This window comes from Spirosoma pollinicola (genome assembly GCF_002831565.1).
In the GTDB taxonomy this organism is placed as follows: Bacteria; Bacteroidota; Bacteroidia; order Cytophagales; family Spirosomataceae; genus Spirosoma; species Spirosoma pollinicola.
Map to the genome: position 1 here is coordinate 3,114,257 of NZ_CP025096.1, position 230,686 is coordinate 3,344,942.

180 protein-coding genes, 1 tRNA gene and 3 pseudogenes (2 of these 184 cut by a window edge) are annotated in these 230,686 nt (G+C 48.7%); 93 read left to right on the top strand and 91 right to left on the bottom strand.

Translation table 11 applies throughout. The annotated features are described in order from the left end of the window. The 6 genes from CWM47_RS13025 to CWM47_RS13050 form a co-directional block, all read right to left on the bottom strand. Positions 1 to 1,297, bottom strand: partial view of a T9SS type A sorting domain-containing protein gene (locus CWM47_RS13025; RefSeq protein ID WP_100988395.1) — the 5' portion only. It extends 680 nt beyond the left edge of the window; the window shows 1,297 of its 1,977 coding nt (coding positions 1-1,297); the start codon lies at positions 1,295 to 1,297; the stop codon falls past the left edge of the window. 24 nt (positions 1,298 to 1,321) lie between these two features. Then, positions 1,322 to 2,098, bottom strand: a complete 777-nt coding sequence (locus CWM47_RS13030; RefSeq protein WP_100988396.1) for a PASTA domain-containing protein — start codon at positions 2,096 to 2,098, stop codon at positions 1,322 to 1,324. An 87-nt stretch (positions 2,099 to 2,185) separates the two neighbouring features. Beyond that, positions 2,186 to 2,788 (bottom strand): riboflavin synthase, encoded by a 603-nt coding sequence (locus CWM47_RS13035; protein ID WP_100988397.1) that lies wholly within the window; start codon positions 2,786 to 2,788, stop codon positions 2,186 to 2,188. An 82-nt stretch (positions 2,789 to 2,870) separates the two neighbouring features. Continuing rightward, complete coding sequence (locus CWM47_RS13040) at positions 2,871 to 3,632, bottom strand: class I SAM-dependent DNA methyltransferase (protein WP_100993856.1); 762 nt, start codon at positions 3,630 to 3,632, stop codon at positions 2,871 to 2,873. A 449-nt stretch (positions 3,633 to 4,081) separates the two neighbouring features. Continuing rightward, positions 4,082 to 4,618 carry a T9SS type A sorting domain-containing protein gene (locus CWM47_RS13045; RefSeq protein WP_157815959.1) on the bottom strand — a complete coding sequence of 179 codons (537 nt, stop codon included), beginning with the start codon at positions 4,616 to 4,618 and terminating at the stop codon, positions 4,082 to 4,084. 10 nt (positions 4,619 to 4,628) lie between these two features. Then, positions 4,629 to 5,840: a hypothetical protein gene (locus tag CWM47_RS13050; RefSeq protein WP_100988399.1), complete on the bottom strand. Its 1,212-nt coding sequence runs from the start codon at positions 5,838 to 5,840 to the stop codon at positions 4,629 to 4,631. Positions 5,841 to 5,999: 159 nt separating this feature from the next. On the opposite strand from CWM47_RS13050, the gene CWM47_RS13055 reads away from it, so the two are divergent. The 7 genes and pseudogenes from CWM47_RS13055 to CWM47_RS13085 all read left to right on the top strand — a co-directional run bounded on the left by CWM47_RS13055 (position 6,000) and on the right by CWM47_RS13085 (position 14,582). Next, positions 6,000 to 6,479, top strand: a complete 480-nt coding sequence (locus CWM47_RS13055; RefSeq protein ID WP_100988400.1) for a hypothetical protein — start codon at positions 6,000 to 6,002, stop codon at positions 6,477 to 6,479. Positions 6,480 to 6,509: 30 nt separating this feature from the next. Continuing rightward, entirely contained in the window at positions 6,510 to 9,497 is a 2,988-nt protein-coding gene (locus CWM47_RS13060; RefSeq protein ID WP_100988401.1) for an RHS repeat domain-containing protein, read from the top strand. Further along, positions 9,497 to 9,987: pseudogene (locus tag CWM47_RS13065) on the top strand (DUF6443 domain-containing protein); the annotation flags it as partial. The gene CWM47_RS13060 and the pseudogene CWM47_RS13065, both read left to right, overlap by 1 nt. Further along, positions 9,988 to 10,560, top strand: a complete 573-nt coding sequence (locus CWM47_RS13070) for a hypothetical protein (protein ID WP_100988403.1) — start codon at positions 9,988 to 9,990, stop codon at positions 10,558 to 10,560. It begins immediately after the preceding pseudogene. A 57-nt stretch (positions 10,561 to 10,617) separates the two neighbouring features. Beyond that, positions 10,618 to 13,194, top strand: coding sequence for an RHS repeat domain-containing protein (locus CWM47_RS13075; protein ID WP_100988404.1), 2,577 nt, complete (start codon positions 10,618 to 10,620; stop codon positions 13,192 to 13,194). Positions 13,195 to 13,200: 6 nt separating this feature from the next. Then, positions 13,201 to 13,566, top strand: coding sequence for a hypothetical protein (locus CWM47_RS13080; protein ID WP_100988405.1), 366 nt, complete (start codon positions 13,201 to 13,203; stop codon positions 13,564 to 13,566). 128 nt (positions 13,567 to 13,694) lie between these two features. Then, positions 13,695 to 14,582, top strand: a complete 888-nt coding sequence (locus CWM47_RS13085; RefSeq protein WP_157815960.1) for an RHS repeat domain-containing protein — start codon at positions 13,695 to 13,697, stop codon at positions 14,580 to 14,582. Here the strand turns inward: CWM47_RS13085 and CWM47_RS13090 are convergent. The 3 genes from CWM47_RS13090 to CWM47_RS13100 form a co-directional block, all read right to left on the bottom strand. Then, on the bottom strand, positions 14,557 to 15,489 hold the full coding sequence (locus CWM47_RS13090; protein WP_100988407.1) for a glycosyltransferase family 2 protein: 933 nt from the start codon (positions 15,487 to 15,489) through the stop codon (positions 14,557 to 14,559). The genes CWM47_RS13085 and CWM47_RS13090 overlap by 26 nt on opposite strands. Before the next feature lie 61 nt (positions 15,490 to 15,550). Continuing rightward, a complete protein-coding gene (locus tag CWM47_RS13095; protein WP_100988408.1) occupies positions 15,551 to 16,669 on the bottom strand; it encodes a DegT/DnrJ/EryC1/StrS family aminotransferase in 1,119 nt (372 codons plus the stop codon). Next, positions 16,666 to 17,073, bottom strand: a complete 408-nt coding sequence (locus tag CWM47_RS13100; protein WP_100988409.1) for a sugar 3,4-ketoisomerase — start codon at positions 17,071 to 17,073, stop codon at positions 16,666 to 16,668. The genes CWM47_RS13095 and CWM47_RS13100 overlap by 4 nt, the downstream gene beginning before the upstream one ends. Positions 17,074 to 17,255: 182 nt before the next feature. Here CWM47_RS13100 and CWM47_RS13105 point away from each other — a divergent pair, with 182 nt between their 5' ends. The 8 genes from CWM47_RS13105 to CWM47_RS13140 all read left to right on the top strand — a co-directional run bounded on the left by CWM47_RS13105 (position 17,256) and on the right by CWM47_RS13140 (position 27,144). After that, complete coding sequence (locus CWM47_RS13105) at positions 17,256 to 17,900, top strand: DUF1684 domain-containing protein (RefSeq protein ID WP_100988410.1); 645 nt, start codon at positions 17,256 to 17,258, stop codon at positions 17,898 to 17,900. A 106-nt stretch (positions 17,901 to 18,006) separates the two neighbouring features. Then, positions 18,007 to 20,436, top strand: a complete 2,430-nt coding sequence (pheT, locus tag CWM47_RS13110) for a phenylalanine--tRNA ligase subunit beta (protein WP_100988411.1) — start codon at positions 18,007 to 18,009, stop codon at positions 20,434 to 20,436. 87 nt (positions 20,437 to 20,523) lie between these two features. Further along, the gene (locus CWM47_RS13115) at positions 20,524 to 20,862 is read left to right on the top strand and encodes a hypothetical protein (RefSeq protein ID WP_100988412.1); all 339 of its coding nucleotides are present in this window, start codon (positions 20,524 to 20,526) and stop codon (positions 20,860 to 20,862) included. Between the two features lie 47 nt (positions 20,863 to 20,909). Further along, a complete protein-coding gene (locus CWM47_RS13120) occupies positions 20,910 to 21,197 on the top strand; it encodes a cell division protein ZapA (RefSeq protein ID WP_100988413.1) in 288 nt (95 codons plus the stop codon). Between the two features lie 103 nt (positions 21,198 to 21,300). Continuing rightward, positions 21,301 to 22,911, top strand: coding sequence for a ribonuclease Y (gene rny / locus CWM47_RS13125; RefSeq protein WP_100988414.1), 1,611 nt, complete (start codon positions 21,301 to 21,303; stop codon positions 22,909 to 22,911). 124 nt (positions 22,912 to 23,035) lie between these two features. After that, entirely contained in the window at positions 23,036 to 23,689 is a 654-nt protein-coding gene (locus CWM47_RS13130; protein ID WP_100988415.1) for a DUF4230 domain-containing protein, read from the top strand. Positions 23,690 to 23,738: 49 nt separating this feature from the next. Next, entirely contained in the window at positions 23,739 to 25,745 is a 2,007-nt protein-coding gene (locus CWM47_RS13135; protein ID WP_100988416.1) for a M1 family aminopeptidase, read from the top strand. 175 nt (positions 25,746 to 25,920) lie between these two features. Next, positions 25,921 to 27,144, top strand: coding sequence for a glycosyltransferase family 1 protein (locus CWM47_RS13140; protein WP_100988417.1), 1,224 nt, complete (start codon positions 25,921 to 25,923; stop codon positions 27,142 to 27,144). Positions 27,145 to 27,231: 87 nt separating this feature from the next. Here the strand turns inward: CWM47_RS13140 and CWM47_RS13145 are convergent, their stop codons facing one another. Continuing rightward, entirely contained in the window at positions 27,232 to 28,791 is a 1,560-nt protein-coding gene (locus tag CWM47_RS13145; RefSeq protein WP_317046731.1) for an NFACT RNA binding domain-containing protein, read from the bottom strand. 407 nt (positions 28,792 to 29,198) lie between these two features. On the opposite strand from CWM47_RS13145, the gene CWM47_RS13150 reads away from it, so the two are divergent. From CWM47_RS13150 to CWM47_RS13190, 8 genes and pseudogenes are all read left to right on the top strand, one after another. Continuing rightward, positions 29,199 to 32,489 (top strand): SusC/RagA family TonB-linked outer membrane protein, encoded by a 3,291-nt coding sequence (locus CWM47_RS13150; protein ID WP_100988419.1) that lies wholly within the window; start codon positions 29,199 to 29,201, stop codon positions 32,487 to 32,489. 95 nt (positions 32,490 to 32,584) lie between these two features. Then, complete coding sequence (locus CWM47_RS13155) at positions 32,585 to 34,321, top strand: RagB/SusD family nutrient uptake outer membrane protein (protein ID WP_100988420.1); 1,737 nt, start codon at positions 32,585 to 32,587, stop codon at positions 34,319 to 34,321. Between the two features lie 345 nt (positions 34,322 to 34,666). Then, positions 34,667 to 35,872 (top strand): AGE family epimerase/isomerase, encoded by a 1,206-nt coding sequence (locus CWM47_RS13160; RefSeq protein WP_100988421.1) that lies wholly within the window; start codon positions 34,667 to 34,669, stop codon positions 35,870 to 35,872. Between the two features lie 67 nt (positions 35,873 to 35,939). Further along, a complete protein-coding gene (locus CWM47_RS13165; protein ID WP_100988422.1) occupies positions 35,940 to 36,146 on the top strand; it encodes a hypothetical protein in 207 nt (68 codons plus the stop codon). Next, positions 36,143 to 36,580: pseudogene (locus CWM47_RS39180) on the top strand (PIN domain-containing protein). The gene CWM47_RS13165 and the pseudogene CWM47_RS39180 overlap by 4 nt, the downstream one beginning before the upstream one ends. Positions 36,581 to 36,701: 121 nt before the next feature. Next, a complete protein-coding gene (locus CWM47_RS13180; protein WP_100988424.1) occupies positions 36,702 to 39,119 on the top strand; it encodes an endonuclease MutS2 in 2,418 nt (805 codons plus the stop codon). Positions 39,120 to 39,231: 112 nt separating this feature from the next. Continuing rightward, positions 39,232 to 39,894 (top strand): HAD family hydrolase, encoded by a 663-nt coding sequence (locus CWM47_RS13185; protein WP_100988425.1) that lies wholly within the window; start codon positions 39,232 to 39,234, stop codon positions 39,892 to 39,894. Between the two features lie 71 nt (positions 39,895 to 39,965). Then, positions 39,966 to 40,745 carry a peptidase associated/transthyretin-like domain-containing protein gene (locus CWM47_RS13190; RefSeq protein WP_100988426.1) on the top strand — a complete coding sequence of 260 codons (780 nt, stop codon included), beginning with the start codon at positions 39,966 to 39,968 and terminating at the stop codon, positions 40,743 to 40,745. Positions 40,746 to 40,774: 29 nt separating this feature from the next. Here the strand turns inward: CWM47_RS13190 and CWM47_RS13195 are convergent, their stop codons facing one another. The 4 genes from CWM47_RS13195 to CWM47_RS13210 all read right to left on the bottom strand — a co-directional run bounded on the left by CWM47_RS13195 (position 40,775) and on the right by CWM47_RS13210 (position 47,003). Further along, positions 40,775 to 41,518: a response regulator gene (locus tag CWM47_RS13195; RefSeq protein WP_100988427.1), complete on the bottom strand. Its 744-nt coding sequence runs from the start codon at positions 41,516 to 41,518 to the stop codon at positions 40,775 to 40,777. A gap of 8 nt (positions 41,519 to 41,526) precedes the next feature. Continuing rightward, positions 41,527 to 43,293, bottom strand: a complete 1,767-nt coding sequence (locus tag CWM47_RS13200) for a histidine kinase dimerization/phosphoacceptor domain -containing protein (RefSeq protein ID WP_100988428.1) — start codon at positions 43,291 to 43,293, stop codon at positions 41,527 to 41,529. A 310-nt stretch (positions 43,294 to 43,603) separates the two neighbouring features. After that, complete coding sequence (locus tag CWM47_RS13205) at positions 43,604 to 44,092, bottom strand: MOSC domain-containing protein (RefSeq protein WP_100988429.1); 489 nt, start codon at positions 44,090 to 44,092, stop codon at positions 43,604 to 43,606. Between the two features lie 220 nt (positions 44,093 to 44,312). Continuing rightward, positions 44,313 to 47,003 carry a DUF5686 and carboxypeptidase regulatory-like domain-containing protein gene (locus CWM47_RS13210; RefSeq protein WP_100993858.1) on the bottom strand — a complete coding sequence of 897 codons (2,691 nt, stop codon included), beginning with the start codon at positions 47,001 to 47,003 and terminating at the stop codon, positions 44,313 to 44,315. Positions 47,004 to 47,216: 213 nt separating this feature from the next. Here CWM47_RS13210 and CWM47_RS13215 point away from each other — a divergent pair, with 213 nt between their 5' ends. Further along, positions 47,217 to 48,584: a M24 family metallopeptidase gene (locus CWM47_RS13215; protein ID WP_240625889.1), complete on the top strand. Its 1,368-nt coding sequence runs from the start codon at positions 47,217 to 47,219 to the stop codon at positions 48,582 to 48,584. 159 nt (positions 48,585 to 48,743) lie between these two features. Further along, the gene (locus CWM47_RS13220; RefSeq protein ID WP_100988430.1) at positions 48,744 to 49,328 is read left to right on the top strand and encodes a hypothetical protein; all 585 of its coding nucleotides are present in this window, start codon (positions 48,744 to 48,746) and stop codon (positions 49,326 to 49,328) included. A 239-nt stretch (positions 49,329 to 49,567) separates the two neighbouring features. Here CWM47_RS13220 and CWM47_RS13225 read toward each other — a convergent pair whose 3' ends face one another. The 4 genes from CWM47_RS13225 to fbaA all read right to left on the bottom strand — a co-directional run bounded on the left by CWM47_RS13225 (position 49,568) and on the right by fbaA (position 56,302). Then, positions 49,568 to 49,930: a hypothetical protein gene (locus CWM47_RS13225; RefSeq protein WP_100988431.1), complete on the bottom strand. Its 363-nt coding sequence runs from the start codon at positions 49,928 to 49,930 to the stop codon at positions 49,568 to 49,570. A 370-nt stretch (positions 49,931 to 50,300) separates the two neighbouring features. Beyond that, positions 50,301 to 51,431, bottom strand: coding sequence for an efflux RND transporter periplasmic adaptor subunit (locus CWM47_RS13230; protein WP_100988432.1), 1,131 nt, complete (start codon positions 51,429 to 51,431; stop codon positions 50,301 to 50,303). Then, positions 51,415 to 54,723 (bottom strand): efflux RND transporter permease subunit, encoded by a 3,309-nt coding sequence (locus CWM47_RS13235; RefSeq protein ID WP_100988433.1) that lies wholly within the window; start codon positions 54,721 to 54,723, stop codon positions 51,415 to 51,417. Before CWM47_RS13235 ends, CWM47_RS13230 begins: the two co-directional genes overlap by 17 nt. 499 nt (positions 54,724 to 55,222) lie before the next feature. Continuing rightward, positions 55,223 to 56,302 carry a class II fructose-bisphosphate aldolase gene (gene fbaA, locus CWM47_RS13240; RefSeq protein ID WP_100988434.1) on the bottom strand — a complete coding sequence of 360 codons (1,080 nt, stop codon included), beginning with the start codon at positions 56,300 to 56,302 and terminating at the stop codon, positions 55,223 to 55,225. Between the two features lie 206 nt (positions 56,303 to 56,508). Between fbaA and CWM47_RS13245 the strand changes: the two genes are divergently transcribed. Both CWM47_RS13245 and CWM47_RS13250 read left to right on the top strand, forming a co-directional pair. Beyond that, positions 56,509 to 57,315 (top strand): sugar phosphate isomerase/epimerase, encoded by an 807-nt coding sequence (locus tag CWM47_RS13245; RefSeq protein ID WP_240625890.1) that lies wholly within the window; start codon positions 56,509 to 56,511, stop codon positions 57,313 to 57,315. A gap of 120 nt (positions 57,316 to 57,435) precedes the next feature. Continuing rightward, positions 57,436 to 58,998 carry a hypothetical protein gene (locus CWM47_RS13250; RefSeq protein WP_100988435.1) on the top strand — a complete coding sequence of 521 codons (1,563 nt, stop codon included), beginning with the start codon at positions 57,436 to 57,438 and terminating at the stop codon, positions 58,996 to 58,998. Here CWM47_RS13250 and CWM47_RS13255 read toward each other — a convergent pair. Then, on the bottom strand, positions 58,964 to 59,197 hold the full coding sequence (locus CWM47_RS13255) for a DUF2905 domain-containing protein (RefSeq protein WP_100988436.1): 234 nt from the start codon (positions 59,195 to 59,197) through the stop codon (positions 58,964 to 58,966). The two genes, CWM47_RS13250 and CWM47_RS13255, sit on opposite strands and share 35 nt — an antisense overlap. A gap of 473 nt (positions 59,198 to 59,670) precedes the next feature. Here CWM47_RS13255 and CWM47_RS13260 point away from each other — a divergent pair, with 473 nt between their 5' ends. Next, positions 59,671 to 61,902: a DEAD/DEAH box helicase gene (locus tag CWM47_RS13260; protein ID WP_100988437.1), complete on the top strand. Its 2,232-nt coding sequence runs from the start codon at positions 59,671 to 59,673 to the stop codon at positions 61,900 to 61,902. Positions 61,903 to 61,961: 59 nt separating this feature from the next. Here CWM47_RS13260 and CWM47_RS13265 read toward each other — a convergent pair whose 3' ends face one another. From CWM47_RS13265 to apaG, 3 genes are read right to left on the bottom strand one after another with little or no spacing between them, the layout of a single operon-like run. Then, positions 61,962 to 63,326, bottom strand: a complete 1,365-nt coding sequence (locus CWM47_RS13265) for a monooxygenase (protein WP_100988438.1) — start codon at positions 63,324 to 63,326, stop codon at positions 61,962 to 61,964. Positions 63,327 to 63,383: 57 nt separating this feature from the next. Then, positions 63,384 to 64,163 (bottom strand): O-methyltransferase, encoded by a 780-nt coding sequence (locus tag CWM47_RS13270; RefSeq protein ID WP_100988439.1) that lies wholly within the window; start codon positions 64,161 to 64,163, stop codon positions 63,384 to 63,386. 3 nt (positions 64,164 to 64,166) lie between these two features. Continuing rightward, positions 64,167 to 64,553, bottom strand: coding sequence for a Co2+/Mg2+ efflux protein ApaG (gene apaG / locus CWM47_RS13275; RefSeq protein ID WP_012924864.1), 387 nt, complete (start codon positions 64,551 to 64,553; stop codon positions 64,167 to 64,169). A 143-nt stretch (positions 64,554 to 64,696) separates the two neighbouring features. On the opposite strand from apaG, the gene ung reads away from it, so the two are divergent. Beyond that, positions 64,697 to 65,362: a uracil-DNA glycosylase gene (gene ung / locus CWM47_RS13280; RefSeq protein ID WP_100988440.1), complete on the top strand. Its 666-nt coding sequence runs from the start codon at positions 64,697 to 64,699 to the stop codon at positions 65,360 to 65,362. A gap of 99 nt (positions 65,363 to 65,461) precedes the next feature. Here ung and lepB read toward each other — a convergent pair whose 3' ends face one another. The 9 genes from lepB to CWM47_RS13325 all read right to left on the bottom strand — a co-directional run bounded on the left by lepB (position 65,462) and on the right by CWM47_RS13325 (position 74,829). Further along, on the bottom strand, positions 65,462 to 66,634 hold the full coding sequence (gene lepB / locus CWM47_RS13285; RefSeq protein ID WP_100988441.1) for a signal peptidase I: 1,173 nt from the start codon (positions 66,632 to 66,634) through the stop codon (positions 65,462 to 65,464). A 145-nt stretch (positions 66,635 to 66,779) separates the two neighbouring features. After that, positions 66,780 to 67,535, bottom strand: a complete 756-nt coding sequence (dapB, locus tag CWM47_RS13290) for a 4-hydroxy-tetrahydrodipicolinate reductase (protein WP_100988442.1) — start codon at positions 67,533 to 67,535, stop codon at positions 66,780 to 66,782. A gap of 101 nt (positions 67,536 to 67,636) precedes the next feature. After that, the gene (locus CWM47_RS13295) at positions 67,637 to 68,530 is read right to left on the bottom strand and encodes a DUF5683 domain-containing protein (protein WP_240625891.1); all 894 of its coding nucleotides are present in this window, start codon (positions 68,528 to 68,530) and stop codon (positions 67,637 to 67,639) included. Between the two features lie 23 nt (positions 68,531 to 68,553). Continuing rightward, positions 68,554 to 69,468 (bottom strand): ParB/RepB/Spo0J family partition protein, encoded by a 915-nt coding sequence (locus CWM47_RS13300; protein ID WP_100988444.1) that lies wholly within the window; start codon positions 69,466 to 69,468, stop codon positions 68,554 to 68,556. Positions 69,469 to 69,571: 103 nt separating this feature from the next. After that, entirely contained in the window at positions 69,572 to 70,354 is a 783-nt protein-coding gene (locus tag CWM47_RS13305; RefSeq protein WP_100988445.1) for a ParA family protein, read from the bottom strand. A gap of 142 nt (positions 70,355 to 70,496) precedes the next feature. Continuing rightward, entirely contained in the window at positions 70,497 to 71,519 is a 1,023-nt protein-coding gene (locus tag CWM47_RS13310; RefSeq protein ID WP_100988446.1) for an SPASM domain-containing protein, read from the bottom strand. A gap of 24 nt (positions 71,520 to 71,543) precedes the next feature. After that, the gene (locus CWM47_RS13315) at positions 71,544 to 72,023 is read right to left on the bottom strand and encodes a Uma2 family endonuclease (RefSeq protein WP_100988447.1); all 480 of its coding nucleotides are present in this window, start codon (positions 72,021 to 72,023) and stop codon (positions 71,544 to 71,546) included. A 55-nt stretch (positions 72,024 to 72,078) separates the two neighbouring features. Continuing rightward, the gene (locus tag CWM47_RS13320; RefSeq protein WP_100988448.1) at positions 72,079 to 74,073 is read right to left on the bottom strand and encodes an alpha-amylase family protein; all 1,995 of its coding nucleotides are present in this window, start codon (positions 74,071 to 74,073) and stop codon (positions 72,079 to 72,081) included. A gap of 174 nt (positions 74,074 to 74,247) precedes the next feature. Then, positions 74,248 to 74,829, bottom strand: a complete 582-nt coding sequence (locus CWM47_RS13325) for a hypothetical protein (RefSeq protein WP_100988449.1) — start codon at positions 74,827 to 74,829, stop codon at positions 74,248 to 74,250. A 106-nt stretch (positions 74,830 to 74,935) separates the two neighbouring features. Between CWM47_RS13325 and CWM47_RS13330 the strand changes: the two genes are divergently transcribed. Both CWM47_RS13330 and CWM47_RS13335 read left to right on the top strand, forming a co-directional pair. Further along, complete coding sequence (locus tag CWM47_RS13330) at positions 74,936 to 76,003, top strand: Ldh family oxidoreductase (RefSeq protein WP_100988450.1); 1,068 nt, start codon at positions 74,936 to 74,938, stop codon at positions 76,001 to 76,003. Between the two features lie 121 nt (positions 76,004 to 76,124). Then, positions 76,125 to 77,111 (top strand): aldo/keto reductase, encoded by a 987-nt coding sequence (locus CWM47_RS13335; RefSeq protein ID WP_100988451.1) that lies wholly within the window; start codon positions 76,125 to 76,127, stop codon positions 77,109 to 77,111. A 69-nt stretch (positions 77,112 to 77,180) separates the two neighbouring features. Here CWM47_RS13335 and CWM47_RS13340 read toward each other — a convergent pair whose 3' ends face one another. Further along, positions 77,181 to 77,705 carry a hypothetical protein gene (locus CWM47_RS13340; protein WP_206170636.1) on the bottom strand — a complete coding sequence of 175 codons (525 nt, stop codon included), beginning with the start codon at positions 77,703 to 77,705 and terminating at the stop codon, positions 77,181 to 77,183. 271 nt (positions 77,706 to 77,976) lie between these two features. On the opposite strand from CWM47_RS13340, the gene CWM47_RS13345 reads away from it, so the two are divergent. From CWM47_RS13345 to CWM47_RS13355, 3 genes are all read left to right on the top strand, one after another. Then, entirely contained in the window at positions 77,977 to 79,482 is a 1,506-nt protein-coding gene (locus CWM47_RS13345) for a circularly permuted type 2 ATP-grasp protein (protein ID WP_100988452.1), read from the top strand. Positions 79,483 to 79,644: 162 nt separating this feature from the next. Further along, entirely contained in the window at positions 79,645 to 80,631 is a 987-nt protein-coding gene (locus tag CWM47_RS13350; RefSeq protein ID WP_100988453.1) for a glycosyltransferase family 2 protein, read from the top strand. Between the two features lie 76 nt (positions 80,632 to 80,707). Then, on the top strand, positions 80,708 to 81,823 hold the full coding sequence (locus tag CWM47_RS13355; protein WP_240625892.1) for a hypothetical protein: 1,116 nt from the start codon (positions 80,708 to 80,710) through the stop codon (positions 81,821 to 81,823). An 87-nt stretch (positions 81,824 to 81,910) separates the two neighbouring features. Here the strand turns inward: CWM47_RS13355 and CWM47_RS40655 are convergent, their stop codons facing one another. Both CWM47_RS40655 and CWM47_RS13370 read right to left on the bottom strand, forming a co-directional pair. Then, positions 81,911 to 82,084: a hypothetical protein gene (locus tag CWM47_RS40655; RefSeq protein ID WP_240625477.1), complete on the bottom strand. Its 174-nt coding sequence runs from the start codon at positions 82,082 to 82,084 to the stop codon at positions 81,911 to 81,913. 207 nt (positions 82,085 to 82,291) lie between these two features. Next, positions 82,292 to 82,376: transfer RNA gene (locus tag CWM47_RS13370), tRNA-Ser, on the bottom strand. 177 nt (positions 82,377 to 82,553) lie between these two features. On the opposite strand from CWM47_RS13370, the gene purL reads away from it, so the two are divergent. The 5 genes from purL to CWM47_RS13395 all read left to right on the top strand — a co-directional run bounded on the left by purL (position 82,554) and on the right by CWM47_RS13395 (position 88,195). Next, entirely contained in the window at positions 82,554 to 84,818 is a 2,265-nt protein-coding gene (purL, locus tag CWM47_RS13375; protein ID WP_100988454.1) for a phosphoribosylformylglycinamidine synthase subunit PurL, read from the top strand. A gap of 162 nt (positions 84,819 to 84,980) precedes the next feature. Further along, positions 84,981 to 85,781, top strand: coding sequence for an inositol monophosphatase family protein (locus CWM47_RS13380; protein WP_206170637.1), 801 nt, complete (start codon positions 84,981 to 84,983; stop codon positions 85,779 to 85,781). Positions 85,782 to 85,973: 192 nt separating this feature from the next. Continuing rightward, positions 85,974 to 86,510 (top strand): YfiT family bacillithiol transferase, encoded by a 537-nt coding sequence (locus CWM47_RS13385; protein WP_100988455.1) that lies wholly within the window; start codon positions 85,974 to 85,976, stop codon positions 86,508 to 86,510. Positions 86,511 to 86,593: 83 nt separating this feature from the next. Then, positions 86,594 to 86,749 carry a FeoB-associated Cys-rich membrane protein gene (locus tag CWM47_RS13390; RefSeq protein ID WP_100988456.1) on the top strand — a complete coding sequence of 52 codons (156 nt, stop codon included), beginning with the start codon at positions 86,594 to 86,596 and terminating at the stop codon, positions 86,747 to 86,749. Between the two features lie 51 nt (positions 86,750 to 86,800). After that, the gene (locus CWM47_RS13395) at positions 86,801 to 88,195 is read left to right on the top strand and encodes a DUF4403 family protein (RefSeq protein WP_100988457.1); all 1,395 of its coding nucleotides are present in this window, start codon (positions 86,801 to 86,803) and stop codon (positions 88,193 to 88,195) included. On the opposite strand, the gene CWM47_RS13400 is transcribed toward CWM47_RS13395, so the two are convergent. From CWM47_RS13400 to CWM47_RS39195, 3 genes and pseudogenes are all read right to left on the bottom strand, one after another. Further along, a complete protein-coding gene (locus tag CWM47_RS13400) occupies positions 88,190 to 88,819 on the bottom strand; it encodes a DNA-3-methyladenine glycosylase family protein (RefSeq protein WP_100988458.1) in 630 nt (209 codons plus the stop codon). The two genes, CWM47_RS13395 and CWM47_RS13400, sit on opposite strands and share 6 nt — an antisense overlap. A gap of 239 nt (positions 88,820 to 89,058) precedes the next feature. Further along, the gene (locus CWM47_RS39190; RefSeq protein ID WP_240626014.1) at positions 89,059 to 89,253 is read right to left on the bottom strand and encodes a hypothetical protein; all 195 of its coding nucleotides are present in this window, start codon (positions 89,251 to 89,253) and stop codon (positions 89,059 to 89,061) included. Between the two features lie 25 nt (positions 89,254 to 89,278). Further along, positions 89,279 to 89,374, bottom strand: a pseudogene (locus CWM47_RS39195) (hypothetical protein); the annotation flags it as partial. A gap of 524 nt (positions 89,375 to 89,898) precedes the next feature. Between CWM47_RS39195 and corA the strand changes: the two are divergent. After that, positions 89,899 to 90,981, top strand: a complete 1,083-nt coding sequence (corA, locus tag CWM47_RS13410; protein ID WP_100988459.1) for a magnesium/cobalt transporter CorA — start codon at positions 89,899 to 89,901, stop codon at positions 90,979 to 90,981. A gap of 32 nt (positions 90,982 to 91,013) precedes the next feature. Then, complete coding sequence (locus CWM47_RS13415) at positions 91,014 to 93,524, top strand: bifunctional UDP-N-acetylmuramoyl-tripeptide:D-alanyl-D-alanine ligase/alanine racemase (protein WP_100988460.1); 2,511 nt, start codon at positions 91,014 to 91,016, stop codon at positions 93,522 to 93,524. A gap of 9 nt (positions 93,525 to 93,533) precedes the next feature. Here CWM47_RS13415 and CWM47_RS13420 read toward each other — a convergent pair whose 3' ends face one another. The 4 genes from CWM47_RS13420 to CWM47_RS13435 form a co-directional block, all read right to left on the bottom strand. After that, on the bottom strand, positions 93,534 to 93,821 hold the full coding sequence (locus CWM47_RS13420) for a hypothetical protein (protein WP_100988461.1): 288 nt from the start codon (positions 93,819 to 93,821) through the stop codon (positions 93,534 to 93,536). 18 nt (positions 93,822 to 93,839) lie between these two features. Then, entirely contained in the window at positions 93,840 to 94,238 is a 399-nt protein-coding gene (locus tag CWM47_RS13425; protein ID WP_100988462.1) for a hypothetical protein, read from the bottom strand. Positions 94,239 to 94,645: 407 nt separating this feature from the next. Beyond that, positions 94,646 to 95,329, bottom strand: a complete 684-nt coding sequence (locus CWM47_RS13430) for a coiled-coil domain-containing protein (protein WP_100988463.1) — start codon at positions 95,327 to 95,329, stop codon at positions 94,646 to 94,648. 44 nt (positions 95,330 to 95,373) lie between these two features. After that, positions 95,374 to 96,588, bottom strand: a complete 1,215-nt coding sequence (locus CWM47_RS13435; protein WP_100988464.1) for a THUMP-like domain-containing protein — start codon at positions 96,586 to 96,588, stop codon at positions 95,374 to 95,376. A gap of 102 nt (positions 96,589 to 96,690) precedes the next feature. Between CWM47_RS13435 and CWM47_RS13440 the strand changes: the two genes are divergently transcribed. The 3 genes from CWM47_RS13440 (at position 96,691) to CWM47_RS13450 (ending at position 101,017) form a co-directional block, all read left to right on the top strand. Beyond that, the gene (locus CWM47_RS13440; RefSeq protein WP_100988465.1) at positions 96,691 to 98,292 is read left to right on the top strand and encodes a SulP family inorganic anion transporter; all 1,602 of its coding nucleotides are present in this window, start codon (positions 96,691 to 96,693) and stop codon (positions 98,290 to 98,292) included. Between the two features lie 45 nt (positions 98,293 to 98,337). Then, complete coding sequence (locus CWM47_RS13445; protein WP_100988466.1) at positions 98,338 to 99,774, top strand: glycoside hydrolase family 30 protein; 1,437 nt, start codon at positions 98,338 to 98,340, stop codon at positions 99,772 to 99,774. Positions 99,775 to 100,057: 283 nt separating this feature from the next. Further along, positions 100,058 to 101,017 (top strand): glycoside hydrolase family protein, encoded by a 960-nt coding sequence (locus CWM47_RS13450; protein WP_240625893.1) that lies wholly within the window; start codon positions 100,058 to 100,060, stop codon positions 101,015 to 101,017. Between the two features lie 21 nt (positions 101,018 to 101,038). Here CWM47_RS13450 and CWM47_RS13455 read toward each other — a convergent pair whose 3' ends face one another. Together CWM47_RS13455 and CWM47_RS13460 are read right to left on the bottom strand one after the other, a co-directional pair. After that, positions 101,039 to 101,890: an oxygenase MpaB family protein gene (locus tag CWM47_RS13455; protein WP_240625894.1), complete on the bottom strand. Its 852-nt coding sequence runs from the start codon at positions 101,888 to 101,890 to the stop codon at positions 101,039 to 101,041. A 59-nt stretch (positions 101,891 to 101,949) separates the two neighbouring features. Beyond that, positions 101,950 to 104,646, bottom strand: coding sequence for a GH116 family glycosyl-hydrolase (locus CWM47_RS13460; protein WP_240625895.1), 2,697 nt, complete (start codon positions 104,644 to 104,646; stop codon positions 101,950 to 101,952). A gap of 230 nt (positions 104,647 to 104,876) precedes the next feature. Here CWM47_RS13460 and CWM47_RS13465 point away from each other — a divergent pair, with 230 nt between their 5' ends. Further along, a complete protein-coding gene (locus CWM47_RS13465; RefSeq protein WP_100988467.1) occupies positions 104,877 to 106,679 on the top strand; it encodes a thiamine pyrophosphate-dependent enzyme in 1,803 nt (600 codons plus the stop codon). 353 nt (positions 106,680 to 107,032) lie between these two features. Beyond that, positions 107,033 to 107,965, top strand: coding sequence for a sterol desaturase family protein (locus tag CWM47_RS13470; protein WP_100988468.1), 933 nt, complete (start codon positions 107,033 to 107,035; stop codon positions 107,963 to 107,965). Positions 107,966 to 108,027: 62 nt separating this feature from the next. Here CWM47_RS13470 and CWM47_RS13475 read toward each other — a convergent pair whose 3' ends face one another. The 3 genes from CWM47_RS13475 to CWM47_RS13485 are packed head-to-tail and all read right to left on the bottom strand — an operon-like array spanning position 108,028 to position 113,548. Beyond that, positions 108,028 to 109,380, bottom strand: a complete 1,353-nt coding sequence (locus CWM47_RS13475; protein WP_100988469.1) for a TolC family protein — start codon at positions 109,378 to 109,380, stop codon at positions 108,028 to 108,030. Positions 109,381 to 109,391: 11 nt separating this feature from the next. Further along, a complete protein-coding gene (locus CWM47_RS13480) occupies positions 109,392 to 112,481 on the bottom strand; it encodes an efflux RND transporter permease subunit (RefSeq protein WP_100988470.1) in 3,090 nt (1,029 codons plus the stop codon). After that, entirely contained in the window at positions 112,478 to 113,548 is a 1,071-nt protein-coding gene (locus tag CWM47_RS13485) for an efflux RND transporter periplasmic adaptor subunit (RefSeq protein WP_100988471.1), read from the bottom strand. Before CWM47_RS13485 ends, CWM47_RS13480 begins: the two co-directional genes overlap by 4 nt. A gap of 341 nt (positions 113,549 to 113,889) precedes the next feature. Here CWM47_RS13485 and CWM47_RS38115 point away from each other — a divergent pair, with 341 nt between their 5' ends. Further along, on the top strand, positions 113,890 to 115,263 hold the full coding sequence (locus tag CWM47_RS38115) for a DUF3300 domain-containing protein (protein ID WP_157815961.1): 1,374 nt from the start codon (positions 113,890 to 113,892) through the stop codon (positions 115,261 to 115,263). A 390-nt stretch (positions 115,264 to 115,653) separates the two neighbouring features. Here CWM47_RS38115 and CWM47_RS13495 read toward each other — a convergent pair whose 3' ends face one another. After that, on the bottom strand, positions 115,654 to 117,156 hold the full coding sequence (locus CWM47_RS13495) for a M28 family peptidase (RefSeq protein ID WP_100988472.1): 1,503 nt from the start codon (positions 117,154 to 117,156) through the stop codon (positions 115,654 to 115,656). A gap of 167 nt (positions 117,157 to 117,323) precedes the next feature. Here CWM47_RS13495 and CWM47_RS13500 point away from each other — a divergent pair, with 167 nt between their 5' ends. Both CWM47_RS13500 and CWM47_RS13505 read left to right on the top strand, forming a co-directional pair. Beyond that, entirely contained in the window at positions 117,324 to 117,539 is a 216-nt protein-coding gene (locus CWM47_RS13500; protein WP_100993863.1) for a YgaP family membrane protein, read from the top strand. A gap of 157 nt (positions 117,540 to 117,696) precedes the next feature. After that, a complete protein-coding gene (locus CWM47_RS13505) occupies positions 117,697 to 118,140 on the top strand; it encodes an OsmC family protein (RefSeq protein WP_100988473.1) in 444 nt (147 codons plus the stop codon). Positions 118,141 to 118,242: 102 nt separating this feature from the next. Here the strand turns inward: CWM47_RS13505 and CWM47_RS13510 are convergent, their stop codons facing one another. Next, positions 118,243 to 120,063, bottom strand: a complete 1,821-nt coding sequence (locus CWM47_RS13510; RefSeq protein ID WP_100988474.1) for a hypothetical protein — start codon at positions 120,061 to 120,063, stop codon at positions 118,243 to 118,245. 328 nt (positions 120,064 to 120,391) lie between these two features. On the opposite strand from CWM47_RS13510, the gene CWM47_RS13515 reads away from it, so the two are divergent. Continuing rightward, positions 120,392 to 121,597, top strand: coding sequence for an alpha/beta hydrolase family protein (locus tag CWM47_RS13515; protein WP_100988475.1), 1,206 nt, complete (start codon positions 120,392 to 120,394; stop codon positions 121,595 to 121,597). Positions 121,598 to 121,750: 153 nt separating this feature from the next. On the opposite strand, the gene CWM47_RS13520 is transcribed toward CWM47_RS13515, so the two are convergent. The 8 genes from CWM47_RS13520 to CWM47_RS13555 form a co-directional block, all read right to left on the bottom strand. Next, complete coding sequence (locus CWM47_RS13520; protein ID WP_100988476.1) at positions 121,751 to 122,527, bottom strand: glucosamine-6-phosphate deaminase; 777 nt, start codon at positions 122,525 to 122,527, stop codon at positions 121,751 to 121,753. Positions 122,528 to 122,593: 66 nt separating this feature from the next. Next, a complete protein-coding gene (gene nagA, locus CWM47_RS13525) occupies positions 122,594 to 123,787 on the bottom strand; it encodes an N-acetylglucosamine-6-phosphate deacetylase (protein WP_100988477.1) in 1,194 nt (397 codons plus the stop codon). Positions 123,788 to 123,899: 112 nt separating this feature from the next. Continuing rightward, complete coding sequence (locus tag CWM47_RS13530) at positions 123,900 to 125,213, bottom strand: sugar MFS transporter (RefSeq protein ID WP_100988478.1); 1,314 nt, start codon at positions 125,211 to 125,213, stop codon at positions 123,900 to 123,902. Beyond that, on the bottom strand, positions 125,210 to 126,493 hold the full coding sequence (locus CWM47_RS13535; protein WP_394341998.1) for a Gfo/Idh/MocA family protein: 1,284 nt from the start codon (positions 126,491 to 126,493) through the stop codon (positions 125,210 to 125,212). Before CWM47_RS13535 ends, CWM47_RS13530 begins: the two co-directional genes overlap by 4 nt. 181 nt (positions 126,494 to 126,674) lie before the next feature. Beyond that, on the bottom strand, positions 126,675 to 127,688 hold the full coding sequence (locus CWM47_RS13540) for a Gfo/Idh/MocA family protein (protein WP_100988480.1): 1,014 nt from the start codon (positions 127,686 to 127,688) through the stop codon (positions 126,675 to 126,677). 12 nt (positions 127,689 to 127,700) lie between these two features. Continuing rightward, a complete protein-coding gene (locus CWM47_RS13545; RefSeq protein ID WP_100988481.1) occupies positions 127,701 to 128,444 on the bottom strand; it encodes an SDR family NAD(P)-dependent oxidoreductase in 744 nt (247 codons plus the stop codon). A gap of 124 nt (positions 128,445 to 128,568) precedes the next feature. After that, entirely contained in the window at positions 128,569 to 130,881 is a 2,313-nt protein-coding gene (locus CWM47_RS13550) for a response regulator (protein WP_100988482.1), read from the bottom strand. 5 nt (positions 130,882 to 130,886) lie between these two features. Continuing rightward, positions 130,887 to 132,026, bottom strand: a complete 1,140-nt coding sequence (locus tag CWM47_RS13555) for an FIST signal transduction protein (RefSeq protein WP_100988483.1) — start codon at positions 132,024 to 132,026, stop codon at positions 130,887 to 130,889. A gap of 259 nt (positions 132,027 to 132,285) precedes the next feature. Between CWM47_RS13555 and CWM47_RS13560 the strand changes: the two genes are divergently transcribed. From CWM47_RS13560 to CWM47_RS13585, 6 genes are all read left to right on the top strand, one after another. Beyond that, complete coding sequence (locus tag CWM47_RS13560) at positions 132,286 to 136,194, top strand: PAS domain S-box protein (protein ID WP_100988484.1); 3,909 nt, start codon at positions 132,286 to 132,288, stop codon at positions 136,192 to 136,194. 179 nt (positions 136,195 to 136,373) lie between these two features. Further along, positions 136,374 to 136,754 (top strand): hypothetical protein, encoded by a 381-nt coding sequence (locus CWM47_RS13565; protein ID WP_100988485.1) that lies wholly within the window; start codon positions 136,374 to 136,376, stop codon positions 136,752 to 136,754. Positions 136,755 to 136,965: 211 nt separating this feature from the next. Further along, complete coding sequence (locus CWM47_RS13570) at positions 136,966 to 138,528, top strand: serine hydrolase (protein WP_100988486.1); 1,563 nt, start codon at positions 136,966 to 136,968, stop codon at positions 138,526 to 138,528. 54 nt (positions 138,529 to 138,582) lie between these two features. After that, a complete protein-coding gene (locus CWM47_RS13575) occupies positions 138,583 to 140,109 on the top strand; it encodes a M20/M25/M40 family metallo-hydrolase (RefSeq protein ID WP_100988487.1) in 1,527 nt (508 codons plus the stop codon). 140 nt (positions 140,110 to 140,249) lie between these two features. Then, a complete protein-coding gene (locus tag CWM47_RS13580) occupies positions 140,250 to 140,798 on the top strand; it encodes a YceI family protein (RefSeq protein ID WP_100988488.1) in 549 nt (182 codons plus the stop codon). A gap of 172 nt (positions 140,799 to 140,970) precedes the next feature. Beyond that, positions 140,971 to 142,692, top strand: a complete 1,722-nt coding sequence (locus CWM47_RS13585) for an N-acyl-D-amino-acid deacylase family protein (protein WP_100988489.1) — start codon at positions 140,971 to 140,973, stop codon at positions 142,690 to 142,692. Here the strand turns inward: CWM47_RS13585 and CWM47_RS13590 are convergent. The 8 genes from CWM47_RS13590 to CWM47_RS13625 all read right to left on the bottom strand — a co-directional run bounded on the left by CWM47_RS13590 (position 142,681) and on the right by CWM47_RS13625 (position 149,671). Further along, entirely contained in the window at positions 142,681 to 145,047 is a 2,367-nt protein-coding gene (locus tag CWM47_RS13590) for a gliding motility-associated C-terminal domain-containing protein (RefSeq protein WP_100988490.1), read from the bottom strand. The two genes, CWM47_RS13585 and CWM47_RS13590, sit on opposite strands and share 12 nt — an antisense overlap. A gap of 187 nt (positions 145,048 to 145,234) precedes the next feature. Further along, positions 145,235 to 146,440, bottom strand: a complete 1,206-nt coding sequence (locus CWM47_RS13595) for a DUF3570 domain-containing protein (protein WP_100988491.1) — start codon at positions 146,438 to 146,440, stop codon at positions 145,235 to 145,237. Positions 146,441 to 146,452: 12 nt separating this feature from the next. Beyond that, positions 146,453 to 146,671 (bottom strand): DUF4266 domain-containing protein, encoded by a 219-nt coding sequence (locus tag CWM47_RS13600; RefSeq protein ID WP_100988492.1) that lies wholly within the window; start codon positions 146,669 to 146,671, stop codon positions 146,453 to 146,455. Between the two features lie 28 nt (positions 146,672 to 146,699). Further along, positions 146,700 to 147,656 (bottom strand): FAD:protein FMN transferase, encoded by a 957-nt coding sequence (locus tag CWM47_RS13605; protein WP_100988493.1) that lies wholly within the window; start codon positions 147,654 to 147,656, stop codon positions 146,700 to 146,702. Next, a complete protein-coding gene (locus CWM47_RS13610) occupies positions 147,653 to 148,096 on the bottom strand; it encodes a thioredoxin family protein (protein WP_100988494.1) in 444 nt (147 codons plus the stop codon). The genes CWM47_RS13605 and CWM47_RS13610 overlap by 4 nt, the downstream gene beginning before the upstream one ends. Positions 148,097 to 148,133: 37 nt before the next feature. Beyond that, positions 148,134 to 148,667 (bottom strand): Rieske 2Fe-2S domain-containing protein, encoded by a 534-nt coding sequence (locus CWM47_RS13615; RefSeq protein ID WP_100988495.1) that lies wholly within the window; start codon positions 148,665 to 148,667, stop codon positions 148,134 to 148,136. A gap of 308 nt (positions 148,668 to 148,975) precedes the next feature. Beyond that, positions 148,976 to 149,386 carry a hypothetical protein gene (locus CWM47_RS13620; RefSeq protein ID WP_100988496.1) on the bottom strand — a complete coding sequence of 137 codons (411 nt, stop codon included), beginning with the start codon at positions 149,384 to 149,386 and terminating at the stop codon, positions 148,976 to 148,978. Positions 149,387 to 149,407: 21 nt separating this feature from the next. Then, positions 149,408 to 149,671, bottom strand: coding sequence for a hypothetical protein (locus CWM47_RS13625; protein ID WP_100988497.1), 264 nt, complete (start codon positions 149,669 to 149,671; stop codon positions 149,408 to 149,410). A gap of 611 nt (positions 149,672 to 150,282) precedes the next feature. Here CWM47_RS13625 and CWM47_RS13630 point away from each other — a divergent pair. The 12 genes from CWM47_RS13630 (at position 150,283) to CWM47_RS13685 (ending at position 165,846) form a co-directional block, all read left to right on the top strand. Then, positions 150,283 to 151,047: a DeoR/GlpR family DNA-binding transcription regulator gene (locus tag CWM47_RS13630; RefSeq protein ID WP_100988498.1), complete on the top strand. Its 765-nt coding sequence runs from the start codon at positions 150,283 to 150,285 to the stop codon at positions 151,045 to 151,047. A 6-nt stretch (positions 151,048 to 151,053) separates the two neighbouring features. After that, entirely contained in the window at positions 151,054 to 152,478 is a 1,425-nt protein-coding gene (locus tag CWM47_RS13635; protein ID WP_100988499.1) for an L-fucose/L-arabinose isomerase family protein, read from the top strand. 86 nt (positions 152,479 to 152,564) lie between these two features. Next, the gene (locus tag CWM47_RS13640; protein ID WP_100988500.1) at positions 152,565 to 153,386 is read left to right on the top strand and encodes a transketolase; all 822 of its coding nucleotides are present in this window, start codon (positions 152,565 to 152,567) and stop codon (positions 153,384 to 153,386) included. Positions 153,387 to 153,465: 79 nt separating this feature from the next. Beyond that, on the top strand, positions 153,466 to 154,461 hold the full coding sequence (locus CWM47_RS13645) for a nucleoside hydrolase (RefSeq protein WP_240625896.1): 996 nt from the start codon (positions 153,466 to 153,468) through the stop codon (positions 154,459 to 154,461). A gap of 24 nt (positions 154,462 to 154,485) precedes the next feature. After that, the gene (locus CWM47_RS13650) at positions 154,486 to 155,466 is read left to right on the top strand and encodes a transketolase family protein (protein ID WP_100988501.1); all 981 of its coding nucleotides are present in this window, start codon (positions 154,486 to 154,488) and stop codon (positions 155,464 to 155,466) included. A 25-nt stretch (positions 155,467 to 155,491) separates the two neighbouring features. Next, positions 155,492 to 156,430: a D-ribose ABC transporter substrate-binding protein gene (locus CWM47_RS13655; RefSeq protein ID WP_100988502.1), complete on the top strand. Its 939-nt coding sequence runs from the start codon at positions 155,492 to 155,494 to the stop codon at positions 156,428 to 156,430. Positions 156,431 to 156,433: 3 nt separating this feature from the next. After that, positions 156,434 to 157,066, top strand: a complete 633-nt coding sequence (locus CWM47_RS13660; protein ID WP_100988503.1) for a DUF2291 domain-containing protein — start codon at positions 156,434 to 156,436, stop codon at positions 157,064 to 157,066. A 136-nt stretch (positions 157,067 to 157,202) separates the two neighbouring features. Then, the gene (locus CWM47_RS13665; RefSeq protein ID WP_100988504.1) at positions 157,203 to 158,726 is read left to right on the top strand and encodes a sugar ABC transporter ATP-binding protein; all 1,524 of its coding nucleotides are present in this window, start codon (positions 157,203 to 157,205) and stop codon (positions 158,724 to 158,726) included. A 74-nt stretch (positions 158,727 to 158,800) separates the two neighbouring features. After that, the gene (locus tag CWM47_RS13670) at positions 158,801 to 159,781 is read left to right on the top strand and encodes an ABC transporter permease (RefSeq protein ID WP_100988505.1); all 981 of its coding nucleotides are present in this window, start codon (positions 158,801 to 158,803) and stop codon (positions 159,779 to 159,781) included. An 84-nt stretch (positions 159,782 to 159,865) separates the two neighbouring features. After that, positions 159,866 to 161,371 carry an FGGY family carbohydrate kinase gene (locus tag CWM47_RS13675; RefSeq protein WP_100988506.1) on the top strand — a complete coding sequence of 502 codons (1,506 nt, stop codon included), beginning with the start codon at positions 159,866 to 159,868 and terminating at the stop codon, positions 161,369 to 161,371. Between the two features lie 156 nt (positions 161,372 to 161,527). Continuing rightward, entirely contained in the window at positions 161,528 to 162,985 is a 1,458-nt protein-coding gene (locus tag CWM47_RS13680; RefSeq protein ID WP_100988507.1) for a DUF1593 domain-containing protein, read from the top strand. Positions 162,986 to 163,368: 383 nt separating this feature from the next. Beyond that, positions 163,369 to 165,846 (top strand): glycoside hydrolase family 95 protein, encoded by a 2,478-nt coding sequence (locus CWM47_RS13685; protein ID WP_100988508.1) that lies wholly within the window; start codon positions 163,369 to 163,371, stop codon positions 165,844 to 165,846. A gap of 250 nt (positions 165,847 to 166,096) precedes the next feature. On the opposite strand, the gene CWM47_RS13690 is transcribed toward CWM47_RS13685, so the two are convergent. The 4 genes from CWM47_RS13690 to CWM47_RS13705 form a co-directional block, all read right to left on the bottom strand. Then, entirely contained in the window at positions 166,097 to 167,413 is a 1,317-nt protein-coding gene (locus CWM47_RS13690; protein WP_100988509.1) for a DUF4270 family protein, read from the bottom strand. A gap of 11 nt (positions 167,414 to 167,424) precedes the next feature. Further along, a complete protein-coding gene (locus CWM47_RS13695; RefSeq protein WP_100988510.1) occupies positions 167,425 to 167,784 on the bottom strand; it encodes a DUF4907 domain-containing protein in 360 nt (119 codons plus the stop codon). 1 nt (position 167,785) lies between these two features. After that, entirely contained in the window at positions 167,786 to 168,748 is a 963-nt protein-coding gene (locus CWM47_RS13700; RefSeq protein ID WP_240625897.1) for a Kelch repeat-containing protein, read from the bottom strand. Between the two features lie 444 nt (positions 168,749 to 169,192). Next, the gene (locus CWM47_RS13705; RefSeq protein ID WP_240625898.1) at positions 169,193 to 170,620 is read right to left on the bottom strand and encodes a S41 family peptidase; all 1,428 of its coding nucleotides are present in this window, start codon (positions 170,618 to 170,620) and stop codon (positions 169,193 to 169,195) included. Positions 170,621 to 171,010: 390 nt separating this feature from the next. Here CWM47_RS13705 and CWM47_RS13710 point away from each other — a divergent pair, with 390 nt between their 5' ends. The 4 genes from CWM47_RS13710 (at position 171,011) to CWM47_RS13725 (ending at position 175,975) form a co-directional block, all read left to right on the top strand. Next, positions 171,011 to 171,526, top strand: coding sequence for a gluconate 2-dehydrogenase subunit 3 family protein (locus CWM47_RS13710; protein WP_100988512.1), 516 nt, complete (start codon positions 171,011 to 171,013; stop codon positions 171,524 to 171,526). Between the two features lie 102 nt (positions 171,527 to 171,628). Continuing rightward, on the top strand, positions 171,629 to 173,341 hold the full coding sequence (locus tag CWM47_RS13715; RefSeq protein ID WP_100988513.1) for a GMC oxidoreductase: 1,713 nt from the start codon (positions 171,629 to 171,631) through the stop codon (positions 173,339 to 173,341). 158 nt (positions 173,342 to 173,499) lie between these two features. Then, positions 173,500 to 174,390, top strand: coding sequence for a sugar phosphate isomerase/epimerase family protein (locus CWM47_RS13720; RefSeq protein WP_100988514.1), 891 nt, complete (start codon positions 173,500 to 173,502; stop codon positions 174,388 to 174,390). A gap of 490 nt (positions 174,391 to 174,880) precedes the next feature. After that, positions 174,881 to 175,975, top strand: coding sequence for an acyltransferase family protein (locus tag CWM47_RS13725; RefSeq protein WP_100988515.1), 1,095 nt, complete (start codon positions 174,881 to 174,883; stop codon positions 175,973 to 175,975). Between the two features lie 46 nt (positions 175,976 to 176,021). Here CWM47_RS13725 and CWM47_RS13730 read toward each other — a convergent pair whose 3' ends face one another. Next, a complete protein-coding gene (locus tag CWM47_RS13730) occupies positions 176,022 to 177,305 on the bottom strand; it encodes an acetyl-CoA hydrolase/transferase family protein (RefSeq protein WP_100988516.1) in 1,284 nt (427 codons plus the stop codon). 59 nt (positions 177,306 to 177,364) lie between these two features. Continuing rightward, positions 177,365 to 178,726: a GH1 family beta-glucosidase gene (locus CWM47_RS13735; RefSeq protein ID WP_100988517.1), complete on the bottom strand. Its 1,362-nt coding sequence runs from the start codon at positions 178,724 to 178,726 to the stop codon at positions 177,365 to 177,367. A gap of 132 nt (positions 178,727 to 178,858) precedes the next feature. On the opposite strand from CWM47_RS13735, the gene CWM47_RS13740 reads away from it, so the two are divergent. After that, on the top strand, positions 178,859 to 179,881 hold the full coding sequence (locus CWM47_RS13740) for a hypothetical protein (RefSeq protein WP_100993866.1): 1,023 nt from the start codon (positions 178,859 to 178,861) through the stop codon (positions 179,879 to 179,881). A 103-nt stretch (positions 179,882 to 179,984) separates the two neighbouring features. Here CWM47_RS13740 and CWM47_RS13745 read toward each other — a convergent pair whose 3' ends face one another. Together CWM47_RS13745 and CWM47_RS13750 are read right to left on the bottom strand one after the other, a co-directional pair. Then, the gene (locus CWM47_RS13745; protein WP_100988518.1) at positions 179,985 to 180,386 is read right to left on the bottom strand and encodes a hypothetical protein; all 402 of its coding nucleotides are present in this window, start codon (positions 180,384 to 180,386) and stop codon (positions 179,985 to 179,987) included. A gap of 121 nt (positions 180,387 to 180,507) precedes the next feature. After that, positions 180,508 to 181,524, bottom strand: coding sequence for a bile acid:sodium symporter family protein (locus CWM47_RS13750; RefSeq protein WP_100988519.1), 1,017 nt, complete (start codon positions 181,522 to 181,524; stop codon positions 180,508 to 180,510). Between the two features lie 428 nt (positions 181,525 to 181,952). Here CWM47_RS13750 and CWM47_RS13755 point away from each other — a divergent pair, with 428 nt between their 5' ends. Further along, positions 181,953 to 184,325: a DUF11 domain-containing protein gene (locus tag CWM47_RS13755; protein ID WP_100988520.1), complete on the top strand. Its 2,373-nt coding sequence runs from the start codon at positions 181,953 to 181,955 to the stop codon at positions 184,323 to 184,325. A 49-nt stretch (positions 184,326 to 184,374) separates the two neighbouring features. After that, positions 184,375 to 184,827, top strand: coding sequence for a RidA family protein (locus CWM47_RS13760; protein ID WP_240625899.1), 453 nt, complete (start codon positions 184,375 to 184,377; stop codon positions 184,825 to 184,827). A gap of 14 nt (positions 184,828 to 184,841) precedes the next feature. Here CWM47_RS13760 and CWM47_RS13765 read toward each other — a convergent pair whose 3' ends face one another. Next, positions 184,842 to 188,174, bottom strand: a complete 3,333-nt coding sequence (locus tag CWM47_RS13765) for a methylmalonyl-CoA mutase family protein (RefSeq protein ID WP_100988521.1) — start codon at positions 188,172 to 188,174, stop codon at positions 184,842 to 184,844. 399 nt (positions 188,175 to 188,573) lie between these two features. Here CWM47_RS13765 and CWM47_RS13770 point away from each other — a divergent pair, with 399 nt between their 5' ends. Further along, on the top strand, positions 188,574 to 190,130 hold the full coding sequence (locus CWM47_RS13770; protein ID WP_240625900.1) for a 7TM diverse intracellular signaling domain-containing protein: 1,557 nt from the start codon (positions 188,574 to 188,576) through the stop codon (positions 190,128 to 190,130). 36 nt (positions 190,131 to 190,166) lie between these two features. Here CWM47_RS13770 and CWM47_RS39770 read toward each other — a convergent pair whose 3' ends face one another. The 4 genes from CWM47_RS39770 to CWM47_RS13785 all read right to left on the bottom strand — a co-directional run bounded on the left by CWM47_RS39770 (position 190,167) and on the right by CWM47_RS13785 (position 192,688). Further along, a complete protein-coding gene (locus CWM47_RS39770; RefSeq protein WP_262512011.1) occupies positions 190,167 to 190,298 on the bottom strand; it encodes a hypothetical protein in 132 nt (43 codons plus the stop codon). 87 nt (positions 190,299 to 190,385) lie between these two features. Continuing rightward, positions 190,386 to 191,099 (bottom strand): alpha/beta hydrolase, encoded by a 714-nt coding sequence (locus CWM47_RS13775; protein WP_240625901.1) that lies wholly within the window; start codon positions 191,097 to 191,099, stop codon positions 190,386 to 190,388. Position 191,100: 1 nt separating this feature from the next. After that, a complete protein-coding gene (locus CWM47_RS13780; RefSeq protein WP_100988523.1) occupies positions 191,101 to 191,685 on the bottom strand; it encodes a hypothetical protein in 585 nt (194 codons plus the stop codon). A gap of 85 nt (positions 191,686 to 191,770) precedes the next feature. After that, the gene (locus CWM47_RS13785; protein WP_157815962.1) at positions 191,771 to 192,688 is read right to left on the bottom strand and encodes a hypothetical protein; all 918 of its coding nucleotides are present in this window, start codon (positions 192,686 to 192,688) and stop codon (positions 191,771 to 191,773) included. Positions 192,689 to 193,097: 409 nt separating this feature from the next. Here CWM47_RS13785 and CWM47_RS13790 point away from each other — a divergent pair, with 409 nt between their 5' ends. The 7 genes from CWM47_RS13790 to CWM47_RS13825 all read left to right on the top strand — a co-directional run bounded on the left by CWM47_RS13790 (position 193,098) and on the right by CWM47_RS13825 (position 200,322). Beyond that, positions 193,098 to 193,970 carry a TraB/GumN family protein gene (locus tag CWM47_RS13790; RefSeq protein WP_100988525.1) on the top strand — a complete coding sequence of 291 codons (873 nt, stop codon included), beginning with the start codon at positions 193,098 to 193,100 and terminating at the stop codon, positions 193,968 to 193,970. Positions 193,971 to 194,185: 215 nt separating this feature from the next. Next, entirely contained in the window at positions 194,186 to 195,427 is a 1,242-nt protein-coding gene (gene legP, locus CWM47_RS13795) for a Dot/Icm T4SS effector Zinc-dependent metalloprotease LegP (protein ID WP_100988526.1), read from the top strand. Between the two features lie 56 nt (positions 195,428 to 195,483). Further along, positions 195,484 to 196,467 (top strand): MvdC/MvdD family ATP grasp protein, encoded by a 984-nt coding sequence (locus CWM47_RS13800; RefSeq protein WP_100988527.1) that lies wholly within the window; start codon positions 195,484 to 195,486, stop codon positions 196,465 to 196,467. After that, a complete protein-coding gene (locus tag CWM47_RS13805) occupies positions 196,448 to 196,789 on the top strand; it encodes a YbaY family lipoprotein (protein WP_100988528.1) in 342 nt (113 codons plus the stop codon). The genes CWM47_RS13800 and CWM47_RS13805 overlap by 20 nt, the downstream gene beginning before the upstream one ends. Before the next feature lie 174 nt (positions 196,790 to 196,963). Further along, on the top strand, positions 196,964 to 197,965 hold the full coding sequence (locus tag CWM47_RS13810; protein WP_100988529.1) for a type I glyceraldehyde-3-phosphate dehydrogenase: 1,002 nt from the start codon (positions 196,964 to 196,966) through the stop codon (positions 197,963 to 197,965). 662 nt (positions 197,966 to 198,627) lie between these two features. Further along, positions 198,628 to 199,518, top strand: coding sequence for an AraC family transcriptional regulator (locus CWM47_RS13820; protein WP_100988531.1), 891 nt, complete (start codon positions 198,628 to 198,630; stop codon positions 199,516 to 199,518). A gap of 66 nt (positions 199,519 to 199,584) precedes the next feature. Further along, complete coding sequence (locus CWM47_RS13825; protein ID WP_100988532.1) at positions 199,585 to 200,322, top strand: SDR family oxidoreductase; 738 nt, start codon at positions 199,585 to 199,587, stop codon at positions 200,320 to 200,322. Between the two features lie 128 nt (positions 200,323 to 200,450). Here CWM47_RS13825 and CWM47_RS13830 read toward each other — a convergent pair whose 3' ends face one another. The 3 genes from CWM47_RS13830 to CWM47_RS13840 all read right to left on the bottom strand — a co-directional run bounded on the left by CWM47_RS13830 (position 200,451) and on the right by CWM47_RS13840 (position 204,365). Beyond that, positions 200,451 to 200,654 carry a hypothetical protein gene (locus CWM47_RS13830; RefSeq protein ID WP_100988533.1) on the bottom strand — a complete coding sequence of 68 codons (204 nt, stop codon included), beginning with the start codon at positions 200,652 to 200,654 and terminating at the stop codon, positions 200,451 to 200,453. After that, positions 200,638 to 201,867 (bottom strand): PepSY-associated TM helix domain-containing protein, encoded by a 1,230-nt coding sequence (locus tag CWM47_RS13835; protein WP_100988534.1) that lies wholly within the window; start codon positions 201,865 to 201,867, stop codon positions 200,638 to 200,640. Before CWM47_RS13835 ends, CWM47_RS13830 begins: the two co-directional genes overlap by 17 nt. A 68-nt stretch (positions 201,868 to 201,935) precedes the next feature. Then, positions 201,936 to 204,365 carry a TonB-dependent receptor gene (locus CWM47_RS13840; RefSeq protein ID WP_100988535.1) on the bottom strand — a complete coding sequence of 810 codons (2,430 nt, stop codon included), beginning with the start codon at positions 204,363 to 204,365 and terminating at the stop codon, positions 201,936 to 201,938. 409 nt (positions 204,366 to 204,774) lie between these two features. Here CWM47_RS13840 and CWM47_RS13845 point away from each other — a divergent pair, with 409 nt between their 5' ends. From CWM47_RS13845 to CWM47_RS13855, 3 genes are all read left to right on the top strand, one after another. Then, the gene (locus tag CWM47_RS13845) at positions 204,775 to 207,189 is read left to right on the top strand and encodes a T9SS type B sorting domain-containing protein (protein WP_100988536.1); all 2,415 of its coding nucleotides are present in this window, start codon (positions 204,775 to 204,777) and stop codon (positions 207,187 to 207,189) included. 114 nt (positions 207,190 to 207,303) lie between these two features. Further along, positions 207,304 to 210,060 carry a PQQ-dependent sugar dehydrogenase gene (locus CWM47_RS13850; RefSeq protein ID WP_100988537.1) on the top strand — a complete coding sequence of 919 codons (2,757 nt, stop codon included), beginning with the start codon at positions 207,304 to 207,306 and terminating at the stop codon, positions 210,058 to 210,060. A gap of 36 nt (positions 210,061 to 210,096) precedes the next feature. Next, positions 210,097 to 211,401, top strand: coding sequence for a PQQ-dependent sugar dehydrogenase (locus tag CWM47_RS13855; RefSeq protein WP_100988538.1), 1,305 nt, complete (start codon positions 210,097 to 210,099; stop codon positions 211,399 to 211,401). A 150-nt stretch (positions 211,402 to 211,551) separates the two neighbouring features. Here the strand turns inward: CWM47_RS13855 and CWM47_RS13860 are convergent, their stop codons facing one another. Next, positions 211,552 to 213,744, bottom strand: a complete 2,193-nt coding sequence (locus CWM47_RS13860) for an alpha-galactosidase (RefSeq protein WP_100988539.1) — start codon at positions 213,742 to 213,744, stop codon at positions 211,552 to 211,554. Between the two features lie 123 nt (positions 213,745 to 213,867). Continuing rightward, positions 213,868 to 214,662, bottom strand: a complete 795-nt coding sequence (locus tag CWM47_RS13865; protein ID WP_394342015.1) for a hypothetical protein — start codon at positions 214,660 to 214,662, stop codon at positions 213,868 to 213,870. Between the two features lie 391 nt (positions 214,663 to 215,053). On the opposite strand from CWM47_RS13865, the gene CWM47_RS13870 reads away from it, so the two are divergent. From CWM47_RS13870 to CWM47_RS13880, 3 genes are all read left to right on the top strand, one after another. Further along, a complete protein-coding gene (locus tag CWM47_RS13870) occupies positions 215,054 to 216,592 on the top strand; it encodes a TolB family protein (protein ID WP_100988541.1) in 1,539 nt (512 codons plus the stop codon). Positions 216,593 to 216,758: 166 nt separating this feature from the next. Further along, complete coding sequence (locus tag CWM47_RS13875) at positions 216,759 to 217,970, top strand: pyridoxal phosphate-dependent aminotransferase (RefSeq protein WP_100993868.1); 1,212 nt, start codon at positions 216,759 to 216,761, stop codon at positions 217,968 to 217,970. Positions 217,971 to 218,265: 295 nt separating this feature from the next. After that, positions 218,266 to 219,066, top strand: coding sequence for an LOG family protein (locus CWM47_RS13880; RefSeq protein WP_100988542.1), 801 nt, complete (start codon positions 218,266 to 218,268; stop codon positions 219,064 to 219,066). A gap of 83 nt (positions 219,067 to 219,149) precedes the next feature. Here CWM47_RS13880 and dnaB read toward each other — a convergent pair whose 3' ends face one another. Beyond that, the gene (gene dnaB, locus CWM47_RS13885; protein WP_100988543.1) at positions 219,150 to 220,736 is read right to left on the bottom strand and encodes a replicative DNA helicase; all 1,587 of its coding nucleotides are present in this window, start codon (positions 220,734 to 220,736) and stop codon (positions 219,150 to 219,152) included. Between the two features lie 360 nt (positions 220,737 to 221,096). On the opposite strand from dnaB, the gene CWM47_RS13890 reads away from it, so the two are divergent. Genes CWM47_RS13890 through CWM47_RS13905 form a run of 4 tightly spaced genes read left to right on the top strand, consistent with a single transcriptional unit; the run spans position 221,097 to position 226,043 of the window. Continuing rightward, positions 221,097 to 222,062, top strand: a complete 966-nt coding sequence (locus CWM47_RS13890) for a PhoH family protein (RefSeq protein WP_100988544.1) — start codon at positions 221,097 to 221,099, stop codon at positions 222,060 to 222,062. Further along, on the top strand, positions 222,043 to 223,407 hold the full coding sequence (locus tag CWM47_RS13895) for a M43 family zinc metalloprotease (RefSeq protein WP_100988545.1): 1,365 nt from the start codon (positions 222,043 to 222,045) through the stop codon (positions 223,405 to 223,407). Before CWM47_RS13890 ends, CWM47_RS13895 begins: the two co-directional genes overlap by 20 nt. Positions 223,408 to 223,467: 60 nt before the next feature. Next, complete coding sequence (locus tag CWM47_RS13900) at positions 223,468 to 223,920, top strand: GNAT family N-acetyltransferase (RefSeq protein ID WP_100993869.1); 453 nt, start codon at positions 223,468 to 223,470, stop codon at positions 223,918 to 223,920. Next, positions 223,917 to 226,043, top strand: a complete 2,127-nt coding sequence (locus CWM47_RS13905; RefSeq protein ID WP_100988546.1) for a ComEC/Rec2 family competence protein — start codon at positions 223,917 to 223,919, stop codon at positions 226,041 to 226,043. The genes CWM47_RS13900 and CWM47_RS13905 overlap by 4 nt, the downstream gene beginning before the upstream one ends. A gap of 157 nt (positions 226,044 to 226,200) precedes the next feature. On the opposite strand, the gene CWM47_RS13910 is transcribed toward CWM47_RS13905, so the two are convergent. From CWM47_RS13910 to CWM47_RS13930, 8 genes are all read right to left on the bottom strand, one after another. Next, the gene (locus CWM47_RS13910; RefSeq protein ID WP_100988547.1) at positions 226,201 to 227,451 is read right to left on the bottom strand and encodes a sulfate adenylyltransferase subunit 1; all 1,251 of its coding nucleotides are present in this window, start codon (positions 227,449 to 227,451) and stop codon (positions 226,201 to 226,203) included. Next, the gene (locus CWM47_RS39775; RefSeq protein ID WP_262512012.1) at positions 227,452 to 227,580 is read right to left on the bottom strand and encodes a hypothetical protein; all 129 of its coding nucleotides are present in this window, start codon (positions 227,578 to 227,580) and stop codon (positions 227,452 to 227,454) included. It lies immediately after the preceding gene. A 9-nt stretch (positions 227,581 to 227,589) separates the two neighbouring features. Then, on the bottom strand, positions 227,590 to 227,736 hold the full coding sequence (locus CWM47_RS40220; RefSeq protein ID WP_100993870.1) for a HepT-like ribonuclease domain-containing protein: 147 nt from the start codon (positions 227,734 to 227,736) through the stop codon (positions 227,590 to 227,592). 9 nt (positions 227,737 to 227,745) lie between these two features. Continuing rightward, the gene (locus tag CWM47_RS38120; protein ID WP_157815963.1) at positions 227,746 to 227,895 is read right to left on the bottom strand and encodes a hypothetical protein; all 150 of its coding nucleotides are present in this window, start codon (positions 227,893 to 227,895) and stop codon (positions 227,746 to 227,748) included. A gap of 142 nt (positions 227,896 to 228,037) precedes the next feature. Further along, a complete protein-coding gene (locus CWM47_RS39780) occupies positions 228,038 to 228,169 on the bottom strand; it encodes a hypothetical protein (RefSeq protein WP_262512013.1) in 132 nt (43 codons plus the stop codon). A 32-nt stretch (positions 228,170 to 228,201) separates the two neighbouring features. Beyond that, positions 228,202 to 229,104, bottom strand: coding sequence for a sulfate adenylyltransferase subunit CysD (gene cysD, locus CWM47_RS13920; RefSeq protein ID WP_100988548.1), 903 nt, complete (start codon positions 229,102 to 229,104; stop codon positions 228,202 to 228,204). A gap of 99 nt (positions 229,105 to 229,203) precedes the next feature. Next, entirely contained in the window at positions 229,204 to 229,935 is a 732-nt protein-coding gene (locus CWM47_RS13925) for a phosphoadenylyl-sulfate reductase (protein ID WP_100988549.1), read from the bottom strand. 106 nt (positions 229,936 to 230,041) lie between these two features. Beyond that, positions 230,042 to 230,686, bottom strand: partial view of a Gfo/Idh/MocA family protein gene (locus CWM47_RS13930; protein ID WP_100988550.1) — the 3' portion only. It continues 456 nt past the right edge of the window; 645 of the gene's 1,101 nt are visible here — the last part of the coding sequence; the start codon falls outside the window, past its right edge — the gene reads right to left on this strand; its stop codon occupies positions 230,042 to 230,044.

Genomic DNA, 230,686 nt, shown 5'->3' on the forward strand with positions numbered 1-230,686 from the left:
GTACCGCCACTTGTTCGCGCTGCCTGATCTGTTGCGCATATTCCCAACTGCCATCGTCGTAGGCATAGTAATTATCCAGAGCCGCCACAGCAGAAATGGTATCGTTCTGGCGAAAATCAATTCCCGGAATTGGCGAAATCGTGTTATTGTCAGCCGTACGCACGTCGATTTTATAGCGCAATAACGCTTTAGTGGCCGAGCCAAAACTTTTGATGGGTGTGGGCTTCGCCGTTTTCTGCTGTGGCCTTAAAGGCAGTGTAGCCACGGTTGCCGTTTGCGGGTCATTCTGTAATAGCTGGCCCGACACGTCATCACGCACAGTAAAGTTAAAGGTGGTAAAAATCAACCCGCCCAAATTATTCACATCGGTTGTCACCGAATCTGCCGTTGCCAGCGTGGGGTTGACCAGATACTGCGACAGCGGCATGGCTGTATACTGTTTAAAAAAGGGCGTAAGTTGTTTCCTCGCACCAACATCCTGTATTGTTTTGTCTGTTGCCGAACGGCCTCGATTCAGGTAAATATAATCAATGTGCCAGGTATCGAAAGGCCCCGACTCACGGCCAAACGAGCGAAACCGAAACGCGAATTTAGCGTGAAAGTAACTCGGTTTTACCTGAACGAGAACCTGACGAAACAGGCTATCCGATTGGCCACCCATTTGATACCATACATTCGTCCAGGTACCATCGACGCCTATAAACTGAAGCGTTAACGAATCGCCCGGTTGAATAACCAGGGTGTCGATATGAACTATCTTCGTAACGCCGTTTACAACCAGCGTTTTATCATAAGGTCTAGTCACCGCTCCCGGCAGCAGGTTTGTTGTATCGGGCTGCGAGATTTGTATGACACTAGGGTCTGGCAACTCCCCTAGTCCTTTAGCCTGCCAGTAAAAGCTCATGTAAACAGAATTGATATCTGCCGATGCTATTCCCGACAAGTCGATGGAATTTGATGTCAACGTATCGGTGTAGCCCTGTGCCAAGGGTGTATTCTGCACATAAGGACGTCCATTTGCCCCCAGGCCATCGAATGTAGCCACGTTAACAGTGGGCTGATTGATGGCCATTGTGTTGTTGATGTACACACCCCCGCCGGGTTTCCAACGGATGGGATTAGGCTGATCGAATCCGGGGCGTCCGCTGGCCGTTGAAAAGTCTTCGAAAAAAGGTAGTTTCAGGGGTGCCTGTGCCCTACTCAGGGAGTAAGACAGAACAAAAAATACCAGTAAAAAGCTTCGCACACAACGTCTGGAAAACGGACTATACGGCTGAAAAAATAAAGCAATTCTCATCTGGTATCAGGGCCGGAAGTGGTTTTATTGGTCCGGTTCAATTGGTCCCACGATCCACAAATCCATTGATTCACCAACGCGGATGCGCTCGCCAGACCGGGCTTCGGGCCGTTGCCGAACAACCGTGCCAACTTCCTTCTCTGGGTCCTCAACGGAAATTTTCGTGCCAACTTTTAAGTTCGAGCCGCGAATGGCGGCTTCAGCTTCATCGAGGGGCAACCCTACAACGTTCGGAATCTCAAACATCGTACTTCCCAACCCGTCACCAACTTCAAGGTCGATCTGGGCACCCTTTGATATTGGCGTTCCCGGCACAATTTCCTTACCATTATAAAGCTGGCGAAGTACCGCGTTCTTGGCAACATCGGGCACATAAGTAGGCGGCCCGCTAACCAGGTCGAGCGACTTCAGGTTCAGTTGCGCACTCCGGAGTGTCAGACTAACCAGGTTGGGCATCTGCACCATAGGCGCTACACGCTTGGTAATAGTCAGGTATATTTTACGGCCCTCTTTCACCTTTGAATTAGGCCGTGGATATTGTTGAATGACCGTTAAGGGTTGAGCGCCCGCCACAAATGTACAGTCACTTACTTCATAACGCAGGTCGCGATCATCGAGCAGGTTCTCCATTTCATCCAGACTCAGGCGGGTTACATCGGGCACGGTGATTGTTTGTCCATGATTCGTTGTAAACGGCAGATAGATAAAGAAAAACGCCAGAAATAATACAGCCACCAGGGCTACTATAATGCCAATATGAATCAACAGATCAAAAAAGGAGCGGGTGCTGATTTTAGCCATCCGGGATTGGTAATTCGTGGAGTTTATGGACTACACTACGTTCATTTGGTTTACTAATGTCACAAAAGTAGCAGAATACGCCACCGCCTACCGATAGCCCGCCAACATTTTTTTAAGGTATTTGCCCACAATGTCGAACTCTAGATTGACGACATCACCCACTTTCAGGTTCCGGAAACTGGTGTGTTCGTAGGTATACGGGATAATCGTCACCCGGAAACGGTCAATTTCTGAATTAAAAACGGTTAAACTGACTCCATTGATACAAATAGACCCTTTTTCGACGGTTACATTCTGGTTAGCCGGGTCAGTGCCCGCATCATACTGAAAATCGAACAACCAGCTACCGTTCATATCCTGCACATTAGTACAGATGGCTGTTTGATCGACATGCCCCTGCACAATATGGCCATCAAAGCGACCATTGGCAGGCATACAACGTTCAAGATTGACCCAATCGCCGGGGGCTAGTTTACCCAGATTCGTTTTTTTGAGAGTTTCATCAACAGCCGTTACCGTATAACTCCCGTCGGCAATACTCGTAACGGTAAGGCAAACCCCATTGTGACTGACACTCTGGTCAATTTTCAATTCCGGCGCCAACGCCGACTCAATTCGAAATGTCAGATTCGTACCCTCTGCGTCAATACCCGATACGGTACCGGTGCTTTCAACAATGCCTGTGAACATGATATAGTTAGTAAGTCGATAAGTAAGTCGGTACGTTGGTAACAGAGCCGTCAGCCACTTACTGACTTACCAACTTTTTTACTTACCGACTCATGACCATAAACAGTGAACTGCCAAAGGGCGTTCGGCGAATTAGCGTTTGCTCTGCCCGAACCAGCCGGTAGAGGGTTTCATTGACCAAAGGGTGGGGCAAATACACATCCGATTGTGCTTCTTCGGGCTTGTGCCACCCAAGGGCTAACTGTAACCGCTGCCATTGGCGAACCAGCAAAATTAGCGGAGATAAAACAAAACTCCAGTAGGTAGCGAGGTGAATGTGTAAGCCATTATCAGCGCATACTGGCTTAAAATCGGCCAGAACAAACCGCCGGATTATACCCACCGCCACATCGTGCTCACCCCGAAAAAGCTTGAACGCGTTGTTGTTAGTCACTAAGATCCCATTGGTTCTCAGTCGCCTGGCCAGGGCCGATACTAGTGGGGGCAGCTCGTTGGCCGTGAAGTAGCAAAATACGTCATTACAAATAATAGCGTCGTATTGCCCGTCTGGTTCAAAACTGGTGAGTTCGTTTAGGTTGACAAACGTAACGGAAAGGTTGCGCTCCCGACAAAAAGTAACGGCATCCGTCGATCCATCGAGGCCCCTTAGATTTGTATATCCCTGCCGACGCAGGAAATCCAGCAGACCACCCGTGCCACAACCAGCATCCAGAATCGTTATATCCCGGCGTTGGCCAAAACGATTCTGCAAGGCTTTTTCTACACGTTCGTGCAAACTGCGGTACCACCACAGTTGCCCTTCCAACCGGAACATTTTCTCGTATTCTTCCGAACGTCCAATCATTTTCAGATAGGCACTCACAGCCTTTGAGCCCTTTACTTGAAGCGGGCCTTGATTTTATGACGCGAAGATGAGATTTATGACACAATTTCAGGCAACTGATATCATACAAATCCACCGTTTTTTCTCACGATAGCACGCTGATTTAATTGGATGAATCCAGAGGAGCATCAATATGTTTACTGTGAAGCTGTTTGGACTTTCATACATGAGTTGGTAATAAGCGGTTTTTGTCATCCCGAGGAACGAGGAATCTTCGGTAGGAACAGAAAAATACTACCGAAGATCCCTCGTTCCTCGGGATGATAAAACCACCTAATTCTACTTGAGAAATAAAAGTTTAAACAGGTTCTGAATCAAATCTCAAGAAATCATAAAAACAAGTCGGAATCACCGCCGGGTCACCGAAGCGGTACAGTTCTATTGACCCCTGACAAATGTAAGTGATGAGATTATTGTTTGACCAGGCGCAAGATTCGGGTTGTTGAACCTATTTTGAGGTTGAGTAGATATACGCCTGTGGGTAAATTGCCTCCATCGAGCGTCCACTGGTGAAGTCCCGGTTCCTGCACCTGGAGCCGACGTTCACGCTGTACCAGATGACCGTCTACACTAAATAGCGTCCAGTTGACAGTGCCCGCAACGGTCATTTGACAGGCAACAGTTGCCTGTTCAATAAATGGATTGGGGAATACCCTTATAGTTAGATTAATGTCGGTAAACACAGGGTGAATAAGTGCCTCAAAGCTCGCCGTACCACGAGTTTCGAAGCCGGGTAGCAACTCGACCGACTGCCCGGCCTGATACCGAACACGAGCCTGCTCTCCAATGCGATTGGTAGCCCGCAAATAGTTACCTGTCTCATGGTTTTCTACAACCCCGGCCGCTACAGGCTCAGTCAGCCATTGCTGATCGGCTATGGGTTGAGCCAGCGTGCGAAATGAAATCAGGCAAAGTAAGAGGCAGCAAAAACAGAAATAACTTCGCATTGAGAAGGAGTTAGGGGTGTACAGCATGAGGTGTTTCGAGTCGGCGAATCCGGGCCGTTTTCAGGCGATCCTGCCGACGCAATTGGGACACTTCTTTCTTGAGGTCGATTAGATACAGGGTCAACTCTTCAATTTTTTGCAGCAGGAGCGCGTCCGTACGACCCAGGTCATTGCCCTGCTGCACGATTTCCCTGGCACTGGGTACATTGGGCAAATGCCCCCGTTGCTGTATAAACCCGGCAACCCGTTCCAAAGACGGAAGTTGGTAGCCAGGCTCAAAAACCTTATCACTCCAGTCGGCGGTGCTGGCAACGGCGACTTTAACCCGTTCGGTCAGCAGTCCCTTCGCTACATACAGGCCATAGCCTGTAGGGGTTCGTGTGACGTTACCAATAACAACCCCGCCTACATTGGCATTGCGTAATAACTCACCCTCTGCCGTCCACTTGTCGGCCTGGTGGTTCATAGCGTCAGACGCGCCTAAACTCCCTAGCACGACATTGCCAGACGCGTCGACTGTTAGGAATTTAACGGCATTCAGCGCAACGGCGGGCTGATTGCTGGTCAGGTTTTCTAACCGCAGCCCCGACTGGCCGGTCGTGCCGCTGCTGAGGTATAATCGGGTAGTCGGGGCCGATGTGCCTATACCAACGTTGGCCAGGGGGCTGCCCAATACGATGGCGTTGGAAACAGCGACTTTGGCGTCGGTGCCAATGGCCACGCTGTTGGTTAGGTTGCGGGCACTGGCATCAGCATTACTGCCAAGGAAGATGTTACCGGTGCCGCCTGCGTTAGACAGTCCGGCTGCGCGGCCAAGCGCGACGTTATAATCTCCGTTTACGCCAGCACCAGCACCAGCGTCGGCACCGAGGTAGAGGTTGTGGCTACCGCTGAGCGTATACATACCCGCGTTCGTGCCCAGCATCAGGTTATGGCTACCTGTCGTAATACGTTGCCCAGCCTGTACACCAACCAGCGTGTTGAAGTTGCCGCTGGTTGCTTCGCCACCCGCTAAGTAGCCCAGGAAGGTATTGGCCGAGGTGGTCACATGAGAGCCAGCCTGATAACCGATGAGTGTATTCTGGCTAACCGACAGACTGTTGATAGATGTTTGACCTGCCTGAAAGCCCAGAATTAGGTTGGTGTTCGGTTGGGCACAGAGCCGGGTTTGGCTGAGGCTAATCAGTACTACGAAGAACAGTAATACAGTTTGTATACGCATGGCAGGGAACTGGGCTAAGGATATAACGGGAAGCCGTCATTATCATATTTGATAAGCAAAAGAAGTAAAAAAATAGGCTTATATATCTTTTTAATTATTTATAGATATTTATTTATCTAATTTTTATACTTTTTAGGTGATATAATCCACTAGATCTTCATGATTAACCGGTATTACCCCCGTCTATTGATAGCGCTGGTTACCCTAACTGGCTTATCGGCTCGTGCTCAAAGTGTAACCCATTTTCCGCAAGTGGTCGTTATTGGACCCAATGCGAACACAATTACCGTCCCGACGGCCGGCTCCAACTATAATTTGCTGGTTGAGGGCGGGATTTTAACCGAACACCTTCGGGTAGCCAACCGGACCGGCCAGTATTGGGCCGATTATGTGTTTGCGCCGGGCTATCGGCTTCTGTCGCTTTCGGAGGTGAAACGCTATATCACGCTGCATGGTCATTTACCCGATATGCCTTCGGCAGCAACAGTTAATACTGAAGGTATTGATGTGGTTCAGACCCAGCGGCTCCTGCTGCAGAAAATCGAAGAATTGACTCTGCACGCCATTCGCCAGGAGGCCGCCATTACCCGGCTACAGCGGCAACTACGGCACCGCGTCCGCTCGGCTCACCGTCAATAGCCCCTTTATCGCTCCTCCATTCCATTTATTATGAAACAGGTTTTTTACCTACTGGGTCTGCTATGGACAAGCACCACTTATAGTCTGTCACTGGCAGTACCCGCTACCCATGCGGTTTCGTTACCAGACACCCTGCCCAAGCCAGTTGTGCTGGCTACGGCTACCAATACCGTCAACGTTGATGGCCTGCTGCCAACGGTGACACCCAAATCGCCAACTGTAGCCGCTTTGGGGCGATATGGCGAACACCCCGTAAGTTTTTATACCAGACTGCCAACGATTGAGATTCCGCTCTGCGAGTTTACGGTAGGCGATCAAACGATTCCGATCAAGTTAACCTATCATGCTGCCGGGCTTCGGGTGGGTGAGCTACCCTCGTGGGTGGGTTTGGGCTGGAGCCTGCAAACAGGGGGGATGATTACCCGCAATGTGCTAAGCCGCCCCGACGAGCAGAATGGCTTATTGGGAAAGGCGGTTGATGACCCTAACAGCTTTTACAATTCAACTTGTGTAACAGTCGATACCGAGTTTCGAATTGCCCAACTGGCGGATAATAATGTGGACGGCCAGCGGGATGTATTTTCCTACCGTACGCCCTCGGGCAGTAATAGCTTTATGCTGCTGCCGGGTCAGCCGGGTTATGCCTTTTTACGGGCTGAGCGGACACAGATTCTGCCCGCTACGGGGCTGAGCTCCTTTACGATGGTGGCTACCGATGGCATCCGCTACCGGTTCAGTGACCGGGAAACCACAAACCCTAATGCAACGGGCAGCAACCCTGTTGCGGCCTACACCTCAGCCTGGCACCTCAGCGAGATCATAAGTGCTACCAACAACGACCGGGCCGTTTACACCTATTCCAGCCAGCAGAACCAGAGTTCGGCCTCCGACCCGCAGTTTACCTGGGTTATACAGGGGAATTTGTATGAAGCAGTAGCGGGTGGCTCTGGGGTTACAACTGGCATCACGTCCCGGACAACCCGAAATTCTCAATCAACGGTACAGGCCATTTTTCCAACTCAGATTGACTTTCCGGGGGGGCGTATACAGTTCGTAAGAATGCCCGGCGCGCGGGCAGACGGAACACTGGCCCTGGACTACGTGGATCTACTGGGCTACGATGTCACTTCGAGTACTTACAAGCTGGTCAAGCGATTCGATCTGGTATATGCCAATCAGAACGGGAGTGCGAACACCCTGGGTGGATTTCTTTCTAAAGTAAATTTACTGGCTAACGATGGTAATACGATCATTGGAAGTTACGGTTTGACCTATAACCAGACGGTTATCCCCGCGTCGGGAAGCCTGGCAAAAGACTTTTGGGGCTACTTCAATGGCCAGATCACGAATAACACACTTATCGCCAGTAAACCATTTACTTATTACCCATCCGCAAGCGTTCCCATTGCCGCAACGATACTCATTGGCGATGCGACCAGAACGGCGAACGAAACCCTGATGCAGGCCGGGATACTGACCGGTATTAGCTACCCAACGGGTGGGCTGACTCAGTTCGACTATCAGGCGCATCGATATTTGGACAACACAGTAACCCCAGCGATACAGGTGCTAGCGGGTGGTTTACGAGTCTGGCAGGTTCGATCCTATACTGGGCCCGGCAATTTGGCCACAACACGGCGGTATACCTATGGTGCTGGTGAAACAGGAAATGGCTCCTATCGGTCGTTAGCGAGAACTACTTATCAGAACAATATAGCCCTTGAATCTCGCCAGATAGGCTCTTTTCTTGACTTTAGTTATGTTTCGTATGTTTTTAGTTCAGCTTCTGTTTTTCCGTTAACTCCCGAAGAAGGTGCCCCCGTTACATATCCACAAGTGACAGAATACCGGGAGGATGGCGCGGGGGGTAACCTGGGCAAAACGATCTATACGTTTCGGGATGCGGCTTCGGATGCCGGGCTTCAACTTGGCAATGGGCGTAGCTTTTACACCAGCAAAAGCTGGGACCGGGGGCAACCCCTAACGACTACGGTACAGGACGTGGCCGGTAACCTTAGAAGTCGAATAACCAATGGGTACGCTGGTCTGGCCAGCGGCACCAGTACTCAAATGGCTGGATTACTGGTGGTGCGTACCCTTCAGCAACTAAATGTGACGGGGGGCATAGGTAACTGCCTGGCGCCCAGCAACCAGTATCGTTACATGACCTATCCGTATCAGTATGGCCTGACGGTGCCCACCAGCGCCATCAACGTGCAGTACGATGACGACAATTCGGGTAGGTTTACCCAAAGCACCGAGCAGACCGATTATGACCCTACGCTGTATCAACCCCGCGAACGCCGGACGCTGGCCGAGGGGGGTATTGTACTGGGAACCGAATACTACTACCCTCAGGATTATAAAACCATTGCCACCTCGGTCACTACAACAGAACTGCTGGGAATGCGGACTCTGCAGGATCGAAATAGCTACAAACCTATTGAAACGGTCCATTTTCGGCGCGAAACCCTAACGGCAGCCAAAGATTATAAAACGGGGCAACTGATGACCTACGCCCCCTTTACCCTCAATAGTCAGCCAACGGCTCTGCTCAAACAAATCTATGTAATGGAATCGGTGCCGGGAACATTCACCAATGCCCCTTATGTCTCCTCCCCCTCCCGTTATACGGCTGCGGGCGGAGGAAACTCGTTTCCCTACACCCAAAAGTCCACTATTCGACTCCTGATGGACACTTACTCCGCCACGGGCTACCTGACCCGCTATACCCTGGTTGGTGGTGCCAGCACCTCCTTTCTCTATAATACCTATACCCCCACCGGTGGGGTGCCCTTTTCGGTGGTGAGCAGCCAGACCACCAACGATGCCCTGCCCACGACCCAGACAACCACCTACACCTACCGGCAACCTCTGCTGGGACCCGCCAGCCTGACCGACCCCAGGGGCGTTACTACCAGCTACCAGTATGATACATTCGGCAGGTTGCTGACAATCAAAGACAAGGATGGCTACATCCTTAAAAACTATTCCTACCACTACCCCACCGGCCAATAATGTCGCAACCGCTATCCGTATTCCATAGGCCACAGGCCAACAGGCTCCGCTACTATTACGCTGCACTGGCCCTGCTCCTGGGCGGGCTGCTAGCCCCCAATGCCCAGGCGCAACTAACACCCACAGCGACCTACCCCTATGTGCTGGAGCAAACGCCCCGCACGCCACAAACGGCCGTAAGCCGCACATCCCCCTATACCGATGTGCCAGCTACCATTCAGTACACCGATGGCCTGGGTCGTCCCCGTCAAACCATTCAGGTGCTGGGCGCGGGCAATGCCGGGCTTGATGTGGCCACGTCCTTTATCGAGTATGACTCCTTTGGCCGACCTATGCAGGCCTATAAACCTATGCCCGGCCTCAACCAGGGCGGCAGTGTCTGGGGGCCTACCAGTATGACCCTTACGGGTCAGCAACGGGTTTTTACAAAGACACCCATCCGTTTGATCAGACCTATTACGACAACTCGCCACTGGATCGACCCAGTAAAGTGATTGGGGCAGGGGTAGCCTGGCGATTGGGCGACAATGCAGTAAAAACCAGCTACGGGGTGGCCGTGGCCAATTCGGTGATCCGCTTCAAGGCCGACCTGGTAGCCAATAAACTCTACGCTCACCCGGCTTCGGGCAGCGGCTCGGTGGAGTACTACCGGGCCAACGACATTGCCCGGCGGGTACTGACCGATGAACAGTATAATGTCAGCGTCGAGTACACCGACCTGCAGGGGCGGCTTATCCGGCGCGATGTGCTGACGGGTGCCCCTCTAAACCAGACCCTCACCACCGCCTACGTCTATGACAGCTATGAGCGACTGGCCGCCGTGATTCCGCCCAAGCTCTATGACTATTTACTGAGCAATAACCTGACAACGGATTTTCTGCTCTTTACCGATGCGGGCTTTACCCTGCCCAACCCGGTGTTTAAAGAGAACGGCTACGCCTACCAGTACGACGCCAGGGGGCGGCTTATCCGCAAGCATGTGGCTTCGGCAGGCTGGACCTACCTGGTCTACGACAAACAGGACCGGCTGGTGATGAGCCAGGACGAGCAGGACCGACCCTAGGGTAACCCCCAGAACAGCACCTTCTGGCGCTATACCAACTACGACAGCCAGCACCGCGTGCTCAGCACGGGACGCACCCTACTGGCCACCGATGCGGCTACCCTGCAAACGGCCTTCGACGCCCTGACGGCCAATACCTATCCGGCACTGGTGCCCAACAATGCCGCCGATGTGCTCACCCAGAACGTCTACGACACTTATACGGGCAATCCCCTGCCTTACCTCACCACCAATCCCGTGCCCCTGGCTACGCCCTTTCCCTCGGCCACGGCCCCCAATGCCAAAGGCCTGCTGACCTACAGCTATCGGCGCGATTTGTTACCCACCGCCAGCACCTATGCTTCGGCCTACTGGTATGACGACAAAGGCCGTATTGTGCAGAGCCGCAGCCAGAACCACCTGGGCGGCACCGACCGGACCGATAACCAGTTCCGCTTCAACGGCGAGCTGCTCAAAACGGTGCTCACCCACAGCCTGGGCAGCGGGGTGCCCCTCTCGCCCATTACCAAAAGCTTTACCTACGACCACTGGGGGCGGCCCCGCTCCATTACCCACACGCTGGGCACCAACAGTCCGGTGGTGCTGGCCTCCTATGCCTACGACGGCATTGGGCGACTGATTCAGAAACAGTTGCAGCCCCCCTCCACCGGGGGCGGTGCCCGGCTGGGGGCTACCAGCCTGAGCATTAGCCGGGTGGGGAGTCTGACCCCCGCCTTATCGGCCCTGCCGGTGCAGGATGTGGCCCCGGCCTTTATTGACCTGAAACCGGGGGCGGCCTACCTCGACCTAAGCTCACCCAGCCAAACCGTGAGTGGCTACGAAGCCCGGCTGGCGGCCACCGCCGGGGCTTTGCAGGTGCTGGATTACAGCTACACAGTGCGGGGCTGGCTTCGGGGCATCAATGCCGCCGACACCATCAACCCGTATGCCAATGGTCGGGGCGATGTGTTTTACCTGGCCCTGGACTACAACCAGATCAACGGCACCTTCAATCGCTATGATGGCAGCATTGGCCGCATGCGCTGGGGAGCCAACCGGGACTACTTCTTCGGGCGGGTTTATGCCTACGGCTACGACGGAGCCGGGCGGCTGAGTGGCACCGAGTACACGGGCAACACCGGCGAGGACTACAAAGTGAGTAACCTCACCTATGACCGGAACGGCAACCTGCTCACCCTCAAACGGGGCGCCAGCGGGGGCATCGACCAGTTGAGTTACAGCTACAACTCAGGCAACAGCCTGTTGAGCGTAACCGATGCGAGTGCCAACACAGCGGGTTTCTCGGATGGCAACAAAACCGGCAACGACTACGCCTACTGGCCCGATGGCAGCCTGAAGAGTGACCTCAACCGGGGCATCAGCCAGATTCAGTACAACCTCCTGAAGCTGCCCAGCCAGATCAGCTTCAGCAGTGGCAAGGTGGTCAGTATTCGGTATGATGCGCTGGGCACCAAGCTCAGCCTGAGCAGCACCGTGGGCGGAGCCACCACCCTGCGGGACTACGTAGCGGGTGTGTACCAGTACCTGACCCCAGCGGGGGGCAGCCGGGCGTTGGCTGAGGTGGCCCACGAGGAGGGGCGCTACACCCCGGCCAGTGGCTACGAGTATTTTCTCAAGGATCACCTGGGCAACACGCGGGTGGTGCTGGGCCAGAGTGGGGTCACCCAATGGTCGGATTATGATCCCTGGGGTTGGGAGTTACCGGCCCTGAGCAGTGGCACCAGCACCAACCGGCTCAAGTTCAATGGGCAGGAGAGTCTGCCTGAGATTGGGGTGGGCATACAGGACTTTGGGGCCCGTTTGTATGATGCCACCATTGGCCGTTGGGGCGTAGTAGACCCGCTAGCGGAGATCAGCCGACGGTGGAGTCCGTTCGTATTTAGCTATGACAACCCCATGCGGTTCGTGGACCCCGATGGCATGGAGGCCACGGACACTAAGACAAGCATGGAGTATACCTATTCGGATGGCTATTCGACCCAGAGTTCTCGGAATTCATCGGCATCCATTGGTTATAGCGGACTAGGGGCGTTTATCGAGCGTGGAGGTGGTAGCAACAATAACGGACAAACTCAGAGCGATGATGGGCCAGGCAAGAATATACAGACAGACGCGCCCAATCAAGCTGCGGCTTCGGTTGCGGGAGGAGCCGTCAGCCTAGGCCGAGCGGCAGGTACATCTATACTGGGTCGAATATTAACAGGTGTTGGCCGTTTTTTCGCTTCAGGAGCAGGTTTGGTAGCTACTTTGCCGATTACTTTAGTAGGAGATGTCACAAGCCCTAATGACGAGGAGAAGCCAGTAATTTTATATCGAGGAGTGCATGTGGGGCATCCAGACTATGCTAATGCGTTAAAGGGCAAAGCAGTTCCTTATGGAATTAATGGAGGCCACCAGAGTCCAGAGCAACACTCTGGTGGTAATAACAAGAGTATATTTACATCATGGAGTTTAACAAAGTTTGAAGCCCTAAAAAATGCTACCAGTGCTGGTTCTGGAGGTGTAGTTTTAGAAAGGAAATTTTATATTACCAAAGAAGGGGTAATACCTCAATCGGGAGCATGGTTTGATGATGAACTGGAATATCTTGTACTCGGTATTGTTACAGGTGCCAAAGTACAAGTTTTACACTAATTATGTATGGAATTACTGGAACCAGAAAGTGGATCGTTAACAAACGAAGAGAAAGATTTATTAGTCGATTTATTAAAAACAAATGGAATCGTGTCTCCATCGTTATATCAGACTGAGGTAGAATACTATTCAGCCTCATTACGCCACGTTTTTGGAATTTATAAACGAAGACTAACGAACATTTCTCGTGAAGGACGGACAAAGATTGAGCTTGAAACAGTTGTAAAAAATCTTTCAAAGTTTAGTGAAGAGAATATTAAAGTCATATTCTTGCCTTCAGGTATAGGGAATAAACCTGATTTAGTATTTTGTGATATCAACATCAGCTATTTTTTCGGAATAATCCACTCAAAAAAAAATCTCTCAAACTAGCCGGGCGGCTGAGCGGCACCGAGTACACAGGCAACACCGGCGAGGACTACAAAGTCAGCAACCTCACCTACGACAAAAACGGCAACCTGCTCACCCTCAAACGGGGCGCCAGCGGGGGCATCGACCAGTTGAGTTACAGCTACAACTCAGGCAACAGCCTGTTGAGCGTAACCGATGCGAGTGCCAACACAGCGGGTTTCTCGGATGGCAACAAAACCGGCAACGACTACGCCTACTGGCCCGATGGCAGTTTGAGGAGCGACCTCAACCGGGGCATCAGCCAGATTCAGTACAACCTCTTGAAGCTGCCCAGCCAGATCAGCTTCAGCAGTGGCAAGGTGGTCAGTATCCGCTACGATGCGCTGGGCACCAAGCTCAGCCTGAGCAGCACCGTGGGCGGAGCCACCACCCAGCGGGACTATGTGGCGGGTGTGTACCAGTACCTGACCCCAGCGGGGGGCAGCCGGGCGTTGGCTGAGGTGGCCCACGAGGAGGGGCGCTACACCCCGGCGGGTGGCTACGAGTATTTTCTCAAGGATCACCTGGGCAACACGCGGGTGGTGCTGGGCCAGAGTGGGGTCACCCAATGGAATGATTATGATCCCTGGGGCTGGGAGCTACCCGCCCTCAGCAGTGGTACCAGCACCAACCGGCTCAAGTTCAATGGGCAGGAGAGCCTGCCCGAGATTGGGGTGGGCATGCAGGACTTTGGGGCTCGTTTGTACGATGCGACCATTGGCCGTTGGGGCGTAGTAGACCCGTTGGCGGAGGGCAGTCGGCGGTGGAGTCCGTATGTGTTTGGCTATGACAACCCGCTTCGGTTTGTGGACCCTGATGGCATGGAAGCTCAGGACGTGTCGATTTGTCCCACTTGCCCCAAAGGGGCCGAATACGATAAGTATAGGGAAACCCGGCAAGGCCAATCCCATAACGTAAAAATAACAAGCTTACTGAATATCAGCAATTTATTCATTACAGTACTTGCCGTTGTTACTTTTCAGTTATTGAACTGCTAACCTTCTTTTTAATAACATAAGCGGGTAAACCACTGTGAGCCATGAACAACTTACCGAGATATTCGCCCAACACACCTAAAAAAAGTAGTTGGAGGCCAAGCCCTGTCAGGATAGCCCAGACAACAATTCCCCAGCCTTTTATAACAACAATATGGCTTAACCAGCCCACCAACAAGAGTACACCGCTCAGGATACCGACACTCAGCAAAGCGGCCCCCAAAAGGGTAAACACGCGAATTGGCCAAAGTGAGTACCCAATAAATACGTTTAGAAATAAAGAAACGAGCTTTCGTAAGGTATAACTGGAGCGACCTTCAGCACGGGCATTATGTGGTACCTCAACACTACCCACGTTGCGGGTCACCCGAAAAATAAGCCCGTCTATATACGGATAAGGCCCATGATTCCGAACAATTTCATCCACTACCTCGCGCCGAATCAGTTTGAAACTTGACAGATATAGATCTCTTGGTTTATCAATTGAGTAAGTTGTGAGTGTATTAACGATCCAACTGCCCAGATTCCGGAACCAGTGGTGCTGCTTTTGCGCATATCGGCTGTAGACAACATCATAGTTTCCCATTTCAGCTGTTTCTACAAGTGTTAAAATGGCTTCGGGCGGGTTTTGAAAGTCGTCGTCGATCATGACAGCATAGTCCCCATGAGCATGATTCAGCCCGCATAATACAGCATTGAACTCCCCAAAATTTCGGCGCAATGAAATAAACTGCACATTGTCGTAACGTTCCTCAAGCTGCTGGCAAACCATCTCCGACCGATCATTACTCCCGTCGTTGACCAGTATGATCTCGAACAACAGCCCGGCCAAACACGCTTGTAATCGTTCGGTTAAAGGTAAAATCGTCCGTTCGCTATTATAAACGGGAATGACTATGGATAGCTGCATTTTTCAAAGAGTGAACTAGTGAAAGAACAAAAGAGTGAATGAGTGGCCCGGAACCGCTCTTTCACTCTTTCGCTCTTTCACGCTTTAAATTGATCGTCTCAATAATATACGTCACCTCTGCATCCGTCAGCGTCGGATTTAGCGGCAGGCTGATAACAGTCTGCTGCAATTGCTCAGCAATCGGCAGCGATAAATGAGCAAACTCCGCGTAAGCGTGTTGGTGATGGGGCGGAATGGGGTAATGTATGTCGGTGCCAATACCCCGTTCACGTAAATAATTTCGAAAATCGTCGCGCTGTGGATGCTGAATAACGAACAAATGCCAGGCATCATGGTCAGGCTGATCGGCCAATGGAAGCGTTATATCCGGATGTTGAATACCTGTCAAATATCGCTTTGCCAGCTCACGCCGTCGGGCATTTTCTTTGTCGAGCAACGGCAATTTAGCCGATAGCACAGCAGCCTGCAGTTCGTCCAGTCGGCTATTCTGCCCTATGTACTCATTAACATATTTGTGAGTAGAACCGTAATTTCTGAGTGCCCGTAGTTTCTCAGCCAGCGCATCGTCGTTTGTTGTGATTGCACCGGCATCGCCCAATGCACCAAGATTTTTACTGGGATAAAAACTCCAGCCTGCTGCATCGGCAAGATTACCCGCCCGCCGATGTCCATATTCTTTACTCGAATAAATAGCGCCGTGGGCCTGAGCCGCATCTTCAAGCACTTTCAAATGATATCGTTTTGCCAGTGTGTTGATTGGCTCCATAGCGCAACAGCGCCCGTATAAATGAACAGGCAGGATTGCTTTTGTGCGGGACGTAATGACTGCTTCGATACGGGCAGGATCGAGTAAATAGGTCTGTGGGTCAGGCTCAACAAAAATAGGTATCAAACCAGCATGCGTGATACTTAACACCGATGCGATATAGGCGTTCGATGCAACAATTGCTTCACTGTTGGCTGGAAAATCCCAGGCTTTCAGCACGAGCGTTAACGCATCAAGCCCGTTGGCAACTCCAATACAATGGCGCGTTTGGCAATAAGCAGCAAACTGACGTTCAAATGTTTCAACCTCTCGGCCTAGAATGTACCAGCCTGACGCCAGAACCCGCTCAATTGACTGCTTAATGGCCGGTTGATGTGGCTCATTGAGCTGTTTCAGGTCCAAAAACGGAATCATTCCGAATCAGCCAAAACAGTATAAACTACGCCCTCACTAACCGGATACGGTTCGTAGATATAATCATCTTTGTCGTACAGTTCATTCGAAACAACCAGCAGGATGGCATCATCGGAAAACTCGTCCATCGTATGCCAGTCTTCAGGATGAAGTACCAGACACTGACGTGGATTTGTCAATAAAAATCTCTCTTCTTTCAGTCCGTTATGATTATACACCCGGCAGCTGCCACTCAAACAAATAAGCGCATTCCAGGCACGATGATGACGATGACCTGCACGAACAGTATGACCAGCCTGGTAAATATAAAAGACGCGTTGAATGACGCCGGGAATAATGCCTTCAAAAACAGTTAAGTTTCCTTTTTCAGATTCAAATGTTTTTAATTCGTAGAGTTTAGCCATTCGGAAGTGTACTTTTGGAAAGTAAAAAGGAGGTGGTTCTTAGAACCCTAAAGTTATTAAAGCCTGGTAAACAAAAATAGTATGCAGCAAATTGACTTAAGTAAAATTGCTTAACAATTAGCTACAAAATAAGCTACCAATTTAAGATTAATTCCTCTATAGCCAGTTCAGGACATAAAAATATGCTGAAAAACAAGTTTTTTCTAACAGGGTTATTTTTACTTATCGCAATCGTGCTCTATTATACCGCCTTCGACGGAGGGAGTTCATCTGCAGTAGATGGGCTGGAAGTATCAGTCAACCCCGAAACCTATCGCCAGCAGATAGACGAAAAACGCACGGAGAAAGACCAGTTTTTACGAACAAATACCGAATCGCCCATTCCAGACAAAGCCGGGTTTAAGGGACTTACTTACTTTTTGCCCGATCCTGCCTACCGCGTTGTAGCCCGACTGGAGCCCTTCGCGGATAAGACCCAAAAACTGGTCGTCAGCATGAGCGACGGCAGCGAAGACGTGTATGAAAAATTTGCCCATGCCGTATTTAGTCTGAACGGCGAAGCCTGTCGGCTGCTGGTTGTGAAACTTGGGAGCACATACTCTATTCTATTCCGGGACGGCACATCAGGAAAAGACACGTATGGTGGTGGTCGGTACATTGAACTCGATCCAGCGCAATTATCAGACAACCATGCTATTATCGACTTCAACACAGCCTACAATCCCTATTGTGCCTACAACCCTACCTATGCCTGCCCATTGCCTCCTGCCGAAAACAAGTTATCAATTGCAGTAAAAGCCGGTGAAAAATACATAACTCACGAGTGAAAAAACGTACGCTTTGTGTCGCTTTTTTGAGATCAATTCACTCATCGAGTCGTTAGCCAATCAACCAATTGGCTAACTTTGTTCTAATTATCTGCTTTGCCTCTGTATGGAAGTTTCCTATAAATGGTTACAAGAGTTCATTGAATTGCCTGAGTCACCCGAAGAAGTTGGTAAATTACTGACGGCAACGGGGCTTGAAGTTGAAGGAATTGAAAAAATTGACGCCGTGCCCGGTGGGCTGGAAGGTGTAGTTATTGGTCAGGTATTGACCTGTACTAAACACCCCGATGCAGACAAATTAAGTCTGACCACCGTGGATGTTGGCACCGACCAACCGCTGCCCATCGTTTGTGGCGCCCCGAATGTAGCGGCTGGACAAAAAGTAGTAGTAGCGCTTGTTGGCACGACACTGCATCCGACGTCGGGAGAACCATTCCAGATCAAAAAAGCCAAAATTCGCGGAATGGCTTCCGAAGGAATGATTTGTGCTGAGGACGAAATTGGCCTTGGTACATCGCATGCTGGTATTATGGTCCTTGATACCCAGCTACCGAATGGTACACCAGCGGCCCGCTATTTCAAGCTCGAATCCGATTATCAGATTGCCATTGGTTTGACGCCCAACCGTATTGATGCCGCATCGCACTACGGCACAGCCCGCGATTTGAAAGCCGTATTGAACCGGCCACTTACGTTACCATCTGTCGAAGCGTTTGAGGTAGCCAATACAGATTTAACCCTCGACGTTCAGGTCGACGACCTGGATGCCTGCCCCCGTTATGCGGGTATTACGTTAAGTGGCCTCACCGTTGGCGAATCACCAGACTGGCTGAAACGACGCTTGGTGAGTATTGGGCTGAAACCGATCAATAACATTGTAGACGTAACGAACTTTGTTTGCTACGATCTGGGACAGCCACTTCACGCGTTCGATGCGGCAAAGATTGCCCAAAATCAGGTCATCGTGAAAACTCTGCCCGAAGGCACACCCTTTGTGACACTCGATGGCGTAGAGCGTAAACTCACCGCTACCGACCTGATGATTTGCGATGCCGAAAAACCAATGTGTATAGCAGGTGTATTCGGCGGACAGTATTCGGGTGTATCGGCGCAAACGACCAGCATCTTTCTGGAATCAGCTTACTTCTCCCCTACCTCGATTCGTAAAACGGCGCAGCATCACGGCCTGAAAACCGATGCATCATTCCGCTTCGAGCGGGGTATCGACCCGAACATAACAATCTTTGCCCTGAAACGGGCCGCGCTGCTGATTCAGGAAGTGGCGGGAGGAACAGTCAGTTCTACTATCACCGACATCTACCCAAACCCAATCGAACCCTTCCGGGTGCTGGTTCGCTATCGGAATATCGATCGGTTGATTGGGATTCGAATTGATCATGTAGAAATCCATCGAATTCTGGAAGCGCTGGACATTCAGGCGGAGTTGATGCAGGAAGGTAGTTTCATCGCCATTGTTCCTCCTTACCGGGTCGATGTAACCCGCGAGGCCGATGTGATTGAGGAGATTCTCCGCATCTACGGCCTGGATAACATTCCTCTTTCGGCTAACCTGCAGGCCGACTCGTTGTCGGAATTCCCTAAAACAGACCCCGATCAATGGCAGGGTCGGGTAGGTCAGTTGATGGCGGCTAATGGTTTCTACGAAATCCTGGCCCTCTCGTTAACACGTCCGGTTTATAACGATGCCATCCGTTCATCGTTGGTTGGTGATGATGTTACCTTACTTAACCCACTCAGCGATGATCTGTCTGTGATGCGGCAAACGATGTTGTTTTCGGCTCTTGAAACGCTGGTGTATAATATAAACCGGCGGCAAAAAGACCTGAAACTATTCGAATTCGGCAAGATTTATCATAAAGTAAAACTTGAAGATGGAGCCAGCAAATACGTTGAGCGGATGCGGTTGAGTCTCGCCATTATTGGCAATCAGACTCCCGAGGGCTGGCTTCAAAAGGGGCATCCTCTGGCTTACCATGATCTGGCAACGGCCGTACAGCGGGTATTTAACTTGTTCCGTATCAAATCGTTCGATACACAACCCGCCGATCCTACGCTTTTTCAGTATGGTCTGACGTATATTGTCAATAAAAAACCATTGGTGAGCTTAGGTCTGGTTCAACCGAAACTGACGAAATTAGTTGATCTGAAACAGCCGGTATTCTACGCGGACTTCGATTGGCAGGCCCTACTTAAACTGGCGACCAGCAAAATCCGTTATGAAGAGGTGGCTAAGTTTCCGGAAGTTCGACGCGATCTGTCACTCGTACTTGATAAGGCGGTTACCTTTGAACAAATCAGTAAACTGGCTCGTCAGACGGAGCGGAAATTATTACGCTCAATAAATGTGTTTGATGTGTATGAAGGTGAAAACCTGGGTAGTGGTAAGAAAGCCTATTCGGTCAGCTTTATGTTGCAAGACACGGCTCAGACCCTCACCGAGGTAACAATTGATAAAACGATGCAACGACTTATGACAGCTTTCGAGCAGGAATTAAGTGCCGTGATTAGAAAATAAAGAGTGAAAGAATAAAAGAGTGAAAGGCTATCTCAGCCTATCGTCCTTTTATCGCATTGTCGTTTCACTCTTTCACTCATTAATACTGTGATTAGCGAACATCAGATTATTGCGCTTGTGGAGCGATTTGAGCATAAGCTTAAATTGCTGACGAGGGTATATGCAGATGCGCAAAAACAGGTTGAACAGCTGGAACTAGAAAATTCAGCGTTACAGGAAAGTCTGAGAAAAGAGCAGGAAACTGTTCGACAACTTCGGAAAAAACCTGTTATTCCAGAAAAAATTACACCAAAGTCGAAAGATGTTGGTATAATTGTAAAAGACAATCTGTCTGAGACAGATACGAATGCTGAATTAAAACAACAACTCGACGAGTATATCCGGGAATTGGAACGGTGCATAGCTCATTTGAGTAGTTTGTCATAAACCCAAATTGGCTCCAGGGGGTATCCCCATATGAGTCGACTGCAGCGATGGAAGAATTGCCAATTCGCGTAAAAATAGCCGACCGATTCTACAAATTAGCTGTAGAACCGGAATCAGAGGCTATTGTACGCGAAGCCGCCAAATTGATTCAGGATGAACTGAAGAAATATAGGGATAAAGGGCTTACTGATACGCAGGAAGCCCTGGCAATGATAGCCTTCGACTGCCTGGTCACCAAGCTCAGAGGAGAACGACAGATGCAACGATTACAACAAATGGTGTTTGACAAAATAACTCAGTTAGACCAGGTCGTCACGCCGGTCATTACAACATAAACAACGGCGGACTACCACCCAACTATACTCCGGGTTGGCGTTCAGAGCACTCGTATTGCAGCAGGTTGATGGTTTATTTTTTCAACCCTAACGATATAGTCCGATGGACATTCCAGTTTGGTTAACGATTCTTGCCGCCCTTGCAGGGGCTGGTATTGGCATATTAATAGGCCGCCAAAGTATGGCGGGCGTTCGCGCAAAGCACGAGAAAGAAGCAGAAGAAAAGGCAGCATCCATTTTGAAAAATGCTGAGTTACAAGCCGAAACGATCAAGAAAGATCGAATACTGGAAGCGAAAGAGAAGTATTTAAAACTGAAAACCGAATTTGAAGAAAACACGAATCAGAAACGAAATATACTTCTCCAGAACGAAACAAAACTTAAGCAACGCGAACAACAACTAGCCCAACAGGCCGACCAGCAGCGCAATCGTGAAAGTGAGCTGAATCAGCAACGCAACGAACTTGGTCATCAGAAAAACACGCTGGCGCAACAAACTGAAGCCCTTAACAAGCGTCGCGAAGATGTTGATAAACGGCAGCAGGAAGCCGACCGGATGCTGGCCGACCAGGTAGCTCAACTCGAAAAAATTGCAGGTCTCTCTGCTGAGCAGGCTCGTGATCAACTGATCGAAAACCTGAAAGCCGAAGCCGAATCAAGGGCATCTTCTTACATCAAAAACATTGTTGAAGAAGCTAAACTGACCGCTACGAAAGAGGCTAAAAAGGTTGTTATTGAAACCATTCAACGGACGGCTACCGAACATGCCATCGAGAACTGTGTATCGGTTTTCAACATTGAATCGGATGATGTAAAGGGCAAAGTCATTGGTCGTGAAGGCCGCAACATCCGCGCCCTCGAAGCAGCTACTGGCGTCGAAATCATTGTAGACGATACCCCCGAAGCTATCATCATTTCAGGCTTTGATCCCGTTCGGCGCGAAATTGCCCGTCTGTCGCTGCACCGGCTCGTACAGGATGGCCGTATCCACCCCGCACGCATTGAAGAGATTGTTGCCAAGACCCGCAAAAATATTGAAGACGAAATTGTGGAGATTGGCGAACGGACGGTGATTGACCTGGGTATTCATGGCCTCCACCCTGAGCTTATCAAAATGGTAGGACGGATGCGTTTCCGCTCCAGCTACGGTCAGAATCTGCTTCAACACTCTCGCGAGGTCGCGAAACTTTGCGCTACCATGGCAGCTGAGTTAGGCCTGAACGCCAAGTTAGCGAAACGGGCTGGCCTGCTTCATGATATTGGCAAGGTTTGGCCTGAAGAAGCCGAGCTACCCCACGCCATTCTGGGCATGGAGTTGGCGAAAAAGTATAAAGAGAATCCCGAAGTCATCAACGCTATTGGCGCTCACCACGACGAAATAGAGATGACAAGTATGATTTCACCTATCGTTCAGGTGTGCGATGCTGTGTCTGGTTCGCGCCCGGGTGCTCGTCGTGAAATGATGGAGTCATATATCAAACGACTCAAAGAACTGGAAGAACTGGCAGGTAACTTCCCTGGTGTGCTGAAGTGTTATGCCATTCAGGCCGGGCGCGAACTCCGCATCATGGTCGATGCCGATCATGTTTCCGACGAGCGGGCAGGTACTCTATCGTATGAAATCTCCCAGAAGATTGAGAAAGAAATGCAGTATCCCGGACAGATCAAAGTGACGGTCATTCGGGAAATGCGGGCAGTAGCCTACGCGAAGTAAGAAGTAGACAGGAACGCGGATCGAACGGATTTAACAGATCAACACGGATTTTTACTGGTTATTTATCCGTTTTAATCTGTTAAATCCGTTCGATCCGCGTTTCCATTATTTTAACCTAAACCAAATGGATTTCCTGACCACACTTTTACTATTACTCGTTGGCGCGGGCGGGGGCGTTGTGCTGGCAAACACATTACGCAAACGGACAGGGCTGACCAACGTTCGGCACGATTCCGTTATCCTGTTAGAGCGCATCGAGAAAGTGTTTAAGGTAGTTATGGCCGAGGGGTATTTTTCGGAGATTTATAATTACCAGGACCAGAAGAAAATTCTATACGTGTTAAACGACCCCAAGAAAGCAATGGTCATTGCCAAATCGAAGGTACTGGTTGGCTTCGACTTCGCCAAAGTTCGTTTTCGGGCGTCGGATAATGGAGAGAAAAAGCTAATTATCGAGTCATTTCCAGAACCCGAAGTCTTGTCTATTGACACCGATTATCAATTTTACGATATCCAGGCAGGCTTCTTGAATCATTTTAGTGGCGACGACTATACGCACATTCTGGACGAAGCTAAACAGGCCATGAATGAACGGGCTATGCAAAGCGATCTCCCTAAAATTGCCAACAATCAGATTCAGTACATGATGTATCAACTGGCCAGTTCGATGGGCTGGCATCTTCAATTGCCCGAGGCAGATCAGAAACGTTTGGACGCGTTGAAAGCACAGGCAGAAGAAAAAGCGCAGTCAGCCAAACTGCTGAATTCAGGCAATTAAAAATAACTTCCTGCCGGGTAAATCGTTAGTCAAAAAACATCAGTCTGCCATGCGAATCGGTTACCTGCTTCTGCTTTTGTTGCCGCTTTTTGCCACTGCCCAGGAAATGACAACCGGCGGTCAATTTTGCCAGATGGGTAAGGTTCGTTATGTAGAGAGCCTGTCGGCAAATTCCAAAGCAAGGCTGGCTTATCCCGGCGACGCATCTATCGATGTTACCTACTACGGTCTTGACCTTCGCCTGACCACAACACCCGCCAACCTGCGCGGTGCTGCTACGATTACGCTTAAGAGCACCGTGGCCACACTCAGCAGCTTCTTTCTGGATCTGAACTCAACAACCACAACGTCGGGTCTGGGTTTACGAGTCGATTCAGTAAAGGCCGGGAGCCAAAAGCTAACCTTTCAACATGCGCAAAATCAACTGATCATCACACCCGCTCAACCGCTAACGAATGGGCAGGCTTTGACTTTAACCGTGTTTTACCAGGGCGTACCCAATGGCAGCGCAAACGGCAGCTTTGCGTTTGGTAAGCACGAAACCACAGCCGACCCGGTCATCTGGAGTTTAAGTGAGCCTTATGGTGCATCGGACTGGTTCCCGTGTCGGGACACCCCCGCCGACAAAGCGGACTCTTCGTCGGTTCGCATTACCGCTCCGGCACAGCTGGTATCGGTTTCTAACGGGAAGCTCATCAGCACAACAACCAACGCCGATGGCACCAAAACGTATCTCTGGCGCAACAGCTACCCTATTGCCCAGTATTTGATCTCCATTGCCGTATCGAACTACTCGCAATACGATACGCCGTTCACTTACGGGAATCAGACGATGCCGGTTACGCACTACATTTATCCTGAAAATCTAGCCCAGGTTCAGGCCAATCTGGCACTTACGCCCGCCATGATTCAGCTGTTCACCAATCGGTTCGGCCCCTATCCATTCCTGCGGGAGAAATACGGACATGCGCAATTCGCGAGGAATAACGGAGGTATGGAGCATCAGACCATAAGCTCTATGGGCATCTCGTCCTTAACTCCGAACGTTATTGCTCATGAACTGGCTCACCAGTGGTTCGGCGATAAAATTACCTGTCGCGACTGGCAGAACATCTGGTTAAATGAAGGCTTTGCTTCCTACGGTGAAGCTGTCTATGCAGAATCGGTTGGTGGCGTTACGGGCTACCAGGCTACTATGAATAGTTTTATGAGTAGTGCCCGCAGTGCCAGAGGTTCCATTTACGTACAAGACATCAGCAACATAAATAACATCTTCAACAGTGCCCGTACCTATGCCAAAGGGGCAAGTGTATTGCACATGTTGCGGGGTGTTGTAGGTGATAGCACGTTTTTTCGCACCTTGCGTACGTATGTTGCTACGCCAACGCTGGCCTATAACACAGCCGTTACAGAAGATTTTCAGGCAGTAGCCCAGCAGGTTTCCAACAGGCCTCTGGACTATTTCTTCAAGCAGTGGATTTATGGCGAAGGTTATCCAACCTACAAGGCAACCGTATCGGCGGGGAGTGCCGCTAATACAGTAACCGTCCGACTGGAACAACGGAATAGTATTTCCACCAACCCAGGCTCGTTTACGATGCCTATCCAGATGCGGGTGCAATCGGCGTTGGGCGATACAACAGTAACCGTCCTCAATAACCAGACCGATCAAACCTTTACACTACCCACTCGAGGCACCGTTACCGGGCTACTTATTGATCCCAACAACTGGATTTTAAAAACCGTGGAATCCGTTACCTTATCTACGCCGGGCCTGGTAACCACTATTAACGAACCCGCTCCGACCGGCTTTCGTATATACCCCAACCCAACAACAGAATCGGTACTGATCGACTTTACGCTGTCGGTAAGCGGGTCGGCAAGAATTTCGCTAACAGATCTATTAGGCAGGCGACTACAGACCCTTCAGGAGTCAACCCTTCCGGCGGGCAATTACACCCGGACAATGACGCTGCGGGGGTTGGCTACCGGGCGCTATACGGTAACGATCGAAACCCCTGATGGGCAGCAGAGCCGGGTAATACTGGTGCGCTAATGGCCTTACAGTATGTATATTAAACTTACATATATGTGTGTACGTAACGACCCCACTTCCTCAAATAAAGTCGTTACCAATTAACATTTCCTAATTAGTTTGAGTTGTCAAATTAGAATAAATAGTCTGGTCAACTGATGAGCAGACTATTTACATATAATTCCCAGCTATATTTATGAAAGTACCAAATTCAACGCATGGTTCAGGCAATGACGACACTTTATCTATCTCATCAACTGCCTCTTCCTATTCCAATAAGTCTGTTTTCGACTCCCCAGCCAACGATGTTTCTGATTTAATCTGCTTCTCGCATTTACGCTGGAATTTCGTTTATCAACGTCCACAACATCTGCTTACTCGGGCCGCCAAAAACTATAAAGTTTGGTTTATCGAAGAGCCTATCTGGAGCGATAGGCTCTATATGAGCAGTTGTCAGCAAGGCGAGCGGCTAACCGTTCTTGTGCCCCATCTGCCGCATGGAACCCAACCCGACGAAGTCATTCGCCTTCAACGGCAGCTTCTCGATGAGTTCATCGCTAAAGAACGCATTAATTCATTTGTTGCCTGGTATTATACACCAATGGCGCTGTTGTTTAGCGACCATCTGCAGCCTAAATTGACGGTTTATGACTGCATGGACGAACTGTCGGCGTTTTGGGGAGCTCCACCACAATTGCTGAATCAGGAAAAACGATTGATTCAAAAAGCCGGGGTTCTCTTTACGGGTGGTTACAGCTTATATGAAGCGAAGCAAAACCGACATCCAAATGTGTTTGCGTTTCCAAGCAGTATTGACTTTTCCCATTTTGCACTGGCGCGAAAACCTCAACCTGATCCCGTTGATCAACGCATGTTGTCGAATCCAAGAATTGGCTTCAGCGGTGTTATCGACGAGCGGTTCGATTATAAACTGTTGGGTGAACTTGCCCAACGTCGCCCGGAATGGCAATTCATTTTGCTTGGCCCTATCGTAAAAATCGACCGGGCTCTACTTCCGAATAGTCCGAATGTGCATTACCTGGGCATGAAAAACTATAAGGATTTACCTGTTTACTTCAGTAACTGGGACGTAGCTATCCTGCCTTTTGCACTAAACGAGTCGACTCGCTTCATTAGTCCAACAAAAACACCTGAGTATCTGGCGGCTGGTTTGCCCGTGGTCTCGACACCCATTCGGGATGTAATACGTATGTATGGTGCAAAAGACTATGTTCAGATTGCCGATTCAGCCCAAACATTTGAGGTAGCAATCGATCAGGCGCTTGCGGCTCGGAATTCAGGCAACTCGGGTGGATGGTCGGCTATCGATGCTTTCCTTAATGAAAGTTCATGGGATCACACATGGAACGAAATGAACCGACTGATGAAGGCGCAGATGAGCGTTGTTGTAGATCAATAAGTTAATAACTGAAATAAGTCAGCAAGTGGCTGCCGCACGAGTGTTGCTTTCGTGACAGCCACTTACTGACTTATTTTACGTACCAACTTACTCCCCCTTTGGGACGACCAGCACGACGTCTTCTTTCTCGACCAGTACCTGGCCTTCAGCCAACCCTTTTGGCTTGCGAACGTACTTTTTAGGTGTTACAATGACAGGGCAAAGACTATCTGTCCGTCGTTTGGAATGCCAAGCCGCCAACTCAGCCGCCCGCTCAATCACACTTTTAGGAAACGTTTTGCCTGCTTTATATTTCACGACTACATGGGAGCCCGTAACATCACGGGCATGGAGCCAGAGGTCGTCTTTATAGGTATACCGTTGAGTGAGCAAATCATTGTTCTTCGCATTTCGGCCAATTAGAATACGAAAGCCTCCATACATCACCTCTTTAAACAAAGGAGCCACTTCACCAGTACTGGGCAGTACGGTTTCACTCAGCAAATTGTGCTGTTTTATATAACGACGCAGTTCCTTTAACGTTTGTATTGCCTCTATATCGGATTTCTGTTGAGCAATGCGCGCTAACTCTGCCTCGCGACCCACCACTTGTGTACTTAAGTGCTGTTCCTCTATCTTTTCGTTTTTAGCCTTTCTATAGAAATTCTCAGCATTTTTTTGTGGCGTCAAGTCCGGCTTGAGTTTAATCTCAATCGGCCGATCGCGGTAAAAATCAAACAAGGTCAGCCGTTCCGGAGACTTGACGTTGGGTGTGGACGGTATGTCGTGCAGATTCGCCATGAGGATATGCCCGATTTCTTCGTGGCTTGCTCCTTCCTCTCTCTGCATGAGCCGCTGCATCGATATCTCGATTTGGGCTTCAGCCCGTTTTCTGCGCTTCTCAATTAATCGCAGCAGGTTAGCCTTTTCAAGCTCAAAGGTCGATAGGCCATTAAAAGCAATAAAGAACCGATTAGCCGCTTCAATCGGGTCAGTAAACGTTCGTGGTGGTGGATCGCCCGCCTGTTCAGCAAAAGGCAGTAAACTAAGCGTTGGTTTATGGTCTAGCCGAATCAGATGGTATTGACGTTGATCCATCTGCCGTAATGCCTCCTGAATAACTGCCCATTGTTCTTTCCCTCCGCTCTCAATGCCCTGTTTTTCGGATTGTTCGTCAATCCATCTATTTACTACCTTACCAAAAGTTGGGAATAATTTTCGTCGGTCGAAATGAGCTTGTTCAAAGGCTTCATACGATTGATCGATGGGCCGATCAAATGCATTGAATATGAGTTGTTCGTCGGTTGCCAACTGACGGTTAAATAAATCAACAACCTGATTGCCATGAAAGGCTAATAGATTAGGCCGGTTACCAAAAAACTTGAACACCAGGGCAAAATTATCTTCTAATAATATAGCCAGACAACGCTCATTCAGGAAGGAGCGAACACCTAAAACCGACCGCTCCTTACCGGGTTCTCCAACAACTGAGCTAAATAGATCGACACTGTTCGTTCGCGCCCGTTGTACAGCATCAGGAAACATCAACCCGGAGAAATCAGGTCGAAGCATCGCTTTGATGTGAAAAGGTTTATAATAATTGAGCTTTCCCCTCGCCTGTGCAAATACCAGCACTACTTCGTCACGATCCTGACTAAAACACTCCATAAAACGCAAGCCAGACGTATATCTAGTGGTATCATTTAAGGTTCCCGTAGAACTACTCAATAAGTGCAATTCAAGAACTGAAGCAAGCTGCCGAAGGAAGTAATAATTTGTATGCATAATAATCCAAAAGTACACCTAGGAAGGTTGAGGAGACTTTTTAATATTTTTTAAGTTGAAAATAAATATTACTCATAAACATTATGAGTAATTTAATATCAAGGGTATATACGTCATCATAAATAACTGAAAGTCAGTCAATTAATCATATTAAACATATAACTATTCATACAATTAGTACGCTTTTAATAATGTTAGTTTAACGTATTTATTACGATTTGCCTTTGAAATATAATTTAATCGACATAATATTGTTCTGTTTAATTCATTATAAAACCAACCTAATCTTCATGAAAGCATCGCTCTACAGGTTTCTGCAGACCGCTTTTCTGGGTACAGTCCTATTACTGTGGAGCCTTACGGCTTCTGCCCAGGACCGTCGTTTGACGGGTAAAATTACCGGCGCTGATGGCCCTGTTCCAGGCGCCAACGTTGTGCTAAAAGGCACCCAGACGGGTACTGCAACTGACGCTGAAGGTAACTATACCTTAAACATCCGGGGTGCGAATCCGGTGTTAGTTATTTCTGCAATTGGCTTCAAAACCCAGGAAATTACGGTCGGTAATCGTACCACCGCAAACGTAACGCTCGAAGACGACGCCACTGCCCTAAGTGAAGTTGTTGTAACGGGGTACTCCACTGAAAATCGCCGGGACGTAACTGGCGCTGTTTCGACAGTAAAACCAGCTCAATTGAAAGTTGTTCCTTCGGCCAACGTTGAACAGCAGTTACAGGGCCGTGTGGCCGGGGTAACGGTAATCACCAACGGACAGCCTGGTACGTCAAGCCAAGTTCGTGTACGTGGTTTTGGTTCATTCAATGGTAACCAGCCGCTATATGTAGTGGATGGTGTGCCAACTCAGAACATCGCGTTTTTATCGCCGGATGACATCGAGAGTACGACCGTTCTGAAAGATGCCGCTTCAGCTTCGATTTATGGTGCGCGTGCTGCTTCGGGTGTGATCGTATTGACTACCAAGAAAGGTCAGCGCCGGGCACAAAAGTTGAGCGTTAGCTATGATGGCTTGTTCGGTGCTACTGATCCAGGCAAAAGCCTTCCTATCCTGAATCCACAGGAGCAGGCTGACTGGTCCTGGCAGGCGCGTAAGAACGACCTGTTTCAGGCTGGTAAAACACCAGACGCCAGCAGCTTTGCAGGTATTGCCGGTGGTCAGTATGGATCGGGCTTAACACCTGTTTTACCAGACTATCTTCTGGTAGGGAGCCGTTCAGGTTTAGCTGCATCGGCCGTTGATTTAACCGCTGAAGCCGCTAAGTACAATATTAACTCAGCTAACGGTGCCATTTATAACGTTATCCCGTCGAACAAAGCGGGTACTGACTGGTACGGTGCTATCACTCGTGTGGCTCCAATGATGCGCCATTCTATTGGCTTCTCAGGCGGCACTGAATCCAGCCGATTCTATGTGAGTCTCGCCATGCAGAAACAAGCGGGTATCATTACAAACAATGATTTTTCTCGCTATACGCTCCGCACGAACACCGAATTCGACATTACCAAGAAATTGCGTTTTGGCGAAAACTTCCAGCTTGCCTATATCTCTAACAAAGGTGTTTTGGGTGGAGTAGGTAACCAACTTGGTAACAGTACAAATAATAACTCCAGCTCATCGTCAGATGAAAACGAAGTATTGTCTGCCTTCCGGATGCCCCCAATCATCCCGATCTATAACTCCTTCGGTGGTTATGCGGGTACGGCTGCTCCGGGCTTCAACAACCCACGTAACCCGGTTGCTGACCGTCAGGCAAACGCCAACAATGGCAACTTCAACATCTTTGGGTTCGGTAATGCCTACCTGGAGTATGATGTGATCCCATCGTTAACCCTGCGCAGCAGCATTGGTGGTACGTATTTCAGTAACTACTTCAACAGCTACGGTCGGGTACAGTACGAAAACTCGGAGAACAATACGACTTATACATACAGCGAAGGTTCGGGCTATGGTTTAGCCTGGACGTTTACCAACACGGCTGCTTTCAAACAGAAGTTTGGTCGTCATGACGTATTTGCTTTAGGTGGTATCGAAGCCCTGAATACAGGAGCAGGTCGTAACATCAATGGTTCAGGTCAGAATCCGTTCTCGACCGACCCTAACTATGTAACCATTGGCACAACAACACCAGGCGCAACTCGTCAGGTAAACAGCGGCTATGGCTTAGGCAACAAGTTTTATTCGTTGTTTGCACAGGCTCGTTATACCTACAATGACAAGTACATCCTGACCGGTGTTATCCGTCGCGACGGTTCGTCTCAGTTTGCTGCTGCTAACCGCTATGGGGTATTCCCGGCTGTATCGGCTGCCTGGCGTCTATCGTCTGAAGAATTCATGAAGAACCTTCCCTGGGTATCGGATTTGAAAGTTCGGGGTGGTTATGGTATCATGGGTAACTCAAACGGGCTAAGTGCTACTAACCAGTATAACCTCTACGGTGGTGGTGCCGGACAAGGCTATGACATTGCGGGTACCAACGGTTCGATCAACTCTGGTTTCAACCGGAGTCAGATTGGCAACCCGGCGGCTAAATGGGAATCCAGTATTACTTCAAACATTGGTATTGATGGCGCATTCTTTAACAACAAGTTAGAAGTAGTACTTGATTTCTGGCAGAAAGATACCAAAGACTTGCTTTATCAATTATCGCTACCGGGTGTGGTTGGTGTGCGTTCTGCTGCTCCTTTCAAAAACGTGGCGAGTATGTCGAACAAAGGTATCGACCTCTTAATAACAAACCGTGGTACTCTCTCGGGTGATCTGACGTATGAAGTAACGGGCATTGCCAGTTTCCTGAATAACAAAATCACCGCTATTGACCCATCGGTTCCTTATTTCACAGGAGGTGGTACTCGCCTGAGCACTGCTGCTGTTCGTAACCAGCCTGGTTATTCAATGTCGTCTTTCTATGGCTACAACGTAATTGGTCTGTTTAACAGCAAAGAGGAAGTAGCTGCTGCGCCAACGCAGGATGGAGCTGGTCCAGGTCGTTTCCGGTACCAGGACCTCAACGGCGATGGCAAAATCGATGCGGATGACCGTACGTTCCTGGGCAATCCAATCCCGAAATTCACGGGTAGCATCACGCTGACGCTGAAGTATAAAGGCTTCGATTTGAACACAAACCTCTATGCATCGCTGGGTAACAAAATCTTTAACAACCAACGTTGGTTCACGGATTTCTACCCATCATTTACGGGTGCTGCAATGGGTGGTCGTGTAAAAGATTCGTGGTTGCCTACGCATACCAACACAACCGTCCCTATTTTCGAAAGTGCGTCGAACTTCAGCACCAACACCCAGGCTAACTCTTACTACGTAGAAAACGGTTCGTATGGTCGGATGCAGTATCTGAACTTAGGGTACACCTTCCCAGCAGCTATGTTGAGCAAAGTGAACCTGAGCCGTCTGCGTATCTCGGCATCGGCTACCAACCTGTTCACCATCACCAAATACTCGGGCTTAGATCCAGGTGTAGGTGGATCGGCTGATACCAACTTTGGTATCGACGTGGGTAACTACCCTGTTCAACGCGGCTATAACGTTGGTTTAAGCTTCGGTTTCTAAAATATTTAGTCACGAGAGGGTGTCGAGTCTAACACAAGCCCAACACCCTCTCGTCCAAAACTCAAACTCATCTCATTTCTTAGGCAAATTGCACTATGAAAAATCCGATTACAAAGGGGACCGTAGCTACCGCCATGCTGATGCTGGCTACGTTTGCCTGTAAAGATAAATTCCTCGACGTGCCTGCCACCGGCCAATTGTCCGGTGCTCAGTTAACGTCAAAAGCTGGTCTCGACGGGCTGCTGATTGGCGCTTATGCCCAGCTTAACGCCCGTGGCTTTTCGCAATCGGCCAGTTCCTTCAACTGGGTGCGGGGTAGCGTTTCGGGTGGCGATGCCAACAAAGGCTCTAACTCGGGTGACTTTAACGCCCTGACCCCTTTCCAGACATTTGGCATTCAGCCAACCAGTGGTGAGGTGAACGCAAAGTGGAATGCCATGTATGAAGGCATTTCTCGTTGTAATTCGACGCTTCGCTCATTGGCTTCGGCTGGTTCAGATGTAACCGCAGCCGACAAAGCACGGATTTCGGGCGAAGCTCGTTTCCTGCGTGCTCACTACTACTTCGAGTTGAAACGAGCTTTCAACATGGTTCCTTATGTTGATGAAACCAAAGACTATGGAACAGGGATCGAAGCTGTACCAAACAGTGCTGACATCTGGTCGAACATCGAAGCCGATTTGACTTATGCCCAAACCAACCTGCCAGTAAGCCAGGGAGCTGTAGGTCGGGCCAACAAATGGGCCGCTACGGCTTATATGGCCAAAGTATTGCTGTATCAGAAGAAATACGCGGCTGCCAAAGCCCTCTTCGATCAGGTTATTGCCAGTGGCGTAACCTCGGATGGCAAGAAATATGCACTGGTAGCTAACTTCCAGGATAATTTCAATGCGGCTAAGGATAACAGTTCGGAGTCGGTTTTCGCCATTCAGGCAGCTGCTAACACGGGTAATTCAGACAACGCCAACCCTGACCTGGTTTTGAACTTCCCTTACAACACGGGATCGAACGGTCCGGCTGGTTGCTGCGGATTCTTTGCACCTAGCTTCGAACTGGCTAACTCGTTCCGGGTAGATGCCAATGGTCTTCCATTATTGGACGGTTCATACAACTCGGCTGCCAATCAGTTAAAAACCGACCAGGGTATTGCCTCCAGTGCTCCTTTCACACCAGACGCAGGTCCGGTTGATCCTCGTTTGGATTGGTCTTTAGGTCGCCGTGGCATTCCTTATCTGGATTGGCAGGCTCACCCAGGTCTTGACTGGATTCGTGACCAAACCTTCGCAGGTCCTTATTCACCGATCAAGTTTGTCTTCTATAAATCACAAGACAAATCCCTGACTGATGGTAGCTCATGGACAGATGGTTACTCGGCTATCAACTACAACATCATTCGGTACGCTGATGTGTTGCTAATGGCGGCTGAATGTGAAGTAGAAGTGGGTAGCCTGACTACCGCTTTATCGTATGTAAACCAGATTCGCACACGTGCCAAAACTGGTGCTTATGTAAAAACGGCTGCCGGTGCTCCTGCTGCCAACTACCAGATCGGTACGTATACCTCTTTTGCTAGCAAAGAAGCGGCCCGGACTGCAGTTCAATTCGAGCGCAAGTTGGAACTGTCTGGCGAAGGTCACCGGTTCTATGACCTGGTTCGTTGGGGCACGGCTGCTACCGTGTTGAATAACTTTATTGCTTATGAAAGCAAGCTGCTGCCCGTTGGTTACACGGGGGCCAAATTCACCACAGGTAAAGATGAATACCTGCCGATTCCACAGACGCAAATTGACTCGCAGGGCAAAAGCGTGTTAACGCAGAACCCTGGATACTAAGCGATTTGCTTTACGTATCAAAATTATAAAACGCCCGTACTGCTTTGCAGTATGGGCGTTTTTGTTGAAAATCATTTGCTTCTGTGGCCATATTTATACCCTACTCAAAAATCAGATAAAGTCATGGCAGATCACAAAACCACAGATCAACCAGATTCTGATGATTTTAAAAGCAAATAGGAACTCGCCGATGAACGTGGTGGACACGGTCATTCCAGGCACAGCGACAGCCGTAAGTAATTTTTAATGGATAATGCAGAATGGATAATGAGTAATGTTTTAGAACTGTGAACTTCATTACTCATTATCCATTCTGCATTATCCATTAAAAATTATCCATAACTCATGGATCTGAACCAACTTCGCGCTGAACTCCGGCAGGAACACAAAGATATTCTGGCCTACTGGCAACGCTACGCCCCCGATCCTGAGCATGGCGGTTTCTATGGCCGGGTTAATTACCAGAACCAACCTGACCCAAGTGCCGAAAAAGGTATCGTCCTGAACGCCCGGATACTTTGGTCGTTCTCGGCGGCCCTTCGGCATACACAGCACGAAGATTACCGCCCCATTGCCGATCAGGCGTTTCAATACATAAGCCAGCATTTTATTGACCCGCAACACGGGGGCGTTTACTGGTCTGTCAATGCCAGCGGCCAGCCGAAAAATACCCTCAAGCATTTGTATGGGCAAGCATTTACGCTCTATGGGCTGAGTGAGTATGTCCATGCCACCCACTCCGCTCCTGCCCTTGCATTAGCCAAAGACGTGTTTCAACAAATGGTGAAGCATGCCTACGACGAAAAAAAAGGCGGCTTTGTCGAAGCACTCGCCCGCGACTGGTCACCGGCAAAGGATTACATCATCAGCAAATACGATAATCAGGAAATAAAGACGATGAACACGCACCTCCACATTCTGGAGGCTTTTACCTGTTTGTATCGAGTGTGGTCCGACAAGTCCGTTGCCGAACAAATGCGGGGCATGTTGCACATGTTTCAAATTCATATCATTGACCCGAAAACCTACCGCATGAATCTGTTCATGGATACAAACTGGAAAATCAGACGAACAGCAATTTCCTATGGGCACGACATTGAGGCATCCTGGCTGTTGCCCGAAGCCGCCGATCTATTGGCAGCAAAAAATTCATCAGATAAGCCGCTACAGAAAGCAATTCGGCATATTGGGGTAAATATGGCACGCGCTGCATCTACCGGCTTTGACCCGGTCGATAACGGCATGAACTATGAGTTGGAACCCGATGGCCACCTCAACAAAGAACGGTCGTGGTGGGTTATGGCAGAGGCTATGGTTGGTTTTATGAACGCCTATCAACTCACGCACGAAAAAGCATTTTTAGATAAGTCTGTCAAAAGCTGGGAGTTCATCAAAAAGTATTTGCTCGACCTCAAAAACGGCGAATGGTATCTGGGCGTCACCGCCGAGCATACCATTTTAGGTACTGACAAAATCAGTATGTGGAAGTGCCCTTATCACAATAGCCGCTCCTGTCTCGAAATGCTGGAACGACTGGAGCATCTGCACTAAGACGTCGAAGTATTGTCAACGCCTGGTTCTTCATTGCAATTAATCGAACAATTATGTATTTTTCCATATGGAAATACTTCAGCAAGACGATCAATACATTATAAAAATCCCGGTAGCTGATGTTGATGCCAGGGTTCTCGAAAAGCTCCTTAAGCAGATTCGTTTACAGAATCTGCTGGCTAGCCGGAAGGGAACAGATGAACAGGCAGCAGCACTAGCTCAGGATGTCAATTCTGATTGGTGGTCTAAAAATAAACAACGGTTTCTACAATGACTTCAGTAGTTGTAGATGCCAACATCGTATTTAGTGCGCTTATCTCAGCAGGAAACAAGGCGGCATCTGTTCTGATAAATCCACCAGTAAACGTGCGATTTGTCAGTTGCCACTTTATTCAAATCGAATTATTTAAACACAAAGAACGTATCAAGCAGCTGAGCGGTCTTGATGACGACGTGTTAATTGACTTACTATACGAATTTTCGAGCCACATTGAATTTATCAATGAAGCCTATATTCCCTTCGCGTGCTGACAACAAGCCAACAAGTTACTGGAAAAAATAGACCCAAATGACATACCGTATCTAGCATTAGCAATCCATCTCGATGCCCCTCTCTGGACAGGTGATCGCCAAATGATGGATGGCCTCAAGAAGGTAGGATATGATCATTTCATCTCAACGAGCCAATTGCTTGAATACGGCGTGTAAAAAGAACCCACTCCCCTCCCTTGCTGTTATTCATACAGCGCCCTCCCGGTTGGGTTGGCAGGTATCATAACTTTAGCCTATTCTTTTCCATCGGCCTACTTGACGACGATGGCTCTACATAATGCTTTATCCCAATACCTTAGAAAATAAATTAGGATTCAATACCATCCGTGAACGACTAAAAGAGGCCTGCGTCAGTCCACTGGGTCAGGATTATGTCGAAAAAATTCGCTTCACAGATAATGTTCAGTTAATTGACAAACTGCTTCGCCAAACAACGGAATTCAAGCAGATTGTTCAATACGAACCCGACTTCCCAACCAGTAATTACATTGATATCAGACCCCATCTGGGCCGCGCCCGCGTGGAGGGACTTGCGCTGACTGAAACTGAGTTTTTCGACGTAAAGCTGGCCTTGCGAACCATTCAGGACTGTTTGCGCTTCCTGTCGAAACGGGAAGAAGAGAATAACTTTCCTTTTCTGCGTGAACTGGCCGGCCCCGTAGCGGTTGACAAAAAACTGACCGATTCCCTCGAACGGGTCATCGACGACCGCGGACATATCCGCGATTCAGCCTCCCCAGAGTTAGGCAGCATTCGTCGGCGAATTATTGGCGAACAGGCCAACCTTCGCAAACGGCTCGACAGCATTATCCGAAATGCCCGACAAAACGGATGGATGCCGGATGATCTTTCCCTCACCGTGCGCGGTGGACGGCTCGTAATTCCTGTTGCGGCTGAACACAAACGGAAGATCAAGGGGTTTGTTCACGATGAATCACAAACGGGTCAGACGGTGTATCTTGAACCAGCCGAAGTGTTCGATGCCAACAACGAGATACGGGAGTTGGAGTATGAAGAACGGCGCGAGATTTACCGTATTCTTCTTGCCCTCACCGACCAGATTCGGCCCCATCTGGAAGAGTTGAAACGCGCCGTTAATTTTCTGGCACAGATCGACTTTATCCGTGCCAAGGCAAAGCTGGCGATTCAGCTGGATGCCATCATGCCCAAGCTGCATGAGCGCCCGTTCATTAACTGGACCAACGCCCGCCATCCGTTACTGTATTTGTCGTTTTCAAAACTGGGAAAAACAGTCGTTCCGTTAAGTGTCCGGCTGGACGAGAAAGCCCGCATCCTGATTATTTCCGGCCCAAATGCCGGGGGTAAATCGGTGGCGTTGAAAACCATTGGCCTCATTCAGTACATGCTGCAATGTGGTTTGCTGGTGCCTATGGCCGACTTTGCCGAAATGGGCGTTTTTCAGAATCTGTTTATCGACATTGGCGATGAGCAATCGCTGGAAAATGACCTGAGTACGTATTCCTCGCACTTAACGGCCATGAAGCAATTCCTGATCGGTGCCAACAAGCGAACCTTATTCCTGATTGATGAATTTGGTACGGGAACGGAGCCGGGACTTGGCGGGGCTATTGCCGAGTCGATTCTGGAAGACCTCAATAAATCGGGGGCCTATGGCGTGGTCAATACACACTATACCAACCTGAAAGTAGTAGCTGACAAAACGCCGGGGCTGATCAATGGGGCTATGCGTTTCGACGGCGAACACCTTGAACCGCTCTACCAACTGGAAATTGGTCGACCTGGTTCTTCATTTGCGTTTGAGATAGCGCAGAAAATTGGCTTGCCCAAAGGCGTAATTGACAAAGCAAAAGAGAAGCTTGGCAACCAGCAGGTGAATTTTGAGAAGTTACTGAAAGAGCTTGATATCGAGAAGCGCGTTTTTTCGGAAAAGAACATTGAGATCGGGATCAACCAGCGCAAACTCGCCCAACAACTTGCTGAGTATACGGCGCTTAAAACCCGTCTGGATAATGAGCAGAAGCAGATCGTAAACGACGCCAAGCAGAAGGCCAAAGCATTGGTGCAGGAAGCCAATCAACGGATCGAGAGTACGATTCGGGAGATTAAGGAGAGTAAGGCCGAGCGCGAACCGACAAAGCAAATTCGGCAGGAGCTGGAACGATTTGAGCAAAAAGAGCTGAAACCCGAACCCGTAATCATCGAAAAACCAAAACCAGTCGAAGACGAGTTTGAAAAGGATAACGGCATAATTTCGGCGGGTAGCTATGTTCGGGTTATCGGTCAGAATACAATTGGTGAGGTACTATCCCTGCGCGGGAAAGATGCCGAGATTCGTATTGGCGACCTTAAATCGAACGTAAAGCTGAGTCGGCTTGAAAAAGTCAGCAAGAAAACGTTCAAAGATGCGACCGACGTACGAGACGACCGCCCTCGTAGTCAGGGAGTCGATATGAACGAGAAGATGCAGAACTTCAGTTTCAACCTCGACATTCGGGGTAAACGGGGCGAGGAGGCTATTGGAGAGGTAGATCGGTTCTTCGACGATGCCCTGATGCTCGGCTACCCTGAACTCCGCATCGTTCACGGAAAAGGCGACGGCATTTTGCGAACCCTCGTGCGTAACCACCTGCGGGGCTACAAACAAGTAGGCAAAATGGAAGACGAACACGCCGACCGGGGTGGTGCGGGCGTAACGATTATAAAAATGAAATAAGGTAGTTGGTATTCGGTTTATGGTTTACGGTGAGCTGACAGGCATATGTCCTTTCATCTGTAGGGTCACGTGCTACAGCCTACCATAAACCGAATACTGTAAACGATAAACTATGAAAGCTGTAATTTTTGATATGGACGGGGTTATTGTCGACACAAACCCACATCATCGCATTGCCTGGCGGGAATATTACGAACGCTACGGCAAAACGCTGAGCGACGCTGACTTTGTCCAGTATGTTTCGGGTAAGCACAACAATGATATTCTGGGCCACCTTTTTTCTGGAAAAGCCCTGACCGCCGATGAGTCCGCACGGCTGGCTCACGAAAAAGAAGCGTTGTTTCGGGACTTATACCGCTCTGCTATCACACCTATAGCGGGGTTGATCCCTTTTTTGCAAGCCCTAAAAGCCGCTAATATTTTAACGGCAGTGGCGACCTCGGCACCCGTCGAAAACCTTGATTTTGTGATGGATGCCCTTAACATTCGCCAGTATTTCGATGCGCTGCTCAACGAAAGCATGGTGAGCCATCCGAAGCCCGACCCCGAAATTTATCAGCAAGCGATGACCATGCTTGGTGTTGAACCAGCCGATAGTATCATCTTTGAGGATTCTATGACGGGTATTCAGGCCGCCAAGGCATCGGGTGCTCTGGTTGTTGGTATGGCCACGACACAATCGGCTGACGAACTTTATCCTTTTGTTGACGACGTTGCCGTTGACTTCACCAACATGACGCTCGACCGCCTGGAAAAACTGGTTAAGGTTTTTTAACAGGATTAAATGCGTTCAAACCGTACTTTTGTATATTCAGCCAATAAGCCAAGCTACTCGCCCAAACAGCTATGCCCTATGCACGCTTTGTATTTGTTTGCCTTGCCAGCCTTCTGGGTTGGTCGGGAAGTGCATGGGCGCAGGGTAAGTACGTGATCGGAACGGTTGTTGACCAGACAACGAAACAGGGTGTTGATCGCGCTACGGTCGTTAACAAACGGAGCCGACAACGCGCGCGGACAAATACAACGGGACGTTTTTTTATGACGCTGATGCCGGGTGATTCCCTGATTCTGACTAGTCAGGTGTATAATCGAACGGGCATATTGTATGATGGCCAGGATAATCCAACGATCATTGCCCAGGCCCTCCCACCTATGCCCTATCGCGTTGTTGACCTCGCCGAAGTGACAGTAACGGCCAAACGATACGAAGAAGTAAAGCGCGAAATTCAGCAAATACTTGATGAGCCAACAGCGTCAAAAAAAGTGACGGGCGAGCAGGCTTTTGATCGACTGGCCGATGGCGCAGGCGTAACTCTGCTCTATGAAATGTTCGCAAAGCGACCCAAAACAGATCGAAAAGCCTATTACATTATGCAGCAGGATCGGCGGCATGCACTGGCTCTGGAGCGATTCCGGCTGTTGGTAGAACAGTCAACAACGCTGAAGCCTGACGAGGTAGACCGTTTCTTTGATTTCTGCGATCTGGATGATGAGTACTTACTTAAAGCAGAGGATTACGACCTGATCAATACGATTCAGCAGTTGCGCAACCGCTATCGAAATGGGTTTAACCGACCCAGCAAGATTTCTGCCGACCCTACGAGTCAGGCACCTAAACAGCCGTAACTCTTGGCTCTATTAAGTTCTGAAATCAGCTATTTCGTCCGGACAACCGTGAGTTTTTTCATTAACTCTTTACGGCTGGCAGCGGGGATTTGAATAGGCGTCTTATGATTAATCAGGAATAGGTGATTACGTTCCAACCGCTCCAGATGCTCCAGATTAATAAGTAAAGACCGCGACAGGCGATAAAAATTGGGCGATATGAAATACTGGGCCAGATGGCTCAGGTTCGTGCTGATATGATGAGGTATTTCCCGTTTGAGCATAAAAATCTTCACATACGAGCCATCGGCCTGTAAATAGAGCACATCTTTCAGTTCTATTTTTTCGTGGCCTTTATCAATCGGTAAATACAAGGCTCCAGATACGGGATAGCCGCTCGTTTGCGCCTGGTTATACTTGAAATAATGGTAAGCCAGATCGATCTGTAATTTTAATTCGTCGTGCCGGAAAGGTTTCAATAAATAGGCCGCTGGCAGGGTTTCTTTGGCCAGTTGGAATGTCTGAAAGTCTGAATTTGCCGTCAGGTAAATGATCGGCATCCTGTGCTGAGCCACAAGCTCTCTGGCTGTTGTAATACCATTCTCCGTAGAGCCTGCTTCCAGATGAATATCGACAAGGGCTAAATCTGGCGGGTTATTTTTAGCGGCTTTTAAGGCTTGCTCATAATTACGGGCAATAGCCGTAACACTGTGCCCCGCTTCCTGTAGTGTTTCGCGCAGATCCATTGCCGTAATGGTTTCGTCTTCAACAATAAGAATTTTCAATGAGTCCATCCGTTGAGTCAGCCTTTAAATTCTAATGAAAACACAATTCCCCTGCCCACCCCATCGGTGTCGTTGCTGAATGTACAGGTTCCGGCTAATTGCGCTACCTGTGCCTGAATCAACTGCATGCCAAACGATACAGGCACGATGGCAACATCAGATTCATACCAGCCTGTATTGGTCTGGTCAGCCCCGAAACCCGGCCCATTATCAGCTACTTTCAACTGTATCTTACCGTTTTTTCGGTAGCAATTAATACTAAAAGTAGGGTTGACGGTATCAGGGAAAGCATATTTACAGGCGTTGGTTGTCAGTTCGTTCAAAATCAACCCAAGCGGCACAGCTTTGTCGGCAGTAAGGGTTATATCATCAATAGAAAACTGTGTTTTCAACGTTGGGTACCCATACGCTTTCAACACACTGGTAACTACCTCCCGAATGAATTCATCGAGGTTGGCTTCGGCCAGTTTATCGCCATCATACAATCGCTGATGCAGAATAGCCATCGACTGCACGCGTAGCCTACTTTCTTCGATCGCTCTCTTAGCCGATTCGTCCGTTAGCCGTTTAGATTGTAAACTTAGCAAGCTCGATACGACCTGCAAATTGTTTTTCACCCGGTGGTTCTGTTCTTTAACCAAATCCTCATTTCGTCGGCTGATGCGCTGATTTTTACGGTAAAGCCGAAAGAAAACCAGGCTCATGCCAGCAGCAATTATAAACAAGGCAGAAGTAGCAATGGCAACCTGCCGATGTAAATGAAGATTTTGTGTATTCAGGTCAATCGCCTTTTTCTGTGCGTTTAATAGAGCTTCTCTTTTTTCGGTTTCATACTCGACATTCAGGCGGGTAATTGCTCCATTTTGGTCGGCCAGGAGTTTGATCTTTTCCAGTTCATTCAACTTTCTCAATCGGGCAAACGCCTGTTGCCACTTGCCCGAAGCCTCATAGTACCGAACAAACTGCGTTTCTAATCCAAGCCGGATTTCATATTCATTGAGCTTCTTATCGGCATAAATTTGTTCTGCTTTATTAAGTATTGGGAAGGCCTGTTGAGGTTTGCCGAAGCTTAGATAAGCCAATGCCAGGTGCATCATTGTATTTACCTGAATACCATATTTGTGGTTGTGGGTAAATAGATTCAGAGCTTCTTCGAGATAGGCAATAGCGCCTGGGTCTTTAACTTTGGCGAAAAGGGTTCCCAGTTCAAGATTCACTTCGGCTACCCCAAGTGTATCCTTTAGTTTATAGCAAAGCAATTCTCGCTTCCTGTAATAGGAAAGAATCCGATCAAAATCCGACTGCCTGGGCTGCGCTTGTGTGCTCCACATTGTTTCGTAGATATGCGCTAAAGCACCGTAAGACCGTACTAATGCTTTGTCCTTATCAACCCGAAGACGCTGTGCAACTGCCAGCGAAAGCCTAGCGTACTGAAGGGCTTTAGAAAAATGACCCATTCGCTCTTCACTTTCGCATAGCCGCACATACAGTCGGCTTAGCTCGAAGGAGTCGCCCCTGGGCTCTTGTATGCGTAACGATTTTAGATAGTATGCCTGGGCCGTTCGGTAATCACCAGTGAACACATACGTTTTTCCGTATAGATAAAAGGCTTCTGCCAACAAGAGTGGATCGTTCTTCTTCTTGGCTTCCTGCTCAGCTTCTTTAGCTGTATGCAGCCTGTCGGGCTGTACTTTCAGATAGGGTATTTCCTGCGCTTTGGACACGCCTGACGTGAGTACCCACATAACCAGTAAGTAGTTGACGTACAGAGACGAACAGCGCATCAAGTGGCAGTACAAGTTGTTTATATGAAAATTTATACCGCGTCAAATTTACTAAAAGGAACTGGGTTACTACAAGGAATTTACTCACAAGAAAAAACAGTTATTTGGCAAGAAAAAACCGTCTATTGGTACAACCGTCGTTGCAAAGAGTGACAAAAACAGGGTTATTTGTAAACATGAACCCAATTACATTTAATAGTTAATTAAAGGTTCACATAAGGCTTTCCGCCTACGTCCACCCCTCTTCAATCAATGTCCCAAATGACTAGTTATTTCCTTCGACCGCTGGCCGACTATAGACCTGACGAGTTTATAAATTCTGGCGGACTGGCATCACCTCATCCCCTACCCTCAGACTCCCCCCCTGAATTACTTTCGCGGTCATCCCCCCATGTCCGCGCATAGCGTTATAGCCGCCCGGCCCAAGTGCAGTTTCCATTTTAGAACAGGGGTGACACTGCCCTGTGATTTGCAGCACGACATCACCAATCTGGATTTTGTGATCTTTAAGGGCCAGCAGGTTCAGCCCTGACACAACAATATTCCGGCGTACTACCGCCGGATCGAGCACATCGCGTCCTGTTAAAGCCGCCACTACGGGCAGGTGTTCTGCCTGAATGAGCGTGACATGGCGATTACCACTTTGCCCGCTATAGTGATCACCGAGAATGCCTTTTTTTTCTGATACGTCAATCGAATCAACAGCCTCTACAGCCACGCGCCGTTCGGGCCGAATACCAATCCACTCCACCCGGCCAGACCGGGGAAATACGTCGAATAAGTCTTTGATATTGTCCAAAACCGGGATTTTAATGAGATTTAAAAGATTAAACAAGATTATCGCAGCCAAACTACGTAACGATTAGATAGAGTAACACATACAATCTTTAGGTAGTTTAAATCTTTCAGTAAACAATCAATCGAACAAGTATCAGACGGTTTTCATCTTTTTGAGAATTCGGGCGAATGGGCTGCTACAATCTTAAAAATCCTTTAAATCCCAAGAATCCCGGTTCAGATTACCGCCCAAACTTCAACGTCGTGCCAATTCTGAAACCTAATCCCTGATATTTCGCATCCTGCCACTGCGAAATAACCTCTACCCGGAAGAAAGGAAGGACCTGCGGGATAAGCCCATCCAGCCCATAACCGACTTCGGTATAATTCTTCGAGGCCGGTGTGTAGAGGTAATGTACAAACAGATTCTCTTTCAGACCAAGCAGCCGGACTAAGGTTAACTGCGTAACAAAAAACTTACGAAACTCAGCAAGCACATGGGCTTCGGCAAAACGCTTTGCAGTGCTGTACTGGTAATAAGGAAGTAATCGGTAAGTCGATACAACATCGCCCTGCTGAAAGAAAAACTGATTGCCCTCAAAATGCTTAAAGTCGGGGAAATATACCTGACGGTCGTTTAGAAATGCCCCGGCGCTGAGTTTGTAATTCAGCTTACTCCGGATACCCGTCTCAAACGAATGGCTGATACTTGCCTGTAGAAAATCATAGTCGACATCAGCCATTCCTTTCCGGTAATTGAGTGTCAATAAAGGGGCATCGTTATCGCGCCGGGCAATCCGCCGACCGTTGCGAATGGTGTATTGCGTACTACCGAGTCGCGCCGAAGCGGTCAGGTTCAACACCAGAGCATTGTGTATCGGGAAAGCCGTTGTGGCAACTTCGTCGTTTACCGGACGATTAGGTGTAAACGTTCGATCACGCCAGTTAATCCAGGGCTTAAGGTCTTCTCTGTAGTTCGCTAATTCGGTACGCCGGGCATATTCCAGGCTACCCGTCAACGATACCCGTTCCTTAAATGGGGATGCCGTAATGGTTAAATTCAGGAAATCCTTCTGATACAATTTCGCGAAATTTTGCTCGAACAGAAGCGTTGTTAACGTATTCAAAAACGGGCTGATTGGATTGTCGGGATTGTATTGGTAAAGGTACCTGCCACCCGTCGCACTAATTTTTGTGGTTTTGTACTGATAGCTGGCCTGGCCATATCCCACAAAACCCTTTCGGCCAAATTGATACCGTCCGGTACCACCCAGATTCCACTCGCCAAGTGGAATTTGCCGGAACCGGTTGACCGAATCTACCTTCGCCCTGAAGCGATAGTTCAGTGCTCCCTCCACCGTGTAACCTTCAACCGTATTGTATTCTATTCGTGTTAACGGGCTTGTATAAATCAGTGAACCCCGCTTCGACAACCGCCACGTGTGCCCGGACAGAAGTTGACCAGCCGAGAATTTTTTCGATGCGTTTTTCTTGTTTGTGCTGTCACGCTTCGTACTATCCGCTTTGACAGGCGCTTTTATTTCTTTTACCAGGCCCAGGCTATCCGCCTTTTGATAGCTCTTGACTTCGGCGGTTGTAAGCGGCACAGATCGGAGCGAATCCCAGTAAACATTCGAACGTTTGCGCGCCAGTGAGTCAACAACCAGCGAATCGTCGCGCACAACGGTTACGTCTTCCTTCCGACTTTTACGCGCCTGTTTCTCCTGCTTTTCGTACTCCTTAACCATCTGACGAAGGTTTTTTGTCGAGAACTCCTTTTGCTTCTTAACTAACTCGTCGAAGTTCTTACCCTTTATATCGCTTTTGGCCAGCGTCTGCGTTGGGGGCGCTTTCTTTTCATCGGCGACTTCAATGTCTTCAACAAAGGCAGGATTCACCACGAACTCGGTGAAGGTCAAATTCCGGATATAATAGCCAGTGGCTTTCACGCCCAGATACGACCCCTTCCCTTCGTACCGCTGGTTTGTTGGCATCCAGACCCCTTGCACGGGGCTGCAAATGTGACGCACTGAAATAGAAACGCCAATATTATTGACTGTCTCTAACTGTAAACTGTGAATGGCCCAGGTATTTTCCAGTATGTAAATTGTTCCCCGGAAAACGCCTTCGCCATACTGCCGGGGAGTAACCAGAATTTTACTCACCTCTACCCCACCCGGCTCTCTAAAAGTGCCCTTGTACTCGAATTTGTAATAGGCGAAGGCTTTCGGTGATAAAGGCGATACCGCTCCAGCAATGGTTGGGTTGTAAAAACTGGCGTTGTAAAACTGGTTTGGGCTCAAAAAATCCCCCTGTGAATTCCGATTGGCGATGATTCGCTGCCGATAGGTATTCGGTTGGCTGAATGACACTTCGGCAACCGTTTCGTTGAGCAAGGGAACGCCCACTTTAAAATTAGCTTCTTTTTCGGCTTCTTTCAGTTGCTTCCGAAAGGCCATTTCGGCCAAATTGGGTAGGTCAATCACGGTAAACGAAGACTTGGTATACACCCTGGCTTTAAATCGCTGCACCTGCAACTGATGAAAGCGACTCTTGGCGATGGCCCGGCGCATAATCGTATAGGCAGGGTCTTCGTTACCAGCTTTCGTTTGCACTTCGGCCAGACGCAGCGCCTGCTCTTCCAACGTGGCATCCAGCGTGGCAAAGTCCGAGTTTATGTCAACAGGTTTCTGTATTGTCTGAAAGCCCAGGTATTGGAAAACAATGTCATATTTACCCGGTGCCAGCGGAATTTCATACCGCCCCTCGGCATTCGTAATGGTACCTTTAGCGGTTCCTTTTACAATTACAGCGGCAAACGGTAAGGCTTCCCCCTGTGCGTTTTTGACCGTTCCACGCAAACCCGTATTGCCCGTTTGTGCGGTGGTGGTAAATGAATACAGGGAGATAAATAGTAGTAGAATGGACTTCATGCAAACAGCTAGGTTGTGAATCATGCGAATGTACTCGTTAAACGAAGGGTAGCCTACATATTTTCGCCAAAGAATGTATTTTCATCGGCAGACGGAACAGGCTCTCCACTAAAGGTAAGATGCACCTCTGAATGAAAACGTTGTCTGCTTTATTGTTAAAAATCTATAATGTCTTTGTGTATCTTGCTGCAAACTGCTCACAACCTGAATCCTATGCACAAACCCGTACACTTCTTCATTAAATTATTTACATTTCTAGCCTTCCTGTCAACCGCCGGCGCACAGGTATCGTCTCCATCAGCCGTTTTATTCGAACGTGATCGGTCGCGGGTAGTCGATGAAATTCTGGATGATCGTTTCACAAATTTCCTTCCTCAGCTTATGCGTCGGGAGGGAATTGATATGTGGGTCATTATCTCGCGTGAATACAACGAAGACCCCGTTTTGCGGACGATGCTGCCCAGCACGTGGCTCTCGGCCCGCCGTCGAACGATTATCGTATTCTTTGATCAGGGTGGCGATAAAGGTGTTGAAAAACTAGCCATTGCCCGTTACGACGTAGGCAACCTGCTCAAAGGTGCCTGGGACATCGACGTTCGGCCAAACCAGTGGGAAGCGCTGGCGAAGATTATTGAAGACCGAAAGCCGAAGAAAATTGGCTTGAACATGTCCACCAACTACGGCCACGCCGATGGACTTTCTTTCTCAGAACACGAAGAGTTCCTGAAAAAACTCCCCGCCGATTACCAGAAACGGATTGTCTCAGCCGAGAAACTAGCCGTTGGCTGGCTAGAAACCCGCACAGAAAAAGAGATGGCGATTTACCCGCTCATTTGTCGACTGTCGCACCAGATCATTCAGGAAGGTTTCTCGGAGCAGGTTATTCAGCCGGGCGTAACCACAACCGACGATGTAGTCTGGTGGTTTCGTCAGCGCATTACTGACTTAGGCTTAAGTACCTGGTTTCATCCAACGGTTGATGTTCAACGATCAGACAAGGAGGATTTCAATCACCTCCGCACCTTTTCCAAGCGTCCTGACAAACAGGTAATCATGCCCGGCGATTTACTGCATGTTGATTTTGGCATCACCTACCTGCGCCTGAACACCGACCAGCAGCAACACGCTTACGTTTTGCGCCCCGGCGAATCGGACGTTCCCGAAGCCATCAAAACCGCTTTTAAGCAAGGTAATCGACTACAGGAAATCCTGACCGAACAGTTTAGTGCCGGTAAAACAGGCAATCAAATGCTGCTGGCGGCTTTGGAGCAGTCTAAAAAAGAAGGAATCAACGGTACAATTTACTCGCACCCGATTGGTGTTCATGGCCATGCCGCCGGGCCAACAATTGGCCTTTGGGACCAACAGAAAGGCGTTCCCGGTCCCGGCGATTATCCGTTACTGGCCAACACCGCCTATTCCATTGAGCTCAACGCAGCTGTCGAAATTCCCGAATGGAAAAAAATAGTGCGCATCATGCTTGAAGAAGATGGTTTTTTCGATGGTAAAACGTTCCGCTACATTGATGGCCGGCAAACGGAGATTTATACCATTCCAAGAAAACTGGGGTATGTGAAGTAGAGCCGATTGCCTAGCAAACTTCAACTTACTGATCTCGCCTTCTGCCTTACAGGTGTAAGACAACGCTTGTTTTTGTCTTACATTCTGTAGTACCTAACATATTGGCACTTATACAACTTTTCAAATACGTTTGAGTTTCAGTATCAAACCTTCTCAGTTATGAAAGTCAATCTCGCTCTTTTGGTATCAATCACCTTCCTTTTTAGTCGATGTTCACCCAATGAAAGTCTTTCTCCTAAGATAAATTACGATCAGGCCAGTATTGAATTGATGCAGGAGATACAGCCCAAGATTGTAGGGCAATGGACACTCCGTCAAGTGAATGTAAAATATCAAGACTTCAACTATTCTCAAAAACAACTCAAGATTACGAAGGATACTTCTTTTGTTGACTTTGCTACATTGTCCATCATTCCGACCAATGAACCACGTAGTTCTCCCGTAGATTTGCGTAGGGGTGAATACGATGGTACGATTCAATTTGGTACCAAGACGTATCCTATTCAGTTTGATCTACGGTCTAATGCCGAGTGGATTTATAGCGAAAAGGGTCCTCAAGCGTTCTTTTCCTTCAGTTACAAATTCCCAGTAGGCACTCGTATTCCGGAAGCCGAAGAGAGATTTTTAGAAGATATAGGCTTGATGAATGATACGTTTTCTTTAGAGCTCTCCACTAATCCGAAGAAGATGATCTGGCGCGGTTTGAACCGAGGGGTGAACAAAATAGAAATGACTAGAAAATAGTAATTACTTGATAATTGGGTATCGTTTACCGTTTCGGCATTTCTCTGAATAGTCGAATAACATAATTGTAGTTATAGAACGGGTCTGGGAATAGTACCAACCTACTGTGGGGCAGTGAGTTGTACTTTTTCCAGACTCTTTCTATAACTAAGAATATGTTAAGGGAATAAACAAAGAAAAAGGGTATTTCCTTTGAAAGACATACCCTAAAATGTTAAAAGACACAGTTGCTTTTGGTATCAATTCTGAACACTCTTTTGAGTGTTTACATAGATAAAGTTGCCTGTCTGACCTACTGATGTTTTGAAATCTACTTTAGCCACAGCAGTCTTTCCTTTTATCGCTTCATCCTCAAAAGAAGCCACTCCGTCGTAAGATATTTTTGTTACAGTGTAATTCACACTAGGGCCATACATGCGTTCGACTGTTGGTCTAGTCTTGAGCATCAGTTCACTCATCGAATTGGCTAACCGAACTCCGTTTGGAGAAACTAATGATAGATTAGGCTTAATACCCTCACTCTTTTCTTGGAGCATTGTAGGGCTACAAGAGAATAATCCGCTGATAGAAGCAACAACTATTATTAAGTTTAGCTTTTTCATTACTATTGGCTTGATTTATAGTTAAATACAAAGGGGATGCTGCTCAATAACGCGTGAATATAAAAAGTTGTTGTATAAGTGCCATTATGTTAACTATCCCCTAAAAATACAATTAAAAACAAGTAATATTACTTTTTGCTGCACTAAGATTCCGGGTCTTTTCAAGGCCGCTCAATGTTCGTATCTCACACTTACTCAACGGCAATAGCCATATACGGGTATCTAATTTAACAAAATGCTCCTTCCCTAAAATCGGGAAATTGATCCTCATCCTCAAATGACGAATTTTGCACATTCTAGCCGAAACACCCCTTTGGGAAATACATATTGGCTCTGAAGCCCTACATTTTTGGTAATCTACCGCCCTGCTCTATTTTACATTTACCGACGAACCGTCTCGAATTTCTTCGTTAGCCGCCTTAATTAACTGATCGCCTTCGGTGAGCGGACCGAATATTTCTACTTTTTCGTCGGCTTCAAGGCCTCGCTTTATAGGAACCCATTCAGCTTTTCGATCAACAACCTTGATCACAAAAACGCCGGTTGTCGCGCTGACAATGGCCGATTTAGGGACAATAAGTGTATTATTTTTCGTCGGCAGTGGCACGGTCACTTCGGCAATCATGCCGGGCAAAAGCTTTTTATCATTGTTGATCACATCGACTTCGACCCGCTCCGACCGAAGCCGCTTATCCAAAGCCCCCGCCTGACGTTTTACCTGTCCGGTAAATTTTGTATCAGGAAACGCTTTGACGTTGAAACTCACCTGATCGTTCAGATCGACATAACCCGTGTAGGCTTCGGGTATCGAAATAACCAGACGCAGTCTCTTCTGCTCCGTCAAAACGAACAAAGGAAACTCCGAGCCTTTGCCCGATGGCCCAATGTAAGCACCTGTGCTGGCGTTCCGGACACTGATAATTCCGTTGAATGGCGCACGAATTTCGAGGTACTTTTTCAGATCAGACACCTCGCGATAAGCCGATTTAGCCGCTTCCAGTTGGGCCAGATCGGCGTTGCGTCTGGCAAGGGCCTGGTCAACATCGTTTTTCGACACGGCACCGGAGAACTTGCTGGCTTCCAGAATCCGCTCGTAATTGGCTTTGCTACCAATGGAAACGGCCTCCTGCCCTTTCAGTTTCGAGTCGGCAGACGACAGTTGAGCGCTTAACTCAGGTGCTTCGGCCAGCGCCAGAAGTTGGCCCTGTTTTACTTCAGAACCCACATCGACATTCAGGGATTTGATGAACCCACTCACTTTTGCATAAATATCGACATCCCGAAACGCAACCAGTTCGCCGGGTACTTTTAATGAAGAAGATAATTTGCCGCGCTGTAACGAAAACACCTCGACAGTTGCCGGTGCCTCAACGGCCTTGGCGTCTTCTTTTTTTTCCTCTTTGCCTTCAGACGAATGACAACCGCTCAACGAACTGAGCAGCAGAAAACTACCAAATACAGTTGCTACAGCCGGGAATGACTTATTAATTAACCGTTTCATACGGGGTTGGACTATAAAATTTACTGTCTTTATCTTCAGGATCAAGCGATACCGATTGGGTCGATGTGTTGCCCTGTACCCAGGCAAACACCAGCGGCAAAATAAACAGGGCGGCAAAGGTCGAGGCAATCAGGCCACCAATAACGGCACGCCCCAGCGGAGCCGCCTGCGAACCACCTTCGCCAAGACCCGATGCCATTGGAATCATACCCACAACCATGGCTACGCTGGTCATCAGGATAGGGCGCATACGTACCGACGCGGCTTCCCGTGCCGCCAGCAACGCATTACCACCGTTACGCATGCGCAACTCTTCGGCATTGGTTACCATTAACACCGCATTGGAAATGGATACACCAACCGACATAATCATACCCATGTATGATTGCAGGTTAAGTGTGGAACCCATCAGCATGAGCAACGCCAGTGAACCAACCAGCACGGCAGGCACGGTACACAAAACCACCAGTGATACCTTAAACGACTGGAAGTTAGCAGCCAGCATCAGGAAAATAACCACGATAGCCGTTATCAGACCCGTTTGCAGGCTATCGAGCGTGTCGATCAGTACCTGGGTCAAACCCTGCATTTTTATCGTCAATCCACGCGGCAGTTCGCCCAGCGAGTCGATGGCTTTCTGGACATCGGTGGCGGCTGTGCCCAGGTCCATGTCGTTCAGGTTAGCCGTTACCGATAGCACCGGAATTGCCCCAACGTTGTCGTTTTCGCCATAGGTCGTTCCTTTTTGCAGCGTGGCCACATCGCTCAGAACCGGGCGGTTCGCATTTGACGAAATGGGTATTTCACCCAAATCGTTTATGCTACTCATGGTGTTCTCAGGAATCTGCACCTGAACGCTGTAGCTCTGGCTCGATTTAGGGTCGATCCAGACACTTTTCTCGGTATAGCGCGACGACGAGGTAGCGGCCACAAGAGAGCGCGAAATAGACGATATATCTGTACCTAATTGAGCCGCCCGCGCCCGGTCAATCGTGACATTGATGGCTGGGTATTTCGTGGCCTGCCCAATCTGAACATCACGCAGATAGGCAATGTGATTCAGCTTTTCGATGACCTTGTTGGCGTACTCTTCATTCTGTTTTTTGTTTTTGCCAATCAGCTTCACCTCAATGGGCGTTGGCGACCCCTGGCTCAGAATCTTATCCGTTAATTCGATGGGCTCAAAGGAGAGCTTTACGCCGGGCAGCGTTTTGTTCATACTAGCCCTGAAATCATCTTTCAGCTTATCCAGATCAACGTCGTAGTCTTCTTTCAGACTCACTTGCAAAACGCCCTCCTGTGGTCCGGCCATGAAGAGATAAATTGGGCTTGTTGAAAACTGCGAACCGTGCATTCCCACCATCGCCGACGTGATTTCGACGTTCTCTTTGCCAACCAACCCGTTCAGCACGTCGATGGTTTTCAGCATAGTGGCTTCGGTCTTTTCGAGCCGGGTGCCGTCGGGATTCCGCAAACGAACCTGAAACTGGCCAGCGTTGCCTCGGGGCAAGACATCCCGGCCAATTAGTGTAATCAATAGGGCCGCCAACCCCAATGATCCAATTATATAAGCCAGTACAATGGGCCGACGGAAGGGCAGCGTTCGGCCGATAAATCGAACAAAACGCCCCCGGACACGCTCAAAAAAGCTGATCTTTCCATCATTGTTGAGATCCAGCCGATGAGCCAGTTTTTGTTTTTCCTGTAGAATATCCTCGTGATCGCTTTTACCATTGCCGTTTAATTTCCCATTGGGCTTAAGTAGATGCCCGTTTACGGCTGTGTGAGCAGTCACTTTGCCATTATTAACGTGTGGATGGTCTTTCATCATCCAGTTGGCCAGCACCGGCACCAGCGTCTGCGCCATCAGGTAGGATGTGATCATGGAAAAGCCGATGGCCAGCGCAAGCGGCAAAAACAAGGCGCCCGGTATACCCGTCATCGTGAATGCAGGGGCAAATACGGCCAGGATACAGAACAGGATCAGGAGTTTGGAGAAAGCGATTTCCTTACAGGCATCCCAAATAGCTACCGCCTTTAGTTTGCCCATATCCATATGCTGGTGAATGTTTTCTATCGTTACCGTACTCTCATCAACCAGAATCCCGATGGCCAGCGATAGCCCGCTCAACGTCATGATATTGATCGTTTGTCCGAATAACGACAGGAACAGAACACCCGAAATGATACAGGTAGGAATGGTGATGATCACGATCAACGCACCACGGGCATCGCCCAGAAACAGCAGCACCATAAGGCCCGTCAGAATGGCCCCAATGCCGCCTTCTGTCATCAGGCTTTCTACGGCGTTAATCACATAAACCGATTGGTCGAAGGTATAAGTCAGCTTTACGTCTTCCGGCAACAGGGCCTGAAAGCGCGGCAAGGCGGCTTTCAGGTTTTGAACCACCTCCCAGGTCGATGCATCCGATGATTTGGTAATGGGCAGATAGACCGAGCGTTTCCCGTTCACCAACACATAGCCCTGCGTAATATCGGCCCCATCTTCAATGGTTGCAACGTCCTTCAACATCAGGTTTTGAACAGTTCCGGTAAAAAGCGGAATACTACCAAAGTCCTTGATATTCAGAATAGTCGTATTGGCCGGGGTAAAATAATTGAAATCGCCAATACGCACGTTTCCGGCGGGGGTTGCCTGGTTATTGATCCGCAACGCAGCCACCAGCTGGTCGGGCGTGAGGTTGTGCGAACGCATCAGATCGGGGTCAGCGCGAATAACGATAGAGCGGGAATTGCCCCCAAACGGAGCCGGAGACACTAGCCCCGGAATGGACGTAAAGCCAGAACGAATATAAACGTTGGCCAAATCCTGCAACTCATTGTTACTGCGGATTGGACTACTTAACACTAATTGCCCAACCGGCAACGTAGAGGCATCAAAACGCAGAATAAACGGAGGCTGCGAACCAGGCGGGAAGCTCGCCTGTGCCCGGTTTGAGTAGGCAGATACCTCGGCAGCCGCCTGCGCCATGTTCGTCCCTTCGTAGAACGACAGCTTCAGTAACGTGATACCCTGAATATTTTTGGTCTCGATACTTTTTACCCCTGCTACATATAAAAGCAGGTTTACGTACTGCTTTCCAAAAAATGCCTCCATCTGGTTGGGCGTATACCCGCCAAACGGCTGAGAAATATAAATAACCGGCAGATTCAGGTTGGGGAATATGTCAATCTTGATCGTTCGAACGGCGTTAATACCGAAGAAGAATAAGCTGGCTACGACAACTAGAATCGTAATGGGCTTACGTAACGCGGATCGGATTAAATTCATGTTGAATTAAAGTGCTGTTAAATTGTCCACTCAACGTTGCAGTGTAATGGGCTGGTAGGTGCCGTTTTTCTTCGCGGAAAAGATGAGACAAGCAAAACCCAATTTTTTCCACAATACATCATATCTGCTGACATATCTACTTGAAAGTTAACGAATTTGTATGTCAATCGTACGGTGTGAAACACACGACCGGCAAAGCTTCTGTGCTTATTATTCACACCTTTATTTTCGCCTATGCTTACAGGAGATTTTACCTTTGAGTATAAACACCTATTAATAATCTGGCAGCAATTAATACACTAAAAGCCTGACAATCAGAGATATTTATATTCATGTCGACCCGACTTTTAGTATTAATATTTTTTTTGTTTCTCAATGGTAACTACCCAAATCGAACGGACTAGAAATCTCCTGATGCCTGTTACAAAAAAAGTGGGGTAATTGATTAGCCAGTAAAGCCAATCAATTACCCCAATTACTTGAGCTACTTCTTTAAAAATTACGCCAGCCGATTGATACAATTCAAATCTTCGAAGGCGATTTTCAGGCGTTGTACCATGCTTTCTTCGCCTTTACGGAGCCAAACACGTGGGTCGTAATATTTTTTGTTTGGCGAATCGGCACCTTCCGGACTGCCCAACTGCGATTGCAGATAGCCTTCTTTTGATTTGTAATATTTCAGGATACCTTCCCACATTGCCCATTGCATGTCGGTGTCGAGGTTCATTTTCACGGCACCGTAGCGGATAGCTTCGCGGATTTCTTCGCGGCTTGAGCCCGATCCACCGTGGAATACGAAGTTCACAGGCAGCGAGCCTGTAGCGTATTTTTCCTGAATGTATTTCTGCGAATTATCCAGAATGACTGGCGACAGTTTCACGTTGCCCGGCTTATACACGCCGTGAACGTTTCCGAAAGCCGCTGCGATGGTGAAGTTTGGCGAGATTTTTCTCAACTCTTCATACGCATACGCTACTTCGGATGGCTGGGTATATAGTTTCGAATCGTCAACGTCTGTATTGTCGACGCCGTCTTCTTCACCACCCGTTACGCCAAGTTCAATTTCGAGCGTCATGCCGATTTTGGCCATCCGCTCGAAGTATTTCGAGCAGATTTCAATATTCTCTTCGATTGGCTCTTCAGACAAATCGAGCATGTGCGACGAATACAGAGGCTTGCCTGTTTGATCAAAATGCTTTTCACCAGCAGCCAGCAGGCCATCAATCCAGGGCAGCAGTTTTTTGGCGCAGTGGTCGGTATGCAGAATGACCGGAACACCATATAGTTCGGCAACGTGATGCACGTGCAGAGCGCCCGAGATTGATCCGGCAATGGCCGCCTGTTGTTTGTCGTTTGGCAGTGCCTTACCAGCATAAAAAATACCGCCACCGTTCGAGAACTGAACGATTACCGGCGAGTTGACAGCCTTCGCTGTTTCCAGTACGGCATTCACGGAGTCCGTACCAACGACGTTGACGGCAGGAAGGGCGTAATCATTTTCGTTGGCGTGACGGAAAAGTTGGGTAACGCCTTCGCCGGTCACAACGCCGGGGGCAAAACGGGTGGCTACTTCACTCATAATTAGGATTATTTTGGATTCGTTCAAGAAATAGTTTACCGAAAAGGAGGACGGTTAACCTATTTGAGTTTAATTGGTAAAGTTGGGGATATTGTAAAAAAAATACTAATCTTACGGAAAAGCTTCCTTGACAAATAGTTAATTTAATTTCAGTAATCTATTCATTTTTACCCAACTTTGAACTAGTAAACTAAGCCCTTAAACTTGTGAAAACCCAATTCTTCTGCCCATACTGGGGCTTGGAAAACCTCTCCTATACAGATGCCGCCAAACGTGTGAAAGCCGCAGGTTACGATGGTATGGAAATCGCGGCCGGGCCCGACAAGCGAAACGAAGCGGTACAGGTCACCCACGATAATGGCCTCGACTTAATTCTTATGGCCTTTGGTGCGGGCAGCAACTTTACCGAGCACAAGAAGAAATATCAAGACGACCTCCTGAACATTGCGTCGTATAAGCCCCTGTTTATCAACGCCCATACCGGTCATGATTACTTTACGTTCGAGCAAAATGTAGAACTCATTCAGGTAGCCATTGCTGTGGAGAAACAAACGGGCGTCCGGATCCTGCATGAAACGCACCGGGGCCGGTTTTCCTATAGTGCACCCGCCATTCAGTATTACCTCCTGAAAGTCCCTGAAATGCGGCTCACCGCCGACTATTCGCACTGGGTAAACGTAGCCGAGTCGTATCTAACCGACCAAATGGAGAACGTTAACCGGGCAATAAAAGTCAGCGATCACATCCATTGCCGGGTAGGTCATACCCAAGGTCCACAGGTCAACGACCCCCGCGCACCAGAGTGGAAAGACGCCCTTGAAAGTCATGCCAAGTGGTGGGACAGCATTCGTGACCGGCTGCAAAAAGCCAATGCCCCTACCCTAACTATTACCTGCGAATTTGGTCCGGCGGGTTATTTGCCTACGTTACCATTTACGCAGCAACCCGTGGCTAGCCAATGGGATGTAAATGTGTTCATGAAAGATTACTTAAAAAAACGCTGGCAGGTATAAGTTTTAAATTCAGCCCGACATAAATTCTGAACAGGTACAGGGTATGATTTTTGTTATTCATTATCAGTAATTTCGTAAAGCGTACTTTATAATAGGCCAATCAGTCGTAAATCTATTTTCATGCTTCGTATTTTTCACATAGTCTGCTCGTTGTTTTTGGCTATCGGATTTCGACCGGCATGTGCTCAGCTGGCGCAGTCATTGCGCCTTGAAATTCCGTCCGATCCCAACGAAGCCGAAGCATTTGACGTTACTCCACTGGCCGAACAAGGCGTGCTCATGACGATTCGTACCGGTAGTTTTGTCGATAATACACCCGTTAAGCTCAGTTTCAAAAAGTACGACGTTAATCTTAAATTGCTTTGGCAAACAGAATTTAAACAGGACATTAAGTACAAACAGGTGTCAACCTACGATACAGATCAATATGTGTATCACCTCTTTCGTGAATACGATACAGATAAGTATCAGTTTCTGCGGGTACACCTCGACGATGGCGTTGTTGACACATTTGAGGGCAACCTGATTGATCAGCTGGACGTAAAGCAGTTTAAGGTCATGGGAAGCCAGGCATACATTAGTGGGTATCATCATGGCCGACCGGTTGTCATGGCCTTTTCCCTTTTTGATCGTACCGTAAAAGTGCTGCCCGGCATGTATGTTAACCGTATGGAGATCAGCAGTCTGGAAGTGGATGAAGCGCGGCAGGAAGTTAATGTGCTGGTCCATTCGCTCAGACGCCATTGTAAGTTTTCAATGCGTACCTACAATTATGATAGTAAACTTGTTCGAACACTGGATTTCGACGGCGCACAAAACAGCTTAATCTCGGGGAAATTATTGCCTATCAACCAACAAGAATCGTTACTGGTTGGCAATTACTCAACCGATTGTACGCCCTATTCTCAGGGCATATATGTTACACGTATCCACCACGGCGATGCCGGCAGTGAACCCATCAGCGATATTCAGTACATTGAATTTTCACAACTTCAGAACTTCTTTAACTACCTTAAACCACATCGTCAGCAAAAGCTGCTGGCGCGGGCTCAGAAGAAAAAAGAAGAAGGTAAAGATTACAAATTTCGCTACAGGCTATTGGTACACGACCTGAAGCCAACGCCAAATGGACTTACGCTCGTTGCAGAGGTCTATTATCCGCAATATCGGGGCAGCGCCCTTGGCTATGGTGGTTACCTGCGCGGAACCGACCGCTACGAGGGATTCCGGTACACACACGCCTTTATTTGCGGGTTCGATAAACAGGGGAAACTCCTGTGGGACAACTGCTTTCCAATTAAAGAGCTGTTGAGCACTGACCTGACCGAGATGGTTCAGGTTTCACAACAGGGCGATCGGGCTGTACTTGCCTATCCGAGCGATGGCGAAATTATGACAGAAGTTATTCAGGGAAGCAAAATTTTAAAGGAAACCGAGAAGTTTAAACTCCAAACCAACGCCGAAAATGAGAAAGTGACGTTTTCGGCGCAGGACAACCTCATGGCCTGGTATGGTCAACATTTTCTCGCCTATGGCTTTCAGAAAATAGCGCCCTCCAGAAACACAGCGGTTGCTTCTCAACGGGAAGTATTCTACCTGAACAAACTGACCTATAGTGAAACCAGCCCCGCTACTGAATCCGGCAAGACTACGAGCCGAAAAAACGACGGATCAAGACGATAAGCAGGTTCAGAAATACGCTGACGACAATGCAGGTTACGATTGGGAAGTAAAACCCGCCCCCGTCTTTACCCTTTATCCGAATATCGCCGGGTAAACGACCCAGCCAGCTGAATTTATCGCCAAAGAAATAAATAACAAGGCCAACCAACACAAGTAGTATCCCAATAAAAATGATGGATTTGCCGAATGTGGGTGTCATAAGGATACGTCAACTTGGAATAAAGCCATATATACTATCGAAACAAGCCCTTTAATAGGGCCGTCTCCCAAATAAATACAATAAATATCGGCATTTACTTGCATTTTTAATAACATATACTTACTTTTGCACCAGATTTTACAAGCGACATCCGTTCGCGTCTCTGTTTCTCTCCTTTTTTACGTGTTGAGTTAGGTCTGACAGAGCTTATGTACGGATGTACAAGATGGGTTTCTGTGTGGATGTCCTGCCGTGAGCAGGAAACTAGCGCGTGGGCTAATCGTCAATCAGTCGTATCGGAAGAATCCGGTCGTTGTCTTTAATTCCCCCTTGAAGAGGTTTGGGGTGGTGGTCCTGTTGGGTCGTTGGGCAGCTTGGTTCGTTGGGCAATTAATTCTCGCATTATCGCGCCATTCACTGGCACACACTCGTCTTCGCTTGGATGATTCTTTTATTTAATCATTCCCAAGTTAATGAAAACGAAAACAAACAAATCAGCAGATCAGGATGCCCTTATGGACATCGAAAAAATAGCCCTGGAAATGGCCGCTAGCGCGGGCGCTCCAGCTGATGTTGCAACGAGTGAACCTAAGACGGCCAAGGTTCCCAAAAAGAAAGTTGCAAAACCAGCAACTGAATCAACTCCAGAAGCATCATTCGACGATACCGCATCGGAAATCATTGCCGAAGGTATTGCCGAGAAAGTCGTGATCATCGCCGATGAGCCTATGGCAACCGCCGAAGAAACTACGGCCGTAAATACGCCTGCTGTTGTCGAAGCAGCAGCCCCTAAAGTTGATCCAAACCAGATTTTATTTTCCAGCTTAGCCATTTCAGCTGAGTTACTGCATGCGGTAACGGATATGGGCTTTGTTAGCCCGTCGCCAATCCAGGCCGAAGCGATTCCGCCAATTCTGGCAGGTCGTGATGTAATCGGGCAGGCACAAACCGGTACCGGTAAAACGGCTGCTTTTGGTATTCCTGCTCTTGACCTGATCGACATTCAGGATCGTTCGGTACAAACGCTTATTCTTTGCCCAACGCGTGAATTAGCGCTACAGGTAGCCGAAGAGATCAAGAAACTGGCAAAATACAAGCGCGGTGTTCGTATAGAAGCCATTTATGGTGGCGACTCCATTGAGCGGCAGATTCGGTCGCTCAAAAGCGGTGTGCATATCGTAATTGGTACGCCTGGCCGCGTTATGGACCATATGGAACGTAACACACTCAAACTCAACAACGTTAAGATGATGATTCTTGACGAAGCTGATGAGATGCTGGACATGGGCTTCCGCGAAGATATCGAAAGTATTCTGGAAGAAATGCCCGAAGAGCGGCAGACGATCCTGTTCTCGGCTACGATGTCGAAGCCGATCATGCAGATCACCCAGAAATTCCAGAAAGATCCGGTCTTGGTGAAAGTCGTTAAAAAAGAACTGACAAACGTCAACATCGAACAGGTCTATTTTGAAGTAAAACCAAAAGCGAAAGTGGAAGTGATGTGTCGGTTAATCGACATGTACGATCTGAAACTGCTGCTGGTATTCTGTAACACGAAGCGTAAAGTCGACGAAATCGTTGAAGACCTGCAAATCCGGGGCTATCAGGCCGAAGGCTTGCACGGCGATCTGCGCCAGGCGCAGCGGAATAACGTAATGAGCAAGTTCCGTGCGGGAACAACCAGCATTCTGGTTGCTACCGACGTAGCTGCCCGCGGTATCGACGTTGACGATGTGGATGCGGTTATCAACTTCGATATTCCCCTCGACGAAGAATATTACGTACACCGTATTGGCCGGACAGGCCGTGCCGGTAAATCAGGCCGGGCGTTCTCGTTTGTTGGTCGTGATGAAAAATATCGTTTCCGCGAAATCCAGACCTATACGAAAGTTAAGGTCGACAAAGGTGTCATTCCATCCTTTGAAGATATCGTTGGTGTTCGCAAGGCTCGTTTCATCGAGCAATTGCAAGTGACGATCAAAGAAAGTAAAGACCTGAACCTGTATGACGATTTACTGGTACAACTCAATCATGCCGGTTTCTCGACCGAGCAGATTGTTGCTGCCCTCGTGAAACGCAGCATGGGTCTGGAAAAGAACGAATTTGCCGATCAGAATCTTAACCTGGAAGATGATCGCCGGAATGGCCGCGACAAGTATGCGGACCGTGGCCGGGGTGATGGCGCCGGACGCTTTGAGGATCGTCGTGGTGGCCGTAGCGACAGTTCGTCCCGCTTTGGTGATCGTGATGGTGGCTCACGCTTTGGTAGTGATCGCCGGAGTGATGACCGTGGCGGCCGTAATGAAGGATCGTCCCGCTTTGGCAGTGACCGTCGTAATGAAGGCCCTGCCTTCGGTCGTGACCGCGCTGCTTCATCAGACCGTCCTCGTTTCAACGACCGTGCAGAAGGCGCTGAGCGGAAGCCTTATTTCGACCGTGACGACCAACGCGCTCCCCGTGAACGTGATGCGAACATGACTCGCCTGATGGTGAGCATCGGCCGGAAAGATTTCGTTCGCCCTGGTGACATCGTTGGTGCCATTGCTGGTGAAGCCGACATTCCAGGCAACAGCATCGGTAGCATTGATATCTTCGACAAGTTCACCTATGTTGACGTACCGAAAGATGTAGCCAACCGCGTTGTAGACGCTATGGAAGGTAACACCATCAAAGGTCGCCGGGTTAATATTGAGGTAGCACGGTAAGACATAGTCAGTAAGTAAAAAAAGGGGCCGCATATGCGGCCCCTTTTTTTACTTACTGACTATTCCTCATAATAATACCCGAAAATTATCCCCATTTCGTCTTCGCTGGTCAGGCCAAAGCTGACCGCTTTACCAGTCGTATTATTATAGGTAATTTCAGAGGTAAGCCCCTCCCCTTTTTGTAGGTCGATGGGGGTTTTGAAGGTAACAATATCAGGGTGCGCCCAGTCGGTAGATGTGTACACAACTTCACCATTGCGGGCTCCACCCGATATTTTGATCACGAATTTCTCCCCCAACTTGTGCATGTGCGATGTAAGCGTCAGTATTTTACGCGGTTTCGTAAACGTGAACGACTTCGTTAATGTCACACGTGTATTAGCAGAAAGATTCAGATTCGTATTGCTCAAATCCAGGGTTTGAACCACATACTGTACCGTCGCTTTATCGACCGTAAACAGATTGATCTGGGCCTCCCCTTTCATTACTGTGGTCGTTTTATTGACAAAGTGTGAATTCAAATCCAGCGAAGCACCTGCCGGAATAAGCAAAGCTGCCCCTGCCGGAAAAACATAGTCCTGATACTGCGCCTGAGACCCGGCCAGATACACGTGATTCGACATCGTGAGGGCAGTTAGAATATTCAGTGAATTGTCGGGATTGCGTAGATCACGAATGTCATTCAAATTTGGTAATAACGATTTATTACGAAAATCGTAGGCGACAAAATGGTGGCTTCCGCTCCGCATTTTGGTTTCGTACCGATTCACGTAAATGTCCTGCGTATTGCCAACCAGCCGGCGGGTAAATAATTCCCGTTCAAAATTTGGCTGAATATCAAAAGCGGGCACGGCCATCTGAAACCCGATTCCCGTTGCAGGAACAGGCAACGGCACATAAGCATCTAGTGCAACGGTCTTGTCATCTAATAGCGTAGCATCGGCTATTGTACCCGTTTTGGGCGCACCGGCATCAATCCACCGTCTAACATACTCAACTTGTCCATCAGATAGCGGCAATCCGCCTAAAGGCATTGGGTTCCCGTATTGCTTCCCGCTATGATGACTGGCCGTTGTTGTGAGTTTATGATAAAGTAAACTTTCCAGCGAGGCAAAGGCTTTTACACGCTTAAGGCCGTCGGCTTTGGCATCACTGTTTTTAGGATCGACCCCCACCAGATTTTGATACGCTACACCGTCGGCCAAAACGAGACCATGTTGAGAAAACGTGCCATCGTTTGCCGACAAATGGCAACCCGATGTCGCACAGGTTGGTGTAAGGATTTTTTGCTGGATCAGATCGAAAGAAGACTGTGCTACGGGTGTAGTCGAATCTGTACTGTCTTTTTTGCAGGACACCATATTCAGCAATAGGGCCGACACGCCAAGCGTCAGGCTTAACCGGGTATATGTCAGGAAGTTCATAGGTGATCGACAAGCTAGGAAGCCTTTGAAAGGTAACGTAATTTACCTTTTATTCTGTCAAAAACGTAAGACAAAATCCTGTTTCGGCTGTTCTTTTCGAAAGAAAACAAGCCCTACCCAGAACAGGTCTACGGTTAATGTAACGGCCGTGTGCTGTTTAATATAGGCCCAGGCCTGCTCCATCTCCTCCGACCAGTGAATGTCGTCAAAGACGAATACCGTATCATTATGAATATTGGCTAAACAAGTCTCGAAGTAGCGGACTGTTGGTTCATAGCGGTGATTAGCGTCGAAAAAGGCAAGGTCAACTGGCGGCAAGGCTGTAATTGCCGGAACCAGCGTTTCATCTAAATTACCCACGACTACCGTTATGTTGTGTAGATTCAGCCGACTGAAATTCTGACGGGCTACGGCAGCCGTTTCAGGGCAACCTTCAAACGTAAGCACTTGACCTTTATAAGTTTTGGTAGCTTCACCCAGATAAGCCGTTGTCATGCCCAGTGAGGTGCCCATATCGACTATATTTTTTGCCTCAAACCGCCGAATGAGTCGAAACAAGAGCCGCCCGAAGCGAGCCGTTTTTTGAGAGTTGCGGGCAATATCGCTAATGGTGCGTTGCCGGGATGCGTTCACTTTAGAACCCGCGCCATAATCGGCAATGGTAATAAGTTGGTGACTTCTTCGAAGTTCTTTACGTACCGCCCGTATAGGTGCAAGCAGTTCTTTAGAGCCAGTTTTGGCCCGAATAACCTGCGTGTATAACGAAAAAAGAAATGGAGAATGAAGCGCGTGTTCGTCGCGGGCGCGACTTAGATAACGAAGGTAAGCAAGTAACAAAAATCAGTTCAGTTTATACGGCACAACCATCGTAAATTCGGGAATGCTCACCCGAAGTTGCTTGCCATCGATAATGCGTTCAACAAGGTACGTACCGGCCATTTTGCCAATGCTTGAGCGCAGATTGCAGCCCGATACATATTCGTGGACTTCGCCGGGCTCCAAAACGGGTTGTAAACCAACCACACCTTCCCCTTCAACTTCGCGAACAGTGCCGTTAGAATCAAAAATCAACCAATGACGCCGGAGCAACTGAATAGTATAGTCGCTGGCGTTTTCGATGGTAATCCGGTAAGTAAACACGTAATGCGCCTGGAGCGGACTGGAGTAATCAGCCTGATACTCTGTCTTTACGCTAACTTTTACGCCTTCTGTGACTGACGAAACCATAAATTAGTGTCGTTTTGCAACCTTAGAACGAAAATTAAGTTGATTAGTTTTGTTACGCAAGAACCGCTCCCAAAATATTTTCGAAGGGCGGCTTCTGGCGTTTGTAGGCCTATAATGCCGAATCACCCTTATCAGTTCCTTTCATGAACGTATCCATTGACGAATCCTGGCGAAATCATCTACAACCCGAATTCGATAAACCTTATTTTGGAGAGCTTGCTGAGTTTCTTAGACAGGAATACAGCACCCAACGTGTGTTTCCACCGGGAAAGCTGATATTCAATGCCTTCAACAACTGTAGTTTCGATGACGCCCGCGTTGTTATTCTGGGTCAGGACCCGTATCACGGCGAAGGGCAGGCAAATGGCCTGGCATTTTCTGTTGCCGACGGAATCACAAAGCCGCCATCTCTGGTCAACATTTTCAAAGAAATTCAGGATGACTTAGGCAAACCTATTCCCAAATCGGGTAACCTGGAGCGTTGGGCCAGTCAGGGCGTTATGCTCCTCAACGCTACACTTACGGTTCGTGCCGGACAGGCGGGTTCGCACCAGGGCAAAGGCTGGGAAACGTTTACAGATGCTGTTATCAAGTTGATTTCAACGGAAAAGCAGCACGTCGTTTTTATGCTTTGGGGTGCCTACGCTCAAAAGAAAGGAGCTGTCATTGATGGCAAAAAGCATTTAATCCTGAAAGCAAAACACCCCTCGCCCATGGCCGCTAACTACGGCGGCTGGTTTGGCAACAAGCATTTTAGCCAGGCAAATGAGTATCTGGAAAGCAAGGGATTGCTACCAGTGGAGTGGTAAATAAAAAGGGAGTAAGGAGGAAAGGGACGAGAGGGAGGAAAGGAGCGCAATTGAAACCCTTTCCTCCCTCTCGTCCCTTTCCTCCTTACTCCCTTTTTATTAATCGATCGTTCTAAACAACCGATTCCAGCGGATTTTATTCCAGATATTGGCAGGGTTCGGGTCGAGTGACATCCAGACAAATACCGCTTTACCTACAATGTGATCTTCGGGAACAAAGCCCCAGAAACGGGAGTCGAGGGAATTGTCGCGGTTGTCGCCCATCATGAAGTAGTAATCCTGTTTGAAGGTGTACGACTTAATGGGTTGACCACCTATTTTAATAGCTTCGGGCGCAACTTCCACTTTTTCATTCCCTTCATATAACTCGATAACCGGGCCATAAAGAGCGATGGTTTGAGCGTTTATCTGAATAGTTGCTCCTTTCTTTGGAATCGTGATGGGACCAAAGTTATCGTGATTCCACTTGAAGGTTGGCGTTCCGTAGATCATCGGTGCCATCTCACCCGGTTTCTCCGACATCGGTTCGATACCCTTTACAAAGTCAAACCCTTTAAATTTAGCAATAACATCCTCCGTCGTATTGATGCTGTAGCCAACCATTGTCGACGTTTTCGTCGAATCATTGTATTGCTCCAGTGGTTTCCAGTTTTCGGTTGGCTGGCTAGGGTCGCGATAGTCATTGACGATATCGTACTTGCGGAAGAACGTCGCGTCCAGGACTTCTGTAGTCTTTATAAAATACTTCTGTTCTGCACGAACAGGTGTTGGAAACAGCTTTCCGTTTATGATTACCTCCCGTTGGCGAACTTCCAGTATGTCGCCCGGAATACCGATACACCGTTTGATGTAATTCGTTTTCAGGTCAACCGGGTAGTCAATGTTGTCATTCAGGTACTTGGGCGGCACGTTGAACACAACTACATCGCCGTTTTTAACGTGCGTGAAACCTGGCAGTCGATAGGATGGCAACTGAATGGCGGTGCTGTAGGATGGGATATCTGTTCCCCAGATTTTCTGATGAGTGAGGGGTACCTGCAACGGAGTTCGGGGAGTCCGGGTGCCGTAATGCAGCTTACTCACAAACAGAAAGTCACCAACCATCAGGCTGTTTTCCATCGAAGGCGTTGGAATCGTAAACGCTTCCATGAACAACCAGCGAATGAGCGTGGCCGCCACAACGGCGAACAGAACAGAATCGAACCATTCCCGAATGGGCGACTTCCTGGCTTTAGCCGGTCTTGTTTCGGCCTTCGTTTGAGTTATTGACATGTATCCTACTAATAAATTATGATGGAGTGGCATCAGCCATCCAACGCTAGTGCGGTGATGACTTAAAAACCTGTGTATCGGTATTCGATAATTTAATTACGAAATTACGAAGATGAACTGGTTTTATTTAACCGTTCATCATTCATCATTTATAATTCCCTAACAGATCGTCCATCCCGAATAGTCCTTCACGGCCAATGAGCCATTCGGCGGCTACAACAGCGCCAACGGCAAACCCCTGGCGGCTGTGGGCGGTATGTGTGATTTCAATTTGATCAACGTCAGAATCATACCGGACTGTATGAGTACCCGGTACCGTTCCTTCCCGCAATGACTCGATTTCGATGGCATCTTCACCCACAGGTAATGGCGCCTGACCCGCTTCATTGCTTACCCAACGACGTTTGGCAGGCAGGTGCTCCATAACACCTTCGGCCAGCGTGATGGCTGTTCCACTGGGGGCGTCTTTCTTTTCGGTATGGTGAATTTCGGTCATTGAAACGTGGTATGACGGATAGTTGTGCATGAACTGCGCCAACACCTTATTCAACCGAAAAAACAGATTAACACCGATACTGTAATTGGAAGCATAGAAAAACGCACCTTTCCTACGCTCGCATATAGCCTCAATATCAGCCCGACGATTTAGCCAGCCCGTTGTACCGCAAACAACCGGCCAGCCTCGCTCCAGGCAATAGGTTATATTGTCGGCTGCTGCTTCGGGTGAACTGAATTCAATAACAACATCAACCGCGTCGGATTCGAGATTGGCTAATTCGGTGTGGTTATGGCCGGGGCCGTCTCCACGGTCGATACGGCCCGCAATCTGGTGACCCCGTTCGAGCGCAATCTGCTCGATCGTCTTACCCATTTTGCCGTAGCCTAGAAGGAGAATATTCACGTATTGATTTGGGATGTACAATGTACGAAGTACGATTTCATGACTAGCGCTTCATCCCGGCGGTCTATTTATATCGTAACTCGTAAATCGTAATTCGTAAATTATTTAAAGGTAAATGCCACCCGCACGGCCGGAATAAACCCCATGCCGGGCGCGGGCAGCACATTAGGTTCGACGCGCATCGAAATGTCGTCGGTCAAATCAAAGGTTTTTAAATGGGCTGCTACATTGGCTTCGACAATATTGACTGCCCACAAAACGCCCGACAAAAGTAAGTTCAAATCCCGATACCGCCGGAAGGTGTCATAGGCGTTTTTAGCATTGGCCGTCGTGCGAAAGACGACCTGTTTACCCGTAAACGGATCTACGGTAATCTTCACCTCTTCTACTTTTACATATTGGTCAGGAATTTTGACTTGGCCACCCGTAATATTTGGATAAGCCGTTGGGTCAAGACCTACATCATAAGACTTTTCTACCAAGTCTCCATACAGCAGTCGACCATACCCTGTTTCGGCTTCTTTAGCCATCCGTCTGTATTTGACAAACAGGTAGCCCATTACGCCAAAACCCACGTATATGAATGGTATTTTATAGTATTGACGGTTGTAGGCCTGTCCTAATCCGGGTAGCATCAATGACCGAATCGTGGCTTTTTTGGGGATGATCTTATGGATTTGGGCCTCCTGCCGGGCAGTTACCTGTACCGTATCCGGTCTGTCCAGCGATGTAGAGTCATCGTCGGTCAGTATGGATTGCCCAACCCGAATCGGGATACCATTTCGTCGTATCGTTTTAGGAATGGAATCATTGGCCGATCGCCTATTTCGAGTCGAATCAATGGCAACTGGCGTTGGAGCGGGTTTACTAGCCGGACGTTGCGCAAACGAGGTATTGAAAGGCAGGCTCAGCAATAGAACCACCAGAAGTAATAAAAACGAATGCTTCATGCCCACACAACGGCTCAAGGCCCTTTTTCCGGACCACTCGTTCACCCTTTTAAGGTAATTTAACACAGTTACGTTTGCGAGTTCAGCACTTCCAGGATTTTAGTCAGCTCTTCCTGAGAAGTAAACGGAATCTTGATTTCACCCTTATGCTTCTCATCGGCCTTGATTGATACACGTGTACCAAACAGTGATGATAATTTGAATTGCAGGCTACGCATCTCTTGTTTTGGCAATGTAACACTGCGGGAAGGCATAAGGTCCTGAGCGTCGTCGGCCAGATTCCGAACGGCCTCCTCCACTTTTCGAACTGACCATTCTTCGTCCACAGCCTTCGTAAAGAGCCGGATTTGTGTATCCGGATTTTCGATATTAATGATGGCGCGGGCATGGCCCATCGAAATCTTGTTATCGCGCAGTGACGCCTGAATGACGGGCGGCAGTTTCAGCAATCGAATGTAGTTATTGACCGTTGTGCGGTTCTTCCCAACGCGTTCGCCCAATTCTTCCTGTTTCAGACTACACTCGGTAATGAGCCGCTGGTAGCTTAGGGCAATTTCTATCGCATTCAGGTTTTCGCGCTGAATGTTCTCGATCAGCGCCATTTCCAGCATTTGCTGGTCATTGGCTGTGCGAATATAAGCCGGAATATGCGTCAGACCAACGATCTTGGATGCCTGCAAACGACGTTCGCCGGCAATGAGCTGATACCGCTCTTTCCCTAATTGTCGAACCGTAATAGGCTGAATGATTCCCTGTGTCCGAATCGAGTCGGCAAGGTCCTGCAGCGCTTCTTCGTCGAAACGTGTACGGGGCTGAAATGGATTTGTTTCAATCAGCATCACGCTGATTTCAGTCATCGTACCGATGATTTCAAACGGTGATGGTTTCGACTGACGACTAACCGATTCGCTATCGTGCAGCAATGCACCCAAGCCACGGCCCAATCCTATCATCTTTTTACTCGGTGCTTTGGTGTTGTCCATAAGACAAGTATGTATAATGTATGATGTATGATGTATGATATAGAACGAAAGTGTCTTAACCAGAACATCCTATATCATACATCATACATCATACATACTTGATTTAAGCTTCCTGCGGCATCATGCCATTCTTAATCAGAATTTCGCGGGCCAGATTCAGGTAACTGACGGCCCCTTTACTGTCGGCATCCTGCGCGAGGGCAGGTACGCCAAAGCTGGGCGATTCGCTCAGCCGGATATTGCGCGGAATAATCGTACTGAAAACCATTTGCTGAAAATGGCTCGTTACCTCACCCACTACCTGATTCGACAGCCGAACACGCAAGTCGTACATCGTTAGCAAAATGCCTTCGATGGCCAGATTTGTGTTTAGCCTCGACTGAATAATCTTGATCGTATTCAGCAATTTACCTAATCCTTCGAGCGCAAAATATTCGCACTGGACCGGAATAATAACCGAATCAGCAGCGGTCAGGCTGTTGATCGTTATCAGGCCAAGTGAGGGCGAACAGTCGATGATAATGAAATCGTAGTCGTCGCGAATGCTATCGAGCGTCGTTTTCATTTTATCCTCCCGATTCTGGAGGTTAATCATCTCAATTTCGGCCCCAACGAGGTCAATATGCGATGGTAGCAAATCCAGGTTCGGAAAATCCGTCTGAATAATAGCGTCCTGAGGGCGAACGCCCTCCACCATACACTCGTAAATGCTGTTCTCGATTTCTTTCGGATTGTAGCCGAGCCCTGACGTGGAATTCGCCTGAGGATCAGCATCAACAATGAGCGTCTGAAATTCGAGGGCGGCCAAACTGGCGGCCAGGTTGATTGTTGTTGTGGTTTTACCGACGCCACCTTTTTGGTTGGCGATAGCAATGACTTTACCCATGGATCTATGCGATGCAGGTCCAAAGATGCCGGATTGTTTCCACGAATGCAAGAACTGTTTCACGGAATGTTTCACAAAGAGTGAAAGAGTGAAAGAGCGAAAGAGTGACTTACATGGCCTTTTCACTCTTTTGCTCTTTCACTCACGCCCAGACTTTCGTACCCTCTGTGCAGTTGCGGCACATCTCGATTTCGGAACGGGAACGGAGGAGTGTTTGCCGGAAGTCTGTATAAGCGTGACCTTGCCATAGATCGGCGAAGGATTGCGTTTGAAGGTCGCCGAGCCGATGATGCGCATCTTTATCAAAGCAACAGGGCACTACGAGCCCGTCCCAGGTGATGACGCAGGAGTGCCACATTTTCCAGCAGTGGTCCCCAAAGCCGTTTTTGATGCGGTAGGTACCGTCTGTTTGGGGGGCATAGCGACTATATTGATCCAGCGTTGGCATTAGGTCCGAGCCGTGTTCATAGTCATAAATCTGGGCTGTTTTCAAGCCAACTTCGTCAACGCCCAGTTCACGTGCCAGTTTGTTCACCTCGGCAATCTGGTGTTCGTTGGGTTTCACAACCAGAAACTGAAACACCACATGTGGCGTCCTTGATTTCAGTTCTTTCTTCCAGCGAATAATGTTCTTCGTTCCTTCCAGTACCTTTTCAAGCTTTCCCCCTACCCGATACTGTTCATAGACTTCCTGCGTGGTTCCGTCAATGGAAATAATGAGCCGATCCAGACCCGATTCAACTGTTTTGCGGGCGTTGGCATCCGTCAGGTAGTGGGCGTTGGTACTGGTGGCCGTATATATATTTCGGTCGGTGGCGTAGCGGACCAGCTCCAGAAACTGCGGGTGCAGGTAGGGCTCTCCCTGAAAATAGAAGATTAGATAAAGGAGCGTTTCGTGCAGTTCGTCGATAGTCCGTTTATATAGGTCTTCGCCCAGCATTCCGGTTGGACGGGTAAACGACCGGAGTCCGCTGGGGCATTCGGGGCAACGTAAATTGCAGGAAGTAGTGGGTTCAAACGATACCGACATAGGCAGGCCACGTGCCAGGGCCTTTCCCGTTCGTCGTGACTCATAATAACTATACACCACTTTCAGCGCATTGGCAATGCGTTTAGGCGTTAGTTTGGAAGCGAAGTTAAGGCCGTCGAGTAGGTTGCGATTCATACGATAAAGGTACGATTCAACCGTTTACCGGAATACTTTTTTCAGATCAATGGAAATTCCCGTGGTTGGGTCGGTCAGCACTTCGTTGTGAAAAACCAGTTCTTCGTCGCCGGGCAACAGCACGAAGATGACCCGAAGCATCGGCTGTACAAGCCAGTATGATTTTACGCCAGCCGAAAAATAAGTTAATGATTTATCAATTAATTCTGTAACCGATTGTGAAGGAGATAGAATTTCAACCACTGTAAAAGGCACACGAGCAACTTTAATTTCGTCTTTCGTCCAGTTAGAAGGTTGTGAAGGAAAAATACTTAAATCAGGTACAGTTGACGGATTCGGGCTTTGTAATGTTACCTCGCTAACGATATCAAATGTATCGCGATAATGATCCATTACCTCAAATATTATTCTGGCTTCTAGTAATCCGTGATTAAAACTGAGCATGGGTTTACCTCTCTCGATTTCGTAATCCGTCAGGGCGGGCTGATCAACAATTGCTTCCATTTCGTTGACTGATTTAATTTCTTGAAGTATACCAAAAAGTAACCATGAAGACAATCTACAACAGCTTATAAACTCGGCAACCCTCTTCCTCAAAAACTACTTCGCCATTATCAATACCAGCAATTTTTACGGGCAAATCACCCCCCATGCTGGCGGCAAACGCGTAGCCAGGCCGGTCAACATGCGTCCAGCTAATGTACCGCTCACCATCGGCCGGACCTATCAGCCACTTCGTTTCTTTACCAACAATCTCAGGCCATATGCTTTCAGCAAAAGCCCGCATCCGGCCAATGGCGACAAACTGTTCGCCGTTTTGTCCCCAAACAAACGGCCCATGGGTTACTTTATCCGGCTGGCGGTCGTCTTCGATCTGGAAAACGTATAGTTTAGTGTACTCTTCGTTGGCACCTCGTTGCTCGTGCAGGTTCCGTACCTCAAATCCTAGACCTACATAGCTGGGCATATCGGTCAGAAAGAGAGCGGTGAAGTAGCGAAACAAATTCCCTGTGCGGTAAAATTCATCGAATCGGGGGTCGTCCTTATCAGCGGTCATCACCGTAAAATTCGGCGCAAACCGACGCGTTTTCAGGTAGCTGTCGTAAGCCGCAAACTGCCGCCGGAACTCCGTCGACCCAACAACGATAGACTGTAAATCGCCAAGCGTCGAATCGGCTTCGATAGCTTCCAGATGGTCAGGTTCATTGCCGTAACCCATTGTATCGGGCGGAGCCAGGAAGGTTTCGGCGAAGAATGCATAATAAGGAACCCCACTGGCCTGCACGTATTTTTTTATGGCCTGCAAAGGATCGTAAAACACATCAGGTGAGGCCGGAACCCCTTCAGGACGTAGCTGCACATGTGCCATATCGCCCCGCATGAAATCGAAATTATATTTCTGCTGACAGTCTTTTACTTTCCGACAGATGTAATTCCAGGCAGGCAGGTTGGGCCGGTCGAAATCAAGCTCCCAGTTCTGGTTATTATCTTTCGATTCATAGAATCGGTAGCGTGCCAGCGGCCCAAATACCCGCGACATAGCCTGTGGTTTATCGAATGCATATTGATACCAGATTTGACCGTAATCGTCTGTTACGAAATCATTGGCGTCAATGTGCAGACCCCGATAGGGCGGAGCCATCGTCATGGGTAGTGTTTCCAGTCCCTGCCCAATCAGGTGCCTGATGAGGCCCAGTCGCCGGTTTAAACGGCCGTTATAGTCATGCGGCAAGCCAAACAGGATACGCTGCCGTTGCTCGTCAGACAAAGCAGACGCGCCACCACCTACCGTTGGATTCTGGGCAAAGAATACCTCTTTTGCAAAGGTTAACGGCGTTCCATCGGCAGCTCCCCGAAATTTAAGAAATTGCCAGATGGCTTCTTCTACGTAGCGGTACACCAGATCGGAGTGATCAAATAGCGTAGCTGGATTCCCCCCTTTTTCGTCACGCTGCACCCATTCAAACAACGAAGGGTAAGTCAGCACCATCTCCGAAAAACGGTCTGTATGCGGAATAACATCCATACCCACCGTACGTCCCAGCGCATGAAGTAGATTCGTGACAACTTTAAGCTGTTTTTCGACCGAGTCGAGTGCGGGTACAAAGCGGGCCAGCTCTACATCAAAAAACTCAGGATTGATTTGCCAGCTTACCATACCGTATAAACTACCCACCACGCCCGGCTCCCAGATGGGTAACAAATGAATACTATCGTGACTGGCTGGCAGCGTCATCACATAACTGATAATTTTCCAGAAGGAGCCAATAGTACGCACATTTATACCAACCATGTTGCTGGTTTTCAACCACGAGCCATCAGTGTAGATTCGAGCGGGGCTGTTGACCGTTTCGGCGGGATCCAAGGCCTGGCGAAGCAGCTCATTACCAAGTCGTTTGTGAAGAATTTCCAGCGTTTGATACACTGAAAACTGCACAGCCGTTTGAGGTAGTAAGTTAGGAATATACGACAAACGGCCCGACTGGTAGGCTTCTATATGGGTGGTGTACTGCTGATACCAATCGGCTTGCAGCGTGTCGAAGGTGGTTGGCATAGGACAAATGTAAACCGGTTTTTATAAAACCAAACACGCCACCTTTGTGTCATTCAGACACAGGAAGTATAATTTGAGGGAAGGCTTCTCCCCAAATGACAACCCCACTTTCGTAAGGGTTTCCTATTTTTAGTCAACCTAAGAACAGGCAAAGTTTTCTCCTGCTCCACCACATTAATAGGTCCGTAATACCTTCAATCGGTGATTTTTATTGATACGGATGTGGGGATTGCTGATAACATGAAACAACGCGCCACTCAGCACCAACGTACCCACAACGGGTAGCGTATTGCTGTAAAAGCCTCTGTTATTGACTATATCAGCCAGCAAATAAACACCCCCGGCAATAGGGAAAAGGGTTCCAGCCGCCGTGATAAACGGAATTCTACGGTGAAGATAGACTTTCTGAATGTCATCAAACCGGAACGTTACGGGCTCATCGCGGTTCATTACTTGATTCGCCATCAGGACACTGAACGTACTATCAGTTACTTCATATAATTCCTCGCGGTACTTCTCGCCACCCGCTTTAAAATGCAATTCGTCGCCTACGAAAAAACGATACCTATGAAATCCGCCTATTAAATGGTTTACGTCAAGGGCAAGGTAACGGGATGGGCGAAGTAAAGCCGCATAGGCCGTGCCTTTGCGCTGCAGGAGTTGCTCGGTCGTGAGTGTGTCCTGTGGCTGAGCAATGGCATACTGGCCAATAGCAATAAAGAATAGAACAAATAAACTTCTGAATAATGACTTCATGGACTGCGTAAGTGAATCTATTGTCAATAACATGAAATTTTAGGTAGATGGCCCCATTTTTCATAAAAATTTAACCCATTCGCCACCTGTTAGCTAATTTGCGGCCATGATTACCGCAAACCAACTTCGAACATTTACCGAACAAATTTTTTTAGCCATTGGCTGTTCCGAAACGGATGCGCAGCTAGCCGCCGATGTCCTCGTTAGTGCCGACCTTCGGGGCGTCGATTCGCATGGAGTAGCCCGCCTGCCAGGTTATGTACGGCTCTACGACAATGGGCGTATTAATCCACAGCCGCACATTCGCGTCGTTCATGAAACACCCTCTACGGCTGTAGTCGACGGCGACCGGGGGCTGGGTCTTGTTGTTGGGCCCTGGGCCATGAAAGTGGCTATTGAGAAAGCGCGTATTGCCGGAACTGGGTGGGTGGCGGTGCGTAACTCCAACCACTTTGGTATTGCCGGATACCATGCTTTGCTGGCGGCCGAACACGATATGATTGGTCAGGCCATGACCCACGCGGCCCCGCTCGTAGCCCCCACCTTTTCGCTGGATAAACTCCTGGGAACCAACCCGATTGCCGTAGCTATTCCGGCCGCAACAGAACCCACTTTTCTGGCCGATTTTGCCTCAACGGCAGTAGCTTACGGTAAACTCGAAATCCTGCAACGCAAGGGCCAGGATATTCCGGAGGGATGGGCACAAAATGCCGAAGGCCAACCTACAACCGATGCCAACGCCATTAGAAACGGGGGGGCCTTACTTCCCCTCGGCACCGACCGCGAACACGGTTCTCACAAAGGGTACGGACTGGGAGCCATTGTCGATATTTTTTCGGGCGTATTGTCGGGTGCGAACTATGGCCCCTGGGTTCCGCCCTTCGCTACGGCAGGATTCATGCAGGCAAACGAAGGCGTTGGCAGTGGAACAGGTCACTTTTTTGGTGCCATGCGCATTGATGCTTTCCGCCCCGCCGACGAGTTTAAAACCCACATGGATACCTGGATTCAACGGTTTCGGCAAGCCAAAGCAATTGATGGTAAACGCGTACTGATTCCCGGTGATCCCGAGCGGGAAATGGAAGCCGATCGACTCCAAAACGGTATTCCCGTAGTGGAGCCAGTTATAAAAAGTCTGGAGGAACTCAGCGAGCGCTTCGGCGTGAAATTGTAGGAGTAGCGCGGACATCCTGTCCGCGTTTATATTACCTAAACTAATTAATCCAACTTGGCCGTCGGCTTGCGAACCAGATGCTGGAACGCCAGCCCGACCGCGCTACATAAATTTAACCCGTATGAATTACAGAACACTCGGTAAAACAGGTTTTTCTATATCCGAAATCAGCTTAGGCACCTGGCAGGTGGGCGGCAAATGGGGCGACCCTTTCAGCCACGAAAATGCCGACCAAATTTTGAATGCGGCCGTCGATGCGGGGATTAATTTTATCGACACCGCCGATGTATATGGTGATGGCGAAAGTGAAAAAGCCGTAGGCCGACTCGTGAGGTCGCGGTCTGAACGGATTTATGTGGCAACCAAGTGCGGTCGTCGGCTCCAACCGCACACGAATGAAGCTTATCAGCCTAGCGTACTCCGCCAGTTTGTCGACGACAGCCTGCGGAATATGGGCCTGGAAACCCTCGACCTTGTTCAACTCCACTGCCCGCCAACCGACGTTTTTTATCGACCCGAAATCTTCGAACTATTCGACAGACTGAAAGATGAAGGGAAGGTGCAAAACCTCGGTGTAAGCGTTGAAAAAGTGGAAGAAGGCTTGAAAGCTATTGAATTTCCGAACGTAACGACGGTGCAGATCATCTTCAATATGTTCCGGCAACGCCCCGCCGAACTGTTCTTTACTGAGGCACTTCGGCGCAACGTGGGCGTTATTGTTCGTGTGCCGCTGGCGAGCGGTTTACTCACGGGAAAATTCAGTGCTGATTCAACGTTTTCGAAAGACGATCACCGGAATTTCAACCGGCAGGGCGCGGCTTTCGATAAGGGCGAAACATTCTCCGGGGTAGATTACGAAACCGGGCTGGCTGCCGTTGAGGAACTTCGAAACGTTTTCCCCGATGATACAAACCTGGCCCCTGACGCCCTGCGCTGGATTTTAACCTTCGATGCGGTAAGCTGCATCATTCCCGGCGCGTCGAAACCGGAACACCTAACCTCAAATTTACAAGCCATTGATCGCCCGGCACCAGCGGTTGAACAGATGGCCGCCGTGAAGAAAATTTACGACGAGCACATCAAAAATCCCGTTCATTATTTGTGGTAATTGCCGTACTCTGTCAAGCAAAAGACCCGGCCTAAGTCGGGTCTTTTGCTTGACAGATACTAAACTAAATCAGTGATGACCTCTGCGACGACGGAGCGTGTCGCCGGGGGCGTGGTGTGTTGAGTCACCAGGGAAATGCTGATGCAACGTATCACCAGGGGCGTGGTGAGTAGAGTCACCAGGGAAATGTTGGCGCAGGCTATCGCCCGGAGCATGCTTGGTCGAGTCGCCGGGGAAATGGCCGGGACCACGCTTCCCGTCAAGTACTTTCACAAAGGTGCCATCTGCCTTAAATGCAAGTACTTTTACAACACTGCTCACCGTGATAGCAATTACATAATTCCCCTGCGCATCTTTCAGGGCTTCTTTGATGGTTGCACCAGCATAATTTGTACTGATGTACGTAGTAATGGCGGTCGGTAACGTTGCGGCATCAACCGCTGTCAGGTTACGCGGTCCGGTAGCTGATGTGCTCGTTACGCCAGCCGAACGGGCAGAAGCATCGGCAGCAGAAGGATCGACCGGGTTATTGTTACAGGCATTCAGGCTTACCACTAAGGCAGCCACGCAACTGAACACAAGCAGTGCTTTCATAAGGTTACTAAGTTGGTTTTGTTAAAAAAATATAAGGGGAAACTAAACGGTAATCAGACTCGTTTCCCGTTTCTGTTCACTGTACGTCCTAAGTACAAATACCGTTGCAACCGCAAAAAAATAGATCAGATTGCCTGAACACGTGGTCATAAAATCAGCAATAAAAAAATAGACTACTACCATTCTTTACATTTGCCGTGCTTTCTTTGTAAATTCTATTGTCAAACCTGTTTCTATTTGGCAATCCATCTATGTTGCAATATATTATTCCATGAAAAAACAGAGCGCCCGCCAATCACAATCGCAGACATCGAATGGAAAGACCCAGTCACAAGGTCAGACCAATGGTAATTTTTCGTTTAGCGATTACCAGACTGAAGATTTTTTTGACGAGATGTTCGTCAGTGAAACACAGGTAAGAGCGGGCTACGCTCCTTTCCAGAACCGGGTTGAGCAGCTTTCCCGCGAAGATATTATTGGTCGACAGCACGCAGCCGAACGGGCGCTGATGAGTATGGGCATTACGTTCAATGTCTATTCGGAAGGTGAAGGCACCGAACGGATTATGCCCATTGATATCATTCCGCGCATCATTGAATCGGCGGAATGGGATCGCCTGGAAGAGGGCCTGATTCAGCGCATAAAAGCCATCAATATGTTTCTGGACGATGTGTATAACGAACAGCGTATCCTGAACGATGGCGTGGTGCCGCGCGACCTGATCGAATCCAGCAAATCATTTCTACCCGCCTGTTTGGGGGTAAAACCGCCCAAGGGCATCTGGTGCCACATTACCGGAACGGATCTCATCCGGGGGGCCGACGGCACTATGATGGTGCTTGAAGATAACCTTCGCTGTCCGTCGGGCGTGTCGTATATGCTGGAGAACCGGGAGCTTAATAAACAGACGTTCCCCGAAGTGCTGGCCCAAACGGGTGTGCGGCCCGTGTCCGATTATCCGACCCGCCTGCTTCAGATGCTCCAGTTTATTGCCGACCGCCCAAACCCAACGGTCGTCGTTCTAACACCGGGCATCTACAATTCGGCTTATTTTGAGCACTCCTATCTGGCTCAGCAAATGGGCGTGGAACTGGTCGAAGCACGTGATCTGGTTGTATCCGGCGGTTACGTAAAAATGCGCACTACCAAAGGCTTCCAGATTGTCGACGTGATTTACCGTCGTATAGACGATACATTCCTTGACCCTCAGGCGTTTAATCCCGATTCGATGATTGGCGTACCGGGCATCTTTGAGGTGTACAAAAAAGGACGTGTAGCCCTGGCAAACGCTCCCGGCACGGGCGTTGCCGACGACAAAGTGATTTATGCGTATGTGCCTCGCATCATCAAGTATTATCTGGGCGAAGAAGCGATCATTCCAAATGTGCAGACCTACATATGCCGGGAAGAGGAAGATTGCGAGTATGTGATGGCGAACATCGAAAAGCTGGTTGTTAAGGAAGCCAACGAAGCGGGGGGTTACGGCATGCTTATTGGTCCGAAAGCTACCCAGAAAGAACATGATTTGTTCCGAAAAAAAATCAAGGAAAACCCGCGCAACTACATCGCACAGCCCACTATTTCGCTTTCGCGGGTGCCTTGTATCGTGGGCGACCATGCCGAAGGTCGCCATGTAGACCTGCGCCCTTACATTTTGTATGGCGATGGCGTAAACGTTATTCCCGGCGGCCTCACGCGGGTGGCCCTACGCAAAGGCTCTCTGGTTGTCAACTCCTCACAGGGCGGTGGCGGCAAAGATACCTGGGTATTGTATTAAGGAAATAAAGGAAGAAGGGGAGTAAAGGGAGGAAGGGGACGAAAGGGCTAAAGGAAAGGATTTCAATCCAAAAACCTTTATTTCCCTTTCGTCCCCTTCCTCCCTTTACTCCCTTTACTCCCCCTCTTCCCCTTCCTCCCTTTTTACGCCTATCTTTGCCCCATGCCTGTTCCAGATCTTTCCATTATCATTGTTAATTATAAAACTCCTCAACTTATTCTTAACTGTCTGGCGTCGGTACACACCTTTACGCAGGGCATTACGTTCGAGGTAATTATCGTCGACAATCAATCGGCAGATGATAGCCAGCGCATCATCCAGACAGCTTATTCTGATGTACGCTGGTTTCAAATGGGCTACAATTCCGGCTTCGCCCGAGCAAATAATTACGGCATCCGTAAGGCTGAAGCCCCGCTATTCCTTTTACTCAATTCAGATACGTTACTGATCGACAATGCATTGGCCAACAGTGTTCGGGTGCTTCATGACCAGCCCGATGTCGCTGCGGTAAGTGCGATGCAGTTAAAAGCCGATCGGCAACCACGCCCAAATCTATACACCACATTTGGGCAGATGCGTCGGGCTTTTTACATTTTACCCAGCGGTGAGGCATCCGAACGCTTCCTGCTTCGACTCCTGCCCGACCCTCACTACACCGACCCAAATCAGGTCGAATGGCTTTCCGGCGCTTTCCTGATGACGCGAAAAACCGTTGTTGCCAGAGCGGGGCTGATGGACGAAAGCTTTTTTATGTACGGCGAAGATGTAGAATGGGGCTATCGGCTGGGAAAACAAGGGCGACTATTGTTGTTGAGGGATACCCATTTCATTCATCTGGAATATGGCAGTAGCGAAGACAATCAACAACACCTTGTTACACACATCAACCGCTTTAAACCCCAGATACAGGTATCGCAACTGCTGTGGGTACGGAAACAATATGGAATTGGCGCTTATCTGGTGCTTATCCTACACTATATACTGATGGTTCCGATTGTCTATGCCGGAAAAATCGCGATTAATCTTCGTAACGGTCATCCACTCTTTGGGGAGCTGAAAAATCAGCGGGCGTTCACAAAACAAGTAACTATATTCCTCCAATTTTTCTGGAAAACCTTGTTTAACAGACCGGGTTTCTACAAAGTTTAACCGCATAATTAACACGAGCCAAATACGGATACATTTTTCCCATCTGAAATCGTTTTAGATGAAAATGGGAAATAATATGCGATTCCTCTATATACTCAGCGTTACTGGTATTTTTTTAAGTGCTGTTTTTTTGCCCAATATTAGCAGGGCCACACACGTGCGGGCGGGTGAGATTACCACCAAGCTTATTTCCAAAACGTCACTTACTTACGAGATTACCTTTACCGCCTATTATGATTATACATCCGGACCGACAGGCGGGAAACAGGCGGCTGATTTGGCCGAAGAATACACGATGTGCTTTGGCGATGGAACAACGGAAGTTGTAAAACGAAGCAAAATAAGCTACATAAACGGCAATACATCGTCAATAAATATTTATAAGACCATTCATACCTATTCCGGCCCCGGTACTTATACCATTGGCATCACGGTCGTGAACCGGAATCGAGGCACCGTTAATCTACCTCCACCGGGAGAGTCGCAAAATATTCCCTTCTTCGTTTCAACGACGATTTATGTCAATGCAGCCTTACTGACCAACTCCACCCCGGTGATGCTCAACCCGCCCCTGGACTCGGGCCGCGTGGGCCAGAAGTTCTGCCATAACCCGGCCGCTTTCGATGCCGATGGCGACAGTCTGGCGTACCGATTGAGCGTACCCAAAACCTCACCAACCGATAATGGGTGTCAGGGGCGCAATATAACGGTCTATCAGGACCCAACTCGTTTCGGGAGTGCCAGCGAGACGGGGGGCGCATCGACCTTCTCGATCAACCCCATTACCGGCGATCTCTGCTGGGATGCCCCCGGACAAGCGGGTCAGTTCAACTTTGCCTTCATCATCGAGGAGTGGCGTAATGGCGTGCTTATCGGCGAGATTACCCGAGACATGCAGATTGTCGTCGTCGACAGTCCTAATAAACGGCCACTCATTCAGCCCATCCCCGATTTGTGCGTGGAAGCCGGCACCCTGATCAACCAGCCCGTCACGGCCACCGACCCCGATGGCAACCGGGTCATCATCTCCGGCTTCGGGGGCGTTTTCAATGTAGGTCAGGATGGTGTGGCACTGCCAGCGGGCGAGTTGATTCAGCCCGCTTATGCACGACTGGTGAATGGGGGTATTACCCAGAATCAAAAAAACAGAAAGCCATTTTCCTCCCTGATGAACTACTGGCAAACTACCTGACTATAGACGAAATAGCCGCTTATCGGCAGTCAGGTACGGGTATCGTCAGCCTCACGGCCTATGCCGAGAAGCCAACGACCTAGCTAGCTAGAAGAAACCTTTGGAGAGTAGGTTTTTACGTTCCGGATCCCGCTGATCGGCATTTTTCTCTTCGATATGAACGTGAAAGACGCCCTGGAGCCGGTCAATGGATGTCAATTCGAAATTTTCCAGAATAAACTCAGGCAACAGGAACTGGATGATGGGTAAGAAACTCTCCAAAGCAAGTAGGTTTGATTAAGAACACAAACCTAGAAAAATACAACGCTCTCCACAACTTTTGGAATTGATCCATTAAGAACACAAACCTAGAAAAATACAACGCTCTCCACAACTTTTGGAATTGATCCATCATTTAAATAAACAGAATGGCATAAAAAAAGATAAAGCACTCAAATTATTGATTTTGAGTGCTTTATCTTTTTTTTGCAGAGAGAGAGGGATTCGAACCCCCGGACCTGTTACAGTCAGTGGTTTTCAAGACCACCGCAATCGACCACTCTGCCATCTCTCTTTCTTGGGTGCAAATATACGAACGTTTCGAGATTTGTCAACCTTTCACGCCCGCTTTCGGCCAAAAACCGTAATTTTGAGGAATGATTTAAAGAGCGATAGAGCCAAAAAGTGAACGGGCGAACGTAAATGCCTTCACTGTCAGCTCTTTCACTCTTTCACTCTTTCGCTCTCTATAATGGATACCCTCGAATCGCTACCCTCGCTTGAAACCGCCCGAAAACTGGGCCTGCTACCCGAAGAATTTGATCGCATCGCCGAAATTTTAGGGCGTCGGCCAAATTTTACTGAACTGAGTATCTTCTCGGTGATGTGGTCGGAACACTGTTCCTATAAGAATTCCATTGTCTGGCTTAAAACGCTGCCCCGCGATTCGGACCGGATGCTGGCTAAAGCCGGAGAGGAAAACGCTGGTCTGGTAGACATTGGTGATGGCCTGGCCTGTTCGTTCAAGATCGAATCGCACAACCACCCCTCGGCGCTGGAACCCTATCAGGGAGCTGCTACGGGTGTTGGCGGTATCAACCGCGATATTTTTACGATGGGAGCCCGGCCCATTGCCCAGTTGAACTCCCTTCGGTTTGGCGATCTGAGTCTGCCCAAAACCAAACGCCTGCTGCGCGGTGTCGTGAAAGGTATCGGCGATTATGGCAACGCCTTCGGGATTCCAACCGTGGGCGGTGAGCTGTTCTTCGACGATTGTTACAATACCAACCCGCTCGTTAATGCGTTCTCGGCGGGTATTGTTGAGGTGGGTAAATCGGCAAAAGCGACAAGCTACGGTGTGGGCAACCCGGTGTTCATCGTTGGCTCGGCAACGGGTAAAGACGGTATTCACGGAGCCACGTTCGCTTCTGAAGATATTTCAGCGGCATCGACCGATAAACTCCCGGCGGTTCAGGTGGGTGATCCCTTCATGGAGAAACTCCTGCTCGAAGCATCCCTCGAAATCATTGCCACAGGTTACGTGATTGGTATTCAGGATATGGGTGCCGCCGGTATCATCTGCTCGACCTCCGAAATGAGTGCGAAGGGCGAACACGGCATGATCATCGACCTCGACAAAGTGCCAACGCGTCAGCCCAACATGGCACCCTTCGAAATTCTGCTGTCAGAATCGCAGGAGCGGATGCTGGTCGTGATCGAAAAAGGTAAAGAACACATCATTCAGGGTATTTTTGATAAGTGGGATTTGAATTGTGCGCAAATTGGTGAAGTGACACCAAAGGGCGAACATGATCTCGGTCGCCTGCATTTCTATCGTAACGGCGAACTCGTTGCCGATGTACCTGCCTATGATCTGGTGTTGGGTGGCGGTGCGCCCGTTTACCATCGGGAGTATAAAGAACCGGCTTATATAAAGGAGTACGCCAAGTTCAACATTGACGACGTGGACGATATCGAACACGAAGACATTAAAGAAATTGCCGAACACCTGTTGTCGCACCCAAACATCTGCTCGCGCAAGTGGGTATATGAGCAATACGATTCGATGGTGGGTACGGGCAACCGCAGTACCAATGCACCGTCAGACGCAGCAGTCGTACGGGTAAAAGGCCCCGGCATTCCGGAAACCGAAAAATCCATCGTAATTACGGTCGATTGCAACAGCCGTTACGTGAACGCCAATCCCCGTATCGGTGCAAAAATCGCGGTTGCTGAAGCCTGCCGCAACATCGTTTGCAGCGGGGGTGAACCGCTGGCCGTAACCAACAACCTGAACTTCGGAAATCCCTATGTGCCGGAAGTGTACTGGCATTTCGTGGAAGCCGTACAGGGTATGGGCGAGGCTTGTCTGCGGTTCAGCACACCCGTAACGGGCGGCAACGTGAGTTTCTACAACCAAAGCTCCGATGACGGCCCGGTATTCCCGACGCCAACCATCGGTATGCTGGGGCTGATGGAAAACCCGGCTCACCAGATGACCCTCGACTTCAAAAACGAAGGCGATCTGATTTACCTGATCGGCCAGTCTACAAACGACATTGCGTCGTCGGAGTATTTATATTCGTTCCTGGACATCAAAGCCTCACCCGCACCGTATTTCGAATTCGACGACGAGTGGCATGTACAGGAAGGCATTAAAACCATGATTCGCAACGGCTGGCTACTGTCGGCACACGACGTGTCGGACGGTGGTTTGTTCGTCACGCTGGCCGAGTCGGCAATGGCGGGGAACAAAGGCTTCCAAATCGTTTCGGACGACCGGCACCGCCTGGATTCGTTCCTGTTTGGCGAGAGCCAGAGCCGCGTTGTGGTCACGGTACCAGCGGAGCATAAGCAAACGATTGAAGGCTATCTGCACGATACCATCATGCCGTTTATGTTTCTGGGAACCGTTATGGATTCGTCGCCCGCCTTCGTTGTCGACAACACGCAGGTGATGACCCTCGCCGAAGCGAAGATCCTCTACGACAATTCGTTGGGTAATATAATGGCGTAAGTTATAGGTTGATTCTCATACTGGCGCGGGTATTTACCCGTGCTGTTATATATAGCAAGCCGGTCCGGCGCCCCGGTTCGCTTGCGTCAGTGAATACTGACTCAATTAACGGCACGGGTAAATACCCGCGCCAGTATACATTACTTAGATCATAATCTTTATATGGCCATTGACCTAGCCGCGATTACCCGCGAAATCTGTACCATCGCCACGGATGCCGGTGCGTTTTTACTTCAGGAACGTAGCCGCTTCGACCGCGACGCTATCGAATACAAAGGATTAAATAACCTGGTTTCTTACGTCGATAAAGAGACCGAAAAACAGATTGTCGCCAAGCTGAGCGAACTGCTTCCCGAAGCCGGATTCATTACCGAAGAGGGCACCACAGGGCAGGAAGCCGATCAGTCGGCTCTAAACTGGATCATCGACCCCCTCGACGGTACAGCTAATTTCATTCATGACCTACACGTCTTTTCGGTAAGTATAGGCTTGGCGCAGGGCAACACGCCTATTGCCGGTGTTATCTATGATCCAAACCGGAACGAATGCTTCTCGGCCTGGCAGGGTGGAGGGGCTTATTGCAACGGGAAATCGATTTCAGTATCGCCCGCAACTCAGTTGGGCGAGAGCCTGATTGCTACAGGTTTTCCATATTATAGCTTCGATAAAATGCAGTCGTATCTCCACATTCTGGAGTCGCTCATGCAGCAAACACATGGCCTTCGCCGGATGGGGTCGGCGGCTATTGACCTGGCTTATGTGGCTTGCGGTCGGTTCGATGCGTTCTATGAATACAACCTTAATTCCTGGGACATGGCCGCAGGCGTATTACTGGTTCGCGAAGCGGGTGGCACTGTGACCGACTTCGACGGTGGCGATGCGTTTCTGTTCCGGGGTGACGTAGTGGCCGGTAGTGGCGTACATCCTGAGTTGATGAAGGTGGTGAAGGAGTATTGGAAATAAACCACCCCCAACCCCCTCCTAAAACAGGAGGGGGCTTTGCAAAAGGGTAACCCGTTACAAAGCCCCCTCCTGTTTTAGGAGGGGGTTGGGGGTGGTAAAACCGGACTATCTCAATTGTGAAAACCGGACGATTTCAATAGTCCATTAGTAGCTGATATTTGTAGCGCTGAACAAACCACCAGCCACTAGACCATGAGCGATCTACACGACCTTAAATACCCCATTGGTGATTTTGTCTATGGCCAGACCTACACGGCAGAGGATACAAAAAAGCATATTATACTAATCGATGAATTGCCTGTTAAACTAACCGAACTGGTTGAAAAGTGGGCTGATGATCGACTTGATACGCCTTATCGGCCGGAAGGGTGGACGGTGCGGCAATTGGTGCATCACGTAGCCGATAGCCACATTAATGCCTATGTCCGGACAAAACTCGCGCTTACTGAAACGAATCCGACCATCTCGCCCTATGAAGAAGGGGAGTGGGCGAAGTTACCCGATTCTACGCTTGATATAGCGCCATCGCTGGTGATTCTCAAAAATATGCACCTGCGTTGGGTTACGGTTCTCGCCACGCTGACCGAGGCCGAATTGTCACGAACATATTTCCATCCCGGTAGCCAGCGTATTTTCGAACTGCGGGAAGTTATTGCTATGTATGCTTGGCACAGCGAACACCACTTTCAACACGCCTATAGACTGGCCAAACGGAACGGATGGGCGTGAAAAAATGTATGCTATATGAAATAGGAGGTATGATATAAGCTTACCGTAGGCAAGTCAATACCATACATACAACATCTACTCCCATGCAGGAACTCATCATCTTTCTGATTTTTGCCGTTGCGCTGGGCTATTTGGGCAACCGCGCTTACCAAAGTTTTACGGCAAAAAAGGCCGGCTGTGGTAAAGGATGCGGCTGTGCTACTGACGCAAAACTCTCGGTTCGACCTACCGAAAAATGAATATAAACATCTGTCACTAACATTTTTTGAATCCGGTTGTTTGTTGATGCAATGAGTGCTCAACAAATCACCGGATTTTTACTATTACTCGTTTTTATTTTTACTCTGGACGGGTGCAAACGCGTGCGCCCCGACACGCCCGTTCAGGAAGAGTTTGAAGCCCCAATCCCAGACCCGGTGTCGTTCATGGCCGGCAATCTCACCTTTAATATCCGCGACTTAGAAGCGAAAATAAATAAGTCCCTCTCCATCACACTCGTTCCCGAAGAAACCTTCGAAGGACGTAAGGGAGAAGCCTGGCGATTACGGGTCGAACGCACAGGTCCGGTGCGAATTCGGTATGCCGATCGTAAGGTATATTTCTCGGCCCCTCTCCAAGTCTGGTATTCAAATCCCATTGGTCTGCGTAAAGCCGATAAGCGCAAAAGCCGTCCACTCTGTGCCCTCTCTGTAACGTTCAATAGTCCCGTTGGCGTAGGCTCCAGCTGGCGGCTGGCAACCAAGTCCCGTTTTGAAAATTACGAGTGGACGCAGGAACCCAAGGTGCAGATGCTGGGGATTAAGATCAATGTGAAGGGACTTGCCGAAAAAATTCTGGACAAGCGTAAGGCTGATATTGAAGCAGCCATTGATAAAGCCGTACATGATGGTCTGCACCTCAACCGCGAAGTCAGCAAGGTCTGGCGGGATATGCAGAATCCGATTCGTATTGCCAAAGTACCTGAAAATATCTGGCTAATGCCTAAACCGTTCAGTATTGCCGCTGCCCCTGTTTACGGAAACGCCCGCCAGATTACAGTGCCGCTTCAAATCGCATTTCGGGTGAAAACACGCATTGGCCCGAAGCCAATGGTCGATAGCCTGGAGTATTTGCCCAAATTATTACGGCGGAACGAATTGCCGGATTCTACCCGCCTGGAGGTGCTGGCGTTTATTCCCTATGCTGAAGTAAATCAGGTATTGGCACGAACACTGGCGAAACAGAAACTGGATCTGGTTGGCGGTAATTTGACGATTAAAAGTGCGTCAATATATGGAAGCGGGCGGAAACTCATACTTAAGGCCGATGTGGGCGGTCGTGTGAAAGGAACGTTGTTCTTTCATGGTAGCCCAGTTTATGATACCCTCACGAATACGCTGGGTATGAAGGATGTAGACTTTGATGTAGACACCAAAGAACGCCTGCTGGCCACCGCCGACTGGCTCCTGCACGACCACCTCCGCGACACGATTCAGGCAGCGATGGTTATCCCATTGCGTCAGCAGATAACGTCAATTCCCACAAAAATCGAAACGGCTTTTGCAAACGCCAAAGTGGGTCAGAAAACAGCGCTTAATATTGACACCTTTCGGTTAATTCCTCAGCGAATTGTTGTTCGGCCGGATGGTATTCAGGTATTGATAAAAGTGCAATCGAAAGTAGCGGTGAAAGTGAAACGGTTATAGACCTGTTACGTTTGCCTGCCATCGCCATAAATACCGACTGGCCGTGGTGCGGTAGGGGCGCCAGGGCTCCGCAATGTTGAGCAACTCGGTATACAGCGCTTTGCCCGTTAACCCCTCGGTCTGTTCGGGATAGGCTCTTATCATCCGCTGCCGGATCACCAAATCATCAATTGGAAGTATATCGGGTCGGTCGAGTACGAACATCAGCAGCATCTCCACCGTCCAGCGGCCAACGCCTTTGATGGGAATCATATACTGCACAATTTCTTCATCGGTCATGGTATCGACATCGGCTCGTCTGAGCGACTTTTCGAGCGAGAATACGGCTACACTTTGCAGGTACTTAATTTTTTGAAACGACAGGCCCGCGCTGCGAAGTTCGTCGGTTGTTTTGAGCAGCAGGGCTTTGGCTTCGGGGTACTTATCGGGGAAAAGTGCCCGAAAACGACCGAAGATCGCATCGGCGGCTTTCACCGAAATCTGCTGAGAGACAATACTTTCCAGTAAGGCGAGGTAAAGATCATCGGCATAGTCGTTGAATAGTTTAGGCGCTGGCGTTTCCGCAATGATGCGGGCCATTGTCGGATCCTGAGAAAGATGGTAGAGGGCGGTGGTTTGCAGCATAATGCGATTTGACTTGGCTAATAAACTAAATCGGCGCCTGTATGTATAGCTTCATTTTATAAAGATTTATTTAACCACAGAGACGGTCCGCCGTTGCGGCACAAAGAGCACAGAGGTCCAACGGGTTACGTTTTCCCTATTAAGACCTCTGTGCCTCTGTGGTTAAATAAATCTTTATAAAATGAAGCTGTTAAACTTACTTTTAAATAGAACACTCAATCCAGTTCTAAAATCAGCAATTACTTTTTCAACTCGGTAACCAGCGTATTCAACAGCACACTCTTCTGTTTCAAATCATAGATGTACTCCCAGAACATAACACCCGCCAGTTTCTTCGACTTTACATAGGCTACATTGTGTATAAAAGACTCCGGGCCGGAATATATTGCCATCGCCAATCTGATCCGGGTATTCCCAGTCGATGTCGATGCCATCGAGCCAGTGTTTTTTTAGCAGCTCAATTGCGCTGGTGGTGAATTTACGTCGAGCGGTTTGTGTAAGGGCAGCATCAGAAAAGTATTCACAACCACCCCAGCCACCAATAGACAACAGCACTTTAAGAGCCTAGTTGGTCGATTTAAGGGAAGCAAGAGCCGACAGATTTTCGGCATCTTTGGCCGTCAGGGGGCTATATTTCCCCCCTTATCAGGAACACCGATAGCGTAATTAATGTGGGTTAATTTCTGGGCTTCAATCTGTTCTTTCGTCCAGCCATTACCGGTTATATAGCCGATTATGACGCAGGGATGAGGTTTTGTCGACGGTTGAGCCAGTACGTTTTGTCCAAAAAGGCAACTACAAAAAAATAAGGAGCAAAAGATTGGGTTTTATAGGGGTGAGTACTATCAGGAGAGCGGGTTGCAAAGCAAAGATACACGGAAGGGCTTCTCAGCGTATCAAATTTATAGGCGTATTTCGCCCTTTTTAACCGTTTTGCCGGGTAATATCGATTTTATTTACGGCAGACAAAGACAGTCGCAGGACACGATTTTTTGAACATTCGATACCATAAACGGTAGTTAGGTTATCTTTGACCCCAAACGTGTAAGCCGCCTGCCGGCGCATCCATTTCGTTCATTATGTCGAAACGACGACACCATCGATCGGCCGAGAAACTGCTTGGCACCTCGCCCGGTACACTCACCTATGTGGGGGAGGAAATCGAGCATGCCATAAAAATTAAACGCATTTCCTATAATCCGACCGATTACCATATTGACGATACCAGCAAACTAAGCGCCTGCACGCTTCCCGCAACCGAATCGTCGGATGTCAATTGGGTTGATGTTGATGGCATCCATGAGCCAAAAGTGGTAGCAGCCCTGGGGCAGCAATATCATTTACACCCGCTTTTGCTCGAAGATGTGCTGAATACGGAGCAAAAACCGAAAATCGACCTGTATGATGACACGGTTGTGTTTGTAACCCTCAAAATGTTGCACCACAGCCGCCAGCGGCAGGAAATTGATATTGAACATATCAGCCTGGTGTTGGGTAAAAACTACCTGATCTCGTTTCAGGAAGAGCGAACCAAAGATATTTTCGAACCCGTTATTGACCGTATAAAAGCCTCATCGGGTAAAACCCGGCGTAATGGGTCCGACTATCTGCTGTATGCCTTAATGGATGTTGTTGTGGATCATTATTTCCTGATAACGGAGCGTATCGGTGAAAAAATGGACGAACTGGAAGAGTCCATTGTGCAGGAACAGGCCACTCAACAGACCCTGGCAACTCTCTATACCCTGAAACGCGAACTGTCAGTTATTCGCCGGACGGTTTACCCATTACGGGACATTCTGAGCGAATTGCTTCGCGGGGAATCAGACCTGATCCAGCACAGCACAGTACCTTATCTGCACGATCTTGCCGACCATGTCAATCAGGTAATTGAAACCCTCGATTCCTATCGGGAACTCATTTCCGGCCTGATGGAAGTCTATTATTCGATTGTTAATAATCGAATGAACTCGGTAATGAAAACGCTGACGATTGTGTCGGCTATTTTTATTCCGCTCACGTTCATTGCCGGTATTTACGGCATGAACTTTAGTAATATGCCTGAATTACGTTCGCCAACCGGCTATTTTTGGACGCTGTTTGTCATGGCGGCTATTGCTACAGGTGAAATTATTTATTTTAAACGAAGCGGTTGGATGTAATCGCTTCCTGCGTTTGCTTGACTAGCAAGACTATGTTAACGAAGGATTTTCAATTGACAGGTCGTCAGTGGTTTACCGATTCAAGACAGGTTATGACCACTGTTTCGGATGCCCGCTCGGCCGATGCCGTTTTTTTTGCCATACAGGGTGAACACCACGATGGACATGCATTCATCGGTGACTTGTACCACAAAGGCATACGTCAGTTTGTTGTCGAGCGGTCGGCTTTAACGCTGGAACGACGCGACGAACTGGCAACCTATACCGATGCCCGGTTTATCGAAGTAAACAGCAGCCTGAAAACGCTCCAAACGCTGGCCGCCGAACACCGTCGGCAGTTCCGTATTCCAGTCATTGGCATTACCGGCAGCAATGGAAAAACGATTGTGAAAGAATGGCTGGCGCAACTGCTTGATGGCGGTTCGGCCAGCGATGGCTTTGTGGTGGCCAAGAGCCCCAAAAGCTATAATTCGCAACTGGGTGTGCCGCTTTCGGTGCATGAATTGGCAGAAAGCCATACGCTGGGTATTTTTGAGGCTGGCATTTCAAAGGCGCAGGAAATGCAGTCGCTGGAGGCCATCATCCGGCCAACCATCGGCATTTTCACTAATATTGGCACCGCACACGACGAAGGATTCAGGACACGTAAGCAGAAAGTAGCCGAAAAGCTCAGGCTGTTTATCCATGCCAGTGTACTCATATACTGCTCCGATTATACTGATATTGACGAAGAAGTCAACATGCTGCTCAAGGCTGTAAACCCCGATATGCGGTTTATTACCTGGTCGTTGACGGGTCATAAAGCGATTTATCAAGGTACATTACAGAAAAATCAGTTGAGCCTCACGGGTAAAAACGGGGCGGTTAACCTGACATTGATACTTCCCTTCACTGATCCGGCATCGGTCGAGAATCTGATGCATTGCCTGGTCACGATGCTGACGTTACGCGCCTGGGATGAAGCCGAACTGCAAAATCGGCTGAATCGACTGCGGCCGGTTTCGATGCGGCTGGAACAAAAAGAGGGAATCAACAACTGTGTTCTGATCGACGATTCATACAATAACGATGTTGTCGGGCTCCAACTGGCGTTACGTTACCTCAACCAGCAGGGAACTCGCAGCCGCCGGGTCGTAATTCTCTCCGATGTATTGCAATCGGGCCAACCCGAAGCTGATTTATATAAGCAGGTTGGCGAATTAATGCGGTCGAATGAGGTAGAGCAGTTTGTTGGCATTGGCCCGGTCGTGAGCCGAAACGCTCATTTCTTCACTACAAATAGCCTGTTCTTCGCGACTACCGATGAGTTTCTGGCCCGCTTTTCGTTCGGTGACCTTCGCGACAGCGTAGTTTTGGTAAAAGGGGCAAGGCCGTTTTCATTCGAGCGGATTGTGCATCGGCTGGAGCGAAAAGTTCATGGTACTGTACTTGACATTAACCTCGATGCCCTGACCCACAACCTGAACTACTACCGGGAACGTATTGCCCGCAGTGAGCCTTCCGATACCCGGTTGATGGTGATGGTGAAAGCATTTGCCTATGGCAGCGGAAGCGCCGAAGTGGCACAACTGCTTCAGTTTCACCGGGTCGATTACCTCGCGGTAGCCTATGCCGATGAGGGCGTGTCGTTGCGGCAGAATGGCGTCGACTTGCCCATCATGGTCATGAATCCCGCCCCCGAAACCTTTGCGACCTTACTGGAATATAAACTCGAACCCGAAATCTACAGCATGCGTCTGCTACTCGAATGGGGCCGTTTTTTAGGGAGCGAAGAGCGGGGAGGGGGCAGTTCGGAGAACGCCTTCCATCTGAAAATTGATACGGGTATGCATCGGCTGGGGTTTCTGGAAAGCGAATTACCCGCCCTTACCGATTATTTGCAACAGCACCCGACGTTAAAAGTAGTGACGGTGTTCAGTCATTTGGTCGGTGCCGATGATGCACAGTTCAATTCGTTTACTGAAGAGCAGTATGCATCTTTTATACGAAGTACGACTAGTCTTGAAAAGGCGCTGGGCTACCGGCCGCTTCGGCATTTGCTCAACTCGGCGGGTATTGTGCGGTTTCCGGATTACAAACTCGATATGGTTCGTCTGGGTATTGGACTGTATGGCGTTGAAGCCAGCCAGATTGATCAGGCAGCATTGCAAACGGTAGGCACTTTACGAACGGTTATCAGCCAGATAAAAACTGTACAGGCGGGCGAATCGGTGGGCTACAGCCGCCGGGGTGTACTCGACCACGATGCCCGAATCGCTACCCTGGCTATAGGTTATGCCGATGGCTACGATCGCCGGTTAGGGAACGGTGTTGGCGAGGTATGGGTAAACGGGACGCGCTGCCCAACGGTGGGGAACGTGTGTATGGATATGACTATGGTCGACGTAACTAACGCATCGGCAAACGAGGGCGACGAGGTAATTATCTTCGGCCCGGAGCTTCCAATTACCGAACTGGCTCAGCGAATCGGAACCATTCCCTACGAAATACTAACGGGTGTTAGTGAGCGCGTGAAGCGGGTGTTTTTCAAAGAGGGGAATTAGGTAAATCGATCACCGTATGCCCGTTTTCAAAATGCGCCCTTTCCAGATAAAACCCCTGTATGTCTGGCCGGGTATACTGTAGTAAAGACGGCCAACAGGGCTTTTCGAGTGCCCGGCGGATTTCTCATTTTCGACGTCATCATAGGTGTATTTATCGCTTTTAGCGTTGATGAAATTGACCGTATACGTAAATTTCTTCTCAGAAAAGCCCGGCGATTTCGTCAACTTTTTGCGGCTGTCAATGATATACCAGACTAGTGTCGATAAAGATGCGATGAGTAAGGCGATGGTGTTCATAGAGTCGGTGCATTAACGCTAGACTTTACTTTCTGGATAAATCTTTTTGTGATTGGCAACCAGAACCGCGTATTGTTCGGGAGTTAAGATGGCCTTATAAGCGAGTACTTTATCGGTTTCGACCACCGCAGCCAGAGCTCTTAGTTTTTGATTCGTGAAGCCCGCTTTCTTCAGTTTTTTGACACCCTCATTAAAGCTTACGGTGGCATTGACGATGATTTCTTTGGCTTTCGGTAGTTGCTGGTCAGTTAGTTTGAGACGTTGCTTGTCCGCTTTTATAACCGACTTAACGATCATGCCAACGGTGGCACCATTATTCAGGAAAACGAATTTTTCATTTTCCACCGATTTGGTCTGCGAAAAAACCAGGGTCGATAAGCCGAGTAAAAGAGATAGAGTTACGCTAATTAGTTTCATTGGTATTGATAGACAAATGGGGCCAGCTAGTACTGTTTCTACTAAACGAATATACATGATTTTTCGTAGCTGAAACTGTCAAAACAAAAAAGCCCGGCCACAATGTAGCCAGGCTTTCCGCTTTCTATCCACACCTAGGAGTTACTCGAATATATAAGGAGCAACCCCTACGAGCGCAGTAAACTGCCCTCTAAAGTAGCCAAACGCGCTAATTGAGCATATTGTTATGCTAGCCCCGAAAAAGAAAGACACCGGTTCTGCCCAGAGAAATTCTTTTCTAACTGATTAGTAGAAACTAAGCTTAATTTTTAATGAGTATTAAATTTTCAGTATTTCTTTTAATATTAAGTTTCCTAGTCATGCGTTGAGTGTATTTTTTACACTCCAAAAGATTCATATGTTCGCTTTCAGTTACTTTTCTTAAGCTTCACTGCTTCTACATTGCTTTTGCGACTATCCAGTTCAATCAGGGCTTTTTCCTGGTCGGTCTTATTGGTGGCAATATCTTTATTCAATTGCTCCAGTTCTTTCGCGTTCTCATCGATACGCTTGAGAAGTCTCTCTTTTTCCTTCGCGTTCTGCTCTATTTCCCGTTGGAGTCGTTCGCCATTTCGAACCATTTTCTGGTGGTTCTTTTGAGCGTCGTCAAAACCACTTTCGGCCGTTTTGACTTCCTGCCCGTACAAGGTTTTGTTGGCAAAACTTTTAAAAAGGTCCTCGGCCGCTGCATAGCCCGTGCCACCGGGCGTAACAAAGGTGCCATTACCCAGATCGAAGGAGGTAAAAATTGTGGCCGACGTACGCGACGATTTTACGGTACTGACCAAATTGATTGGTTCCGACGAAATGGCCGGAATGTTTGCATTCGTCACGCGGTAAGTACCTCGAGACGAAGTTGACCGGCCATACGTTTGAAGTTGAGTTTCCCAGTCTTTTTCAATCTGCTTCCCATCTCCCTGAATCGTTAAGTAAAGTCCGGATAATTTCGCTTTATCGATCGTGCTTTCTCCAGCATAAACTGTTTGAGCAAAAGTTGACGTAGTGAGTGATAATAAGCAATAAACCAGACATATACGTAAAATAGTTATCATGTTTTTATACAAGTTTGCTTAGTTGCCAACATCTGGCAGCTTGGTTATGAATGGATCCGATTAACTTTCTTTGTGATTAACAGGCGTTTGTCGCCGTTTTGTAAGGTAGTTGCCAGGATATAAATATCGCCACCTTCACGTAAAGATAATTTTTTCCGCAACTCCGCTACTGTTTGGGGGAAGTTGCGAACAGTGAGATTCGCTTTTAGGTCTGGGATTATTGTTTTAAGTATTTTGGCATCGGGCTTAATCACCTGCAAAACCGAAAAAATACGGCCTGGAAAATCCCACTGAATATCGTCATTTGTATACAGGTGGCTGTGAGGTGCTAACTTTTTCAACCCGAACCGGGCACCTGCCAACCGAAAGGCCCCTGCTTTCAGGACGGCTGCATTGGGTTCGTAAATATAGGTCTGTGGATCACCCACATTAACGTTTGCTGCCGCTTCTTCATCCCAACAAAAATTTAAACTTGTAGCCATGTTATTCACTAGGTTAACAGTGTTAAATTGTACGTCATCTTTGTTAATGACCTGGTTTCCAAGAACAAATAGAACTTCCTTTACCTCGCCCTGAACGGCAACAACATGCACTGAAGCAACAAAGCCCATCAACTGCCTGATAGCCAACTGAATGTCCAGTAGCGGAGATGCCTTTAACAAAACTCTATTTGCTTTGCTAAACAGCGCTTTTAGTGTACCGTGTTGCGACACGTCGGGTTCGCAGTCTTCCAATCGAACCACTTTCCCCCCTGTGGAATCGCGCCGGTGAGGGTCTAGGTAAATCCAGTCGGCCAGATCGGCCGTTGGTTCCTGCGCCATAAGCAGAGCCAACCCATCACCGGTTTTAACCGATACATTGTTTGTTCCCAACAGCGGGAGATTGTGTGCGGCTAGTTGAGCAAGTTCTTCATTTCGCTCAACGTACACCACCTGCTCCACCCGTTTGGCAAATGCCCACGTATCGACACCCATGCCACCCGTAAGGTCAAACAGGCGTCTGCCGCTTACCAGCGAGGCTTTGTAGTGTGCTGTTTGTTCAGACGATGCCTGTTCTACAGATAGGGCAGGTGGAAAAATAAGCTCGTCATTGGCAAACCAGGTCAGCAGTTTTTCCTGCGCTTTTTGCCGGGCAACAATCTGTGCCGCCACTTTCCTGATATCCAGATCGTGTGGCTGAGCCCGCAGCAACAGCGACCGAACATCATCGCTGATGTGGGTACGGATGAACTCCCGTTCGACTAAAGAAATTGTTATCAAGGGATGGGTATTATTATGTTTTTAATCTCTTTTTAATTTTATGCAACGCTAACCCGTAAGCAGGCGTTAGAGCAGGGTACTGTTGGCAATAAACCATTCCTTATGAAACAAGTTAGTCCATTCCAAACACTTACGCAGTATAAATCGAGCTACTTCAAGCAGGATTTCCCGGCAAGTTTATCCGTTTTTTTAGTGGCCATGCCACTCTGCCTGGGTATCGCTCTGGCTTCCGGTGCTCCGTTGTTCTCGGGACTGGTAGCCGGTATGATTGGGGGCATTGTGGTTGGGCTATTGTCGGGATCTGAAATCAGTGTAAGCGGGCCAGCCGCTGGACTGGCCGTAATTGTTGCCGACGCCATTACAAAAATAGGCTCTTACGAGGCATTTCTGGTTGCGGTGGTATTGGCGGGCCTTATTCAGCTTATTCTTGGATTGATAAAAGCGGGGCGTTTCAGTAGTTTCTTTCCCGACAGCGTCATCAAAGGCATGCTGGTTGCCATTGGTATTGTTATCATTCTCAAGCAGATTCCACACGCGTTGGGCCGCGATAATGACTACGAGGGCGAATTTGAGTTTCAGCAACTGGCTGATGGTGAAAATACGATTTCGGAAATTTATCGGGCCATTGAAACGGCCAGTACTGGTGCGGTGATCATCAGTTTCGTCTCCATTGTCTTTTTGATAGCCTGGGAGCGCACTGCCGGACGAAGTACACGGGCTTTCTTTAAAAATTTTCCGGCTGCGCTGGTTGTCGTGATTATAGGTGTTGGTCTCAATGAGTTTTTCCGGGTGGCAGTTCCATCCTGGTATCTGGGCGACACTGCCCACCAGCACATGGTTCAAATTCCGACTATCGCTGTAGGAAAGAGTTTGTTTTCGATTTTCGATTTTCCTGATTTCAGTGTTTTGGGTAATCTTAAAGTATATGGAATAGCCGCCACAATTGCCATTGTGGCCAGTCTTGAAACCCTGCTGAATCTGGAAGCTTCTGACCGGCTCGACTCGGGCAAACGGATATCATCAACAAGCCAGGAGTTGGTGGCGCAGGGTGTTGGTAACATGCTGTCGGGCCTGATTGGTGGATTACCCGTTACGTCGGTCGTTGTGCGCACCTCGGCAAACGTATATGGGGGAGCGCGTACCCGGATTTCGACTGTATTGCACGGCTTTTTTCTGATGGTAGCGGTCTTTCTGGGTGGACCACTGTTAAATTATATTCCGCTTTCGTGTTTGGCAGCTGTGTTAATTATGGTTGGGTATAAGTTAGCGAAACCTGCCATCTTCAAAAAGACCTATCGAGATGGATGGAGCCAGTTTGTACCATTCATCGTGACAGTAGCCGGTATTGTCTTCACCGATTTGCTGATTGGCATTGCTCTGGGTTCTGTTGTTGGTATCGTTTATGTGCTGATAACCAACTTTCAATCCACGTTCAAAATGACCCGCGATGGGCATAAGGTGACGATTGAATTTGAAAAAGACCTGTATTTTTTGAGTAAACCCCAGCTGAAGGAAGCCCTTGGTTCGCTGCAGCCGGGCGATACCGTCTTAATTGATGGTACAAAAGCGCCTTTTATCGACCATGATATTTTTAATATACTGCATGATTATAGCGATATAGCGAAAGTGCAGGGGATTGATTATGAGTTAAAAAATGTAGTATTGAATCGGCGAAAAGGGAATATGAGGCTAGCGCAGGGGTAAGAATGGGTAAATGCTGCCTTGTACGCTTAACATTCAAATTCCCTCATGAAACGATTTTGGCAGACCAGTTTTTTGATAAGCGCAGTAGTCACTTCGGTTTCGATAGGCAGCTACAGCCAGCGGCTTTCAGAAAAAAAACCAACTCGCCCAAATGAAGTCGAGTTTTGGCTAACAGATCCGAGCGCGTCCATTTTATTTACGAAGCAATCCCCTCTTCAGTTTACCGAGGCACCAGCTTCGGGTTCTACCCAAACCATTCATGTCGACCCGTCGCAAACGTACCAGACGATTGATGGCTTTGGCTATACGCTGACGGGCGGTAGTGCCACGCTTATCAATAAAATGGATGCACCCGCCCGGTCTGCGCTTATCAGGGAATTATTTTCGACTGAAGGAAAAGGGATAGGCGTTAGCTATTTGCGGCTGAGCATTGGGGCATCGGACCTCGACGAACGGGTATTTTCGTACGACGATCTGCCAGCGGGAGAAGCAGACCCAAAGCTCGCCAAATTTAGCCTGGCACCCGATCAGGAACAGTTGATTCCGCTGCTCAAACAGATTCTGGCCATTAATCCGGTCATCAAAATTTTGGGGTCGCCCTGGTCGCCCCCGGTTTGGATGAAGTCTAACGGTAACTCGAAAGGGGGGAGTCTGAAACTCGAATTTTACGACACCTATGCCCGTTATTTTGTCAAGTACATTCAGGGAATGCAGAAATTGGGCATTCGAATCGATGCCGTTACCATTCAGAATGAGCCGCTTCATCCGGGCAATAATCCCAGCTTGTTGATGTTACCTGCCGAACAAGCGCTCTTTATTAAACAGAATCTTGGGCCGGCGTTTAAATCGGCCGGGATTAAAACAAAGATTATTCTCTACGACCACAACGCCGATCGCCCCGATTATCCGATATCGGTCCTGAATGACCCCGAAGCCCGAGCCTATGTTGATGGATCGGCTTTTCATCTGTACGGTGGTTCGATCAGTGCGCTCTCGGACGTACACAAAGCCTATCCAGATAAGAACCTGTATTTTACCGAACAGTGGATTGGTGCCCCCGGTAATTTGAAAGGCGATTTACCCTGGCACGTTCGAGAGCTTATTATTGGGGCTACCCGAAACTGGAGCCGCACCGTTTTGCAATGGAACCTTGCCGCTGATCCGCAGCAGAAGCCCCATACGCCCGGTGGCTGCGATCAGTGTTTAGGCGCATTGACTATTAACGGCAGCAGCGTAAAGCGTAATCCGGGTTACTATAATGTAGCAGTTGCATCGAAGTTTGTAAGGCCGGGTTCTGTTCGTATCGAATCAGATATGCCAAAATCCCTACCGAATGTCGCGTTTAAAACACCCCAGGGCAGTATTGTCTTGATCGTTCTGAACGACAGTCCATCCCGATTACGGTTCACAATTGACAGCCAGGACAAGCATACCAGCGCCATTTTATCGGGCGGTGCCGTAGGGACATATGTGTTTAAATAAGGAGTCATAAGTAGGTCTGAAAAACACATTAGGTTATTTTTTTTGTCATGCTAACGAAGGAAGCATCTAAATGATTGAGCTTTAAGATGCTTCCTTCGTCAGCATGACAAAAAACGCTTGCTTAAGTAATCACGCAAAATCGAAAAACATTTTTAAACACAGAGGCCCCGCAACGGCAAACCGCAAAGAACACAGAGTTTTAATTAATTCATTAGCAGTTTATTATATCTCTGTGCCTCTGTGTTTAAAATTTTTGCTTAGCTATTTACAATTATTTAGTCGGATGTTGAACACGACGCTTACGGCTGGTCTCTTAAGCCTATTGATTTTTGGGTTACTGTCTGGCGGTGTGATTGAAACATCCGACCCGAATGGCTCAACTATACCGTTGGGTCCTAAATTCCCGGCGGAGGTTACGGCTTTTCAATCCTATTCGGCAAACCCGGTTTTCACGGGCACGGGCTCGGATACCTGGGATCAGAACATTCGGGAAAGGGGCTACATTCTTCGTGAAAATGGCATTTATCACCTTTGGTACACTGGCTATCGGGAAGGAAAGAACCAAACTCGCTCACTTGGCTATGCCACATCAAAAGATGGCCTAAAATGGACCCGCAACAAAGGCAACCCAATTCATGCCTCTACCTGGGTTGAAGATATGAGTGTGGTTAAATCGGGAAACACCTATTATATGTTTGCCGAGGGAGCAAACGATGTGGCGCATCTGCTTACCTCAACGGATCGGATCAACTGGAAGGAGCGTGGCCCGCTCGACATTCGTTATACCAATCACCAGCCGCTCAATAAAGGGTCATACGGAACGCCCACCATCTGGAAAGAAAAGGATACCTGGTATCTGTTTTATGAGCGGAACGATGAGGCTGTGTGGCTGGCAACATCCAAAGACCTAAACGTGTGGACTAATGTGCAGGACAAGCCGGTCTTAGAAAAGGGACCGTCGGCTTACGACCGCTATGCAGTAGCCATGAACCAGATAATCCGCTACAAAGGCGCCTATTATGCCTATTATCATGCATCAGCCTTTGCCGATTGGCACGAATGGTCAACTAATGTGGCGGTATCGACAGATCTGATTCACTGGACGAAATATGCAGGGAATCCAATCCTCGGCGACGATAAATCAAGTAGTATTTTGGTGAACGACGGTACGCAATACCGGCTATATTCCATGCATCCGGCTGTTACTGTGTTTTTTCCGGTGGGGTCGGTTGGGAAACCGTGAGCCCAGCTGGTCCAACGGCTTCTATCTCGGGGCGCCATCGGGATAATATCTGAATGTTGTTTTGGCAATCAACGTGGGGTAGGGCTTGAACGTAATCCAGCGGAGGGGCCATTTTCGGAGCCACAACGCGCCAGTTGTCAGGGCTATGAACCAGGCTGGTGGTTTTTCATAACCAAAGGCCATCCGTAATTTATCGTTGATCAGTGCGGCAAAGGCTGGCTGTACGAGGGGGTGCAAAAAACGGGGGAACCAGCCCTGCACAATCTTCACGGTAGCATTGGCAATAGTGCGATTACTGTCTGTAAACCGAAAATAACGATCTTCGTAAGCATCCGTCATTGTGCGTAAATCGGCCATTGTATCCGGTAAATCCTGTAAGTTCATGCGTCGACCTACTTCCCGAAAAAAGTAGAAGAGTGCCAATTCTTCCGACGCCATCAGTTGACGCCACCCGTATTGACGTATCCAGTCAATGGGGTAAAAAACGAAGGTGGCCAGTACAAACAGGTAGTCGGAGTTGTCGATTTTGTAATGGCTGTGAATGTGGTTCATGTGGCTTATTGCCCGCTGACCTTTCTCGCTGTCGTAACCCGATTCCATAAATTCCGAAATCAGGCGGCTCGTATCGTCGTAGCGTTTCTGACCGTGCCGTTCAAACTCGCCGGTCCGCGCCAGCAGGCCCGACACCCTCGGACTGGCGTAGGTATGAAACAACGCCAGCTCCAGTGCACGGGTAATATCGAACGGAAATTCGTAGGCAGTAAGCAAATGAACCATACGCTGGTGATCGCGGATAGGATCAAGTGTTTGCAGCTCCTGCCGAACCGCCGAATTTCGGAACAATCCGACGTATTTATGGTATGTTACGGGCATTGGGATTGCGAGTTTTTTGGGAGGTCTTTGACGGATAGACGTAAAGGTACTATGGATCGTTAAATGTTCCCCGCAAAGCTTTCTCCTTCGGTAAGGCTTCGGGCGTTTAGTCGCTTCCCGTCAATTTCCAGATTTTTTAGGGGTAACTGTCCGTGTAGAACCGTGAGCATGATCTGTAGTTTATTGGCTTGTTTTTTCTTGGTACACGTTCCCCAGGCATAACCGTTTGACCAGAAGAATGTGCCTTCCTGATTGTTGAACTGCATTGTCTGTGTCACGCCCGAATACTGGAATCCGCTCAGGGCGAGCGTTGTCGCCCAGCTCACCATTGCACGGGCGTAATGATGACCGCACTCGGCTTCATCGAAAGGATTTCGCTTACTGCCGTCGAAACGATTGCGTATGTTGCGAATACACAATAGTCCCGGCTCAGTCTGGTTTTCGTACAGCATGCCAATGGCAGCGGTATATTCAAAGCCGGTCATCACTTCCGAAAAGTATGGGAAGGGTACTTTGGGGCGTCCTTTGGGCCAGCTTGCCATGAGGAGAGACGCTTCATCGCCCAACGCGTACGACCGCATGTTGTTAAAGTGGTCGGCCATCGAAGCCCGGTAATTATATTTCAGGATGGACTGTAACGTCGTTTTGACATGCTGCGGATTAACCAGATAACCCAGCCCGCAAACGTGCGCCATAAACTGACCCACAAGCTGATCGACCAGACAACCTTTGGCTAACTGGTAGGCCGGGTCATTCTGCTCCACCTTATTAAAACCCGAAAACGTCCCTTTGGCAATCAAATGGCCTGCCGGAGAAATGACCTGTTGTTCGTAATACTCCCCATTGAACAGATTGGCATCCGTCCAGGCGCTGCCCTTCTGAAAAACCTGATCGCAGGTTTGGGCAAAAGACCGATCATTCATCGCCGTTGCCATCGCCGAAGCCGCTTTTAATGCGCCCAGATACCAGAGTTGCATTTGTGGATTTGGCCCGAAATATTCTACATCCATAGTATTATGCTGGGCACCTTCCATTACCCCATCGCGGTCGGCATCCCAGCCACCCGGTATCCAGGCGAACGCCAGTGCCTGTTTTACATGGAGCCAGTTTTTGCGTAAAAAATCGGTATCGCCAGATAACTGCCAGTCACGGTAGAACTTCATAATCGTACCCATTTGTCCATCGGCGGCTGCAACACCACCACCGAACCCTTTTTTCAGGGGTAGCCCCACCCGAAAGCTCATCAGCCCCGTTGTATCCATGGCGTAGTTGAACTCAACATCCCGCATGGTTTTCGCCAGTTTACCGAACAGGAACGGAGTGGCCTGCTCATAATTCCACACGTGGGTACACGACCCCTGACAGGAGCCTACATCGTCCATTACGCCTTCCCAGCCAAATAACCGCCCGTCATCTGTTCTGAAAACGGTTTGTGAGCGCAGGGTGCTAGTGTTAAACAAAGCTGCTTCTTTTACTTCGGCGGGGTAGCTGCTTTGCATGATGGCGTTGACGAATTGCAGGGTTTTCTGTTCCAGTTTCGGCAACTGCGGAACGGTTTTGACGGCAACGGCCCAGGCATCGGTATACTGTGTCGTGTAATAATTACCTACACGCTCATTCGACCAGGCGAAGCGGTTCGGGAAGTGCCAGGTCAGGAAAAAAGTGAACGCCTGCGTTTGATTGGGTTCGATTATCTTTTGTACCGATAAAGACGCCATCGGGTCTTCATCAGCCGATTGGGCCTTCTCGGTTAGTTGTCCATCGTCGCTAAAGTCATCCCAGAAATCGAGCAGCGCATTTTCCCAGGCGTTCGTGACAGACGACGTGCGGTAACTAACGCCCTGTGGCTCGGCGGTGATAAGGGCAACCGTGCCCCAGGCCGGATCGGCTTTGTTAACCCCATCGGAGTACATATAGATACCGCTCAGGCCGTTTTCCTGCCGAAACTGATTACGATTCTGTTTAGCCCCCTGCGGTTCGAGTTCACCTTTCCAGGATTTGTTGTTCTTGCTTCCATCCCGACCGATGAAGTTGTGCATCGACCCGCAAACGGAAATAGTCAGTGGCTTATTGCTGGTGTTGGTCACTTCGTAAGTCAGCGCGGCAATGGGTAAGCCACTGGACTCGGCATCGGCTGGAATGAGAGGGTTGAACCCTTTTATCCGCACCGAAACGGGCATTGTTGCATCGCTCAAACTAACTTGTCCGAAGGGATAAGCTGTCTCGAACGTGGCGTTGGCAAAGCGGGGTAAGCCATGATGGTCAACGGGTCGTCCTTCCATATGCTGGTATTCATGGGCTTCGAGCGGACCCAACAGGGCTTTCGTTTTCTTCACTTCCAGCACGTTAATGGCGAAGAACGGAGCCGTGTTGCCCGTTAGCACCGTGCTGTAGCCTTTGGCCGGGCGGTTCATAATTTCCCAATCCTGCAATTGCCCGCGTCCGCCCAGCGAAACTGTACCCGTACCAATGCCACCAAGCGGGAGGGCAATGCGCGTAAGGTGCTGCTGATCGTAGCGCTTCAGCACAGGCCAGGGTTGAGGACGCCATAAAGCAGGTTGTGCCTGGGCCGCGAGTGCCGTTAGCAGAAAAAGCAGAAGTGAGAAATTTTTCATTGTTCGACGTAATTGATGAGAATTGATGGTGCGAACGTCTTCGTTCGTACCCACTATTTTCCGGCCTCTGGCCGATGTAACTGAATAGAACGCGGCCAGAGGCCGCCGAATACCTGGCACGAACGAAGACGTTCGCGCCATCCATCAACCCTTAAAGCGTTGACGACTCCCTTTCTTACCATTTGGCTTTCTACTAGATAGAAGACAGCGTCAAAAAGGCCGTTTGCGTATATAATCTGTGTTTTTACGATGTATTCGCGCTTATTTTTTAGTTGACCTATATACGTTATCTAACAATATGAACGGGCAGACGATTATAGATAACAGCAGGTAATCAAATACGCTACTAACCCGATTTGCCTGTTTGACTTATGGCAAAAACAGGAGGAGATCTTTTAATTGAACGCTTAATTGAGTGGGGAGTCGATACTATTTTTGGACTACCCGGTGATGGTATAAATGGTCTCTTTGAGTCACTGCGTACCCATCAGGATCAGATTCGTTTTATACAGGTTCGTCACGAGGAGGCAGCCGCATTCATGGCGGCCGGATACGCCAAGTTTACTGGTAAGCTGGGCGTTTGCATGGCGACCTCGGGTTGTGGCGGCTTTCATCTGCTCAACGGTCTCTATGATGCCAAATATGATGGCCAGCCGGTGCTGGCCATAACGGGGCATACCTATCATGATATAAGTGGTTCACTCTATCAGCAGGATGCTGATCTGGTGAAAGTATTCATGGATCTGGCACCTTACAATGAGCGGATCATGGGGCCGGACCATGTAGTGAATGCGGTCGATCAGGCCATTCGTACGGCACTCGGCCAGCGCACGGTGTCGCACATCTCTTTTCCCAAGGATTTTCAGGAATGGACAGTGGGCGATGATACGCGCTCAATGCCCAATATTCCGAAACACACGGGTATATTGAAAGTAAGTACGGAGACAACGCCCGTTCTCGCCCAGCTTCAGCGTGCCGCCGACCTCATTAACGCGGGCGAAAAAGTAGCTATTTTTGTTGGTCGGGGGGCGCTTCATGCTCGTGAGGAAGTCATTCAACTTGCTGAAGCTGTAGGCGGGCCGGTCATTAAAGCGTTGCTGGGGAAAGGCGTTCTGCCCGACGATAGCCCATATACAACGGGTGGCCTGGGGCTGTTGGGTACAGCCCCGTCGCAGGATGCTATGGAAGAGTGCGACACGCTGGTGATGATCGGTACCCACTTCCCGTACCTTGAGTATTACCCAAAACCCGAACAGGTTATAACCATACAAATTGACCTTGACGCTGCGCGTATCGGCCTGCGAACGCCGGTCGATGTTGGGTTGGTGGGCGACAGTAAAACCATCCTTCAGGCGTTACTACCGCTGATTACCCGGAAAGCAGATCGGGGATTTCTGGAAAAAGCACAGGAGCGGATGGAATTCTGGCGCGAGCTGATGACCGAGCGAGGAACCCAGACCGACATACCCATGAAACCACAGGTGATTCCGTACATTGTGAGCCCGCTGCTGAACGACGACGCCATCGTTACCTGCGACTGTGGCAACAACACGACCTGGGCGGCCCGACATATTCAGATGCGGGGTACAATGCAGTTCTCAACCTCGGGTTTGTTGGCCACTATGGGGTCGGGTTTACCGTATGCCATTGCAGCTTCGGTGGCCTATCCTGGTCGGCAGGTGGTTGCGCTGGTGGGCGATGGCGGCTTTACAATGCTGATGGGCGAGATGGCTACGGCGGTCAAGTACAAGTTACCCATTAAAGTCTTCATCTTCCATAATAATTCGTATGGGCAGATCAAGTGGGAGCAGATCGTGCTGGAAGGTAATCCTGAATTTGGGGTTGATATTCAGTCAATTGACTTTGCCGCCTATGCTAAAGCCTGTGGCGCAACCGGCTTCACCATCGACGATCCCAAAAATGCCGACGAGATCATCCGACAGGCATTGGCGCACGACGGGCCGGTTATTGTCGATGCCATCGTGGACCAGAACGAGCCGCCCATGCCCGGAAAAATCACTACCGATCAGGCTATCGAGCTGACAAAAGCATTGGTTCGGGGTGAGCGGGATAGCGGAGATATTATCAAAAATATTGTTGGCAATCAGTTCCGCGAAGCCGTAGCGACCAAGGGACGCAGCCTGCTTTCGGTATTGCCGGGCATTGGAAAATGAGTAGCCTAACCACGATTGTTTAAAAAAATATTCATAACGGAATCGGATCGGATGCTGGCCCCGACTACTTAGGGGCCAGCATCCACCATTGCCAACGGCGTGTATCACGCCACTAGTAAACGTATCCATGACCTGTTATGTTAGGTGTGGTTGATAAACTCTCGGCATTCGGTGGATAACTGAGCTTGTCCTCAATACTGGTCTACCGGAAGAGCGGGTAGATTTCTAAGTAATCTTTAAGATTTTTTTAAGTTCATTTTAAGGTGAATGCATGTTTTTTGACTTGCCATAGTAAGCAATTACAATCCTTCTGAATTATCCAGTTACTCAACAACCTGAAAACGATCTTTCCTATGTTTGACCCCTTATTTGGTGCACCGGAAATTCCAATCGACAAACTTTGGACCGTAGAGCAGGGGGCTCCAAATCTAATTCTTTGGGCCGTTCCGATCATGATCCTGCTGACTGCCATCGAAATGGTTGTTACCTACATTCAGGAAAAACCGTATTATGACAAGTGGGAAACCCTCGGGTCGGTATTGGTTGGCCTTGGCTCACTGGTGGTAGGAGCGGGGGTTAAACTGGGGTTGCTGTATGGCGTTGTGTGGCTATATAACCTGCTGCCGTGGCGAATGGCACTTCAGTGGTGGACGCTGGTTCCCTGTTACCTGATCTTCGATTTCTTCAGTTATTGGGCACATCGGGTGTCACATGAGCAGCGTTTCTGGTGGGCAACCCACATTGTTCACCATTCGGGCGAGTATTACAACCTGAGTGTTTCGTTCCGGCTAAGTTGGATTCAGAACTTGAAAATCATCTTTTTTGTACCCGTCGCGTTAATGGGATTTCACCCCATTGTTTTCTTTACGGTTAGTCAACTGGCTGTTCTTTTTCAGTTCTGGGTGCATACAGAATACATCAAAAAACTCCCTCGATGGATCGAGTTTATCTTCGCTACGCCTTCTAACCATCGCGTTCACCATGGTTCGCAGGAAAAGTATATCGACAAGAATTTTGGGGCTACGTTTATTTTCTGGGACCGAATTTTCGATACATACGAGCCTGAGGATGAACGGCCCATTTATGGTATAACGACTAATATCGAGCAGAAGGCTAACCCCATCCACATCAATTTTCATGAGCTGACCGATATTATCCGTGATGTCAGGAAGGCAAAAGGGCTTCGCGAAAAATGGTTTTATGTCTTTGGTAGCCCCATAAAAGTGGCTGAGAAAAAGCAGCAGATGGCCAGGCAGTTTTCTGTCGAACCGGAGCAGGTTGTCTGAAACCATTGGTTACGCCATAAAACTTTTCCCGCTCGATGTGGCCCTTTACGGAGCTTTTTTCCCTAGTGTTGGGCTGATAAATGGGAAATCCCACTTTTTTGTTCCAGCTCCGTTAAGGCGAGCCGATACGCCATTTGGGCAGCATATAAATCAACTTCAGCTTTAGTCAGGGTGGCCTGCGTTTCCAGTACGTCCCGCTTCAACACCAGACCAGCCACCAGCCGGTCATTTTTGATTTTCAACTCGTCCCGTCGATACTGAGCGGCCTGCCCGGCAATGGGTAATAACGACTGGGCCTGTCGTGCTTTCCGGTAAGCTTTCTCCACGTCGGCCCGAACGTGTTCGCTGGTGTACTGGCGGTTTTCATCGGCCTGCTTCTGCTGCGAAAGGCGTTGGTTTAACGTCGACCGGCGACGACCGAAATCGACAATGTTGTAGCTCATCTGTAGCCCCAGAAAGTAATTACTTTGGGGTAGGTCGGAGATGACATTCTGGAACAGATAGCCCCCCAGTGCCCCCACCGTTGGAATGTAGTCCTTGCGGGCGGCCTGTACGCCCAGGGTCGCTTTCTGACTGGTTTGATCGGCCTGACGCAGTTCCAGATTCCCCGTTTTCGCCCCTTCAAGATAAGTGGTCAGCGGGTTTAACGTGGGGAGTGAATCGCTGACCGGGTTGATCATCAGCGGAGTGCCTGATGATTGCCCCAGCAACTCGTTCAGGTCGGCGGTGTAGTCTTCGATTTGGTTGCTTAGCTGCAACAGTTGCTGCTGTTGGTTGGCCAGATCGGCCTGCAGGCCCACTTTGTTGACGGGGTCGGTTTTGCCAGCCAGAAGGGCACTCTCTACATCATATAATTTAGCTTGCGTAAGGTCGATGGTAGTTTGTGTCTGCTGTTGTTGCTTTTGGGCAATCAGCAGCCCATAATACAGTTTTTCAACCCCTTGCCGAATCGCCAGTTCAGCCTCACTTACCTGCGTGCGGGCCAGTTCAACATCGGCTTCGGCCACCTTGACCCCATCCTTTATTTTACCCAGCTGACTAATTGGCTGATAGGCCAGTACATTACCCAAAAACAGGTTGTGCTTAGCTTTAAACAAGGTCAAATCCTGTTGCGGAAGCGGGATGGGTGTTGTGCCGGGCAGCACACCAATTGACCCACGGGGCAGGGTCAGGTCGCGGGTAACGCCGTTGTAGGCATACATGCCATTGGCCACGATCAATGGATAAAGCCGACTGCGTGCTTCGGTGATTTTGTAGCCGGATTCATCCACTTTATAGCGGGCTATTTTGAGCCGCCGGTTCTGTTCTATAGCTTGTTGTTGTGCCTGAGCAAGGGAAATCGACTGGCTTGTTTGGGCACATACTGCCTGACCGGATAACGCCAGCAACAGGTTGATTTTTATGAAATTGGTCATGGTTGAGTTCGTTAAGAGGCCTGGTAGGCAATGGCTTCTTCTTTGGTTTTGACGGTCATTACAAACAGGACGGGAATGACAAGCAGGGCCGTTACCATCGAAAAAATGACGCCCACCGCCAGTACACTCGCCAGCGGGCTCCACATGGGCGAGCCCGACAGAATCATGGGCACCACGCCAATAGCTGCGGCCATTGTGGTGAGGAAGATGGGCCGTAGCCGACGCTTGCCGGCTTCCATAGCGGCAGTGCGAATGTCCATTCCTTTGCGAATTAGTTCATTGGCGTAATCGACAAGGATGATGGCGTTGCGAACAACAATTCCTGACAGGCTGATGAGGCCCATAAACGCGGTGAATCCAAACGGATTGCCAGTAATCAGCAGCCCCAGCAGAGCCCCAAACAGACTCAACGGTATGGATGCCATCACCACCAGCGACTCCTTGAGGTTACGGAACTGAAACAGCAGAATCAGGAAAATAAGGACCAGACTGATGCCCAATGCGCCAACCATCTGGCTAAACGTCGCTTTGCGGTTTTCATCTTCTCCACCGTACTGTATGCTGTAGCCAACGGGTAGCCGGATGTTAGCGATCTGCGGCTGAATAGCTTTCAAAACTTCAGATGGTAAGGTGTTTTGGTGGGTTTCGGCCTGCACAGTCAGCGTTCGAACCCCGTTTCGATGCATGATGCGGCCGGTTTGCCATTCGGGGCGGAGAGTAGCAATCTGCCGGAGAGGCACACTGTTGCCCGTTACCGGCGAGTTGATGTAGGTGTTTTCCAGATCCGTGAAATTCCGGCGGCTTTCTTCATCAAGTCGCAACACCAGATTGACGGGTTGGTCGCCTTCATAAAGTACCGAGATGGGTGCTCCCGAAAAGCCAGTGTAAATGCTGGTCGCTACACCCGATGTCGTAAAGCCCAGCCGGTTGGCTTCATCTTTCAAGGCAATCCCGACACCGTAATAATCTTCCTTAAAATCAGTGCGAACGAGTGCGCTGCCGGGCGCTTTTCGAACGATGGCCTGAATCTGGGTGCCAAGGCGTTTCAACTCCCGGAGGTCATTGCCAACAATGCGTACTTCGACCGGTGCGATGGTCAGTGCACCCTGTTGCATCAGGCGAACACGCGGGCTTCCATCGGGAACGGCAGCCGCTACTTTTTCGGTCAACTCCTCCGCCAGGGCTTCAGTTTCTGCATCCGTATGGGTGTTGATCAATAATTGACCGTAGTTAGTAACGGGTGGTTCGGGCGAGAAGTTGTAGTAAAAACGGGGGGCACTGGTGCCCACAAACGAGGCATAGTTTTCAACCTTTTTGTCTTTTTTAATCAGGTTTTCCAACCTGGCAACCGCCTGATTTGTCTTCTCTACTTTGGTGCCGGTTGGCATCCAGACCTCCACCACAAACTGGTTACGCTCGGCCGCCGGAAAGAATTTCTGGCGTATTCCTTTAAACAAAAGGCCTGATGCGGCAATGGAAACTACGGCCACAATGAGCGTAGCCGTGCGGTGGTCAATACACCAGCCAATAGCCTTGTCATAGCCATCCTGCATATAGTCCAGCAGCGACTTTTTCTTCGGTTTGGTAGGCTTGTCTACTGCGTCGATGGCCTGATGAAGCCCTTTTTTAATGAACGTGTAGCACAAAAAGGGAGTGAGCAACATGGCCACTATGAATGACGAGGCCAGTGCAATGGATACGGTAACGGGCAACGAGAAAATGAACTCCCCGACTGACCCCGTCAGGATCACCATCGGCAGAAACGACGCGATAATCGTGGCCGTGGCCGTTAACACCGGAACGACCAGATCGGTGGCACTTCGCCAGGCGGCTGTCCAGCGTTCGACTCCCTCGTCCAGCAACTCAACGTAATTATCGGCAATGACAATGGCATCGTCGACCACCATGCCCAACACCACAATAAGAGCCGCGAGTGACACCTGATGTAATTCAATTCCGAAGGTGTGGAGGAGGGCAAAGGTAACCGCCACCGTTACCGGAATAGCCATAGCCGCCACGGCCGCAATGCGGAAAGGCAGCAGGATGATGGTCACGATGACAACTGATACGATAGCCAGGAAAAACTCCCGGATAAAGTCGCTGACACTTCGCTGTACGACCTGAGGCTGATTGACGACCGTTGTTAGCTTGATCGAACTGGGCAGATTCTGCTGAATCTCGGCGAGTTTAGCCGCCACCTGATCGCCAAACTGAACAATGTTATTGCCTTCCTGCATCTCTACAGACAGCATCAGGGCCGGGTGTCCGTCTACCGAGATGGTGGACGTGGGGTCGGTATATTCGCGTTTGATGGTAGCCACCTCGCCAAGCCGAATGACTGCCCCGGTTGGGGTTGTGCCAATCACCTGATTGGCCACTTCATGTTCGGTATTGTAAAATCCCTGCGCATAGAGCGGCACCTGCGACTCGTCGGTTTTGACGTTGCCAGTGGCTTTTATTGCATTTTGTGCCTGTAACACCTGCACAACCTGCGTCCATTTAATGCCATATTGAGCAAGTTGTTGCGAACTGGCCGTAATGGTGATCTGTTCTTTCTGCTCGCCGTATCGCCGGATTTTCGACACGGCTTTATTGGTGCGCAGGCCATCTTCAATGCGTTTGAGGTAATCGCTTAGTTCGGTATATGACAACTGGTCGGACTCGACTCCAATCAACAGGGCGACCGTATCACCAAAATCGGTGTTGAGAATGGGTCCCTGAACGCCCTGCGGTAAGTCAAGCACTTTAGCCTGATTCAGATCGTGACGCAGTTTCGACCAGAAAACGTCCGGGTTCTTAACGTTTTCTTCCAGTTCGACATTGATCACAACGGCCCCATCGCGGGTGGTCGAGTACGTCTTTTCCTTTCGTACTTCGGCGTAGCCAAAAAGGTATTGTTCAATTTTACGCGTTACCTGATCTTCGACCTGCGCCGAGTTGGCACCGGGAAAGAAGGCAACGACCAGACCCGTCCGAATGGTGATCTTCGGGTCTTCCCGCCGGGGCATGGTCAACAGCGAGTAGATGCCCAGCGCCACAGCCAGAAACACAACACTCAGTGTTACTTGTGGGTATTTTAAAGAGGCTTTGATGGGATTCATTTTGCAGGCTGGTTAAATTGAATCGACACCCCATCCTGCAATTTCTGCTGACCACCAGTAACGATCAGATCGGTTGCGTTGAGACCGGAGGTGATCTCAATGTCGCTGGCAAACACTTGGCCTACCGTTACTTTTCGTTTAAAGGCCTGCTTTTTCTGTACATCGGCCACAAACACATAGGTCGAGCCGTCATCATCACGCAGCACGACATTGCCGGGTAACACCAGTGCCTTTTTTGTATTCGTAGCAACCAATCGCGCATCGGCGATCATGCCGGGCCGAATCTGTAGCGTTGGATTTGGTAAGTCAATCTTAACCGAATAGGCGCGGGATGCAGGATCGGCAACGGCCCCTATCAGGGATATTTGGCCCGTATAGGACTTGTTCATTGCCGGAATCGTGATCTGAGCAGACTGACCGAGTCGCAACTGACCCACTTCCGACTCGGGTACCGACACTCTCACTTTGATGGGTTGAATATCCGCAATTTGGAACAGAGGTTGCCCCTGCGGAATAATCTCGCCCGCATTGGCTCCCTTGCGGGCCACGATACCGGAAATGGGTGAGTACAACTTCGTTTCCCGCAGGTTTTTAGCGGCTAGTTGCTGGCGGGCCTTCACTTCTTCCAGACCGGTTACGGCTTTTTCGTAGTCGCTGGGGGTGAGGCTGCCCCGTTCTTTCAGAATCGTAAGCCGGTTATATTCATCCTGAACACGAGCAACATTGGCGTTGGCAATCGTCACGCCCAATTGGTAATCAGTTGGTTCGATGGAGGCAATCAATTGCCCTGCCCGAATCGTCTGGCCTTCCTGAATAACGACCCGATTCAGCTTGCCGCCAACCATAAATCCCAGGTTAACGGTGGTTTCAGCTTCGGTAGAACCGCTTAGTACAAGTTGACCACCTTCCTGTGCATTCTGAATCCGGCTCACGACAACGGGGATAGCCGGGGGCGTTTCTGTCGGGCCGGACTCCGGATTCTGTTTCTTGTTGGATGTGGTCTGGCAGGCTAGCACGTTGGTAACCAGTGTACAGGTAATGAGTAAGCGACTGTAATTGACCTTCATAACACTAACTTTATGGTAAGTAAATGATATTACCAAGAAGTAACGTTCGTGCCTACTTTGTTTTAAATGAGTCGAATTACCTAGCGAATGGCCACACGGAGACCAGCTATTAAAGCGCCAGAACCCACTGTTTTCTATGTGGTTGGCTATTTAAATGTAACCGATGATTATTTAACCAAACATTAACCTGCACTTTATACCTAGTTCAGGGTGATTTTTGTTCTTTGTATAGTCAGGAATAGGGCTTAAATTTTAGACAATAGCGTGTCTATTATCGATCTGGCGGGCCTGTTTTTGATGGGTAATACAACTACATTTTTCTCGAATAAAGGGAGTAGATTATGAAAACGTTCATCCAGAGTATCACGGCTAAAGCTTTGCTGCTTTCATTAGGTCTGTTGGCCGCAGGATGGCAACCCACCCTTGCCCAAAATGCACAATTCGGTCAGCAGCAACCGGTTAACAATACCGACCAAAGTTTATTTTCGACTATTGCCCCTTACCGGGATGATGTTCGTCAGTCTGTTCTACTGGCTAGCCAGCAGCCGCAGGTATTAAGCGGGCTGGCTCAGCAACGCGCTGCCAGTGAACAGGGATTTAGTACTATCATTCAGGGTTACGGACAAACGAAGCAAGGCTGGTTTTACGACATTGCCCGCTACCCCGACCTGCTGCACACGCTGGCTACTATGCCGACAAATGCCAGTGAGTCGGAGATAAAAACGCTGGCCAAAAGCTTGCCAACCGATTCGCAGGAGTCGACCTGGAAATTGTATCGTCACCATCACGACGACCTGGTGCAGGTCGATAACCTGAATCAACAGGCGCAGCAGGGATTCGAGCGGTTAATCGCACCCCTGGATAATCAGACGCAACAGGCGTTCCGTCAGTTGATCGAGATGCCCGACGTTATGACGACGCTCACCGATCAGCCCGACAAGACGGCTCAGTTGGCTGACGCTTACCGGAACAATCCCGACCAGGTGACGCAGGATTTAGCGTCCTTACATGATCGTCTGGACGCTCAGAATAAGCAGGAATTGGCTGATTATCAGAATCAGTTGAACAACGACCCGCAGGCAAAACAGGAGTTGCAGCAGGCTGGTCAGGCCTACGCACGGGCCAATGGGTATAATACGAATGGCATCAATCCAAACCCTGCCTGGACAAACACGTCCAACTATTATCAGAACCCGTATCCATTCTGGTTTGGCTATCCATACTGGTACACCTCAGCCATGTGGTATCCATCGGCCTGGTGGTATGGCACTGGTTTCTATTATGGATTAGGCGGTAATATGATGGTGTTTGGTTTGCCTTCTTATGGTTTTTCCAACTGGTTCTTTAGTGGTGGGCATTATGCCTATCCGCACCTGTATGGCCAATACAATCGGTACTATTCCCACTACTCGGGTATAAATCGCGGATACAATCCAGCCAATGCGGGCTTTATGTCTGCCGCCAACCGTGCGTTTGGCTTGTCGAGGGGAATTTCGTCTTCTCGTGGCAACTGGGTAACGAGTGGTCGGCAGTTTAATCCGTCGAACGGTGGTTTTAGCGGTGGCCGGGTAGCGGCACCATCCACAAATTTTGGCGGTTCCCGTTCACAGAGTTGGGGCGGGGGCGGTACGCGCTCCTTCGGTGGCGGTGGTGGTTTCGGTGGCGGCTTTCACGGTGGTGGCGGTGGTTTCCACGGCGGTGGCGGACGTCGATAAAGGAAAATGATTTAATTAATCAAACAGGGTTTATTCACCACAGAGACGGTCCGCCGTTGCGGCACAAAGGTCACGGAGGAAAAAGTTCTCTGTGACAATTGTGCCGCAACGGCGGACCGTCTCTGTGGTGAATAAACCCTGTTTAAACTTTTCAAACGGGTATGGACTAATTTTTTTTCTATCATTCCAACTTGAAACGTAAACATTTACTTTTAGTGAAATTTAGGATGTTTTTTGTCATCCCGACGATAGGAGGGATCTTCGGTAAACCGGAGAACTTCTTTCTACCGAAGATCCCTCCTATCGTCGGGATGACAAAAAACACCCTAAATCTCATCAAAAGTAGACGTTTGAACAGGTTCAGGTTTTGACAATGCTTTATAGCAAAATCTACCGTTCCAGCTTAAACCCGGGATCGACCCGAACCCGGTCAGGGCGGTTAGCCACGTTCCAGCCAGTCAGGTAAATCCACTTTGCAATACGGGTCACTTTGTCGGTGTTGATGCGGTCGGGTTCATCTTTTGGCGTGTGGTAATCGGCGTGGAGCAGGGTCGTAAACGCGATAGCGGGCACATTGGCGCGGGCGTAGGGGAGGTGGTCTGAGCGGAAATACCAGCCTTCCGGGTGTTCGGGCTTATCCCACAGGGTATCGAGTTTAAAATGTGCCTCGGTTTTGTTCACTGCCAAAGCCGCATCGACAAGGTCGGTTGAGTTACGGTGCGGAGATTGCTGGCCTAGAATAGCAGCACTGTCGGGCGCATTCCGGCCTATCATTTCGGCGTTTAGTACCGCCACAATTGACCCTTTTGGTACGGTGGGATGCTCCACATAATAGCGGGAACCCAATAATCCACGTTCTTCGGCACCGTGAAAAACGATCAGAGCCGACCGCTTGCCGGGTTTCTGGGCAAAAGCACGCCCTATGGCCATCGTTGCCACACAGCCGCTCGCGTTATCGTCGGCCCCATTCCAGATCGAGTCCCCCGCTACCGCCCGTCGAACGCCATCATGGTCCTGGTGGGTGCTGAACAGGACATATTCATTTTTGAGCTTTGGGTCTGTGCCCGGCACTTTGGCAACAATGTTAACGGACGGATAACTGAAACTTTCGACGTTTACAACATTGGTAAACTGCTGTCCCGGTTGCTTAACCCAGTCCAGCGCACTGGCCGGTAGCCAGACCGTAGGCGCCTGCGAAAAAACACGGGTGTTGGCCCCGCCGGGCAAGTCATATCGGCCGCGCTCCAGACCCGTTGTCCAGCGTTCAAAATACGACTGGGCGGGTGTGTCAGAAACCCAGACAACGGCCAGCGCACCGGCCTTTACCAGTTCTGCAGCCCGACGGGTCATGGTCCCGAATAAATGCCGACGGTAGCTGATTTCGGCAGGACCTGTCCCTGAAAACTCCAGGGCTACGGCTTTGCCTTTGATGTCGACTTTAGCCATATCCTCGGGTGTTCCTTTGCCCACAAATACGAGCGGTGCGTCAACAGAAGCAATGGCAGGAGCCAGAATAAACGCATCTTGACCATGAACAAGCTGGTGGGAGCCGATAGCCAGTCGGCTGGTTTCGGTGATGCGGGTGCGCTGAATATGGAAAAACTGAAAAAACGTGCCATCATCACCGGCGGGTTGCAAGCCCATTGCCCGTAGCTGGTCGGCAATCCAGACCGACGCTTTTAGTTCATCGAGGGAACCGCCTTCCCGACCCCGAAAATGATCGCCCGCCAGGGCAAACAAGTCGCGTTTGATGTCACTTTCTTTAATTGCCGAAACGGCGTTGCCGCTACTGGCTTTCGACTGACCGAAGCCCGTAAATGAGGAGAGTAGAAGCGGCAAAACGAAAGCCGCCGTCAATAGCTGTCGAATTTTACGTTTGTTGAAGTTATTCATGGTTGTATGTAAGGGGCTATTAAATGAAGCAAAGCAAATATAAGCAGAGACCCGCTATGTTGCTGATTTGGTGAGCGGGCATTGTTGGCTGATTTCTGATCTGTGTAACAAATGTCACGGAAGTCGTGATGGATAGCGCCGTACTTCGTTCCAAAAACTACACTATCATGATAAAGAACATGGGGTCTGTTGACCGGCTTTTTCGGGTTGTCATTGCGATTGTTCTGGCTATCCTGTTTTACAAGGATATTATTGCGGGCGTGTGGGGTATTGTGGCCCTCGTTGTAGCTGGCGTGTTTGTGCTAACCAGCCTGATGAGTTCATGCCCTCTTTATTTACCCTTTGGCATTCGTACTAGTCGCCTTAAAAAAACTACGAAATGAGTTTCAATCTGTTAGAAGCGTAGAAAAGGCAGTCCTTATTTACTGATGGAGAAGGGCTGTAAAGCTGACAACAATCAGGTCGCCATCTGTAACATTTATCACGGAACAGTACTCGACTAACGGCCAACTTTGGGGTATTAAATTCAAAAACTAGTGTATGGAACCTATCTATTACGAAGTCAATCTTGGCTGGCAACACGACCGCATGGGTCAACTGAGTTCGCCTGCTTTAACGACAACAATCGAGGTAGCCACCCCGCCCGATTTCCCTAAAGGCATGGCTGGAATCTGGTCGCCTGAGCATTTGATGGTAGCTGCCGTTTCGAGTTGTTTTATGACATCTTTTCTGGCAATTTCCGAAAACTCCCAACTGGCATTTGAAACGTTTACCTGTCGGGCGGTAGGCAAGCTTGAGAAGATCGATAATGTGCTGATGGTTGCCGAGATCACGCTTTTCCCGGAAGTGGTTATCGTTCAGGAAAGTGATATGGACAAAGCAAATCGGGTATTGCTGAAGTCAGAAAAAGTCTGCCTGATTTCCAACTCAATTCGTTCCAAAGTGAGTATGCAGCCAACCATACAGGTTGAGGTTCAGGCATAGGGTTGGTTGACACTCTTTACTTTACGTCAAACAAAAAGAGCAGGCTGTTTGCGGCCTGCTCTTTTTGTTTTCTTGTATGTAATTTCCTGTGGTAATGGGAGCTTACACGGCCTCGGCAACCAGCATCGGAAGAAACTCCTGCATGAGCATACGTAGCCGGTTTTCAGCCTCGGCTAATCCTCTGGAAAACGCTTCCTGTGCGGCTGGGGACTCGTCAACGTTCGGTGTCAACTGCTGGTAATAAGTAATGCCATCAGCTAGATTCCGGCAGAAATTCTTGACGTACGTAACTCGTTTTTTATCCAAAAGATCAAGGTCAACTAGCTGCTCCTTCAGGTAATTCAGGTATTGGGTTAGCTCGTTCACGAACATGTGAGGCCGTTCGGGGCCGGTGAGTAAGTTTGTCCGTCCGTATATGTGGTCGGTCATTTCGGCCAGGGATGCAACCTTGGAAAAATAAGCGATGTTTGGGCCGGGACAAATCGTTACGGCGTGTAATTTTTTAAGAAACGGAACGCCATATACGTGCGAAACCGCATTGCTTAGCCCAACACACAAGCATTCTTTTTCAACTACCTCGGCTGTCAGCCGGTGGTGCTCATGGGCAGGGAGGTTGAGTGATTTAAGTTGGGCCAGCTTCAGTTTCTGATACTGCAGCGAAGCCGTACAGATAGGCTCTGTGGTAAATTCGGTATTCGTAACGAGGTGCTTCTCGGTACAGGGGCTTCCCGCTCTTCCGTGATGAATGCGATTCAGTTTTTCCACTTCGGCAGTGGTGCCTTTCAGGTAATAAAACCGCACGCCTAGTGGAGAGGCCTTACTCAAGACCACGTCGGCCTGACGAGCGTTCTGGAGTTTCCCCAACGTATCGTTATCGACGGTGGTTGCTTCAGGGACCAGCAGGAAGGGCGTTCCCCACCCGGTACTGGCAGCGCCATAATATTGACGTAAAAACTGGTCTTCTTCATGGGTACCAATGCCCCCCTGAACCGTCAGGATAATGGGGTGAGGCTCATCAAAAACGGGCTTGCCTTTTAGTTGCAGGGCGTTGGTATAGAGCGGGAAAAGTGCATTGACCAACTCGTCTTTTTTGTTCTTGAATTCGTCAAGAATCGGCCCCATCAGAAACCCATCGGTAGCAAAAGCATGACCGCCACAGTTCAGGCCCGATTCGACCCGGAATTCGCTGACCCAAACGCCTTTCTTGGCCAGGTATTTCCCCTGAATCAGCGCCGACCGATAGTCACTTACCTTGATAACGACTTTCTTGTCGAACTCGCCAGGGCCTTTGGCATCGAACCCAGGGCAGTTTTCCAGGTAATTGAATAGGCGTGGATTCAGTCCCGCCGAGAAAATAATCGATGAGTTGGTCAGGGTACTTTTTGCGTAACCTTCTAAAGCCCTGATCGCATCGGAGCCATTATCAACCACAACGCCATCTTTATCGAGGTTATTTTTGTCAACTTTCGTCATGATGTTGACATCAATACTTCCCGGCTGAATCTGGCTTCTCAACACGTGTTCTAAACGGGCTTTTTCGGTTTGGTCATCCGACTGCGCCATTTTGTTGTATAAACTCTTCAGCTTACTGCTATCGGGCAGCATCTCGAAGTATTTAACAAGCTCTGAACCAGTTTCGAAGGCGGCATTTTTTAGTGTGTCAATCTGACCCTGAACGGTTCTGTTCATCAGGTCGAGGTAGTCCGTTATCCGACGGACCCGGTAGTCATCTTCCTGAGATGTAATTGGTATATAGGGCTCATTTGCCTGTTGGTAATAATAATTACGCATAGACTCTACCAGCCGGTCTTCGACAATCGACAGAACCGAATTGATACCGAAACGCGCCACTTTAAATGGCGAGTCTATAGTATAGGCCAGACCCATGACCGGGATGTGAAAGCTGTGAACGGGGTTGTTCATAGAGAATTAGTGGGGTACTTTTTTGCATGACACAGATGACTCATCGGCTATCTGTGTCATGTTTATACTGGTAAAGAATAGTGGGAATATATGCCCTTAATTTATGCACTAAAGATAATCGGTGCTTTTTGGGAGGAGGTTGATTAGCATAAGGTAACCATATGATTGTTGTCAGTAGCGTACGTTCTGGCCGTCGTAAACCGGAGAGGGGTAGCGGCTTGAAGGCATCCCCTCGACAACTCAAAAGTGACAGGAATGGTAACCGAAGTGATAGCTTACACCAATGACTATTGCCATATTTGCATACCTCTTTACTTAAAATCAGACAATGAAACTGTTGACAGTACTCAAGACCTGGCGATCGGTTAGCGTCGCGCTTTTTGTTGTTGTTTATATAACGGGTTGTTCATCCGCAACGACCGATCCCCAGCCCACTGCCGATCAATATCTGGTGAGTAGCACTGACGTTGCCACGCTGACAAAAGAGCAACTTGTCACGCAGGCATCGGCTGTTAGTCCACTCTATGCTCTTCTGTTGCGTCAGGGAGTGTCGGCGGTTAAACTCGTCTACAAAACAACGAACTGGGATGGCAGCAGCATTCAGGCATCGGGGCTGTTGATCATTCCAGCGACTACTGAGGCTGTTCCTATGATCAGCGAACAGCATGGTACTATTTTCGATGATGTCGATGCACCGTCTAACTTCGGTCCCGGCAGTGAGGCTTATCAGTACGCCACCATCTTTTCGTCTATAGGCTACATCATTGCCTGCCCGGACTATATTGGTTTTGGGGCTTCTAAAAACTTACCTCATACGTATGAACACCGGGCCAGTCAGGCGCAGGCCAGTCTGGATATGCTGCGAGCTGCTAGAGAGTACATAAAGGCCCATTCTGCTATTAAATGGGACTCGCGGCTCTATTTGGCGGGCTACTCAGAAGGTGGTTTTGCGACTATGGCACTCTACAAAAAGATGCAGGAAGAAGTACCCACTGAGTTTAATCTGCGGGCGGTTTCGTGCGGGGCCGGGGCCTATGACAAGACTAATTTTATGAAAGCGTTACTGACGCAGCCATCGGCTGGGGTGGCGCAGTGGAACCGGGCGTTTTTGTGGGTATTGCTTACCTACGACCAGATTTACAAGCTCAACCGGCCGCTCTCGTTTTATTTCAAAGAGCCATATCTGACAGATATTCAGAAGAACCGGCAATTGGCTACCGTGGCCGTAAGTTTCGATCAGATATTGACCGATTCGTTCAAGGCCGGTATTTTGTCGGGAACAGACACTGCCTTCTTAAACGCCGTAGCTGATAATAATATCTACGACTGGAAGCCGCTAACGACGTTGCATATGTACCACGGCGACGCCGATCCACAGGTGTATTACCTGAATTCGAAGAATGCCTATGACGCTATGCAAGCCAGGGGAGCAGGTAAAACAGTGCAGCTATTTACGAGTGTTGGCAAGACCCACGTTCAGACTATTCCTGATTGGCTGGCCGGTACCTATACCTTGTTTTCGTCTGTTCAGTAACTAGAGCAGGGTTATAAAAATAAGGGGAACGCGGATGACACAGATTGAACGGATTTACACAGATTAAACCGGGAAGTGTCAGTTTTTACAGCGAAAATCCGTTCAATCTGTGTCATCCGCGTTCCCCTTATTTTTATAAGAAAACTCTGGTAATTAAAGTAAGCGGGCGCTGTCCTGATCAATAAAGAGGGTGGCATTCGGGTGCTGCCGTAAACAGGTCGACGGATAGTTTTCTGAAACAGGATCGGTCAATGTATGGTGGATGGCTTCGGCTTTGTGCGCAGCCGGCACCATACAAAAGATCGTTGGGGCGTTGACCAGTGCCGGAATCGTGAGCGTGAGGGCATATTCGGGCACTTGATCCAGACTGGCAAAACAACCGTCGTGAACTTGCTGCCAGCGACTTGTTAAGTCCAGACCGACTTTTTTGACGAGAGTAGGGTCATCAAAACGAGCTACATGCGGGTCGTTAAAGGCAATATGGCAGTTCTCGCCGATACCCATGCACACAATGTCGGCGGGGTAGTCTGTTAATAAAGCTGCGTAGCGTTTGCACTCCTCGTCGGGGGCGTTGTTGCCATCAATGTAATAAATTGCCAGCAGGGGTACTTTACTAAATAGGGCCTCTTTCAGGAAATTGCCGAACCGTTGGGGAGCATCGTCGGGCAAGCCAATGTATTCATCCATATGGAAGGCGTTGATTCGCGTCCAGTCTATATCGGACTGTCTGGCCAGGGCATCCAGAAACTCATTTTGCGAGGGAGCCGCAGCAAAGACGATATTGATGACCGGCTGTTTGGTAAGTAAATTCCGAATGGCTTCGGCGGCTTGAAAGGCCGCGTTTTCGCCCAGACTTTGTCGGTTTTGGAACAGATTAACCGTAAGGTGATCGATGTTGAATTCGCGCAATGGAGAAAAGTCAGGGTTCATAGAGTGAGGTTATTGATACGTTTAATAAGTAAGGCCGGTTTGTTGGAACCAACGCCCTGTCGAACATTAATCCTGCGTCTGGCTGTCCTTTTGGTAAATAACGGTACCCTGAACCATCGTCATGGACACGGTAATAGTCTGATCGAAAATTACAATATCAGCGTCTTTGCCTTTGGCGAGGGAGCCTTTTTGCTGATCGACGCCCATGATGCGGGCGGGTGTTGTGCTGGCCATTCGGACGGCTTCCAATAAAGAAACGTCTGCGAGTTTTACCATGTTTCTGACGAGTTGGCTGGTCGTGGCAACGCTTCCCGCAAAGGCCGTTCGGTCGGGGAGTTTGGCGACGCCATCTTCAACGATCACTTTCAGCCCGTTTGACAGGGAACCCAATATGCTTTCGCCTTCGGGCATACCGGCGTCCCGCATGGCATCCGTAATAAGCGCAATACGGTCGGCCCCCTTAATTTTATAGACCAGTTTGAGCAATGGGGGCGGCAGATGAATACCATCGCCAATGATCTCAACATCCAGATCCAGCAGAAACGCACTCTCAATCACACCCGCATACCGAAACGCATTTCGACGGGTAACCCCCGACATGGCTGAGTACAGATGCGTAACCAGCGAATAGCCATTTTCGTAGGCTGTCAGCACATCATCATACAACGCGTCGGTATGGGCAATGGCGGCCAGTATACCTTTTTGCCGGAGCCGCTGCCCGAAGGCAATAGCGCCTTCCAGCTCTGGTGCGGCACTCCACCGGACAATTGACGGTGAGTGACTCAGAATTTCTTCGTATTCCTGCGGGTCAGGATTGCGAATATAGCGAGGGTCCTGAGCACCCCGCTGGCTTAGCGCAAAGTAGGGCCCTTCCAGATGCATGCCCAGAAAAGCCGCTCCCTGATTATTGTTTCGTTTGGCGCGCTCATAGACGTCCAGCGTTTTCAAGAGGTCTTCTTTTTCGGCTGTTAGCGTCGTTGGAACAAGCGCCGTTGTGCCATAACGTGCATGAAGTTCGGCGATTCGCAGGAAGGCTTCTTCGGTGCCATCCATAAAGTCGAATCCACCCCCGCCATGTACATGGATGTCGATGAAGCCGGGAGCCACAAACTGGCCCTTCGCGTCGATGTTAACAGCATCTGGAACATCGACCGGACCTTCCTGTATGTCCAGAATCTGGTTTCCATCAATCACCACCGTTCCGTTTTTGATAGTACGAAAAGGGGTTAGAATGGTGCCATTGCTAATTTTTAGTTTCATCCTGCTCGTTCGGTAGAGACGTAAAAAAAGGATTTATGACCACAGAGGCACAAAGAACACAGAGGAATTCGTATTTAAGTCTCTGTGCTCTTTGTGCCTCTGTGGTCATAAACTAAAACCAGCGTTTGACTTTGTGGCCGTATGCAGCATAATAGACCAGGTATAAGTAGCAGGGAAAAAGTACCCAATAGGCTTTGTGGACTGTAAACAAATCGGCGAAGTAGCCATAAAAAAGCGGCATTATGGCATTACCGCACAATCCCATGATGAGGATAGACGCGCCAATCTTCGTGAAACGGCCCAGCCCGTCAAGCGCCAATGGCCAGAGCCCAGCCCAAACCAGCGAGTTTGCCAGACCGAGTAATACCACAAACCAGATCGAAATATCGGCTGTATGGCCCAGAAATGTTACCGATCCATGCGTGAAAATGATGAGTAAAGTAAAGGCCGTTCCCAGCAGGGTGCAGATGCGTAACGCATTTACCTGGCTGATGAACCGTGGAATGCAGATGATACCAATGACGTAGCCGCAAATGGTGCAAATCAAGGTATAAGATGGAAAAGTCTTTGCTTTGAGCAGATCGATACCCATCGAATTGGCATAGCCAATAATTGTGTCGATGGCGATGACCTGCGTGCCCACGTGCATAAAAATGGCAAAAGCACCCAAAATCAGGTGTGGGAATTGAAAGATACTTGTCTTGCCCGCATTGGCGGTTGCCACATCGGCGGTTTCGTGCTCGGTGTCTATTTCGGGTAGGGGGGAGCGGTAGACCAGATACCCCAATACAAACAGAAACGTGCCCAACACGGCATAAGGCGGAATAACCCGCCGAACCAGTTCGTCAAGCGCCACTCCCCGTTGCTCAGTGGTCATCGTGCCAAGCTGGGCAAACAAATCGGTGTCGGTAGGGCGCAGAATGACGGCGGCAAATACCAGCGGAGAGAGAATACCCGCAGCTTTGTTGCAAATGCCCATGATGCTAATGCGTTGGGCGGCTCGCTCTTTAGGACCCAAAATGGTTATGTACGGATTCGTTGCCGTTTGCAGAATTGCCAGACCGATCCCGATCATGAACAAGCCCATCAGGAAAACCGCGTAGGTTCGGGTCATGGCGGCCGGAATGAAAACAAACGCGCCCAGAGCCATAACCCAAAAGCCAACCATCATACCTTTCTTGAACCCAACGGCCTTTAATAAATAAGACGCCGGCACCGACATGATGAAGTAGGCAATATAAAAAGCAAAGGCAACCAGATACGCCTGAAAGATGGTCAGTTCGCAGGCTATCTTGAAATAAGGAATCAGGATGGAGTTTACCCACGAGATAAAGCCGAAGATGAAAAACATCAGCCCGATCAAAAAAATAGAAATCGTGGTTTCCCGTTTACTGAGGCTGTTAACGTCGATGGCGAGCGTGCTCATAAGGTAGGTTCCCAGCCTTTTTCGTACTCACGCTGCCAAAATCTGGCAGCCGCTTTATTATTAAGAATGTGCCCGTTGGTTGGGTCAATATCCAGCGCGTCGCCCGAACGCAGGGCGATGTTGCCCAACTGGCAAAGCAGCGTACTCTGATGCCCGCCCACAATGCCCGAAGCCAGGGGAGTATCTTTCTTGATGGCTTCGACAAAATTTTGAAGGTGTGTGGCATCCAGCACCTGAGAGGGATTCATTTTGTTTCGCGGGTCAATCGGCAAGTCGTTTTTAACCTCTTTCACCAGCTTATTGTCGAGGTCGAAAATTTTGTAGGCATTGCCGCCACCGTATTGCAGGGAACCCGTTTCACCGTAAAATGTGACCCCTACATCGCTGCCTTCTACGGTTCGTCCATTGCAGCTGCGGCCTTCCCAGGTCATGGCCGTATTGTTGTTGAATGTCAGGTTGATCACCTGTGTGTCGGGCGCTTCCCAATCGTCTTTATATCGGTAGCGCCCCCCCAGTGAGGTTACTTTGTTTGGGTAGGTAACATCCAGTCCCCAGCGCATCAGGTCGAGCATATGGGTGCCGTTATTGAGCGCTTCGCCTGTTCCCCAATGCCAGAACCAGTGCCAGTTGTAGTGAATGACGTTGTCTTTATAGGCGCGTCGGGGTGCGGGCCCCTGCCATAAGTCATAGTTTAGCCAGGCCGGAACGGCCACTGTTTTGCCGACGCCAATGGTTGCGCGGTTGTTGGTATACCAGCCTTTGGCAAAATAAGGTCGACCGATGGCGCCGTTTTTAATGTCCTGAATAGCCAGTTTTACATTGGGCCACGACCGGCGCTGGTTACCCATCTGGATAACATTTTTGTGTTTTGCTGCCACCGCAACCAGTAACTCGCCTTCGTGCGGATTGTGGCTGCATGGCTTTTCAAGATAGACATGCTTGCCCGCTTTTGAGGCCAGAATAGCGGCCGGTGCGTGCCAATGATCGGGAGCCGCAATGACGAGGGCGTCCATGTCTTTGTCTTCCAGTGCCTTTCTGAAATCGGGCTGATTAGCAGGCTTCGACTGCTGGATGCCGGTTACGGTGGTAATGCATTTTTCGGCTGCTCTGGAGTCCACATCGCAGATCGTAACTACTTCGCAATTTGGTTGTAAGGCGAAATTGCTCGACAGGGCCAGGCCACGGCTATTGACGCCCATGACCCCCACCTTCACTTTCTCATTGGCACCCAGAATACGACCGTAGCTTTTGGCACTAAATCCCGGCAGAATGCCACCCACAGACAGGGCTGCGGTACCAATAATTGATTTTTTGACAAAATCACGACGGGAGTTTTCTCCCTGATAGGTTTCATTGGTGTTTATACCAAAAGCAGTAAGGGTAAGAGATCAATACTTGAGTCCAAGAAAGCAGATAAGCGCAATAAGTCTGTTTTTTAACCGGCAGGTGACTGTGTCCGCGTTATTTTTTCTTCGCACTGGCCATCACACTGTCGAGGGTAACGGCGGCACCTCCATGCCGTTTACTTTCGTCAGCGGCTTCCATGAACGCAAAAATTTCAATGGTTTCGTCGGGTGTTACCGGCACGTTACCGGTTTCGTAATAGTTGATAATGTCCAGCAGGAGTGGTTCGTAACCGCCATAGGGCCCCAACACGATATTTCCCGACTGGGTAAAAACGGTGCCGCCGTAATCGTGTTTTCCCGTGCGGGTTCCGCGAACGGTGCCAACGCGCCCGTCGGCCCATTTGCCTATGATGATATCGGTGCCATCGGTATGCACGCGTACCACCTGTTTGCAGCCCGTTCCCATAACTGTGTAGAGTGTTTCAACGCCATGAATACCGTACCAATAAAAGTCGGGATGTGTCTTTTCGAGTACGGCGGGGCTGAAGGTGTCCGCACCCAGCACCTGGTTTTTAGCCACTTTTTCGATTCCCTTTATGTGCCGAAGCGAAGAGGCCGAAAACAGCGGGATGTTGTATTTTTTGGAAGCCTCGAAAATGGCGATCGTGTCGGACAGCGAAGCCGCAATGGGTTTGTCGATAAACACACGCTTGCCCGCCTTGAGTACCTGCAAGGCCTGTTCGAGATGGAGCCGCCCGTCGTTGGTTTCCAGCAATACTACGTCGACTTTTTTAAGTAGTTCGCTGATGGAATCGACAATTTCGACATTCAGTTTTTTTACTTCTTCCGTGTAAGCCGGGACGCGACTGGTGCTGCTCTCAATATCTCGACTCCCTTGCGGATAGACCGCCACGACTTTATAACCCAGAAAGGCAGCGTTGGCATCGGGGGCGTTGAGCGCTTTGGTAAAGGCGGTGCTATGCGAGGTGTCCAAACCAATTATACCAACACGCTTCGCCGGTTGACGTAGCTGTTTTGCCGTGAGCATATGGGGTGTTAGCAGAAGGGCCGTGCAGCCTTGCGCAGTAGTTTTTAAAAATGCTCTTCGGTTAGGTAGGGTAAGCTTCATGGACAGCCGAAGTTAATATGTGGCTCGTCCACCCGATAAATCGAAGGTGAAGCCGGTTGTAAAACTATTTTTTGGCGAGACAATATAGGTAGCCAGGTTCGCAGCTTCTTCCAGCGTGCCGCAGCGTTTCATCGGAATTTTATCGGTCATGTACTTCACCTGTACCTCGGGCATGGCATCGACCAGGGGCGTTTGAATAACGGCAGGTGCCAGCGCATTCACCGTTATGCCTCGTTCGGCATATTCTTTCCCCTGCACTTTCGCCATGCAGATAACGGCTGCTTTAGAGGTCGAGTAAGCCAGCATACCCGCATTCCCTTCTTTACCGGCGATGGACGCAATATGCAGGATACGGCCATAGTTCCGGGCAAGCATGAACGGCAACACGGCCTTCGAAGTATAGAAGCTACTCATGAAGTTCACCTCAAAAACCTTGTGCAGATTTTCGCTGCTGACTTCATGGCTCTGAACGTTCGTGATGCCGGTAATGCCAACACAGTTGATCAGGCAGTCGATCTGCCCGAATTGATCATGCACCCTGGTAACAGCCTCTAAAACCAGCTCTTCGTCGGTGACGTCGATACCAATCAACAGGGCGCTTGAGCCGTAAGATGCGAACGCGTTTTGTAAGGCTGCCTCGTTAAAATCGAGTAAACCAACCCGGGCTCCTTCGGCCAGTAATTTGTGTGCGATGGACAAGCCAATTCCCGAAGCGGCTCCGGTAATCAGCGCAACCTGTCCACTAAATTCTCCCATAATGTATTTCGTTTTTCTTCGAGTAGCATAAGCTTACCAGAGGCTGTTCTCTACCGGTCGATTGCCTTTTTTTTCGCCACCAACTGGAAGAGATCTAAACAAAATACAGGCACAGATCTGTCGATTATGCGTTAAGCAAGTCGCTTAGACAGTCAATTTCGGCTTCCAGACTGATACACAAGTCTGAAATAACTTTAGGGTTTGTTTCAGAAACATGCTCCAGTTGGTTAGCAAGGTCGGCCAGTTGCGTGAAATTGACCGTTAAAGCCGTCCCCTTGAGCTGATGCGCCAACTCTTTGATCGCGTGTACATTATCATTTTTCCGGGCCTGGTGGAGTCGCTCTGGAAAAGCGGCCAGATAGCCTTTGGCGGCACTGATTAACAGGTCAACCAATTGTTGATCGTTGTTCATGTTGGCCAGTAGCCCGTCTGCATCAAAATGGTCTTTAGCGGCAATAACTGCCTTTTCTGCCGCAGAGCCTGGGTCGGGATCGAGCCACTTGTCAATTATTTGCTCCAGTAAGTTTGGCAGGATGGGTTTGCTCAGGTAATCATCCATGCCAATTTGAAGGCATTTTTCCCGTTCGCCCTGTACCGTGCCCGCCGTGAGGGCAATGATGGGAATCCGTCTCCCATTTTCCAGTTTACGAATGGCTTTCGTGGCTTCGTACCCATTCATTTGGGGCATCTGGATGTCCATGAAAACAAGGTCGGGCTGGCTGGTCTGAAACGTGTCGAGGGCCTGTAGACCATCTACAGCTTTCAGCAATTTGGCATTTGGTAACCGTTGACTAATCAGCGTTGTCGCCAGCAGCATATTCACCATGTTATCTTCGGCGATCAGGATTGTAACTTGCTTAAGTGAAAGACTTGGTTGTGTCTGGTTCATTGGTGGTTTTTTAATCTCGTCGCGGTCTTCTTTGTGAATTTTGACATGGGCGAGTGCTTCATAGAGTTGCTCGGCTTTAACCGGCTTTATCAACCGCTGAGACACATTTAATTCCCTGCACGCGGACAGTACAATATCGTCTTCAGACGAGCTGTGCAGGAGCAAAACCGGTAACTGATCGGCAGCTATCTTAAGCTCCTGTCGAATAAATCGAATCGTCGCCAATCCATCCACATAAGGCATGTGGTAATCCATCAGAACGGCGTCGTATTGTTCTTTGGCCCTCAGCCGGTCCAGGGCTTCAAGTCCACTGGCTGCCAGTTCAGTTTTTATGCCTTTTAACAGCAACATCGCCTGTAGAATCTGCCGATTGGTAGCGTTGTCATCGACAATCAATACATGCCTGATCAAATCCATATTCGGTAAGGGCAGCGCTTCACCTGACATGGCTTTAAATTGAATGTCGAAGTAGAACGTGCTGCCTTCACCCACATTGCTGTTCAGCTGGAGTTTACTGCCCATTAAACTCAGTAGTTTATTGGAAATGGCCAACCCCAGGCCTGTACCGCCAAATCGACGGGTGGTCGAGGTATCTTCCTGAGCAAAGGCATCGAATATTTTAGACTGATTTGGCTGAGCAATGCCTATACCGGTGTCTCTCACCGAAAAACGAAAGTCCGTAGAAGAGCTGTCCGATGGACCAATCCGTTCTACTTTTAATTCGATTTCGCCTTGTTGGGTAAACTTAACGGCATTGCTGAGCAGGTTGATTAAAATTTGCCGAAGCCGGATTGGGTCGACCCAGATAAAGCGAGGAACATCGGGGGCAATATTGAGCAGCATCTCCAGTTTCTTTTGGTGGGCATGCAGCTTAATCATGTCGGCAACCTGACTGCCAACGGTGAGCAGGTCGGTTTTTTCGATGGCCAGTTCCAGTTTCCCCGCTTCAATTTTAGAGAAGTCGAGAATATCATTGATGATGTCCAGCAGCGAATTGGCCGATTGATTCACCAGCGATAAATAATGTTGCTGAGTGGCATCGGTATTGGTTTTCAGGAGTAAGTCCGTAAATCCGATCACACCGTTGAGGGGCGTGCGGATCTCATGACTCATCATCGACAGAAAATCAGATTTGGCCAGGGTTGCCTGCTCGGCCAGTTCTTTGGCCTGCCTCAATTCCGATTCTATCTTTTTCCGGCGTTCAATCTGTCTTTGTAGGAAATCGACCAGCCCAATCAGGTTGTCTGTATTTACATCCGGTACACCATCCTCGTCCGGCATCTCAAGCGTTCGAATGGCTTCGATCAATTTCTCGACCGACTGCCCCCGCTGATCAATCTCTCCTTTGAGTTTCCGATTAATCACGGCGTACTCCAGTTCGTTCATGGCCGACGAGTGTTCAAACAACTCTTTGTCGCGCTCGAAATTGTGATACGACTCATTCACCGCTTTAACAAACGACTGAAAGCGCGGGTATTGAAATTCCTCGTTTGGCAGGTACTTTTTAAGCTGTCGGGCAAGTACTTTATGTATCGGTGTAGACTCCATTGCGTTTATTTCTCAGAGAAGACCGTAATCGTCATGGTTTGATTGTGTAGTTCGCAGCGAGCGTCAGGTGCAATGGGCGATATCTCGCCATAGGAATAAAATCCCGTTAGTACTGAAGGGGAACCGAACACCTCACGCACGGCCTCTACTTCTTCGTCTACCCGCTGCCCCAGCACCAGTTTCCGCCCAACACAACTCACCAGAATAGCCAACTCGGGTTCTACTGCCAGATGTTTCCTGGCAGTATGGGCTGCCACGGCTGCCGCTTCGATCAGCCGATCCAGATTTGCTGTCATAAAGCGCACGAGACTCTTTTCGGGCATATCGCCCGCAAATGTCATACTTCGGGTTGCCTCGTCAATAGTCAAAATAGTACGCACCAGCGGGTGTGAATCGGGCGTTGCGCGCATCGATAATGGGAAAAATAAAGCTGCTGAGGGTAAGCCGCTGGCATATTTTCCAAGATACTCCTTATAGAGATCAAGGGCCTGTTTATCCCCAATCTGATAGAGCACATTGTATTCTGAGCGGGTCACTTCGCGTTCGGGCCCAAATACGTCCCAGCCACCCATCGAACTGGTGCCCACTGTAAGCTCCGAACCGTAAAAACCAATGCCAACGATTTTGCCAACAGCCGGTGGTTGGTTTAGACCGACCAGGGTGCGCTCAAAACGGGCTGCATCACCGGCCAGCCCACCCGTGATCGGGACGATGCGGTCGAGGCCATGGTTCAGGGCGTCGATTAGCTGAGTACCATTGACCAGACCCCCGTCGGAGATGACAAATACAGCTGCCAGCGTTTCATCATCCAGTGTCTGCGCCAGCTGCCTGCCGGCAGCATAACTCTCACTGCGATCCGAAATATCGATCTGTACCGACCGGATGGTTGTTTTCTCGAACTCTATAGCCGTAACAACAATACTGTCGTCGCACACTTTGTCGTCAAAAATTTCTCCCGCAGTTGAATTTATAACGATTGCAGCAGCTGGGTATAACTCCCGGAGCTGTTGGTACAAACCAGGCTTATCAAGTAGAGCGCGTTCACCAAAAGCAAGTATTAACTGTGCTTTGTGACCAGAAAAACCGGTGGTTTCAGTTATAATAGTCCAGTTGTCAGCGTCAAAGACGGACTGTCTGAGTTTCATGCGTAGCTGTTCGTAAATAGATGGAAGATAAGGGTGAAAGAAATAATAACGACGAGAGTTGAGTTACCAAAAATAAGTTAAATAATATAAAATCAATTATATATGCATCTATACGAAGACTGTAGGTTACGGTGTTTGTATAAATAAAACCTATTTTATTTGTCATTACAAATTTAATTTTATTATTTTATATATAAATATCTTTAAAGTTTATTTATTTTTTATTTAGTATATATATTAAGTGTGTGAACCCCAGTCTATGTTATTTCCCGAAAATGAGCAGTCAAGAGTAAAAGCTTTACACGCTTACCATGTTCTGGATACGCTGCCCGAGAAGGAATTTGACAGGCTGACTGAATTGGCATCTCTCATTTGTGAGATGCCAATTTCGCTGGTAACGCTTGTGGATGATAAACGGCAATGGGTCAAAGCCAGAACGGGTTTAGATCTCAAAGCGACAGAGCGGGATACTTCTTTTTGCCAGTATACAATACTGAACGATAGCCTGCTGGAGGTAGAAGATGCGACCCAGGATCCTCGATTCAAAGACAATCCGCTGGTAACCTCCGACCCCCACATACGGTATTATGCGGGTTATCCGCTAACAGATCCGGAGGGTCATTCGATAGGCGCATTTTGCGTGCTGGATTTTAGCCCCCGAAAGCTCACGAAAGCCCAGCAAAAAGCGCTGAAACTATTGAGTGAATCCGCCATAGAATTAATTATCGAACACCGGGAAAAACAGGAACTTACCTACATAAAAAGTCTATTCTCGCTCTCAAACGACTTAATCTGCGTAGTTGGTCACGATGGCTATCTGAAAAAAATCAATCCTGCTTTTCAGCAAGTATTAGGGTGGGACGAATCGTATTTGTTGACTACCCCGATTCAAAAACTGGTTCATCCTGAAGACCAGGCGGCTACAAAACAAATTATAGCCAAACTGACATCGGCGGACCAGCGAGCCGTGAATTTTGTTCAACGATTTCAATGCAAAGACGGAATGTTTCGGGATCTGCAATGGGTGACCACGCCGGAACCGGCCACAGGTAATTTCTTTGCAATTGGCCGGGATATAACCGAGGAAAAACAGAAAGAACTCCGGCTATTCCATTCAGAAAATAAATTCCGCTCGTTTTTTGAGAATTCTCAGGGTTTAATGTGCATCCATGACCTGGAAGGCAGGTTTCTGACCGTGAATACCGCCGGTGCGCACGCCTTGGGCTACCATCCTGACGAGCTAATAGGTCAACGGCTAGCTGACATTGTTCCGGTGAATCAACAGGAGGGACTAGATGCCTATTTAGAGACTATACGGAAAACTGGTAAGGCTACCGGGCTCATGCAGACGCTGCATAAAAATGGCTCCTTACTTATGTGGTTATTCAACAATATTCTGGAAACAGAATCGGATGGGCATAGCTATGTAATCGGAAATGCGATTGATATCAGCCGCCGACACCAGTTAGAAGTTGAGCTGAAGCAAACGACTCAAATGCTGAAACAGACCAATGAGGTGGCCCGTATAGGTACCTGGGAGGTCGATGTTATCCATAACATCATTATTTGGTCGGCTGTTACCCGAGCCATCCATGAAGTAGGGGAGGACTTTATACCCACTTTCGAGTCGGCGCTATCGTTTTTAGCCGGGAAAGACCTGGAACTTATTACAGACGCAATGAATCGGTCTATTGCCGAAGGCGTATCCTATGACCTCGAACTTCAGATCATAACTGCTACCGGACGAAACGTTTGGGTGCGTGCGCTGGGAACGCCTGAATTTGAGAACGGTAAGTGCAAGCGGCTATTCGGTACCTTTCAGGATATTGATGAGAAGAAAAAAGCCGAACAGGCACTTCTGAACGAGAAATTACGACTCTCGGCCTTTGTTGAGCATGCTCCGGCTGCGGTGGCCATGTTCGACCGCGATATCAATTACATAGCGGTCAGTAATCGCTGGATGGAAGACTATCATTTAACTGAAAGCGTCATTGGTTTATCGCACTATGCCGTATTTCCAAATCAATCCGCTGAATGGAAAGCTATTCATGCCAGGGGCGTTGCCGGAATCGTGTCTAAAAAGGAGGGCGATGTATGGCGACCGGAAGGCTGGGATCACGATCAGCATGCAAAGTGGGAGGTAAGGCCCTGGTATCAATTTGACGGCACGGTAGGGGGAATTATGCTGTTTACGCAGGATATAACCGAAGCCTATTTACAGCGGGAGGAGCTGACGAAAGCTAAATTACTGGCCGAACAGGCCAGTCAGGCTAAATCGGAATTTCTGGCCAACATGAGCCACGAAATCAGGACACCGTTAAACGGGGTCATCGGTTTCACAGATCTGGTATTGAAAACATCGCTCAACGCCACACAGCACCAATACCTGTCCATTGTCAATCAATCGGCAAATGCCTTATTGAGCATTATTAATGATATCCTGGATTTTTCAAAAATTGAAGCGGGTAAACTGGAACTGGCCATTGAAAAAGCAGACCTCTATGAAATTGGTAGTCAGGCTGCCGATATCACCACGTATCAGGTACAGGGCAATGAGATTGAGATGCTGCTTAACATATCATCTGATTTACCCCGATTTGTGTATGTCGATTCTGTACGCTTAAAACAGATTTTGGTCAATCTGCTGGGGAATGCGCTCAAATTCACTAAGAAGGGAGAAATTGAATTAAAAATTTCTGCACTGAGTAATCCTGAGCAAGAGCAGGTTACTATTCGGTTTGAGGTGAGGGATACCGGCATTGGTATAAAAGAAGACATGCAGGCGAAGATATTTGATGCCTTCTCGCAGGAAGACCCCTCTACCACCAAAAAATACGGCGGAACCGGTCTGGGGCTCACCATCTCCAATAAATTACTGGGGTTAATGGGAAGCCACCTTCAACTAACCAGTAAACTGGGAGAAGGAAGTTGTTTTTTCTTCGAACTAACGCTGAAAGCCGAACCGGGCGAACCAATTGAATGGCGGGACCTTGACCAGATCAGAAGGGTGTTAATTGTGGATGATAATGAACACAATCGCCTTATTTTACGTCAACTGTTTTTGTTAAAGCAGATTGTTGTCGATGAGGCAAGTAATGGCTTTGAGGCACTTCAGTTCATTGCGCAGGGCAATCTGTATGATGTCATTTTGATGGATTACCATATGCCTTACATGGATGGGCTGGAAACCATCCAGAAGATACGTACTAATTTTTCGCACCCGTTTGATAAACAGGCTATCATTCTCCTGCATAGCTCGTCGGATGATGAACGGATTGTAAAGGCTAGTCAGGTTCTGGATATCAATCACCGGCTGATGAAGCCAGTTAAGCTGGACGCTTTGTATCACGCTTTATCGCGTCTGGACCAGCAGGATGATAGTGCTTCGCAAAGGTTTATCGAGCCGGAGGTCTCTGTTGAAAACAGGATCTTGAAGGTGTTAATTGTTGAGGATAATCAGGTCAACCAGTTATTAGCAGAAACCATCGTTTCCAGAATAGCCCAAAATGCGCAAATAATTTTAGCCAATAATGGGCTGGAAGCCGTTCAGGCCTATGAACGGGAGCAACCTGATTTAATACTGATGGATATCCAGATGCCGGAAATGAATGGCTACGAAAGCACACAACGGATTCGGGAAATGGAGCAGAATGGCCCAAAACACGCAACTATTCTTGCCCTAACGGCCGGGAATGTAAAAGGGGAGCGTGAGCGTTGTCTGGCGGCCGGAATGGATGATTATATCACCAAGCCAATTACTGAAGAGACGATTATTCCATTTTTTACTAAATGGCAGAAAATAGATCCGCCTGCAACCGAGACGAACCATAACGTTAACGAACTTGATATCCACCTCGATTTAAAACAACTTCAGGAAATAGCTGGTCATAATCAGGCTTTTGTTATAGAATTGATGAAAGTTGCCGAACATGAGCTTGAAAATTCGCTTGCCACACTAAAACTACAGGCCCGGCAGGGAAGCTTAACGGGGTTGAATGCCGCCGGGCATAAGCTGTATGGTACGGCGATAAGTGCGGGTATGCCCATATTGGCTAGACTGGCTCATGAGTTTGAATATCTAACAGACCTTAGTTCAGATGAAGTAAACCAAATGATTGAAAATATAGATTCAGAAGTGAAACTTATTACTTCTTTATTAACTTATTGATAAAATTAAGAATTTGTCTCTACTATTAATTTTCCTGTTTCTTGTTACCGTTTACTCATTGTACTGTCTAAATGGTAATTGACATAGTTTCGGCTCAACATGTCGCAATTACAATTGAGTAAGTCAGTTAAGGGTATACTTAACCAATAACCTTAACTACTCGTACCTTACGTTTACCTATGGAATCTTTATTAGGTTACATTTTGCTTGAAAATAGTGCCATACAGCTTTTGGATGCCAAAGGCGGACCCGATGAGTTGACAGCCGCACACGAACGTGTTACAAAACTGGTCTGGAAACTTAAACAGATTGATCCCAGGAATCCTACGTTTATCAAGGCCTGGAATATGCTTGTCGACTATGGCGAGAAAGACCTGAGAGCTATGCTTCTTTATCAGGCAACGGCCGCGATTCGTGAATATTCGCATGCATTTTCCCGCCTAAAAGTAAAGATTAATTCTGCCGTCAGTCTGCTATCAATCAAGGAACAGGTGGAGCCTGCTTTGTCAGAATTGACCAGCGTTGCAACGTCACTGTGGCAAGAACGAAGAGTAAAATAATCACGTCTTCTCACTGGTAAAACACCTTTATATATCCCTACAATCTAGCCAGGTCGCCTGTCTGTAGGGTACTCGTGACCATCAATTTAGCAGTATAATGTGTGCTTGGCAACTGAATGGCTGTGTCATCACACTAAATCGTATTGGCGATAGGTAAGTTATTTCGTCTATAGTCCTTAAAATCCTATATTCGGGCTATAAATGACCTGCCATGAAAAATAATCTTTTAGCTATTGTACTATTTGCCATCTTTTATTGCTCAAATTCTCTTTTAGCCCAACCGAAGAAACCAGCCAGCGATCCCATCGCCCGTTATGATGCCTATATACAGCAGGCCGTTCGTGAATGGAAGGTGCCCGGCCTGACCGTTACTGTCATAAAAGATGGAAAGGTTCTCCTGAAAAAAGGCTACGGCGTTCGGGAGTTGACGGGGCCGCAAGCCGCTAAAACAGAACCTGTTACTACTCAAACGCTCTTTGCGATGGCATCGACGACAAAAGCCATGACAGCAGCTTGTCTCGGTATGATGGTCGATGAAGGAAAGCTTCGCTGGGATGACCCCGTTACCAATTACCTGCCCGACTTTCAACTATACGACCCGGCTGTAACTCGGGAGGTCCGGGTACGCGATTTGTTGATCCACAATACGGGCGTAGGAAATGCCGATGTGCTTTGGGCCGCCATGCAGATTCCGTCCGATGAGATTATACACCGGATGCGGCTCGTTAAACCGTCCTATTCCTTTCGGGCGGGCTTTATCTATCAGAATATTATGTATCTGGCGGCAGGTAAAGTACTCGAAAAGGTTAGCGGCATGACTTGGGAAACATTTATACGCACCCGAATTTTCGAGCCGCTGGGTATGAGCCGGACGAAGGCCCTGTTCGGGCAAATCACTGATCCGAATCGGGCAAAGCCGCATGTTGCCGTAAACGACTCCGTTCGGCCGATAAATAGTTTGAAAGAAGAAGGGCTGGTTGATGCCGTTGGGCCGGCCGGATCAGTCTGGACGTGTCCTGATGATGTAACTGCCTGGATGCAGTGTATGCTCGATTCTGGTCGATACCAGGGCAAAGTTTTACTGAAACCCGCAACCTGGGCTGAACTATTCAAACCCCAGACGTTAGTAACTGACAGCGAATTTTATCCGACTCAACTTCTTACCAAACCTGTCTGGAAAACATACGGACTTGGCTGGTTTCAGCAGGATTATCGGGGGCATCGCATGAATTTTCATACGGGTAGCCTGACCGGGATGGTTGCCATTCATGGTCAACTGCCTGATCAGAAAGTAGCTGTCTATGTGCAGGGTAATCTCGATCATGCTGAATTACGCCATGCGCTGATGTTCAGGGCGTTCGATGAGTTCGCGCTTGGCGTTGACCACGACTGGAGTGCAGAGTTTCAGAAGTTATACGGTGGGTTGAAGCAAAAAGCCAGACTAAGCGAGCGGAAAGCCGATAGCACGCGGGTGTTAAACACCAAACCCTCCTTGCCGCTAACGGCTTATGTAGGTTCCTATACCGACCCGCTTTCCGGTAAAGCCGATGTGACGCTGAAAGACGGCAGGCTCTATTTTTCGCTAAACAATGTCATGACAGGCTATCTTGAGCATTGGCATTACGACACCTTTCGACTAGTTTACGACCAATTCTGGAATGGCAGAGACCCATTGAGCTTTGTGCTTGATGCCAGCGGTAAGGTTGCCAAACTAAGCAGCTCGGGGCTTGACCTGATTAAAGTGCCCGGAAGTAAGCAAATGGATAATGAGTAATTGGTAAAGTATAATGTACAATGCTAAGCAGTTGATCATCAGTGTTATAAAAATATGCCTCAAAAATTCGTCCTCTTAGTTACCTTTCTCATTACGTTTTCTGCCAATGCGCAAACAGCACAGCAACGCGTTCGGCAATACCGGCAGGCAAATGAAACAGCCTTACTAGATGAGTACCGGGAGTTTCTGTCCATTCCCAATGTCTCAGCCGATTCGGTAAACATTCGTAAAAACGCGTCCTTCATTCTGCAAATGATGAAGAAACGCGGTATTTCGGGTATGTTGCTCGATGGGCCTACCCCAGGCACAACACCTGCCGTATTCGGCGAAGTACGGGTGCCGGGTGCCAAAAAGACAATCGTTTTTTATGCGCATTATGATGGGCAGCCAGTGAATCCAAAGCAATGGGCCGGAGGGTTACAGCCTTTCGTTCCTGTTTTTATCACAGCCCCCATTGAACAGGGCGGAACGATTGTGACAACCTATAAATCGGGCGACCCAATCGACCCAACATGGCGGCTTGCCGGTCGGGGAAGTGCCGATGATAAGGCGGGTGTCATGACCATCCTGAACGCCTATGATGCGCTGGTGAAGAGTAAAATTCCACTTACCGCCAACCTGAAATTTCTCTTTGAAGGCGAAGAGGAAGTTGGTTCAACACACCTGGGTGCCATTTTTGATAAACACCGCGACAAACTGGCCAGCGATCTCTGGATCATTGCCGACGGACCGCGCCATGTATCGGGTAAACCCATCGTGCAGTTTGGCGTTCGGGGCGATGTGAATATGTATCTGACCGTATATGGAGCCAAGCGACCGCTTCATAGTGGCAATTACGGCAACTGGGCACCCAACCCGGCCATGCGGCTGGTGAAACTCCTCGCCAGCATGAAAGATGATAACGACCAGGTTATCATCAAGGGTTTTTATGATGACGTTGTGCCCTTAACCGTCAGCGAGAAACAGGCAATGGCTAATGTACCAAATATGGAAGCGGCCCTCAAAAAAGAACTGGGCATTGCTAAACCCGATGGTAACGGCGCACCATTTGTTGACCTGCTCATGCGCCCAACGCTGAACATTAACGGCATACAAAGTGCTAATGTCGGCGCTATGGCGGGTAACATTATTCCAACTAAAGCGGAGGCTGTACTTGATTTACGGCTCGTGCGCGGAAACGATGTAACGCGCCAGATGGGGCGGGTAGTCGATCATATTCGTGCGCAGGGATATCAGGTTCTTGACCACGAGCCAACCGATGCCGAACGCCAGCAGTATCCTAAACTCATCAAGATACAGACGGGCGTTGGCTACAACGCACAGCGGACACCAATGGACTTGCCCATTGCCCAGGAGGTTATTGCCGCCGTGCAGTCAGCCAGCACAGAACAAATTGTGTTGTCGCCGTCATCGGGTGGTAGCTTACCGCTCTATCTATTCGAGAAAGTGTTAAAGGCCAATGTCGTATCGGTGCCGGTGGTCAATTATGATAATAATCAACATGCTGAGAATGAGAATGTAAAAGTGCAGTATCTGTGGGAAGGAATAGAGATACTATCGGCTATTATGCTCATAAAATAACCTGACTGAAACGGCCATTTCAAGCGGGATGGCTAACTTTTCAAAGAAATTTTAATTATATGTACAGTAGTTGAAACAATTTGTTTAAATTAAATGTATATACATCAAATACTACAACACGTAATCAAAAACTCAAAATCATGGAAGCACAACCCGCAACCGTTACTAAATGGGCCATTGACCCAACACACTCTGAAATTCAGTTCAAAGTGAAACACCTCGTTATTTCAACTGTAACGGGCTCGTTTTCGCAATACGAAGGAGAAGTCGAATCGGTAGGCAATGATTTTGCCGATGCAAAAGTTTCGTTCTCAGCCGACATCAGCAGCATCAGTACCGGGCAGGAGCAACGCGATGGTCACCTGAAATCGGCTGACTTCTTTGATGCCGAGCAGTTCCCGAAACTGTCGTTCGTATCGACCTCGATGACAAAAACAGGCGATGATGTGTATTCACTTGTTGGTGATTTAACTATGCACGGCGTAACAAAATCTGTTACCCTGAAAGTTGAACATGGCGGTCAAATGGTTGATTTTTACGGTCAAACCAAAGCTGGGTTTGAAGCAGCCGGAACCATCAAACGCAAAGAATTTGGCCTGACCTGGGATGGTGTAACCGAAGCGGGTGGCGTTGTAGTAAGTGACGACGTTAAACTGGTATTGAATATTCAATTGACAAAGCAGGCGTAACCGCAGTTACGCTAATCTCATAGGTAACGCAAAACCCGCCCCGTCCGAATTTTTCGGCCAGGGGCGGGTTTTTGCATGAATTAGTGATTCTTCATAATAAAGAGAATGAATAAGTAGCAGATAGTCAGTAGTTTTTAGCCAATTACTATATTGGGCAACTAAACGACCTACCATGCGCCTAACACTACTCGTCATTGTCATTGCGGCCAGTCTGAGCCGCCTTGCTGCCCAATCTGTAAAACCTACAAACAATAGTTATGATGTTCTCATTCGTAATGGCCTGATCTACGATGGATCGGGGAAACCACCGCAGCCGGGTGATGTAGGCATTCGGGGCGACCGTGTGGTTGCCATCGGAAAACTTACAAATGCCAAAGCCACCACGGTTATTGATGCGCAGGGTAAAGCCGTAGCGCCGGGGTTCATCAACGTGCTCTCGCATACGGGGCTTGAACTGATGCACGATGGCCATGCCATGAGCGACACGAAACAGGGTATTACAACTGAAGTGTTCGGTGAAATCTCCTGGGGACCCGTTAACACCGATGCCATGCGGCAACAAATCAATATGAATCTGAAACCGTATAACCTAACCTGCAACTGGACAACACTGGCCGATTTTATGGTCAAGTTACAGCAACGGGGCATTACCCCCAACATCGCATCGTACCTCGGTGCCGGTCAGGTTCGGGAGAGTGTGCTGGGCGAGGCCAACGTAAAACCCACTGCCGCCCAGTTGACCCAAATGCGAAGCATTGTCAGGAAGGCGATGGAAGAAGGGGCCTTGGGTATTACAACGGCCCTCATTTATCCGCCGAATACCTTTGCCAGCACCGACGAACTGGTTGCGCTTTGCCAGGAAGCCAGCCGCTACGGTGGTCGTTACATTGCCCATATTCGCAGTGAAGGTGACCGGCTCGAAGAGGGCGTGAACGAACTGATCAAGATTGGACGCGAAGCCAACGTGCCGGTTGAACTGTACCATTTTAAGGCATCGGGGCAGCGTAACTGGCCCAGAATGCAGGCGGCCATTGAACTCATCAACACCGCTCGCCAGCAGGGGCAGGACGTAACGGCAAATATGTACACCTATACCGCCGGAGCAACCGGCCTGACATCCTGTTTGCCGCCCTACCTATTCAACGGCGGTTTTATGGCGGGCTGGAAGCGATTGCAGGACCCGGCTACCCGCCAGAAACTGGCCGCTGAAGTTCGGCAAAGCAGCAACGATTGGGAGAACATGTTTCAACTGGCAGGTTCGACCGATAATATTTTGCTGACTGCTTTTGAGGTCGATTCCCTGAAAAAATATAACGGCAAAACGCTCGGACAAATAGCGGCCATCTGGCATAAAGACCCTGTAGAAACGGTCATGGATCTGATCGTTGCCGATAAAAGCCGGGTCGAGACAACGTATTTTCTTATGTCGGAGGAGAACGTGAAAAAGGGCATCAGCCAGCCGTGGGTATCGTTTGGTTCCGATGCGGCCTCTATTTCCGACAACCGGAAAGATATTGGCGTTGTACACCCCCGTACATTTGGGAATTTTGCCCGCTTGCTGGGTAAATATGTTCGGGATGAGCAGGTTATGTCACTGGAGGAGGGCATTCGACGGTTAACGAGTTTACCGGCGGCAAATCATAAACTAGCCAAACGGGGCTTGCTTATGCCTGGTTATTTTGCTGATGTTGTCATCTTCGACCCGGCAACTATTGCCGATAGAGCGACCTTTGCCGACCCTTTTCAATATTCCGTAGGAGTCCAGCATGTGCTGATAAATGGCAAACTGGTGTTGAAAGATGGCGAACATACGGGTGTATTGCCCGGGCGGGCCATCTGGGGACCGGGCCGAACGAGCCGCATGCCCCAGCGGAAGATGGTCTTAGCGAATTAACACTAACCTGCCGCGGATGATCGGTTTTTCCGGCACAGTATACAGCGTATAGGCGTAAACCCCCGTTGGCAGGGAGGTTCCGTTCAGCGTTCCATCAAACGGGTTCGTGTAGCCCACCCCCGACGAGTAAATGATTTCGCCCCATCGGTTGAAAATCCGTACAATGGCGTTGGGAAAGGCTTCGATACCCATCAAGTCCCACACATCATTTTGCCCATCACCATTTGGGGTGAAGGCATCAGGTATCAACACCTGGGCAAAAACCGTGATATGAATAGTGTCTTTAACCTCGCAACCTGTGCTGTTTTTAACATCGACAGTATAAGTAATGTCGTTTTGAATATCGGTGATTGTCGGGTTAGCGGTACTCGGATTGTCCAGGTAAGTTGATCCAGCCCATTGAAACTGGTTTGGATTTCCCGTATAAACCGGATTCAGTGTAAATGTATTGCCTTTGTAGGTTGTCAGAGAATCCAATAACTGAATAGTTGGGGTGGGCGCTACAACGGCGATACGGGTTGCAACGGTTCCGGCACATTCAGGAGCCGCTTTCACCGTATATGTCAACGGGTGATTACCAATACCTGCCAGCTGTGGACTGAACAACGAATCGGTAACACCGGTGCCACTAAATTCGCCCCCTGCCGGGCTGCCGGTTAAGGTGTGTAGTGGCTGATCCGGTCCGCAAACTCCCGGAATCGAGTCAAACGTAACCGTCAATGCTGCGAGTTGAGTAATCACTGCGGGTGAAGATTTGCCTTCGCAACCGAAACTGTCCGTAGCCGTCAGTACAAATGAACCCGGCGTGTTGGTCGAGTACCGAGAACTGGTACTGTCTACCGTTACCCCATCTTTTTGCCAGTTATAGCTAATGCCCCCGCTGCCCTCAAGGGCCAGCGAAGCACCCGGACAGATGCGATTCTGTCCAGATTCCGACTGGATAACCGCCTGAACCGCAGCTGACCGATCCACTACAGCTGTATCGCTGTTGATCTTACAGCCATAGGCCGTATTTCTTGTCATGACCCAATAGTTGCCTGGTTGTGTGGTTGATACCGAATCGGTCGTTTGTCCGGCCAGCGCCTGATTATCCCGATACCATTGGTACGTAACCTTGGTTGGGGCTGTTGCCAATAAGTGTACCGTACCCGTTGTAGCGCACAAATGACCCCTTTCATACAGTTTCGCTTTGCTGTTAATGACCGTTACGGTTACGTTCTCAGAATTTCCCACTTTACTACAAACTGCTTTTTGCGATACAACGACCATATAAATGCCCGGTTCACTTACTGTTATGGATGAGTTGGTAGCGCCTGCTATATTAACGCCGTTCTGACGCCACTGATAATTCCAGTTTGCGTTGACAGCTGCCTGAAGAACACTAGACTCACCCTGACAGATGGTTGACGAAAGCAACGCAGGCCGATCTGTGATCTGAACGGCCGGATCAGGGGTGGTTTGAGAGGGACAGTCAATGACTAAAAATTGAAAATCGCGCCGGACTTCGCCAATTTTCACACCGTTTCGATATTCTTCGACTTTAACCGCAAACACAAAAAGACCTAACTGGGTAGCTGTTACCGAGAGCTTACCCGTACGGGCATCAACAGTCAGACTTGGGTTACCGGGCATCGAATTATTGGCATCATATTCCGATAACCAATTTACATCCGGGTATGGACCCGCCGAGACTGTATTTTGGGAATTCCCCTTCTGGTTAAGGGGGGTAATCATGGAATAGCGAAGTTCGTCGCCGTCAGTATCGGAGCCATCAAATCCAAAGGTAAAGGGAGAGCCGAGGCAAATGTATTCACCGTTTATGGTGCCAAAATGAGGGGAAGAATTGGTGAAAGCTTGCCCGTTCTGCTGGAGAGCCGGAAATTCCAGATAAAACGTAAAGCCCGTTTGATCGGGCGTGGCAATATTATTAATACCCGCATTTCGATTGCGCGTCTGATACGACATGTAGTATCCCTGCGCATCTCCATAGTTGGCCGGGTCGAGTTGAATGTCCGCTTCGTAGGTCCAGACCACAAAATTTAGATTTCGCTGAGAAGCGCAATAGGCATTTGCATAAACGACGGGTGCTTTTGTGCCTGTTTGCCTGACGGTGAAGACCATCATCTGGGCGTTGTCGCTTTTGCGGAAAATACCAACCAGCCCTGAACTTGCCTGTCTATTTATGCCCTGCGTTCCGTTTTCCAGGTAATTCGTAACCGTTATCCGGTAATGACCCGGCACATCACCAACCGCATGCATTTCCAACTGGCCACCAACCTGGTGAGTGGCCAGAGACGGAAGCGATGTGCCTACTACAAGAAGCCAGATGATGCACAGAAAAGTAAATAGCCTCATAAACAAGTGGTTCTACATCTACTGATTATTTGGTCATTCCGGCTGTGTTTGGTGGTGGATCGTTACACGAAAAGGCAACTAAATTAATGAATATCAGGACGTTTTAGGCCAGCAGAGCCTACCTATTCTATAAAGGCGAATCTGCTCACAATATACGCATTGGAGCAGATTCGCCTTTATAGAATCGTTATTTCAACTTTGCCAGCAGGGTAAGGCTATTGGCGACCATGCCGGTTGTTCGTACATAATGACCGTAGCGCAACTCGACACTTTGCCAATGACCGATGCCAAACAATCCACCCGGTGGTGCCATACGAACGCCAGTGCCAATAAACTGACTATTGAAACCCGAAATGTCATAATCGCTGGTGTAGTATTTATCCGTTGTACTATGCTGACCATAGGGGGCAAAATATCGAACGGCCGTCTGGTGACTGAACCGATAGAATGGACTGATTGACATGAATGACGTGAGCTTTATGGGCGTTTCGAGGTTGATGGTGTGCGCCTGCATACCCCAATCGTCGATGTAATAGCGGTAGAACGTTCGGATCACAACCCGGTCGCCCATGAAGTAATGCAGCCGAAGGCCAATGGGCAACTTCAGGCGACTACCGGGTAATCGTTCCACCGTTTCGGCCCCGTCCTGAAAATAAATTCGATGGAAAGGTGTGCTCAGAAGCCCCTGCTGATAAGCCGGTTCTACGGTAAGCAAAACCTGTAATCGCTTGTTGATAATCTGCGACAGCGACAGGCTGACATTGTAGGAGTTTCTTGGTTTGTAATCTACCGGGTCTCTATCGCCATGCGCCCCGGAACCATAGCCTTCGGGACGGAGTTCGGGCGGGAGAATTGCTTTCCACGTATCGAAAAAAGCGCCCCCTTTCAGGCTTATTTCCCGGTTGTTATCGGCCGATGCTTTGGCAAAACTGAAATTTATACCGTACGACTTGTAATCATATTCGGTTGAGTAGGAGAGGGCAACACCCTTTGTCGTCCGTGAATCGTCGTTATGTACGCTCCAGGCGATGGACGGGTAAACGTGCGTATCACTTTTAGAGGCTGACGAAACCGTTAGCGGGTCAATATTATCCGAAGACGCCGATGTGTAGTGGTCAATATTGAAATCGAAGACAAATGTATGCTGACGATTTCGACGGTCGGTAGTTTTTAGGACAAGATCGAGCGACTGTGCATAGTCGGTCAGGTGTTCAGTACCGATTCCGCCTGTTACGGCTGAGTTGTTACCGTCCTGCTGGTAATAACTTGATACGAAATTCACTTCTTCAATTTTTAGCTTACGATCCGCGTAGGCTGGCTTGTCAAGCGACTGAGTATAACCACCTTTCCATAAACTAAGCAGTAATCCAACCGAAATACAGATTTTTTTCATTGTTCTTTTTGCTTAGTTACAGCCACAACCGCCACCGCTCTTTCCTCCGTTTGCACCCGCAGCGCCTTCGCGATATAGGTAAAAATTTTGCTCGAACTTCTCAGATTTTCGCGCCGATAATTCCATTTCGGCGTCGTTGATCCGGTTTTTCTGATACTCTTTAACCGTTACACAACCTGACAGGCTGAGCAAAATGAGGCCTATCAACGAGGCCGTTTTAGTGAATTGCATTGTCATTTGTATCAAGTGGCTGTACACGTTAGCAGGCTAAAGCCGGGGACTTAACATTAATGTTGGCGGAGGTAAACAGGCTATTCTTGTCGTCAATTATGATGCAGGCAATGTTCCGCATCTGGTTAATCAGATTCAATCCCACCCGAACGCCCATAACCATAACCGGTGTAGCCAGGGCATCGGCCAGTTCGGCATTGGGCGCAATGATGGTAACGCTTTTTATTCCCGATACCGGATAGCCGGTCTTCGGGTCGATGGTATGCGAGTAGCGTCTGCCGTTAATAATCGCATATTTTTCGTAGTTGCCGGATGTGGCAATGGCCATGTCGCTGATCGCCAGATATGAAAATGCCTCATGCGTCGATAGATTGGGATCAGCAATACCAATTGTCCAGGGTTTGCCAGTGGGTTGAGTACCCCAAGTGTTCAGGTCGCCAGCCGCGTTGACAATACCACTTTCGACCCCGTGTTCGCGTAAAACCCGTTTTGCCTGTTCGGCGGCATACCCTTTACCAATACCGCCAAACCCGATTCGCATTCCTTTCTCTTTCAGAAAGACCGTATGCTGCTCGTTGTTAAGTACCACATTTTTGTAATTGATGAGCTTGATCATATTTCGGGCGGTTTTTGGATCGGGTAGGGCGGTCATGGTAGTATCAAAATTCCAGAGCCGTTTATCAATCGAACCGAATGTAATATCGAAAGCGCCTTGCGTCAGGGTCGACAATCGGAGTGATCGCTCAATGAGGGCAAACACTTCGGGGTCGACCTGAATGGGCTGGATACCGGCGTTTGCGTTGATCTGATTGGTCTGACTGTCATTACTATACGTCGTTAGTAGCCGTTCAATACGGCTGATTTCGGCAACGGCTTCATCGAGCCGTTCGTTGGCCCAACCTGCATCGGGGCTAACGACGCTCAACTCAAAACGGTTGCCCATGAGCCGTTGTACCCGTTTATGAATGAGGGGAGGGACGGTCATTTTGTGGTTGGGCTAAAAGGCTGGATGGTCTCAACGAATGACGATACCGTTAAGGATTGGTTATAGCCATCCCACTCTTTTAATACCGTGCCATTAGCATCGAGCAATACTGTAAAAGGAAACTTGCCCTGCCTGTTATATTTTTCGGCCAATGCTTCATTATGGGCAGTTTGTTTACTGTCTAACTGATTTTTAGATAAACGCGGGAAATCTGCCCGAACCAGTATCAGATTGTCGTTGGCAAACTGGCCGAACTCAGCCGATTCGAATATGTTTTTTTTGAGTTTTATACATGGCCCGCACCAGTCGGAACCCGAAAAGTTAAGTAAGATTAACTTGTGGGATTGGGCTGCTTCCGTTTTAGCCTGCTCGAAATTAAGTTGCCAGGCTGGGGCAGCGGTAAATAGGCAGAATACGAATGAAATTAGCGCAAGTTTCATGTCAGGTCTGTTTTGTTAATAATTGAGTGATTAGCGATTAACTATATACGACCAGCGTTTTACCGTCGGTAGCAGTTTTATAAACGGCAATGCCCCGACTGCCAAAGCTATTTTTTCCTTTACCCGTCAGGTCAAATCGGGCACCGTGCTGGGTGCAATAAAATTCTGTTTTGTTGAATATGATCGCTTTTTTGGGCTCATGACTGCATGTCTGAGTCACGGCAACATATACGCCTGTGCTTACCTGAGCGACAACAATGCCACTCTGCGCCAGATAGCCACCAACCGTTTTGAGAGCCGTTGCCGCCGAGCTGGTTAAATCAATAGTGAGCAGTCGACTCGTGATCTTGCTCAGATCCACACCACTTGTTGTTGTGGTTGTCGTTGTTGGTGTTGTAGTCGTGCCCGACGTAGTAGTCGTTGTTGTTGGAGTCGTTACCGTTGTGCTTTGCGTTCCGGCCAGTGTCAACGCATTCACAACGGTATCTTCCTCCCGAACGCAGGAAGTTAATGCCGCCATCAGGGCTGCTCCGGTGAAGCCCATTGACTTAAGAAATTCGAAACGTGTCATAGGTAATTGCTGCGGCTATATGATTGTATTCATTTTATTGACAATACGTCAGCGTATACTAAAACGTGGCAAACTAAATCTGTAAAAATTAGAGAGCGATTATCCGAACTGCAGTCCCAACAGGAATACGAAAATAACGTATTGACCGTTGCCTTAGTGTGAAAAACAAGAATTGATTGACAAATAAATCACCCTATTAATCTGAAACTGATACAAAACGGTGGTTCAGGTTTTGTAAATTTTCAGCATGGTGCGTTCGTTTTAAGAAGATGAAAGGCTAGTATCATGCCAAACGGGAAATACTCAGTCTACGTATTTCGTAAAAGCCATTGTCTTGACTCGTTATCGTCAATAAAATAGCGCGACGAGCATTGTTCATTCAGACTGGTGGATGCCCGAATAACCATGTCGGCTCCCAGTTTGGAAAACTGGTTCAAGTCTGTTAAAATAACAGCCACTCTAACTTGCTGTGGTAAACCCGGGTTAGATTGTGGCAGCCATTGCTGAATGAACCAATGGATATCGACCGGATTAAACATCCTTAACTGTTGCAAATTAATTGACCATCGTTTGATTAGATGCCGCTTGGCGAGGGCCATAATGGCTAGTGAGCCATCCCTGAAGTTTTCGGAGGTTGGTATTCCCGTCCATGTTTGTTGTAATAGATGAATACCACACTCAACATTGACCATAACGTGCTCATTTTGATATGTTTTCATGAGATTCAGTAAGGGCAAGGGTTACTGAACATGTGGTGTAATGACCAAGTCTGCTTTGCCGGAGAAGGCCCGCTGTAACTCGGCTTCGGCAAATCGGTAGGCATACATGAACTTGTCGTTCTCCTGTTGAATGATCCCCATATCTTCAAGTTTTACAACGTTGTTCCAAATGCGTTGCAGGCTTCCATAAAAATCGTCTTCTGATTTCGAGAGTAATACCTGTAATGAGGAAGCCGGGTTATGGTTTTTTTGGCTGATTTCGGTTTGCATGAGTGTACGTTCCATGGGTTGTAGTATTCAGATTGTCCGCTGTCTCACGGGTTAAAAAGGTAACGTACAGGTCGGGCATCGGGCGTATCGAGGGTTGACGCAAACGGGTGAATCGTGGCCTATTTTAAGTTCTTTTAACGAAAGAGGTAGCCAAGTCAACTAGCTGCCTATGTGCGCTGATATTGTATATCAACGGTTAAAATGGCCTAATCAGGCTCTTAAACGCACTTTGGGTTTGTTACTATAGTTACGTCAGATCCCCCTGATTCGTTGCGGATGTTTTCATATGTGTTAGAGAAAGAGCCTGATTGGCGCGACTAATCCGACCGGTTTTCGAGGGTTCCGGCCATTAACCCAATAACCCAGCCTATAAATGCATGGACCCAAGATTGATTTTTCCTCATCCACCTGCTTAATTACTTAAAAACCATAAATGTGCCCAGATTTATGAATAAAACATAAAGAAGTAAAAATATTACAATAAAAACTTTCGTTTATTTTCGTTTATATTCCTATTATTGCTTTTCATTTGCGATAAAGTACTCCAATGGTATCTATATCCGCGCTTTATTTTTGTTTTATTGTACTTTAGCTAATCAATCACAACTAAAATAGACTGGTTTGCTATGTTGCCGAATCAACGCAGGGATAAAATACTCGAACTTTTAAAGGAGGATGGCTCTGCCAAAGTCATCAATCTGGCAAAGCTTTTCAAAGTAACCGAAGTCACCATTCGTCAGGATCTTGATAAATTGGAGAAAGATGGACTGGTTATAAAAGAACACGGTGGTGCCTACCTGAAAAACGTGGAAGATCAGGTGCGGACTTTTTCGGTCGCCAATCAGGAGAATCTGGAAAAAAAAGCACTGATCGCAGCTAAGTGCCTGGAATTTATCGAGAGTGGCGACAGCATTATCTTAGATTCCGGCTCCACGACGACCGAAATCGCCAAGAAGTTGCGGGGGTATAAAAACCTGACAGTGATTACCAATGCCTTGAATATCGCCCTGATTCTGGGAGCCGAACCGGGAATTGAAGTCATTATGACCGGGGGCGAATTCAAACCGCCAACCTTATCGCTGACAGGCCAGAAAGCCGCCGATTTTTTTAAAGGGTTGAACGTACAAAAGCTCTTTCTGGCTACAGCCGGTATATCGCTCAAATCGGGCCTGACGTACCCAAGTATCAGCGATATCGTGGTCAAAAAAGCCATGATCGACGCGGCCGATACGACGTATCTGGTCGCCGATTCCACTAAAATCGGCAAGAGTGCTTTTGCCAGTCTGGGTGCCCTGTCGCTCATTGATTACATCATTACCGATGCGGGCATTGAAGAAAAGCACAAACAGGTATTTCACGACAATGAAATTGAATTGATTATAGCGAGCTAATAAGGTATGAATGTAAAAGCGACTGGCCCTATCACGTTAGGCGTCATTATTGGTAACCGTGATTTTTTTCCGGACAAACTCGTTGGTGAGTGCCGGGCCGATTTACTGACAGCCTTCCAGAAAGCAGGGATAAATCCCATTATGCTGGATGAGTCGACAACGAAACTAGGCGGTGTCGAGACGTTTCAGGAAGCCCAGAAGTGCGCGGAGTTGTTTAGGAAACATGCCGATGAAATTATGGGCGTACTGGTCGTGCTGCCCAACTTCGGCGATGAGAAAGGAATTGCCGAAACATTGAAACTGGCTCGTCTGGACGTTCCTGTATTAGTGCAGGCTTACCCCGACGATTTAAATCGGCTCGACGTTGCCCGTCGGCGGGATGCATGGTGTGGTAAAATCTCGGTTTGCAATAATTTCTATCAGTTCGGGATTAAATACACACTGACCACCAAACACGTCGTACATCCGTCCGATCCGAGTTTCCATACGGATCTGGTGAATTTCATGGGCGTATGCCGGGTCGTAAAAGGCTTGCGTAATGTTCGGATTGGCGCTATTGGTGCGCGTCCCGGCGGATTTAATACGGTTCGGTATAGCGAAAAAATCCTTCAGCGAAACGGCATTTCAGTCGTTACCGTCGATCTGTCACAGATTCTGGGCAACGCCAACAAGCTAACGGCCAGTGATGCATCGGTGAAGCAACGACTCGAAGCCATCAAGGCCTATACCCCTACAGGCCGCACCCCCGATGATAAGTTGGTTCAAATCGCCAAACTGGATGTAGTGCTGAATGACTTCATGCTGGAACATGCACTCGATGCAACGGCCATCCAATGCTGGACGTCGCTTCAGCAGAATTATGGCTGTAACGTATGTACGAGCATGAGCATCATGAGCGAGAACATGCTGCCCAGTGCCTGCGAAGTTGATGTTACAGGTACATTGAGCATGTATGCCATGCAACTGGCCTCGGGTTCACCAAGTGCCCTGGTCGACTGGAACAACAACTACGCCGACGATGAGAACAAGTGCGTATTGTTCCACTGCGGCAACTGGGCGAAATCATTTTTACCGGATATCGAAATTAGTACCGCGCCCATTCTGGGAACCACCGTTGGGGAAGAAAATACCTACGGAGCTTTGTCAGGCCGTACACCCGCGTCTCCACTAACGTTTGGGCGTATCAGTACCGATGACCCAAAAGGCATTATGAAGGCGTATATCGGTGAGGGTGCCTTGACAGATGACGCTCTGAATACGTTCGGAAACCGTGCGGTAGCTCAGATTGGTAACCTCCAGGGATTGATGCAATACGTCTGCAAGAACGGCTTTGAGCACCACGTAGTAATGAATGCCTCCAAAACCACCGGTATCCTCAAGGAAGCCATGGAAAATTATATGGGCTGGGAAGTGCATGTGCATCAGTCTTAACTTAATGAGTCACAGTTTTTTATGATGGATATGATCATTAAGATTTTTGACAATCGGTCGCTGCTGTACGGTTCAACCACAAAATTATGACAGTCAATGAATTAGCTAATAAGTCGGTACAATACCGACGGAATATTCTCAAGTACATCATGGGCGCTAAGGCTGGCCATACAGGAGGGAGCCTGTCCTGTATCGACATCCTGAATGTACTTTACAACAATGTGTTGAACATTAGCCCTGAAACGGCTAAATCGGCCACTCGGGACCGTTACATTCAGAGCAAAGGTCACACGGTCGAAGCGCTCTATGTCGTGCTGGCCGACAAAGGCTTTTTTCCGGAATCTGATCTGGAAACGCTTTGCCAGTACAAGTCGCATTACATTGGGCATCCAACCAAAAAAGTAGCAGGAGTTGAACAGAATACCGGCTCGCTGGGGCATGGGCTTCCGCTCAGTGTGGGTACGGCTATCTCGGCCAAACTGGATGAGCTGCCGTTTCGGGTCTTTACACTCATGGGTGATGGTGAATTACCCGAAGGTTCGAATTGGGAGGCTGCTTTATTAGCGTCGCATTATAAGCTCGATAACCTCTGCGCCATTGTCGATAAGAATACCTTACAAATTTCGGGACCCACCGCCGATGTGTGTAGTACCGATCCCCTCGACAAGAAATTTGAAGCCTTTGGCTGGGCTGTCCGGCAGGTTGACGGGCATGATTTTCAAGCCCTGACCGAAGCCTTCGATGCGCTGCCTTTTGAGCCGGGAAAGCCCAGTTTGATCATTGCCAATACCATAAAAGGCAAGGGGATAAGCTACATGGAAAATCAATTGAAATGGCACCACGGCGTACCCGACAAAGAACAGTATGAACAGGCACTAGCGGAATTGACCATAGCAGGGAAAGAGTGAAAGAGCGGGCCGCCATGCGGTAATTGAAAAATCAATGAAAAAATTAGAGATTATGGTTTTGCACCTAAGGAAATTTGGGATGAGTCTTATCCTTATTTTAGGCACGTCGTTCGCTGCTCTGGCACAATCGAAGGGATTGGCGGCTGTGGAGCCTCGAATGCGCGTTATCGTGGATAACGATTTCAGTGGCGATCCAGACGGCTTGTTCCAACTGGCTCATTTACTAATGTCGCCATCGGTAGACATCCGGGCAATTATTGGCTCCCACTTAAATGAGCGTGATGGATTCGATCCCTCGAAAACACAGGCCGATAATGCTGCCAAAAAAGCGCGGGAAGTACTACAGGCGATGAATGTGACCAAAAACATTCCCGTCTTTGCCGGTTCAAATACTGCGATGGTGAATGACAGTACGCCCGTAAAAAACGAAGCCGTCAACTTCATTATCCAGGAAGCATTGCGTACTGACACGAAGACACCTCTTTATGTGGTTTGTGGTGCCGGACTTACCGAAATTGCTTCGGCTGCACTAACTAACCCCATGATTGCTAATAAACTGACAATCATTTGGATTGGTGGCCCAGAATACAGTGATTTGGCCCTTCCGCCACCGGGTTTTTCGGAGGTTGAATACAACCTGAACATTGACCAGGCGGCTGCTCGGGCGGTTTTCAACCGGTCTTCCCTGCCTTTGTGGCAAATACCCCGAAACGTGTACCGGCAATGCCTGCTTTCCTATGCCCAACTGCTGACAAAAGTGAAACCACGGGGTAAGGTTGGGGCTTATTTAAGCGGTACACTGGAGACGTTAATGGCACGGATTCAACGATTTATCAATATTGGCGAAACCTATATTCTTGGTGATAGCCCGCTGGTATTGCTAACGGCCCTTCAGTCGTCGTTTGAGCCGGACCCTTCGTCGAGCTACTATGTAATTCGGCAGGCGCCCCGTATCAATCAAGCCGGGACGTATATTCACAACCACGCTGGACGGCCGATTCGGGTGTATACCCAACTGGATACGAATCTGATGTTTGCTGATTTTTTCGCCAAACTGGAACTGATGAATCCGTAAGGAATTCACCCAATCAAGACAACCATGGGAGATGTAAGTACAGTCGTCGATAAAAAAGCCCTACCGAACACGTCTCTGGCCAATCTGGATGTTTTTTCCAGTACGCTACAGGAATTAGCGGCTACCGACAGGCATATTCTGGCCGTAACCAGCGATTCGCGGGGGTCGGGGAAGCTGGTGCCGTTTGGGCAAAAATTTCCGAAACAGATCGTAGAAATTGGTATTGCCGAACAAAATCTGGTGGGTGTGGCGGCTGGTCTGGCCTCAACGGGCAAGAAAGTTTTTGCTGTGTCACCCGCCTGTTTTCTGACAGCTCGCTCATTTGAGCAGATCAAAACGGACGTGGCCTATTCCAATAATCCGGTCAAGCTCGTGGGCATCAGCGCGGGAGTGAGTTATGGCGCGTTGGGTTCAACGCACCATAGTCTGCACGATTTTGCGGCTTTACGAGCGGTGCATAACCTGATCATCATTGCTCCAGCTGATAATTTCGAGACCGAACAGGCCATCCGGCTGGCGGCTGAACTGGAGCACCCGATTTATCTACGATTTGGTAAAAAACCAATGCCCCTTTTGTCGGAAGACAACAAACAATTTGAATTTGGCAAAGGCCGTGTTGTGAATGAGGGCGACGATCTGGTACTCATTGCAACTGGCGAAACGGTGTATCCAGCCTTACAGGCGGCTCGCCAACTGGAAGCTGTACAGGGCATTCGGGCAACGGTCATCAGTATGCATACCATCAAACCCCTTGATTATGCGTTGCTGGCAACGGTGGCCGGAAAAGGTTGCCCAATCCTGACCGTCGAAGAACACAGCGTGTTTGGCGGATTGGGAGAAGCTTGTGCGTCGTTTCTGATGCAGAATGGCTTTCGTAACCGGTTCAGTATCATGGCCATTCCTGATGAATATACCGTAACGGGCTCGCAGGTGGAGATATTTAATCACTACGGCTTGTCGGAGAGTGGCATCATGGCGAAGGCGTTAAGCTTACTTGATAAATAGTCACGCTGTCATTACTGATTTTACCATGAAAAGACGCTATTTCTGGGTACCGGTTCTGATGCTTCTGGTAGGAAGCTGCGGCCCTAAAAACACGACAAACCAGCCCAAAAAAGTAGCGGTAATTATATCGACGCTTAACAATCCCTGGTTTGTAGTGCTTGGCGAAACGGCTGCGGCACAGGCAAAGGCACTGGGGTATGAAACCAAGCTGTTTGATTCCCAGAACAATACAGCCCTTGAAGCGGACCATTTTGAGAACGCCATCGTGTCGGGCTTCGATGCCATCTTGCTCAACCCAACCGATTCCGACGGGTCTATCGTCAATGTCATGAAGGCTAAAGAGGCTGGTATTCCCGTGTTCTGTATGGACCGCGAGGTGAACTCGACCAAGGCGGCTACCTCGCAGATACTGTCTGACAACTATTCGGGCTGTGTGGCGATCGGGAAGGAGTTCGTTCAGGATTTAAACAAAAAAGGAGACTACGTTGAAATTCTCGGTTTAGTGGGCGATAACAATACCTGGAACCGCTCGAAGGGGTTTCATAGTGTCGTGGACCACTATCCGGGTTTGAAAATGGTGGCGCAACAAAGCGCAGATTTCGACCGGAACAAAGCATTGGACGTACTGGAATCCATTCTACAGGCTCACCCGAACATCAGCGCGGTCTTTTGCGGGAATGATGCTATGGCAATGGGGGCCTATCAGGCGTTGGTAGCCGCTGGCAAGGCCAAAGACGTTGGTGTATATGGTTTCGATGGTGCCGATGATGTGATGAATTCCATTCGGGACGGTAAAATCAAGGCGACCGGGTTGCAGGCACCCCAGATGATGGCCAAAGCAGCTGCTCAATTTGCCGATGACTATTTTAAAGGTAAGAGCGACTTCGCCCAGAAAGTCCCGGTGGCCGTTGAGTTAGTCGACCAGGAAACGATCAAGGATTACGCAACCCCCAAAAAACGCTAGGCCATGCCCAAAAAAAGCCTGAAATACGCCGGACTATTGGTATTGCTGGGACTCGTTGCCTACAACTCCGTTTATTTTAAAAAGCTGGACGAAGTAAAAGCCGTCACTGGCCCCAATACGACTCAAAAATTCAGTGCTACCACGTATGCCCAAACGTTCTGGACGTCGAAACTCCTGCCTGAGGCACCCAAAGCTCCCGACTTTAGTTTGCTTCTGTCTCAGTTGAAAACGGATTCTGAAACGGCATTTGGTGCGTATTCGCATGCACTGGGCATTGGGAATATTCGCTACTTTCTGGTGAAAGGGGAGGGTGTGATTACTGCTATTGGTCCAAACGATGTAACGGTCACGTTGCCAACCGGTGAAGTCGTGCGACTGGCTACCGAATACATTTTCGGCAATGCCGCCCGCGATGCCTCCGGTCTGATCAAAATCACCGAGTTTGAGAATACAGATGATCTGAACAACGTTTCGGCCGCTATCGACGCCATTATCCGGGAAAAGGTAGTGCCACCCTTCAGAGCCAGTTCAAAAATTGGAGAGGCTGTGAAGTTTACTGGCGCTATTGAACTCAATAAGGAACACCTGCACCTGGAAAATCTGGAAGTAGTTCCGATTTCGGTAACTCTGAAATAGTGGTTTTTTGTCATCCCGACGATAGGACCGGGCCGCCGGAGCGGAGATGTTAGGCTTGACTAATACACGACTTTAAGATCCCCGCTCCGGCGGCCCGGTCCTATCGTCGGGATGACAAAAAAACATACCCCCAACCATGCTAGTAGCCGAAAATATCACCAAACGATTTACGGGCGTAACGGCCTTGGACAACGTCTGCCTTGAGTTTCCGGCTGGACAGGTGACGGCTGTGATTGGCGAAAATGGAGCGGGGAAATCGACATTAATGAAGATCCTGTCGGGGGTGTATTCCGACTATGAAGGGCAAATTCGGTTTAAGGGGCAACCCGTTCGGTTTGATTCCATCCGGGATGCACAGGCCTGTGGTATTGCCATCATTCACCAGGAACTCAACCTGATTCCGTACCTCAGCATTCAGGAAAACATTTTTCTGGGACGCGAAATCACGACCCGATGGGGGACCCTCGACCAGAAAGCCATGCGGCTCAAAAGCCAGGAACTTCTCGAAAAACTCAAGCTGGACATCGACCCCAATACCCTGATTGTTGACCTGAAAGTTGGTCAGCAGCAGGTTGTTGAGATAGCCAAAGCACTGCTTGTTGAGTCTGCGGTGATCATTATGGACGAACCAACCTCGGCGATCAGCGAGAGCGAAGTAGCGGTTTTGTTCGGGATCATCAACGATTTGCGTGCCGAGAATAAGGCAATCGTTTATATCTCTCACAAGCTGGACGAGCTGTTCACGATTGCCGACCGCTATGTTGTGCTGCGCGACGGAAAGTCCATAGAGTCGGGCATTATGACTGGTATCGACCACGACACACTTATCCGTAAAATGGTTGGCCGGGATCTTACCGGTATCCGGCGGCAATTGACAGAACAGGTCTACGAACCGCTTCTTACTGTCGAAAAGCTGTGTCTCAAACACCCGGTTCGTACTAATGAGAACCAGCTAAACGATCTTTCATTCATTGTTGGCCGGGGCGAAGTCGTTGGCATGTTCGGACTCATGGGCGCGGGTAGAACCGAGTTGTTGGAGACCCTTTTCGGACTGCACCCAAAACGGGCTAGTGGTAGCGTGTCTATTGACAATCAGACTGTTAAGTTTAGTGAACCAGCTGATGCCATACGTGCTGGTCTGGCTCTGGTGCCGGAAGATCGTAAAAAAGATGGGTTGGTGCTGGGGATGGATGTGCAAACGAATATCAGTCTGACGGCGCTTTCGGCTATTGAACGAGCTGGTTTTCTGAGTCAGCAAAAAGAGACGACGCTGGCGAAAAAATATATCGCCGACCTACGAATTAAAACACCTTCTGAAAAACAAACGGCTAAAAACCTGAGTGGCGGCAATCAGCAGAAAATTGTCCTCTCGAAATGGCTGGCCACGCATCCGAAACTGTTGATGCTCGATGAACCCACGCGGGGTATTGATGTCAACGCTAAAAACGAAATCTACAAACTCATTCTGCAATTGGCCGATGAGGGTATGGGTATTCTGGTCGTCTCGTCTGAATTGCCCGAAATTCTGGCGATTTCTGACCGTATCCTCGTCCTGTGCGATGGCGTGTTAACCGCCGAAATGGCTGTACAGGACGCGTCGGAAGACTCCATCCTCAAAGCCGCAATTTCTGTAACAGTGAGTGAAAGCGCGAATGAGTGAACGAGCGAATAGCTGTTGCTAACTGTTTTTACTCCATCGCCATCTAGCTCGTTTACTCTTTAATGCTTATCTCTATGCAAGCAACCCTAAATTCCTACCGTCCCGTTTTAACCAGGTTTCAGTCCTTAATTGCCTTGTTTATTCTTTGTCTGGGCATTAGTCTAATGTCCGATAAATTTCTGACCGTTGCCAATTTCTGGAACGTGCTGCGGCAGATTTCCGTCAACGTTTGCATCTCTACCGGCATGACACTCGTTGTGCTGACAGCGGGCATTGATCTATCCGTTGGCTCGATACTGGCCCTTTCGGGGGCGATCACAGCGGGCTTGCTCCGAAACGGAATTCAGTTACCCAGTCTGAATTTATACATTGGTTTCACCCTCATGGGGGCCATGCTGGCGGGTATGGTAACGGGCACCGGCCTGGGCTGGTTTAACGGCTGGGCCATTACACGGTTCAAACTGCCCCCTTTTGTCGCCACGCTGGCGATGCTGACCATCGCGCGGGGTCTTACCATGCTCTGGACAGAAGGATTCCCGATTACCGGCCTTGGTGATTCGTTTGCCTTTCTGGGTACAGGCTGGCTGCTGGGTATTCCGGTACCGGTCTGGGTGTCGAGTATATTGGTAGCCGTGGCCGTTCTGGTTACGAATAAAACCCGGTTAGGCCGCTATATATACGCCATTGGGGGCAGTGAAAGTGCAGCCCGACTGTCGGGGGTGAACATCAACCGGATAAAAATCGCCGTGTACAGCATTGCCGGGGCATTGGCTGCCGTGGGTGGTTTATTAGTAACCGCCCGACTGGATTCGGCCCAGCCGAACGCTGGAACCAGCTACGAACTGGACTCAATTGCCGCCGTGGTAATTGGCGGCACCTCACTTTCGGGTGGGCGTGGGAGTATACTGGGCACCGTTCAGGGAGCCATTATTATCGGTGTACTCAACAACGGGCTGGTGTTGCTTAACGTCTCGCCGTTCTGGCAGCAGGTGGTTAAAGGCCTGGTGATTTTGCTGGCTGTTATTATTGACAAGCGAGCGGATAATGAAAAATGAATAATGAATAATGTAAAATGAGAAGCCAGAATTAAACTCAGTTGTGTTGCATTACCCATTATTCATCATCCATTTTACATTACCATGAATTCCTATATTCTGGCCATAGACCAGGGCACCAGCAGTACTAAAACCCTTCTGTTCGATGCGGCTGGACAAGTCGTTGCCCGCGCATCCGAACCCCTGAAAACGCATTACTACGGGGATGGATTTGTGGAACAGGAACCCGACGAAATTTATCGGAATGTCCTCACATCGGTAGGGAAATGCATTGGTGGTTTTGCCGCCGAAGGAGGTAGTCTGCACGATATTACCGTGTGCGGCATTTCGAACCAGCGCGAAACCTTTGTTATCTGGAACCGGTCGGGAGAGCCGCTACATAATGCCGTTGTCTGGCAATGCAAACGCTCGATTGCCGTGTGCGAGCGACTCAAAGCGCAGGGCCTGGAACCCATGATCCGGGAAAAAACCGGCTTGTTTATTGACCCTTATTTTTCCGGCACCAAGCTGATCTGGCTGTATGAAAACGTTGACTCAATTCGGCAGGCGGTGGAGGCTGGAGAAGCTTATTTTGGCACAGTAGATACCTGGTTACTCTATAAATTGACCAATGGGGCCAATCCAGGCGGGGCCAGCTATTTTACAGATTACACCAATGCGTCCCGTACCCTGTTTTTTAACCTGCAAACGCTGTCGTGGGATCAGGAATTACTGGCCGCGTTTGGGCTGACGGGTTTGAACCTCCCAATACCCAAACCCTCGGCTGCGTCCTTTGGCGAATCAACCTTCAACGGCTTATTCGATCATGCTGTTCAGCTAACGGCCATGATTGGCGACTCACACGCGGCTGCCTTTGGCGAAGGTTGCTTTACGCCCGGCACCGCTAAAGCAACCCTCGGAACGGGTTGTTCGATTATCATGAACATTGGCTCTGTCCTGAAAACATCCGATCACGGCATGGTTTCCACCATTTGCTGGAGCACCGAAGATCGTGTGGATTACGCGCTGGAAGGCGTTATTGTGACCTGCGGAGCCACCATCGAATGGCTGAAAAACAGCCTGGGTTTGTTTGCCGAAAGCCGGGAAACCGAAGCGATGGCTACTGCCGTACCCGACAATGGGGGCGTGTATGTCATTCCGGCGTTTAGCGGGCTGGGAGCACCCTATTGGCAGATGGAACGTAAGGCGTCAATTTCGGGATTGACGTTTAGCTCGACAAAAAATCACCTGGTACGTGCCGCCTTGGAATCCATCCCATACCAGATTAAAGACGTCATTCTGGCTATGGAAGAGGATACCGGAATATCGTTAGCTGAGTTGATGGTCAACGGTGGACTCACCTCGAACGGCTTCGTTCTGCAATTTCTGGCCGATTTGCTGGGGAAATCCGTCGTCAATAAACGGATGCCGGATATATCGGCGCAGGGAGCTGCTTACCTGGCGGGCCTGAAAGCGGGTATCTATAAAGACTTAGATCAACTGACACGGCTAAGTGCCGCTAACTCGTGCATACAGCCGAGTGCTGACACGGCATACGTGAACGAAGCTTATGCAGGTTGGTTATCCGCTGTTGTCGTAAATAAACCCTAACGCTTAATTAGTCACACAAAAAAAATTTATCTTTAATCATAGAGACGGACCGCCGTTGCGGTACAGAGAATTTAGGAGTACAATATTCTGATTGTAAGCTAATTGGGGCTCTGTGTTCTCTGTGTCTCTGTGGTTAAAAAAAATGCTTAAGTACTTATGACTCAAAACATCTTCAGAATTGTGTGCAGCTTGCTGGTTGGGCTAGCTATGGCGACAAACACACTTATTGCCCAAACGCAGCCCAAATTGCGCGTGCTGGTTTTGACCGATATAGAAGCCGACCCGGATGACTCGCAGTCGCTCATCCGGTTTCTGACCTATTCCAACCAATGGGATACCGAAGGGCTTATCGCCACGACATCTATTCACCAGAAAAACCGGGTGGCTCCAGAAACCATTCATCAACTGCTGGATGCCTACGCCAAAGTTCAGCCCAATATGCTCAAGCATGAGCGCGGTTACCCGGCCGCCAGTGCCTTAAAGGCCAGTGTAAAAAAGGGGCTGGCCGTATATGGCATGTTGGGTGTTGGTGAGGGGCACGATTCAGAAGGGTCGGAGTGGATCATAAAAACACTCGAAAAGCCGGATGAACGGCCCCTCTGGGTTCCGGTCTGGGGTGGTCCCAATACGCTGGCGCAAGCGCTCTGGAAAATCAAAAAGACCCATACTCCCGAACAGGCCGAAAAGCTTTACCGCAAACTTCGGGTCTACACGGTCTCTGACCAGGATGATTCAGGGCCCTGGATTCGGAAAACATTTCCGGGCATTTTCTTTATCTGTAGTCCCGGATATAGCTACGATCAGGCAACCTGGCGCGGGATCAATACAACCGATAAAGGCACGAATCCGACCTTAATCAGCAACGACTGGCTGGCACAGCACATCCAGCAGGGACACGGCCCCATGGGGGCTTTGTATCCTGATGTTGCCTATGGCATGGAAGGCGATACGCCTACTTTTTTGGGGCTCATTTCAAATGGCCTCAATGAGCCAGAGCGCCCGGATTATGGCGGTTGGGGCGGTCGATACACCCTTTATCAACCGACCACGTTACCGCCAAGGGGCCGGTTTGCACGACCCGATTTTCCGGCCGACGAACTCGAAACCCGCCCCATCTGGACCAATGCCGTCGATTCGCTTTATGCCAGCGCCTTACCCACAAAGGCGTACGCACAACCTGCTGTAGTGGAGGCTCCCCGAAGTATATGGGCCACAATCTGGCGTTGGCGCGAGGATTTTCAGCATGACTTTGCCGCTAGAATGGACTGGTCTACCAAGCCGTATTTGGAGGCCAACCATCCCCCAGTTCCCGCTCTGGCCCATTCGGATAAACTGACGGTGAAATCGGGCGAGGTATTTCATTTGAACGCTGCCGGAACGACTGACCCCGACGGCGATTCGATGAGTTATTTGTGGTTTCAGTATCCTGAAGCAGGCACCTATCCGGGACTGGTGAGTTTTCGGCCCTACGCGTCGAACTTATATGATTTGCCTGTGACAGCTCCCACGGTCGATAAACCCCAAACCATTCATTTTATCCTGCGCGTTACGGATAAAGGCTCGCCAGCTCTAAGTCGTTATAAACGGGTGATTGTGCAGGTGTTGCCAAAGTAAGTATAGGTTTATTTTTATGGTATTTTACCTCAGGGCAATGGCTAGTCAATCCTCCCAGCTTGAAAGCTGATTTTTTAGGGGCGGTAATTGTATCAGACAGCATCCTTGCTGTCTGGCCGTAGGCAACAGATTGCCATAACTAGCTAAGTCGGAATGAGATGAGTAGTTAAAATTCGCCTGACGGCCAGACAGCAAGGATGCTGTCTGATACTCCCTCACAAAGCCAATCCTTCAGGAGGTTTGACGTAATACAGGAAGGCTGAGTTTACATTGCTCGAAAAACCGGGCTTGATTTCAGGATAAAGCCAGCTATTTCTGCTTTGTGGAAATAGCTGGTTATTTTTTTTGCTGGTGTACTTTTGCCGACAACTCCCTTACCATATATGAATCAACATCGCTGCTTAGTTCTGTTTCTTACACTCGCGACCCCGTCGCTTGCCCAATCGAATCTTAAACTCTGGTACAATCAACCGGCGTCTGTCTGGACGGAGGCCTTACCCGTTGGCAATGGCCGTATTGGCGGGATGGTTTTCGGTAAAGTTGATGAAGAACTCATTCAACTCAATGAAAGCACGCTCTGGTCGGGTGGGCCGGTGAAAGGAAATGTGAATCCCGAGTCGCCAAGTTATCTCCCCAAAGTGCGTCAGGCATTGGAGCAGGAAGATTATAATGGAGCTGTGGATCTGGTCAAACACATGCAGGGGTTGTATACGCAATCGTATATGCCCCTGGGTGACCTGTCGCTGAAGCAGGATGTCAAAGGGGGGAAATCGACCAACTATTACCGGGATTTAGATATACAGAAAGCTGTTGCCACAACCCGATTTACGGTAAATGGCGTCGCCTATAAACGGGAAATATTTGCTTCATCACCCGATCAACTCATGGTTATTCGCTTGACGGCTAGTAAGCCCGGCCAAATCAGTTTCGATGCATCAACGAATAGCCAGTTGCGGTATCAGCATGCCAGCAGCGCTAAGGACGAACTGGTTCTGAAAGGGAAAGCGCCCGTTCAGGTTAATCCAAATTACTACAACCCAAAAGATCGCCCGCCAATCGTCTATGAAGACGCTGCCGGCTGCAATGGTATGCGGTTCCAACTTCGGCTAAAGGCAGTTAACAAGGGCGGCAGCGTGCAATCCGATACGGCGGGAATCCATGTCCGAAATGCAACAGAAGTGCTATTGCTCGTAGCTGCTACTACCAGTTTTAACGGCTACGATAAATGTCCGGATAAAGACGGGAAAGACGAAAACAAGCTGGCCGAAGAAATTATTCGTCAGGCAACCGGCAAAGATTATGCAACCCTGCTGGGTCGCCATATGGCTGATTATCAGTCGTATTTTAATCGGTTCTCGTTTCAGTTGACGGATACGACCGCCACCAATGCCAACGCCGGTCTACCCTCCGACCAGCGCCTGTTGGGTTATAGCGAAGGTGCCTATGATCCGGGTGTTGAAACGCTTTATTGCCAGTATGGACGGTATCTGCTGATTTCCAGTTCGCGTGTGCCCAATGTGCCGGCCAACCTTCAGGGTATCTGGAACAAAGAACTGCGGGCACCCTGGAGTTCGAACTACACGATCAATATCAATACCCAGATGAATTACTGGCCGGTCGAGGTCACCAACCTTTCCGAACTGCACCAGCCGTTGTTTGGACTTATAAGTGAACTTGCGAAAACGGGCGCAGCAACGGCGAAGGAGTTTTACGACATGAATGGTTGGGTGGCGCACCACAACACCGACATCTGGGCCCTCTCCAATCCAGTTGGCGATAAGGGGCAGGGCGACCCAAAATGGGCGAACTGGAACCAGGGAGCCGGTTGGTTAAGTCAGCACCTATACGAACATTACCGGTTTACAGGCGATAAAAAATTCCTGAGCGAAACGGCTTACCCGATCATGAAGGGCGCGGCCCAGTTTTATTTGAACTGGCTGGTAGAAAACAAAGAGGGCTATCTGGTCGTGGCCCCTTCTGTATCGCCGGAGAATGATTTTATTGATTCGAAAGGCCAGCCCGCATCCATTTCAATAGCCACTACGATGGATATGTCGATCATGTGGGATCTATTCACGAACCTGATCGACGCATCGTCGGCCCTCAACACCGATGCTGACTTTCGTAAACTGCTCACCGAGAAGCGGGCGAAATTTTACCCGCTGCACATCGGTCGGAAAGGAAATCTTCAGGAATGGAATAAAGACTGGGAGGATGTAGACCCGCAGCACCGGCACGTTTCCCATCTGTTTGGACTACACCCCGGTCGGCAAATTTCACCGGTCACAACACCAGCTTTTGCAGCTGCCGCCAAAAAAACGCTCGAACTTCGGGGTGATGCCGGAACGGGCTGGAGCCGGGCCTGGAAAATTAACTTCTGGGCTCGTTTGCTGGACGGCAATCACGCGTATGTACTCTTGCGGGAATTGCTGAAATATACGGGCCAAACGACAACGAGTTATTCCAATAAAGGTGGGGGAGGAACATACCCCAACTTCTTCGATGCACACCCGCCATTTCAGATTGACGGGAATTTCGGCGGCACAGCGGGCATGGCAGAAATGTTGATTCAAAGCCACCTGGATGATATTCAACTGCTCGCAGCCTTGCCTGATGCCTGGAAAGAAGGTACTGTTAAAGGCCTGAAAGCAAGAGGTGGTTTTGAGGTGGGCATTCAGTGGAAAAACCACCGATTAGTGACAGCAACGGTAAAGTCGGCAAATGGTGAGCTGTGCAAACTCAGAACCAGCCGCCCGATTCGGGTAAAGGGGGCAACCGTAACAACGAAAACAACTGAGCTGGGTTATGTAACGACTTTCCCAACAAAAAAAGGGAGTGTTTATCTGATTACTGGTTTGTAGGGAGACGGAAGTAGCGCGGGTGGAAACTTGATCTGGCGCGGGTATTTATCGCACGGGCGCCCCCGCCGTGCCTATACTTTAGCAAGCATTCGCTTGCGCCAGTAAATACTGGCAATATGCAGAGACACGGCGGGGGCGCCCGTGCGATAAATACCCGCGCCAGAGATCATTAAAAACCTAATAGCAATACGGGGACAGCTTCTAAAAGTCTGTCCCCGTATTGCTATTGATATAAATTTGATAAAATCGCTTATGAACCAGATGTCATGAACAGCTTTAGTTGAAGCTGGTCATTCGGGCGGAGCCGGTCGCCTAGTGTTACCCGCTGAATATAAGGAAGAAGGGTATTAAAACCGGAGGATGTTGGCACTGTTAATATCAACGGTTGACTAAGCCCTTTTTTCTTGATGATTTGGCTGATATAATACGTCAAATCAATGGTGTAACTATCCGTCAGTAAAATTGCAGCACGATCTGAAGAGTAATTGGCACCAGCTACGTCGCTTCCTATTGTTCCTCCTGGGACTGTCGCAATAAGCTCATTCTGATTGTTGGTTTGATAAAGCTGTAGACCCGGAGGAGGATTCATATTGTCGCGTAAATCGCGACGAACTGGGCTAATGATCAAAAGTGCCCGGTTAATATCAGCAAAAGTCTCTGGCCGGAAGAAGTCATTCAGATACGGGAACTCGACACGAGTCTGAAGACCGGCCCCAAGGGTTACAAATGTGGTTTTGTCCGTCAAGTCACTGGCTACCACGTCCGACCGGTTTTTCAATGCACTCAAGGTTGCACCAGTCCGATCGTTTTTCAGATTTGTAAAGTGCAGCGACGAAATCGAAAATAAGAGCGTTGCCTGCGTTCTGTTGATATCCGTATCGTGGTAATACATGCGAAGGCCACTTACCGAAGGATTCGTGGTAAAGCCAAGAAAGGTATTCGACGTTGATTTACATACAAGTGAGAAACCCGGTAAGTAATCGTTCAGGGTGATATTATCAGTGATTGCACCGCTGATAATTTTGTCGTATAACGTCTGTGCAAGTTCAGACGGTAAACGAATCTTTACCAACCGTGTACCGCTATTCTGGTTCGGTACAAATGTCTGCTTCACCAATGGCTTTGCAGCATAGGCCAGGGTGCTGGTATTGTAAAATAACTGCGCCAGAACGGGTCTGTTAAGCTGGTAAGCCTCTAAATCGAACGTTGACGTTGTGTCACCATAGGTAAACGAGTACCCTAGTTCCAGCACCAGAGAATCCAGCCGAAAGTTAGTCTGGGAGACTAACGAATTCGATGGGTAGTCGATGGCTGCAAAAGCCTGCGCCGTTTGAAGCCCGGTGTTGGCGTCTTTCCATTGACCCACAACCATATCGTTCACCCCCGATGTCACGAACGAATCCGTCCGCATCACCGTCGATGTTTTCACCGTGATCGAGTCAACCGATTGAACCTGCAACTGCTGCGGATTAATGATTGACTGGCCCACGTTAAGGTCGCCCGATTGGCAAGCAAATAGCACTATACCGGCCAGCCAAAGCAAACCGGCGTACCAGAGAGTACGCATAAGCAAATAATTCAGGGAATTTTTACGCCCAACTGGCGTAGTTCATCATTCGTCAGGGTAGGCAGTGCCTTGTCCTGTTCTATTTTCTCAACAACCCGTTCACCAACCCGCCGGGCTTCGGCTTCGGAAGTAAAGCCAACGATTCCGGGTTGACCCGGAATCGTTGGTTGATAAATAAATGGCTTTCCGTTGTTTAGTATTGAATAACCCCAGCCACCTTTTGTCGCAAAAACCTGAACCTTGTAGTGATTTTGCCGCTGGTAAATGGTCCAGCCTGTCAGGATGGCAAGTACCAGCAAAACGAAAAGCAATACCTTGCGAATCAGATTCGTTCTTGACGGTTGATCGGTGTTTGATGGGGTATTCTGCACCTTACAATACCTGTTCTATCGTTGGATCGAAATCCCACAGATCATCAAAAGGGGTTGTTCCGTTCAAACCTGTTGTTACATACCCTTTGTTGCCAATAGCAAACCCAACAGCATAACTACGGTTGGCACCTTCAAACGAACCTAGTGTTGTCCACAAGTCGGTGTTTGGATCATACTGCCAAACAACCGTGTTCGCATCACCAACGGTAATGTAACCGTAGTTGCCAATGGCAAATGCAACGGCATTACTACGCTGAACGGCCTGATCTGTTAAGAAATCGAGTTTTTGGGTCCATACATCCGTTGCAGGGTCATATACGTACCAGTCGCGTTGGGCTGTTCCGTTGTTATTTCCTGTACCGGCATAGGCTTTGCCGCCTACCACGAAGGCTACGGCACTCACGCGTTTCTCGCCACCGTAGCTGGCTACTTTTGTCCAGGCGTTTGCCGTTGGATCAAAAGCCCACATGTCTTTCAAATAGTTGCCATCATTACCCGTGCCAACATAGCCTTTACTACCAATTGAAAAGGATAACGCACCATAGCGGGCAGTGCCACCAAAATCAGCTACTTTGGTCCAGGTGTTCTGCGTTGGATCGTAAGCCCAGAAGTCTTTCAGCTTATCGCTGTTGACGTTGATTCCCGTGCCGATATAGCCTTTGTTACCAACCGAGAAGCCAATACCTGAATACCGGGCAACGCCACCATAATTAGCTTTTTGCGACCAGGCGTTTTTGGCAGGGTCGTAGGCCCAGAAATCCTGAAGCCGCTGGTTGCTGACGTCGCGGCCGGTACCCATGTAAGCGATGTTGTTAATGACGAAGCTGGAAGCACCTGAACGGCTTACGCCTTCAAAGGCAGATTTTTTTGTCCAGTCGCCCAGAACAGCTACGGTCGTGTTGCCGTTACAGCCGATGAGCAAACCAGCCCAGCCAATAGAAAGAGCACCCAGTACCCAGTTCATGCGCTGACGGTTCTTAGTTTTCTTAGTTACGGGAGAGAGCGAAGTCTCTGGTGTTACAGATTGCGGCTGAGAGTCAGTTGCCGAAAGAAATCGAAATGGTAAATGAATCATGAACAAGAGCGTAAACGAACGAACTAAAACGTAAAGTTATACCAATTTGAGTTAAGAACGACGGTTTTGCCATCCCGATTGGAATGAGTCGACCCAGAAAGAAGCCTTTGGGAGTCACACGGGGGCTGGCTTAGTAGCTGGCACCTGGTGATTGGGTAATCAAATCGTCACGCAAAATTACGTCAAACCAATGTTACATACCAACGTGCCCCATTCATAAAAATTCTTAATTGTTGACATTAAAAGGAATTGGTACTTAACAAATTGAAACGACTACGATACAAAGACCCTCTTTGTGTCGTAGTCGTTGGAATGGAATTGAAAAAAAACGACTTATAATTTCAGGTTCTTAATTACCCGAATCATAGAATTACCACCCGCTTTGCGCTGAATAGACGAGCCCATCTGTAAGAATGAATTTCGAACGGCAGCCCGACGGCCATTGGCACTGTTTCCCGAAATCTGATAAAGCGCTTCATTCAACATGGGTTCGTTGATATCGCCCAACGGCAACAGGCTTATAGGTTCGTCGACTTCAACATTGGGCGTAAAGCCGGTCGAGTAATCTGATTGGCCTGCACTGTTGTACGATTTAAAGACGATGGGCTGCATACCCCATTTGATCTTGCCGGTGTCGTCGGTAATGGTAATCGAGCCAACGTTTTTACCATAGGTTGTTGACCCAATCGTCGTAACGGTCATATAAGGTCGTAGCCCGTTGATGATAAGTTCACTCGCCGAGGCCGTATGGTCGGTGGTGAGAACGAATACCCGCGAGAGGCTGCTACCAATATTCTGCGACTTGTCGAGGAAATTCTGGATGAAGAAACTGCTCCCGTATTCCTGTTGCAGCAGGGGCGTAATGGTAGTGTTCCATTCTTCGCGAAAATAGAGTTTGCCGGAACTGATGCCTTTCCCAATCAGACTGGCGAGGTTGGCCGACGAAGAGGTATAGCCGCCCGGATTATAGCGTAAATCCAGCACCAGCTCGTTAACGCCCTGCGCTTTGAATTTGCTGAAAACGGCATCCATCTGTGCATCATATTCATTGGCAGTGCTTCCATTGGCCCCTGGCACAAATTGATTATACACAAAATAGCCTACTTTTTTGCTGCCAACCGTGTATACCGAATCGAGGAAGTTCGGATTCTCCTGAAATACCGTTGCCGTTACGGTACGCGTCTGATCTGAATCGACAAGTGTCGAACCGCTCACCGTGGCCAGCCCAAAGGTATAGGTGGTTCCGGTGGATAAAAGATCAGAAAAATTAGTTGTACTTAACAAAGTGCCGTTGACTTTTGAGATAATGTCACCCCGCTTTATACCTGCTTTCTCGGCTGGTGAACCGGGTAATACATACAGCACCTGAGCAATAACCCCTGTGGAGCCAGACGCACGTAAGTATAGATTATACTCCATACCCGTTGTGGTGGTTTGCCCGCTAAGCTCTGCCTGCAGCGCATCTCCATCATTTTCGATCCATGAAAAACGGTCACCGGTTGGGTTGGTGGTGGCGTCGTATTTATTCAGGATAGAATCAAAGAAAACGTCGGGGGCCAGCGTCGTGTCTGGATTGGCGGGAATCTTGTCGTTCCAGTAATACACCTCCCGCATGTTGCTTAAAATCCAGCTATCGACCGTCTGGTTTTCGCTGGTTGTTGTACCCGTTTTAGGAGTAACATCGTCTGTCGTCTTCTTGCAGGAAGAAAACGTGACAACAAATCCGGCTATCAATAACCAATTCAATGTTGATTTTTTCATAAAAGACTGATTCATAGAAGCCCGTAAGGCGTTGTTCATAATAAGTTGTTCTATAGAGAAAGCAGGTAAATGAAGAGTGGCTTACCTACACTATCTTACGTTAATAAAACGCTGAATGTTGCAACCGCATTCAATGATTGACGTATTTAATCAGCATTTAATGGGGAGTGCTGACGTATATCCTTACGGTTGCAACAGGCAAGCAATCGAAGCCAAACTATATGGCGCTAATGGATTTACCGGACAAGACGATGACGTTTAAAAAGCAGTTAATCTTGTAGGCCCTCCGGCAATAAGGGTATAAATCGTTTTAGTTAATCTTGTATCTTTGATAGACTGAACTCAATCGAATTAACAATTCCTGTGGAAAGACGTAATGCGTTAAAAACGATGGCGGGTGCCGTTGGCGGGCTTATAAGCCTGCCCGCCTGGGCGAATGGCTGGACAACCGAAACGGTTCGTTCGAGTCAGCAACTCCTGTCAAGTGGCCAGGCCGAGCTTTTGGCCGAACTGGTTGAAACAATAATTCCGGTGACCGACACGCCGGGTGCCAAAGCACTCAATGTGCATAAATTCGTGCAGAAAATGGTGGCCGACTGCTATGATAAATCGACACAGGAGAACCTACAGAAAGGGCTCGACTCGCTCGACGGTCTGGCTCAGAAATCCTATAGTAAATCCTTCGCGGCAGGCGATACGGCACAACGTACGGCCCTGCTTACACAACTGGCAAAATCGACCGATACGGCGCAGAAAGACTTTTATTCCCTCGTAAAAAATCTGACTATTCGGGGGTATATGAGTTCGGAATATGTAATGACAAATCTGACCCATTACCAGTTTATTCCCGGCCATTATTACGGCTGCGTACCTGTTCAGGCTAAAGCCACTTCTCAACCCAAGTAACGTTTTTGGTTTTCGGTTTGCTGTATTCGGTAGATACCTGTAGCAGCGGAAGGACTCTGTAAACCAAAAACCGTAAACCGCCCCAAAATACGAACTCAAAATATGTCAAATTTCAATATAGACGCTCAGGCGCTCAATACATACGACGCCATCGTTGTTGGCTCCGGCATTAGCGGAGGCTGGGCCGCCAAGGAATTAACCGGTAAAGGATTGCGTACGCTCGTTCTCGAACGGGGCAGGGATGTTCGGCACGTGACCGATTACCCCACAACAAACACGCAGCCCTGGGAGTTTGAGCACCGGAACCAACTTAAAAAAGAGGTTCGGGATGCCAACCCAATTATTAGCAAGTGTTACGCTTTCTATGAAGGTACCGAGCAGTTTTTTGTGAAAGATGCCGAGCATCCCTACATTCAGGAAAAACCCTTCGACTGGATTCGGGGCTATCAGGTTGGTGGTAAATCGCTGATGTGGGCCCGGCAAACACAACGCTGGAGCGACTTCGATTTCGATGGTCCGGCTCGCGATGGCTTTGCCGTTGACTGGCCAATTCGCTATGCCGACATTGCCCCCTGGTACAGCTATGTAGAGAAATTCGCCGGTATCTCGGGGAATAAAGATGGCTTGTCGACCTTGCCCGATGGCGAATTTCTGCCCCCGCACGAATGGAACTGCGTAGAGAAACATTTTCAACAAAAAGTAGCGGGAAAATACAAAGACCGGCACGTTATTATGGGTCGGGCGGCACACATTACAAAACCGCAGCCAATCCATTTTCAACAGGGCCGGGCGCAGTGCCAGCACCGGACGATCTGTGAGCGCGGCTGCCCATTTGGCGGTTATTTCAGCAGTAACTCGTCTACGATTCCGTGGGCGGCCAAAACGGGGAAGATGACCCTGCGGCCCAACTCGGTGGTGCATTCCATCATTTATGATGAAAAGAAAGGCAGGGCTACCGGTGTGCGGGTTGTTGATTCCAATACAAAACAAATGACAGAGTATTATGCCCGCATTATCTTCCTGAATGCAGCCGCTCTGAACTCAAATCTGGTTTTGCTGAATTCGACTTCGCATCGTTTCCCGAATGGGTTGGGTAATGATAGTGGTGTGCTGGGTAAATATGCTGCCTTCCATAACTATCGGGCAGGTGTTTCCGCCGAGTACGATGGCAATCTTGATTCCACCACCGACGGTCGACGTCCGAATAGCCCCTATATTCCTCGTTTCCGGAATGTACACAAGCAGGAAATGGGTTTCCTGAGAGGCTATGCCGCTGGTTTTTCGGCGGGTCGTAGTTCTCATTCCGACCAGAGTAGTGTTGGAGCTGATTTAAAAGAAAGTCTGCTGAATCCGAAACTCGGTGGCTGGTATGTAGGCTCGCACATGATGGGCGAAACAATTCCGAAAGAAAGCAATTATCTGGCCCTCGATGCAACACAGAAAGACCCATTCGGTATTCCGCAACTGAAGATCTCCATTGCCTACGATGACAATGACGACAAAATGGTGAAAGATTATCAGGAGCAACTAACGGAGATGTTCACGGAAGCTGGATTTAAAAATATCCGTGTCCGCGACAGTCACGCCAGTCCTGGCCTGGATATTCACGAGATGGGTGGTGTACGGATGGGTAAAGACCCGAAAACGTCCATGCTGAATAAATGGAGCCAGCTGCACGCAGTTAAAAACGTGTTTGTGACCGATGGCGCCTGCATGACCTCAACGTCGACCCAAAATCCGTCGTTAACATACATGGCCCTGACGGCCCGTGCCGCCGATTACGCGGTGAAAGCAATGAAACAGGGGTTGGTATAAGCAAACCGTTTCCATTAAATACACAAGGCCATTTATAAGCGTGAGTGGCCTTGTGTATTTAATGGATTTTTTATGACATAAAACCTGTGCTTCCGTATCTTTAGGCACTAAACATGCGGGTGCATTGCCCGTTGTCCATTAACCGATTTATTTGACTCATGAATCAGTCCTCTAACATTACCCGCCAGCAGTTTCTGAAAATAGGCGCATTAGCTACATCGGCAGCTTTGCTGTCTAAACTGGATGCGTTTGCTGCATCGCCTAAAAAGGTTGGCCTGCAACTGTATACATTACGCGACCTGATGGCTAAAGAGCCAGTAGAAACATTGAAAAAAGTGGCCTCAATTGGCTATAAAGAAGTTGAAGCGTTCGGTTATTCAGATGGTAAATTCTTTGGTAAAACGCCCAAGGAGTATGCGGCTCTGTTAAAAGAATTAGGTATGACGGCTCCCAGTGGTCATTACACAACGGGCAAAACCATGCCTGCCATGAAGGGAACGCTGACCAATGATTGGAAACGGGCAGTCGATGATGCCGCTGCTATTGGGCAGAAGTACATGGTTTGTGCGTACCTGTTTCCAGCTGAACGGACTAAACTGGATGATTACAAACAATTTGCCGACCTGTTTAACAAATCGGCTGAAGTATGTAAGTCGGCAGGTATTCAATTTTGCTACCACAACCACGATTTTGAGTTCAAGCAAACTGATGGCAAATTACCTTACGATGTACTGCTGAGCGGCACAGATAAGAACCTGGTGAAACTCGAACTGGATTTGTATTGGGCTACTATGGCTGGTCAGGACCCGGTTGCCCTGTTCAAAAAGCACCCCGGTCGTTTCCCGCTCTGGCACGTGAAAGACATGGAAAAAACTGCCGAAAAGGCGTTTGCTCCAGTGGGTACTGGGTCTATTGACTTTCAACGTATTTTCGATGCCAAGAAAACAGCGGGCATGACTCACTATTTTGTCGAGCAGGATGTTTGTAAACTTCCACCCCTGGAGTCAATTGCCATTAGTTATAAAAATATAGAGAAGTTGCGGGTTTAATGACCTTGAATCACCGGTTAAAAAAGATATACTAATGATGTAGCCTTTTTTTCGTGTTTGAGCTATTGTGAAGATGACTCTTTCATATGACCACGTCTACATCAAAAAGTTAGTTCAAGTCAACAAATATGCTTTTTCTGCGTAATTGTTGAGTTAAACCACTATTAGGAGTTTTATGAGATTGAAGGTGTTTAAACTTTCTCTTTAGGTGAAATTCAGGTTTTTTGGTCATCCCGACGAAAGGAGGGATCTTCGGTAGTAAGAAGTTCTCCGATTTACCGAAGATCCCTCCTTTCGTCGGGATGACAAAAAAACCGATGCTACCTTGATTGTAAAAGTTTAAACAGCTTCATTGATTTACCAGATTACTGCTTGTCAACTGAAGTGATTTGTAGGACTATCAGGTTCCACCTCAATATAAGGTAAAGAACTGGCTGGTTTATCCAGAGTCAAAAGAACGAACAGACGATAAATCACCACAAGCAGACGTATGGAGTACCTATATTCTAATGAAAAATTATCCGCGCGTTCAACAGTAAGCGAGCAATCTAATGCGCCGGTGCATCAATTGAACAGTATTCAATTACTTCGCGGAGTGGCTGCGATTTTGGTAGTTGCCTATCACCTTTCACTATTTTCAGGAGAACACTACAAACAGGTTAAACTTGTCAGCCAATTGTTTGGCTATGGTTATGCAGGTGTAGACCTGTTTTTCGTGATTAGTGGATTTGTTATTACTTATTCGACATTTTCAAAAAACAGGAAACCTCCTGGGTTACTTAAATACACCAGTAAACGCTTAATAAGGATATTTCCCATTTACTGGGCAATGGTTCTCGTATTCTGGATTGCTTGTAAACTAACTTATGGGGCTGTACCTCAGGCAGATAGGCCGATTGCTGATTGGTTGACGGCATTTTTTCTGATACCTACACACTTGCCTATTATTCCGGTTAGCTGGAGCCTTAGCCATGAACTTTTCTTCTATTTCTTAATTGGCCTCGTACTTTACTCCCATAATTTATGGGTTGTTTTAGGTTTGGTCGTGGCTGGAACTGTGTATCAACTGTTTAGTACACCATCGATCAAGCCGCTAATTTGGTTTGTGTTCAGTCCGTATAATCTTGAATTTTTGGGCGGTGTGGGTGTTGCTTTGCTGAGTCGGATCAACTCTTTTCCAAAGACAGTTTACTGGGCACTTCTGCTGATGAGTATCGTCTGGCTGTTTATTGGGCCTGCCGTTGATCCCGGAAATCCAGCTGTTCGATTAGTCCTGTTCGGCGTGTCGTCAATAGGGGTACTGCTGGCATTGACTGGTTTGGAAACTAGTCGACACATCATCGTAGGAGGGGCTTTCACGAAACTGGGAGATGCGTCGTATATCATTTATTTAATCCATCCATCCGCACTGGTGTTTTTATACAAGTTTTTTGAAAAGCACCCCTCTTTGCCATTCTGGGCTTTCGCTTGTGCCGCCATAGCCTTACTTGTTATCGTTTCTCAGGTTAGTATACTCATTCATTACAAGCTGGAGAAACCCGTACTTAATCGGCTGAATAAACTGGTTTCCAGCCGTCTATCGTAACGCTGTTTAGTTGTTAGTTGCGCCGTTCCAGCACACCGCTGAGCATCTAGATCGAGCCAAAGCGGGCAAAAGCCTGCCGTTCCAATTCTTCCTGATGATCAGGGTGCGCAATTTTTATGAGTGCACGTGCACGTTGGCGTAAGTTTTGGCCGTACAGATCAGCAATACCAAATTCGGTAACGATATAGTGAACGTGGGCGCGGGTGGTCGTTACCCCGGCTCCTTCCTTCAAAAACGGGACAATTTTACTGAGTCCTTTGCTGGTCATTGATGGGAGAGCGATAATGGGTTTACCACCTTCGGAAAGGGAAGCACCCCGCACAAAATCCATTTGACCGCCAACTCCCGAATATTGATACGTGCCAATGGTATCGGCACAAACCTGGCCGGTAATGTCAATTTCTATAGCCGAATTAATTGCCGTCACCTTCGGATTCCGGCGGATAATGGCCGTGTCGTTGGTAAAGCTGGCTTGTTTCATGGCTACACCGGGGTTATCGTCGATAAAATCATATACCCGCTGGCTACCCATAACAAACGCCGATACAATACGGTAAGGGAGTACCGTTTTGTGTTCGCCGGTAATGACCCCCCGCTCAACCAGATCAATCACGCCATCCGAAAACATTTCGGTGTGAATACCAAGTCCTTTGTGGTGAATCAACTCGGCCAGAGTTGCATTGGGAATCCCGCCAATGCCGAGTTGTAATGTGGCGCCGTCTTCTACCAAACTGGCCACATGCTGGCCAATCTTTCGATCCTGTGCGCTGATTTCGCCCGGCAGCACTTCATAGATTGGTTCATCCACCTCAATAGCCGCATGCAGCATCGAAACCGGAATCAGGCCATCGCCATGCGTACGGGGGACGCGCGGGTTAACCTGGGCAATAACGTATTTGGCCGAATGAATGGCTGCCAGCGAAATGTCGACGGATGGACCCAGCGAACAATACCCGTGGGCATCGGGGGGCGATACCTGAATGAGGGCTACATCGATGGGTAGAATATTTCGGCGGAACAACAGCGGGATCTCGCTCAGGAAAATAGGGACATAATCGCCGATACCCTGGTTAAGTTGTTTCCGCATGTTTGCCCCGATAAAAAAAGAATTGGGGCGAAATGATTCCTGGTATTTTATGTCCAGATAGGGAAGTGGTCCTTCGGTGTGCATGTGGCAAACTTCCACATTTTTTAACTCGGAGGCACGCGCTACCATAGCGTTGATGAGCACATGCGGTGTTTGCGCAACACTGTGAATAAAAACGCGATTACCTGACTGAATGGCCGAAACGGCCTGTTCGGGTGTTGTAAGAGGGAGTATAACTGGCATGACAGCTTAGAAGGCTTTTTCCTTAATTTCTGCATAACGCATGAATTAAGGCCGGGGTTTTATGCCCGGTAATTTAGAACATCTGGAAGTACTTCTTTAGATAGCATCTGCTGGAACCAGCGGCCCGACGCTTTAACAATGCGTTGCTGCGTTCGGAAGTCGACGTAAACTAGTCCGAAGCGGGGACGGTATCCTTCCGCCCATTCAAAATTATCCAGAAACGTCCAGGCAAAGTAACCCTCAACGGGCATTCCTTCCTGTTTTGCCCGAAGTACATTTCTTAGGTAATTCTGATGGTAGTCAATCCGGGCTAAATCATTGACTTTGCCCTGATCGATGGTATCATAAAAAGCGGCACCGCTTTCGGTGATGTATATTTTTTTGACTCCTTCATATTGAGCGAATTGCTTGATAATCCGGTACATACTTTCGGGATACACTTCCCAACCCATTTCGGTAATTGTCTGCACATTTCGCCGTAGGGGAGACACGTCCTTAGCCCAGAGATAAGGCATTAGATAGGATTGCTCGACAACGGCCCGAAAGTAATGTTGCAAACCGATGAAATCAAAGTCAAACGCCAGTCGCTCCATATCACCGGGTTTGGCTACCTTTTTGGCAATACCAGCTAGAAAGGGCAGTTCTCGGGTGGGATAACCCATTCCTAAGGTCGGTTCAATAAAAAGACGGTTCAAAAGAGCATCCACCCGGATAGCCGCAGCCTGGTCGCGAAGGGTAAATGGGTCGATGGGCGAGCAGGAAAAAGTGGTACCTACCTGTGCATCAGGTATATTCTGCCGAACAACCCGCCCGCCTTCTGCCTGCACCAGGGCTGTATGATGAATAACAGGAAGCAAATTACTGAAACTCCGTCGGCCGGGTGCATGCTGCCCCGTGAAATAGCCCAGAATTGACGAAGCCAGCGGCTCGTTGAGAATAATCCAATGCTTGACCTTGTGCCCAAATGCTTTTGTACACACGTTTACAAACTCGGAAAACCAGTTGACTATCAGTCGATTTGTCCAGCCTCCTTTGTTTTCAAGTGCCTGTGGTAAGTCCCAGTGATAAAGCGTGATCCAGGGAGTAATACCGAGCGAAAGGCAGTGGTCAATCAGCCGATCGTAAAACTGTAAACCTGGTTCATTGATACGTCCGATTCCATCAGGTAAAATACGTGACCAGGCTATTGAAAATCGAAAGGCATCAAAACCTAACTCCTTGTGGAGTTGTAGGTCAGATTCATATCGGTCGTAAAATTCGCAGGCAACATCGGCATGTTCTCCGGTTTTGATTTTCCCTTTTTGGTGGCTGAACGTATCCCAGATGGATGGCCCACGCCCGTCACGGTCAACGGCACCTTCAATCTGGTAGGCAGCAGTAGCAGTTCCCCAGACAAAATCTGGCCCGAATTCGTGTTTCATGTAGTAAAATCAGTCCTGATCCAGCAATTGAACGCTTTAAATAGGCGGTTGGATTCCCGTGTAACCCGCTCACTTTGGCGAATGTTCAGGGTAACCCTTACATTTAAGGCAAAACTAATGCCCTTATCGGTCATGCCCATCATTACCCGGAAAAAGCAAATTTATTCAATCGGACGTCCACTGCGTGAGTATCTGGCCCAGTACAATCGTGAACACGCCTTGCCGATTCAATATACAGATCTGTTACGGTACGATAATTCGGTATCGCTCTTCGACAAACGCGACCGGGATACGCTTTGGGAAACTGTCTTTTACCCGGCTTCGGAGGTTGATGATATACTGTTGGCGCTGAAAACGATCTACGCCATTTTAAAAGCCGATGGTGATATGTCGGTAACAGGGCATTTGACGATTGACCGGGTTGATTTGTGCTCCTATGGAAACACCATGCCATTTCGGGTGCGGGTTCGTAACCTGGTGAACGATAACTTTGATTATTTCTATATCAAAAATGCCGATGCCTCACGTATCTATGGCCTTGAGTTAGAGCATATTCTGTCTCCGAATCGAATTAGTTACCTGACCAGTGGGAATACCCTGATTGAGGAGCATATTGCGGGTATACCCGGCGATATGTTTTTTGAACAGCAGATGCTGGATGCCGATAGAAACGCCGTTCGACTCTGTAAAGAGTTTGTAAAATTCAACGAGCGCTGTTTCATTCGGCTTCTGGGCGACATGCATTCCAGCAATTTCGTGGTCGATATTACCCCTGATTTCGATGAGGTTTATTACCGTATTCGGGCCATTGATTTCGACCAACAGTCGTATGAAGGACGCAAGTCGGTCTACATGCCACAGTATTATCGCCAGAACCAATCCATTATCGACCTGGGAACGGTTTGTTTAACCCCCGAAAGTGTGCGGCAATACCAGATTGAAGAACGGTCGTTAGTGGCCGGGCGGTTGCGGGTCGAACAGATTCGGATTCTGGATTTAATGGGCCCAATGCGCAGCGACAGCATCGCCCCACCGGGCAATGTAACCCAGTTGGGGGCGTCCCTGAACCGACATTACCGCACAAAAAGCTTTGACGACTGCCGTACTATGGGCGATCTGGTCTGGCGGAGCCTGGAGGTTGTATCAGCACACTGATTGGTTTCGGTCGTGTGCTTAACTAGTGAAGTGGCGGAGTGGCAAGTAGACGATTATCATCTGCTTACCACTCCGCCACTTCACTAGTTAAGTACTCCGCTAATTAACCTCTGCGGCCGTATGGTGTGGGACGGTTGTTGTATCGGCTGGGTTGTTGAGCGGCAAACAAGCGATCCCGTTGTGCTGAAGTTAATACGGCCAGTATATCCTGACGTTTGCGAAGCTGCATCTGACGCAGGCCATCGGGAGTCATCCGGGTGCGAGCCATCAAATTGTCGTAGTTGTTTTCAATCTTGCGAAGCTGCTTTTCCTGACGGCGTGTTAAGCCGACAAGGGCGTCGATGCGATCAATTTTCAGTTCGTCCTGCAGCTGGTCGTTGTTGTAACGGGGGCCTTGTGCCTGTGGAGCGCGATTGTCGAAAGGCCTTGAATAAACACCCTGAGCGAAGGTTACACCAGAAGCAAGGGTGAATAATGTAAGGGCGGCTGCGATTGTCTTTTTCATGATCAGTTGTTTTGTTTTTATGTGTTACTTGATCGTTAGAGACAAATCGACTAGCTGCGTTTAACGGGGTAATACTGCCTTCTGGCTAAGTGCCCGTTTGTGGTTGCCGAATCGGCTCAAACTACGTCTGAATGGCGCTTTTCTTTTCCTGCACCCTATGCGCCATCGACTGCGCAATAATACTGGCTACAATGAGCTGAAGGGCATGATAGATCATAATGGGCAGCAGAACAACTCCCGCAATAGTCCCCGGAAACAGAACATTTGCCATGACACTGCCCTGCACCAGCGATTTTTTGGAGCCGCAGAATAAAGCCGTGATGCGATCTTCCCGATTGAAATTAAATAACCGGCTAAGTAGATGCACGAAGCCAAAGATCAGGAAAAACAAAGCCAGCATCATGGCGGCCAGCCCCACAAGATCGGCTACCGAGTATCTGGCGAACAAATTGAGCGAGAACGACTCGCAAAAGGCCGTGTATACGATCAGCAAAATCGTGAACTGGTCGAAGTAGCGCAGATATGATTTATACCGTTCAGAAAACCAGCCCAACCGGCGATTCAGCAAAATTCCCAGAACAACCGGTGCAATAACCTGTAGCGTAAGTTTACCAATAACGCTGCCTAGATCATATTGCCCGTTGGTGCTCGTCAACAAAAAACTCATCCAGAGCGGGGTGATAAATACACCGATCAGACTGGATATACTGGCGTTGAAAATAGCCGCCGGTATGTTGCCCCCCGCAATGGAAACCATTACCACTGATGACGAAACGGTGGAGGGTAGGGCAGCAACGTAAAAAATTCCTAACCAAAGCAGCTCAGTATCAGGCGTCATCAGAAACGAACGGGCCAGCAACACCACCGCAGGAAAAACGATGAACGTGGTTATATGAATAACTAAATGAAGCCGATAATTACGCAGGCCAGCCTTTAATTGCTCGAAGTTTAAGCGGAGTCCATAAAAGAAGAAAATTAACGAAACCCCGACGTTCGTTAATGTTGACAGAGAAAACGGTCCGTCCTGTATGCCGGGACCGGGAAATAGCCTGGCCAGGCCAATCATACCCAGCAGAGCCAGAATAAACCAGTCCAGCCCCACACGGGCCAGCAAGACGCTTAGAGATGTTTTTACCATACAAATTAGTAACTGACATTACATCCGTTTCGTTTTATCGGACTATGTAGCCAATTAGGTAAGTATTGAGTGTAGTGCTTCTGGTTGATCGCACTTAGGAGGAAAATGCATAGTGACTGACTATTCGCATTGATACAGATGCCCTTAGCAACGTGTAGCTATTTTTAATACTATAGGAATATTATTATTTATTTATATGTAGTTTTTATTTTGTATATTATATATTAATTTGGAGGCTATTTAATGATAACTCAAGACTGGTCATCGCAAAAAATAGCGCACAACAATACTAGTAGACACAGCATAGCATAAATTAGATGATAAGACCTATACGGAAGATTGCAACACTTTACTTACTGCTTTTATATCTTCTTGGCCATTCTACCGGCCTATTTGCTCAGTTCAGGGTTACGTTTCCTATTAACCGAATGGTGCTGCAGCGCAATGCAGCCAATCAGGCTGCAGTTCAGGTAGCCGGTAGCTATAGTCAGGTTCTGGATGTTATCGAAGCCAGAGCTGTTGTGCGTGTAACCGGGCAAGGGACAACTACGCCCTGGACTACACTACAGAATAACCCCACCAATGGTCAGTTTAATGGAAGTATCAATGTAACGGGAGGTTGGTATAAAATTCAGGTACGTGGCCTGAAAAATGGTAGCGTTGTTGTGTCGGATTCCGTGGAGCGGTTTGGAGTGGGTGAGGTGTTTGCTATTGTCGGACACTCCAATGCCCAGGGGTCAAGTTGCTTTATCAACGGCGTGAATCAGTGCGAAACGATCAACGGAGCCAGCGATGAACGGGTAAATGTGATAGCCATTGACCTGAACAGTCCAGTTTATCTACAGCAGTATTTAACTACCGCGAATAACGATTATTTGCCTGGTCTTGCCTTTAGTCAGTTATTGAAGTTAAGTGGTACGTCCCCGTTTGCGCAGGAGGCCTGGTTGTGGGGCCACATGGGTGATGAACTGGTGGCGCGTCTTAATGTTCCTATTCTGTTGTATAACGCCGGATTTGGCGGTACATCGATCCAGAATACGTACTGGTCGGCATATGATATCCCTTTTGTACACTCGTTCATTCGGTACAGCATTCGAATGCCATTCGTCAATTTGCGAAACATAATGAACCTGTACGTGCCAACAACGGGAATACGAGCCGTACTTATTCTGCATGGCGAGAACGACCGTTTTAACCCCACAGACTCTACGTATAAGTATTACAGTAAGGTCATAGATAAGATGCGAACCGAGTTCAATAAGCCTGGTCTAGGCTGTATTGTTGCTTTGTCTTCATTTGTTGGAGGGCAAAACGATAATGTCAGACTGGCGCAATCGCAGGTTATTGGCCGACCAAATTACAACGCCTACCTGGGCCCCGATCTGGATGTTATCACAACAACGACCGACAGACCTGACGGTATCCATTATTCTCCAACCGGGCAGGTCAAAGCGGGTGATTTGTGGGCAATCGCCATCAATAACGTTTGGTCAGCTATTACGCCTTACGCTGCCGAAATACAACCAATGGCTAGCTTGATCTGTGCCCCTGCAAATCAGCTTACTATCAGTCAACCAGTTGGTTATGAGTACAATTGGAGCACAGGTAGTACCGCCGGAAGTGTGACAGTTGGTACCGGCGCTTATACGGCCCGTATCAGGAATACCCAGAAACGAATTTTTTTTCCGCCCGCTATTGTCGTACCAGCGAATGTTCAACCCAGTTCACCAACAATAACGACTGATAATGGAACCTGGGCTATCTGTCGTACCACGGGGCTAAAACTCATCTCCTCGTTTGCAGAGTTGAATACCTGGAGTACTGGTGCAACATCCATGTCAATAATAACGACTACTCCTGGAGTTTATAGCGTCCAGACAAAACACCCGGTATATGGCTGTTTATCAGGTATTGTTTCGCAAACAGTTAGTTTGGCTACTGTAAATCTGAACCTGCAGATGCAGGCATCTAAACGGGTTGTTGCCGTGAATGATACCGTAAGTTTCCGCCTGTTTTTACAGAATAAAAGTGACTGTGACGCAGGGCCTGTAACAATTAAAAGCCGCCTTCCTGCAAATCTGGGCGTCGTGTCAGCCGACGCCAGTACAACAGTAAGTAGCGGACTGATAACCAGTAATATATTGACAATACCGGCTGGCGCTATCATAAATCGACAATTTATAGTTCAGCCTGGGGCTGTCGGGTATTATAGAACGGCCGCTGAAATAACCGCATCAACAAATTCTGATTTTAACTCAAAACCTAATAACGGTACCGGAAATGGCGAAGATGATGAAGCGGTTACTGATATAAGGACAATGACGTATGGGGCAGACCTATATGAATCGCCAAATCCAAATCAGGCGCAATTGCCCGTAGTTCAGTCGAATCAACCAACGCCTTCTGCAACAAAAGCGGATCTTAGCCTTAGTATGGAGGTAAATCAACAGGTAGTTACGGTAAACAACCCTATCGTTATTACCTTAACCGTAAAGAATTTGGGCGGGTTAGCGGCTACCAATGTTGTTGTCCGTAATTTGATTCCGGCCAATATGGAGTTTATTGAGTCTGGCTCTGGGATGAGCGTTAATGGGGCAGTCGTTAGTGGTAGTATTATTCAGATAGCTGTTGGTCAGTCCGTTAGCTTAAAATTTATAGCCCGCGTAATCAGCGCTGGCGTCTATACCAATCAGGCTCAAATTATGAGTTCCGATCAGCCTGATTCTGACTCAACACCGGGTAATGGATATAGTAATGGCGAAGATGATCAAGCTACAATACTCTTGCGAACAGCAGGATGATTACACAGTCTATGAACCCTTGTCACAAACTTAATAGTCGTCTACCCCAATGATAAAGCTCTTTTTTAACGCCCTCATCGGCATCCTGTTAACAGCCTGTAGTCAGGCTCAGCCTACAGATACACCTCAGGTTCAACATGGTTATCTGTACAAGGTTGAACCTGCAATTCCTGGCAAGGAGGTCTACATATGTGGACAACGGCCATTCAATGCTGCTGGTGAGTTGGTTGGGCCCGGTAACTTGGGATTACAAACCCAGCAGGTGCTTGAGAATGTGAAAGCATCGCTGAAAACGATAAACATGACGATGCTTAACGTATCGCAGGTGACCTATTTTGTTAGAGGAGACTCCACAAGCGTTCCTACCGGTAGTGCCCAGGCGTTATCCTCGCAGGCAACGAGCTATTTCGCGAAACTTCCCGACATCGTAGAAATAAAAAGCGTTTCCAAAAATGTACGGGATGATGTGTTAGTAGAGATAGAGGTCGTTGCTGTGAAGTGACCCTGTTGAAGCCGCTACATATTCCGTCGGTATTTTCCGCCCACGGCATACAACGCATTCGACAATTGTCTCAGTGAACACACTTTTGTCGCTTCCAGTAAACTCTCGAAAACATTATCATTATTCAGTGCAGCCGCTTGCAGATTGGCCAGCGCGAGGTCTGCTTCGGCGTGATTTTTCTCCTGAAATAACTGGCAGGAGTCAACGGCATACCGTTTCTCATCGTCGGTGGAGCGGATTACTTCTGATGGCACAACCGTTGGGGAACCTGCCGGGTCCAGAAAGGTATTAACGCCAACAATGGGTAGTTCGCCGTTGTGCTTCAGCGTCTCATAATACATCGACTCTTCCTGAATTTTACTCCGCTGATACATGCGCTCCATAGCGCCCAGCACACCGCCACGCTCGTTGATCGCCAGAAATTCCTGGTACACTGCTTCTTCAACCAGTGCGGTCAGCTCTTCGACAACAAACGCACCCTGTAACGGATTCTCATTTTTAGTCAGGCCAAATTCCCGATTGATAATCAATTGAATGGCCATAGCCCGCCGGACAGATTCTTCCGTTGGGGTCGTGATGGCCTCATCGTAAGCGTTGGTGTGCAGGGAATTACAGTTGTCGTAAACAGCCAGCAGGGCCTGTAAAGTGGTACGAATATCATTGAAGCCAATCTCCTGCGCGTGCAAACTCCGGCCCGATGTCTGGATGTGGTATTTTAGTTTTTGCGAGCGGTCGTTGGCTTTGTATTTGTTGCGCATCGCCTTCGCCCAGATTCGTCGCGCCACCCGACCCAGCACGGTGTATTCGGGGTCCATGCCATTCGAGAAAAAGAACGATAGGTTCGGCGCAAAGTCGTCGATGTTCATGCCCCGGCTCAGGTAGTACTCTACAAACGTAAAGCCATTCGACAGGGTAAACGCCAGTTGAGAAATGGGGTTGGCCCCGGCTTCGGCAATGTGATAGCCCGATATAGACACTGAGTAAAAATTTTGTACCCGATTGTCAGTAAAGTATTGCTGAATGTCGCCCATCATTTTGAGTGCAAATTCGGTCGAGAAAATGCAGGTGTTCTGCGCCTGATCTTCCTTCAAAATATCGGCCTGAACCGTCCCGCGCACTTTTCGAAGCGTATCTGCCTTAATTTGTTCGTACACCTCGCGGGGCAGCACCTTGTCGCCCGTTGTGCCGAGCAGCATCAAACCCAGGCCGTCGTTACCGTCGGGTAGGGGACCAGCGTAACCAGGGTGGAAACCCGCGCTCCCCTGATCGACCGGAGTACCCGTTTTTACTATGTATTTCTCACATTGTTGGTCAATGGCCGCATTCAGGAAAAAGCCCAGCAACATAGGCGCAGGGCCATTAATGGTCATTGAAACGGACGTTGCAGGGTTGCACAGGTCGAAGCCGGAGTAGAGTTTCTTGGCGTCGTCGAGGGTACAGATGCTTACGCCTGAGTTACCGACTTTACCGAATATGTCGGGTCGAAGAGCCGGGTCTTCGCCATAAAGTGTAACTGAATCGAAGGCGGTAGAAAGCCGTTTAGCGGGTATGCCTTTCGACACATAGTGAAAACGTCGGTTCGTTCGTTCGGGGCCACCTTCGCCCGCAAACATGCGTGTCGGGTCTTCGCCTTCGCGCTTGAGCGGAAACACACCCGCCGTGTAGGGAAAATCGCCCGGTACGTTCTCTGTCAGTAACCAGCGTAGAACATCGCCCCAGTCATGGTATTTAGGGAGACTGACTTTCGGGATTTTTAGATGCGAAAGAGTTTCGGAATATAAAGGTTGCCGGATGACTTTGTCCCGAACGGTAAACTCATAAAAATCTGCCGTGTAGCGTTGCTGCATAGCGGGCCACTGTCGTAGCAACGCCCGGCAATCCGTCAAAAGGCGTCCCTCCCGGTCGGTATAGAGTTGCGTTAACTCGTCTTTTCCAGCACCTTCAGGTATTAACAGAATTGCGCCATTAAGTTGGTATAACTGACTCGCCAGGGTGGTCTGCTCGTTGACAAATGCATCGTATCGACGGCTTTCTTCAACAATCTCGGCCAGATACCGCACCCGGTCGGAGGGGATAATGGACTGGGGATTCTGGTTTTCTGGTTTCGTTTTCCGGCCTCCAGCGTGTAAACTGGTGGGGTCTGGTGTATCTGCAATCGTACCCTCTACACCGAGAACCACCATTAATTTATCGAAAAGCGTATTCATGCCTGCGTCGTTGAACTGCGAGGCAATCGTGCCCAGAATAGGCAGCTCATCGTCGGGTATATCCCACGAATTGTGATTGCGCCGATATTGTTTCCGAACGTCGCGCAGGGCGTCCAGCGAACCGCGTTTGTCGAATTTGTTGATGGCAATGACATCGGCAAAGTCGAGCATGTCAATTTTTTCCAACTGGGTAGCCGCCCCATACTCGGCTGTCATCACATACAGCGTTTTGTCGGCATGGTCGGTAATTTCCGTATCCGACTGCCCAATTCCCGACGTTTCAACGATAATCAGGTCGAACTGTGCCGATTTACACACGTCGATAGCATCCTGCACATGGCGGCTCAGGGCCAGGTTCGATTGGCGCGTGGCCAGCGAACGCATGTATACCCGTGGGGAGTCGATGGCATTCATCCGAATACGGTCGCCGAGTAAGGCACCACCCGTTTTTCGTTTAGACGGGTCGACCGAAATAATGGCCAGCGTTTTTTCGGGATATGTCCGCAGAAACCGCAACACCAGCTCATCGACCAGCGACGATTTTCCGGCACCACCCGTACCCGTAATGCCGAGAACTTTCGGTGAATGAGTAAATGCCTGAATGGGTGAATGAGAGAATTGATCGGGATGGTTTTCGGCAGTGGTAATTAAACGGGCGATGGAGTCTGAATTTGGGGTTAAATCGAAATCGCACTGACGGAGTAAATCATCGATCATAACTTGTAAACCCATTGCCCGCCCATCATCCGGCGAATAAATTCGAGCGATGCCGTACTCGTGCAACTCGTCAATTTCGGTCGGTAGAATGGTGCCGCCCCCTCCGCCAAAAATCTTGATATGACCAGCTCCCCGTTCGTTCAGCAAGTCGTACATATACTTGAAAAACTCCAGATGGCCCCCCTGATAACTCGTCACGGCAATGCCCTGCACATCTTCCTGAATCGCGCAATCCACGATTTCGGCCACCGAGCGATTGTGGCCGAGGTGAATCACTTCGGCTCCCGACGACTGCATCAGCCGACGCATCAGGTTAATGGCCGCATCGTGCCCGTCGAACAGCGAAGCCGCCGTAACGATGCGGATTTTATGGGTGAACGCTTGGGTTTTCGGGGTTGTGGGTTTCGTCGTCTGGGCAGTCATAGGGTAGGGGATAATATGGAGGGAAGTAAGGGGGAAATCTGGCAATTTTATTGGCCTCTTACGTAACCGCTTCCTGTTGCCAAAGATACGAAGCAAACAGGAATGACGTTTCATCGCAAATCCACCAGACATCACCTCATAGCAGCTAGAATGGATAAGTAAGAAATAGGCGTTTTAGCACAATAGCCCCATTTTACTCTATACTGACGAAAGAAAATCAGTTCCTGATAATTAACTCTATATTGCTTAAATAAATAAACACATGGTATCTAGGATACTAAACAATACCTAATAATGATAAATCGTATACTTATACTGTTTTTTGTTTTTCTGGTTACCTCAGCTTATTCACAGGCCCAACAAATTATACGGTATAACCAACCAAGAGAACTACTTGAAATGGGCTTTTACGCCCGGTATTTTGACGATAAAACCAATCAACTCTCACACGTTCAGATTAGTCAACTCCCTGAACGCCAGTATACCAACAGCCCCGATAAAGTTATTAATCTAGGGTTCACTCCCTCCAGGATCTGGCTCAAGTGGGATATCCGGAACCAAACCAACGAACCGATCTACGCTATTCTGGAAGCGCAGGACGTTGATTTTGTTGATGCCTACGTTGTCAGTGAGGATACGACCTATTTTCTGGAGACGGGGGTATTGCGTCCTTTTTCAAATCGACACTTCGGCATCAACAGTATTACATTATACCTGGGCCAACACCCCAGGCTGCTATATATTGCCCTCAAGGATATGAACGGGCTGGTGTTGCCCATAAAACTGGGAGCTATTCGGCCGGTAGTCCAGAAAGTATACCGCGAAACGATGATCAACGCCTTTGTGGTTGGGGTCATGACGCTGATTTCTCTGTTTAGTTTTTTTATGTTCGTCTCTCTGCGTGACCGAACGTATCTCCTGTATGCGCTGCATATACTTTTCTCGGCACTCACACTTTTAACATTTGAAGGGTATCTTTTCGACCTTCTCTGGCGGGAAATGCCCTATATGAACAATGGCATTAACTCCAGCCTTATCCGACTCTTTACCCTGCTAACCAGTATTGCCTTTTCTGTTTCTTTCCTGAACATTAGCACCACTCACCCCCGCATCAACCGAGCCTATAAGGGTGTTGGTATACTGGCTATTGGCGTCGTTTTAGCTAAACTGGTAGGTATTCAATCGGCCGAAATGGTTTTTAATGTGATCGTACTGGTAACTTTTCTGTCATTTCTGGCCACGGGCTTTTGGCTGTATCGCCGTGGCTTTCGGGCGGCCCGGTTCTACCTATTGGGGTGGGGTATCTATATTATTGAAATATTGTTGCTGATGCTTACCCTGTTCAATGTTATTTCCTTCGATCACACGTTCACCTACTATGGTTATCAGATTGGGGCCGTTTGTCAGGCTACGCTCCTCACGTTTGCGTTGATTGATCGAATCAACATTCTGCGCGACAGCAACAGCCAGTCGCAGGAGTTGGCCCTTAAACGACTTGACGAAAACCAGCAGTTAATAGAACAATATAACCTGGCACTGGAAAATCAGTTACAGCAGACCCAGCCAACTGCCAGCATTGAACTACAGCAGGTGCTCCGAGTAATTAAGGAGGAGCGAGAACGGGTTAAAAAAATACCGATTCCAACGATGGAAAGTGTATTGCTGTTCTTCCCTGGCGACATCGTCAGGATTGAGGCCCTGGGTAGTTACACGACCGTTCACTTTATTAATCGAAAGGAGTTGGTGGCTTCGCGCTCAATAGCCGAATTTGAACTGGTACTGATTGACCACGACCATTTCTTTAAGGTACATAAATCGCACCTGGTTAACCTGAATTACATCACGAAATATAGGCGGGGCGATGGTGGCACCCTGATAATGACAGACGGTAGCGAAGTGGATGTAGCCCGGCGGGTAAAACCTGAGTTCCTGAAAAAGATGGGGCTGGATAGCTGACCCAGCCCCCTATGCATTTGTTGCCTACTTAACTCCTCAGCGTTTAATCTGCGTCATAATATCTGTAAATGTAGCTGTCTGATTTTGCCGGTCTTTGTCCGTTACCGAATCCCGAAGATTCAATCGAGTATACACGTGCATATCGGAGTCGATCAGTTCAACGTTCACCGGCTTTCCGTCGGCGGTTTGGGCGCCCTGATAAATCAGTACTGCGCTGACCGGATCGGCGGTTGGGTCTTTTTTCGACTTGTAGACCTACAGCCTACAGCCCATAGGCAGCGTTATGCCTCTCTCCAGATCCTGACGAACAACGGTTAGCAAACTCTGGAGTTGTTGCAGGGTTTCCTGAGGCCGAAAGTGATAATACACTTTATCCTCAGCAACCGACTGTTTCGTTTCAATATAGCCCAGCATCGGCCCCACTGCTCCAATGAGCGACAGCGATTTGTCGGAGGGAATCACGATGGGATCAACCAGCAGCAGGTTACGGGGGTTGATATGGTTGGTAAAATAGCCCGAAGAAACCAGCTCCAGCAATAAAGCACCACTCGTGGAGGAGGTGAGTAAGCTGATATTCTGATAACCTGCTTTCTCCAACTGGTTGTATTCATTTATGATAGCTGCCTGCCAGTCGTGCCAGATTGAGGCCTTAAACTCGTCGTAACTTCGACCGTGGCCGCCCAGCAGCACCTGCGACAGGTAAAAATCCGTCCGCCCCGTTGACCAGTTCCGAAATTCATCCCACTCAAACGTACTGGCCGAATAGCCGTGACAGGCAATAATAACCGGTTTCTTTGCCTGCTCAGGTGTTGGGTTTGGAATTGACTTTGATACCAGATATTTCTCCGGATTGTATAGTGACGGATCGAATAGAGTGCCACTATCCAGCATCTCTTTTGTAATCGTGGGTTCTAATGAACAGGCCAGGCCAATGACGACCAGAACCAATAAACTAATGATCGTTTTCATGTTAGTTTTTGGCATGTTTTAGGATGTTCCAGGTGATACTGGTCTGGACAAAAACAGGATACAGCGTGCCCGGCCCCGAAAGGCCATTGCCTGTAATCAGGTTGTAGCCGATAGACGCGTTGATCTTGAGCGGGAAATTGGGGCAATAACACAAGCCGAACTCAGGAGATGCCAGCAGGGATGTTCGGGGTAATGCGTCGAAAATAGGGCTTCCATAGTGAGCGGCAAAGTACCCCACATTGGCTTTGACTACCGGTTGTATCAACCACTTCGGTCGGAAATAATATGAAGCCGAAACCAGATAATTATTCTGTTTGATGGCATTTGAGTGTAAGGCACTTCCCAGCGGTGAACTAACGTAGCTAAGCCCGATATACAGTCGACTCGAAGCCAGTTTTGGATGAGTGTACTGGGCCGTAATACCATTTTCGGCATACAGATTAATTGACTTCTGAAGCCGAACGCCAATGTCCAGAACAGCACCGGTGGATTTTGGCTGGTTAGCTTGAGATAGACGCTGCTGGCCAAATGTGGGTGAACATAGTTGCCCGGCAAGCAGAAGAATTAGCAGGTAAATTGGTTTCATAAAAAAGGTGGGATATTATTGGAAGGCACTGAAAAAGAGGGATTTGGTTCGCATGTGGTAACGGGAAAATATCTACTTTTAATTATTAAAAATTGGTTTGCAACTTTTGTTTAATCTCAATCGGTAATGGTATCCCATTTTCATAGGCTTCGATAAGTAAATTCTCTGCTTCCTTACTAAAACGTGCTGATTTTGCGAAACCAATACCAGTTATAATGAGTCCGGGTAAACTGTACGTTAGAAAAGACGGGGATTTAGCGTGCGCTTGGGTAGAGGATTTTAAAATTGTAGTTGTATAGGCATTTGTGACGTCATTGGATAAAGCACGAACTCCTGCAGCAATGCCAAGGCCTAAGCCAATTGAGATAATTCCCAGGAAAATAGTTCCACCACCACGTTTGGTACTAAATAAGTGATGAATTGCCCGCACCGTATCGCCATGCATAACAGATGCAACAGTCATTAGTGCCGGCATTCTCACAAGAGCGTTTGTCAATGTATCTATAACCCCCTCAGTTGTACCTATTGTTGCATCTGCAACACCCGCCGACAGATTATTTAATGTATCTGGCAAGCTTGCAGGCTTAGCTAGCATAGATGGCATAAGATGTGTGCTATTGAGCCGACGCTGAATTTTTTCTGGTAACGGTACGCCACGTTCATAGGCGGCAAGCAGGTCAATTTCTCTTTCCTTCTTGAATCGTATCAATTTAGAAATACCCATACCCACAATAAGGTCGCCTGGCAGAGTCGACAAGATACTGGTTGAGGACGATGCACTGCCAAACAGCGCCCCGGTAGAAATCATATTAAGGCCCAGGAAAATGTTTACTGTGCCCCCTATACGTCTGGCACGGAATAGATGATGAACGGCTTTGGCGGTATCTCGTTTCAAAACGGATGCGCTGGTCATATTTTCTGGAATTGGTACCGATTGAGCTTGCAGTGATAGCGAAAAGCTAAGGACCATTAGCGGTAAGGGTAGCCATTTTAATGGAATCATAGAGGAGGTTGTCTGGTGCACAGGATAAGAAATCAGGTAGGATAGGTGGTTCAATATAGATGGGCTGGTCTGTCTACTCAGGTCGACTGTTAAAGATGGTGTAAATAATCAGAGAAGGCTATTCGTAGTTGACTTGCGGGGCACTTGGGTTCATTTGCGGTACTGTTTATCTGTGCTATTCGCTAACAGAATCACCAAATCAACAAGGAGTGGTAGCTTATCAATAGTATAATCTGGTTTATCTGATCCTGGACGTGAATTGTTAAGCGTGAGTTAGGGCGGTTTTCATATATATGTATAGAATAGAATAGTGCATATACCGTTCGCGAATACCTGCCTTTGGGACGACATTGGTACGCTGGATTCGGTAGCTTTGCCTTATTACATGGATTAAACACGAAAAGTTGATATGAAAAAATGGCTTGCCTATCCCTACGCAATTGCTGGTTTATTGCTGGGGTCACTGACCAGCACCGCACAGGCCCAGGACAACGCGTTGCTTTATGAAGTAACCGGACCCGGATTAACAAAACCGTCGTATCTCTACGGAACGTTTCACCTCGTTTGCCCCGCTGATCTGACCATCAGCGATGCCATAAAAAAAGCCATTGGCGATGCCAGTCAGGTGTATCTGGAACTTGACCTGGATGATCCGGCCATGATGGGTAGTATGCAAAAAGCTATGATGATGACCGGTGGAAAAACCGTAAAAGATCTGCTCTCAGCCGAGGACTATACCTTGCTGGATACCTACCTAAAGCAGAAAATGAATATGGGACTGGCACAGGTGGGTATGTTGAAACCCATTGGCCTGATGTCGCTGATGTACATGACGTTGATGCCCTGTCAGCCTGCTTCGTACGACATGACGTTTGCCGAAATGGCCGCTAAAGACAAAAAAGAAGTGCTCGGTCTGGAAACCGTCGAGGCACAGCTAGCGGCTCTGGACAAGATTCCGATGAAGGAGCAACTGAAGGGTTTGGTCGACATGGCGAAGATGCCCGACGAAGCCAAAAAAGAATTTGCCGACCTGTTGGCGGCTTACAAAGCCAATGATATGACCAAGCTGAATGCCCTGATGAAAACCAGTAAGTTTGGTGATATGGCTGAGTTTGAAGATAGTTTACTCGGCGAGCGCAATACCAACTGGATTCCGGTTATCGAGAAGGCGGCCAAAGAGAAGCCAACCTTTTTTGCCTTTGGGGCCGGCCATTTGGGCAACGATAAAGGCGTTGTGAATCTCCTCAGAAAGAAAGGCTACACGGTGAAAGCACTGCAGTAAGTAGCTACCGCCGTTGATTTAGGTTTTGGCAAAGAGGTAGGTGCCAGATAAAGATTACCGTTTAATAAAAGGAAAAGTTTTCACTCTCTCCTTTCGCGTAATATTATCTCAGCAAGCGCATAAGTGCTTAGTAGTCAATGTGATTTAAGGGCTGCTTAGCACAATCTATTGCTCAGGCTCATGCTTATTATCCATCTCCTAAATCGTTTATAACTATGAAAACGCAATCAACTCCTCCCAATGGCGAGCAACGGTCAGGCCCCATCGCAGGCACTGCTATAATTGATGGAGCAACCTTTTCAAACAAAGCAGTACAATACGCTGAGGTAGATGGGCTGGCCATTTTTGAGGGAGATATCATCCTCGGTACAATTGACCAGATACGTGGTCTGGCAGACCCTGGCCCGGTCCTGGAATCCATCGGCATTACCGGGCAGCAATTTCGTTGGCCCAATGCCACTATTCCATACGAAATTGCCGCTGGTATGCCCAACCAGCAACGGGTTACCGACGCTATTGCTCACTGGCAGGCAAATACCCGTATTCGATTTGTACTCCGAACCGCGGCCAATGCTGCTCAGTTTCCCGATTATGTACGGTATCAGTCTGGCGGGGGGTGCTCGTCGCAAATTGGACGCCGGGGCGGGATGCAGGTGATTACCTTGGGCGATGGGTGCGGCACCGGCAATGCGATCCACGAAACGGGGCACACCGTTGGTCTATGGCATGAGCAGAGCCGTGAAGATCGTAACCACTTTGTGCAAATTGTATGGGCGAATATTGACCCTGCTATGCAGCATAATTTTGATCAGCAGATTGCCGATGGGGACGATCTGGGAGCTTATGATTTCGGCTCGATCATGCACTATCCAGCCACCGCATTTTCAATTAACGGGCAGGCAACAATTATTCCGCTTGTCACGATTCCGCCGGGTGTTGTCATGGGCCAGCGGAATGGCCTGTCAGCTGGTGATATCAATGGGGTACATTTGATGTATCCACAGCCTATACTTACGATTAAAGAAGTCAGGAAAGATCCGATTGCCGATACTCCCCGCACAATTAAAGAAATCAGGAAAGATCCGATTGTTGACGTTTCGACCATCAAGGAAGTCCGCAAAGACCTGATACAGGACCCAATTACAATTAAGGAAGTGGGTCGCGATCCACTTCTTACTACGCTGGTCGAGCAGGTCACTCAACCCGGCACAACGGTTACATTGCCGGGCCAGTTCACAGGCATGGCAGGTAATTCGGCAGCTTCGCCATTTATACTGGCTGGTCCCAGCCGGGTCAACACCAATGATGCCCCGGCCAACATGGCTACACAACTGGCAGCTCAGGCCCAGGAATTGGCAGCTGCCATTGCGCAGATCGAAGAGCAGCATGCCCAACTGGTTTCCGCATACGATGCAACGGTTCAGGCTATTAGTCAGGCAGAATCTGGTACTATGTAAACCAAGTACACCGTACCTGATGGCCAGGCCCTTACGCCTAAAACCCTGCTTATTCGATGATTTTAGTCATATCTTATCCCGGTGAGGAACACACCGCCGATGTTGTTCAACGCCTTGAACAGCAGGGCTGTGAGTGCGTGTCTATTGATCTGTCCGACTTTCCGGCTAAAAAAGGAGTTGCCCTAACCTGGTCATCGGATCAGGACCCGGCTTACCTGATCGAAACCGCCACCGGGCCCGTTGACCTGAGCCGGATACAGGTTGCCTGGTGGCGCCGGGTCAGGCCCTTTGCGGTCGATGAGGCCGTTAATGCCACGATGCGTCCGTTTGTGCTGAGCGAAACTGGGCAGGCCGTTAATGGGATGATGGATGCAATGGACTGTCGCTGGGTAAACCCGCGTAGGGCTGATGATGCTGCCCATCACAAACCCTATCAGTGGTCTGTTGCCAGTCGGGTAGGGCTTAAACTGCCCCGCACATTGGTAACCAATCAGCCAGAAGCAGCTCAGGCGTTTATTGAGTCTATTGGTGTCGGGAAAACCATCTTCAAAGCATTCCTGGCCAGTTTTGAGGATTGGCGCGAAACAAGATTAATCGAAAAAGAGGATATGGACCGACTCGATCTGGTTCGCTTTGCTCCGGTTATTTTTCAGGAATACATTGAGGGGGTCGATCTGCGAATTACCATCATCGGCAATCAGGTTTTTGCGGCTGAAATTGACGCTCGCCATACATCGTACCCAGTCGATATGCGCATGGTTGTCGGTGAGTCGGTTGTTAAGCCAGTCGACTTGCCAATGAGGGTACGCCAGCAGTTACTGGCATTACAACGTACGCTTGGGATAGATTATGGAGCGATCGATATGCGTCGGACAGCGGCAGGCGACTACTATTTTCTGGAAGTTAACCCGGCAGGTCAATGGTTATTTGTGGAACAATACACCGGTTTGCCAATCAGTCAGGCTATGGCCGATTACCTGGTTGCTATTGATCGGTCTGTCGTGCCGAACCAACTCGTCCATGAGATCAGTCGCGGGTGATATTCTACTGCCGCCAACTAGTCCTGCAAGTACGGCGTCCTATGTGCTCATCGAGGTTCGGGATGTTTCTGAGGTAGACGCGCCGTCGGTAGTCGTTGCCCAACAACGACTTACGGGCATTTCTCTTCAGCCCGGTGGGCATATTCACTTTCACCTACAGGCACCGGAAGTGGCTCCAAACAGAAGCCTTGCTCTTAGGGTGCATATTAGTCTGGACGGAAGTGAGCCAGCCAAACCCGGCGATTTATTATCGACAAGCCGATATGCTGTCCCCAGCCTGGGTGAGCAGACGTCAATGACGGTATCGGTTGTTGTTATCTAACCCAACGATCTGGTTGGTCAACGATACAGCGGTAAACAAAACAGAGCTACCCACGGTTTTCATCATATAAACGAAGCCTTTACAGGATTGATGACTCGGCTCGTGTTCCTGCTGATAGTGACTCCGTTTAACCATCACCCGCAATTATATCAACCTCACTAACGATTCCTTCATATGGCAACAATTGCTCTGTATGGATTTGGCCGTATTGGGCGGCAGTTCCTTCGCATCGGATTAAAAAATAACCTGTTCGTTCCTACAGCCGTAGCCGACATTCGGGACGAGCCAACGTTGGCGGCTCTGTTTGCGGTCGATACAAACTACGGTCGATGGGATGAGCCGGTTACAGGCAGCGAAGGCAAACTAACAATTGGCGAACGGACAATTCCGTACATCAACTCGTCGAAAGAAGTACCTGATTGGGGGGCGCTTGGCGTTGATCTGGTCGTTGACTGTACAGGCCGGGCATCGACCCGTGCCGGGGCGCAGGTCCATCTTGACCGGGGGGCTAAATATGTGCTCATCAGTGCGCCCAGCAAATCGCTTGAGGATTGCGACGCCGTTCTGCTCAAAGGCATAAACCTGGACACCTTCGACCCTAACAGCCACCACATTATCAGTATGGGTAGCTGCACGACCAATGCGCTGGCCGCGGTCGTTAAAGTAATTCGGGAGAATTTTGGTATCCAGTATGGTCTTTTCTCGACGGTACATTCATACACCAACACACAGTCATTAACCGATCAGCCAATGAAGGATCGTCGGGATTCCTGGGCGGCTGCGGAGAACATCATTCCTTCTTCGTCGGGAGCAGCCCGGGCGTTGCAGTTCATCTGGAAAGACCTAAAAATTACGGGCAAAGCCTATCGCGTTCCTACCCGCACCGGCAGTATAGCCGAGCTGAACCTGATCACCGAGAAAGACTGTACCGTGCAGGAAGTCAATGATGCATTCCGCAAAGCAGCAGCTGAAGGGCCACTCAACGGTGTCATGGATGTGTTGGAAGACCAATGGGCTTCGTCGCGAATTGTAGCCGATCCGCATTCGTCCATCATTGATTTACCGCTTACAGCCAAGGAAGGCAACCTGTTATCTGTAGCGGCCTGGTACGATAACGAGTGGGGGTTTTCGAATCGGCTGGCCGAAGTTGCCGCGTTTTTAGCCGAACGAATCTGATTTGTAAATCAATAAGATCATTCGAACGCAGAATTGGTAATAAGTGCCTGAGGAGAAAAAATGGTCACAGAAACGGTCCGCCGTTGCGGCACAGAGATCACAGATGTTCAATTAGCTCATTATTAGATACTTAAACTGTTTAGAATTTTATTTCCGAACGAGTTTTTGTCATCCCGATGAAGGAGGAATCTTAATGCATCTTTACGTCCGAACATGGATACGTTAAGATTCTTTCTTCGTCAGAATGACAAAAACCACTTGCTGATGAAAGTGAGCATTTGTGCTGCTTCACTGGCTTTGGCCATTCCCTCTCTACCAGCTTGTATGGCGTGTACCGCAAAATCTACATTGGGAGCCATACCTGAGTCGGTAATTGCCGGCACTTTAGCCAGTTTAGCGATTACTTTATCCTCATCATCTTTGTGATCGCTCCTCCCACTTCGTCTCCCCCTTCCACAATGTCTTTTATGGTCTTTGTAATAGCTGTCTGTAGCTCGTCTATCTCTGATGATGCCTGTTTTGCTGGTCACCGAGCAGGTCTACCGCATCCGAAAGACTGGTTTTATAACTTTCGACATGAGGTGAACGAACAGAAGAAGACGGCCAACAGAATCCTTTTTTAAAAAACTGTATAGCTAAAAAGGTTTTCGTAATTTTAAGCGATGCTGGTACATAATGACAATCAACAGATACCGGTTTATCATCTGGAACCAGACGAAATAGCCGGAAACAGAAATTTTAGAGTGTATACCTTTGATGGCACTTTTCCCAACCAGTCCGAGCTTCTTGTACCGCACAGAAAAGATCATTACCTGATTGTATTCATCAGGCGAGCGGGCAGCCGTCAATGGATAGACATGACGCCCTATGTGCTGAAAGACAACACGGTTTACTTTACAGGCCCCAATCACATTATTGTAAAAGAAGAGTTTACCCAATTGTGGAGCACAGGAATTGCGTTTACAAACGAGTTCCTTTCCTTGCAGGAAAACGCTTCCCTCAGCAAGTTGCCGCTCATTCAAAATCCTCATAACGGTCATGAATTGCTGCTTACGGAGGCAGATGTAAATTTTGTGGAGGATATACTGGACAAGATCACAATTGAATACCAACATTCCAGTGAGTGGCAGCAACGCATGCTAACGGCCTATCTGACTGTTCTGCTTACGTATTTAAGCCGCCTGTATACAGAGCAGTTTACCGAGAACGATACATCTATCGATAAACTACTGCTTAAGGATTTCCAGGCAAAGATCGACGAGTGCTTCCGGGAACTGCACGAGGTAGGGGATTACGCGTCCCTGCTTCATATTTCTGCCGGACATCTAAGCGAGGTAGTGAAAACACAAAGCGGCAAACCGGCCATCAAGCATATTCATGATCGACTGGTGATGGAAGCCCGGCGTCTGCTTTTTCATACCCACCATTCGTTGAAGGAAATCGCCTTTGAACTTGGTTTTTCGGATGCTTCCTACTTCAGTCGGTTCGTCAAACGCGAAACCGGCGTAACCCCAGCCGAGTATCGGGCCAGCATCCGCGAAATGTACCAGTAATACCGCAGAATGTGTTCCAGTCGGGCGCCTAGCGTGTGGTACCTTTGTCCTGTTAACTAATCAACTATGAAAACAGTACTGATAACAGGAGCAAACAAAAGCATTGGCTTTGAAACAGCCCGGCAATTACTACAGCAAGGCTATTATGTATATCTGGGCAGCCGGGATATGCAGAAAGGGCAGCAGGCGGTTAGCTTGCTTCAGGCAGAGGGCTTAACTCAGGTGGAATCTATAGTGATTGACGTCGACAATCCAGACTCCATAAAAGCAGCCCGCGAAGTACTTGGGCAGAAAACCAGCGTGCTGGATGTACTGATCAATAATGCGGGTATTAGCGGTAGCCTGCCGCAAACGGCACTGGAAACGGAGATCGGCGCATTCAGACAGGTGTTAGAAACCAACTTTTTTGGCGTCATCGAAGTAACACAGGCGTTTATAGACCTGCTGAGGCAGTCGACGGAACCAAGAATCGTGAACGTTACCTCGGGACTGGGGTCGCTCACCCTGCACAGTGATCCTGCCTGGAAATATTTTGCTGTTAAACCAACAGCGTATGTTGCCTCAAAAGCGGCTCTCAATGCCTATACCATTGTACTGGCTCATAACCTCCAGGATACACCGTTTAAAGTAAATGCTGTCGATCCGGGTTATACCGCCACCGATTTTAATCATCATTCCGGACCAGGCACCGTACCCGATGCCGCTGCCAGAGTGGTGAAAGCTGCCACATTAGGCCCCGATGGGCCAACAGGTCAATTCTTTAGTGATGACAACGCGCCGGAAACAGGGATTAGCCCCTGGTAAACCGCCAGAACTACATTCGTTTGCTGGTATCAAAAATGCCGACGCGTGTGAGCGCGTCGGCATTTTTGATACTGGTCAATGAGAATTCAGAACGCAGAAGACTACGGAATCTGGATTCAATAGTCCGTTTATTTTCTGATTACCTTTTTCTTGCCAGCAGTAGGTTTCATAACAAACCGGGCAATGACGAGGAGGGGTATCGACAGGGTGAGCCAGGAAAAAAAGTCCAGCAGACCGTCACCAACCAGTGCCGACAGGAGCCCCCACAGACTGACAACGGCCAGTATCAGCGGTATTGTCCAGATATGCCAGAAATCAGGCTTTGTGTTCATCTTGTTTCAGTAAAGTAAGGGTCAGAATTTCATCGTCTTCTGCCTGCCGATTGAGCTGATCACTAGTAGACGAAGTTGATTTGCTTTTGCTCATTCGGTTCAAATGGGCTTTTGTCGCTTTATTCCGGGCAAACCACAGGTATAAACCACTGACGAGGACAACAATCGTTATAATATCGAAAAAGGCCCAGATGATTTTCAGGGGAAGTCCGCCGTAATCGCCAAAGTGCAGAGGCTGCGAAATGAAAACAGCATTGACATACCAGGGCATGCTTCTCATATCGGTTAGTTTACCCGTTTTGGCATCAATCAGGGCTGGTTTAGCCAGACGCTCCGTTAAGGGCGTGTTGCCTTTCATAAACACGGCGTAGTGATGCTGACTGGAATACAGCGTGCCCGGATAGGCCACAAACGAGGGTTCCATGTCGGGTGCGGCCTGTTTGGCTACGGTTAAAGCCTGATCGAGTGGGCTAAGCTTTCCCACCAATGGAGCGGCTCCTTTGTAAGGGGCGACCATCTCGGCCAGTTGACCCTGCTGCCAAACACCCTGCACCACTTCGGCAAGGGTGTTCAGGACACCCGTAAAACCAACCACCGTGGCCCACACGACCGTTACCACACCCAGCAGGTTATGTAAATCGAGCCACTTCAGTCGGGTTGACTTTTCGGTGCGGATCATACCAAAATCAAACCGACGCATGATCGGGCTGTACAGCATGAGTCCTGAACCAATGGCAACGACAAACAAGAGCCCCATCAGACCCAGAAACAGCTTCCCGCCCAGCCCCATAAACATATCGATGTGCAGTTGCAGCATAACATACATAAAGCCTTCCTGCAACTTGGGCTCTTCCAGCACATGGGCTGTACGGTTATCAAGAATCACCAGTTTGTAGTTGTCTGCCGGTGCCGTCAATGAATCGGACAGCGTAAACGTGGTGGTATTTGGCTCGTGTTCGTCCCAGTAAACAAAGCGAATGACATTGGCCGGGAACTGCTGGCGAACGGTTTGCACGAGTCTCTCCAGCGGTACCGTTGGCGTACCGGCGGGCATCGTGGGGGCTAATGGGGGTTTGCCTTCCAGTGCCTCAATCTCTTCAGTAAAGATGAGCGGCAAGCCCGTCAGGCAGAGCATAAGCAGAAACGCCGTGCAGATCAGACTTGTCCACTTATGGATTTGAAACCAGGTTTTGACTTGTTTGGCGGTGCTCATACTAAGAAGCAATAAGGAGTAGACTAACGTATAAAGCCCCCGGTTGGTGATAACCGGGGGCTATTTTTCTAGAATTTGTAAGCAATGCTACCCACGAAACTCCGCAGTTTCTGCGCATTCATGGTTGTATAGCCAATCCAGTAGTGTTGATTGGTTAGATTATCTACTTTGGCTGCCAGCCGGAATTTCCGACGGTCGTAAAAAGCCGATGCATTTAGGACAGTATAAGCAGGCAGCGTGAATTCGCCTAAACTAATGCTGTTCTGAATCTTGTTGTCGCTGGCGTAATTACCTCCAATACCAAACCCGAGACCTTTAATCAGATAATCGGGCAGTCGGTAGCTGAGCCACAGGTTTGCCCGTACAGGCGAGGAAGCGGTGGTTGGTCGGCGACCATTAACGTCTGCATCCGCATTAGTCAATTTAGAGTCGTTGTAGGAAAATCCAGCCACAACATTGAAACCGGTTAAGGGGTTGGCAATAACATCCAGTTCAACCCCACGACTTAGTTGCGTTCCATCCTGGGTTTGGGCAAAACGAGCAGCTGCCAGCGGATTCGGGTCGGTGCGAAGCAGATTTTTTACCTGAATGTCATAATAACTAACCGTCGTGGTTAACCGCCCACCGAAGGCATTGAGCTTGACACCGGCTTCAAACTGGTTGGCCTGCTCAAGTTTGGCGAATCGCTGCGTCAGGCTGTCGGTAGCCGTAACATCGTATGCATTGTAAATGCCCTTGTTATTGAAACTGTTCTGGTAGTTTGCAAAGAGCGACACCTTGTCTTTGATAGGCTGATAGACCAGACCCACTTTGGGCGAAAAGGCGGTTTGGTTGTAGCCAGCGACCTCAGCGCCAACAAGACCCCCTTTGTTATGAAAATCATCGACCCGTAAAGCGGCCAGTAGGCTTAACTGGTCGGTCAGGTTCAGGACATCGGAAACAAAAGCGCTGTAGGTATCCCGAATTCCGGTAAGGGGATACGTAAAATCAGGGGCTTTGCTAGCATATAAAGCCGTAAGAGCTGCCCCATTGAATTGGCTGTAGTCGTAGTCCGTTGTAAGAGGAACGGTGTCAAACGTACTGCCAAAAAATAGTTGTTTTGCGTTAACATGCAGGTAGTCAAGACCCACAACAAGGCGGTTGCGCAGGTTGCCTAGTCGAAAGTCGCCGTTGATCAACTGCTGAACTTCAACCACATCGTTGGTACTGTTACGAGTCGATTGGTCTGCGCGTACGAGCAGATTTGACCCCAGCGTCTTCCCATCCGGAATAATATAGAAGTAGGGGCCAATACCGTTTGAATAGCTACGACTCGAACTGATGTTGGTTGAGGAGGTGAACTTATCTGACAGGCGATAATTCACCTGACCAAACAGATTTGTGCTACGTGACTTCTGCGACAGGCCACTGCCCATATATGAGTTGCGGTAATCCACGTTCAACTGATCGGCACGAGTGGCCCCAAGTGTATAGCCCGGCACGTAGAAAAAGAAGTTCTGCTCTACTACGTTCTCTGTCCGGTAAATCTCGGCGTCGAGTAAAATTGATAAGCGTTCGGTAGGCTTAATTAACAGGCTGGGAGCCAGCGCAAAACTCTTGTTGAAGCCTTCGGTTTGAAACGTACCATCGTGATTGTAGGCTGAGTTGAGCCGTAAGAGTATGTTGCGACTTTTGTTCAGGGGCGCATTGACATCGACACTCACCCGCTGAAAATTGTAGTTTCCGCCCGACACAGCTACTTCTCCACCGAATGTTTCGTAGGGTTTCTTCGTCACCCGGTTAACCAACCCGCCATAGGAGGTGAGGGCACTGCCAAACAGGGTTGCCGAAGGCCCTTTGATCACCTCCAGTTTCTCCAGATTTACGGCATCAATAGTGCTCGTAACATTTCCCGCCAACCCATTTCGGAGCTGGCTCTGCACATAGAAACCACGGGTGTTGTAGTAAGCACCACCATCGCCGGAGCGACCCGTGGCATTCCACATTTTCTGAATACCGGGAGCATTCCGCATCGCATCATCGACCGTGAAAATGACTTGTTCGGTCAGTAACTCCTTGCCAATTGTGTTGTATACCTGTGGATTTTCCAGATTTTTCAAGGGCATCTTGGAGACATACTCACTGGATGAACGCGAAAACCGGTTCGTGCGGCTACCGTTGACGGTTACTTCATTTAACTGGGCTGCGTTCTCCTGTAGCGTAAAATCGACCGTTATTGATTGGGCATCGGTTACAGTAACTGTTTGTTCGGTTGTTTTCAGACCAATAGCCGATACCTGAACCAGATAGGTGCCTAATTTGATATGACTAATCATAAAGTCACCGGTGGCGTTGGTGATAGCTCCCTGACCTTTGCCTTTCAGGCTGACAGTCACGGCCTCTGCCGGATTTCCATCTGACGTTTGAACGTGCCCTCGGATGCTTGCTGTTTGTTGAGCCAATGCAGGAAGCGTGCCCAATAAAAATAAGAGACTAAGTAGAGTTTTAGTTGTATTCATTTACATTGTACTATTTAGATATATTCTAAAGAGATGCAAATGAACAACAGAATGTAATGAGATGAAAGTTATTTTTAATAATTCTAAATAAAATTACGTCTTACTACTATCTCATCCAGATCTATTCAATACGTATCGCCATTTGACTTTTATTTTTTACTTAAGCAGGTAATCAACTTGATTAAACACAAAGGCATAGAGATATAATAAGTAATTACGCACAACCAACCTGGATTTATATAAGATCAATTAAAATTCAGGTGTGAGGCCAGACTATATGTGTAAAAATAGATTGACATTAAAATATGCTATATATAAATGAAAAAATACAACCTGTTGATTGACTAAAGGGTCTATGAAGAAATGCTAATTCGATTGTATATTTTCGGTAAAATCGACTCAACGCTTCATGGACTACATCTACGCCAAACGGAAACGACTGATAACGAGTCGATCGTCAATACGGGTTTTACTATTTCTTTTGGCTTTTAGTTGTATAGGGGGTTCCGGCAATGCCCAATCGACAAATAACTATACAAACTGGTACTTTGGCGATGGGGCGGGGGTAACCTTTGGTAGTGGCACCGTGCAGGCACTGACAACGGGTAAACTCCATTCGAAGGAGGGATGTGCGTCGATTTCCGACGCGAATGGCCAGTTGCTTTTCTATACAGATGGGCAAACAATCTGGAATCGAAACCACGACGTTATGCCCGGTGCTACAGGTCTGGGCGGCAGTAACTCAAGTACACAATCGGCCCTGATAGTGCCGTATCAGAACAGTACAGCACAATTTTATGTGTTTTCAGTAGCTGCTGAAGCCGACCAGACAGGTGTTCAGTATGCTATTGTCAATATGACGCTGGATGATGGACGCGGTGGGTTAGAAATGAAAAATAAGCCCGTTGTGGCTCCGGCAACTGAAAAAATTACGGCCATTAATCATTGTAATAACCTCAATCACTGGATAATTACGCACGAGAGAGGCAATAACGTTTTCAGGGTCAACCTACTCAACGATAATGGCCTGATTCCAACGGCTACGATGTATCGCGTTGGAAGTACGCATTCGTCTGGTAAGGGTTATATGAAGCCATCGCACGATGGACGAAAGCTGGCCGTAGCGGTGTCGGGTGGCGAACAGGGTGGATTTTTGGAGGTGTTTGATTTTGATAACAAAACTGGAGCCATATCTAAGCCGGTAAAACTGGAGATTCCGGAAAGCAGGGGTGCTTATGGAGTTGAGTTTTCGCCCGATAATAAACTGCTTTATCTCTCAACAACGTCCAGTAAAACAATCTATCAGTTTACTGTAGATGGTCTGGCTATACAAACTGCGCTCTCAGTAAAATCCCAACAGGGCACCTCGTTAGGGGTAGGTGCCCTGCAACTTGGTCCCGATGGTAAATTATACGGGGCCATACCCGGCGAAGGTTACCTGCTGGCCATCAATCAACCCAATCAGGTTGGTGCCGGATGCGGGCTCGTGTCGAAGGCGATCTATCTGGGTGGCAGGATCGCCGAAGCAGGGTTACCTTTTGTGCTGGACGAGATTCCCTTATTACCACCGGGTCTTACCATTACACTCACAAAACAGGCCGGTTGTAATAAGTATGTTCTTGACTCGCAACCGGTGAATCTGGACCCTGCGTACCTGATTTATCAGTGGTATGTGAATGGTGTTGCCGTAGCGGGTGGGAATGGGCCGACCCTTCAACCCGCGAAATCGGGAACGTACACACTGAAAGTTCGGGAAACAAAGTGTCGGGATATTCAACAGTTTTCCAACGAGATGCCGGTTACCCTTGTGGAGGTAAACCCCACGGTTACCGCAACACCCGATTCCTGTGGTACGTTTCGACTGGCGGCTCATGCGAATGGAGGAAACATCGTCTGGAGAGGGCCGGGTATTAATCCAGCCAACAGCCATCTGGATTCGATGATTATTGCGGGAGTTAACGGCAACCGAACTTATCAGGTACGCGTTAGTGATCCTGGCGATTCAACCTGCTCGTTTCAAAAAGAGGTGTCTTTTGCGTTCACAGTGCCACCGGCTTTTCAACTCAACCCATCGAGCCGATCCAGTTGTGGCGACTCGCTTCTGATAACTGCAACGCCTACGCCCGACTGGAATACGTTCCAATGGCTATTGCCTGATGGAAGTAAGGTAACCGGTAAGAGTATTACCGCACGGCAAAGCGGTGTCTATAAACTTACGGCACAGAGTACAGCTTCTGGCTGTAGAAGCGAAACGAGTGTAACGGTAGCTCTGAATCCAATTCCCGTTTTGCAATTGGCTTTCCACCAAATAGATACCTGTTTTGCTAATGCGTCTATAGGCTATGTTGATCTGGATGCCGGAACCGTTATGAACGGGCGTTTCACCTGGACAAAAGAAGGGAGTGTAATTGGAACCAGTCAGCGGCAGGAGGTTCGTGAGTTTGGGATTTTTACCGTGTCAGTTCGCACACCGGCCGGCTGTTCGGCCAATGATTCGGTACGTGTCGTATCAACTTGTCCTCCACTACCACCCCTGATGAGCATACCTGATGCCTTTACGCCAAATGGAGATGGTATGAATGAAACACTGGTGATTTTCGCTTCAGGTATTGATCAGTTACGCTTGTTCATTTATAATCGCTGGGGTGAAGTTATCTATTCAGGAATGGAAGTCTCCCCAAAACCGTCGGGATGGAAAACCTGGGATGGAACCTATAATGACAAACCCGTTGAAGGTGGTATATACAATTACAGACTGGAAATGCAAAGCGTAGCCATACCGGTCCCGATGGTCAGGCGAGGTATTATTCAGGTGATTCGGTGATGCTTTTTTGGGGCTAACGATTAGACTGGAACGGCTAATTGCTTTGAGTAAGGTAGGGGCTTCGGCCACTAAAATGATCTCTTTACAGCAAGTGAATAAATCTCTCCCTTACTCATGATTCCTCTATTTAACCAGTTACCGTTCGGTGGCGCGTTGCTCGGATTGCTTGGCCTGCTGGGTAGTGGACTGGGTAATCAAGGTCAGCATTCGCCAACGCCAGCTACTGTGCAGGTTGATACGACCAACCGCCCAGCCGAGAACCGGTTTACGAAAACAGTACTGTCCAACGACCTCAACGAGCCTATGGAATTGGCCGTTGCGCCCGATGGGCGGGTATTTTTTGTGGAACGGGCGGGTAAATTTTATGTGTATGATCCGGTGCAGAAGAAAACCCGTCTGCTGTATGACTTCCCGGTGAAGGCCGTCGATAAATACCTGAATGGGTTGTTGGGTATGACTATCGATCCAAATTTCTCGAAGAATCATTACCTCTATTTTTTCTACACGATTCAGGATAAAGACGATACACGGCAACGTATAGCTCGTTTCGTAATTAATAATGACAACACGCTCGATCTAGCCAGCGAAAAGTCCATTATCGAGTTCCATATCGACCTGGAAGTGAGTGCGCATACGGGCGGTTCAATGACCTGGGATACACACGGTAACCTGTTCATTTCAACGGGAGATAACACCGTTCCCTTTGAGTCGAACGGGTTTGCACCCATCGACGAACGGGCTGGACGACACACCTTCGATGCACAACGGTCGGCAGGAAATCCAAATGATTTGCGGGGTAAAATTCTGCGTATTCACGTCGAGCCCGACGGCTCGTACACCATTCCGGATGGCAACCTGTTTCCAAAAGGAAACTCTGGCACACGACCCGAAATTTATGTGATGGGATGTCGGAATCCGTATCGCATTTCGGTCGATCCGGCAACGTCAATTGTGTATTGGGGTGAAATTGGGCCGGATTCCGGTACCGATGGGCCGCAGGGACCACGAGGCTACGATGAGTTTAACCAGGCAAAAAAAGCTGGAAACTACGGCTGGCCCTATTTCGTGGGTGATAGCAAAGCCTATCATCAATACGATTTTTCGACCAAAGCGGTGAGTTCGCTGTTTGATCCGGCTGCACCGGTTAATAATTCGCCAAATAATACAGGTGCCAAGCAACTGCCGCCAACAACCAAGGCAATGGTTTGGTACCCCTATAATAAGTCGGACGAATTCCCGGAATTGGGTGTTGGCGGCCGATGCGCAATGGGCGGTCCCGTTTACCATTATAATGCCGCGCTTCAATCCAAAACGAAAATTCCGGCTTATTACGACAAAGCCCTGTTTATGTATGACTGGATGCGCAACTGGGTCTTCGCCGTTCGGTTAGACGATCAGCAGAACTACCAGTCAATGGAGCGGTTTATGCCCGAAACCGGCGATTTTCGGCGTCCAGTCGATATGGAAATTGGGCCGGAAGGTTCATTCTACATGCTTGAGTATGGTTCTGTATACGGTATCGACAACGAAGATGCCCGGCTGGTTCGTATTGATTTCAACCCTGGAAACCGCACTCCAGTCGCTAAAATTACAGCGAAGGATACCATTGGTCTGGCTCCGTTAACGGTCGCTTTCGGCAATAAAAGTTACGATTACGATAAGTCGGATAAGTTAACCTACCAGTGGCGGTTTGAGGGAAATAAACTAGCATCGACCGAAGTGAAGCCTACCTATACATTTCGTAAAAACGGCATCTATACGGCTTCGCTGACCGTGACAGACCCATCGGGAAAGACCAGTACGTCGAAGCAAATGATTAAAGTTGGGAATACAATGCCCGAAGTCGCCATTTCCACGCCCGACAATAGTACGTTCTTCTTTCCCAACCAAACGCCGTTTCGGTATTCGGTAGCGGTGACGGATAAGGAGGATAAAGCCATCGACAGGAAAAAAGTGAACGTGGCCCTGACGTACATTCCTAAAGTAGCGGGCAATGATCAACAGATAGGTCACCAGCAAATTTCGGCATCCTATAATTTAGGTAAGTCGTTGATTGCCGGGAGTGATTGTAAGGCCTGTCACCAGATTGCTGCCAAATCCGTCGGTCCATCGTTTACGGAAGTGGCAAAAAAATACCATGATGACAAAACGGCAACGGCCAAACTCGCCAACAAAATAATCATTGGGGGTGGGGGCGTTTGGGGAGAACATGCCATGGCGGCACACCCGCAATTGTCGCGCGAAGAAACAACCGAAATGGTGAAGTACATTTTCTCCCTGGTCAACCAACCCACCGACAACCGGATTCCGCCAGAGGGCAATATCGTGTTGAAAGAACATGTCGGAAATGACGCGCCAAGCCGATATATCCTGACTGCATCCTACACCGATAAAGGCAGTATGGGTACACCACAGCCGAAATTGGCGTTGAGCAAAAGCGATGTACTGGTACTACGGCCCACAAAAGTGCCGGGCATCGAGGCCGACTCGTTACACAACATCTCGAAACAGGGCAAACGCCTGGGTAGCATTCATAATCAATCATTTTTCATGTTGAAAGGAATTGATTTGACCGGTATTGATCGGCTCACCTATCGCTATGCGTCGAAGGATCAGACTGCCACAATCAACGTACATACCGATTCGCCAACTGGTCCCGTTATCAGTACCGTTGTCTATACGGCGACAGGCGAATGGAAGAATTTTTCGGATGTGAGTGCCGCTATTAATAATCCGGGAGGTAAGCACGATTTATACTTCGTATTTGACAAAGCGGACGGCACTGGAAAAAATTTGTTTTCCCTCGATTACTTGTTGTTTCAAGGGAAAGAAATGGCTGTAAATCAAAGTAATAAACAATCCGGAAAGTAAAAGTAGGACGCATTTAAGAACGATTAACCCCAATCCATGAACAAATCTATTTTAGTAGTAACCTGCCTATTTGCTGCTACCAGCGTGTTTGGCCACTCAACAACTGTTCCGCCTGTCAAACCGAATCGGTCTGCAAAATCGGCTATCAACCCGGCAGACGTAAAACTGCCAACGGGTTTTGCCGCCACCATCGTCGCTGAGGACCTGGGGTCTGCCCGGCATATCGTCGTCAGCAAAACGGGCGACATTTATGTTAAACTTGCGAAGTTGAAAGACGGCAAAGGTATTTACCGCCTACGAGACACAAACAAGGATGGCGTTGTGGATGAGCGGGTTGGCTTCGGCGATTACCCCGGTACCGGAATTTTTATTCGGGATGGGTATATGTATACGTCATCCAATAACAGCATATACCGGTACAAACTGAATGAAAATCAGGAAGTCATCAACCCGGATCAGCCTGAAAAACTGGTGTCGGGTTTACGGGAGAAAGATCGTGACAAGTCGAAGTCGATCGCGGTCGACAATCAGGGAAATATTTATGTCAACATAGCGTCGGATAACGACGCCTGTCGGGTAGCTGGCACAGGTAAAGGGATGATGCCCTGCCCACTGCTGGATTCGGCAGCGGGCATCTGGCGGTTCAAAGCAAACGTGCTCGATCAACCGTTTGACAGTGGTGTTCGGTACGCTACCGGCCTGAAAAACGTGGTTGGACTGGATTGGAACGGCAAAACCAACTCTCTTTTCGTGGTGCAGCATGGCCGGGGGAAATTCGATGATTTCTATCCGCAGTATTATACGCCCAAGCAAAGCGCGGAGTTACCCGCCGAAACAATGTATGAAGTACATCAGGGCGATGACGCTGGCTGGCCGTACGTGTATTACGACCATATTCAGAAAAAGAAAATCCTGGCACCCGAATACGGTGGCGATGGCAAAAAAACGGGTACGGCTAAAACGATAAACCCGGTGGCGGCTTTCCCGGCGCACATGGGCCCCAACGGACTTTTGTTCTATACAGGAACCGCCTTTCCGGAACGGTATCGGAATGGGGCCTTTATCGCTTTCCATGCTCAGTCGCAGGAGTTGCACAAGGGCTTTCTGATTGGCTTTGTACCCTTCAAAAACGGTAAGGCATCGGGTCCCTGGGAAATCTTCGCCGACAATTTTGCCGGAACGGATTTGGTTAAACCAACAGGTCCGGTACAGCATCGCCCCTGCGGGTTGGCACAAGGTCCGGACGGGTCGTTGTACGTAACCGACGATTTGAACGGAACGCTGTTTAAGATCAGCTATCAGGCTACTGGCCGGAAAGCAACGGCTTCTTCAGGTAAATAATGTGAGTTATGGTTTATTCATATAAGCCACTGTAAGCCAAAGCTCAATTCAGGGTAAATAAGAAAATACAGTAACCACAGAGGCCACGGAGGATTGAGTTCTCCGTGGCCTCTGTGGTTACTGTATCTTGGTTAAAGCTTTACTGAACTATTACTTCACCTCATTCACCTCCAATACGACACTGGTTCGGCGGGTGTCGACTTGCGGGTTAAAGCCGATGGTCATCAGGTAATTGCCAGAATACGAATCGGTGTTGTTGTTAATGCGGGATGTCGTGCCCGGATAAATGTTCAGCTCCTGAATCCGGTAGTTTTTGGCAGGATCGAGACCGTTTAACTTAATGGGTGCCAGACTGCCCGCTTTGTAACGTTCCTTCACTAAATAAGTGAACCAAACGGCCCGGTCTTTGGCTTCGCTCACAAACAGCGAGGAGGCCACATCACTGGTGTATGGAGATGCCAGTCGGAATAAGTCGCCTTTCCAGATAACGTTCTTGATGTTATCATACGTTTTTAGCGCCTGCTGGCTAAAGGCTAACTCTGGTTCAGTCAACTTACTTACCACAATATCGTACCCAATTTTGCCCATCATGGCAACGTCTGTCCGGAACTTAATTGGCTGTTTGCCCCAGTCCGTTACGTGGTTGCAACTGGCAATTGCGGGGAAGAAATACGAGTTATTCCACTGTATGAAAATTCGCTCCATTGCATCGGTATTGTCGCTGGGCCAATATTCGGTGAAGTACTTCAGGGCACCATAGTCTACACGGCCACCGCCACCTGAGCACAGCATCATGGGTAGAGTCGGATATTTTACACGCAGCCGCTCCAGCACTTTATACAGCCCCTGCACATAGTCGACGTATAAGTTCGACTGGTTTTGAATCGTGGCCGAGAAAGCATTGTAGATGACCGCATTACAATCCCATTTGATATACCCCAGAGTAGGGTTTTTGGTTAGTAATCCGTTCACCAGTTCATAGACAAAGTCCTGCACTTTCGGATTGGAGAGGTCAAGCACCAATTGATTTCGGAAATAATATTCCGACCGGTTAGGCAGCTTGATGACCCAATCCGGGTGTTTTTCGTACAACTCGCTTTTCGGGCTTACCATTTCAGGTTCCATCCAGATACCGAATTTAACGCCTGCGTTTTCGGCGTCTTTAACCAGATAGCCTAAGCCATGTGGCAATTTCTTAGCATTTTCCTGCCAGTCGCCCAGACCTGCCCGGTCGTTATTGCGCGGGTATTTATTTCCGAACCAACCATCGTCCAGCAGGAACAAATCGACGCCGAGTTTTTTGGCGTCTTTGAAAAGAACACTCAGCTTCTCTTCGTTAAAATCGAAATAAGTGGCTTCCCAGTTGTTGAGGAGCGTCAGGCGGTTGCCTTCTCCCTGCGGAATCCGGTGTTTACGCGCCCACCGGTGCAGGCTGCGGCTGGCTCCACCTTTGCCCTTGTCGGAGTAAGTGAACAGGAATGCGGGGGTTGTGAACTCAGTGCCGGGAGCCAGTGAATAGGCCGATGCATACGGATTTATGCCCGGAATGATGCGCAGATTATGCAGTGGATCAACCTCAAACGCCAGTTGGTAATTCCCCGACCAGGATAATGTACCCGCAATGACCTCGCCCTGCTCTTCTTCGGCGGGGTGATTGAGCGATACCAGAAACGAAGGAGGTTGGAACAAATCGGCGCGTGTGCCGAGCTTGGAATCAAGAATCTTGATGCCTTCTGTAAGCGGTACTTCGCTTGGGTTCATTTCATTGGCCCAGTCGCCGTGGAAATGCGTCAGGTAATAGTTTTGAGCCGGAATATAGAGGTTTGCTGATGCGTATTTATGGAGCATGACCGCCTTCTTTTCGGTATGGCGAATCGAACTCCATTGCTCGATAACATCCTCATTCTGATAGGCTTTGTAATACAGCGTTACCTCAAATGGGTATTGCGGATCTTTCAGGTAGACTTTCGTCAGCACCACACCCTCGCCCATTGGCTGGCTTTCATGCCGAACATACTTCAGGTCGAGGGATGGGTTGCCATCAGCATGAGTAACCTGGATGGCGGGTTCCAGCAAATTGCGGCTTCCGGCGGGTGTATAGGCCGAATTATAGATGTCGGTATAGTCTTCACCTCGTTTTCCTCTAACCGGTATTGCGCCATATTCAGTCGCGTTGCGAAGCTTCGGCCCGAGGTGGACAAGAGTTGGTATCTGGTCTTTATCAACCCGAATGACAAGAGCCGTTTGCCGGGTTTCAACCGTAATATGGGTGTCGCCCGGTGCGGCCTTTGTCGTTGCTGACATCAGCACAAAAACTAGTAATGACAGACAGAGCTGTTTCATTGATGATTGGGTAAGTTGCAATTGAGAATAAGTAAGTAGTTAATCGAGTTGGGGCAAAACTAATCAACAAGCAACAAATTTGGATGGACACAAGCCTGCCTGAATTGACTAGTTCGTGTTGAATTAATTAGCAGGTTTTGTGGTGTATTCCATAAAACGATACACTTCCTGCCGGGTTACATCAAATACCTGAGCTGTCTGGCTTTGTAGTTGTTTATAAGCAGGCGCCGACATAACAGGTGTAGGTGTATCGGCCATAACCGGGTTTGCAACAGCACCTAAACTGGTCACGTAATGTGCAATACTGAACTCATACCCCTTTTCGCTACCGTTCGGAATGACAAGGGTTGAGAAATCCCAGCCGAGAAGATTACCTCGTTTGATTCGCTCTTCGCTTAGCTTCTTTAACTGACCCACAGCACCATCATAATTGGCGCCTGGCGTTCGGCGACGGATTCGATCAACAATCATAAACTGAGTACCGTCGGGAGCGAATTTCGGGGCAAACGTACCATCAGTTATTTCCCAGATTTCGATTTTAACGACGGGGGCGGTATTGCGATCCCGCTTTTGAAGATCGGCCATTTTCGCCTGTACACTATCGCCGTAGATACGCGCCATTGCCTCGGGCGATGCTCCTTTTATGGCCATCTCATGGGTAACAATGCGCGTTACATAGTCATATTCTGATTGGTTAAGGTTCGATGTAAACTGTTTGACGGTCATATACCAGCCTTCGAGTTTTCCTTCATCAACGGCTGCCTGATTTACTTTTTTCCATTCACGCTCTACCGGCAAGGCATCCTGAATAGTAAGGCCGGGATTCAGTTTATGGTAAATGAGGTACATATAGGTTTTCTGCGGACTTTTTGACTGCGCTTGTAATTCATATGCGGCCGCACATAAAAAGCTTACCATCAGAACAAATCGAAGCTTACGGGATAACTGGTTCATTGGGGATGACTAATTTAGGAAGAGATTCAGGGAAAAAGGGTAAAGGTAAAAAATGAGCGTCTACTACCTATAAAGGACTTTTTATGTTAATGCCAACGAATTAATATAAGACGTTTACTGGTAAGAAGTTAAGCAGAATTTTTAACCACAGAGGCACAGAGAATACAGAGGTGCAATGCATTGACAATAAGTTGATTAAGTCTCTGTGCTCTTTGTGCCTCTGTGGTTAAAAATTCTGCTTAACTACCTACATTTTACGAGTAATTTAATCAGTAGAATAGCTACAAAGATTCTTTCATATATAAGTTGACAACCTGCAACCAGTAGCCTGAACGTGAGAAATTTAACTACATCAATGAAAATTAAAAAAATAACCTTATTCGCTTGTCTATCAGTTAGTTGTCTGGTGATGAGTATCCCTGTTCTGGCCCAGAAACCGAACCTTGGAATTTTCGACGGCCAGGGTGACATTGGAGCTGTTCTAAAGCCCGGATCAGCTAGTTACAACCCCAAAACGCGAACCTACGAACTCACCGGTTCGGGTTACAATGTCTGGTTTGATCACGACGAGTTTCATTTTATGTGGAAGCGTATGAAAGGCGATTTTATACTCTATACGCGAGCTGCGCTTGTAGGTAAGGGCGTCGATCCACACCGAAAAGTAGGCTGGATGGTTCGGACAAGCCTGGACCCTAAATCGGCTCATATCAACGCTGTGGAGCATGGTGATGGACTTACGTCTCTACAATTCAGGCGGACAGAAGGCGCTAATACCGAAGAAATTCGCTCAAAACTAACGGGTGCCGACATCATTCAACTGGAAAGGAAAGGCAATACCTACACCATGCGGGTCGCTAAATTCGGCGAACCCTTCGTTACCGAACAGGTCGCCGATCTGCCTCTGGGCGACGAAGTGTATGTTGGGTTGTTTATTGGGTCACACAATAAAGATGTGCTTGAGCGGGGCGTCTTCCGCGATGTGCGTATCAGTGTGCCCGCCTTCGATAAGCTTGTGCCGTATCGCGATTATCTGGGTAGTAATCTGGAAATACTGGATGTCACGACCGGAGATCGACAGGTAATTTTCAATTCACCCAAGTCATTGCAGGCACCCAACTGGACACCTGATGGCAAAACCCTGCTGTATAATAGCGAGGGACTGATGTACACGTTCAATTTAGCCAAGGGGAAACCTTCGGTTCTGAATACAGGCGCCGTTAAAAATAACAACAACGACCATGTGCTGTCGTTCGATGGGAAGATGCTTGGCCTAAGTTCTGGTGTAAAAGAACTGGGCGGGTCAATTGTTTACACCGTTCCTACAAAGGGTGGAGAACCCAAACAGATTACACCAAAAGGGCCTTCGTATCTGCACGGCTGGTCGCCGGATAAGAAGACGCTAATTTTTACGGGCTCCCGAAACAACGAGTTCGATATTTACAGCGTACCTGCCGACGGTGGCCCGGAAGTTCGCCTGACCGATGCCAAAGCGCTTGATGATGGGCCGGAATATACGCCCGATGGCAAATACATTTATTTCAACTCGGCCCGCACCGGAACCATGCAGATATGGCGGATGAAACCAGATGGCAGTGAGCCGGAGGCTGTCACAAATGGAGAGTTTCATGACTGGTTTCCGCATATATCGCCCGATGGAAAATGGCTTCTGTTTATTTCTTTTCTAAAGGAGGAAGTTAAACCCGACGATCACCCTTTTTACAAGCACGTCTACCTGCGAATGCTGCCTATATCGGGTGTTGGACAGCCTAAAGTGCTTGCTTACATCTATGGCGGACAGGGTACGATCAATACGCCTTCCTGGTCGCCGGATAGTAAGCGGGTCGCTTTTATCAGCAATTCGGCAGAGACCAGCCTCAGTCCCATAGATAAATGATTTTCGGTATTGGGTTTTGGGTTTACGGTATTCGGTTTACCGTATTCGGTTGGCTGGCGCATACGTGAGTCTTGCGCCAGCCAACCGAATACGGTAAACCGAATACCGTAAACTTTAAACCACTTCAGTTTACTTTCCGTACTTTTGCGGCATGGAATTACCGGGTATGGATATATTAAAAAGCGACAGGCTTACACATCTTAAATACGACATTCGGGGGCCGATTTACGAGAAATCGCTCGAACTGGAAGGGCAGGGGTATAAAATCATTAGTCTGAACATTGGCAATCCGGCCACTTTCGGCTTCGACGCCCCTGATGAAATTGTTCACGATATCATCCTGAATATTCGCAACGCGCAGGGATATTCTGACTCGCGTGGTTTGTTCTCGGCCCGCAAAGCCGTTATGCATTATACCCAGAATATCGGCTTGCCCGGCATTGCAATTAATGACATTTATATTGGCAACGGTGTAAGTGAGTTGATCATGCTGTCCATGCAGGCGCTCCTGAACGAAGGTGACGAAGTGCTGGTGCCATCGCCGGATTATCCGCTTTGGACAGCTTCTGTGGCGTTTTGTGGCGGTAATCCAGTGCATTACATCTGCGACGAAGCCGCTGACTGGAACCCCGATCTGGCGGATCTGGAGAGTAAAATCACCCCCCGTACACGGGCTATTGTTGTCATAAACCCCAATAACCCAACGGGTGCTGTTTACGAAAAATCGGTGCTGGAAGGTATTGCCCGTATTGCTGAACGGCATAAGTTAATTGTTTTTTCAGATGAGATTTATGATCGGATTTTATATGATGAGGCCGTTCATTACCCAATTTCCAAAATGATCAACGATACGCTCTGCATTACAATGGGCGGTTTATCGAAAAATTACAGGGCCGCCGGCTTTCGTGGGGGATGGATGATTTTGAGCGGTGCCCGCCAACGGGCGAAGTCCTATATTGAAGGCTTGACGCTCCTGGCCAGTATGCGGTTGTGCGCCAATGTGCCAACCCAGTATGCCATTCAAACGGCGCTTGGCGGCTACCAAAGTATCAATGATCTGGTACTTCCTGCCGGTCGGCTTCACAAACAGATGATGCTGGCTTATGATCGTATGACGGCCATTCCGGGTGTAACATGCGTGAAGCCCAAAGGTGCTTTATACATCTTTCCTAAACTTGATTTGTCCCAATTCCGACTTGCCGACGATGATGATTTTGTTCTGAATCTGTTGATCGAACAGAAGGTGCTGGTGGTGGCCGGAAATGGCTTTAACTACATTCACAATGACCACTTCAGAATCGTATGCCTGCCTACCGTCGATGAGTTGACGGTGGCTCTGGACCGGATAGAAGCCTTTCTGGAAAGTCGACGGATCTAGAAAAAGATTCGTGTATTATTCCATGCAAAATGCCCTGAGAAATCGGGGCATTTTGCGTACAATGGGACTTGGTGACTTACGTAAAAATAACGTATAAAGAGGGTCGTAAGCAGGCTGTAGAGTATTCATAGTACTATGAAACATTTTTACGGGATTAGTCGTTAACTTAATCCTTCTCCGTAATAAATTTCGTTGGCATGGCTGACAGCGAAGTTTTTGAGTAGTTTAGAGAAGCCATTATTCATAAGACATAGTGAGTACGATTCGCGCCCACTGCCTTTTTTTAAGTACATAAATGGAAGAAACGAAAGAAAATGTTCATCGCTCTGAAACGCAGAGTACAGAACGCATTACCAATGATTTACCCAAGCGCGACGAGTTACTTCTGACACCCGACGAACAACGTATTAAAGACGCTTTTCAGGATCACGATTGGAATGAAATAAAAACAGCCGACTCCTGGGTCATCTTCAAGGTGATGGCTGAGTTTGTAGAAGGCTTCGATAAATTAGCCAAGATAGGCCCTTGCGTATCTATATTCGGCTCAGCCCGGACAACGCCCGACAATCCATATTACAAAATGACCGAGGAAATTGCCGCCAAATTAGTACGGCATGGTTACGGTGTCATTACGGGTGGTGGACCGGGTATAATGGAAGCGGGTAATAAAGGGGCCTTCGAGCAAGGGGGCAAATCGGTTGGCCTGAATATCCAGCTACCGTTTGAACAACATAGCAACATTTATATCGACCCCGACAAAAATATCAACTTCGATTTCTTCTTTGTTCGGAAGGTAATGTTTGTCAAATATGCGCAGGGATTTGTGGTTATGCCCGGAGGCATGGGCACCCTCGACGAATTGTTTGAGGCTATGACCCTGATTCAAACTCGTAAGATTGCCCGTTTTCCAATCGTACTTGTTGGGAAAAGCTATTGGCAAGGACTAATTGACTGGATTACAGACGTCATGCTGGGGCAGGAACACAATATCAACCCCGAAGACATGAAGCTCATCAGTATCGTAGAAACGCCAACTGAGGCCGTCAAGGTTATAGATGAGTTCTACAACAAATATTTGTTGAAGCCTAATTTTTAAGTAACGCGGACATCCTGTCCGTGCAGCCGTAGGTTAAAATTGCCTCGTAGCCTGTACATATACGGACAGGATGTCCGCCTTACTTAAAACGGTGTTTCCTGGCTAGGGTCAGCGTTGCCGAAGTTCGACATGGTATTGGCCTTACTTTTGAAAACACTACCTGCCGATGGGGGCGTTTCGAAGCTACCCAATCCATTCACATCAGGGGCAAAGCCCTGTGTTGGCACGGGCTCGTAATAGGTGTCGAGATCGCAGAATTTAGTGAATTTATTGATGAACCGGAGTTGGATCGTATCAAGCGAACCACTCCGGTTTTTTGCGATAATCACCTCACCGATTCCGGCTGTCGAGTTGCCATTTTCGTCGGCAGTAATGTTATAGTATTCAGGACGATAGAGGAAACACACCATATCGGCATCCTGCTCAATAGATCCCGATTCACGAAGGTCGGAAAGCTGTGGTTTTTTATCACCACCACGGGTTTCAACCGCCCGGCTTAACTGCGACAGGGCAATTACCGGCACGTTCAATTCTTTTGCCAGGTTTTTCAACGCCCGCGAAATCGACGCAATTTCCTGCTCACGGTTACCACCCCGCCCGCCCGACGTGTCGCCCGACATTAACTGGAGGTAGTCAATGACGACCATCTGGATATCGTGCTGGGCTTTTAAGCGACGACACTTGGCCCGCAATTCCAGGATGGATAGGGCAGGGGTATCGTCAATAAAAATAGGTGCTTCGGTCAATCGCTGAATTTTGTGGTGCAACTGCGTCCACTCATGCGGTGCCAGCGTCCCTTTTCTGATTTTCTCTGCATCAATTTCGGCTTCGGCAGAGATTAGACGATTGACAAGCTGCACCGCCGACATCTCAAGGGAGAAAATAGCAACCGGTTTTCCGTGGTCGACAGCCGCATTTCGCAGGGCACTAACGACAAAAGCGGTTTTTCCCATAGCTGGCCTAGCCGCCAGAATGATCAATTCGGTGGGTTGCCAGCCCGATGTAACGCGGTCCAGATTGGTAAATCCTGATGGAACGCCAGTCAACCCTTCCTGATTTTTCTTGGTTTCGAGTTCATTAAGTGCCATCCTGACGATGGTACTCATGTCGGCGTAGTTCTTCTTGATATTCGATTCCGAAATCTTGAAGAGTGATTGTTCTGTTCGGTCAAGCAGTTCAAAAACGTCGGTAGTATCTTCGTAAGCGTCGCGCAGAATTGTTGACGACATCGAGATGAGTGCCCGTTTAAGAGCCTGCTCCGACACAATACGAGCGTGATATTCGATGTTGGCCGCCGAATTTACCCGGAAAGTAAGTTCGGAAACGAAGCCGCCCCCACCTACCAGTTCGATCTCACCCGTTTTACGGAGCTGCTGCGTAACTGTCAATAAGTCAATTGGGTCGGAATTGCCAAAAAGCGTCAGAATCGCCTGGTAAATGCGCTGGTGGGCTTCTTTATAAAATGTCTCGGGTTTAAGGATGTCAACAACCGAGGAAAGGGCATCCTTTTCAATCATTAACGCTCCTAATACAGCTTCTTCAAGGTCAAGGGCCTGAGGGGGTAATTTGCCAAGACCCGTGTCGAGCCAATGGTTTCCGGCTTGTTGACGACCTCCGGCAAAGGCCGAAGGTTTACGAAGGTGTTGGTTGGGGCGTGCGTTATTCTCCATCTGTTAGTGCAAGTTTACGCAATCTATAGCCCATAAGGCAAGCCCCCCTTGCCTGACGTATACCCCTGAGGCCTTCCAAAACGTTCGTAACATTCTGGTAATGTTGATGCTATCGCTGAGAAAAAAAATTCGATTATTTAAGCAACGGCCAACGTATAGAATTGCGTACATAGTACAGAAGCTGAGTATAAGCCTGTATGTCAGCAATATATAGATTGTTTGCCACAAAATATCAGTATGATGCAAAAAAATATCGGTAAATAAGAATCTGAACAGGGTGAATAAATTTTCCACGAAACGCGTTGTAGAAGAAAAGAAATCGCTTACTTTTCGGAATCACACTTTAACGTAATTCATCGTTTGGTCGAAAAAGTCATTACCCTCGATAATGTATCGCTCATCGACTTTCTGGGCGTAGAGAACCACAATATTAAAGAAGTGGCTGCTGCGTTTCCAATGAGCAAGATTATCTCGCGTGGCAACGAGATTCGTATTAAAGGCACAACGCCTGAAATTAGCCGCATTAGTGATATTCTGGACTCACTGATGGAACACTATCAGAAATACGGGAAAATTACCCACGAGAACATCCAGAATTACCTCCTTAATAGCGGTATTCCGGTGAGTGGCACGGGTAGTGTGCCGCCTGTTCCGCCAGATGATGATGAGGTACTGGTGTATGGTACGCGGGGTGTTGTGGTGCGGGCGAAAACTGATAATCAGAAACGCCTGGTTGAGGCCGCTGAGAAACACGATCTAGTGTTTGCCATTGGCCCGGCGGGAACCGGAAAAACCTATACCGCAGTAGCTATTGCGGTTAGGGCGTTGAAAAACAAAGAAGTTAAAAAGATCATTATTACGCGTCCGGCGGTTGAAGCGGGTGAAAACCTGGGCTTTTTGCCAGGGGATTTAAAAGAGAAGATCGACCCGTATCTACGACCAATTTACGATGCGCTCGATGATATGATTCCGGCTGAAAAACTGAAGTTTTATCAGGAAAATCGAATTATCGAAATCGCACCCCTGGCCTATATGCGGGGGCGCACCCTGAACAACGCCTTTATCCTGTTGGATGAAGCGCAAAATACGACCCCTATGCAGATGAAGATGTTTCTGACGCGGATGGGGCCAACATCGAAGGCAATTATTACCGGTGACCGTTCGCAGATTGACTTACCAAATCGGCAAAAATCCGGGTTGATTGAGTCGGTGGAAATTTTGAAAAACATCAAGGGTATTTCATTCGTTGAATTGGATGGCCGCGATGTAGTTCGTCACCGACTTGTTCGCGAAATTATTACTGCATATGATAAAGCAGGTCAATAATAACCTGATCCTAAATAAACGAACCGGCTGGCGTTGGCTGGCCGGTTCGTTTTTATCTTTACTAACCCTTGTTGGCTGGGCGCAGACGTCTAATGAGAGCCTTGTTAATCGCTGTGGTGTAGTAGATCATGAGCGGATTCTACAGCAGCGTAACCCCAATCGTCTGCGGCAACTGAACGAATTAAACAGGTTGGTTCAGCAGGCCGAAACCAACCAAAAGTCGCTTCGGCTGGCCGTTGATTCTACAGTTTACCGAATCCCGGTTGTGGTTCACGTGGTTCATAGCAATGCGTCCAATACGATTGGCGGAACAAATAATGTCAACATCTCGGATGAGCAGATCATATCGCAGATTCAGGTTCTAAACGAAGATTACCGTCGTAAGGCTGGCACAAATGGATTTAATACGAGCCCGATTGGTACCGATGCCCGTATTGAATTCTACCTGGCCACAGCCGATCCCGACGGGAAGGTGACAACAGGTATCACGCGGAATTATTATGCTCAGAAAACATCGTTCAACGTGTTTAATGACGATGTTCTACTCTCTCAAATTGCTTATTGGCCCAGCAACCGGTATCTGAATATCTGGGTCACAAGAATTGATACTTACATTGGCTATACGCAGTTTCCGACAATGGCCGATACCCTTAAGGGATTACCCGTCTCATCGAATGAGTTTACCGATGGTACAATTATTGATTATCGGTATTTTGGTCGCCAAGTCGGGACGGTAAATAAGTCGTCATTATATGCGCTGGGCCGGACGGCTACTCATGAAATTGGCCACTGGCTGGGGCTACTTCATACCTGGGGTGATGGTAATGGCTGTAATGACGATTATGTGGCCGATACACCTCCAACCGCAGATCGGTCGGATGTTTCGCAGTTGCTTACCTGTAAGCAAACTTATTCGACTTGTGTCAATGGTGTGCAAACGCGCGATCTTATCGAAGATTACATGAACTACTGGCCCGATGCCTGCATGAATCTATTTACTGCTGGACAGGTTTCCCGGATGCGATTGGTGATGACCCTGAGCCCCCGGCGGGCTCAGTTACTTAAATCGGTTGCCTCGCCCCTGGCCGAAACAGAGGCACTGACAGTGAATGTGTATCCGAATCCAGCCTCAACTGACCCTTCGGTTGATGTACAGCTGAAGGGTTTTCAATCCTTCAGTATCGACCTTTTTGATGCTGCCGGGCGTCAGTTGAGAACTTATTCGTATACCGATGCCCCAAGTACACATGTCAATTTATCTGTAACCGGATTAGCATCAGGAGTTTATATTGTTCGGGTTAAGACCGGTAGCGAAGTCGCGAGCAAGCGCTTGCTGGTGCAATAAATAAAGCCGATAAAATCCAGCTTTGGATGTAAATTGACGGGTTTTCACCCGCCCTACTTTATGATTGACGTTTTACCCATTTCAAACCCTGCCGACCTTGAAGCGGCCTTTGCCATCCGCCAAAATGTATTTGTCGATGAACAGCACGTGGATGCCCGCGAAGAATACGATGAATTTGAAGAAACAAGTACCCATTTTCTGGCTCGTGCAGACGGCACGCCCTGCGGTACTGCCCGCTGGCGACGAACATCTAACGGTGTTAAGTTAGAACGCTTTGCTGTATTGGCCGATTTTCGGGGACAAGGCGTTGGCAAGGCACTTGTGAAGGCGGTCCTTGACGATGTATTCAGTCAGCAACCTGAACCCATTGAACGAATTTATCTTCATGCGCAGGTAACAGCCATGCCGCTCTATGCCGGGTTTGGGTTCATACCGGTTGGCCCGATGTTTGAAGAGGCTGGTATTCAGCATTATAAAATGGTGTTGCCCGGCTCTGCGTATTCGAAGGAATGAAAGGGAACCCTTTTGTTCGGTATGCTGCTGCCCTAATCGCGGGCATTTGTTTATATGTGTGGCAACCCGATAGGGCAGAACTCCCACTAGTTGTATTGGTGGGAGGGGTTGCTTTATTCACCTGGGGTATATACAAGCGACTTGGTGAACAAATCAAGCCAATTCAGGTATCGTCGGGAATAGGTGGATTGTTTATACTGGTAGCACTCGGCTGGGCCATAACCTATCAACATACGGCGCTAAACCAGCCCGCTTCTATCGTTCATCTTTCAGATACTCTTCGCGCCTATGAGGGCGTTGTGGTAACACAGCCCGAAGAGCGAGCCAAAACTTTTCGCGTTGAAGTAGCCATTCTGCGGGGAAAATGGGGAAACCAAGTAAAAGACTGGCAATCACTAAGTGGACGGGTTATTGTCTATCTGGATAAAGCGGGTCAATCCATGCCACGTTATGGTGAAGTCTGGCTGGTTTCCGGCTCCCCCCGAACCATTGACCCACCCCTGAACCCCGGCGAGTTCAATTACAAACGTTACCTGAGCTATCGGAGTATCTACCATCAGCAATACCTGCGGCCATTTAATCGAACGGTGCTTGGTGTTGACCCTCCCAGCCGGATTACCAACCTTGCCACACAGGTTAACCGCTGGGCCGATAGTGTCTTTACCCATCAGGTTGGCAGTCGTGCCGAATATGGCATTGTGAACGCCATGATTTTGGGTGTGCGCGATGATCTGGATACCGAGTTGTACCGGGCCTATTCGACAGCAGGAGCTGTGCATATTCTGTCGGTATCCGGCCTTCACGTTGGTATACTGTTCGCGGTATTGACCTATCTACTAAGTTTTCTCATCAAGCGGCCGAAGGGTAAAATCCTGATGGCGGTTATACAACTAGCGATTCTGTGGTTCTACGCCCTTGTTACGGGCTTTTCGCCACCGGTACTTCGGTCGGCGGCTATGTTCTCGATACTTATTATCGCTAATGCGTCGGGGCGTCAGCAGCAGTTAACAAATACCCTGGGCGCGTCCGCTTTTTTCATTCTTTGTTTTGACCCGTATGCGTTGTTTTCGGCAGGCTTTCAATTGTCTTATCTGGCAGTAGCAGGCATTGGTGCCTGGCAGTCATCGCTTTATCAATCGTTGACATTTCGTTACAGATGGACGAATAAACTCTGGGAGTTAACCGCAGTGGCTATTGTCGCTCAATTGATTACGTTTCCACTAGGTGTATTTTATTTTCACCAGTTTCCAACTTACTTCTTTCTGGCAAACCCTATTGTAATTGTCATGTCGGAGTTGTTACTGCCCTTGGCTATGGCTACACTGGCCTTTAGTTGGGTGCCATTTCTGAATGATAGTCTTGGCTGGCTATTGCACAAAGCAGCCTGGATGCTAAACTATGCCGTTACGCAAACGGGGCAGCTTCCTGGTGCAGCCTGGGATGGCCTGTGGGTTTCCCAATCAGCAATGGGCCTGATCTACGCTATTATTTTTTGTGGAATTACACTATTGCTAACCCGGCAACGGGTTTACATCTGGGCCACCTGCGTGGCAGCCTTGTTGCTGGCAGGAGAAATTATCTGGAGTGACTATCAACAAGCGCATCAACAACGACTGGCCGTTCATTTCTTACCCCACCGGACGGCGGTTAGTCTTACCAACGGGCATCGAAGTCTGTTGTTTACCGACCTTGATAGTGCCGATACACGCTCCTATGACTTCTACCTGAAAAATACCTTCGGCTTATGGGGCGTTTCAGATTTAGCGACGATCAACGCAACGACAAACAGCGGCACGTCCAATTCTATGAAACAACTCCCTGTTTTTTATCAAACCCGTGACTATGCTTTAGGGGTATGGCAGGGCAAGACGTTGTTGGTGGTGAATAAACTAACAGGACCGAATCACTGGCGATTACCCGCTGTGGTAGACTACCTGATTATTCGTCGGAATGCGTTACGCGAATGGGGTCAATTGAACGGTAGAGTAGTGGCTCGGCATATTATTTTCGATGATTCAAATAAAACGCCATTGACAGACAAGTTACTGGCAGAAGCTAAAGGTCTCGGAATTACCTGTTATTCAGTTCGTCAAATGGGGGCGTATGTAGCTGATTTGAAATGATTTTGCCTCGATTTCTAATTAGCGGGTTTTAATTCGTCAAAAGTCAGGATATGTCTAAATATCGCGTTCTGAAAAAGAGGCAAAATCGACTACATGCCTAACAGAAAAGCCCCTTAGAATGCTATAAGGGGCTTTTCTGTTAGGCATATATGAAGGTTTACGCTTCGCCGATCAGCATTAACGCACCTACCGTTACGTTCGAGGTTTCGTCGATCAGGATAGCGCCCCCCGATGCACGGTTTGTAGCATAAGGGTCGAAACTGATGGGTTGGGCTGTGCGTATAACTACTTTGGCCAGATCGTTCAGCCTTAATTGGTCTACACCTTCAATCTGTTCGTAAGTGTTCACGTTCAATTGGTAGGCAATTTCACGGATCGAACAACGGGTACGGAAGGTGCCCACCTGTAACACATATTTATTACCTGCTTTAAGCTCCTTTGAATCCATCCAGCACAACATACCGTCAACGGTTTGGCTGCTGATGGGCTGGTTATCCGAACGAACAATCAGATCACCCCGGCTAATGTCGACATCGGTAGCCAGATGCAATACGACCGACATCGGCGTAGTGGCTTCTTCCAGATGCGTTTCGGCGATTTCGATGGCATCGATGGTCGAGGTTTCGCCCGAAGGGAACACCGTTATTGAATCACCCTTGCGGAATTGGCCACTCGTGATTTTACCCGCATAGCCCCGATAGTCGTGTAACTCGGCGGTTTGTGGCCGAATAACATACTGCACCGGGAAACGTCCCTGTATCTGGTTGGCGTTGTCGTCAATCTCAACTGTTTCTAAATGCTCAAGCAGCGTTTGTCCCTCATACCAGGGCATGGTCGTAGACCGGTCAACGACGTTATCGCCATCGAGCGCACTCATCGGAATATAAGTAACCTGCTTAACATTCAGCTTTTGGGCAAGCTCGGCATAATGAATGCAAATGTCAGAAAACACGTCCTGCGAGTAATCGACAAGGTCCATTTTGTTGACCGCCACCACAATGTGCGGGATACCCAGAAGGGAAGCAATCAGCGAGTGCCGACGTGTTTGTTCAGCTACGCCGTGCCGGGCATCGACCAGGACAATGGCCAACTGACAGTTCGATGCGCCCGTTACCATGTTGCGGGTATATTGCGTGTGCCCAGGGGCATCCACGATAATAAACTTGCGGGCCGGTGTCTGGAAATAGCGATAGGCTACATCAATCGTGATACCCTGTTCGCGTTCGGAACGAAGACCATCTGTCAGTAAAGCCAAGTCAATCTCTCCATCGTCGCGGCTTTTGCTGGCGCGTTCAATGGCTTCCAACTGATCGGCCAGGATGGATTTTGAATCGTAAAGAAGCCGCCCTATAAGCGTGCTTTTGCCGTCGTCAACAGACCCGGCTGTTATAAATCGTAAAAGATCCATTTAGTGAATGTTCGTGAAGTCGATATGCCGAAAGAAATTGCTTTGTTTCGACAAATCGTACTCTTTTTGATTGAAATTTCCCTGTTTCAGTTCAGTTTGTATGACAAGTTCCATTTCCAGTTTGACCATCGGAATATGCTATGAAATAGTTACGAAGACGATCAGCTTATCAATTCCTACATAATCGTGGGCCACCACGTTGCGAAGTGCTTTGATAGTTTGCCAGGGAATATGGGGGTAACGTTGTTTTGTGTCATCGCTGATTCGATTGACCTGTTCACCAATATGTAATAATTATAGCAGACAGGCATTGAAATCTTTCTGATCGTTGGCATCGAAGAAAACAAAGGGGTCATTGTAGCCAACAGCGTACAAATTGATTTTTCCAATTCCTTCCTGAATTCGCAAACAATAGACTAAATCTGTTTTAAGACTGGGTTGCATAGCGAACATCAGCTAAAGCACGGTGCAAAATGATTGGCTCCGCATAGTCTTTCAGCATTAAATCTATGGGTATATTCAGGTCAGTCTGCAATGTTTCCCGCAGGGCGATAAGTTGTTTATAGGGAATCTCTTCGTCAATCAGTTAGTCAATATCCCGGTAAGATTCTCCCCGCACAAAGGAGCCAAAGACGCCAATACGGGTTAAGCCAAATCGGTCGAAAACCTGACTCTCACGTAAGTAGGATTGTAAAGATTGAAAGTCGTTTACCGGCATAATCCTGGTGGTTAATGTCAACAGAAGCTACATCAAAAATACCCGCCCTTTTTTCGGTCTTCCATTGCCGCTTCGGAAAGCTGGTCGTCCATTCGGGTTTCGCCCCGTTCGGATATGCGGGTAGCCTGAATTTCGTCAATAACCGCATCGAGCGTTTCGGCGGTTGATTCCGATGCCGCTGTGCAGGAAATATCGCCCACCGTGCGGAAACGTACCCGGCGTGTCACCAGTTGATCGTCGGCTTCGGGTTTGATAACGCCCCCGGCGGTGGCCATTAATTTGCCATCGCGAATCAGTAACTCTCGATCATGGGCGAAATAAATGCTCGGCAACTGGATTTTCTCACGACGGATGTAATTCCAGACGTCGAGTTCGGTCCAGTTCGAGATCGGGAATACGCGCACGTTTTCGCCTTTATGAATCCGGCCATTATACATATTCCAAAGTTCAGGCCGCTGCCGTTTTGGGTCCCAGGAACCAAACTCGTCACGCACCGAGAACACACGTTCTTTCGCCCGCGCTTTTTCTTCATCCCGACGGGCACCACCAATGCAGGCATCGAACTCAAACTCTTCAATGGTATCCAGCAACGTAAACGTTTGAAGCCCATTACGTGTCGCGTTGCGGCCCGTTGGTTCTTTCAATTTCTTTTCCCGAATAGTGTCTTCAACATAGCGAACAATCAGTTTTTCGCCGATTCGTTCCGCCAGATTGTCGCGGTAGTCGAGGGCTTCCTGGAAATTATGCCCCGTGTCGATATGCACCAGCGGAAATGGGAACTTCCCCGGCCGAAACGCTTTCAGGGCCAGATGCACCAACGTAATGGAATCCTTGCCGCCCGAAAAAAGCAACGCAGGTCGCTCAAACTGACCGGCTACCTCCCGCATAATGTGGATGGCTTCGGATTCGAGCTGGTCTAAATAATCTAACTTCATTTTTTAATGAGTGAATTAGCGAATGAGCGAATGAGTGAATACATCCCGGACCTGGGAGCAGCATTTACTGAACCAATCATCCATTTAACTGGCAACAACTTACGGTTTAAACGTTTCTTCATGAACATGTAGTCCACACTCTTTCTTGGAATTATCTTCCCACCACCAGCGACCCGCGCGAAAATCTTCGCCCGGCTGAATGGCGCGGGTGCAGGGCTGACAACCAATGCTTACAAAACCCCGATCGTGTAGGGGATTGTAGGGCACGTTATTATCTTTAATGTACTGCTTTACGTCCTCAAATGTCCAGTCCATCAACGGGTGAAATTTGAAAAGGTCATGGCTGGCGTCCCATTCAAGCTGTGGCATGCTCTGGCGGTTGGCCGACTGCTCGGCCCGAATACCGGTAATCCAGATCTTTTGACCTTTCAACGCCCGGTTTAGCGGTTCAACTTTACGGATGCCGCAACATTCTTTCCGGTTTTCGACCGAGTCATAAAAACTATATGGCCCTTTGGTGGTCATCAGTGTTTCTTCGGCGGACCGGTCGGGGAAATAGGCTTCAATCTTGGTGGCATACCGGTCATTCGTCTTTTTCCAGACGGAGTACGTTTCAGCAAACATTCGACCCGTATCGAGTGTAAAAATCTTGATCGGGATGTTGTTCGCCAGAATTAGGTCGGTAATTACCTGATCTTCGTAACCCAGACTGGTCGAAAAAATGACTTCGCCGGGAAATAACTCAGCGAGTGTGCGCAGGGCTTCTATATTGCTCAGACCATGTAGTTGTTCGGTCAGGCTTTCGAGGGTGTGTGTTGGTTCTGCAATCATGTTTTTAATACAACGGAATGGTATTCCGTTGAGCCGTAAGGCTATTAGCTAATAGTCAAAATAAATTGGCCTATCGGCCTCAACGGAATACCATTCCGTTGTACAATTATAGTTTCACCGCCTTGCCGGTTTTGGCCGATTGACGGGCTGCATCCAGGATCTCCATGACGATTATGTTATTGTCTAATGACGTTAATTCGTCCGGTTTAGTTTCGCCGTGAATCAATCGGGCGAAGTATGTAAACGGGTCAGTAGCAGGAACATCCGCTGATGTAGCTTCGGCAGTGTGCTCGCTTTTATCGTCTTTGAATCGAATACGCATTTTGGTGCCATCGACAGTAAAAACATAACCGGTTTGCCCGTACACTTCCATATCTTTTCGACCAAAGGGCCAGTTCCACGACCCCTGAATGATCGTCTGCGTTTTGGGGTACGTCAGAATAATCGTCCCTTCATCGTCCACTTTCGGGTAAATATCGGGTTTGATCTGTTGTGTAACCGCCATCACTGACAGTGGCCGCTGGTTATGCATGAGCCAGGTCGAGAGATTCGCACCATAACAGCCAAAGTCAAACAATGCCCCGGCACCGTTGGTAACAGGGTCGGTCAACCAGGCAAAAAACTCGTTGCTCACCCCAATCTCCTTAGGTCCCTGATGCCCGTCGTGAACAACAATCTTCCGCAAATCACCAATCGACTTGTCGGTATTGGCAATGGCGTACGCTTTATGATTGCTGCCATACCAGGTTGT

Excerpts from the sequence above, each read along its gene's own strand:
- CWM47_RS13030 (WP_100988396.1), bottom strand. The coding sequence starts at position 2,098 with ATGGCTAAAATCAGCACCCGCTCCTTTTTTGATCTGTTGATTCATATT.
- CWM47_RS13035 (WP_100988397.1), bottom strand. The coding sequence starts at position 2,788 with ATGTTCACAGGCATTGTTGAAAGCACCGGTACCGTATCGGGTATTGAC.
- CWM47_RS13040 (WP_100993856.1), bottom strand. The coding sequence starts at position 3,632 with ATGATTGGACGTTCGGAAGAATACGAGAAAATGTTCCGGTTGGAAGGG.
- CWM47_RS13045 (WP_157815959.1), bottom strand. The coding sequence starts at position 4,618 with ATGCGAAGTTATTTCTGTTTTTGCTGCCTCTTACTTTGCCTGATTTCA.
- CWM47_RS13050 (WP_100988399.1), bottom strand. The coding sequence starts at position 5,840 with ATGCGTATACAAACTGTATTACTGTTCTTCGTAGTACTGATTAGCCTC.
- CWM47_RS13055 (WP_100988400.1), top strand. The coding sequence starts at position 6,000 with ATGATTAACCGGTATTACCCCCGTCTATTGATAGCGCTGGTTACCCTA.
- CWM47_RS13060 (WP_100988401.1), top strand. The coding sequence starts at position 6,510 with ATGAAACAGGTTTTTTACCTACTGGGTCTGCTATGGACAAGCACCACT.
- CWM47_RS13080 (WP_100988405.1), top strand. The coding sequence starts at position 13,201 with ATGGAATTACTGGAACCAGAAAGTGGATCGTTAACAAACGAAGAGAAA.
- CWM47_RS13090 (WP_100988407.1), bottom strand. The coding sequence starts at position 15,489 with ATGCAGCTATCCATAGTCATTCCCGTTTATAATAGCGAACGGACGATT.
- CWM47_RS13095 (WP_100988408.1), bottom strand. The coding sequence starts at position 16,669 with ATGATTCCGTTTTTGGACCTGAAACAGCTCAATGAGCCACATCAACCG.
- CWM47_RS13100 (WP_100988409.1), bottom strand. The coding sequence starts at position 17,073 with ATGGCTAAACTCTACGAATTAAAAACATTTGAATCTGAAAAAGGAAAC.
- CWM47_RS13105 (WP_100988410.1), top strand. The coding sequence starts at position 17,256 with ATGCTGAAAAACAAGTTTTTTCTAACAGGGTTATTTTTACTTATCGCA.
- pheT (WP_100988411.1), top strand. The coding sequence starts at position 18,007 with ATGGAAGTTTCCTATAAATGGTTACAAGAGTTCATTGAATTGCCTGAG.
- CWM47_RS13120 (WP_100988413.1), top strand. The coding sequence starts at position 20,910 with ATGGAAGAATTGCCAATTCGCGTAAAAATAGCCGACCGATTCTACAAA.
- rny (WP_100988414.1), top strand. The coding sequence starts at position 21,301 with ATGGACATTCCAGTTTGGTTAACGATTCTTGCCGCCCTTGCAGGGGCT.
- CWM47_RS13130 (WP_100988415.1), top strand. The coding sequence starts at position 23,036 with ATGGATTTCCTGACCACACTTTTACTATTACTCGTTGGCGCGGGCGGG.
- CWM47_RS13135 (WP_100988416.1), top strand. The coding sequence starts at position 23,739 with ATGCGAATCGGTTACCTGCTTCTGCTTTTGTTGCCGCTTTTTGCCACT.
- CWM47_RS13140 (WP_100988417.1), top strand. The coding sequence starts at position 25,921 with ATGAAAGTACCAAATTCAACGCATGGTTCAGGCAATGACGACACTTTA.
- CWM47_RS13145 (WP_317046731.1), bottom strand. The coding sequence starts at position 28,791 with ATGGAGTGTTTTAGTCAGGATCGTGACGAAGTAGTGCTGGTATTTGCA.
- CWM47_RS13150 (WP_100988419.1), top strand. The coding sequence starts at position 29,199 with ATGAAAGCATCGCTCTACAGGTTTCTGCAGACCGCTTTTCTGGGTACA.
- CWM47_RS13155 (WP_100988420.1), top strand. The coding sequence starts at position 32,585 with ATGAAAAATCCGATTACAAAGGGGACCGTAGCTACCGCCATGCTGATG.
- CWM47_RS13160 (WP_100988421.1), top strand. The coding sequence starts at position 34,667 with ATGGATCTGAACCAACTTCGCGCTGAACTCCGGCAGGAACACAAAGAT.
- CWM47_RS13165 (WP_100988422.1), top strand. The coding sequence starts at position 35,940 with ATGGAAATACTTCAGCAAGACGATCAATACATTATAAAAATCCCGGTA.
- CWM47_RS13180 (WP_100988424.1), top strand. The coding sequence starts at position 36,702 with ATGCTTTATCCCAATACCTTAGAAAATAAATTAGGATTCAATACCATC.
- CWM47_RS13185 (WP_100988425.1), top strand. The coding sequence starts at position 39,232 with ATGAAAGCTGTAATTTTTGATATGGACGGGGTTATTGTCGACACAAAC.
- CWM47_RS13190 (WP_100988426.1), top strand. The coding sequence starts at position 39,966 with ATGCCCTATGCACGCTTTGTATTTGTTTGCCTTGCCAGCCTTCTGGGT.
- CWM47_RS13195 (WP_100988427.1), bottom strand. The coding sequence starts at position 41,518 with ATGGACTCATTGAAAATTCTTATTGTTGAAGACGAAACCATTACGGCA.
- CWM47_RS13200 (WP_100988428.1), bottom strand. The coding sequence starts at position 43,293 with ATGCGCTGTTCGTCTCTGTACGTCAACTACTTACTGGTTATGTGGGTA.
- CWM47_RS13210 (WP_100993858.1), bottom strand. The coding sequence starts at position 47,003 with ATGAAGTCCATTCTACTACTATTTATCTCCCTGTATTCATTTACCACC.
- CWM47_RS13215 (WP_240625889.1), top strand. The coding sequence starts at position 47,217 with ATGCACAAACCCGTACACTTCTTCATTAAATTATTTACATTTCTAGCC.
- CWM47_RS13220 (WP_100988430.1), top strand. The coding sequence starts at position 48,744 with ATGAAAGTCAATCTCGCTCTTTTGGTATCAATCACCTTCCTTTTTAGT.
- CWM47_RS13225 (WP_100988431.1), bottom strand. The coding sequence starts at position 49,930 with ATGAAAAAGCTAAACTTAATAATAGTTGTTGCTTCTATCAGCGGATTA.
- CWM47_RS13230 (WP_100988432.1), bottom strand. The coding sequence starts at position 51,431 with ATGAAACGGTTAATTAATAAGTCATTCCCGGCTGTAGCAACTGTATTT.
- CWM47_RS13235 (WP_100988433.1), bottom strand. The coding sequence starts at position 54,723 with ATGAATTTAATCCGATCCGCGTTACGTAAGCCCATTACGATTCTAGTT.
- fbaA (WP_100988434.1), bottom strand. The coding sequence starts at position 56,302 with ATGAGTGAAGTAGCCACCCGTTTTGCCCCCGGCGTTGTGACCGGCGAA.
- CWM47_RS13250 (WP_100988435.1), top strand. The coding sequence starts at position 57,436 with ATGCTTCGTATTTTTCACATAGTCTGCTCGTTGTTTTTGGCTATCGGA.
- CWM47_RS13255 (WP_100988436.1), bottom strand. The coding sequence starts at position 59,197 with ATGACACCCACATTCGGCAAATCCATCATTTTTATTGGGATACTACTT.
- CWM47_RS13260 (WP_100988437.1), top strand. The coding sequence starts at position 59,671 with ATGAAAACGAAAACAAACAAATCAGCAGATCAGGATGCCCTTATGGAC.
- CWM47_RS13265 (WP_100988438.1), bottom strand. The coding sequence starts at position 63,326 with ATGAACTTCCTGACATATACCCGGTTAAGCCTGACGCTTGGCGTGTCG.
- apaG (WP_012924864.1), bottom strand. The coding sequence starts at position 64,553 with ATGGTTTCGTCAGTCACAGAAGGCGTAAAAGTTAGCGTAAAGACAGAG.
- ung (WP_100988440.1), top strand. The coding sequence starts at position 64,697 with ATGAACGTATCCATTGACGAATCCTGGCGAAATCATCTACAACCCGAA.
- lepB (WP_100988441.1), bottom strand. The coding sequence starts at position 66,634 with ATGTCAATAACTCAAACGAAGGCCGAAACAAGACCGGCTAAAGCCAGG.
- CWM47_RS13300 (WP_100988444.1), bottom strand. The coding sequence starts at position 69,468 with ATGGACAACACCAAAGCACCGAGTAAAAAGATGATAGGATTGGGCCGT.
- CWM47_RS13305 (WP_100988445.1), bottom strand. The coding sequence starts at position 70,354 with ATGGGTAAAGTCATTGCTATCGCCAACCAAAAAGGTGGCGTCGGTAAA.
- CWM47_RS13310 (WP_100988446.1), bottom strand. The coding sequence starts at position 71,519 with ATGAATCGCAACCTACTCGACGGCCTTAACTTCGCTTCCAAACTAACG.
- CWM47_RS13315 (WP_100988447.1), bottom strand. The coding sequence starts at position 72,023 with ATGGAAGCAATTGTTGATCAGCCCGCCCTGACGGATTACGAAATCGAG.
- CWM47_RS13320 (WP_100988448.1), bottom strand. The coding sequence starts at position 74,073 with ATGCCAACCACCTTCGACACGCTGCAAGCCGATTGGTATCAGCAGTAC.
- CWM47_RS13325 (WP_100988449.1), bottom strand. The coding sequence starts at position 74,829 with ATGAAGTCATTATTCAGAAGTTTATTTGTTCTATTCTTTATTGCTATT.
- CWM47_RS13330 (WP_100988450.1), top strand. The coding sequence starts at position 74,936 with ATGATTACCGCAAACCAACTTCGAACATTTACCGAACAAATTTTTTTA.
- CWM47_RS13335 (WP_100988451.1), top strand. The coding sequence starts at position 76,125 with ATGAATTACAGAACACTCGGTAAAACAGGTTTTTCTATATCCGAAATC.
- CWM47_RS13340 (WP_206170636.1), bottom strand. The coding sequence starts at position 77,705 with ATGAAAGCACTGCTTGTGTTCAGTTGCGTGGCTGCCTTAGTGGTAAGC.
- CWM47_RS13345 (WP_100988452.1), top strand. The coding sequence starts at position 77,977 with ATGAAAAAACAGAGCGCCCGCCAATCACAATCGCAGACATCGAATGGA.
- CWM47_RS13350 (WP_100988453.1), top strand. The coding sequence starts at position 79,645 with ATGCCTGTTCCAGATCTTTCCATTATCATTGTTAATTATAAAACTCCT.
- CWM47_RS13355 (WP_240625892.1), top strand. The coding sequence starts at position 80,708 with ATGCGATTCCTCTATATACTCAGCGTTACTGGTATTTTTTTAAGTGCT.
- purL (WP_100988454.1), top strand. The coding sequence starts at position 82,554 with ATGGATACCCTCGAATCGCTACCCTCGCTTGAAACCGCCCGAAAACTG.
- CWM47_RS13380 (WP_206170637.1), top strand. The coding sequence starts at position 84,981 with ATGGCCATTGACCTAGCCGCGATTACCCGCGAAATCTGTACCATCGCC.
- CWM47_RS13385 (WP_100988455.1), top strand. The coding sequence starts at position 85,974 with ATGAGCGATCTACACGACCTTAAATACCCCATTGGTGATTTTGTCTAT.
- CWM47_RS13390 (WP_100988456.1), top strand. The coding sequence starts at position 86,594 with ATGCAGGAACTCATCATCTTTCTGATTTTTGCCGTTGCGCTGGGCTAT.
- CWM47_RS13395 (WP_100988457.1), top strand. The coding sequence starts at position 86,801 with ATGAGTGCTCAACAAATCACCGGATTTTTACTATTACTCGTTTTTATT.
- CWM47_RS13400 (WP_100988458.1), bottom strand. The coding sequence starts at position 88,819 with ATGCTGCAAACCACCGCCCTCTACCATCTTTCTCAGGATCCGACAATG.
- CWM47_RS39190 (WP_240626014.1), bottom strand. The coding sequence starts at position 89,253 with ATGGCATCGACATCGACTGGGAATACCCGGATCAGATTGGCGATGGCA.
- corA (WP_100988459.1), top strand. The coding sequence starts at position 89,899 with ATGTCGAAACGACGACACCATCGATCGGCCGAGAAACTGCTTGGCACC.
- CWM47_RS13415 (WP_100988460.1), top strand. The coding sequence starts at position 91,014 with ATGTTAACGAAGGATTTTCAATTGACAGGTCGTCAGTGGTTTACCGAT.
- CWM47_RS13420 (WP_100988461.1), bottom strand. The coding sequence starts at position 93,821 with ATGAACACCATCGCCTTACTCATCGCATCTTTATCGACACTAGTCTGG.
- CWM47_RS13425 (WP_100988462.1), bottom strand. The coding sequence starts at position 94,238 with ATGAAACTAATTAGCGTAACTCTATCTCTTTTACTCGGCTTATCGACC.
- CWM47_RS13430 (WP_100988463.1), bottom strand. The coding sequence starts at position 95,329 with ATGATAACTATTTTACGTATATGTCTGGTTTATTGCTTATTATCACTC.
- CWM47_RS13440 (WP_100988465.1), top strand. The coding sequence starts at position 96,691 with ATGAAACAAGTTAGTCCATTCCAAACACTTACGCAGTATAAATCGAGC.
- CWM47_RS13445 (WP_100988466.1), top strand. The coding sequence starts at position 98,338 with ATGAAACGATTTTGGCAGACCAGTTTTTTGATAAGCGCAGTAGTCACT.
- CWM47_RS13450 (WP_240625893.1), top strand. The coding sequence starts at position 100,058 with ATGTTGAACACGACGCTTACGGCTGGTCTCTTAAGCCTATTGATTTTT.
- CWM47_RS13455 (WP_240625894.1), bottom strand. The coding sequence starts at position 101,890 with ATGCCCGTAACATACCATAAATACGTCGGATTGTTCCGAAATTCGGCG.
- CWM47_RS13460 (WP_240625895.1), bottom strand. The coding sequence starts at position 104,646 with ATGGCGCGAACGTCTTCGTTCGTGCCAGGTATTCGGCGGCCTCTGGCC.
- CWM47_RS13465 (WP_100988467.1), top strand. The coding sequence starts at position 104,877 with ATGGCAAAAACAGGAGGAGATCTTTTAATTGAACGCTTAATTGAGTGG.
- CWM47_RS13470 (WP_100988468.1), top strand. The coding sequence starts at position 107,033 with ATGTTTGACCCCTTATTTGGTGCACCGGAAATTCCAATCGACAAACTT.
- CWM47_RS13475 (WP_100988469.1), bottom strand. The coding sequence starts at position 109,380 with ATGACCAATTTCATAAAAATCAACCTGTTGCTGGCGTTATCCGGTCAG.
- CWM47_RS13480 (WP_100988470.1), bottom strand. The coding sequence starts at position 112,481 with ATGAATCCCATCAAAGCCTCTTTAAAATACCCACAAGTAACACTGAGT.
- CWM47_RS13485 (WP_100988471.1), bottom strand. The coding sequence starts at position 113,548 with ATGAAGGTCAATTACAGTCGCTTACTCATTACCTGTACACTGGTTACC.
- CWM47_RS38115 (WP_157815961.1), top strand. The coding sequence starts at position 113,890 with ATGAAAACGTTCATCCAGAGTATCACGGCTAAAGCTTTGCTGCTTTCA.
- CWM47_RS13495 (WP_100988472.1), bottom strand. The coding sequence starts at position 117,156 with ATGAATAACTTCAACAAACGTAAAATTCGACAGCTATTGACGGCGGCT.
- CWM47_RS13500 (WP_100993863.1), top strand. The coding sequence starts at position 117,324 with ATGATAAAGAACATGGGGTCTGTTGACCGGCTTTTTCGGGTTGTCATT.
- CWM47_RS13505 (WP_100988473.1), top strand. The coding sequence starts at position 117,697 with ATGGAACCTATCTATTACGAAGTCAATCTTGGCTGGCAACACGACCGC.
- CWM47_RS13510 (WP_100988474.1), bottom strand. The coding sequence starts at position 120,063 with ATGAACAACCCCGTTCACAGCTTTCACATCCCGGTCATGGGTCTGGCC.
- CWM47_RS13515 (WP_100988475.1), top strand. The coding sequence starts at position 120,392 with ATGAAACTGTTGACAGTACTCAAGACCTGGCGATCGGTTAGCGTCGCG.
- CWM47_RS13520 (WP_100988476.1), bottom strand. The coding sequence starts at position 122,527 with ATGAACCCTGACTTTTCTCCATTGCGCGAATTCAACATCGATCACCTT.
- nagA (WP_100988477.1), bottom strand. The coding sequence starts at position 123,787 with ATGAAACTAAAAATTAGCAATGGCACCATTCTAACCCCTTTTCGTACT.
- CWM47_RS13530 (WP_100988478.1), bottom strand. The coding sequence starts at position 125,213 with ATGAGCACGCTCGCCATCGACGTTAACAGCCTCAGTAAACGGGAAACC.
- CWM47_RS13540 (WP_100988480.1), bottom strand. The coding sequence starts at position 127,688 with ATGAAGCTTACCCTACCTAACCGAAGAGCATTTTTAAAAACTACTGCG.
- CWM47_RS13545 (WP_100988481.1), bottom strand. The coding sequence starts at position 128,444 with ATGGGAGAATTTAGTGGACAGGTTGCGCTGATTACCGGAGCCGCTTCG.
- CWM47_RS13550 (WP_100988482.1), bottom strand. The coding sequence starts at position 130,881 with ATGGAGTCTACACCGATACATAAAGTACTTGCCCGACAGCTTAAAAAG.
- CWM47_RS13555 (WP_100988483.1), bottom strand. The coding sequence starts at position 132,026 with ATGAAACTCAGACAGTCCGTCTTTGACGCTGACAACTGGACTATTATA.
- CWM47_RS13560 (WP_100988484.1), top strand. The coding sequence starts at position 132,286 with ATGTTATTTCCCGAAAATGAGCAGTCAAGAGTAAAAGCTTTACACGCT.
- CWM47_RS13565 (WP_100988485.1), top strand. The coding sequence starts at position 136,374 with ATGGAATCTTTATTAGGTTACATTTTGCTTGAAAATAGTGCCATACAG.
- CWM47_RS13570 (WP_100988486.1), top strand. The coding sequence starts at position 136,966 with ATGAAAAATAATCTTTTAGCTATTGTACTATTTGCCATCTTTTATTGC.
- CWM47_RS13575 (WP_100988487.1), top strand. The coding sequence starts at position 138,583 with ATGCCTCAAAAATTCGTCCTCTTAGTTACCTTTCTCATTACGTTTTCT.
- CWM47_RS13580 (WP_100988488.1), top strand. The coding sequence starts at position 140,250 with ATGGAAGCACAACCCGCAACCGTTACTAAATGGGCCATTGACCCAACA.
- CWM47_RS13585 (WP_100988489.1), top strand. The coding sequence starts at position 140,971 with ATGCGCCTAACACTACTCGTCATTGTCATTGCGGCCAGTCTGAGCCGC.
- CWM47_RS13590 (WP_100988490.1), bottom strand. The coding sequence starts at position 145,047 with ATGAGGCTATTTACTTTTCTGTGCATCATCTGGCTTCTTGTAGTAGGC.
- CWM47_RS13595 (WP_100988491.1), bottom strand. The coding sequence starts at position 146,440 with ATGAAAAAAATCTGTATTTCGGTTGGATTACTGCTTAGTTTATGGAAA.
- CWM47_RS13600 (WP_100988492.1), bottom strand. The coding sequence starts at position 146,671 with ATGCAATTCACTAAAACGGCCTCGTTGATAGGCCTCATTTTGCTCAGC.
- CWM47_RS13605 (WP_100988493.1), bottom strand. The coding sequence starts at position 147,656 with ATGACCGTCCCTCCCCTCATTCATAAACGGGTACAACGGCTCATGGGC.
- CWM47_RS13610 (WP_100988494.1), bottom strand. The coding sequence starts at position 148,096 with ATGAAACTTGCGCTAATTTCATTCGTATTCTGCCTATTTACCGCTGCC.
- CWM47_RS13615 (WP_100988495.1), bottom strand. The coding sequence starts at position 148,667 with ATGACACGTTTCGAATTTCTTAAGTCAATGGGCTTCACCGGAGCAGCC.
- CWM47_RS13620 (WP_100988496.1), bottom strand. The coding sequence starts at position 149,386 with ATGAAAACATATCAAAATGAGCACGTTATGGTCAATGTTGAGTGTGGT.
- CWM47_RS13625 (WP_100988497.1), bottom strand. The coding sequence starts at position 149,671 with ATGGAACGTACACTCATGCAAACCGAAATCAGCCAAAAAAACCATAAC.
- CWM47_RS13630 (WP_100988498.1), top strand. The coding sequence starts at position 150,283 with ATGTTGCCGAATCAACGCAGGGATAAAATACTCGAACTTTTAAAGGAG.
- CWM47_RS13635 (WP_100988499.1), top strand. The coding sequence starts at position 151,054 with ATGAATGTAAAAGCGACTGGCCCTATCACGTTAGGCGTCATTATTGGT.
- CWM47_RS13640 (WP_100988500.1), top strand. The coding sequence starts at position 152,565 with ATGACAGTCAATGAATTAGCTAATAAGTCGGTACAATACCGACGGAAT.
- CWM47_RS13645 (WP_240625896.1), top strand. The coding sequence starts at position 153,466 with ATGAGTCTTATCCTTATTTTAGGCACGTCGTTCGCTGCTCTGGCACAA.
- CWM47_RS13650 (WP_100988501.1), top strand. The coding sequence starts at position 154,486 with ATGGGAGATGTAAGTACAGTCGTCGATAAAAAAGCCCTACCGAACACG.
- CWM47_RS13655 (WP_100988502.1), top strand. The coding sequence starts at position 155,492 with ATGAAAAGACGCTATTTCTGGGTACCGGTTCTGATGCTTCTGGTAGGA.
- CWM47_RS13660 (WP_100988503.1), top strand. The coding sequence starts at position 156,434 with ATGCCCAAAAAAAGCCTGAAATACGCCGGACTATTGGTATTGCTGGGA.
- CWM47_RS13665 (WP_100988504.1), top strand. The coding sequence starts at position 157,203 with ATGCTAGTAGCCGAAAATATCACCAAACGATTTACGGGCGTAACGGCC.
- CWM47_RS13670 (WP_100988505.1), top strand. The coding sequence starts at position 158,801 with ATGCAAGCAACCCTAAATTCCTACCGTCCCGTTTTAACCAGGTTTCAG.
- CWM47_RS13675 (WP_100988506.1), top strand. The coding sequence starts at position 159,866 with ATGAATTCCTATATTCTGGCCATAGACCAGGGCACCAGCAGTACTAAA.
- CWM47_RS13680 (WP_100988507.1), top strand. The coding sequence starts at position 161,528 with ATGACTCAAAACATCTTCAGAATTGTGTGCAGCTTGCTGGTTGGGCTA.
- CWM47_RS13685 (WP_100988508.1), top strand. The coding sequence starts at position 163,369 with ATGAATCAACATCGCTGCTTAGTTCTGTTTCTTACACTCGCGACCCCG.
- CWM47_RS13690 (WP_100988509.1), bottom strand. The coding sequence starts at position 167,413 with ATGCGTACTCTCTGGTACGCCGGTTTGCTTTGGCTGGCCGGTATAGTG.
- CWM47_RS13700 (WP_240625897.1), bottom strand. The coding sequence starts at position 168,748 with ATGAACTGGGTACTGGGTGCTCTTTCTATTGGCTGGGCTGGTTTGCTC.
- CWM47_RS13705 (WP_240625898.1), bottom strand. The coding sequence starts at position 170,620 with ATGAAAAAATCAACATTGAATTGGTTATTGATAGCCGGATTTGTTGTC.
- CWM47_RS13710 (WP_100988512.1), top strand. The coding sequence starts at position 171,011 with ATGGCGGGTGCCGTTGGCGGGCTTATAAGCCTGCCCGCCTGGGCGAAT.
- CWM47_RS13715 (WP_100988513.1), top strand. The coding sequence starts at position 171,629 with ATGTCAAATTTCAATATAGACGCTCAGGCGCTCAATACATACGACGCC.
- CWM47_RS13720 (WP_100988514.1), top strand. The coding sequence starts at position 173,500 with ATGAATCAGTCCTCTAACATTACCCGCCAGCAGTTTCTGAAAATAGGC.
- CWM47_RS13725 (WP_100988515.1), top strand. The coding sequence starts at position 174,881 with ATGGAGTACCTATATTCTAATGAAAAATTATCCGCGCGTTCAACAGTA.
- CWM47_RS13730 (WP_100988516.1), bottom strand. The coding sequence starts at position 177,305 with ATGCCAGTTATACTCCCTCTTACAACACCCGAACAGGCCGTTTCGGCC.
- CWM47_RS13735 (WP_100988517.1), bottom strand. The coding sequence starts at position 178,726 with ATGAAACACGAATTCGGGCCAGATTTTGTCTGGGGAACTGCTACTGCT.
- CWM47_RS13740 (WP_100993866.1), top strand. The coding sequence starts at position 178,859 with ATGCCCATCATTACCCGGAAAAAGCAAATTTATTCAATCGGACGTCCA.
- CWM47_RS13745 (WP_100988518.1), bottom strand. The coding sequence starts at position 180,386 with ATGAAAAAGACAATCGCAGCCGCCCTTACATTATTCACCCTTGCTTCT.
- CWM47_RS13750 (WP_100988519.1), bottom strand. The coding sequence starts at position 181,524 with ATGGTAAAAACATCTCTAAGCGTCTTGCTGGCCCGTGTGGGGCTGGAC.
- CWM47_RS13755 (WP_100988520.1), top strand. The coding sequence starts at position 181,953 with ATGGTGCTGCAGCGCAATGCAGCCAATCAGGCTGCAGTTCAGGTAGCC.
- CWM47_RS13760 (WP_240625899.1), top strand. The coding sequence starts at position 184,375 with ATGATAAAGCTCTTTTTTAACGCCCTCATCGGCATCCTGTTAACAGCC.
- CWM47_RS13765 (WP_100988521.1), bottom strand. The coding sequence starts at position 188,174 with ATGACTGCCCAGACGACGAAACCCACAACCCCGAAAACCCAAGCGTTC.
- CWM47_RS13770 (WP_240625900.1), top strand. The coding sequence starts at position 188,574 with ATGGGCTTTTACGCCCGGTATTTTGACGATAAAACCAATCAACTCTCA.
- CWM47_RS13775 (WP_240625901.1), bottom strand. The coding sequence starts at position 191,099 with ATGAAAACGATCATTAGTTTATTGGTTCTGGTCGTCATTGGCCTGGCC.
- CWM47_RS13780 (WP_100988523.1), bottom strand. The coding sequence starts at position 191,685 with ATGAAACCAATTTACCTGCTAATTCTTCTGCTTGCCGGGCAACTATGT.
- CWM47_RS13785 (WP_157815962.1), bottom strand. The coding sequence starts at position 192,688 with ATGATTCCATTAAAATGGCTACCCTTACCGCTAATGGTCCTTAGCTTT.
- CWM47_RS13790 (WP_100988525.1), top strand. The coding sequence starts at position 193,098 with ATGAAAAAATGGCTTGCCTATCCCTACGCAATTGCTGGTTTATTGCTG.
- legP (WP_100988526.1), top strand. The coding sequence starts at position 194,186 with ATGAAAACGCAATCAACTCCTCCCAATGGCGAGCAACGGTCAGGCCCC.
- CWM47_RS13800 (WP_100988527.1), top strand. The coding sequence starts at position 195,484 with ATGATTTTAGTCATATCTTATCCCGGTGAGGAACACACCGCCGATGTT.
- CWM47_RS13805 (WP_100988528.1), top strand. The coding sequence starts at position 196,448 with ATGAGATCAGTCGCGGGTGATATTCTACTGCCGCCAACTAGTCCTGCA.
- CWM47_RS13810 (WP_100988529.1), top strand. The coding sequence starts at position 196,964 with ATGGCAACAATTGCTCTGTATGGATTTGGCCGTATTGGGCGGCAGTTC.
- CWM47_RS13820 (WP_100988531.1), top strand. The coding sequence starts at position 198,628 with ATGCTGGTACATAATGACAATCAACAGATACCGGTTTATCATCTGGAA.
- CWM47_RS13825 (WP_100988532.1), top strand. The coding sequence starts at position 199,585 with ATGAAAACAGTACTGATAACAGGAGCAAACAAAAGCATTGGCTTTGAA.
- CWM47_RS13830 (WP_100988533.1), bottom strand. The coding sequence starts at position 200,654 with ATGAACACAAAGCCTGATTTCTGGCATATCTGGACAATACCGCTGATA.
- CWM47_RS13835 (WP_100988534.1), bottom strand. The coding sequence starts at position 201,867 with ATGAGCACCGCCAAACAAGTCAAAACCTGGTTTCAAATCCATAAGTGG.
- CWM47_RS13840 (WP_100988535.1), bottom strand. The coding sequence starts at position 204,365 with ATGAATACAACTAAAACTCTACTTAGTCTCTTATTTTTATTGGGCACG.
- CWM47_RS13845 (WP_100988536.1), top strand. The coding sequence starts at position 204,775 with ATGGACTACATCTACGCCAAACGGAAACGACTGATAACGAGTCGATCG.
- CWM47_RS13850 (WP_100988537.1), top strand. The coding sequence starts at position 207,304 with ATGATTCCTCTATTTAACCAGTTACCGTTCGGTGGCGCGTTGCTCGGA.
- CWM47_RS13855 (WP_100988538.1), top strand. The coding sequence starts at position 210,097 with ATGAACAAATCTATTTTAGTAGTAACCTGCCTATTTGCTGCTACCAGC.
- CWM47_RS13860 (WP_100988539.1), bottom strand. The coding sequence starts at position 213,744 with ATGAAACAGCTCTGTCTGTCATTACTAGTTTTTGTGCTGATGTCAGCA.
- CWM47_RS13865 (WP_394342015.1), bottom strand. The coding sequence starts at position 214,662 with ATGGTAAGCTTTTTATGTGCGGCCGCATATGAATTACAAGCGCAGTCA.
- CWM47_RS13870 (WP_100988541.1), top strand. The coding sequence starts at position 215,054 with ATGAAAATTAAAAAAATAACCTTATTCGCTTGTCTATCAGTTAGTTGT.
- CWM47_RS13875 (WP_100993868.1), top strand. The coding sequence starts at position 216,759 with ATGGATATATTAAAAAGCGACAGGCTTACACATCTTAAATACGACATT.
- CWM47_RS13880 (WP_100988542.1), top strand. The coding sequence starts at position 218,266 with ATGGAAGAAACGAAAGAAAATGTTCATCGCTCTGAAACGCAGAGTACA.
- dnaB (WP_100988543.1), bottom strand. The coding sequence starts at position 220,736 with ATGGAGAATAACGCACGCCCCAACCAACACCTTCGTAAACCTTCGGCC.
- CWM47_RS13895 (WP_100988545.1), top strand. The coding sequence starts at position 222,043 with ATGATAAAGCAGGTCAATAATAACCTGATCCTAAATAAACGAACCGGC.
- CWM47_RS13900 (WP_100993869.1), top strand. The coding sequence starts at position 223,468 with ATGATTGACGTTTTACCCATTTCAAACCCTGCCGACCTTGAAGCGGCC.
- CWM47_RS13905 (WP_100988546.1), top strand. The coding sequence starts at position 223,917 with ATGAAAGGGAACCCTTTTGTTCGGTATGCTGCTGCCCTAATCGCGGGC.
- CWM47_RS13910 (WP_100988547.1), bottom strand. The coding sequence starts at position 227,451 with ATGGATCTTTTACGATTTATAACAGCCGGGTCTGTTGACGACGGCAAA.
- CWM47_RS39775 (WP_262512012.1), bottom strand. The coding sequence starts at position 227,580 with ATGGTCAAACTGGAAATGGAACTTGTCATACAAACTGAACTGAAACAG.
- CWM47_RS38120 (WP_157815963.1), bottom strand. The coding sequence starts at position 227,895 with ATGCAACCCAGTCTTAAAACAGATTTAGTCTATTGTTTGCGAATTCAG.
- CWM47_RS39780 (WP_262512013.1), bottom strand. The coding sequence starts at position 228,169 with ATGCCGGTAAACGACTTTCAATCTTTACAATCCTACTTACGTGAGAGT.
- cysD (WP_100988548.1), bottom strand. The coding sequence starts at position 229,104 with ATGAAGTTAGATTATTTAGACCAGCTCGAATCCGAAGCCATCCACATT.
- CWM47_RS13925 (WP_100988549.1), bottom strand. The coding sequence starts at position 229,935 with ATGATTGCAGAACCAACACACACCCTCGAAAGCCTGACCGAACAACTA.